Annotated in this window: 215 protein-coding genes, 1 other RNA gene and 4 pseudogenes (2 of these 220 cut by a window edge); 123 read left to right on the forward strand and 97 right to left on the reverse strand. The window is 58.3% G+C overall.

Annotated elements, in window-relative coordinates:
• Both ubiA and ACM6IN_RS16515 read right to left on the reverse strand, forming a co-directional pair.
• Positions 1-877, reverse strand: partial view of a 4-hydroxybenzoate octaprenyltransferase gene (gene ubiA, locus ACM6IN_RS16510; RefSeq protein ID WP_414916379.1) — the 5' portion only. Its footprint begins 14 nt before the window's first position; 877 of the gene's 891 nt are visible here — the first part of the coding sequence; its start codon is at positions 875-877; its stop codon lies off the left edge, out of view.
• Positions 877-1437 (reverse strand): chorismate--pyruvate lyase family protein, encoded by a 561-nt coding sequence (locus ACM6IN_RS16515; RefSeq protein ID WP_414894542.1) that lies wholly within the window; start codon positions 1435-1437, stop codon positions 877-879. The genes ubiA and ACM6IN_RS16515 overlap by 1 nt, the downstream gene beginning before the upstream one ends.
• 201 nt (positions 1438-1638) lie before the next feature.
• On the opposite strand from ACM6IN_RS16515, the gene ACM6IN_RS16520 reads away from it, so the two are divergent.
• From ACM6IN_RS16520 to ACM6IN_RS16660, 29 genes are all read left to right on the forward strand, one after another.
• On the forward strand, positions 1639-1806 hold the full coding sequence (locus ACM6IN_RS16520) for a rubredoxin (RefSeq protein ID WP_007920267.1): 168 nt from the start codon (positions 1639-1641) through the stop codon (positions 1804-1806).
• 20 nt (positions 1807-1826) lie between these two features.
• Positions 1827-2975: an NAD(P)/FAD-dependent oxidoreductase gene (locus tag ACM6IN_RS16525; RefSeq protein WP_007920268.1), complete on the forward strand. Its 1149-nt coding sequence runs from the start codon at positions 1827-1829 to the stop codon at positions 2973-2975.
• 190 nt (positions 2976-3165) lie between these two features.
• A complete protein-coding gene (locus ACM6IN_RS16530; RefSeq protein WP_003213368.1) occupies positions 3166-3441 on the forward strand; it encodes an HU family DNA-binding protein in 276 nt (91 codons plus the stop codon).
• Between the two features lie 641 nt (positions 3442-4082).
• Positions 4083-5645: a type VI secretion system protein TssA gene (gene tssA, locus ACM6IN_RS16535; protein WP_007920270.1), complete on the forward strand. Its 1563-nt coding sequence runs from the start codon at positions 4083-4085 to the stop codon at positions 5643-5645.
• Between the two features lie 32 nt (positions 5646-5677).
• Positions 5678-6181, forward strand: coding sequence for a type VI secretion system contractile sheath small subunit (gene tssB / locus ACM6IN_RS16540; RefSeq protein ID WP_003229587.1), 504 nt, complete (start codon positions 5678-5680; stop codon positions 6179-6181).
• 25 nt (positions 6182-6206) lie between these two features.
• A complete protein-coding gene (gene tssC / locus ACM6IN_RS16545; protein WP_007920272.1) occupies positions 6207-7682 on the forward strand; it encodes a type VI secretion system contractile sheath large subunit in 1476 nt (491 codons plus the stop codon).
• Between the two features lie 9 nt (positions 7683-7691).
• Positions 7692-8099 carry a type VI secretion system baseplate subunit TssE gene (tssE, locus tag ACM6IN_RS16550; RefSeq protein ID WP_007920274.1) on the forward strand — a complete coding sequence of 136 codons (408 nt, stop codon included), beginning with the start codon at positions 7692-7694 and terminating at the stop codon, positions 8097-8099.
• 11 nt (positions 8100-8110) lie between these two features.
• Positions 8111-8611 carry a PAAR domain-containing protein gene (locus ACM6IN_RS16555; protein WP_414916380.1) on the forward strand — a complete coding sequence of 167 codons (501 nt, stop codon included), beginning with the start codon at positions 8111-8113 and terminating at the stop codon, positions 8609-8611.
• Positions 8612-8625: 14 nt separating this feature from the next.
• Positions 8626-9450: a hypothetical protein gene (locus ACM6IN_RS16560; protein WP_095119780.1), complete on the forward strand. Its 825-nt coding sequence runs from the start codon at positions 8626-8628 to the stop codon at positions 9448-9450.
• A complete protein-coding gene (locus tag ACM6IN_RS16565; protein WP_150694286.1) occupies positions 9440-9784 on the forward strand; it encodes a hypothetical protein in 345 nt (114 codons plus the stop codon). Before ACM6IN_RS16560 ends, ACM6IN_RS16565 begins: the two co-directional genes overlap by 11 nt.
• Before the next feature lie 22 nt (positions 9785-9806).
• On the forward strand, positions 9807-10214 hold the full coding sequence (locus tag ACM6IN_RS16570; RefSeq protein WP_123376081.1) for a hypothetical protein: 408 nt from the start codon (positions 9807-9809) through the stop codon (positions 10212-10214).
• A gap of 23 nt (positions 10215-10237) precedes the next feature.
• Complete coding sequence (locus ACM6IN_RS16575; protein ID WP_123376082.1) at positions 10238-10615, forward strand: hypothetical protein; 378 nt, start codon at positions 10238-10240, stop codon at positions 10613-10615.
• On the forward strand, positions 10612-11028 hold the full coding sequence (locus ACM6IN_RS16580; RefSeq protein ID WP_110718144.1) for a hypothetical protein: 417 nt from the start codon (positions 10612-10614) through the stop codon (positions 11026-11028). The genes ACM6IN_RS16575 and ACM6IN_RS16580 overlap by 4 nt, the downstream gene beginning before the upstream one ends.
• The gene (locus tag ACM6IN_RS16585; RefSeq protein ID WP_414916381.1) at positions 11021-11446 is read left to right on the forward strand and encodes a hypothetical protein; all 426 of its coding nucleotides are present in this window, start codon (positions 11021-11023) and stop codon (positions 11444-11446) included. Before ACM6IN_RS16580 ends, ACM6IN_RS16585 begins: the two co-directional genes overlap by 8 nt.
• A gap of 27 nt (positions 11447-11473) precedes the next feature.
• Positions 11474-13261 (forward strand): type VI secretion system baseplate subunit TssF, encoded by a 1788-nt coding sequence (gene tssF, locus ACM6IN_RS16590; protein ID WP_007920286.1) that lies wholly within the window; start codon positions 11474-11476, stop codon positions 13259-13261.
• The gene (gene tssG / locus ACM6IN_RS16595; protein ID WP_007920288.1) at positions 13225-14232 is read left to right on the forward strand and encodes a type VI secretion system baseplate subunit TssG; all 1008 of its coding nucleotides are present in this window, start codon (positions 13225-13227) and stop codon (positions 14230-14232) included. The genes tssF and tssG overlap by 37 nt, the downstream gene beginning before the upstream one ends.
• Positions 14233-14243: 11 nt before the next feature.
• On the forward strand, positions 14244-16901 hold the full coding sequence (gene tssH / locus ACM6IN_RS16600; RefSeq protein WP_414916382.1) for a type VI secretion system ATPase TssH: 2658 nt from the start codon (positions 14244-14246) through the stop codon (positions 16899-16901).
• A 10-nt stretch (positions 16902-16911) separates the two neighbouring features.
• Positions 16912-18432 (forward strand): sigma-54 interaction domain-containing protein, encoded by a 1521-nt coding sequence (locus ACM6IN_RS16605; RefSeq protein ID WP_095113199.1) that lies wholly within the window; start codon positions 16912-16914, stop codon positions 18430-18432.
• 93 nt (positions 18433-18525) lie between these two features.
• Positions 18526-18666 (forward strand): hypothetical protein, encoded by a 141-nt coding sequence (locus tag ACM6IN_RS16610; RefSeq protein WP_007920296.1) that lies wholly within the window; start codon positions 18526-18528, stop codon positions 18664-18666.
• Between the two features lie 18 nt (positions 18667-18684).
• Entirely contained in the window at positions 18685-19881 is a 1197-nt protein-coding gene (gene tagH / locus ACM6IN_RS16615) for a type VI secretion system-associated FHA domain protein TagH (RefSeq protein ID WP_034152083.1), read from the forward strand.
• Positions 19882-19886: 5 nt separating this feature from the next.
• Positions 19887-20387 (forward strand): type VI secretion system lipoprotein TssJ, encoded by a 501-nt coding sequence (gene tssJ, locus ACM6IN_RS16620; RefSeq protein ID WP_095119786.1) that lies wholly within the window; start codon positions 19887-19889, stop codon positions 20385-20387.
• A 2-nt stretch (positions 20388-20389) separates the two neighbouring features.
• Entirely contained in the window at positions 20390-21721 is a 1332-nt protein-coding gene (tssK, locus tag ACM6IN_RS16625) for a type VI secretion system baseplate subunit TssK (protein ID WP_007920300.1), read from the forward strand.
• 5 nt (positions 21722-21726) lie between these two features.
• Positions 21727-22602: a type IVB secretion system protein IcmH/DotU gene (icmH, locus tag ACM6IN_RS16630; RefSeq protein ID WP_007920301.1), complete on the forward strand. Its 876-nt coding sequence runs from the start codon at positions 21727-21729 to the stop codon at positions 22600-22602.
• Positions 22603-22615: 13 nt separating this feature from the next.
• Positions 22616-26155: a type VI secretion system membrane subunit TssM gene (tssM, locus tag ACM6IN_RS16635; protein WP_414916383.1), complete on the forward strand. Its 3540-nt coding sequence runs from the start codon at positions 22616-22618 to the stop codon at positions 26153-26155.
• Complete coding sequence (locus tag ACM6IN_RS16640) at positions 26155-26883, forward strand: PP2C family protein-serine/threonine phosphatase (RefSeq protein ID WP_038359322.1); 729 nt, start codon at positions 26155-26157, stop codon at positions 26881-26883. Before tssM ends, ACM6IN_RS16640 begins: the two co-directional genes overlap by 1 nt.
• Positions 26880-27881 carry a serine/threonine-protein kinase gene (locus ACM6IN_RS16645; protein ID WP_095119789.1) on the forward strand — a complete coding sequence of 334 codons (1002 nt, stop codon included), beginning with the start codon at positions 26880-26882 and terminating at the stop codon, positions 27879-27881. Before ACM6IN_RS16640 ends, ACM6IN_RS16645 begins: the two co-directional genes overlap by 4 nt.
• A 28-nt stretch (positions 27882-27909) precedes the next feature.
• Entirely contained in the window at positions 27910-30345 is a 2436-nt protein-coding gene (gene tssI, locus ACM6IN_RS16650) for a type VI secretion system tip protein TssI/VgrG (protein ID WP_414916384.1), read from the forward strand.
• 11 nt (positions 30346-30356) lie between these two features.
• Positions 30357-32129 (forward strand): peptidoglycan-binding domain-containing protein, encoded by a 1773-nt coding sequence (locus ACM6IN_RS16655; protein WP_257356613.1) that lies wholly within the window; start codon positions 30357-30359, stop codon positions 32127-32129.
• A gap of 1 nt (position 32130) precedes the next feature.
• A complete protein-coding gene (locus ACM6IN_RS16660) occupies positions 32131-32634 on the forward strand; it encodes a hypothetical protein (RefSeq protein WP_241000845.1) in 504 nt (167 codons plus the stop codon).
• A 73-nt stretch (positions 32635-32707) separates the two neighbouring features.
• Here the strand turns inward: ACM6IN_RS16660 and ACM6IN_RS16665 are convergent, their stop codons facing one another.
• Positions 32708-33091: a DUF6124 family protein gene (locus tag ACM6IN_RS16665; RefSeq protein WP_414916385.1), complete on the reverse strand. Its 384-nt coding sequence runs from the start codon at positions 33089-33091 to the stop codon at positions 32708-32710.
• A gap of 500 nt (positions 33092-33591) precedes the next feature.
• Between ACM6IN_RS16665 and ACM6IN_RS16670 the strand changes: the two genes are divergently transcribed.
• From ACM6IN_RS16670 to ACM6IN_RS16720, 11 genes are all read left to right on the forward strand, one after another.
• On the forward strand, positions 33592-34341 hold the full coding sequence (locus ACM6IN_RS16670) for a lysozyme inhibitor LprI family protein (protein ID WP_257356611.1): 750 nt from the start codon (positions 33592-33594) through the stop codon (positions 34339-34341).
• Positions 34342-34510: 169 nt separating this feature from the next.
• The gene (locus ACM6IN_RS16675; RefSeq protein ID WP_257356610.1) at positions 34511-34972 is read left to right on the forward strand and encodes an XAC2610-related protein; all 462 of its coding nucleotides are present in this window, start codon (positions 34511-34513) and stop codon (positions 34970-34972) included.
• 20 nt (positions 34973-34992) lie between these two features.
• Positions 34993-36357: a lysozyme inhibitor LprI family protein gene (locus ACM6IN_RS16680; protein WP_414916386.1), complete on the forward strand. Its 1365-nt coding sequence runs from the start codon at positions 34993-34995 to the stop codon at positions 36355-36357.
• A gap of 138 nt (positions 36358-36495) precedes the next feature.
• Positions 36496-37890, forward strand: a complete 1395-nt coding sequence (locus ACM6IN_RS16685) for a TIGR01777 family oxidoreductase (RefSeq protein ID WP_414916387.1) — start codon at positions 36496-36498, stop codon at positions 37888-37890.
• Positions 37891-37899: 9 nt separating this feature from the next.
• Positions 37900-40350 carry an alpha/beta hydrolase gene (locus tag ACM6IN_RS16690; RefSeq protein ID WP_414916388.1) on the forward strand — a complete coding sequence of 817 codons (2451 nt, stop codon included), beginning with the start codon at positions 37900-37902 and terminating at the stop codon, positions 40348-40350.
• The gene (locus ACM6IN_RS16695) at positions 40347-40856 is read left to right on the forward strand and encodes a hypothetical protein (RefSeq protein WP_414916389.1); all 510 of its coding nucleotides are present in this window, start codon (positions 40347-40349) and stop codon (positions 40854-40856) included. Before ACM6IN_RS16690 ends, ACM6IN_RS16695 begins: the two co-directional genes overlap by 4 nt.
• A gap of 86 nt (positions 40857-40942) precedes the next feature.
• Positions 40943-41398 carry a hypothetical protein gene (locus tag ACM6IN_RS16700; RefSeq protein WP_414916485.1) on the forward strand — a complete coding sequence of 152 codons (456 nt, stop codon included), beginning with the start codon at positions 40943-40945 and terminating at the stop codon, positions 41396-41398.
• A gap of 4 nt (positions 41399-41402) precedes the next feature.
• On the forward strand, positions 41403-41948 hold the full coding sequence (locus ACM6IN_RS16705) for a hypothetical protein (protein ID WP_123454672.1): 546 nt from the start codon (positions 41403-41405) through the stop codon (positions 41946-41948).
• The gene (locus tag ACM6IN_RS16710) at positions 41935-42783 is read left to right on the forward strand and encodes a tetratricopeptide repeat protein (protein ID WP_414916390.1); all 849 of its coding nucleotides are present in this window, start codon (positions 41935-41937) and stop codon (positions 42781-42783) included. The genes ACM6IN_RS16705 and ACM6IN_RS16710 overlap by 14 nt, the downstream gene beginning before the upstream one ends.
• Positions 42784-42785: 2 nt before the next feature.
• Positions 42786-43859, forward strand: coding sequence for a tetratricopeptide repeat protein (locus tag ACM6IN_RS16715; RefSeq protein ID WP_414916486.1), 1074 nt, complete (start codon positions 42786-42788; stop codon positions 43857-43859).
• Positions 43860-43917: 58 nt separating this feature from the next.
• Positions 43918-44358, forward strand: a complete 441-nt coding sequence (locus tag ACM6IN_RS16720) for a hypothetical protein (RefSeq protein ID WP_414916391.1) — start codon at positions 43918-43920, stop codon at positions 44356-44358.
• 57 nt (positions 44359-44415) lie between these two features.
• Here ACM6IN_RS16720 and ACM6IN_RS16725 read toward each other — a convergent pair whose 3' ends face one another.
• Positions 44416-44787: a DUF6124 family protein gene (locus ACM6IN_RS16725; protein WP_123376100.1), complete on the reverse strand. Its 372-nt coding sequence runs from the start codon at positions 44785-44787 to the stop codon at positions 44416-44418.
• Positions 44788-45370: 583 nt separating this feature from the next.
• On the opposite strand from ACM6IN_RS16725, the gene ACM6IN_RS16730 reads away from it, so the two are divergent.
• Complete coding sequence (locus ACM6IN_RS16730) at positions 45371-45754, forward strand: helicase (protein WP_016985803.1); 384 nt, start codon at positions 45371-45373, stop codon at positions 45752-45754.
• A gap of 150 nt (positions 45755-45904) precedes the next feature.
• Here the strand turns inward: ACM6IN_RS16730 and ACM6IN_RS16735 are convergent, their stop codons facing one another.
• The 6 genes from ACM6IN_RS16735 to exbB form a co-directional block, all read right to left on the reverse strand.
• Positions 45905-47305: an aminoacyl-tRNA deacylase and HDOD domain-containing protein gene (locus ACM6IN_RS16735; RefSeq protein WP_122604575.1), complete on the reverse strand. Its 1401-nt coding sequence runs from the start codon at positions 47303-47305 to the stop codon at positions 45905-45907.
• Between the two features lie 79 nt (positions 47306-47384).
• Complete coding sequence (gene recG / locus ACM6IN_RS16740; protein ID WP_414916392.1) at positions 47385-49460, reverse strand: ATP-dependent DNA helicase RecG; 2076 nt, start codon at positions 49458-49460, stop codon at positions 47385-47387.
• A 9-nt stretch (positions 49461-49469) separates the two neighbouring features.
• Entirely contained in the window at positions 49470-50399 is a 930-nt protein-coding gene (locus ACM6IN_RS16745; protein ID WP_007920331.1) for a hydrogen peroxide-inducible genes activator, read from the reverse strand.
• 183 nt (positions 50400-50582) lie between these two features.
• Positions 50583-51329: an energy transducer TonB gene (locus ACM6IN_RS16750; protein ID WP_007920332.1), complete on the reverse strand. Its 747-nt coding sequence runs from the start codon at positions 51327-51329 to the stop codon at positions 50583-50585.
• Positions 51326-51754, reverse strand: a complete 429-nt coding sequence (gene exbD / locus ACM6IN_RS16755; RefSeq protein ID WP_007920333.1) for a TonB system transport protein ExbD — start codon at positions 51752-51754, stop codon at positions 51326-51328. Before exbD ends, ACM6IN_RS16750 begins: the two co-directional genes overlap by 4 nt.
• Positions 51755-51760: 6 nt before the next feature.
• The gene (exbB, locus tag ACM6IN_RS16760; RefSeq protein WP_007920335.1) at positions 51761-52714 is read right to left on the reverse strand and encodes a tonB-system energizer ExbB; all 954 of its coding nucleotides are present in this window, start codon (positions 52712-52714) and stop codon (positions 51761-51763) included.
• A 188-nt stretch (positions 52715-52902) separates the two neighbouring features.
• On the opposite strand from exbB, the gene ACM6IN_RS16765 reads away from it, so the two are divergent.
• Complete coding sequence (locus tag ACM6IN_RS16765; protein ID WP_123376103.1) at positions 52903-53760, forward strand: SDR family oxidoreductase; 858 nt, start codon at positions 52903-52905, stop codon at positions 53758-53760.
• Between the two features lie 140 nt (positions 53761-53900).
• Here ACM6IN_RS16765 and ACM6IN_RS16770 read toward each other — a convergent pair whose 3' ends face one another.
• The 6 genes from ACM6IN_RS16770 to ACM6IN_RS16795 all read right to left on the reverse strand — a co-directional run bounded on the left by ACM6IN_RS16770 (position 53901) and on the right by ACM6IN_RS16795 (position 59204).
• On the reverse strand, positions 53901-54641 hold the full coding sequence (locus ACM6IN_RS16770; protein WP_007920337.1) for a hypothetical protein: 741 nt from the start codon (positions 54639-54641) through the stop codon (positions 53901-53903).
• Positions 54642-54708: 67 nt separating this feature from the next.
• The gene (locus ACM6IN_RS16775; protein WP_003229509.1) at positions 54709-55089 is read right to left on the reverse strand and encodes a RidA family protein; all 381 of its coding nucleotides are present in this window, start codon (positions 55087-55089) and stop codon (positions 54709-54711) included.
• 24 nt (positions 55090-55113) lie between these two features.
• A complete protein-coding gene (gene spoT / locus ACM6IN_RS16780) occupies positions 55114-57219 on the reverse strand; it encodes a bifunctional GTP diphosphokinase/guanosine-3',5'-bis pyrophosphate 3'-pyrophosphohydrolase (RefSeq protein ID WP_007920338.1) in 2106 nt (701 codons plus the stop codon).
• Between the two features lie 57 nt (positions 57220-57276).
• Positions 57277-57540 carry a DNA-directed RNA polymerase subunit omega gene (gene rpoZ / locus ACM6IN_RS16785; RefSeq protein WP_007894670.1) on the reverse strand — a complete coding sequence of 88 codons (264 nt, stop codon included), beginning with the start codon at positions 57538-57540 and terminating at the stop codon, positions 57277-57279.
• Positions 57541-57707: 167 nt separating this feature from the next.
• Positions 57708-58328: a guanylate kinase gene (gene gmk, locus ACM6IN_RS16790; RefSeq protein ID WP_007920339.1), complete on the reverse strand. Its 621-nt coding sequence runs from the start codon at positions 58326-58328 to the stop codon at positions 57708-57710.
• Between the two features lie 12 nt (positions 58329-58340).
• Positions 58341-59204, reverse strand: a complete 864-nt coding sequence (locus ACM6IN_RS16795) for a YicC/YloC family endoribonuclease (RefSeq protein ID WP_007920340.1) — start codon at positions 59202-59204, stop codon at positions 58341-58343.
• A gap of 268 nt (positions 59205-59472) precedes the next feature.
• On the opposite strand from ACM6IN_RS16795, the gene rph reads away from it, so the two are divergent.
• The 3 genes from rph (at position 59473) to gltS (ending at position 62157) form a co-directional block, all read left to right on the forward strand.
• Complete coding sequence (gene rph / locus ACM6IN_RS16800; RefSeq protein ID WP_016985814.1) at positions 59473-60195, forward strand: ribonuclease PH; 723 nt, start codon at positions 59473-59475, stop codon at positions 60193-60195.
• 28 nt (positions 60196-60223) lie between these two features.
• The gene (locus ACM6IN_RS16805) at positions 60224-60592 is read left to right on the forward strand and encodes a DUF4870 domain-containing protein (protein WP_007920344.1); all 369 of its coding nucleotides are present in this window, start codon (positions 60224-60226) and stop codon (positions 60590-60592) included.
• Between the two features lie 356 nt (positions 60593-60948).
• Positions 60949-62157, forward strand: coding sequence for a sodium/glutamate symporter (gene gltS, locus ACM6IN_RS16810; protein WP_007920346.1), 1209 nt, complete (start codon positions 60949-60951; stop codon positions 62155-62157).
• A gap of 80 nt (positions 62158-62237) precedes the next feature.
• On the opposite strand, the gene ACM6IN_RS16815 is transcribed toward gltS, so the two are convergent.
• The gene (locus ACM6IN_RS16815) at positions 62238-63017 is read right to left on the reverse strand and encodes an exodeoxyribonuclease III (RefSeq protein WP_007920349.1); all 780 of its coding nucleotides are present in this window, start codon (positions 63015-63017) and stop codon (positions 62238-62240) included.
• A gap of 82 nt (positions 63018-63099) precedes the next feature.
• Between ACM6IN_RS16815 and pyrE the strand changes: the two genes are divergently transcribed.
• On the forward strand, positions 63100-63744 hold the full coding sequence (gene pyrE, locus ACM6IN_RS16820) for an orotate phosphoribosyltransferase (RefSeq protein ID WP_007920351.1): 645 nt from the start codon (positions 63100-63102) through the stop codon (positions 63742-63744).
• Between the two features lie 276 nt (positions 63745-64020).
• Here the strand turns inward: pyrE and ACM6IN_RS16825 are convergent, their stop codons facing one another.
• The 7 genes and pseudogenes from ACM6IN_RS16825 to coaBC form a co-directional block, all read right to left on the reverse strand.
• Entirely contained in the window at positions 64021-64404 is a 384-nt protein-coding gene (locus ACM6IN_RS16825) for a hypothetical protein (protein ID WP_095113219.1), read from the reverse strand.
• Positions 64391-64963, reverse strand: coding sequence for a hypothetical protein (locus ACM6IN_RS16830; RefSeq protein ID WP_007920355.1), 573 nt, complete (start codon positions 64961-64963; stop codon positions 64391-64393). Before ACM6IN_RS16830 ends, ACM6IN_RS16825 begins: the two co-directional genes overlap by 14 nt.
• A gap of 18 nt (positions 64964-64981) precedes the next feature.
• Complete coding sequence (locus tag ACM6IN_RS16835) at positions 64982-65233, reverse strand: hypothetical protein (RefSeq protein WP_007920357.1); 252 nt, start codon at positions 65231-65233, stop codon at positions 64982-64984.
• 206 nt (positions 65234-65439) lie between these two features.
• Positions 65440-66345: an acetylglutamate kinase gene (gene argB, locus ACM6IN_RS16840; protein ID WP_003229488.1), complete on the reverse strand. Its 906-nt coding sequence runs from the start codon at positions 66343-66345 to the stop codon at positions 65440-65442.
• Between the two features lie 17 nt (positions 66346-66362).
• Positions 66363-67739 (reverse strand): annotated as a pseudogene (locus tag ACM6IN_RS16845) (phosphomannomutase/phosphoglucomutase); the annotation flags it as partial.
• Between the two features lie 319 nt (positions 67740-68058).
• Positions 68059-68514: a dUTP diphosphatase gene (dut, locus tag ACM6IN_RS16850; protein WP_095113221.1), complete on the reverse strand. Its 456-nt coding sequence runs from the start codon at positions 68512-68514 to the stop codon at positions 68059-68061.
• Positions 68515-68519: 5 nt separating this feature from the next.
• Complete coding sequence (gene coaBC / locus ACM6IN_RS16855) at positions 68520-69728, reverse strand: bifunctional phosphopantothenoylcysteine decarboxylase/phosphopantothenate--cysteine ligase CoaBC (protein ID WP_414916487.1); 1209 nt, start codon at positions 69726-69728, stop codon at positions 68520-68522.
• A 135-nt stretch (positions 69729-69863) separates the two neighbouring features.
• Between coaBC and radC the strand changes: the two genes are divergently transcribed.
• Positions 69864-70538, forward strand: coding sequence for a RadC family protein (gene radC, locus ACM6IN_RS16860; RefSeq protein WP_007920367.1), 675 nt, complete (start codon positions 69864-69866; stop codon positions 70536-70538).
• A gap of 132 nt (positions 70539-70670) precedes the next feature.
• Here the strand turns inward: radC and ACM6IN_RS16865 are convergent, their stop codons facing one another.
• Complete coding sequence (locus ACM6IN_RS16865; RefSeq protein WP_414916393.1) at positions 70671-72257, reverse strand: ABC transporter substrate-binding protein; 1587 nt, start codon at positions 72255-72257, stop codon at positions 70671-70673.
• Positions 72258-72705: 448 nt separating this feature from the next.
• Here ACM6IN_RS16865 and rpmB point away from each other — a divergent pair, with 448 nt between their 5' ends.
• Positions 72706-72939, forward strand: coding sequence for a 50S ribosomal protein L28 (gene rpmB, locus ACM6IN_RS16870; RefSeq protein WP_007920377.1), 234 nt, complete (start codon positions 72706-72708; stop codon positions 72937-72939).
• 11 nt (positions 72940-72950) lie between these two features.
• On the forward strand, positions 72951-73106 hold the full coding sequence (rpmG, locus tag ACM6IN_RS16875; protein ID WP_003177274.1) for a 50S ribosomal protein L33: 156 nt from the start codon (positions 72951-72953) through the stop codon (positions 73104-73106).
• Between the two features lie 76 nt (positions 73107-73182).
• Here rpmG and ACM6IN_RS16880 read toward each other — a convergent pair whose 3' ends face one another.
• Entirely contained in the window at positions 73183-73392 is a 210-nt protein-coding gene (locus ACM6IN_RS16880; RefSeq protein WP_007920378.1) for a hypothetical protein, read from the reverse strand.
• Positions 73393-73549: 157 nt separating this feature from the next.
• Positions 73550-73912, reverse strand: coding sequence for a cupin domain-containing protein (locus tag ACM6IN_RS16885; RefSeq protein WP_007920379.1), 363 nt, complete (start codon positions 73910-73912; stop codon positions 73550-73552).
• Positions 73913-74149: 237 nt separating this feature from the next.
• Here ACM6IN_RS16885 and ACM6IN_RS16890 point away from each other — a divergent pair, with 237 nt between their 5' ends.
• Both ACM6IN_RS16890 and ACM6IN_RS16895 read left to right on the forward strand, forming a co-directional pair.
• A complete protein-coding gene (locus tag ACM6IN_RS16890) occupies positions 74150-75643 on the forward strand; it encodes an aldehyde dehydrogenase (RefSeq protein ID WP_007920380.1) in 1494 nt (497 codons plus the stop codon).
• A gap of 192 nt (positions 75644-75835) precedes the next feature.
• Positions 75836-76981: an MFS transporter gene (locus tag ACM6IN_RS16895; RefSeq protein WP_414916394.1), complete on the forward strand. Its 1146-nt coding sequence runs from the start codon at positions 75836-75838 to the stop codon at positions 76979-76981.
• A gap of 87 nt (positions 76982-77068) precedes the next feature.
• On the opposite strand, the gene ACM6IN_RS16900 is transcribed toward ACM6IN_RS16895, so the two are convergent.
• Complete coding sequence (locus ACM6IN_RS16900) at positions 77069-78637, reverse strand: phospholipase D family protein (RefSeq protein ID WP_007920383.1); 1569 nt, start codon at positions 78635-78637, stop codon at positions 77069-77071.
• A 60-nt stretch (positions 78638-78697) separates the two neighbouring features.
• Entirely contained in the window at positions 78698-80119 is a 1422-nt protein-coding gene (locus ACM6IN_RS16905) for a PLP-dependent aminotransferase family protein (RefSeq protein WP_007920385.1), read from the reverse strand.
• A gap of 178 nt (positions 80120-80297) precedes the next feature.
• Here ACM6IN_RS16905 and ACM6IN_RS16910 point away from each other — a divergent pair, with 178 nt between their 5' ends.
• Positions 80298-80540: a DUF1127 domain-containing protein gene (locus tag ACM6IN_RS16910; RefSeq protein ID WP_007920387.1), complete on the forward strand. Its 243-nt coding sequence runs from the start codon at positions 80298-80300 to the stop codon at positions 80538-80540.
• Between the two features lie 114 nt (positions 80541-80654).
• On the opposite strand, the gene ACM6IN_RS16915 is transcribed toward ACM6IN_RS16910, so the two are convergent.
• The gene (locus ACM6IN_RS16915; RefSeq protein WP_414894565.1) at positions 80655-81965 is read right to left on the reverse strand and encodes an NAD(P)/FAD-dependent oxidoreductase; all 1311 of its coding nucleotides are present in this window, start codon (positions 81963-81965) and stop codon (positions 80655-80657) included.
• A 148-nt stretch (positions 81966-82113) separates the two neighbouring features.
• On the opposite strand from ACM6IN_RS16915, the gene ACM6IN_RS16920 reads away from it, so the two are divergent.
• Positions 82114-82467, forward strand: a complete 354-nt coding sequence (locus tag ACM6IN_RS16920) for a YkgJ family cysteine cluster protein (RefSeq protein ID WP_007920389.1) — start codon at positions 82114-82116, stop codon at positions 82465-82467.
• A 136-nt stretch (positions 82468-82603) separates the two neighbouring features.
• Here ACM6IN_RS16920 and ACM6IN_RS16925 read toward each other — a convergent pair whose 3' ends face one another.
• Positions 82604-83092 carry an Lrp/AsnC ligand binding domain-containing protein gene (locus ACM6IN_RS16925; RefSeq protein ID WP_003177284.1) on the reverse strand — a complete coding sequence of 163 codons (489 nt, stop codon included), beginning with the start codon at positions 83090-83092 and terminating at the stop codon, positions 82604-82606.
• 154 nt (positions 83093-83246) lie between these two features.
• Between ACM6IN_RS16925 and dadA the strand changes: the two genes are divergently transcribed.
• From dadA to ACM6IN_RS16955, 6 genes are all read left to right on the forward strand, one after another.
• Complete coding sequence (dadA, locus tag ACM6IN_RS16930) at positions 83247-84551, forward strand: D-amino acid dehydrogenase (RefSeq protein ID WP_414916395.1); 1305 nt, start codon at positions 83247-83249, stop codon at positions 84549-84551.
• A complete protein-coding gene (locus ACM6IN_RS16935; RefSeq protein ID WP_007920391.1) occupies positions 84523-84876 on the forward strand; it encodes a RidA family protein in 354 nt (117 codons plus the stop codon). Before dadA ends, ACM6IN_RS16935 begins: the two co-directional genes overlap by 29 nt.
• Before the next feature lie 95 nt (positions 84877-84971).
• A complete protein-coding gene (alr, locus tag ACM6IN_RS16940) occupies positions 84972-86045 on the forward strand; it encodes an alanine racemase (protein ID WP_007920392.1) in 1074 nt (357 codons plus the stop codon).
• 88 nt (positions 86046-86133) lie between these two features.
• Entirely contained in the window at positions 86134-86682 is a 549-nt protein-coding gene (locus ACM6IN_RS16945; protein ID WP_007920393.1) for a cupin domain-containing protein, read from the forward strand.
• 181 nt (positions 86683-86863) lie between these two features.
• On the forward strand, positions 86864-87280 hold the full coding sequence (locus tag ACM6IN_RS16950; protein ID WP_414916488.1) for a c-type cytochrome: 417 nt from the start codon (positions 86864-86866) through the stop codon (positions 87278-87280).
• A 364-nt stretch (positions 87281-87644) separates the two neighbouring features.
• The gene (locus ACM6IN_RS16955) at positions 87645-89567 is read left to right on the forward strand and encodes an acetyl-CoA hydrolase/transferase C-terminal domain-containing protein (RefSeq protein ID WP_414916396.1); all 1923 of its coding nucleotides are present in this window, start codon (positions 87645-87647) and stop codon (positions 89565-89567) included.
• 128 nt (positions 89568-89695) lie between these two features.
• Here ACM6IN_RS16955 and ACM6IN_RS16960 read toward each other — a convergent pair whose 3' ends face one another.
• On the reverse strand, positions 89696-90268 hold the full coding sequence (locus ACM6IN_RS16960; protein ID WP_007920398.1) for a xanthine phosphoribosyltransferase: 573 nt from the start codon (positions 90266-90268) through the stop codon (positions 89696-89698).
• A gap of 59 nt (positions 90269-90327) precedes the next feature.
• A complete protein-coding gene (gene rep / locus ACM6IN_RS16965; protein WP_007920400.1) occupies positions 90328-92337 on the reverse strand; it encodes a DNA helicase Rep in 2010 nt (669 codons plus the stop codon).
• A 262-nt stretch (positions 92338-92599) separates the two neighbouring features.
• Here rep and ACM6IN_RS16970 point away from each other — a divergent pair, with 262 nt between their 5' ends.
• Positions 92600-94273: a putative bifunctional diguanylate cyclase/phosphodiesterase gene (locus ACM6IN_RS16970; RefSeq protein WP_414916397.1), complete on the forward strand. Its 1674-nt coding sequence runs from the start codon at positions 92600-92602 to the stop codon at positions 94271-94273.
• Between the two features lie 108 nt (positions 94274-94381).
• On the opposite strand, the gene ACM6IN_RS16975 is transcribed toward ACM6IN_RS16970, so the two are convergent.
• A complete protein-coding gene (locus ACM6IN_RS16975; protein WP_414916398.1) occupies positions 94382-95779 on the reverse strand; it encodes a NorM family multidrug efflux MATE transporter in 1398 nt (465 codons plus the stop codon).
• A gap of 159 nt (positions 95780-95938) precedes the next feature.
• Here ACM6IN_RS16975 and ACM6IN_RS16980 point away from each other — a divergent pair, with 159 nt between their 5' ends.
• From ACM6IN_RS16980 to ACM6IN_RS16990, 3 genes are all read left to right on the forward strand, one after another.
• Complete coding sequence (locus ACM6IN_RS16980) at positions 95939-96859, forward strand: LysR substrate-binding domain-containing protein (protein ID WP_123376115.1); 921 nt, start codon at positions 95939-95941, stop codon at positions 96857-96859.
• A 182-nt stretch (positions 96860-97041) separates the two neighbouring features.
• The gene (locus ACM6IN_RS16985) at positions 97042-99018 is read left to right on the forward strand and encodes a methyl-accepting chemotaxis protein (protein ID WP_007920409.1); all 1977 of its coding nucleotides are present in this window, start codon (positions 97042-97044) and stop codon (positions 99016-99018) included.
• Between the two features lie 219 nt (positions 99019-99237).
• Positions 99238-100452, forward strand: coding sequence for an aldose 1-epimerase family protein (locus ACM6IN_RS16990; RefSeq protein WP_414916399.1), 1215 nt, complete (start codon positions 99238-99240; stop codon positions 100450-100452).
• Here the strand turns inward: ACM6IN_RS16990 and ACM6IN_RS16995 are convergent.
• Positions 100449-101096: pseudogene (locus tag ACM6IN_RS16995) on the reverse strand (ATP-binding protein); the annotation flags it as partial. The gene ACM6IN_RS16990 and the pseudogene ACM6IN_RS16995 overlap by 4 nt on opposite strands.
• 258 nt (positions 101097-101354) lie before the next feature.
• On the opposite strand from ACM6IN_RS16995, the gene ACM6IN_RS17000 reads away from it, so the two are divergent.
• The 5 genes from ACM6IN_RS17000 to ACM6IN_RS17020 all read left to right on the forward strand — a co-directional run bounded on the left by ACM6IN_RS17000 (position 101355) and on the right by ACM6IN_RS17020 (position 107274).
• A complete protein-coding gene (locus ACM6IN_RS17000) occupies positions 101355-101900 on the forward strand; it encodes a TnsA endonuclease N-terminal domain-containing protein (protein WP_093429971.1) in 546 nt (181 codons plus the stop codon).
• Positions 101897-103822: a Mu transposase C-terminal domain-containing protein gene (locus tag ACM6IN_RS17005; RefSeq protein ID WP_093429683.1), complete on the forward strand. Its 1926-nt coding sequence runs from the start codon at positions 101897-101899 to the stop codon at positions 103820-103822. The genes ACM6IN_RS17000 and ACM6IN_RS17005 overlap by 4 nt, the downstream gene beginning before the upstream one ends.
• On the forward strand, positions 103819-104709 hold the full coding sequence (locus ACM6IN_RS17010; RefSeq protein WP_414916400.1) for a TniB family NTP-binding protein: 891 nt from the start codon (positions 103819-103821) through the stop codon (positions 104707-104709). The genes ACM6IN_RS17005 and ACM6IN_RS17010 overlap by 4 nt, the downstream gene beginning before the upstream one ends.
• Positions 104667-105782 carry a TniQ family protein gene (locus ACM6IN_RS17015; protein ID WP_093429685.1) on the forward strand — a complete coding sequence of 372 codons (1116 nt, stop codon included), beginning with the start codon at positions 104667-104669 and terminating at the stop codon, positions 105780-105782. The genes ACM6IN_RS17010 and ACM6IN_RS17015 overlap by 43 nt, the downstream gene beginning before the upstream one ends.
• Before the next feature lie 571 nt (positions 105783-106353).
• Positions 106354-107274 carry a hypothetical protein gene (locus ACM6IN_RS17020; protein WP_414916401.1) on the forward strand — a complete coding sequence of 307 codons (921 nt, stop codon included), beginning with the start codon at positions 106354-106356 and terminating at the stop codon, positions 107272-107274.
• Here ACM6IN_RS17020 and ACM6IN_RS17025 read toward each other — a convergent pair.
• Positions 107243-107638 (reverse strand): DUF6957 family protein, encoded by a 396-nt coding sequence (locus ACM6IN_RS17025; RefSeq protein WP_414916402.1) that lies wholly within the window; start codon positions 107636-107638, stop codon positions 107243-107245. The two genes, ACM6IN_RS17020 and ACM6IN_RS17025, sit on opposite strands and share 32 nt — an antisense overlap.
• Before the next feature lie 318 nt (positions 107639-107956).
• Here ACM6IN_RS17025 and ACM6IN_RS17030 point away from each other — a divergent pair, with 318 nt between their 5' ends.
• Both ACM6IN_RS17030 and ACM6IN_RS17035 read left to right on the forward strand, forming a co-directional pair.
• Complete coding sequence (locus tag ACM6IN_RS17030) at positions 107957-108595, forward strand: DNA adenine methylase (protein WP_414916403.1); 639 nt, start codon at positions 107957-107959, stop codon at positions 108593-108595.
• The gene (locus ACM6IN_RS17035) at positions 108595-109428 is read left to right on the forward strand and encodes an 8-oxoguanine DNA glycosylase (RefSeq protein WP_103483697.1); all 834 of its coding nucleotides are present in this window, start codon (positions 108595-108597) and stop codon (positions 109426-109428) included. Before ACM6IN_RS17030 ends, ACM6IN_RS17035 begins: the two co-directional genes overlap by 1 nt.
• On the opposite strand, the gene ACM6IN_RS17040 is transcribed toward ACM6IN_RS17035, so the two are convergent.
• The 13 genes from ACM6IN_RS17040 to ACM6IN_RS17100 all read right to left on the reverse strand — a co-directional run bounded on the left by ACM6IN_RS17040 (position 109369) and on the right by ACM6IN_RS17100 (position 120831).
• Positions 109369-110043 (reverse strand): nitroreductase family protein, encoded by a 675-nt coding sequence (locus tag ACM6IN_RS17040; protein ID WP_103483696.1) that lies wholly within the window; start codon positions 110041-110043, stop codon positions 109369-109371. The genes ACM6IN_RS17035 and ACM6IN_RS17040 overlap by 60 nt on opposite strands.
• Positions 110021-110626 (reverse strand): 7-cyano-7-deazaguanine synthase, encoded by a 606-nt coding sequence (locus ACM6IN_RS17045; protein WP_414916404.1) that lies wholly within the window; start codon positions 110624-110626, stop codon positions 110021-110023. Before ACM6IN_RS17045 ends, ACM6IN_RS17040 begins: the two co-directional genes overlap by 23 nt.
• Complete coding sequence (locus tag ACM6IN_RS17050) at positions 110623-111831, reverse strand: PfkB family carbohydrate kinase (protein ID WP_414916405.1); 1209 nt, start codon at positions 111829-111831, stop codon at positions 110623-110625. Before ACM6IN_RS17050 ends, ACM6IN_RS17045 begins: the two co-directional genes overlap by 4 nt.
• A gap of 15 nt (positions 111832-111846) precedes the next feature.
• Positions 111847-112170, reverse strand: coding sequence for a hypothetical protein (locus ACM6IN_RS17055; RefSeq protein WP_093429692.1), 324 nt, complete (start codon positions 112168-112170; stop codon positions 111847-111849).
• A 100-nt stretch (positions 112171-112270) separates the two neighbouring features.
• Positions 112271-112729 carry a hypothetical protein gene (locus ACM6IN_RS17060; protein ID WP_414916406.1) on the reverse strand — a complete coding sequence of 153 codons (459 nt, stop codon included), beginning with the start codon at positions 112727-112729 and terminating at the stop codon, positions 112271-112273.
• Positions 112730-112843: 114 nt separating this feature from the next.
• Positions 112844-114532, reverse strand: a complete 1689-nt coding sequence (locus tag ACM6IN_RS17065; RefSeq protein WP_414916407.1) for a hypothetical protein — start codon at positions 114530-114532, stop codon at positions 112844-112846.
• A gap of 151 nt (positions 114533-114683) precedes the next feature.
• On the reverse strand, positions 114684-115019 hold the full coding sequence (locus ACM6IN_RS17070) for a DUF6527 family protein (RefSeq protein WP_414916408.1): 336 nt from the start codon (positions 115017-115019) through the stop codon (positions 114684-114686).
• A complete protein-coding gene (locus ACM6IN_RS17075; RefSeq protein WP_414916409.1) occupies positions 115013-116401 on the reverse strand; it encodes a ThiF family adenylyltransferase in 1389 nt (462 codons plus the stop codon). The genes ACM6IN_RS17070 and ACM6IN_RS17075 overlap by 7 nt, the downstream gene beginning before the upstream one ends.
• Positions 116398-117498 carry a multiubiquitin domain-containing protein gene (locus ACM6IN_RS17080; protein ID WP_414916410.1) on the reverse strand — a complete coding sequence of 367 codons (1101 nt, stop codon included), beginning with the start codon at positions 117496-117498 and terminating at the stop codon, positions 116398-116400. The genes ACM6IN_RS17075 and ACM6IN_RS17080 overlap by 4 nt, the downstream gene beginning before the upstream one ends.
• Before the next feature lie 256 nt (positions 117499-117754).
• Positions 117755-118090, reverse strand: coding sequence for a YegP family protein (locus tag ACM6IN_RS17085; protein ID WP_414916411.1), 336 nt, complete (start codon positions 118088-118090; stop codon positions 117755-117757).
• A 112-nt stretch (positions 118091-118202) separates the two neighbouring features.
• Positions 118203-118763, reverse strand: coding sequence for a hypothetical protein (locus ACM6IN_RS17090; protein WP_414916412.1), 561 nt, complete (start codon positions 118761-118763; stop codon positions 118203-118205).
• Positions 118760-119887 (reverse strand): ATPase, encoded by a 1128-nt coding sequence (locus ACM6IN_RS17095; protein ID WP_414916413.1) that lies wholly within the window; start codon positions 119885-119887, stop codon positions 118760-118762. The genes ACM6IN_RS17090 and ACM6IN_RS17095 overlap by 4 nt, the downstream gene beginning before the upstream one ends.
• Before the next feature lie 314 nt (positions 119888-120201).
• A complete protein-coding gene (locus tag ACM6IN_RS17100) occupies positions 120202-120831 on the reverse strand; it encodes an antitoxin Xre/MbcA/ParS toxin-binding domain-containing protein (protein WP_414916414.1) in 630 nt (209 codons plus the stop codon).
• 761 nt (positions 120832-121592) lie between these two features.
• Between ACM6IN_RS17100 and ACM6IN_RS17105 the strand changes: the two genes are divergently transcribed.
• The gene (locus ACM6IN_RS17105; RefSeq protein WP_414916415.1) at positions 121593-122180 is read left to right on the forward strand and encodes a hypothetical protein; all 588 of its coding nucleotides are present in this window, start codon (positions 121593-121595) and stop codon (positions 122178-122180) included.
• A 507-nt stretch (positions 122181-122687) separates the two neighbouring features.
• On the opposite strand, the gene ACM6IN_RS17110 is transcribed toward ACM6IN_RS17105, so the two are convergent.
• The 5 genes from ACM6IN_RS17110 to ACM6IN_RS17130 form a co-directional block, all read right to left on the reverse strand.
• Complete coding sequence (locus tag ACM6IN_RS17110; RefSeq protein WP_414916416.1) at positions 122688-125792, reverse strand: DEAD/DEAH box helicase; 3105 nt, start codon at positions 125790-125792, stop codon at positions 122688-122690.
• Positions 125793-126296: 504 nt separating this feature from the next.
• Entirely contained in the window at positions 126297-126755 is a 459-nt protein-coding gene (locus ACM6IN_RS17115) for a DUF3237 family protein (protein WP_414916417.1), read from the reverse strand.
• A 9-nt stretch (positions 126756-126764) separates the two neighbouring features.
• The gene (locus tag ACM6IN_RS17120; RefSeq protein ID WP_414916418.1) at positions 126765-127340 is read right to left on the reverse strand and encodes a poly-gamma-glutamate hydrolase family protein; all 576 of its coding nucleotides are present in this window, start codon (positions 127338-127340) and stop codon (positions 126765-126767) included.
• A 759-nt stretch (positions 127341-128099) separates the two neighbouring features.
• A complete protein-coding gene (locus ACM6IN_RS17125) occupies positions 128100-130181 on the reverse strand; it encodes a sensor histidine kinase (RefSeq protein ID WP_414916419.1) in 2082 nt (693 codons plus the stop codon).
• A complete protein-coding gene (locus ACM6IN_RS17130; RefSeq protein ID WP_414916420.1) occupies positions 130169-130846 on the reverse strand; it encodes a response regulator transcription factor in 678 nt (225 codons plus the stop codon). Before ACM6IN_RS17130 ends, ACM6IN_RS17125 begins: the two co-directional genes overlap by 13 nt.
• Before the next feature lie 420 nt (positions 130847-131266).
• Between ACM6IN_RS17130 and ACM6IN_RS17135 the strand changes: the two genes are divergently transcribed.
• Positions 131267-131722 carry a hypothetical protein gene (locus ACM6IN_RS17135; RefSeq protein ID WP_414916421.1) on the forward strand — a complete coding sequence of 152 codons (456 nt, stop codon included), beginning with the start codon at positions 131267-131269 and terminating at the stop codon, positions 131720-131722.
• A gap of 458 nt (positions 131723-132180) precedes the next feature.
• On the opposite strand, the pseudogene ACM6IN_RS17140 reads toward ACM6IN_RS17135, so the two are convergent.
• The 7 genes and pseudogenes from ACM6IN_RS17140 to ACM6IN_RS17170 form a co-directional block, all read right to left on the reverse strand.
• A pseudogene (locus tag ACM6IN_RS17140) lies at positions 132181-133032 on the reverse strand (YifB family Mg chelatase-like AAA ATPase); the annotation flags it as partial.
• A 364-nt stretch (positions 133033-133396) separates the two neighbouring features.
• Positions 133397-135082, reverse strand: coding sequence for a hypothetical protein (locus tag ACM6IN_RS17145; protein ID WP_414916422.1), 1686 nt, complete (start codon positions 135080-135082; stop codon positions 133397-133399).
• 17 nt (positions 135083-135099) lie between these two features.
• A complete protein-coding gene (locus ACM6IN_RS17150) occupies positions 135100-136575 on the reverse strand; it encodes a hypothetical protein (protein WP_258708977.1) in 1476 nt (491 codons plus the stop codon).
• Between the two features lie 596 nt (positions 136576-137171).
• Positions 137172-137342 (reverse strand): hypothetical protein, encoded by a 171-nt coding sequence (locus tag ACM6IN_RS17155; protein ID WP_163004674.1) that lies wholly within the window; start codon positions 137340-137342, stop codon positions 137172-137174.
• Positions 137343-137376: 34 nt separating this feature from the next.
• Positions 137377-137829, reverse strand: a complete 453-nt coding sequence (locus tag ACM6IN_RS17160) for an N-acetyltransferase (protein WP_224794712.1) — start codon at positions 137827-137829, stop codon at positions 137377-137379.
• 1170 nt (positions 137830-138999) lie between these two features.
• Complete coding sequence (locus ACM6IN_RS17165; protein ID WP_414916423.1) at positions 139000-139521, reverse strand: Bro-N domain-containing protein; 522 nt, start codon at positions 139519-139521, stop codon at positions 139000-139002.
• A 364-nt stretch (positions 139522-139885) separates the two neighbouring features.
• Positions 139886-140146, reverse strand: a complete 261-nt coding sequence (locus ACM6IN_RS17170) for an accessory factor UbiK family protein (protein ID WP_008086041.1) — start codon at positions 140144-140146, stop codon at positions 139886-139888.
• Between the two features lie 413 nt (positions 140147-140559).
• On the opposite strand from ACM6IN_RS17170, the gene glnK reads away from it, so the two are divergent.
• The 4 genes from glnK to sutA all read left to right on the forward strand — a co-directional run bounded on the left by glnK (position 140560) and on the right by sutA (position 143344).
• A complete protein-coding gene (glnK, locus tag ACM6IN_RS17175) occupies positions 140560-140898 on the forward strand; it encodes a P-II family nitrogen regulator (RefSeq protein ID WP_002555808.1) in 339 nt (112 codons plus the stop codon).
• Between the two features lie 38 nt (positions 140899-140936).
• A complete protein-coding gene (locus ACM6IN_RS17180; protein WP_007920417.1) occupies positions 140937-142274 on the forward strand; it encodes an ammonium transporter in 1338 nt (445 codons plus the stop codon).
• 215 nt (positions 142275-142489) lie between these two features.
• Positions 142490-142915 (forward strand): secondary thiamine-phosphate synthase enzyme YjbQ, encoded by a 426-nt coding sequence (locus tag ACM6IN_RS17185; RefSeq protein WP_007920418.1) that lies wholly within the window; start codon positions 142490-142492, stop codon positions 142913-142915.
• Positions 142916-143017: 102 nt separating this feature from the next.
• On the forward strand, positions 143018-143344 hold the full coding sequence (sutA, locus tag ACM6IN_RS17190) for a transcriptional regulator SutA (protein WP_007920420.1): 327 nt from the start codon (positions 143018-143020) through the stop codon (positions 143342-143344).
• A 143-nt stretch (positions 143345-143487) separates the two neighbouring features.
• Here sutA and ACM6IN_RS17195 read toward each other — a convergent pair whose 3' ends face one another.
• The 6 genes from ACM6IN_RS17195 to lptM are packed head-to-tail and all read right to left on the reverse strand — an operon-like array spanning position 143488 to position 148088.
• On the reverse strand, positions 143488-144186 hold the full coding sequence (locus ACM6IN_RS17195) for an HAD family hydrolase (protein WP_414916424.1): 699 nt from the start codon (positions 144184-144186) through the stop codon (positions 143488-143490).
• On the reverse strand, positions 144183-145082 hold the full coding sequence (gene xerC / locus ACM6IN_RS17200; protein WP_007950060.1) for a tyrosine recombinase XerC: 900 nt from the start codon (positions 145080-145082) through the stop codon (positions 144183-144185). The genes ACM6IN_RS17195 and xerC overlap by 4 nt, the downstream gene beginning before the upstream one ends.
• 2 nt (positions 145083-145084) lie before the next feature.
• Positions 145085-145810, reverse strand: coding sequence for a DUF484 family protein (locus ACM6IN_RS17205; RefSeq protein WP_007911092.1), 726 nt, complete (start codon positions 145808-145810; stop codon positions 145085-145087).
• A gap of 13 nt (positions 145811-145823) precedes the next feature.
• Entirely contained in the window at positions 145824-146654 is an 831-nt protein-coding gene (gene dapF / locus ACM6IN_RS17210; RefSeq protein ID WP_007911094.1) for a diaminopimelate epimerase, read from the reverse strand.
• Positions 146655-146657: 3 nt separating this feature from the next.
• Positions 146658-147905 (reverse strand): diaminopimelate decarboxylase, encoded by a 1248-nt coding sequence (gene lysA / locus ACM6IN_RS17215; RefSeq protein ID WP_007911096.1) that lies wholly within the window; start codon positions 147903-147905, stop codon positions 146658-146660.
• A gap of 9 nt (positions 147906-147914) precedes the next feature.
• Entirely contained in the window at positions 147915-148088 is a 174-nt protein-coding gene (gene lptM / locus ACM6IN_RS17220) for an LPS translocon maturation chaperone LptM (RefSeq protein ID WP_007911098.1), read from the reverse strand.
• A gap of 326 nt (positions 148089-148414) precedes the next feature.
• On the opposite strand from lptM, the gene cyaY reads away from it, so the two are divergent.
• The 3 genes from cyaY (at position 148415) to rnk (ending at position 149515) form a co-directional block, all read left to right on the forward strand.
• On the forward strand, positions 148415-148747 hold the full coding sequence (gene cyaY / locus ACM6IN_RS17225) for an iron donor protein CyaY (RefSeq protein WP_007911100.1): 333 nt from the start codon (positions 148415-148417) through the stop codon (positions 148745-148747).
• Between the two features lie 4 nt (positions 148748-148751).
• The gene (locus ACM6IN_RS17230) at positions 148752-148976 is read left to right on the forward strand and encodes a DUF1289 domain-containing protein (protein ID WP_081498736.1); all 225 of its coding nucleotides are present in this window, start codon (positions 148752-148754) and stop codon (positions 148974-148976) included.
• Between the two features lie 128 nt (positions 148977-149104).
• Positions 149105-149515, forward strand: coding sequence for a nucleoside diphosphate kinase regulator (gene rnk, locus ACM6IN_RS17235; protein WP_007911103.1), 411 nt, complete (start codon positions 149105-149107; stop codon positions 149513-149515).
• 6 nt (positions 149516-149521) lie between these two features.
• Here the strand turns inward: rnk and ACM6IN_RS17240 are convergent, their stop codons facing one another.
• From ACM6IN_RS17240 to ACM6IN_RS17250, 3 genes are all read right to left on the reverse strand, one after another.
• A complete protein-coding gene (locus tag ACM6IN_RS17240; protein WP_007950059.1) occupies positions 149522-152365 on the reverse strand; it encodes a class I adenylate cyclase in 2844 nt (947 codons plus the stop codon).
• 183 nt (positions 152366-152548) lie between these two features.
• Complete coding sequence (locus ACM6IN_RS17245) at positions 152549-152794, reverse strand: TIGR02647 family protein (RefSeq protein WP_003229392.1); 246 nt, start codon at positions 152792-152794, stop codon at positions 152549-152551.
• Between the two features lie 275 nt (positions 152795-153069).
• On the reverse strand, positions 153070-153354 hold the full coding sequence (locus tag ACM6IN_RS17250; RefSeq protein ID WP_007911108.1) for a hypothetical protein: 285 nt from the start codon (positions 153352-153354) through the stop codon (positions 153070-153072).
• Between the two features lie 123 nt (positions 153355-153477).
• On the opposite strand from ACM6IN_RS17250, the gene ACM6IN_RS17255 reads away from it, so the two are divergent.
• Positions 153478-154137, forward strand: a complete 660-nt coding sequence (locus ACM6IN_RS17255; RefSeq protein ID WP_414916425.1) for a glutathione S-transferase family protein — start codon at positions 153478-153480, stop codon at positions 154135-154137.
• A gap of 120 nt (positions 154138-154257) precedes the next feature.
• On the opposite strand, the gene argH is transcribed toward ACM6IN_RS17255, so the two are convergent.
• Entirely contained in the window at positions 154258-155652 is a 1395-nt protein-coding gene (gene argH, locus ACM6IN_RS17260) for an argininosuccinate lyase (protein WP_007911110.1), read from the reverse strand.
• Positions 155653-155988: 336 nt separating this feature from the next.
• On the opposite strand from argH, the pseudogene ACM6IN_RS17265 reads away from it, so the two are divergent.
• From ACM6IN_RS17265 to ACM6IN_RS17300, 8 genes and pseudogenes are all read left to right on the forward strand, one after another.
• A pseudogene (locus ACM6IN_RS17265) lies at positions 155989-156129 on the forward strand (sensor histidine kinase); the annotation flags it as partial.
• Positions 156126-156872 carry a LytR/AlgR family response regulator transcription factor gene (locus ACM6IN_RS17270; protein WP_007911111.1) on the forward strand — a complete coding sequence of 249 codons (747 nt, stop codon included), beginning with the start codon at positions 156126-156128 and terminating at the stop codon, positions 156870-156872. The pseudogene ACM6IN_RS17265 and the gene ACM6IN_RS17270, both read left to right, overlap by 4 nt.
• Positions 156873-157010: 138 nt before the next feature.
• On the forward strand, positions 157011-157952 hold the full coding sequence (gene hemC, locus ACM6IN_RS17275) for a hydroxymethylbilane synthase (protein ID WP_007911112.1): 942 nt from the start codon (positions 157011-157013) through the stop codon (positions 157950-157952).
• Positions 157949-158710 (forward strand): uroporphyrinogen-III synthase, encoded by a 762-nt coding sequence (locus ACM6IN_RS17280; protein WP_123376126.1) that lies wholly within the window; start codon positions 157949-157951, stop codon positions 158708-158710. Before hemC ends, ACM6IN_RS17280 begins: the two co-directional genes overlap by 4 nt.
• A gap of 16 nt (positions 158711-158726) precedes the next feature.
• Positions 158727-159881 carry a uroporphyrinogen-III C-methyltransferase gene (locus tag ACM6IN_RS17285; protein WP_414916426.1) on the forward strand — a complete coding sequence of 385 codons (1155 nt, stop codon included), beginning with the start codon at positions 158727-158729 and terminating at the stop codon, positions 159879-159881.
• On the forward strand, positions 159878-161116 hold the full coding sequence (locus ACM6IN_RS17290) for a heme biosynthesis protein HemY (protein WP_007950058.1): 1239 nt from the start codon (positions 159878-159880) through the stop codon (positions 161114-161116). The genes ACM6IN_RS17285 and ACM6IN_RS17290 overlap by 4 nt, the downstream gene beginning before the upstream one ends.
• Positions 161117-161334: 218 nt before the next feature.
• Positions 161335-161886 (forward strand): disulfide bond formation protein B, encoded by a 552-nt coding sequence (locus tag ACM6IN_RS17295; RefSeq protein WP_007911116.1) that lies wholly within the window; start codon positions 161335-161337, stop codon positions 161884-161886.
• Positions 161887-162069: 183 nt separating this feature from the next.
• A complete protein-coding gene (locus ACM6IN_RS17300) occupies positions 162070-162528 on the forward strand; it encodes an Rsd/AlgQ family anti-sigma factor (RefSeq protein ID WP_007911118.1) in 459 nt (152 codons plus the stop codon).
• A 59-nt stretch (positions 162529-162587) separates the two neighbouring features.
• Here the strand turns inward: ACM6IN_RS17300 and ACM6IN_RS17305 are convergent, their stop codons facing one another.
• On the reverse strand, positions 162588-163253 hold the full coding sequence (locus ACM6IN_RS17305) for an FKBP-type peptidyl-prolyl cis-trans isomerase (protein WP_007911119.1): 666 nt from the start codon (positions 163251-163253) through the stop codon (positions 162588-162590).
• A 192-nt stretch (positions 163254-163445) separates the two neighbouring features.
• Between ACM6IN_RS17305 and ACM6IN_RS17310 the strand changes: the two genes are divergently transcribed.
• On the forward strand, positions 163446-164615 hold the full coding sequence (locus tag ACM6IN_RS17310; protein WP_414916427.1) for an AlgP family protein: 1170 nt from the start codon (positions 163446-163448) through the stop codon (positions 164613-164615).
• Here the strand turns inward: ACM6IN_RS17310 and ACM6IN_RS17315 are convergent.
• Positions 164612-165073, reverse strand: coding sequence for a TIGR02444 family protein (locus ACM6IN_RS17315; RefSeq protein WP_095112851.1), 462 nt, complete (start codon positions 165071-165073; stop codon positions 164612-164614). The genes ACM6IN_RS17310 and ACM6IN_RS17315 overlap by 4 nt on opposite strands.
• A gap of 50 nt (positions 165074-165123) precedes the next feature.
• Here ACM6IN_RS17315 and ACM6IN_RS17320 point away from each other — a divergent pair, with 50 nt between their 5' ends.
• The 3 genes from ACM6IN_RS17320 (at position 165124) to rhtB (ending at position 168400) form a co-directional block, all read left to right on the forward strand.
• Positions 165124-167034, forward strand: coding sequence for an ATP-binding cassette domain-containing protein (locus tag ACM6IN_RS17320; RefSeq protein ID WP_007911122.1), 1911 nt, complete (start codon positions 165124-165126; stop codon positions 167032-167034).
• Positions 167034-167615 (forward strand): mechanosensitive ion channel family protein, encoded by a 582-nt coding sequence (locus ACM6IN_RS17325; RefSeq protein ID WP_007911123.1) that lies wholly within the window; start codon positions 167034-167036, stop codon positions 167613-167615. The genes ACM6IN_RS17320 and ACM6IN_RS17325 overlap by 1 nt, the downstream gene beginning before the upstream one ends.
• A gap of 152 nt (positions 167616-167767) precedes the next feature.
• Positions 167768-168400, forward strand: a complete 633-nt coding sequence (rhtB, locus tag ACM6IN_RS17330; RefSeq protein WP_007911125.1) for a homoserine/homoserine lactone efflux protein — start codon at positions 167768-167770, stop codon at positions 168398-168400.
• 115 nt (positions 168401-168515) lie between these two features.
• Here the strand turns inward: rhtB and ACM6IN_RS17335 are convergent, their stop codons facing one another.
• From ACM6IN_RS17335 to ACM6IN_RS17355, 5 genes are all read right to left on the reverse strand, one after another.
• Positions 168516-169259, reverse strand: coding sequence for a hypothetical protein (locus ACM6IN_RS17335; protein WP_007911127.1), 744 nt, complete (start codon positions 169257-169259; stop codon positions 168516-168518).
• Between the two features lie 3 nt (positions 169260-169262).
• Positions 169263-169850: a penicillin-binding protein activator LpoB gene (gene lpoB / locus ACM6IN_RS17340; RefSeq protein ID WP_007911129.1), complete on the reverse strand. Its 588-nt coding sequence runs from the start codon at positions 169848-169850 to the stop codon at positions 169263-169265.
• A 36-nt stretch (positions 169851-169886) separates the two neighbouring features.
• Complete coding sequence (locus ACM6IN_RS17345) at positions 169887-170261, reverse strand: YcfL family protein (RefSeq protein ID WP_007911131.1); 375 nt, start codon at positions 170259-170261, stop codon at positions 169887-169889.
• Positions 170262-170276: 15 nt separating this feature from the next.
• On the reverse strand, positions 170277-171671 hold the full coding sequence (locus ACM6IN_RS17350) for a COG3014 family protein (RefSeq protein WP_007911132.1): 1395 nt from the start codon (positions 171669-171671) through the stop codon (positions 170277-170279).
• 207 nt (positions 171672-171878) lie between these two features.
• The gene (locus tag ACM6IN_RS17355; protein ID WP_414916428.1) at positions 171879-173279 is read right to left on the reverse strand and encodes a COG3014 family protein; all 1401 of its coding nucleotides are present in this window, start codon (positions 173277-173279) and stop codon (positions 171879-171881) included.
• Between the two features lie 128 nt (positions 173280-173407).
• On the opposite strand from ACM6IN_RS17355, the gene ACM6IN_RS17360 reads away from it, so the two are divergent.
• The 3 genes from ACM6IN_RS17360 to ACM6IN_RS17370 all read left to right on the forward strand — a co-directional run bounded on the left by ACM6IN_RS17360 (position 173408) and on the right by ACM6IN_RS17370 (position 176873).
• Entirely contained in the window at positions 173408-174307 is a 900-nt protein-coding gene (locus ACM6IN_RS17360) for a LysR substrate-binding domain-containing protein (protein ID WP_414916429.1), read from the forward strand.
• A 77-nt stretch (positions 174308-174384) separates the two neighbouring features.
• Positions 174385-176283, forward strand: coding sequence for an FTR1 family protein (locus ACM6IN_RS17365; RefSeq protein WP_414916430.1), 1899 nt, complete (start codon positions 174385-174387; stop codon positions 176281-176283).
• Between the two features lie 134 nt (positions 176284-176417).
• Positions 176418-176873, forward strand: coding sequence for a YaiI/YqxD family protein (locus ACM6IN_RS17370; RefSeq protein ID WP_194936438.1), 456 nt, complete (start codon positions 176418-176420; stop codon positions 176871-176873).
• 153 nt (positions 176874-177026) lie between these two features.
• Here ACM6IN_RS17370 and elbB read toward each other — a convergent pair whose 3' ends face one another.
• Both elbB and ACM6IN_RS17380 read right to left on the reverse strand, forming a co-directional pair.
• A complete protein-coding gene (elbB, locus tag ACM6IN_RS17375) occupies positions 177027-177695 on the reverse strand; it encodes an isoprenoid biosynthesis glyoxalase ElbB (RefSeq protein WP_414916431.1) in 669 nt (222 codons plus the stop codon).
• 280 nt (positions 177696-177975) lie between these two features.
• Complete coding sequence (locus tag ACM6IN_RS17380) at positions 177976-178626, reverse strand: DedA family protein (RefSeq protein WP_095112847.1); 651 nt, start codon at positions 178624-178626, stop codon at positions 177976-177978.
• Between the two features lie 207 nt (positions 178627-178833).
• On the opposite strand from ACM6IN_RS17380, the gene hemB reads away from it, so the two are divergent.
• Positions 178834-179847, forward strand: coding sequence for a porphobilinogen synthase (gene hemB, locus ACM6IN_RS17385; RefSeq protein ID WP_007950076.1), 1014 nt, complete (start codon positions 178834-178836; stop codon positions 179845-179847).
• 18 nt (positions 179848-179865) lie between these two features.
• Positions 179866-182091: a polyphosphate kinase 1 gene (ppk1, locus tag ACM6IN_RS17390; RefSeq protein WP_007911143.1), complete on the forward strand. Its 2226-nt coding sequence runs from the start codon at positions 179866-179868 to the stop codon at positions 182089-182091.
• Between the two features lie 257 nt (positions 182092-182348).
• Here ppk1 and ppx read toward each other — a convergent pair whose 3' ends face one another.
• From ppx to ACM6IN_RS17415, 5 genes are all read right to left on the reverse strand, one after another.
• A complete protein-coding gene (gene ppx, locus ACM6IN_RS17395) occupies positions 182349-183851 on the reverse strand; it encodes an exopolyphosphatase (RefSeq protein ID WP_007911145.1) in 1503 nt (500 codons plus the stop codon).
• Positions 183852-184071: 220 nt separating this feature from the next.
• Positions 184072-184809 (reverse strand): amino acid ABC transporter ATP-binding protein, encoded by a 738-nt coding sequence (locus ACM6IN_RS17400; protein WP_007911148.1) that lies wholly within the window; start codon positions 184807-184809, stop codon positions 184072-184074.
• A complete protein-coding gene (locus ACM6IN_RS17405; protein ID WP_007911158.1) occupies positions 184796-185446 on the reverse strand; it encodes an amino acid ABC transporter permease in 651 nt (216 codons plus the stop codon). The genes ACM6IN_RS17400 and ACM6IN_RS17405 overlap by 14 nt, the downstream gene beginning before the upstream one ends.
• The gene (locus ACM6IN_RS17410; RefSeq protein ID WP_007911165.1) at positions 185443-186111 is read right to left on the reverse strand and encodes an amino acid ABC transporter permease; all 669 of its coding nucleotides are present in this window, start codon (positions 186109-186111) and stop codon (positions 185443-185445) included. Before ACM6IN_RS17410 ends, ACM6IN_RS17405 begins: the two co-directional genes overlap by 4 nt.
• A gap of 21 nt (positions 186112-186132) precedes the next feature.
• The gene (locus tag ACM6IN_RS17415) at positions 186133-186918 is read right to left on the reverse strand and encodes a transporter substrate-binding domain-containing protein (RefSeq protein WP_414916432.1); all 786 of its coding nucleotides are present in this window, start codon (positions 186916-186918) and stop codon (positions 186133-186135) included.
• Between the two features lie 256 nt (positions 186919-187174).
• Between ACM6IN_RS17415 and ACM6IN_RS17420 the strand changes: the two genes are divergently transcribed.
• The 7 genes from ACM6IN_RS17420 (at position 187175) to ACM6IN_RS17450 (ending at position 195348) form a co-directional block, all read left to right on the forward strand.
• The gene (locus ACM6IN_RS17420) at positions 187175-187882 is read left to right on the forward strand and encodes a FadR/GntR family transcriptional regulator (RefSeq protein WP_007911167.1); all 708 of its coding nucleotides are present in this window, start codon (positions 187175-187177) and stop codon (positions 187880-187882) included.
• Between the two features lie 120 nt (positions 187883-188002).
• Complete coding sequence (gene trxA / locus ACM6IN_RS17425; RefSeq protein ID WP_003206727.1) at positions 188003-188332, forward strand: thioredoxin TrxA; 330 nt, start codon at positions 188003-188005, stop codon at positions 188330-188332.
• A 250-nt stretch (positions 188333-188582) separates the two neighbouring features.
• Positions 188583-189842 (forward strand): transcription termination factor Rho, encoded by a 1260-nt coding sequence (gene rho, locus ACM6IN_RS17430; RefSeq protein WP_003229334.1) that lies wholly within the window; start codon positions 188583-188585, stop codon positions 189840-189842.
• Positions 189843-189980: 138 nt separating this feature from the next.
• Positions 189981-191942, forward strand: a complete 1962-nt coding sequence (locus ACM6IN_RS17435; protein ID WP_414916433.1) for an acyltransferase family protein — start codon at positions 189981-189983, stop codon at positions 191940-191942.
• An 80-nt stretch (positions 191943-192022) separates the two neighbouring features.
• Entirely contained in the window at positions 192023-193489 is a 1467-nt protein-coding gene (ubiD, locus tag ACM6IN_RS17440; protein WP_007911173.1) for a 4-hydroxy-3-polyprenylbenzoate decarboxylase, read from the forward strand.
• Positions 193489-194457, forward strand: coding sequence for a CDP-6-deoxy-delta-3,4-glucoseen reductase (locus ACM6IN_RS17445; RefSeq protein WP_016985911.1), 969 nt, complete (start codon positions 193489-193491; stop codon positions 194455-194457). The genes ubiD and ACM6IN_RS17445 overlap by 1 nt, the downstream gene beginning before the upstream one ends.
• Positions 194458-194679: 222 nt before the next feature.
• Entirely contained in the window at positions 194680-195348 is a 669-nt protein-coding gene (locus ACM6IN_RS17450) for a gamma-glutamylcyclotransferase (RefSeq protein WP_095112845.1), read from the forward strand.
• Here ACM6IN_RS17450 and glpT read toward each other — a convergent pair.
• On the reverse strand, positions 195324-196673 hold the full coding sequence (glpT, locus tag ACM6IN_RS17455) for a glycerol-3-phosphate transporter (RefSeq protein ID WP_414916434.1): 1350 nt from the start codon (positions 196671-196673) through the stop codon (positions 195324-195326). The two genes, ACM6IN_RS17450 and glpT, sit on opposite strands and share 25 nt — an antisense overlap.
• Before the next feature lie 224 nt (positions 196674-196897).
• Here glpT and ACM6IN_RS17460 point away from each other — a divergent pair, with 224 nt between their 5' ends.
• Together ACM6IN_RS17460 and ACM6IN_RS17465 are read left to right on the forward strand one after the other, a co-directional pair.
• Positions 196898-197515 carry a flagellar basal body-associated protein FliL gene (locus tag ACM6IN_RS17460; protein ID WP_123376135.1) on the forward strand — a complete coding sequence of 206 codons (618 nt, stop codon included), beginning with the start codon at positions 196898-196900 and terminating at the stop codon, positions 197513-197515.
• Between the two features lie 187 nt (positions 197516-197702).
• Positions 197703-198317 carry an energy transducer TonB gene (locus ACM6IN_RS17465; protein ID WP_414916435.1) on the forward strand — a complete coding sequence of 205 codons (615 nt, stop codon included), beginning with the start codon at positions 197703-197705 and terminating at the stop codon, positions 198315-198317.
• Positions 198318-198371: 54 nt separating this feature from the next.
• Here ACM6IN_RS17465 and ACM6IN_RS17470 read toward each other — a convergent pair whose 3' ends face one another.
• A complete protein-coding gene (locus ACM6IN_RS17470; RefSeq protein ID WP_007911184.1) occupies positions 198372-199349 on the reverse strand; it encodes an NADPH:quinone oxidoreductase family protein in 978 nt (325 codons plus the stop codon).
• A 150-nt stretch (positions 199350-199499) separates the two neighbouring features.
• Between ACM6IN_RS17470 and ACM6IN_RS17475 the strand changes: the two genes are divergently transcribed.
• The gene (locus ACM6IN_RS17475) at positions 199500-199907 is read left to right on the forward strand and encodes a flagellar basal body-associated protein FliL (RefSeq protein WP_027610485.1); all 408 of its coding nucleotides are present in this window, start codon (positions 199500-199502) and stop codon (positions 199905-199907) included.
• A gap of 139 nt (positions 199908-200046) precedes the next feature.
• On the opposite strand, the gene ACM6IN_RS17480 is transcribed toward ACM6IN_RS17475, so the two are convergent.
• Positions 200047-200499: an EVE domain-containing protein gene (locus ACM6IN_RS17480; protein WP_007911191.1), complete on the reverse strand. Its 453-nt coding sequence runs from the start codon at positions 200497-200499 to the stop codon at positions 200047-200049.
• A 198-nt stretch (positions 200500-200697) separates the two neighbouring features.
• On the opposite strand from ACM6IN_RS17480, the gene ACM6IN_RS17485 reads away from it, so the two are divergent.
• On the forward strand, positions 200698-200853 hold the full coding sequence (locus tag ACM6IN_RS17485) for a hypothetical protein (protein ID WP_007911192.1): 156 nt from the start codon (positions 200698-200700) through the stop codon (positions 200851-200853).
• A gap of 36 nt (positions 200854-200889) precedes the next feature.
• On the opposite strand, the gene ACM6IN_RS17490 is transcribed toward ACM6IN_RS17485, so the two are convergent.
• The 4 genes from ACM6IN_RS17490 to ACM6IN_RS17505 all read right to left on the reverse strand — a co-directional run bounded on the left by ACM6IN_RS17490 (position 200890) and on the right by ACM6IN_RS17505 (position 202309).
• Positions 200890-201495, reverse strand: a complete 606-nt coding sequence (locus tag ACM6IN_RS17490) for a 5-formyltetrahydrofolate cyclo-ligase (protein ID WP_095112863.1) — start codon at positions 201493-201495, stop codon at positions 200890-200892.
• Positions 201496-201576: 81 nt separating this feature from the next.
• Positions 201577-201755, reverse strand: a non-coding RNA gene (gene ssrS, locus ACM6IN_RS17495) — 6S RNA.
• A 30-nt stretch (positions 201756-201785) separates the two neighbouring features.
• Entirely contained in the window at positions 201786-202103 is a 318-nt protein-coding gene (locus tag ACM6IN_RS17500) for a cell division protein ZapA (RefSeq protein WP_007911195.1), read from the reverse strand.
• Complete coding sequence (locus ACM6IN_RS17505) at positions 202100-202309, reverse strand: TIGR02449 family protein (protein ID WP_007911197.1); 210 nt, start codon at positions 202307-202309, stop codon at positions 202100-202102. The genes ACM6IN_RS17500 and ACM6IN_RS17505 overlap by 4 nt, the downstream gene beginning before the upstream one ends.
• Positions 202310-202439: 130 nt before the next feature.
• On the opposite strand from ACM6IN_RS17505, the gene ACM6IN_RS17510 reads away from it, so the two are divergent.
• The 10 genes from ACM6IN_RS17510 (at position 202440) to gcvP (ending at position 215031) form a co-directional block, all read left to right on the forward strand.
• Positions 202440-203000: a YecA family protein gene (locus tag ACM6IN_RS17510; protein WP_007911199.1), complete on the forward strand. Its 561-nt coding sequence runs from the start codon at positions 202440-202442 to the stop codon at positions 202998-203000.
• Positions 203001-203027: 27 nt separating this feature from the next.
• Positions 203028-204362: a Xaa-Pro aminopeptidase gene (gene pepP / locus ACM6IN_RS17515; protein WP_007911201.1), complete on the forward strand. Its 1335-nt coding sequence runs from the start codon at positions 203028-203030 to the stop codon at positions 204360-204362.
• A complete protein-coding gene (gene ubiH / locus ACM6IN_RS17520) occupies positions 204359-205546 on the forward strand; it encodes a 2-octaprenyl-6-methoxyphenyl hydroxylase (RefSeq protein WP_095112840.1) in 1188 nt (395 codons plus the stop codon). The genes pepP and ubiH overlap by 4 nt, the downstream gene beginning before the upstream one ends.
• Positions 205539-206024, forward strand: coding sequence for a DUF4442 domain-containing protein (locus tag ACM6IN_RS17525; protein WP_007911204.1), 486 nt, complete (start codon positions 205539-205541; stop codon positions 206022-206024). Before ubiH ends, ACM6IN_RS17525 begins: the two co-directional genes overlap by 8 nt.
• 9 nt (positions 206025-206033) lie before the next feature.
• The gene (locus tag ACM6IN_RS17530) at positions 206034-207251 is read left to right on the forward strand and encodes a 2-octaprenyl-3-methyl-6-methoxy-1,4-benzoquinol hydroxylase (RefSeq protein WP_162835966.1); all 1218 of its coding nucleotides are present in this window, start codon (positions 206034-206036) and stop codon (positions 207249-207251) included.
• 164 nt (positions 207252-207415) lie between these two features.
• Positions 207416-208420, forward strand: a complete 1005-nt coding sequence (locus ACM6IN_RS17535; protein WP_016772637.1) for an extracellular solute-binding protein — start codon at positions 207416-207418, stop codon at positions 208418-208420.
• A gap of 245 nt (positions 208421-208665) precedes the next feature.
• Positions 208666-210282, forward strand: coding sequence for an ABC transporter permease (locus ACM6IN_RS17540; protein ID WP_414894584.1), 1617 nt, complete (start codon positions 208666-208668; stop codon positions 210280-210282).
• A 155-nt stretch (positions 210283-210437) separates the two neighbouring features.
• A complete protein-coding gene (gcvT, locus tag ACM6IN_RS17545; RefSeq protein WP_007911214.1) occupies positions 210438-211520 on the forward strand; it encodes a glycine cleavage system aminomethyltransferase GcvT in 1083 nt (360 codons plus the stop codon).
• 47 nt (positions 211521-211567) lie between these two features.
• On the forward strand, positions 211568-211951 hold the full coding sequence (gcvH, locus tag ACM6IN_RS17550; protein WP_414894586.1) for a glycine cleavage system protein GcvH: 384 nt from the start codon (positions 211568-211570) through the stop codon (positions 211949-211951).
• Positions 211952-212157: 206 nt separating this feature from the next.
• Positions 212158-215031 (forward strand): aminomethyl-transferring glycine dehydrogenase, encoded by a 2874-nt coding sequence (gene gcvP, locus ACM6IN_RS17555; protein WP_414916436.1) that lies wholly within the window; start codon positions 212158-212160, stop codon positions 215029-215031.
• Between the two features lie 176 nt (positions 215032-215207).
• Here gcvP and ACM6IN_RS17560 read toward each other — a convergent pair whose 3' ends face one another.
• The 3 genes from ACM6IN_RS17560 to ACM6IN_RS17570 all read right to left on the reverse strand — a co-directional run bounded on the left by ACM6IN_RS17560 (position 215208) and on the right by ACM6IN_RS17570 (position 217810).
• Positions 215208-215528, reverse strand: coding sequence for a DUF2388 domain-containing protein (locus ACM6IN_RS17560; protein ID WP_174245147.1), 321 nt, complete (start codon positions 215526-215528; stop codon positions 215208-215210).
• Between the two features lie 66 nt (positions 215529-215594).
• Positions 215595-217379, reverse strand: coding sequence for a GspE/PulE family protein (locus tag ACM6IN_RS17565; RefSeq protein ID WP_414916437.1), 1785 nt, complete (start codon positions 217377-217379; stop codon positions 215595-215597).
• A 92-nt stretch (positions 217380-217471) separates the two neighbouring features.
• Positions 217472-217810 (reverse strand): hypothetical protein, encoded by a 339-nt coding sequence (locus ACM6IN_RS17570; RefSeq protein ID WP_095112835.1) that lies wholly within the window; start codon positions 217808-217810, stop codon positions 217472-217474.
• Between the two features lie 126 nt (positions 217811-217936).
• Between ACM6IN_RS17570 and ACM6IN_RS17575 the strand changes: the two genes are divergently transcribed.
• Positions 217937-218407, forward strand: a complete 471-nt coding sequence (locus ACM6IN_RS17575) for an Lrp/AsnC family transcriptional regulator (RefSeq protein ID WP_007913818.1) — start codon at positions 217937-217939, stop codon at positions 218405-218407.
• Between the two features lie 88 nt (positions 218408-218495).
• Here the strand turns inward: ACM6IN_RS17575 and ACM6IN_RS17580 are convergent, their stop codons facing one another.
• Positions 218496-219866, reverse strand: coding sequence for an inorganic triphosphatase (locus tag ACM6IN_RS17580; protein ID WP_414916438.1), 1371 nt, complete (start codon positions 219864-219866; stop codon positions 218496-218498).
• Between the two features lie 155 nt (positions 219867-220021).
• Here ACM6IN_RS17580 and argE point away from each other — a divergent pair, with 155 nt between their 5' ends.
• Together argE and argA are read left to right on the forward strand one after the other, a co-directional pair.
• Entirely contained in the window at positions 220022-221191 is a 1170-nt protein-coding gene (argE, locus tag ACM6IN_RS17585; RefSeq protein WP_007913821.1) for an acetylornithine deacetylase, read from the forward strand.
• A 263-nt stretch (positions 221192-221454) separates the two neighbouring features.
• A complete protein-coding gene (gene argA / locus ACM6IN_RS17590) occupies positions 221455-222753 on the forward strand; it encodes an amino-acid N-acetyltransferase (RefSeq protein WP_007913824.1) in 1299 nt (432 codons plus the stop codon).
• Between the two features lie 129 nt (positions 222754-222882).
• On the opposite strand, the gene tauA is transcribed toward argA, so the two are convergent.
• Positions 222883-223872, reverse strand: a complete 990-nt coding sequence (tauA, locus tag ACM6IN_RS17595) for a taurine ABC transporter substrate-binding protein (RefSeq protein ID WP_007913826.1) — start codon at positions 223870-223872, stop codon at positions 222883-222885.
• A 364-nt stretch (positions 223873-224236) separates the two neighbouring features.
• Between tauA and ACM6IN_RS17600 the strand changes: the two genes are divergently transcribed.
• Positions 224237-225580, forward strand: a complete 1344-nt coding sequence (locus ACM6IN_RS17600) for an OprD family porin (protein WP_007913829.1) — start codon at positions 224237-224239, stop codon at positions 225578-225580.
• Between the two features lie 297 nt (positions 225581-225877).
• Positions 225878-226074, forward strand: partial view of a peroxiredoxin gene (locus ACM6IN_RS17605; protein WP_095125823.1) — the 5' end (the start) only. The gene runs 442 nt beyond the window's last position; only the first 197 of its 639 coding nucleotides appear in the window; the start codon lies at positions 225878-225880; its stop codon lies beyond the right edge, outside the window.

The following is a 226074-nucleotide window of genomic DNA, read 5'->3' on the forward strand; positions in this document are numbered from 1 at the left end:
AATCCAGCACGATCCCGACGAATATCGCCAACCCGGCCCAATGATTGTGCAAAAACGCCTTGAAGCAGCGCATGCGGTCACGATCGCGGGTGTACCAGAATTCCCACGCATAACACCCGGCAGCCACCAGCAAGCCGAGATGGAACCAGATCCCCAACTCGAACTTCGACCCCGCCAGCAGCAGGCAGCCCAGCGACAACGCCTGCAGGCTCAGGATGATCACCCGGTCCGCCTCGCCGAACAGAATTGCCGTGGATTTCACGCCAATCTTCAAATCGTCATCGCGATCGGTCATCGCGTAATAGGTGTCGTAACCCACCGTCCACAGCAGATTGGCGATCCACAGCAGCCACGCCGCCGCCGGCAACTCACCGGACTCGGCAGTAAACGCCATCGGCATCCCCCACGAAAACGCCGCGCCCAGTACCACTTGCGGGTAATAGGTGTAGCGCTTCATGAACGGATAAGTGAACGCCAGCGCCAGACCGCCCAGCGACAGCCAGATGGTCGGCGCATTGGTGCACAGCACCAGCAGGAAACTCACGCCCATCAGCAGCGCGAAGAACACCAGCGCCTCTTTCGAACTGATCTTGCCGCTGGCCAGCGGCCGTTGCGCGGTGCGTTTGACGTGGCCGTCGACCTTGCGATCGGCCCAGTCGTTGATCACGCAGCCGCCGGCGCGGGTCAGCACCACGCCGAGGACGAAAATCACGATATTGGCCAGCGACGGCGAGCCTTTACCGGCAATCCACAGCGCCCACAGGGTCGGCCACAGCAGCAGGTAAATGCCGATCGGCTTGTCCATCCGCGTCAACTGAATGAAATCCCAGGCGCGCGGGTTCAAGCGATTCAGCGACTTGAGCAGGCTCTGATACATCAGCAGTTCTCCGGATGGGCGCGGGCGGCGTTCCACAGGCTCGGCAGGAATATTTCCGCAACCAGTACGCTCAGCGCGCCACGGTCGAAGCGCGAACGCCGGCCCCACAATTCTGGCGCTTTGGCGGCTGGCGGCAGCCATTGTTCAGGGTAGTGGCAAACTTCGAGGGCGCGGCGCTGGAAGGCCTGATCGCAAAACAGCAATTCGCCCAGCGAGCGGCTGCCCAGTTCGTCCATGTGCAAGCCGTCACCCTGTAAGGCGGCGCGCGAAGCGACGCTGCGGGCAAACACCCAGACCTCGCCGTGACCGCGCAAATACACCTCGCGCACCCAGCCTTCGCTGCCCTCGGCCAGATCCAGTGCGGCGCATTCATCGGCACGCAAGGTGTCCCAGCCTTCAAACAGTGGCGTGACGCTGAAGCCGTCATTGGACAGCCGGGTCAGTCGGCGGGTGAGGGAGCCTTCGTCGAACAGCCAGTCGAGGGTCAACGAATCGGGGAGGGGCGTCAGTCGGCTTTGAGTCAGCCAGAGCGGGGCCGGGCAGGCATTTGAATGTTGCACAATGAGTCATTATTGGCCGCAAATGAGGCGGCGAGCTTAACATGGTGGCCGCCGATATTGATTGATCCGGGTCGCCGTTGCGCCGAACAGGCTTGCATCTGCCCGGCTCCATCAGTACAAAACGCCCTGAGCCGGATGGCAGCGCAACACCCATCGACCGTCCGCGCCGGCAATAAGCCTGAACCCTGAGGAAGTACTTGAATGAAAAAGTGGCAATGTGTGGTCTGCGGCCTAATCTACAACGAAGCCGAGGGTTGGCCGGATGACGGCATTGCGCCGGGTACTCTGTGGCAGGACGTGCCGGAAGACTGGCTGTGCCCCGACTGCGGCGTCGGCAAGCTGGACTTCGAAATGATCGAAATCAACTAAGCAAAACAAAGGAGTAAGGCATGAGCGCACCTGTCGTCATCGTTGGCACTGGGCTGGCGGGCTATAACCTGGCCCGCGAGTTTCGCAAGCTCGACAGCGAAACCCCGCTGCTGCTGATCACCGCCGATGACGGGCGCTCTTACTCCAAGCCGATGCTCTCCACCGGTTTCGGCAAGAACAAAGACGCCGATGGCCTGAGCATGGCTGAACCGGGGGCCATGGCTGAGCAGTTGAAAGCCGAAGTGCGCACTCATACGCGCATCAGCGGCATCGACGCCGGCCATAAACGCCTGTGGATCGGCGAAGAAGCGGTTTATTACCGTGACCTGATCCTCGCCTGGGGCGCAGAAACCGTGCGCGTACCGGTCGAGGGCGATGGCGCCGATCTGGTGTTCCCGATCAATGATCTCGAAGACTACGCGCGCTTTCGCGCAGCGGCGGCCGGCAAGCGCCGGGTGCTGTTGCTCGGCGCCGGCCTGATTGGCTGCGAATTCGCCAACGACCTGATTCTCGGTGGCTACGAAGTGCAACTGGTGGCGCCGTGCGAACAGGTCATGCCGATGTTGTTGCACCCGGCCGCAGCGGCAGCCGTGCAGGCCGGGCTGGAAGGCCTCGGTGCGAAATTTCATCTCGGCCCGGTACTGACCCGATTGCAGAAAGTCGCCGACGGCCTGGAAGCGCATCTGTCCGACGGCCAGGTCATTCCTTGCGACGTGGTGGTCTCGGCCATTGGCCTGCGTCCGCGCATCGATCTGGCGGCGGCCGCTGGCGTACAGGTCAATCGCGGTGTCGTAGTGGATCGCCATCTGAAAACCTCCCACGCCAATATTTACGCCTTGGGCGACTGCGCTGAGGTCGACGGGCTGAATCTGCTGTACGTGATGCCCCTGATGAGTTGTGCGCGAGCACTGGCACAAACCCTCGCCGGAAACCCGACCGCCGTGAGCTACGGCCCGATGCCGATCACCGTGAAAACCCCGGTGTGTCCGCTGGTCGTATCGCCACCGCCACGGGGCAGCGAAGGCGTCTGGACTGTCGAAGGGCAGGGCGCCGACATCAAAGCCCTGTGCCACAGCGCCGACGGCCAATTGCTCGGCTACGCGCTAACCGGCGCCGCGGTGATGGAAAAACTTGCCCTGAACAAACAGCTTCCAGCCCTGCTGGCGTAAATACCGGTCGTTCTGTCGGAATCACCCCGCTTTTGCCCCTACAAAGGTCGCGGGGAGACTGGCGCCGCCGGTATCCGCGTGCCATTCTCACTCCCGTCTGCCGCAGAGTAGAGCCTGCGGCGCCTTGGGCGCTGTTCCAACGAGAACAGCACGGACATAACAACAAAAAACCGTCAAAGGGGCTTCACTAATGCGTAAACCAGAACTCGCCGCTGCAATCGCTGAAAAAGCAGATCTGACCAAAGAACAGGCCAACCGCGTACTCAACGCCGTTCTCGAAGAAATCACCGGCGCTCTGCACCGCAAGGACAGCGTCACGCTGGTAGGCTTCGGCACCTTCCTGCAACGCCACCGCGGCGCCCGTACCGGCAAAAACCCGCAGACCGGTGAGCCGGTGAAGATCAAGGCCAGCAACACCGTTGCGTTCAAGCCAGGTAAATCGTTGAAAGACAGCGTCAATCCTTAATTGCGGCGAACTCCTCGAATAACGGGGAGAACCGTGTAGAAAAATGGGCACACCGATTGCGATCGGGTGCCCATTTTTTATGCCTGCCGATTTATTCTGGCCTGCAGCCTTAATAAAGGCCGAGTAACTGATTGCATTTGTTGGCTATCGATCAGCCTCACAGTTAAATAAATCCTCTATATATAAAAGCCATCATATTGATGGCACTTTCTGAGTTGTCGGTTGTCTCGCGGTGACTTGTTGAAACAACACCGAAGTCTTTCGGAATCATCCTACATCCGAATTTTTCAAAACCCGTCATGCTCCGCGCCACTCTCGCCAGCCCCGGCTTCCGGTGATCGACGGCAGTTGGAACGATCGCTCTAAATCAAGCTTTCCCGGTGTTTTGTAAGGGTATGCGAATATAAACAGAGCATCGGGGATTCCCTGACTGAATATAGGGAAACCTCCTACAACAAACAAAGAACAGTTCGTCTTGTTGTTTAATCAGATGCTTGCTAGTGGCCATCATAGTGATTACGATGCGCCCACTTGAAAGAGCACATCTCAATTGGATGAGTCGCGTCACCGCTCTTCGATACTGTCCCGCGCCGCGGTAACTCCAATAGGCGCCTGACTGTAATCCTTAATAAAGGCCATGGATGTCCTACTCAAGCAAACTTTCCGCCCATTACCTCGAACTCGCAAAAGTCTCTGTTTCCAAAGAGAATTTCGCGGGCGAAGACGTTCGTTTTTCGAGCGAATTCGAGGCCTTGGAAAGCGAGCTGGCCAAAGCTTCGTCGATGCATGAAAGCGGGCAGATCGACTGGCTGAAAATACGCGAAAACAGCGAAAATCTGCTCCGTACCCAATCCAAGGATTTGCGTGTCGGCGCCTGGCTGACCTGGTCGCTGTACCAGCGCGAATCCTTCCCCGGTCTGCTGGCCGGCCTCGGTCTGCTGCACCATCTGTCGGAAAACAACTGGGCCGACGTTCACCCGCTCAAACCCCGTACCCGTGCCGCCGCCATCGGCTGGCTGGTGCCGCGCCTCGAGCAGGTCATTACCGAAAACATTGCGATCAAAGAGCAGTTGCCGATGTTCCGGCAGCTCTCCGAGCACCTGTCCGGCCTTGAAGCGGCGTGTGCTGAGCATCTGGGCGATGACTCGCCGCTGTTGCTGCCGATCTCCCGTCGCCTGAAAACCATGATCCAGCGCGCGGCCGACAACCAACCGGCCCCCGGCGTTGTGGGCGCGGCGGTGGCGCAGGTCAAGCAGGCCGCGAGCCAGTTGCTCACCCCCGGCGCACCGATCGACAACGAACGTGATGCACACAAAGCCCTGCGCGCCCAACAGGAAAGCGCCCGTCCGTTGTGCGCCTGGTGGCTCAAGCAGAAAGCCACCGACCTGCGCGCCCTGCGCCTCAATCGCACACTGCTGTGGATGACCATCGACGCCGTGCCGGAGCGCAACGCCGAGCAGATCACCGTGTTGCGCGGTCTGCCGCTGGAAAAACTCAAGCTCTATCAGGACCGTTTCGATCAGGGCAAATACGCTGACCTGCTGGTGGAACTGGAGGCGAGCCTGGCGAAGGCGCCGTTCTGGTTCGATGGCCAGAGGATGGTCTGGGAATGTCTCCAGAACCTCAACGCCGAGTTGGCAATGCGCGAAGTGGAAATCCACTTCGCGCTTTTGGTTCAACGGCTGCCCGGGATTGTCGAGTTGCGTTTCCATGACGGTGCGCCGTTTGCCGATCCGTCCACCCGGGCGTGGATCGCCGCCAACGTCATGCCGCACCTGCAAAGCGCCAGTGCGCCGCGCAAGGTCGAAAGCGAAAACGTCGAAACCCAGCCAGCCTGGGAAAAAGCCCTCGAAGAAGTCCTGCCGCTGCTGCGCAAGGAAGGCCTGAAGCCTGCCGTGCAGACGCTCAAGCAGGGTTTGCAATCGGCCCACGGTGGCCGCGAGCGCTTCTTCTGGCAGTTCGCCCTCGCGCGCCTGTGCTTCATGGCCAAGAAATACGAACTGGCCAAGAACCAGCTGGAAACCCTCGATCAGACATTACAGGACTCAGGCCTGCACGCCTGGGAGCCCGATCTTGCATTGGAAGTGCTGCATCTACTGCATAGCTGCTGCGAGTTGTTGCCGCAGAACCATGCCGTACGTGAACGCAAGGAAGAGATTTATCGCAGGCTGTGCCACCTCGACCTCGAAGTGGTACTCGAATAGGCCCCAGGGCCACAACCGCAAGGAGAAAAGCCATGGCCAAAGAAGGCTCGGTAGCCCCCAAGGAACGCATCAACGTCACCTTCAAACCCGCCACCGGCGGTGCTCAGGAAGAGATTGAACTGCCGCTGAAGCTGCTGGCAATCGGTGACTACACCCACCGCAAGGACGATCGCAAAATCGAAGATCGCAAGCCGATCAGCATCGACAAGATGACCTTCGACGAAGTGTTGGCCAAGCAAGAACTGGGTCTGACGCTGAGCGTGCCGAACCGTCTGCAGGAAGATGGCGAGGCCGACGAGCTGGCTGTGCAACTGCGCGTCAATTCGATGAAGGACTTCAACCCGGCCAGCCTGGTCGAGCAAGTGCCTGAGCTGAAAAAACTGATGGAACTGCGCGATGCGCTGGTGGCCCTCAAAGGCCCGCTGGGTAACGCACCTGCGTTCCGTAAAGCGATCGAAGGCGTGCTCGCCGACGACGAATCCCGCGGTCGCGTACTCGGTGAGCTGGGCCTGAACGCCGCAGCCCCGGACGCCTGAGACTCCAGCCAAGGAAGCCAACACAATGAGCACTAGCGCAGCACAAGAGAAGAGCGCCGGCAACGGCGAGTACAGCATTCTCGACAGCATCATCGCCGAAACCCGTCTGACTCCGGACGACGAAGCCTACGACATCGCCAAGCGCGGTGTGTCGGCGTTCATCGAAGAACTGCTCAAGCCGCAGAACAACGGTGAGCCGGTCAAGAAGGCCATGGTTGACCGCATGATCGCCGAGATCGATGCCAAGCTCAGCCGTCAGATGGACGAAATCCTGCACCACCCGGACTTCCAGGCGCTGGAATCGTCGTGGCGTGGTCTGCAGTTGCTGGTCGACCGCACCAACTTCCGCGAAAACATCAAGATCGAAATCCTCAACGTCTCCAAAGAAGACCTGCTGGACGATTTCGAAGATTCGCCGGAAGTCATGCAGTCGGGCCTGTACAAGCACATCTACACCGCTGAATACGGCCAGTTCGGTGGTCAGCCTGTGGGCGCGATCATCGCTAACTACTACATGTCGCCGAGCTCGCCAGACGTCAAGCTGATGCAGTACGTGGCCAGCGTTTCGTGCATGTCGCACGCGCCGTTCATCGCTGCGGCCGGCCCGAAATTCTTCGGTCTGGAAAGCTTCACCGGCCTGCCGGATCTGAAAGATCTGAAAGACCACTTCGAAGGCCCGCAATTCGCCAAATGGCAGAGCTTCCGTACTTCGGAAGACTCCCGTTATGTTGGCCTGACCGTGCCGCGTTTCCTGCTGCGTAACCCGTACGATCCGGAAGAAAACCCGGTGAAATCGTTCGTGTACAAGGAAACCGTTGCCAACAGCCACGAGCACTACCTGTGGGGCAACACTGCTTACGCGTTCGGCACCAAGCTGACCGACAGCTTCGCCAAATTCCGCTGGTGCCCGAACATTATCGGCCCGCAGAGCGGTGGCGCGGTTGAAGATCTGCCGTTGCACCATTTCGAAAGCATGGGCGAAATCGAAACCAAGATCCCTACTGAGGTTCTGGTTTCCGACCGTCGTGAATACGAACTGGCCGAGGAAGGCTTCATCTCCCTGACCATGCGTAAAGGCTCCGACAACGCGGCGTTCTTCTCCGCCAGTTCGGTGCAGAAGCCGAAGTTCTTCGGCATCAGCGCAGAAGGCAAGGCCGCAGAGCTGAACTACAAGCTCGGCACCCAACTGCCGTACATGATGATCGTCAACCGCCTGGCTCACTACTTGAAAGTGCTGCAGCGCGAGCAACTCGGTTCGTGGAAAGAACGTACCGACCTCGAGCTGGAACTGAACAAGTGGATCCGTCAGTACGTCGCCGACCAGGAAAACCCGAGCGCCGAAGTGCGTGGCCGTCGTCCGCTGCGCGCTGCGCAAGTGATCGTCAGCGACGTTGAAGGCGAGCCGGGCTGGTACCGCGTGAGCTTGAACGTGCGTCCGCACTTCAAGTACATGGGTGCCGATTTCACCCTGTCGCTGGTTGGCAAGCTGGACAAAGAGTAAGAGCGACTCATGGACGGATACGGCAGCCTGTTCGAACGCCTCAACGGCGACGCGCAACTACGCAAGGGCAACAGCCTTGAGGCTTGTGCCATGGCGTCAGTGGCTGCCCATCTGGCCAAAATGCTCAGCACCCGGGCCGGCAGCGTGCAAACGCTGGCCGACTACGGGTTGCCCGATCTCAATGACATGCGTCTGAGCCTGCACGACTCCCTGAGTCAGGCCCGTCTGGCCATCGAAAACTTCATCGAAGCCTACGAGCCGCGCCTGAGCAATGTGCGTGTCATTTCCCTGCCGCGTGACCACGATCAGCTTCGCCTCGCCTTCAGCATCGAAGGCCTGCTGGAAGTTGAAGGGTTCAAGCGTCAGGTCAGTTTTTCCGCGCGCCTGGATGGCAGCGGTCAAGTCAAGGTCACCTAAGGAGATCCCCGATGTCTGGCAAACCAGCAGCACGCGTATCCGACCCCACCGCTTGCCCACTCCCAGGCCACGGTACCAACCCGATCGCCGCCGGTTCCTGCGACGTGTTCTTCGACGGCCTCGCGGCCGCCCGCCAAGGCGATGCCTCGGCGTGTGGTGGTGCGATGGTCGGCGATCTGGCGACCACGGTTTTGATCAATGGCAAACCGGCCGCCACGGTCGGCTCCGTTGGATCTCACGGCAACAAGGTTACGGCAGGTTCCGGGACGGTGATCATCGGGAATTCGCATTCGCCTGTGGCGTTTGTGCCGCCAGTGCCTTTGATCATTCCGGGCTTCGATGCTCAGTTCCAGCTGAAAAACGGTCTGGGCAATCCGCTTGCGGATACTAAATACCTACTCCGTCGAGCGGATGGTTCTCTCGAAAGTGGAATCACCAATGAGTTGGGCCTGACTCATCGCGTGAAGGCCCACACAGCTTCCGAAAAAATCGAAGTTTTTATTGAGAGCTGAGGGAGTACTCATTCATGGCCGAGGCTGAAAAAATCAATAAGGACGGGCAGGAATATGTGCCAGCTGGCGCGGCCGCGAGCACAAAAACCTCTGAGGTTGCGCCGGTAGAGTTGCAGGTTTGCCGCTGTAACGGAAAAGAAGTCACAACGCTGGCTGGCTACGACAGCATCCCGAGCTATACCGGCGAGCTGCCTTCTCCGTTGCAAATTATGTGGTACGTGCCAAAAACCAAAGAAATGCTCAAGGCAAGTTTCTCTGATACAGAAATTCGTGTCTGGATAAAGCAGGCGGCTGAATATTATGGCGTCCCGCATATTTTGCTGGCGGTTATTCTGCAGCAGGAGAATGGACCTAAGGGCAGTAAATTTCTTCAAACCATGCAATTCGGCGAGCGGTCGCTGACCACTCTGCTGGCAATTGTTGACAACTTGGCTTTCGATGCCGTCCCGGATAAGTTGGCCGGTGGCTCCAGCGGCTTTGCCAATATGAGTAGGGCAACATTGCAGAAGTCCGTTCAATACACAGAGAACTATTACTGCAAGAAACCTTTGCCCGAAGACGTTCAGTACCGGATTTTTGGCTGGAACCAGGACACGCGAATCCCGGGTGATGATTGGAAGGCAGACCTCTACTATTGCGCCGGCCATCTACGTGAACTGGTTGACCGGGCTACCGGGACTCGCTGTCACTCCGGAGCGCTGACCGCCGACCAGCTGAAAAAGGTGATTGCTTCCTACAACGGTTCGGGGCCGCTTGCCGAAAAGTATTCAACCGATGCAATGACGTTGTTAGACGCAGCGAAAGCAGGTACGGCGTGGTTGTATTTTTATGAAAGATAAACTCTCGACGTCTACCACTCTTGCGCTTGCTGCCGGCATTCTGGCTGTGGGGGTTGTCGTGTGGACAAATATTTTCTCCAATTCGCTAATGCTGTTAATGGACGGCGTTAATTTTATTCCTGCGGAATCTTCAATCCTCGCCTTTGAACCTTATGAGATAAATCAAGGGTCGTCTTCCTATTGGATCTACGGTCAGGATGGGGAAAATTATTATTATTTTTCTTATGACGCGGCTGCGCCTTACATTTTTATTTCCAAAGCAAATGTTTGTCAGGGGTTTGATCGCCTGAATTTCAAAACATGGTGCAGTGCGAAACAAGGTACGAAGAAATGATCAGCGAGGCATCGATCTGCTCATGAAACAGTTAAGGATGATTTCGATGTCGGGGTGGGCAGTGTTTTTCACGTTTTTCATCCCAGTGACTACCTACGCCGCTCAGCAGGTCTACAGCAATAATGTTTTCCTGCTGAACACCTGTGGCGTGCCTCTGGAATTGTCCGTGGTGCATGACTCCAACTATGACGATAAAGCCCGCCGCTTGGTGTTGAGTCCAAATCAGCGCAGAACTATCGCCAACTACAGATCGTTCGGCGAGGACGTAGCCGGTCAGATCAGCGACCTGTACAGCCTGTCGATCAAGAGCCCGACGGCGACCAAAACTATCGACGCGCAGACATTGCAAAAGGCTGTCGCAAGCACCGAAAGAACTGAAGAAAAAGCTGTTCGTTCATGGGTCATTACTGATGGTTCTTTCTGCCCATGAAGTTTTTTAGCGGGAACGGCTCAATGAAATCAAGAGCGTGGCAATGCCTGGCCGCTTTCCTCTGCTCGGTCGGTTTGCTGACGATTCTGGTCGGCTTCGCGCTGGTGTTGCGAATGGAAAGCTCGACCAAACCAAAGCTGTTCGCTCATCCCAACGCGTTGTGGGTTGGCGCCGAGGATGGCGGGGTATTCGTTGAAGTGACCAGGAACGAGGCGCCGGACTATTACGTCGAGATTCGCCACGAGAGTGGCGGAATGTGGACTGAGGGCTGGGTTCGATACGGCACACGGGACAGCTATCCGTTGAGCGCTACCGCCATCGGCGGCTACGACGGCGTCGAACTCTATGTGTATTCGGCGATGGCGATCACGCCGAAAAAACAGGGAGTGGCGCAGCGATGAATATCTACGCGCGTCTTGCACTCTGTCTGGCGATTCACGCGGCGGGATGCGTGGCCTACGTGTTTCTGAATAACGCAGTGGTTGTGGCCTATAAGGCCTTCAACGGCGGATTCACCACCCGTGGCGTGGCGATTGGCATCGCTCACTACATGTTCATCTACATATTTTTTGGCATAAACGCGCTGGCCGCGATCATCCCGAACCTGTGGGCGAAGCTCGGTTTGCTCGCACTGATGGTTGCCTGGATTCTGTTCATGATGGTGCCGGACAACCCGCTACGTGCGCTGTTCTACACCGTGGCCCAAGGCGGAGTCACGTTGTTGGCGATTCTGCTCACGCAGGTGATTGAACTGCGTTGGGAAAGACTTGCGCTGATGCGGCAGACGTCGCCTGCGAGCCCTGCTCATGCTTAGTCGTGCGCAACTGAGCTTCTTCATGGCGGCCTTGTGGTGGCCATTGCTGGCGGTGTTGGCGATCAGTTCCTATGACCTGTGGAGTGGCGAGTATTCAACACCCGAGTCGTCCGGGATTTATTGGCAGTACCTGTTGTGGTGGGGAATTCCCGGGCTTTTGGGTTTTTCGCTATGGATGTCCCGATCGGCGCAGAGCCGCAACGAGCAACAGGCACTGCGGATGGTTTGGTGGGCGCCGGTGAAGTTCATCCCGTTCTACGCCGTGCCATGGATGCTGTATGGCCTGCTCAGTCTGGTCGTCGGTCAGCTCAGTGATGCCTACATGGCGTACGGCTGGATCTCGATTGTGCCGTTCCTGCTAATTGGCGGTTATGTCTGTGCCGGCGTGACGGTCGCGCTCTACAGGATATTTTTTTGATGCGTTTCACTACCAGGCAGGTAACCCGTGTCGTTTAACCACTACTACCAAAGCGAACTCACCGCACTGCGCCAACTCGGTCGCCGTTTCGCCGAGCGTAGTCCGGCGTTGGCGCCGTATCTGGGCCAGGCCGGGCGGGATCCGGATGTGGAGCGGTTGCTCGAAGGCTTTGCGTTTCTGACCGGGCGGCTGCGCCAGAAGCTCGATGACGAGCTGCCGGAGCTCAGCCATTCGTTGATGCAATTGCTGTGGCCGAACTACATGCGTCCGCTGCCGGCGTTCAGCATTTTGCAGTTCGATCCGCTCAAGCGTTCCGGGCCGGCATTGCGCGTCGAGCGCGATACGCCGATCGAAAGCAAGCCGATCGAAGACGTGCGTTGCCGCTTCCGTACTTGCTACCCGACTGACGTGCTGCCGCTGGATCTGGCCGCGTTGAATTACTCGGTGAAGGGCGACGGCTCGCTGCTCAGCCTGCGTCTGGAAATGAGCGCCGACGGCCACCTTGGTGAGCTGGAGCTGAGCAAACTGCGTCTGCACTTTGCCGGCGAGCGCTACATCAGCCAGATGCTTTATCTGAGCTTGCTGCGCAACCTTGAAGGTATCGAGCTGATCCCGCTCGACGGCGCTGGCAAGCCGATCGATGGCGTCAGCGGCAAGCCGATGGCGTTCAAGATTCCCGGTGATCGGGTCAAACCGGTGGGCTTTGCCGAAGAAGAAGCGTTGATCCCGTATCCGCTAAACACCTTCCGCGGCTATCGCTACCTGCAGGAATACTTCGCCTTCCAGGACAAATTCCTGTTCGTCGACGTCAACGGTCTGGACATCATCAACGCGCTGCCGGAAGACACCCTCAAGCAGATGCGTGGCCTCGAATTGCGCTTCGATATTCGCAAGAGCGGCATCATGCGCATGCGGCCGACGCTGGATAACGTGAAGCTGTTCTGCACGCCGATTGCCAACCTGTTCGCCCACGATGCATTGCCGATCCGCCTCGACGGCAAGCAGGACGAATACCTGCTGCTGCCAGCGGAATACGATCTGGAAAACTGCGGTGTGTTTTCGGTGGAAACCGTGACCGGCTGGAAGCCCGGTGGCCTTGGTTATCAGGAATACGTGCCGTTCGAATCCTTTGAGCATGACCCGAGTTTCGACGTGCCCAACAGCCGTCCGCACTACAGCATTCGCCAGCGTTCGTCCTTGCTGCACGACGGCCTCGACACCTACCTGAGCTTCGGCATCCGCCACACCGAAGCCCACGAAACCCTGTCGATCGAGCTGATCTGCACCAACCAGAACCTGCCGCGCAAGCTCAAGCTTGGCGACATCTGCATGGCCTGCGAAGAGACGCCCGAGTTCTTGAGTTTCCGCAACATCACCCCGGCGACTTCCAGTTTCGCGCCACCGCTGAACCGTGACTTCCTGTGGAAGCTGATCAGCAACATGTCGCTTAACTATCTGTCGCTGGCCGACGTCAATGCGTTGAAGGTGATTCTCGAAACCTACGACCTGCCGCGCTACTACGACCAGCACGCGGAGAAGGTCAGCAAACGCCTGCTCGGCGGCCTCAAGCACATCAAGCATCACCACGTCGACCGCTTGCACCGTGGGTTGCCGGTGCGCGGTTTGCGCACCGAACTGACCATCGACCCGGAAGGGTACATCGGCGAAGGCGACCTGTTCGTTTTCGCTTCGGTTCTTAACGAGTTTTTCGCGCTTTACGCCAGTCTCAATTCATTCCATGAGCTGCGCGTAAAAAGCACACAGGGAGAGGTGTACCAATGGACACCACGTATGGGCCTGCAGCCCCTGCTTTAAGCGGGCTGACCAAGGTAATACGCGAGTACTCGCTGTTTCAGGCCGTGCTGCTGGTGATCGACCGGCTGCGCGAGGCACACCCGCACCTGAGCGAAGACGATCTGTACGACCACGTGGAGTTCCAGGCCAACCCGAGCCTGGGCTTTCCGCGCAGCGACGTCGATCGCGTGGAGTTTTTCGAAGAGCACGGGCAGATGCGCGCGCGCATGCGTTTCAACCTGATCGGCCTGGTCGGCTCCGGTTCGCCATTGCCGGCGTTCTATGGCGAACAAGCCCTGGGCGACAGCGAAGACGGCAACCCGACACGCAACTTCCTCGACCTGTTCCACCATCGCCTGCAACGGCTGATGCTGCCGATCTGGCGCAAGTACCGCTATCGCGCGAGCTTCCAGAGCGGCGCGATCGACCCGTTCTCGTCGCAGTTGTTCGCCCTGATCGGTCTGGGCGGCGACGAGATCCGCAAGGCCAAGGAACTCAACTGGAAACGCCTGCTGCCGTACCTCGGTCTGCTCAGCTTGCGGGCGCACTCGGCGGCGTTGATCGAAGCCGTGCTGCGTTACTACTTCAAGCACGAAGACCTGGTCATCGAGCAGTGCATCGAGCGCCGCGTAGAAATTCTCGAAGAGCAGCGCAATCGTTTGGGCCGCGCCAACAGCCTGCTCGGCGAAGACCTCGTGCTCGGCGAACACGTGCGCGACCGCAGCGGCAAATTCCGCATTCACATCACCGAACTCGACTGGCAGCGATTCCATGAATTCCTGCCGATCGGTTTCGGTTACCAGCCGCTCTGCGCGCTGGTGCGGTTCACTTTGCGTGACCCGCTCGATTACGACATCCGCCTGGTGTTGCGCCAGGAAGAAATCCGCGAACTGCGCATCGGTGAGCAGAACGCCTGTCGCCTCGGTTGGACCAGTTGGCTGGGCCGCGAAAAAGCGGACGGCGTGGTGACCCTGGGCAGCAAAATTCATTAAGGACGTGAGCCATGATCAACGTAGACCTGCAACAACTCATCCAGGCGCTGGACGCCGAAACCCGTCGTGATCTGGAACGTTCCGCCGAGCGTTGCGTGGCCCGTGGCGGTAGCAAGATCCTCGTCGAAGATTTGATGCTCGGCCTGCTCGAGCGTCCGAACGGCTTGCTGTCGCGCGCACTGCAGGATGCAGACGTCGACGCCGGTGAACTCAGCGCCGCGCTGCAATCGCGCGTCGAACACAGCGCTTCGCGCAACCCGGTGTTCGCCCCGGAACTGGTGCAGTGGCTGCAAGATGCGCTGCTGGTGGCCAACCTCGAACTGGGCCAGACCCAGGTCGAAGACGCCGCGCTGATCCTTGCGCTGCTGCGCAACCCGATGCGCTACGCCGGCAGCCGTTATCAGCCGCTGCTCGCCAAGCTGAACATCGATCGCCTGAAGGAATTTGCCCTGTCGCAACAGGAGCAACCGGCAGCCAATGGCAAACCGGCCGCGCAGGGCGAATCGCTGTTGCAGCGCTTCACCCACAACCTGACCCAACAGGCCCGCGACGGCAAACTCGACCCGGTGCTGTGCCGTGACGGCGCGATCCGCCAGATGGTCGACATCCTCGCCCGTCGTCGCAAGAACAACCCGATCGTCGTCGGTGAGGCCGGTGTCGGCAAGACCGCCATCGTCGAAGGCCTAGCGTCGCGCATCGCCGCCGGTGAAGTGCCGCAAGTGCTCAAAGGCGTTGAACTGCTGTCGCTGGACATGGGCCTGTTGCAGGCCGGCGCCAGCGTTAAAGGTGAATTCGAACGTCGTCTCAAAGGCGTGATCGACGAAGTCAAAGCTTCGCCGAAACCGATCATTCTGTTCATCGACGAAGCTCACACCCTGATCGGCGCCGGCGGCAACGCTGGCGGTTCCGACGCGGCCAACCTGCTGAAACCGGCACTCGCCCGTGGCGAATTGCGCACCATCGCCGCCACCACTTGGGCCGAGTACAAGAAATACTTCGAGAAAGACCCGGCGCTGGCCCGTCGTTTCCAACCGGTGCAACTGCACGAACCGACCGTCAGCGAAGCGGTGACCATCCTCCGTGGTCTGGCGCAGGTTTACGAGAAGAGCCACGGCATCTATCTGCGTGATGACGCGGTGGTCTCGGCGGCTGAACTGTCCGCACGTTATCTGGCCGGTCGGCAACTGCCGGACAAAGCCGTCGACGTCCTCGACACAGCTTGCGCCCGCGTACGCATCAGCCTCGCCGCTGCCCCGGAAAGCCTTGAGCGCCTGCGTGGCGAACTGGCTGAAGGTGGCCGTCAGCGTCAGGCCCTGCGCCGCGATGCCGAAGCCGGTCTGCTGATCGACCACGAAGCGCTGGATGCACTGGAAGCGCGTCTGGACGAAGCCGAAGACGAAATGGTCGCGCTGGAAACCCTGTGGACTGAACAGAAGCAACTGGCCGAGCGCCTGTTGGAGTTGCGTCAGCAACTGGCCAAGGCTCGTGAAGCCGCCGCTGTCGAGCCGACCGTCACCGTCGAAGAAGACGCCGAAGGCGCCGTGATCGAAACCGTCGCTGCCGAAGTCGAAGAAGGCCAAAGCGTCGAAGCGCTGGAAGCCCAACTCAACGAAACCCACAGCGCCCTGACCGCCGCACAGGTCAAGGAGCGTCTGGTCAGCTTCGAAGTGTGCCCGCGTCTGGTTGCCGAAGTGATCAGCGCCTGGACCGGCGTGCCATTGGCGCAACTGGCCCGCGAGCACAACGCCAAAGTCGCCAGTTTCGCCACCGACCTGCGCACGCGCATCCGTGGTCAGGAACAAGCCGTGCACGCACTGGATCGCTCGATGCGTGCCACCGCTGCCGGCCTGAACAAACCTGACGCGCCGGTCGGCGTGTTCCTGCTGGTCGGCCCGAGCGGCGTCGGTAAAACCGAAACCGCACTGGCCCTCGCTGATTTGCTGTACGGCGGTGATCGTTTCATCACCACCATCAACATGTCCGAGTTCCAGGAGAAGCACACCGTCTCCCGTCTGATCGGCGCGCCACCGGGCTACGTCGGTTACGGCGAGGGCGGCATGCTCACCGAAGCCGTACGCCAGAAGCCGTACTCGGTGGTGCTGCTCGATGAAGTCGAGAAGGCTGATCCGGACGTGCTCAACCTGTTCTATCAAATCTTCGACAAGGGCGTGGCCAACGACGGCGAAGGTCGCGAGATCGACTTCCGCAACACGTTGATCCTGATGACCTCGAACCTCGGCAGCGACCGCATCAGCGACCTTTGCGAAAACGGCGCACGCCCGACGGCCGAAGTGCTCGAAGAAACCATTCGCCCAGTGCTGAGCAAACACTTCAAACCGGCGCTGCTGGCGCGGATGAAAGTGGTGCCGTACTACCCGGTCGGCGGCCCGGTGCTGCGCGAGCTGATCGAGATCAAACTCGGTCGTCTCGGCGAGCGTCTCAACCGTCGCCAGCTGGATTTCAGCTGGTGCCAGAACCTCGTCGATCACCTGTCCGAGCGCTGCACGCAAAGCGACAGCGGTGCGCGCCTGATCGATCATCTGCTCGATCAGCACGTGCTGCCGCTGGTGGCGGATCGTTTGCTCGACGCCATGGCTACCGGCGAAAGCCTCAAGCGTGTGCATGCCACGCTCGACGGTGAAGCCAGCGTGACGTGCGAGTTCGCCTGAGGTGGGTGTGATGTTCACTCAGGTGCCGCAGCCACTGGTCTATGCCGAAGCGTTGCTGGCGCAGTTCGCCAGTCTGTCGCGGGCGGCGGACGGTGCTGCGTTGCTGGGTGACTTCGTGCGCGGGTTGGCCGAGCTGAGCGGTTGCGAATTGACGCAGCTGTATCTGCTCGACGCCACCCACACGTGCCTGGGGATGAACGCCGAATGCCTCGACGGCGCCTTGCAACCGCGTGAAGCGGCGAGCCTGCCGGCGGATTACAACGGTGAGCAACTGCTGCAATTCGCCCTGTGCCAGAACCGCGTGGTGTGCCTCGACGACTTGAGCGGCAGCCTGCACGAAACCAGTTTCCTGCCAGCGGCGACCTCGCCGTGGCAGTCGCTGTTGTGCGTGCCACTGGTCAATCAGCACAAAGCTGTTGAAGGTTTGCTGTTGTGCGCCAGCCGTCGTCGTACCCACCTGCAAGGCTTCGCCGATTCCCTCGGCCAGCTCGGCTCGTTCGTGCTTGGCCAGTTGCATTTGCTGCAACGTCTGCGCCAGCCACTGGCGGAATCGGCAACGGTAGCGCGCAGCGTGCCGAGCATCAGTGGCTATGGCTTGATCGGCAAAAGCGCGGCGATGCGCCAGACCCATTCGCTGATCAGCAAAGTCCTGCACAGTCCGTACACCGTGTTGTTGCGCGGCGAAACCGGCACCGGCAAGGAAGTCGTTGCGCGGGCGATTCACGATTGCGGCCCGCGCCGTTCCCAGGCGTTTATCGTGCAGAACTGCGCGGCGGTTCCGGAAAATCTGCTGGAAAGCGAGTTGTTCGGCTATCGCAAAGGCGCCTTCACTGGTGCCGACCGCGACCGCGCTGGTCTGTTCGATGCGGCCAATGGCGGCACGCTGCTGCTCGACGAGATCGGCGACATGCCGCTGTCGTTGCAAGCGAAGATCTTGCGCGTGTTGCAGGAAGGTGAGATCCGTCCGCTGGGCTCCAACGACACGCACAAAATCGATGTACGCATCATCGCCGCAACGCACCGCGATCTGTCGACGCTGGTCAGCGAAGGCAAATTCCGCGAGGACTTGTACTACCGCCTCGCGCAATTCCCGATCGAGCTGCCGGCGCTGCGTCAGCGTGAAGGCGACATCCTCGAACTGGCCCAGCACTTCGCCGAGAAGACCTGCACGTATTTGCAACGCGATCCGGTGCGCTGGTCGAGCGCGGCGCTGGAACACCTGTCCGGCTACAACTTCCCCGGCAACGTGCGTGAACTCAAGGCCTTGGTCGAGCGTGCGGTGCTGTTGTGCGAGGGTGGCGAGTTGCTCGCCGAGCATTTCTCCCTGCGCATGGAGGCAATGCCGGAAGACAACAGCCACCTGAATTTGCGCGAACGTCTGGAGCAGGTCGAACGCACGTTATTGCTCGACTGCCTGCGCAAGAACGACGGCAACCAGACCCTCGCCGCCCGCGAGCTCGGCCTTCCGAGGCGCACGCTGCTGTATCGGCTCGGCCGTCTGAACATCAATCTGGGAGATTTCGATGGGTAGGCAAAAAGTCATCGAAATCCTCGCAAAAACCAATTTCAGCGCCGCCCGCAAGGGTCGGCGCTTTGTGCTTTGTCTACCCCTGGAGACCCTCTGATGTCTGTTCGTCACTGGCAAGCTGTCCTGCTGACCCTCGTCGTTCTATGCGGCCTGGGCGGCTGTAGCGGCAATTACAAATTCAACGACAACGACTATCGCCCGTTGGGTGACCCGCAAGCGGTCAATCGCGGCAAGTGACCGCAAGGAGCATCAAACATGGAATTGGTTTTCGAAATGCTGAACACCAAGCAGTTCGTGCCCACCGAGTTGTGCCAGAAGACCTTTAAACAGGCCGGCGGCGTGATCGGGCGGGGCGAGGACTGCGACTGGATCATCCCTGACCGCAAGCGTCACCTGTCCAATCACCACGCGATTGTCAGCTACCGCGAAGGGACGTTCTTCCTCACCGACACCAGCAGCAACGGTGTCCAGGACGGCGAGAGCGGCGCGCGTCTGCACAAAGGCGAACCGGTGCGCATCGAGCACGGCAGCACCTACGTGCTGGGTGACTTCGAAATTCGCGCGCGACTGGTGCGCGACCCGGCGACCTTCGACGGTGAAGTCGGCCGTCCACGCGCCGCTGGCAGCATCATTCCCGACGACGCGTTCCTCGATCTCGACCCGCTCAATGCTCTCGAGCAGCAAGAGCGTGTGTACTCGGAAATCGACGAGTTGCTGGCGCCGAACACCAAACCTGAGGATTCCCGTCAACGCGCCGACTACGCGCGCATCGACATGGAAAGCCTGATGGTGCCGGAGCTGATTGCCGCCCCGGTCGAACCTGAGCCCGCTCCGGCACCGAAAGCCGTTGAGCGTCAAAGCGAAGGTTTCTGGGATCATTTCGGTGCGGCGCTGGGTGTCGACGTCAAAGGCCTCAGCCACGACGAACGCGAAGCCCTGGCGCTGAACGCTGCGCGCTTGTTGCGCCAAAGCATCGGCGGTCTGCAGCAAAGCCTGCGCACCCGTTCGGAGCTGAAAAACGAGCTGCGTCTGGCCCAGACCACCGTGCAAGGCACCAACAAGAACCCGCTGAAATTCGCCGTCGATCCGAGCGAAGCCCTGCAGATTCTGTTGCAGCCAAGCAAGCCCGGCCATTTGCCGGCCGAGCAAGCGATTTCCCGTGCGTTCCGCGATTTGCAGGCGCATCAAGTGGCCCTGCTGACCGCTAGCCGCGCCGCTGTGCGTGGCACGCTGGAGCACTTCTCGCCAGAGCAACTGACCCTGCGTTTCGAGCGCGACAACAAGCCGTTGATCGCCACCTCGGGCGGGCGCTGGAGAGCGTTCGGCCGTTATCACCAGGCGCTGCGTCAGGACGATGACTGGAGCGAGCGTCTGCTGGCCCGAGACTTTGCCCAGGCTTACGAAGAACAGATCCGCCTGATCTCCACCCTCCACACCGACCACCAAGGATGATGCGCATGTCTCGCCGCTCGACCGCTTTTTTCAAGACGCTGACTGCGCTCACCGTGCTGGTGCTGCTCGCCGGTTGCTCGTCGCTGTCGCCGTACTCGAAAGTGACCAAGATCAACCTGAAGCTGACCGGCAGCGATCAGCTCAACCCGGACCTCAACGGTCGGCCGTCGCCGATCGTCGTGCGCCTGTTCGAACTCAAGCACCCGGTGACCTTCGAAAACGCTGATTTCTTCAGCCTCTACGAGCGCGCCAAGGAATCCCTCAACCCGGATCTGGTGGCCAGCGAAGAACTCGAGCTGCGCCCGGGTGAAACCGTGGAGATGAAGCTCAAAGTGGAAGAGGGCAGCCTTTATGTTGGCGTTCTCGCCGCTTACCGCGACTTGCCGGACACCCAATGGCGCCACACCATTCAGATCACTCCGCTGGAAGTCACTGAAGTCGATCTGACTCTGGACCAGACCGGCATCCGTAACACCAATCAAGTGCTCGCCAAGGCGGATGACTGATCATGAATACCCATAAAGTCATTTGGCAGGAAGGCATGCTGCTGCGCCCGCAGCACTTCCAGCACAACGATCGTTATTACGATCACCAGATGAAAACCCGCACCCAGTTGCTCGGTGGCTACACTTGGGGTTTCCTCAATCTGGAGATCGACCTGCAGTTTCTCAACATGGGCAAACTGGTGATCAGTGAAGCCTCGGGGATTCTGCCGGATGGCAGCCTGTTCGAACTCGGTGGCAACACCGAGCCGCTGGCGCTCGACGTACCGCCGAACACCGGCAACACGCCGATCTACCTGGCACTGCCGCTGGTCACCGGTAACCACATCGAGTCGCGCCGTCCGGAGCAGTCCGACGTGCTCGCGCGTTACACCGCGTACGACGCCGAAGTGGCCGACTCCAACGCCGGCGACGATTCCGCCAGCCAGGTCAGCTGCGGTCGCCCGGACTTCAAACTGTTGCTCGGCGAGCAGCAGAGCGATCAGGCCTACGTGAAGCTGAAAATCTGCGACGTGCTCGACACCACGCCGGACGGCGTGATCAGCCTCGACCCGGACTTCGTGCCGACCTACATTCAGGCCCACGCCTCCAGCTATCTGCTGTCGTGCCTGAAAGAAGTCATCAGCATGCTCAACCACCGTGGCGACACGATTGCCGAGCGGATTCGCTCCAACGGCAAGGTCGGCGGCGCGGAGGTCGGCGACTTCATGATGCTGCAACTGATCAACCGTACCGAACTGCTGCTGCGCCACTACCTCGGCCTGGAGCAGGTGCACCCGGAAGAGTTGTACCGCACGCTGCTGACCATGCTCGGCGATCTGGCGACCTTCTCCGGCGAAAGCAAACGTCCGCGTCTGGACAGCCGCTACTCCCACGCCGATCAGGGCGGGAGCTTCCGCAAACTGATGGAAGCGATTCGTCAGGTGCTGTCGATGGTGCTCGAACAGCACGCCATCGAACTGATCCTGCAAGCGCGTCAGTACGGCATCATCGTCTCGCCGTTGCACGACCACAAACTGCTCGGATCGGCCTCGTTTGTGTTGGCAGCCAGTGCCAACTGCGACTCCGAAGAACTGCGCCACCGCTTGCCGGCGCACCTCAAGGTCGGCCCGGTGGAGCGTATCCGCCAACTGGTCAACCTGCACTTGCCGGGGATCAAGGTCAAACCGTTGCCGGTGGCACCGCGGCAGATCGCGTTCCATTCGAACAAAACCTATTTCATCCTCGAACTCAGTTCCGAAGACCTGGCACAACTCGAGCGCTCCGGCGGTTTCGCGTTCCACGTGTCCGGCGAATTCGCCGAGCTTGAACTGAAATTCTGGGCCATCAGGAACTGACCGACATGATCAAGGAAACGGATTACAACCAGGACGACAAAACCGTCCTGCTCGATCGTCAGGGCCACGGACCGGCATCGAGTCCGCTGACCGACTTCGCCGCGCCGCCGCGTTTCGAGCAACTGGAAGAACGCATGATCTACGCCGCGCGCCTGCGCCCGGCCGAAGCGTTCAACATCAGCCTCAATTCGCTGGTGGCGGCCTCGTCCGAGCTGCTTTCGGAAGTGGTGCGCCTCAAGCACAGCGAAACCCGCGAAGACTTGTACGCACTCAACGAGCGACTGACTGCGGGCCTGAAACTGTTTGAAGTACGCGCCCTGCACAACGGCGCCGAAAGCAGCCAGGTGATGGCCGCGCGTTACGTGCTCTGCACCGTGGTCGACGAAGCCGTTGTGACCACACCGTGGGGCAACGAAAGCGAGTGGTCGCAGATGAGCCTGCTGAGCAGCTTCCACAACGAGACCTTTGGTGGCGAGAAGTTCTTCCAGTTGCTCGATCGGCTGTCGAAGAACCCGGTCAAGCATCTGCCGATGCTCGAGCTGATGTACCTGTGCCTGTCCCTCGGGTTCGAAGGCAAGTACCGCGTGCAAGCGCGCGGCATGCTCGAACTCGAAGGCATCCGCGACGCCTTGTACCGGCAGATCCGTCAATTGCGTGGCGACGTGCCGCGCGAGTTGTCGCCGCACTGGGAAGGCTTGAACGATCAGCGCCGCAACCTGGTGCGCATCGTGCCGGCGTGGATGGTGGTGTTGTTCACTCTCGTCTGCCTGGTGGTGATGTATTCGGGCTTCGCCTGGGTCTTGGGCGAGCAGCGCGACACCGTTCTGCAACCTTATCAGCCGCTTGATCCGGCCGCGGTGCAACCGCAGTCGCAGCCGTAAACAGGGACGTGTGATGAAAAAGTTTTTCAAGAAAGTCGGCGCCTTCCTGCGCCAGACCTGGGTCTGGACCTTGCTGCTGGTGCTGTTCGTGGCGCTGCTGGTGTGGTTCGTTGGCCCGTTGTTGGCGGTTGATGATTACAAGTTCTGGGAGAGCGCGACCTCGCGCTTGCTGACCATCGCTGTGCTGTTCCTGATCTGGGGCCTGACCATGGTCTTCGTCAGCTGGCGCGCGGGTATCCGCAAGAAAGCCGAGGAAGAAAGCGAAGACGGCCAGGATCGTATCCGCCGCGAAGAGCTGATCGACGAAGAGCAGAAGGAGTTGAAGGTGCGCTTCAAAGACGCGCTGAAAACCCTGAAGACGTCGAGCCTGTATCGCGGCCGCAGCGAGCGCTGGCGCAGTGACTTGCCGTGGTACCTGCTGATCGGTCCGCAGGCCTCGGGCAAGACCAGCCTGCTGGACTTTTCCGGTCTGGAATTCCCGATCAACAAGATCGACCGCAAGCTGACCCGCGACACCCTCGGCACCCGTCATTGCGACTGGTACTTCGCCGACCACGGTGTGCTGATCGACACCGCCGGGCGCTACACCACGCAACCGGATGTGGAAGTCGACGGCGGTGCCTGGACAACGTTGCTGGAACTGCTGCGCAAGCGCCGTCGCGGACGTCCGTTGAACGGCGTGCTGGTGACCATTCCGGTGGAAACCCTGCTCGGTGGCAGTGAGCAGGACATCGACACCCTTGCGCGCCAGATTCGTGGCCGTCTGCAAGACGTGCATCAGAAACTGCACGTCGACGTACCGGTCTATCTGGTCCTGAGCAAGGCTGACAAGCTGCTCGGCTTCGACGAGTTCTTCGATCAACTGACTCGCGAAGAAAGCGATCAAGTGCTCGGCACCAGTTTCCGCAAGGATCAGGTCGGCACCGACGTCGCTGTGCTGCGCAACGAGTTCGAAGAACTGCTGCGTCGCCTCAACAGCCAAGTGATCATGCGCATGCACTCCGAGCGCGACACTCAGCGCCGTGGCCGCATCCTCGACTTCCCGCATCAACTGGGGCTGATCGGCGAGCGCCTGTGCCTGTTCGTCGACATGGCGTTCACCGGTAACCGTTATCAGCGAGCCACGCAACTGCGCGGTTTCTACCTGACCAGCGCACCGCACTTGACTCAAGAGATGGATGCGACCACCGCCGGCATCGGCGCCAGCCTCGGCATGAGCGCCGGTGTGCTGCCGACCCTGCGCAGCGGCCGTTCGCGGTTTATCCATCACTTGTTCAGCCAGGTGATTTTCCCTGAGTCCGATCTGGCCGGTCTGGACAAGCGCGAACGCAGCCGTATTCATTGGGGCCAACGTGCGTTGTACGTCGGCGCACTGGCGGCACTGGCACTGTTCGGCATGCTCTGGGCGGGCGGTTTCTCGGCCAACTACGAGCGCCTGGAAAACCTGCGCAATCTGGCGCAGAACTGGACGCAACAACGCACGGCATTGTCGCCGCGTGATGACGCCATGGGCGTACTGAAAACCCTCGACAGCAGCTACGCCGCGACGCAGGTGTTCCCGAAGAAGGGCGACGTTTCGTATCACGAACGTGGCGGTCTGTATCAGGGCGAAGACGTCAATCCAGTGGTCAAAGAGGCTTACGAGCGCGAGCTTGAAAAGCAACTGCTGCCACGGGTAGCGACGATGCTCGAAGGGCAGATCCGCGCCAACATGAAGGACCGCGACCGCCTGCTCAACAGCCTGCGCGCGTACCTGATGTTGAACATGAAGGATCGTCGCGATGCCGCGTGGCTCAAGGACTGGGTCGCCACTGACTGGTCGACGCGCTACACCGGCAACACCGCTGTGCAGAACGGTTTAAGCGCGCATCTGGAACGTCTGCTGAAGCAGCCGTTTATCTACCCGCTGAACGATCAGTTGGTCACTCAGGCGCGTCAGGTCTTGCGCAGCGAATCGCTGGCCACGGTGGTTTACCGCATGCTCCGCGAGCAGGCGCGCAACCTGCCGGACTACCGTTTCAGCCAACACCTCGGTCCACAAGGCTCGCTGTTTATCGGCACCGAATACGTGATCCCGGGCTTCTACACGCAAACCGGTTATCAGCAGTATTTCTCGGTACAGGGTTCGGCGCTGGTTACCGACATCCTGCGTGACAACTGGGTGCTGGGCGAAGGTGCGGGCATCAGCGACATGGACTTGCGTCGTCTGATGGTCGAGCTGGAGCAGCTGTACTTCCGCGACTACGCCAACTATTGGAGCGAAGCGGTTGGCCAGGTTGCCCTGCCGCCGATCAGCGACGCCGGTGAAGGCGCCGAACAACTGGCGGGCCTGACCTCGGCGAATTCGCCGGTACTGGCGTTGCTCACTGAAGTGCGTGAGAACACCCGCTTCCAGGCCGCTGCAGACCCTGTCGAAGAAGCTGGCGACGCTGCTGATGCGCTGGCTGGGCAGAAAGGCAAACTGGGTAAGGTTGGCAAACTTGCCGCCGCCGCAGCAGACAAGGCTTCGGCCCTGAACGTGGCGAAGACCCTGCCGGACACCGCGAAGAAGTCGCTGCAACGCCGCTTCGAACCGCTGCATCGTTTGCTCGATGACAACAACGGCCCGGCGGCGGACCTGACGCCAGCGCTGAACGCGCTCAACGACCTGCAACTGCAACTGGCCGGCCTGGCCCGTTCCAGCACGCCGGAACAAGCCGCGTTCGAAATGGCGAAAACCCGCATGAGCGGCCAGCGTGATGCGCTGACCAACCTGCGCAATGCCTCCGGCCGTCTGCCGCGCCCACTGAGCGTGTGGTTCAACGTGCTGGCCGAAGACTCGTGGCGTCTGGTGCTTAACGATGCTTACCAATACCTGAACGGCCGTTATCAGAACGAGCTGTACAGCGTGTATGGCAAAACCATCAGCAAGCGTTATCCGTTCAGCGCCAGCAGCACCAGCGACGTGGCGATCAGCGATTTCCGCGAGTTCTTCCGCGCGCAAGGCACCGTCGACCGCTTCTTCGACAGCTACATGCGTCCGTTCGTCAGCGGCGATCCGGGCAACTACCGCATGCGCAGTGTCGATGGTCACAGCCTGCCGGTGTCGAAAATGTACCTGGACCAGATGGCCGCCGCGCTGACGATTCGTCAGAGCTTCTTCTCGATCAACCCGGCCGAGCCGACCGTGCAGTTCAAACTGGAGCCGTACACCCTCGACCCGGCGGTCAGCCGTTCCGAGTTCAAGTTCGGCGACAAGACCATGGAGTACCGCCACGGTCCGATCCTGCCAATGTCGTTCAAATGGCCGACCGATGCTGAAGACGGTCGCACCAGTCTGGTCATGGACAAAATGGCCGGTCGCCCGATCGGCATCGAGAAGAACTCCGGCCCATGGTCGCTGTTCCGCCTGTTCGACCTGATGCAGACCGAGTACCTGAGCGGTCGCGACGTGCTGGTGCTGAAAGCCGACGTGGGTGGCCTGCGCGCCAACTACCTGCTGACCAGCCAGCGCACGCCGAACCCGTTCGACATGGGCGTACTGCGCACCTTCCGTATGCCGGTGCAGCTCTGATGCTGGTGGCCAGTGCCTGGCGCAGCGCGGCGCGGACCGACCCGGGCAAGGTGCGGGCGCGCAACGAAGATGCCTTCCTCGACTCGCCACAGCAGGGGCTGTGGGTGGTCGCGGACGGCATGGGCGGTCATCAGGGCGGCGACATCGCCAGCCAGTTGATCGTCGCCAGCCTGGCTGAACTGCCGCAACACGAGGACTTCGACGAACGCCTCAAAGCCATTCGCCAGTGCCTGCACTGGCTGAACCGGCGTTTGGGGCAGGAGTTGACGGTCACCGCCGGACGCCACGACAGCATCATGGGCAGCACCGTCGTCGCGCTGCTGGTGGAAGGTAATCGCGCGGCCTGCATCTGGGCCGGCGACAGCCGTTGCTACATGTGGCGCGGGCAGCGGTTGTATCAGCTGTCCAAGGACCATTCGCTGCAACAGCAATTGATCGACGAGCAACAAATGAGCGTCGAACAAGCGGCGGCGCACCCGGCGGCTCAGGCCTTGACCCGAGCCGTCGGCGCCGCCGAACAACTGACCCTGGATGTCCTCGAACTCGAGGTCTATCCGGGCGATGCGTTTTTGCTCTGCAGCGATGGTTTGTATCAGGGCCTGAGCAGCGATGCCCTCGGCAACGCCCTCAGCCTCAGCGCGCCGCACGTGGCGCTGGAACGTTTGTTCGACGGCGCCCTGCGTGGTGCCGCGCGCGACAACCTGACAGCCGTGGTGATCCGCCAATGACTGAAATCGAATCCTCAGTCGACGACTTGCTGATGAGCGAAGAACAGGCCAACAACCTGACCTACTTCGCCTTTGCCAAGGAAAACAAGGCAGAGCCTTTGCTGGCGCCGACCAAGGCCAGCATCGGTGCACTGCCGGATGTACTCGCCGGTCGCTACCACCTCGAGCGTCTGCTCGGGGCCGGTGGCATGGGCGCCGTTTACCGGGCGCGGGATCTGCTGCACGAACAGTTCGGTGATCCCGACCCTTACATTGCGCTGAAAATCCTCAGCGAAGAATTTGCCGAATCGCCGGACGCCAGTGCCTTGCTCTACAGCGAGTTCGCCCTGACCCGGCGCCTGCGCCACGACAACGTCGTGCGTGCACACACCTTTGAAGTCGACACCGATTGCCAGCGGGCCTTCATCACCATGGAATACATGCGTGGCCTGACCCTGGACAAATTGCTCTGCGAGCGGCCCCTCGGCCTGCCGTGGCAAGAACTGCGCGACATCGTCCTGCCGCTGCTCGACACGCTGGCTTACGCCCACGGTCGCGGCGTGTTGCACGGTGACATGAAACCGAGCAACGTCATGCTCAGCGAAGATGGCTTGCGCCTGTTTGACTTCGGCCTCGGTCAGGCAGAGGAGGGCGTGATGCCCGGCCTGCCGCACCTGAGCCGGGAACGCTTCAACGCCTGGACCCCGGGCTACGCCGCCCCCGAACTGCTTGAGGGCCAACCCTTGTCGGCCAGCGCGGACGTGTACGGCGTAGCCTGTGTGATCTACGAACTGGCGGGCGGCAAACACCCGTTCCGCCGCTTGCCCTCGACCCAGGCCCGCGACGAGCACCTGGAGCGCGAACTGCAAGCACCGGCGAATTTACCGAAACACGGCTGGCCAGCGCTGCGAACCGCGCTGAGCTTCGACCCGGCAGAACGCAGCATCACTGCCCAACAATTGCGTGACGCCTTGGGCGCCACTTCGTCCTGGCTGCAACGGTTGCGACTTCGGGCGTAACGGATGACATTCGAACAGGGAGCACTTTATGTTCAACCCAGCTAACGAAACCCACTTCAGCCTCAAGGTCGAAGACTACGTCGGCGACCTGCAAGTGCTGTCGTTCACCGGCACCGAAGGCATCAGCCAGCCGTATCGCTTCGACCTCGAACTGGTCAGCGAAAACCCGGATCTGGACCTTGAGCAACTGCTGCACAAGCAGGCGTTTCTGGCGTTCGATCCACAAGGCTCGGGCATCCACGGCCAGATCTACCGCGTCGCCCAAGGCGACGCCGGCAAGCGTCTGACCCGCTACAAAGTGTCGATGGTGCCACAGTTGCAATACCTGCATCACCGCACCAACCAGCGCATCTACCAGCAGATGTCGGCGCCGAAAATCATCGCGCTGATCCTCGAAGAACACGGCATCAAGGGCAACGCCTACAGCTTCCAGCTCAGCCAGCCATGCCCGGATCGCGACTACTGCGTGCAGTACGACGAAACCGACCTGCACTTCGTCCAACGCCTGTGCGAAGAGGAAGGCATTCACTACCACTTCCAGCACAGCGACAAAGGCCACCTGCTGGTGTTCGGTGACGACCAGACCGTGTTCCCCGACCTCGGCCAGCCGACCGCGTACGTACAAGGCAGCGGCATGGTCGCCGAAGAACCGGTGATCAAAGGCTTCAAACTGCGCCTGGAAACCCGTACCAGCCGCACCACACGCCGCGACTACGACTTCGAAAAACCGCGCCTGCAAATGGAGGCGGCTTATAAGCCCGATGGCGAGAGCACCGAACCGGACCTCGAAGACTACGACTACCCGGGCCGTTTCATCGACCGCGCCCGTGGCAAGTTCCTCAGCCAACGCGCCCTCGAACGCCATCGCGCCGACTACCGTCAAGCCGAAGGTCGCGGCGACCAGACCAAACTGGTCAGCGGCCACTTCATGGCCATGTCCGACCACCCGCGCAGCGAGTGGAACGACCTGTGGCTGCTCACCGAAATCTTTCACGAAGGCAAGCAGCCGCAAGTCCTCGAAGAAGGCGTGACCAGCGACACCACCGACAACAAGGACGACTTCCACCAAGGCTACCGCAACACCTTCCTCGCCACCCCGTGGGACGTGTTCTACCGCCCGGCGCTCGAACACCCGAAACCGCGCGTCCTCGGCAGCCAGACCGCCATGGTCACCGGCCCTAAAGGCGAAGAAATCCACTGCGACCAATACGGCCGCATCAAAGTCCAGTTCCACTGGGACCGCGAAGGCCTCGCCGACGACAAAACCAGCTGCTGGCTGCGCGTCTCCAGCTCCTGGGCCGGCGACCGCTACGGCGCCATCAGCATCCCGCGCATCGGCATGGAAGTCCTCGTCACCTTCCTCGAAGGCGACCCCGACCAACCGCTGGTGACCGGCTGCCTGTACCACAAGGAAAACCCGGTGCCGTACGCACTGCCGGCGAACAAGACTCGCAGCGTGTTCAAAACGCTTAGCTCACCGGGTGGCGGTGGGTATAACGAACTGCGCATCGAAGACAAGAAAGGTGCGGAGCAGATCTACATTCATGCGCAGCGCGACTGGGATGAGAACGTTGAGCACGATCAGAAGATTCGGGTCGGGAATGAGCGTCATGACACGGTGGTTAATAACACCTACACCGAGCTGAAGGCTGAAGAACACCGCACGACGATTTCCGACCGCAAGATTGAAGCGAAGCTGGATGATCACCTCACGGTTGGGCAGAACCAGCATGTGAAGCTGGGCACGGCGCAGCTGACCAGCGTGGGGAAAGAGATACACCTCAAGGCTGGGGACAAGATTGTTATTGAGGCCGGGACGGAGCTGACCATTCTTGGGGGTGGGAGCTTTATCAAGCTGGATGGCGGTGGGGTGACGGTGGTTGGGCCGGTGATCAAGATCAATGCCGGTGGCTCGGCTGGTTCCGGCACCGGGATCGGGATTAAACCGCCGGTGCTGCCGGGGGCGGCGGATAAGGATAAGGCGGGGAGTTTGATGGATCAGGCGTTGTTGAATGCGCCGGCATCTACTCCGCCAGCATCGGAGAAAAAGAGCTTCCGTATTCAGATGAAACGTCCCTATGACAAAAAAGGTATTGCTGGACAGCCCTATACGCTGGAAGTGGATGGAGTGACCTACAAAGGCACAACTTCTAGTGAAGGGTTTGTTGACCAGCCAGTTCCGCCCGATGCGAAGAAGGGCAAGCTTACTTTTTATCCTTTTGGCGCAGAATCTCAGCCATGGGTATGGGAGTTGGACTTGAAAGCTCAGTCGGAAGCCTCGGACGTGAAAGGGCTTCAGTCCCGCCTTAAAAATCTTGGGTTCTATGATGGGGAAATCGACGGTGAAAATGGCCCGAAAACGAAGCATGCCACTCGTTGTTTCCACCGTTCTTGTGAGTTGGCAGACAAAGATTATCTTTCTTCCAGCGATATCAAGCGTCTCGAAGAACAGCATATTGCATAAGGGAATGAGCAATGATTTACGGCAATTTTGATCTCCGTAAAAAGGATCATGACGGAAAACCTGCGCAGAACACACCTCCACGTTGGGGAGGTGTTGATAACCCACCAGTTGCTATTACTAATGCTGAAACAGCTGGTGCAGCTTCGGGGAATAGCGCGGCCTTAGCAGTGCCAGAGCATGTAAGAAAGCTTCAGGAGGACTTGATTGGTCTAGGGTTCTCTGTACTAGGCAAACCTACTGGGGAGTTTGATACTAGGACCGAGTGGGCCGTTCGAGAATTTCAGATATATGCTTCAATGGCACAGGTTGCATGTGTTAGAGCTGAAAAAAAGGGGCAGCTGCTGCTAGATCAGGCTGGTTCCCCCGTGCGGATAAATAACTTGGATGTTTACTATGACGGCTCGGCGGGTGTTGTAGCCAAAGCTGGAAAAGCTCCGGTTGTTAGCGGGTCAACTGTAGGTCCTGTAACTTATTATGTTGATAGTCTTCAGTCTATAGCTAACTCTGCAAAGTATGTTGGTCCTGTAAGCGGTGTCGTGAATGAAAAGACCAGAGTGGCGATAGAACACTGGCTCGATAACGACTATCGGTGTCCAGTTGTTTTTGAAGCTTGGAAGATAACGGCTGGAAATAGGACCGAGTTGGCTCAAAAGGGTTGTAATATTTGGGCTCATGATAGTTTTACTGAGGGCGGCCCAAGAGTTGTATTCAGGGATTTCAGTAGTTACTTTGCGTTTCCTGATGGTCGTGCTCAAACAGAATATCATGCAGTTGGTTACTATCAGACCGGAACCTATGGTGGACCTAATGCGGGGAAAACGCATAGTTGGTCCTCCCAGACTGAAATGACAGTTGAGAAAATAACCGGTGCCCCCGCTAACCCAGCGCAACTAAATAGTCCAGCCCTTTCAACATATCGGACGATAAGGGTGGTTGCGGAAGCAGAATGTTTTGGTCGATTTGACGTACTAAACGCTTGGGATAATGCTCTTATTTCTGGCGGGCCTTGCCATTGGACTATGGGGCTATATTCAACAATTCCAAATATAAATGCATATGGGAAAGGTGAGCTTCCTGGATTTATGGCCTATCTGAATAATCGTGAGCCTGAAATTTTTAAAAAGGTTTTTGGTAATTTTGGTTTATATCCAACGAAGGCATGGAATAGTCCGGGTTTGTATAACGAGGATCTAATGACCTATGCGGCTTGGGTCAAACTCGCAAATGATAGTTACGCTGTTTCGCAAGCAACTCATTCCGACAGTGAGTTTACAGAATTAGGCGACTCGAAAGACGAGGCGCATTATTTGAAAACGTGGCATTGGTTTTATCGATTGAGTATGGCTGCGCGCACAATTCCTGGTTATAGAGCAGCAATGTGGTCTATGGCCAAACTAAGACTAAGGGAAATACTGACTGACCCGATTAGCTTCAGTGTTGGCGGTGTGGTCGTCAATAGTACTATAGGGACTATCTATACCTCGGAGAAGGCAGTGGCCATACTTTTGCGTTGGCATGTTTGGCGACCTTCACACATCGTTGGTGTACCACAATACAATCAGCTTCGCCATGTCCTTCAAAACACGATAAACACGTCGGGAGGGGTGAATTGGCAACTCCCGATTGCTAGCTGGGGGGCGGCACATGAATCGGCACTGACAACAAAATTATTTAATGCTTTAGTAGCTTTGAATAATACGATCACTGGGGCCATAGTTTATGGTTCCGGTCAAGTTCAAGGTGCCGTTAGAACTGGGCGTCACACATTCATTATGGAGAATTGATATGAGATTTTTTTTGTTGCTTGCATTTTTTGCGGCTACGGTCAACGCTGCCCCTATAGATGTATGTGCTCCGGCAGATGGTGCTAAATATTTTTTATCCCAGTGGACGGAAGGTGTACGTGATTTTGATTTGCTTTCTCGAATTGAAGATGAAAAATTTTCAATTGAGGAAGGAAAGGTCGTCACTAGTGAAGATATCAATGGTGACGGAGTGAAAGATTTTATTTTTCTTTCATATTCAAGTGCCGGGTCGAGCGGTGATTTTATTTATGAATTTCTAATTCAATGTCGTGGCTTTTTAAGAAACGTTGGTGGTGAGTATTTTGCTGATGTGAAGGTTCTCGATACTCATCCAAAAGATAGTCTGTTTAGAGATATTAAAATCTACTCTTATAACAGGGATAAGCAAGATCAAATTATGCACAGAGATGGTAAGCCGTTAACTACCCCTCATATTTGGCGCTTTAATCCGGAAACGAAGCTGTATGAAGGTGAATCGAGATAGTAACGAATGAAAGTGAGAAGACAGCGCAAAGTAGGGGACGGGTTAGTTTTCTAATCCGTCCCGGTCACACTCCTTACGCTTTCGCGGCCTTTCCTGCAATCAGGTCTTCCAGATCATCCAAAGCACGTTCCACCATGATCTGCGCACCATCGGCAATTCGGCTAAGGGCTAGCGCTACCGAGCGGTTTGAGCCTTCGACGTCGTCCGCTAATTTGGCAGCGATGGCGCTGATGGACAGCATGTCTTCGGAGGCGTTGGCCAGGAGGGCTTCCGAGTCGATGTCATTGGAGATGGTGAAGAGTCTGCCTTTACGGCGTTTGGACTGTTTGTCGTTGGTAGGCGGGAAGTAGTTAGCGAAGGCGCGGTCGGCGGCTTCTTTGTCGAGCGTCGCAGTGTCGAGGGATTCTTCGGCGGGGGCACCAGTGTTGACTGGCGGGTTGGGCGTCACTTTGAACATGGATGTATCTCCGTCTGTATATGAGGAGCCACCACCGTTCGCTTGCACGCAAATTAAGGTGGCAGCTGTGCGCAGGTGTGCAAGACCGGGCAGACGGACCCGGCAGATCGCTCTCGACAGAAGGATCTCCCACGCACAGCCGCCATACAGTCGGTACCGCGAGCAGGGATATGCCTGATCAGCGACCAATGACGTTGCGCGTCGTCTTTTACCCGGACTTGCACGTCCGTGTCACCGTTTTTTGCGGTGACAAATCAAGGTTAGCGGTGAAAGCGAGGGGTGGATAGTTCATGGATGGCTCGGCGTCTTGCGGGAAATGTCCGACGAACATGACATCCGTTTAGCAGAAGATCGGAGGATCGTAAGTTCTGTTTAAGCGTTTGCGTCAGAAAATGGAAGGGTCTTACAGCAGGACACCTGTATCTGATTCTGAGGTTGAGTGGGTCAAATTCAGATCGTATGAATTGCAGACTTTTATAGTTTTTCAAGGAAATCAGGGAATGAAGATTTTCAGATTCGGCGTCGTTTTTTTACTGTCCTTGCTATCGTCCCTCGCCCATGCGGAAGGCACGATGATCGCAACGGTGCTTCAGGCGGATTTTTCCAAAGATCCGGAAATACGACTGCTCGTGAGGGTTGTAGACGTAGGATGGGGGCCGGATGCTCCATCCATGGCCCTTCGTAAAGATTGTCTGGCGAGGGTGAAATCGTCTGACCGTCCCGGCCCGGATCCTTGCTTTTCGATTGAAATAACCGAGAGCAAAAAGCAACGCGCCATTGTTCGGCAAACGCTTCTGAATGATCCTCAGCGCTCAAGTGACCCGATCTATCTGGAAATTGTTTACCAATCGGAAGTCAGCGAGAGCGATCCGACCAATCATTATGGGCGGTCTGCCCGGCTGAAAGTTGAAGAGAACGGTTTCTACAATTGGAACAACGAAACCAAGCAGGCATTGGCGGACGTTGTGTGGCCAACTTTGCCGAGTGGGACGCTTGATCTGGTCGTGACGGATACGGATGCACTGCTCAACCTGGTTTACCGGGAGCGCATGGAGCGGTTGGACGAAAAAGCACAGAAAGAGCTGAGAGAAACCCAAAGAGCCTGGATGAAGTTTCGCGATGCGGAGTGTCTGCCTGAGGCGAAATCGTATAAATCGGTGTTTGGGGAATGGTCGAACTCCTGCTTGATCCGCGCGACGATAGAGCGAGCGCGTCAATTGGCTATGGCTCCGGACAAGAACAAGCAGTGAAGTAAAGCGTTTGAAGGTCACGGGCACTTATGAGTTGATAACTCAAGGCTCACAGATCGTCTCGATGTCTTACACAAAGCAGTCCAGCGGCAAGGTGTACAGCTTCGGAATCAATACCGGCATCGACTCCTCTCCGGAGTCCGGATGCAAATGGGAATAGGGCGAGTACATGCATTTCAAAACTTTAGCGTTATCACTGCTGGGCCTGCTGTGGACGATCCCGTCGCTAGCCGAAATCGCTACGTTCAGCCCAACCCAAGGCGTTGAAGCAACGCTGGTTCTCGAAGGCTCCAAGCTGAACATCGCGGTTAAAAGCGAAACGCAAAGCGAGTCGCGGACAATCGATTTTGAAGCCGAGAATGAACTCCACATGCAGTTCGACGATTTCAATTTCGACGGCGCCAAGGATTTCGCGATCTGGCAACTCGATGACGGCATGGGCACTTACCACTACTACCGGGTATTCATTTACCAAGCCAAAACCGGCACGTTCGAAGAGTTGCAGCCGGACTGCGGCGATGGCTTCGTTAACCTGCGCGTCGACAAAAAGCGTAAAGCGTTGCTCAGCACCTACTGGGAAATGAACATACCCAAGCAATGCATCACCCGATTCACCAAACGCAAAACCTGAATGACTCAAGGATGAACACAGTGAACCGTTTTGTTTTAACCCTGCTGGCCGCACTGCTGCCGCTTTCATCTGTCTATGCGCAGGATGACTGCAGCCATGTCACCTCAAGCCTGGAAATGGTGCCCTGCTCGGAGGCGGCGAAGAAGGCTGCCGATACGCAGTTGAATTTCAGCTACAAGCAGCTAATGACGCGACTTGAGTCTGACTATCGAGCAGATCCGGCATTGGGCGCGGAATACGCGGCGAAGGTTAAAGAGTCGCAACGTGCGTGGTTGAAGTTGCGAGATGCGAACTGCCCTTTGGAAGCGTTCGAGATCGAGGCGGGGATGCCTGCGCATGTGTTCGCGGTTAACTCGTGCATCGCCAGAATGAGTCGCGAGCGCTCGGCGTATCTGGACAAGATCGTCCCTGTACTTTCATCCGACAAGAACGCTTCGACGGCTCCTACCAGCGACGCTTGCCCCTCGGAGGAGTTCGCGCCTTTCCTGACAGCGTTTTCCGCCAACAGCGAATCACAACGCCGTCTCACGGCGATGACGGTCAAGTCGCTGGTGTTGAAACCGGTGGCGGGAAAGGAACGTAGTACCTTTGAGCCTTCGACCTCGGGAGTCAGTGGAGCTACTTTCAACTATCCGCTGATGGCTGCAATCACGCCCGGCAAGACACTTGGAGTCGAAATCGAAGAGGTCGATGACAGTCACGTCAATGTGGTGGATAAGAGGGCAGGTAACAGCAATGTGAAAATCTTCAACTTCTCTCGTCAGGCGTGCTGGGTGCTTGAGGGGATTGAGGATTGGTCGATCAGTGAGAAGGATCTTGTCGCAACACGTAATCCAGGAATGAGCCGCGCCGAGAACTTCTGTGATCAGCGTGCTGAAGCTTTAGGTGGGCTTGGGTTGCTTGAGCAATACCCTCTAACGGTGGAACTGGTTGAAGCGTCCCTAGAAAATTATGTATGTGCTGCGGAGTCAGGTGATGCAGAGGCAAGTCTTTCGGCGGCAAGCCTGAGTCTTTCTCAAATGGCATCCCAGTTGGAAACCAGCAAAGTAGAGGCGCTGTTCAAAGCGGCCTCGAAAATACCGAGTGGCGCGCTGGCCTATGCCACGTTTTTTTGTGTCGGAAACTCCACCGACTATAACGGCCCTTGCCTCCATCCCGAGCAGGCGAAAGAGCAGGTCATTCGGGCGATCACCATGGGTTCCACTGACGCGATGAATTATCTGGCCTCGACCTTTGAAGGTGGCGAGCTTGGAACGAAGGATATGTCGCGGGCGCTAGCCTGTTATCAAATGGCGGCTGACAAAGGTAATCAGTTGGGCATCTTCAACGTGGGGCGATTGGGAACACAAGGCGCTGAGCCGATCAAGGCCAGTCACTGCATCTGAAATGCCGGGTCATGTCTGATGCGTTTTCGCAGTCGTTGAGTCTGAATCCGTCCGGTAAAACGTTTAGTTTTTGAGCATCTGACGACCGCGATTTTCCTTTAAACTCCTCACCCCCAAGGAATGCGCTCAGGACACGGAATGCCAGCCCCCTCGAACTCCCTTCGCCCCGCGTTAGTGCTCTGGCTATACGCCGCCGCAATCGTGCACATTCTCGCCGGTCTCACCCTGACCTGGGCCGGGCATTCCGGTTTACTCAACGGCTATCTGCAAGTTCTCGAACTCGCGTTCTGGGGCGCCGACCCGGTGCCCGCCGCCGGCCACGAACAACAGGTCTGGTGGCTTGCGCTGTTCGGCGCGACGTTGCAAAGCTATTCGTTGTACATGCTCGCGCTGGTGCACTTGGGCAATCGCTTGAAAACTCCGGCAGTCTGGGGCTGGTTGAGCGCCGGCATCCTGTTATGGGCGCCGCAGGACATGTGGCTTTCAGCGCAACAGCAGGTTTGGTCGCACCTATGGCTCGACGGTTTTGCGTTGCTGGTGTTGTTGCCGCCGCTGTTCTGGTTGTATCGGCATGACCGCCGAAAATCCCCTTCAGTAAAGGCACCGAGCCAATCCAACCCGTTTTCCGATGGCGCCTACAAAAGAGTGCTAATCACCGGCGGCACCGGTTTTATCGGCGAAGCCTTGGTCAATCAATTACTCGACGCGGGCCACTCGGTCAGCGTCCTGACACGCGATCCGTTGAACGCGGCCAATCTATTCAACGGCCGCGTCCGCTGCGTACATTCGCTCAGCGAACTCAGCCACGACGAAGCCTTCGACGTAATCATCAATCTCGCCGGCGCCCCCGTCGCCGGCCCACGCTGGACTCCCAAGCGTCAGGCGCAACTGCTCGCCAGCCGAGTCGGCACCACCGAAGCGTTGATGACCTGGTTGAAGAACACCAAGCACAAACCAGCTCTGTGGATTCAAGCCTCAGCCATCGGCTACTACGGCGTACGCGATGCCAGCGAAAGCCTCGACGAACACGCCAGCAAGGGCGACGGTTTCATGGCCGAACTCTGCGCGCGTTGGGAAGCCGCCGCGCAACCAGCCACTGAGTTTGGCGTGCGTCAGGTGGTGCTGCGTCTTGGCGTGGTCTTTGGCTTGGGCGGTGCGTTGACGCCGTTGCTGCTGCCGTTCCGCTTGGGTTTCGGCGGGCGCATGGGCGACGGTCGACAAATCATGACCTGGGTGCATCGCGACGATGTGCTTCAGGTGATCGCGCGGGCGTTCAACGACGACACTCTGCGTGGCACCTACAACATGGTCGCGCCCGAAACGGTCAGTCAGGCGGCGTTCGCCGGGCAGGCCGGCAAGGTCCTCAAGCGTCCGGTGTGGTTGCACATTCCCGCCGCGCCAGTGCGTGCAATGGCGGGGGAGATGGCGCAGTTGTTCTTCGACGGTCAGCGCGTGGTGCCGCAGCGTTTGACTGAGGCAGGCTACACATTCCGCTATTCAACCCTCGACGCCGCTCTGCGCGATCTGACCTGAGGATCGCTCATGAGCAAGCCGTTGATGTACCTGCTGGCCGGCAACGGCAGCGCTGCCGATTGGTGGGACGACGCGCTGCCGCACTTTCAGCGCTACAACGTGGTGCCGCTGGAGTTGCCGGGCTTCGGCGCCAATCCGCTGCCACCCTGCGAGGATCTGGCGGACTACGCGCAGACCTTGTTGGCGATGACGCAGAAGGGCAGCGCGATCATGGCGGTCGGGGTCAATGCCTTGCTGGTGTTGCATGCGTTGCAACGTCGTCCCGGGCACTTTTCCCGCAGCGTTTTGTTGGCGCCGGTCGGTGCGTTTTTGTGGCAGCGTCGATTGCCGGCGCTGATGTCACCGCTGCCGATCCGCAAGACCATCCACTGGCTGCTGTCGAACAAACCCACGCTGTTCGCGCGCAAGTTTTCCAACCAGACTTGGACGCCCGAGCAGTACCAGCGCATGGGCGCCGGTTATGCGCGCTGCCGTGCGTTTGTGCCGCACTGGGATCTGATTCGCGCCGACACTGCGCTGCCGCTGCTGGAGTGGATCACCGATCCAGTCGAGCTGGTTTGGGGCGATCAGGACGCTGTGCTCGGAATCGAGCAAGCGGCGGCGTGGTCGGCGATTCTTGCGCGCGCTGATCTGACCATCAGCCTCAAATCTGGTTGGGGTCATTACCCGTGGATCGACTCGCCCGCCGAATTCGCGCAGTGGCTGGAGTCGGGCGAGCGCGGGTTTGTCGCCCACACCAAGGGCGGGCGTTTGCGCCTGGCCGAACTGGCCCGGCAAGCGGTGCCGGCAGCGCTGACGCTCAACGATTGCAGCGATCCGCGCCTGCCGGCATTTCTCGCCGCCCAACCTGATGTGACCTGGGCGGTGCGCTCCTCCAGTTACGGCGAGGATCAGGCCGACTCGGCGAATGCCGGTTTGAGCACCACCTATCTGCGCGAGCCGTCCGCCAATGTGCCGAAACGCATTGCCGAACTGACGGCCGAAGGCGTCGAGGAAGTGGTGGTGCAGCGCTTCATCACCCCGGTAGTTTCCGGGATCGCCTTCGTGCGGCATCTGTCGGTGGAGCTGGAGTGGGTTGAAGGTCATCTCGAATCGCTCGCCGACGGTCACGTCAGCCCCTCACGGGCAACGCTTTCGCGGCTCGGCGATGCGTGGCGCAGCGGCACGTTCACTCCATCCCACGGCTTGACCGAAGACCTGCTGTGGCGCTTTTTGCAAGACGTACTGCGCGTGTTCCACTACGTGCCCGGCGACGTCGAATGGGCCTGGGACGGCTCACAACTGTGGCTGCTGCAATACCGGCCGATCAGCGATTACGGCTGGCGCCGCCACCTGACCGCCGCCAATATCGCCGAGATCCTGCCGCCGCAACCGAGCGTGTTGGTGGAATACGCCCAGCGCCGAGCCGCCGCGAGTATTCCGGCGATCATGGCGCGTTGGGATGCGCGGGTGCTGCAGGATAACGAGCCGTTCACCGCCGTCTTCGGCGGCGCGTCCTACATCAACAATGATCTGTTTCTCGCCCGGCTGGCCGACTGGGGCATCAGCGCCGCGAACTACGCCGGTGAAGTCGGTGGCGCGACTCCGCATTTGCCATGGCAACCGCTGAAGATGCTGCGTTCGTTGCCGCTGTTTTTGCGTATGCAACGCAAGGCTCGCGGGCATTTGCTGAACCTTGAAAATGGTTTGCAGCGTTTCGATCGAGAGCTGGCCGAACTCGTCGCCCAAGCTGCCGATGGCCAACAACTCGCGGACTGGTTCACCCGGTTTTACGTGTTCGTGGTGCAAGGCAATCTGTGCATCGCCACGGCGCTGGCCAGCAGCGGCGGTGATTGGCTGGGCCGCCCGCCGACCGCTTACGACAACCTTGAAAACAGTCCGCATCGATTGCCGTGGGAAACCGATCCTGCTACGCCTCGGCCCGCGTCGAGCGATCTGCCGCTGCAGCCATTCCCGCAATGGCCAGGGCTGATCCGTCTCGCGCATTCGAGCGGCCTGCCGGGCTTGCGCGGCTACTACCTGCAAGTACGAGAGTGGTATCGCGACAACCTCATGCGCATCTTCTTCCGTCTGCACCACGCCATGCCACTGTCGGATCGCGAACATTGGTTTGCACCGCACCCCGATGTGCGCACCCGCGATGGCAGCTTTTGGCAGGACGGTCGCGAAGGTGCGGAGCAGGCGACCGGGTTCATGATTTATCCGGGGCAGGTGCAAGGCATCCTCGGCGCCGACATCCTGCTCGAAGACACCCTCGATCCGGGGCGGCACGCGCATTACCAGACGGCGCGGGCAGTGATTGCGCGGATGGGCGGACGCTTGTCGCATGGCTCGACGTTGTTGCGGGAATTGCGCAAGCCGTCGGCGGTGATGCCGCAGGTGGATCCGGCGTGGGTGGGGTGTGAGGTGTTGTATCGGGATGGCGAGTTGGAGTTGATCAAATCGAAGGATAGGAAGTGAAACGATTGCTGGTGTTATGTGCGAGCTGGTTGCCGATAGCGGTTACGGCGGCAGATGTTTGCAATCAGGAAGCTGACTCAAAATATTTCTTATCGCAATGGTCGCAGAGCAGTGAACATCCGGAAGACATACTTTCCAGTCTCGATGGAAAAGAATTTTCTATCGAACCGGGCCACGTGGTTTTTCGCGGCGATCTAAATGGCGATGGCATCGAAGACTTCATCTTCAATTCCCGCGTCGGCATTGGCTCATCAATGGATAGCACATTTGCCTTCCTGATCCAGTGCCGTGGTTATTTGAGGTATTCGGGCGGCGATTACTTCGCCGGGGTCAAAGTTCTGGACGGCCCACCCAAGGGGGGAGGTGAGTTCAAGGACATCGAGATCTACTCCTACATCAGGGACAGGCGCGGGCGGATTCGCTACAAGGGTGAAAAGGCCATGACCCGGCCACATCTGTGGCAATTCGACCCGCAGACACAGCGTTATGAAGGGCAGGCTGAGTAAGCCGACGGTCCCCACTGCATTTACGGAGTTACTACGTGAAAGGATTTTCGATTGTTCTCGGCAGCTTGATATTGGCTGCCGCGTCCATGGCATTCGCTGCCGATCCAGCCTTCAAGGATTACACCGTCACGCCAGTTTTCACCGGCCCCAGCCATAAGTTGGTGCCGCAAGAAAACAGCAGCCCAATGATGGATCAGGCACGGGTGCAAGCCCTGAAAGGCAAGGTCAACTTCGCCGGCCATTACATCCTGCACAGGTTCGGCTGTGGCGGCAGCGCGATTTGCGGCGAAGTGCTGGATGCCCAGACCGGTGAAGTGGTTGGCGGTCTGCCGAATGCTTACGACGGCAGCACCGTCGGCATGGTTTACCAGCCCGATAGTCGTTTGATTATCGTGTCCGGCATCACGCTCGACGGTGAAGAGGACGCCCAAGGGAACGCGTTGGAAAGCGGTAACCGGGATCGTTACTACGAGTTTGTGAACAATGAGTTTCGGCTGCTAAGCATGACCGACGTGGAATCGTCGCCGATGGATGAGGAGTGAGTGGATGAGCCGTCTTCTCGCGGGCAGTCTTTCGCTGCTGCTCTCTCTGCCAGCTCTCGCCGCGCCTTCGGACGCCTTTACCCAGCGCGATGTCATGCAGTGCGGCGGTGTTGAAGTGGTGTTGGTGTCGTCCTGCCGATCGGTGACGGTGGATGGTGCGCAAACCCACGTCATCCCGGTTTGCTCCGACCAGACCATCAACATCGGTAGTAAGGTGCTTCGACGCGATATCAGCAAAGTTTCACAACTCACTTCCGACGGTGCGAAGACGAAAATGTTGAGCAATGTTGTTGTGGCGATGGATTGCGTGGAAGGCACCAAGGGCAGTCTTGTTTCGATAGGCGGATATGGCGGTTGTGGTGCCTGCGCGGAGTGGCATGGGTATTACTCGACAGCAGGGCGATTGGAGCAATACAGCTTCGATAATAACCAACGCTCTTTTGGCTCGAAGGGATCTCGGGAAGAGTTGATCAAGGCCTATGGCGTTACGAAGAGACAGTTAATGTCAGAAAGCCCGGCGGTGAAGAGGATCGTCTATGGCCAGCCTTAAGTGGGTGTTGATGATCGGCAGTTTGTTCAGCGCTACCAATGTCTTTGCCGTTGACCCGCCAATAGTGGGAGCCGCCGGAAACACAGTTACGTTCCAGGCAAAAAAATGGACATCACCCGTCGTGGAATCTACCACTGCCTGGTTCAACGCGAATGGAAAAACGTTCCCGTTGTTTCATGCCGGCATTGGTGCCCAGGCTTATCCTGAATGGCTCAGCCCTGACAAAAAATTTCTACTGGCGACTGCGGTGGAGTACGGCGTAGTCATAGGTGAGAACGGTGAGGAAATAGCGACATCACAAGGGCATTGCGATGTGATCTCGATGGAAACCGGTTGCGTGCTTGCTGAGAGTTACGAGCGGTTTTGTGAGGGAAAATGGGTAGGCAAGCAATGGGTTTCCGAAGAGGGCGGGGTGCTCAATCCTGTCTTGGAGACTAAGTCACCCAAGGACCTGCTGAAATATGCTTCGAGTATCGAGCCGGTACAGTCCCGAGCAGAGTCCATCGAATGGAGCCTGAGCTTTTTAAGCCCGGAATCCTACATGGCCTGTCATCCCCCGGCGCAAAATGTTCAGGCTTACAACGACCTCGGTTTCTACTTGGCCGAGGGCGGCAACGATGAGTTGGCGCTGAAGTTTTATCGAGGCGTTGAAGCTGTCGGCAAGCGCACAGTGCTGATGCTGAACATGGCTGATTCGCTATGGCGACTTGATCGCCAAGAAGAAGCGCAGCGTTATTACCGCGAGTACCGCGACGCGATGAGTGCCGCCGGTAAAGCGCAGAAGATTCCGCAACGCGTCGTTGAGCGATCTGAAATTCAGGGACTGAGACAGTGAATATGTTCTTCCGCTTTATCGTGTTGAGCCTTGGGCTGCTAACCACTTCATGCGCACTCGCTGCCCCACAAGTCCTGAAGGAAATTCCGGCTAGCTTGCTGGGTGATGCATCACGGCAAAAGGTGTTTGTGCTGGCGGGTGATGCGGACGAAGTTTCTAACCGATTGTTGATTGCGCCGGAACAAGCGCGTGACGAGGACATCTTGCTCGATACGTCGAAGGCGCTGCCTCTGATCAAGAGTCAGTACTCGTCTGCGCTTCAGGGGGGCTTCAGCGTCCATGTACTCAAAGGTCGCCCTGGCGTCATGACTGTCATTGATCCGCAGGCTGAGGAAGCTGTGGTCAAGCAGCCGTTCGTTGAGGCTGGGGATTACATCGCGCTGGTAACTAGCGAAGAAGATAACGCGGTTTACAACTTCAACCTGTTGTTCGCTTTCAATAGAAGTTCAAGGCAGTTTGAGCTAAAGCAAATATTGCAGTTGGTTAACAACGAGTATTGCGATCGCTCGCTCATCAGCGTGGCGGAGTTGCCGGTGCGGACATTGGGCTCTATCACTCTGGCGTCCTTCGATGGGTTCGAGGCTCTTCAAAAGCTGCGCGCCGCGAACATTAGCGGACCTCAGGGCGGTTATAAAAAACTCATGACTGTCTATTCGGCGGACCTGCTGGATACGGCGCTGGCGGCGTATCGGAAGGGTGACAGCAGCTCTTTCAAAAGAGTGATGAGTGAGGCACTGATGGGCGATGACTCACATGGCGCTTGCTCTCCGGAGAGTTATATCACCGGAACGTACTACTTCCGACAGCATCCTGGCTGGTCCAACGACCTCGGTTTTCTGCTCGGCGAGGCGGGCTACTACGCTGAGTCGATTGAACTGTTGAATGCGGTAATTGCACACAACCCAGAGCGGGCGGTGGCTTACCTGAATCTCGCAGATAGCTATTGGGCTATGAACGATAAAGAGCGAGCGGTGCCGGCGTACAAGCAATACGCAACGCGTATGTCGGAAGCGGGCAAGGCTTCGAAGATCCCGGCGAGGGTGGTTGAGCGCAGCGCTGTGGCGCCCGAGGCGTGACCAGCGCTCGGTGAGTTGCTGAAAGCATGTTTTTTATTACCCATGAACCGCTAAAGGAATGTTCGGTTTGAAATTTTCGTCTGCATTGTTTTCCGCGGTGCTCGTTTTTGTTCCTCTGTCGGCTCATAGCGAGGTCACGACCGAGGTTTTTTGCTTCCGCTCCTACGAAGGCAAACCCATAAATTTTGAATTCCGAACCTATTACGACTCTGTCGCCAAATGGAGCGGTGCTGGCGTCAAGTACAGCAAGTCAAAAAAGGCTATTGGGCTGGTTCATCGCAATACTGAACAAGAAGAACTCGTGTATGGCCGGCCCTACCAGTACACGACAACTTGGGTTGAAGTAGTTGATGGCGCACTGACAGGTGAGTATCAGATGGTCACTCAGGGTGGCCGGGTTGATGCGATGACGTATACGAATTACAAATCTGCAAAGAAGTATTCGTTTGAAAACGATTACAACGTGGATTCGAAATCTGAAACAGGTTGCCAGTGGTGAAGCAGGGAATATTCAGAAAGGGGACTTAACGTCCCCTTTTTTCATCCTCAAATCTCGCTACGGCTTGGCCGCCACGCTTCGCACTTCAATCTGGTCGAGCGTGCCTTCCACCATCAATCTCACCCCGTCCGCCATTCTGCTCAGGGCGAGTGCAACCGAGCGGCGGGAGCCGTGGAGGTCGTCGGCGAGGTCGCAGGCGATGACGCTGATGGACAGGAGGTCTTCGGAGGCGTTGGCCATGAGGGCTTCGGCGTCGGTGCCGGGGGAGAGTTTGAAGAGGCCGTTCTCGCGTTTGGGGTGTGGATCGACGGCTGGTTTGAAATGGTGGTCGAGGGCGCGCTCGGCGGCTTCGTGGAATTTCTTTGATTCCAGGGTTTCGTAGGGCGAAACGTCTGGGTTTTCGGGGGGATTGGGTGTTGGTTTGATCATTCGGTCTTACTCCAGTTTAAGGAGCCGACACCGTTTCGCTCGCACTTCGAAAGTGGTGGCAGCTGTGCATAGGTGTGCAAGACCGGTGGAGTAACCCGGCAGACCCGAAGGCCTCCCATACACAGCCGCCATAACGATCCGCGAGCATAGGAAAACGCTCGGCGAATTGCCATAACCAATGTGTACTCCAACCGGACTTGCACGTCCGTATCGCCAATCTGCGGCGACACACAGAGCCTATCGATAGCCAGCCAACTCGCCTAGTTCATGGACAGGACCGCACTTTGCAGGAAATTTCCCATAGATTCGCGGGCCGGAAGATCAAAAGATCGCAGGCTTCGCCAACTCCTACAGGGATGTGTTTCAACAGGTGTAGGAAAGGTGAGTGGTGAGACGCGGAGCGTCTCGGGATGCATTCCCACGCAGAGCGGAGGAACGATCAGGGGCGAGCGCTGAATCGTGACTTGGCGGTCATCGTGCGGGAAATGGTCTGCATCCTCTTCCAATAGAGTCAGATACTGGCGTTATCGTCCGAATCCCTTACACTGCCCCGGCCGTTCATTTTCCTTTTGAGGCTGTGCGCATGAAATTTCGTTTTCTTCTGTGGATGATGGGTTTGTTGATGGGTAAGGCCAGCCGGACAAATCCTGCGTTCCAGCAGCAGTTGGGTGACAAGGATCTGGTGTTTCAGCTGCAGACGCTGGACGGGAAAGTGGCGCGGCATTTCGTGGTCAAGGATCAGCGCATCACCAGCAAGTCTGGCGTGGTGGCAGAACCGGCGTTTGCGATTGCGTTTAAAGATGCCGGTTATGGCTTTGCCACGATGCAGGCGAAGAACAAGCAGTTGGCGTTTATGCAGGGGATTCAGGACAAGTCGATCCAGCTCAAGGGCAATCCGGCGCTGGTGATGTGGTTTCAGGGGTTGATGAAGTATTTGGTGCCGAGGAAGGCTAAGCCTAAGGCTTGAGCCTTTGGTGACGCGGAGCGTCACGGGATGCATTCCCACGCGGAGCGTGGGAACGATCAGGGGCGGTCTGGTAGACCGAGTTGGATTCTTCGCGAGCAGGCTCGCTCCCACAGGGGACTATTTAAATCCTGGGGAGCGGGCCTGTTTTGTTTATGCCTGGCTGAACTGCGAAGCCAGTTCGCGCAGCAGGACTTCGGCCTCAAGCACTTTGCTGACGACGTCGTTGGCTTTGTCGCGAGTCAACCCCACGCGCTCCAGCAACGCATCCGGAATGTCTTCATCCGGCCCGGAGCCAATCCCGCGGCTGCGCAGCAGGCGCACGGCCAGGCAGACGAGGTTCGGGTATTCGGCGTAGGCGCCGTCGTAGCTTGGGTCGTGCTGGAAGCGCAGGGCGGTGGCCAGTTCGTCCGGCATGTCCCAGTAGCGCATCAGCCACGAGCCGATCTGTTCGCGGCTGATACCGAGCAGGTGTTGCTCGATGTAGCTGTGGCACAGGTGCGGGTTGACCTCCAGGTGGCGGCAGATCAGCGAGAAGTGCGGCGGGAACACGTGGGCCAGCAACAGGTAACCGAAGTTGTGCAGCAGGCCGGCCAGATAGGTCAGGCCGGCTTCCGGGCGCTGGGCGCGCGGCATGGCGCGGGTCAGGCCTTCGATGACGGCGGCGGTGTAGATCGACTGCTGCCAGTACGGCGTGGTGTGTTGCGGGTGGTCTTTGGGCAGGCTCAGGGTCTTGCCGAGGGCCAGACCCAGCGCGAGGTTGATCACCAGATCGAAACCGAGCACGCGAACGATCGCGTCTTCCACCGAACGAATCTTGCCTGGCGAGGCGTAGTACGGCGACGCTGCCCAGCTCACCACTTGCGCGGCCAGCGCCGGGTCGGTTTCAACCACGCCGGTGATGTCATCGATGGTGGCGTTGGGGTCAACACGCAACTTGATGATTTTTTGCGCGGTTTCGGCCAGCGGCGGAATCTCGATGGTCGCTTCCAGACGCTGCTGAATGCGCCGCGCGGTGAACGCTTGCACGGCCTGGGTGATTTCCTCGCGGTCATCGTCCGGGCGATCAAGGTTCGGGCGGATGCTGCTCAGGGCTTCGCCGAAATTGGCGGCGCTGGCCTTGGTCAGCATGGTTTTGAAGTCTTCGCTGGCGATTTCCAGCAGCAGGCCCGGCTCGCCGGAGTTGATCAGCAACTTCGGTTCACGCAGCAGGCTTTCTTCGTAGAGGCACGGCGAGCTGGTCAGCGCTGGCAGGCCCGGCAGCAGGCTCAGGCTGTGTTTGCCGAGCATCTTTTCCAGGCGCTCGGTGGACACGGCGGTCAGGCGTCGGCCCGTGAGTTCGGCGAGGCGATTGAGATCCAGCAGCTGGCTCTGTGGAAACAGCACCATCAACGCGCCGACGGCGTCGTCGAGCAACACGGCTTGTACCTTGCGCGAGGCATTGAGGCCGTGGTGATCGAGCACTTCTTCGTAGGCAACGCCCAGCTTGTTGAGCAGCAGCCGAATAACAGACGGAGCGTGCGGAGATTCGGGGGCGAGAGCAGCTTCGGTCATGGTCTGTATCCGTTTTTGAAACAATGGCAGGAGTATAACCAGCTCTGTCGGAACGATCCTTCAGAAACTGCGACGGTGCTCACACTTGGCCGTATTGCTGCCCATGGCGCAGCCAGCGGTCGAGCAATGGGCTGACGTGGGTCGGCCAGCGTTCCAGCAGAGCTTGCGCGGCGTCGCGGACGGCTGGCAGCAGGTCGGCGTCGCGCATCAGGTCGGCGACCTTGAATTGCAGCAGGCCGGTCTGGCGAGTGCCGAGCATTTCCCCGGGGCCGCGCAGTTCGAGGTCTTTTTCGGCGATGACGAAGCCGTCGTTGGTCTCGCGCATGATGCCCAGGCGCTGGCGACCGATCTGCGACAGCGGCGGATGGTAGAGCAGCACGCAATGGCTGGCGGCGCTGCCCCGGCCAACGCGGCCGCGCAATTGGTGCAGTTGTGCGAGGCCAAGACGCTCGGGGTTTTCGATGATCATCAGACTGGCGTTGGGCACGTCGACGCCGACTTCGATCACCGTGGTCGCGACCAGCAGTTGCAGGTTGCCAGCCTTGAATTCGGCCATGACGGCGGCCTTCTCGACGGGTTTCATGCGCCCGTGAATCAGCCCGACTTTCAGCTCGCCGAGGGCCAGAGTGAGGTCTTCAAACGTGGTTTCGGCGGCCTGACAGGTCAGCTCTTCCGATTCTTCAATCAGCGTGCAGACCCAATAGGCCTGACGGCCCTCGGCGCAGGCGCTGCGCACCCGTTCGATGACTTCGACGCGGCGCGTATCGGTGACCAGCACGGTGTTGACCGGGGTTCGACCCGGCGGCAGTTCGTCGAGGATCGAAGTGTCGAGGTCGGCGTAGGCACTCATCGCCAATGTCCGTGGAATCGGTGTGGCGGTCATGATCAGTTGATGCGGGCACATGCGCCCGCCGACGCCTTTCTGCCGCAACGCCAGACGCTGCTGCACGCCAAAGCGGTGCTGTTCGTCGATGATCACCAGGGCCAGATTCTTGAACTGCACTTCGTCCTGAAACAGCGCGTGAGTGCCGACCACCATTGGCGTGCCGCTGGCAATCTGCTCCAGCGCGGCGACGCGGTTCTTGCCCTTGAGCTTGCCGGCCAGCCACGCGACTTCGATGCCCAGCGGTTCGAGCCAGCGCTTGAAGGTGATGAAATGCTGTTCGGCGAGAATCTCGGTCGGCGCCATCAGTGCGACTTGGTAACCGGCCTCCAGCGCCTGTAATGCAGCGAGAGCCGCGACCACGGTTTTACCCGCGCCGACGTCCCCCTGAATCAGTCGCAGCATCGGTTCGTGCTGGCTGAGGTCGTAGGCGATTTCGTTGCCGACACGCTGTTGTGCGCCGGTCGGGTTGAAGCCGAGGTTGGCCAGATACTTCGGCGGCAGTTTTTTCGCTTTCGGCATCGCTGGCGCGCGCAGCGAACGCATGCTTTCGCGCAGACGCTGTTGCGACAGTTGATGGGTCAGCAGTTCTTCGAAGGCGAGGCGATGCTGGGCCCAGTGATGACCGAGGGCGAGTTCGTCGACGTCGGCATCGGCGGGCGGGTTGTGCAGGTAGCGGATCGCATCGGCCAGCGGCGCGAGTTGATAGTCGCGGGCCAGTTCGGTGGGCAGCCAGTCGGGCAGGGTGTCTGGCTTGAGCATTGTCAGCGTCTGCATGCACAGCTGACGCAGACGCGCTTGGGTCAGGCCTTCGGTGAGCGGGTAGACCGGGGTCAGGGTTTCATCCACGGGCGGCGGTTCGTCACCAGTAATGGCGCGGTATTCCGGGTGGTAGATTTCCAGTCCTGACGCACCGGGCCGGGCTTCGCCGTAGCAGCGAACGCGGGTGCCGCGCTTGAGGCCTTCTTTCTGCGCGTTGCTGAAATGGTAGAAGCGCAGACTGAGGCCGCCGGTGCCGTCCTGCAAACGCACAACGAGGCTGCGCCGGCGACCCATGACCACGTCGGCGCCGCTGACGGTGCCTTCGACCACGGCGTCTTGCCCCGGCCGCAGCGCGCCGATTGGCACCACGCGGGTGCGATCCTGATAACGCAGCGGCAGGTGAAACAGCACGTCTTGCAGATTCTCCAGGCCGACCTTGGCCAATTTCTCGGCCATGGCTTCGCCGACACCCTTGAGTGCCGTCACCGACACTTGCGACAGCTCCGTCATGACGCTCGCTTAACCGGCTGTAACCGGTGCCGCTGGCTTGGCCACCGAACACAGGCGAATGGAGTCGGCGAGGATCTCGATGGCTTTCGGCCGTGGGAAGCTCGCGCGCCAGGCAATGGCCACGGTGCGGAACGGCACCGGCGGCGACAGCGGACGCACTTCGATCACGCCGGGGGCGTAGTGATGGCTGTCGACCGCCGACAACGGCAGGATCGAGATGCCCAGACCGGAGGCGACCATGTGCCGAATGGTTTCCAGCGAGCTGGATTCGACCGTAGTGTGCTTGGCGCCGTCGTTGCCCTTGGTCAGGGTCGGGCAGGCTTCCAGCACTTGATCGCGGAAGCAGTGGCCTTCACCGAGCAGCAGCAGGCTCTTGTCGTTGAGCAGGCCGGCGTCGATGGTTTCTTTCTGTGTCCACGGGTGCTGGGCCGGCATCAAGACGTAGAACGGCTCGTCGTAGAGCGGTAGGGTCAGCACGTCGGCTTCGTTGAACGGCAGGGCGATGATGATCGCGTCGAGCTCGCCGTTGCGCAGTTTGTCGCGCAGCACGTGGGTGAAGTTTTCTTCGATGTACAACGGCATCTGCGGAGCGACCCGGTGCAGTTGCGGAATCAGGTGCGGGAACAGGTATGGGCCGACGGTGTAGATCGCGCCGACTTTCAGCGGCGCGGTCAGCTGGTTCTTGCCGGCCTGGGCCAATTCGCGGATGCCTTGAGCCTGCTCAAGGACTTTCTGCGCCTGGGCGACGATGCCTTCGCCGACCGGGGTCAGGCGTACGGCACTTTTGCTGCGCTCGAAAATCAGCACACCGAGTTCGTCTTCAAGTTTCTTCACGCCCACCGACAGGGTCGGCTGGCTGACGTGGCAACGTTCGGCGGCGTGGCCGAAATGCTGCTCTTGGGCGAGGGTAACGATGTAGCGTAATTCTGTGAGGGTCATAGCAAGCGTCCATGAAGATGCGGGCCAAGCATACCGGCTGCAATCGATAGACGCACGTTATCAGACTGAGCGCTCAATGCGACTACGGCATAAAGCAAAAGATCGCAGCCTTCGGCAGCTCCTACATTGGAATGCATTTCCCTTTAGGAGCTGCCGAAGGCTGCGATCTTTTGATCTTGCTACTTAACGGCGGCGTTCGAGGGAGTAAACAAACGGCGCAACAATTTCGATCGAGCCGTTGTTGAGCATGTCGGCCGGTGGCTTGGGCAGCGGCTGCGCACGACGGATCATTTCCAGGGTAGCCCGGTCCAGATCGGCGTTGCCCGAGCGGCCCACCAGTTCGAACGACAGCACATTACCTTCGGCATCGACCACGAAGCGCAGACGGTTCAAGCCTTCCTTGCCCCGCGCCTGTGCACTTTGCGGGTACTTCTTGTACTTGGCCAAATGCGCAAGCAGAGTGCCTTGCCAACTGGCCTTGGCTGCCAACTGTGCCGGCGACGGGCCGGGCGCCGGTGCAGCGGATTTCTCCGTCGGTGCCGGGGTCGGCGGTGTATCGGCCGGCTTCTCCTCGGAAGGTTTTTCCTTCGGTGGATCAGGCAGCTTCTTCTCGACCGGCTTCGGCGGTTTAGGCTTGGGCTTCGGCTTGGGTTTCTGCACCGCGATTTCCGCTTTCGGTGCTTCGGCCAGCTTCGGAATCGGCAACTCTTCAACCGGAGCCGGTGGCTGCGGCGGTGTGACGACTTTCGGCGGAGCAGGCGGTGGCGGGGCCGGAACCGGCGCCAGCTCGACCATCATTGCCTGCGGCGGCAATTCGATGGGCGGGCGGGCGGTCCAGTTCAGCGCCAGCGCGATGGCCAGCGCGTGAACGCCCAGCACCACGGCCAGGCTACCGCTGTAACGCGTCAGCTTATGGCGCGTCGTGATCATTTCTTGGCTGCCGTCTCAAGTCCGACCAGACCGACCTTCAGGTAACCGGCAGAGCGCAGTTTGTCCATCACGCTCATCAGGTCGCCGTAGTCCACGCCTTTATCGGCCTGGAAGAAGATGGTGGTGTCTTTCTTGCCCTGGGTCTTGGCGTCGAGAACGGCGCCAAGGGTTTCGGCTTTGACTTCATCGTCGCCGATGTACAGGCGCTGGTCAGCCTTGACGCTGAGGAACACCGGTTTCTCTGGCCGCGGTGCCGGTTTGGCGGTCGAGGCGGGCAGGTCGACTTTGATGTCCACGGTGGCCAACGGAGCGGCCACCATGAAGATGATCAACAGCACCAGCATCACGTCGATGAACGGCGTGACGTTGATTTCGTGGTTCTCGGCCAGATCGTCGTCTGCGCCTTCTTTCAAATGCAGGCCCATGGCCGATTACCCCACTTTGACCATGTGCGGCTGCGAGCTGCGCTCAGGCTGGTGATCAAGGTCACGGCTGACCAGCAGCAGCACTTCTGCCGAGGCGTCGGAAACCTGCGCCTTGTAACCGGCGATGGAGCGGGCGAAGACGTTGTAGATCACTACGGCCGGGATCGCGGCAACCAGACCCAGTGCGGTGGCCAGCAGCGCTTCAGCGATACCTGGCGCCACGACGGCAAGGTTGGTGGTCTGGGTTTTGGCGATGCCGATGAAGGAGTTCATGATGCCCCAAACGGTACCGAACAGGCCGACAAACGGTGCGGTGGAACCGATGGTGGCGAGGACGCCGGTGCCGCTGCTCATGTTGCGACCGCAGGCGGCAACCAGGCGCTCGAGACGGAAGCTCACGCGTTCCTTGATGCCTTCTTTCTCGCGGCTGTTGACCGACAGGCGCATTTCTTCGAGCGCGTCGTGCACCAGCAGGTTGGCGAGGGTGCCTTCCTTGCCGGCGGTGGCGCTGGCTTCTTTGAGGGTGGTGGCTTTCTTCAGGGCGGCAATTTCGCCACGCAGACGACGCTTGGCACCCATCAGCTCGAAGCCTTTGGCGATCCAGATGGTCCAGGTGATGATGGAAGCGATGGCCAGACCGATCATCACGATTTTCACGATGATGTCGGCGTTCTGGTACATGCCCCACGGCGACAGGTCGTGGGCCATGCCCAGGCTGTTGTCGGCTTCGAGAACTTCAGGAACGTCGGCAGCGTCAACCGTTTGCACCGGATCGGTAGCGGCCGGGGCAGCCGGAGCGGCGGCTGGTGCGCTTTGCTCGGTGGCGGCTGGCGTTGCAGGTGCCTGGGCGTCGGCGAAAGCGGCGGTCGGTGCCAGCATCAGGCTGAGCAGCAGCGCTGCCACCGCGCTCCAGGCGCGAGGTCGATTGGTTGGCGAAGCGGAGGTTTGATTACGTGTCATGCTGGCCGGACCTGAGATAGAAAAACGGTGATGCTCTACCAGGCCTCGTAAGGCCGAGAACAAAAGTGGCGTGCATTATTGCAAGTAATTCTTGTTAACAAAAGTAATAGAGTATCTTTTTTTCCTGCATTGCTAGCCGCTCGTCCTGTCCCGAGGCTAGTCTGTGTCTTTCCGATGGGAGTTTTTTAATGTCCGCGCCTTCTGTTTTGATTGCCGGTTGTGGTGATGTCGGCAGTCGTCTGGCCAAGCAATTGCTGGCGGCTGGCTGGGAAGTTCATGGCCTGCGCCGGGACGTTTCGAAGCTGCCTGCTGGGGTGATCGGCGTTGCTGGCGACCTGTTCAACGAAGACTGCCCGGCCACCTGGCCGGTGGGGGCAGTGGACTATCTGGTGTATTGCGCCGCGGCTACTGATCACGATGAGGCCGGTTATCGTGCGGCTTATGTGCAGGGTTTGCAGAATGTGCTGAGCTGGCTGGATGACTATGGTCAGGTGCCTGAGCAACTGATCTTCGTGTCCAGTAGCAGTGTTTATGGCCAGCAGGAGGGTGAGTGGGTTGACGAAGCATCCGAGACGATCGCTGCCGGTTATTCCGGGCGGCTGATGCTCGAAGCGGAGCAGGTTGCGCTGAACAGTGGCATTCCTGCGAGCATCCTGCGCCTGACCGGGATCTATGGCCCGGGTCGGGAATGGCTGCTGACTCAGGTGCGTCGCGGTTATCGCGTAGCCGTCGAGCCGCCGCTGTATGGCAATCGCATTCACGCCGATGACGCGGCGGGACTGTTGGCGTTTCTGCTGGAAAAGTCACGGCAGGGCGTGCAATTGGAGAAGATCTACATCGGTGTCGACGATGCACCGGCACCTTTAGCTGAGGTCGTGGGCTGGCTGCGCGAGTATCTGGGCGTTACCGAATGGGCCGACGACGCCAGCGTTCGCCGTACCGGCAGCAAACGCTGCAGCAATGCGCGGGTGAAGGCGCTGGGCTGGACGCCTAAGTACCCAAGCTATCGCGAAGGTTACGCTGCGATCCTCGAAGGTAAATGCTGACTTCCTGACACCCCAAAAACAAATGTAGGAGTGAGCCTGCTCGCGATAGCGGTCTAACATTCAACACTTATGCTGACTGTTACACCGCTATCGCGAGCAGGCTCACTCCTACAGGGGATCTCAGCGGATTGTGGTCCGGGTTACTGCTTCTCCAGCAACCACTTGCGCTCGCCCGGCGTGTATTGCGGCATTTCATCTGCCAGCGCGGTGTTCACCGCCTGGAAAATCTCCAGCTCCTTGCCCTTGCGCGCAAAGATGTAGGCATTGCCCTGACCGTTGAGCTGCAACCACATGTTGTCGTTGGTGCTGCTCATCGAAGCGCAATCACCTGCCAGGCACAAGGCATAACGGTCGGCCCCCGGCAAACCGGAGACCTGGCCATCAGCCTGGAACTGCACAGTGCCGCCTTCGCCCTGACCGCTGGCGATTGTCCAGTTGCCGCCCATGTAGGCGGAATACAGTGCGCGTTCGAAACTGGCACCGATCGGTGCACCTTCCGGCACCGGAATCTGTGCACGGTCGAAAACCTGCTCCGGTTCGTTATCGCTGGCGGCTTGCTGCAGCTGCCCGCCGTCGCGTTTCAGCTCACTGGCGGAGCTGCCATAGAAGTCGACTTTCCAGGCGCCGGATTTTTCACCCAGCAGCCGTCCTTCGACGTTCTCAAAACCGTTGGTGTAGCGGGCCTGACCGGCCTTGGTGTTGACGTCCCACTCAAGGTTCGGGCCGTAAGCCTGAAGCGCTTCGCGCAGGGGGCCGCCCTTGGCTGCAGCATCAATCGCCACCTGGTTGATCCAGGTGCCGCTGATATCACGGTCGGCAGGGTTGCTGGCGCAGCCGCCGAGGAAAATGGCGAGCAGCGGGAGAGCTAGCGCTTTGCGCATGGTGGAATCCTTTCAAAACCTTTTCTTGCAGCAGTCGGCGCGGCGGTTGAAGGCCGCGCCGTGCGCATCACTCGATGACCAGAATGGCATCCATTTCAACCTGCGAACCCTTTGGCAGGGCGGCAACGCCAATGGCGGCGCGGGCCGGGTATGGCTGGTCGAAGTACTTGCCCATGATCTCGTTGACCTTGGCGAAGTGGCTCAGGTCGGTGAGGAAGATGTTCAGTTTGACGATGTCCTTGAACGAACCGCCGGCCGCTTCGGCCACGGCTTTGAGGTTCTCGAACACCTGGACGGTCTGGGCTTCGAAGCCTTCAACCAGTTCCATGGTTTTTGGGTCCAGCGGAATCTGACCCGACATGTAAACGGTGTTGCCGGCCTTGATCGCCTGGGAGTAAGTGCCGATGGCGGCCGGGGCCTTGTCGCTGGTGATAACGGTCTTGGTCATGTATGACTCCTTGTAATGGTTGAGTTATGCACGCATGCGGGTGATGCGGATCACCCCGGTCAAGGCGCGCAGCTTCTTGATCACGCGGGCCAGGTGCACACGGTCGTGGACGCTGACCACCAACTGGACAACGCTGATGCGACCATCGCGTTCGTCCATGCTGATTTTCTCGATATTGCCGTCGGCCGCGTTGACGCTGCTGGCCAGCAGGGCGATCAGGCCGCGCTGGTGTTCCAGCTCGACGCGCAGTTCGACGTTGAATTCGCCGGTGACATCCTTGGCCCACGAGAGCTGGATGCATTTTTCCGGGTTGTGCCTGATTTCGCTGATGTTGCGGCAGTTGTCCAGGTGCACGACCATGCCTTTGCCCGCCGACAGGTGCCCGACAATCGGGTCGCCCGGGATCGGCGTGCAGCATTTGGCGTAGCTCAGCACCAAGCCTTCGGTGCCGCGAATCGCCAGCGGGCCTTCCGGGCTTGGCAACTGTTCGCCTTCGCCGAGCAGGCGGCGGGCGACCACATAGGCCATGCGGTTGCCCAGGCCAATGTCTTCAAGCAAATCTTCGATCAGTTCGAGGCGGTACTCGGTGAGCATGGCTTTGACGCGTTCGGCCGGGATCTTCTCCAGCGAACTGTCGAAACCGTTAAGCACCTTGTTCAGCAGGCGTTCGCCGAGGCTGATGGACTCGGAGCGACGTTGCAGTTTCAGCGCATGGCGGATGTGCGTGCGGGCCTTGCCGGTGACGACGAAATTGAGCCACGCCGGATTCGGCCGGGCGCCGGGGGCGCTGACGATCTCGACCGTTGAGCCGCTTTGCAGCGGTTCGGACAGCGGCGCGAGACGGCGGTTGATCCGGCAGGCGATGCAGCTGTTGCCGACGTCGGTGTGGACCGCGTAGGCAAAGTCGACCGCCGTGGAGCCTTTGGGCAGCTCCATGATCCGGCCTTTGGGCGTGAACACGTAGACCTCGTCCGGGAACAGGTCGATCTTCACGCTTTCGATGAATTCCAGCGAGTTGCCGGCACGTTGCTGCATTTCCAGCACGCCTTTGACCCACTGGCGGGCTCGGGCGTGAGTGCCTTTCGGCTGCTCGTCGCCGCTGGATTTGTACAGCCAATGCGCGGCGATGCCGTTGTTGGCCATCTCTTCCATTTCACGGGTACGGATCTGGATCTCGATCGGTACACCGTGCATGCCGAACAGCGTGGTGTGCAGCGACTGATAGCCGTTGGCCTTGGGGATCGCGATGTAATCCTTGAAGCGCCCCGGCAACGGCTTGTACAAATTATGTACAGCGCCGAGTACGCGGTAGCAGGTATCGACCTTGTCGACGATGATCCGGAACGCGTAGACGTCCATGATCTCGTTGAAGGCCCGACGCTTGCCGCGCATTTTCTTGTAGATGCCGTAGAGGTGTTTCTGGCGACCGCTGACTTCGCCCTGGATACCGTCGATGGCGAGGCAATGGCCAAGGGATTCTTCGATCTTGTTGACGATTTCCTTGCGGTTGCCCCGGGCGCGTTTGACCGCCTGGTAGATCCGCGCGGAACGCATCGGGTGCATGGCCTTGAAACCAAGGTCTTCGAATTCGATGCGGATCGCGTGCATGCCCAGCCGGTTGGCGATGGGCGCGTAGATTTCGAGGGTTTCCTTGGCGATCCGGCGGCGTTTTTCGCCGGACAGCACTTCCAACGTGCGCATGTTATGCAGGCGGTCGGCGAGCTTGACCAGGATCACGCGAATGTCGCGTGCCATGGCCATGGCCATTTTCTGGAAGTTTTCGGCTTGGGCTTCGGCCTTGGTCTCGAAATTCATCTGAGTCAGTTTGCTGACCCCGTCGACCAGTTCGGCCACGGTTTCACCGAACTGCGCTTGCAGCGCTTCTTTGGCAATACCGGTGTCTTCGATCACGTCATGCAGCATCGCGGCCATCAGGCTCTGATGGTCCATGTGCATGTCGGCAAGAATATTCGCCACGGCAAGAGGATGCGTGACGTACGCCTCGCCGCTGCGACGGCGTTGGCCGTCATGGGCTTGTTCGGCGTAGAAATACGCTCGGCGGACCAGGTTGACCTGGTCGTTGCCGAGGTAGGTCGATAAGCGATCGGCGAGGGCGTCTATGCTCGGCATGATAATTCCTGCCGTAGGCTGTGACCCCGCGCCGTGCTACGTCGACCAGGCATAGGCTTAGACGGCCTCGTTGGACTCGTCCTCGAACGCTGCAAACAGCGGTTCGTCTTCGACGATCTCAGCGTTGGCGATGAACTCGTAGCTCATCAGGCCTTCAGCGATTTCACGCAGGGCAACAACGGTAGGCTTGTCGTTTTCCCACTGAACCAGTGGCTCTTTGCCGCCGGTGGCCAGTTGACGGGCACGTTTGGTAGAGAGCATGACCAGCTCAAAACGGTTTTCCACGTGGTTCAGGCAGTCTTCAACGGTTACGCGGGCCATGGTATTCCTCGGAGCGAATGCAATATGCGCGCTGCCCGGTTGGGCGAGCGGACTCAACAGTTTAAAAAATCACCAGCGATTAGGGAAGCGCTGATTTTTTGACCAGGCCCTTCAACGCGCTGCAAGCACCAATGTAAAGCGCTTGCAGGCGTTTTGGGAAGTGCTGATTAACCGAGCAATTCGGCAAGCAATTTGCCGAAACGCACCTGCTGGCGTTTCTGTTGGAGTTGATTGGCGCGGAAAATCGCCTTCAGATCGTCCAGTGCGTGAGCAAAATCGTCGTTGATGATCAGGTAGTCGTACTCGACATAGTGACTCATCTCGTTGACCGCTTCGCGCATCCGGCCGTCAATGATTTCGTCGCTGTCCTGACCACGATTGGTCAGGCGCTGGTGCAGGGCTTGAAGCGACGGCGGCAAGATAAAGATCGAGCGTGCTTGCGGCATCAGCTTGCGCACTTGCTCGGCGCCTTGCCAGTCGATTTCCAGAATCAGGTCGTGACCTTCGTCCAGCGTCTGCTGCAGGCGGCTTTGCGAGGTGCCGTAGAAGTTGCCGAAGACTTCGGCGCGTTCGAGGAAGTCGCCATGCTCGCCCATCTTCACAAACTCTTCGCGGGTCACGAAGTGATAGTTCACACCGTCCACTTCACCCGGACGCATGGCGCGGGTGGTGTGCGAAACCGAAACGCGAATTTCCGGTATGGCGTCGGTCAAAGCCTTGACCAGGCTGCTTTTGCCCGCGCCCGATGGCGCGGAAATGATGTACAGGGTGCCGGTGCTGTGGGTCATGTCGGGGTTGCCTTACTCAATATTCTGCACTTGTTCACGCATCTGCTCGATCAACACCTTGAGGTTGACGGCGGCCTGGGTGCTGCGCGGGTCGAAGGCCTTGGAGCCCAATGTGTTGGCTTCGCGGTTGAGTTCCTGCATCAGGAAATCAAGGCGGCGTCCGGCCGCACCGCCGGACTTCAGTACCCGGCGCACTTCGATGATATGGGTGCTCAGGCGATCCAGTTCTTCGGCCACATCGCTCTTTTGCGCGAGCATGACCATTTCCTGTTCGAGGCGCTGCGGATCAAGCTCGGCCTTCATGTCGGTGAAGCGGTCGAGGACTTTCTGGCGTTGGGTGGCGAGCATCTGCGGTACCAGTTCGCGCAGGGTCACCACGTCTTCTTCAATGGAAGTCAGGCGCTCGTTGATCAAGCGTGCCAGCTCCGCGCCTTCGCGCTCGCGGCCGGCCTTCAACTCTTTCAGGCCTTGATTGAACAGGGCCAGCGCGTCGGCGTTCAATGCCTGCGGGTCAGTCGCGTCGCCCACCAGTACGCCAGGCCAGGCGAGCACTTCCAGCGGATTGAGTGCGGCAGGATTGTTGATCAGGCCGGCAATGGTTTCGGCCGCAGCGACCAGCTGCGCGGCGCGCTCGCGATCGATTTGCAGGGTTTTGCCGGTACTTTCTTCGGTGAAACGCAGGGTGCATTCGAGTTTGCCCCGCGACAGGCCCTGGCGCAGCGCTTCACGCACCGCGCCTTCGAGGTCGCGAAACGTCTCCGGCAAACGCAGGTGGGGTTCCAGATAGCGGCTGTTGACCGAGCGCAGTTCCCAGCTCAGGGTGCCCTGGGCGCCGGCTTTTTCGACGCGGGCGAAGGCGGTCATGCTGTGCACCATGGCGGTGACCTCGCAATGCAGATCGGCGCAGCAGATGTTCCGCAGGCTCGATATCAATGAATTTAAGCCGACTGGCAGCAAAGGCGCAGGATTGTAGCGCAGTGCGGCGAATGCGCCCAAACACACGGTGTGACAAAGGGCTGCAGCCCGTCGGTAATGGGTGTTTCAGGGCCTTCGATCGTCGCCCGGATTTTTTAACGAGTGCCCAGGCACGGTGCAGCGCTCTATAATGCTCGGCAGTTTTCCGTCCCCAGTACAGGTATTCCCTATGAAACGTCCAAGTGGTCGCGCTGCCGATCAGCTCCGCTCGATCCGCATTACCCGCAACTACACCAAACACGCCGAGGGATCTGTACTGGTCGAATTCGGTGATACCAAAGTCATCTGCACCGTCAGCGTCGAAAACGGCGTGCCGCGCTTCCTCAAAGGTCAGGGCCAGGGTTGGTTGACTGCCGAGTACGGCATGCTGCCGCGCGCCACTGGCGAGCGTAACCAGCGTGAAGCGAGCCGTGGCAAGCAGGGCGGCCGCACCCTGGAAATCCAGCGTCTGATCGGTCGTTCCCTGCGCGCTGCGCTGGACATGTCCAAGCTGGGCGACGTGACCCTGTACGTCGACTGCGACGTGATCCAGGCTGACGGTGGCACGCGCACCGCTTCCATCACTGGCGCCATGGTTGCCCTGGTTGATGCGCTGAAAGTGATCAAGAAGCGCGGCGGCCTGAAGGGCGGCGATCCGCTCAAGCAAATGATCGGTGCGGTATCGGTCGGCATGTATCAGGGCGAGGCCGTGCTGGATCTGGACTATCTTGAAGATTCCGCCGCCGAGACTGACCTCAACGTGGTGATGACCAGCACCGGTGGTTTCATCGAAGTGCAGGGCACTGCCGAAGGCGCGCCGTTCCAGCCTGAAGATCTCAATGCCATGCTGGAACTGGCCAAGCAAGGCATGAACGAAATCTTCGAACTGCAAAAGGCTGCACTGGCCGACTGAGCAGATTGATAACTGCAAGGAGGACGCGATGAGTGACGAGCAAGAGCTGCTGCCCAAGCCGAGCCAGGAGGTTCGCCAGTGGGCGATGTTTTGTCACTTGTCCGCCTTGTTGGGGATCTGGATACCGTTCGGCAATTTGATCGGGCCGTTGATCCTGTGGCAAATGAAGCGCGAGACAGACCCGTTCATTGATGCTCAAGGCAAGGAGGCGCTGAATTTTCAGATCACCGTCGCCATTGCTTCATTGATCTGCTTCTTGCTGATGGTGCTGATCATCGGGTTCTTCCTGTTGGGGATACTGGCGATTGGCGCACTGGTTTTGACGATCATCGCCGGTGTGAAAGCCAATGAAGGTTTTCCTTACCGATATCCGTTTACCTGGCGGCTGATCAAATAAGAAGCTCGCAAAGTTCTAATACCAATGCCCTGACCCGTCAGGGCATTTTTATTTATGCAGCATAATTAATCGCTATTGTATGTAGGAATAATCTGGTTGCGATGACGGGTCCTATTGTTTGCGCATATACACTTTTAGTCACAACTGCATCGGCTTAGTTAGGATTCATGTCCTTGGAATCAAGTCCGACGATTGTTAAAGTTGCTCGGCTAATATTTCTTCTGAAATATTAAGATATGTTCAAGCCAACGAAGGCTCTTGAATTTCCGAGTAATCAGTGTTGAGACAATCAGCCTGTTCAGGGGCGGACGAAGGTAAAAAATTCGCCTCTGAATAAATAGCCAAGAATAATCCCAATGATTCAGCTCGATTTTTACGGAACGCTTGTGGCCGCTTCCTTAGTACTTCTACTGGGGCGCGGGCTCGTTATGCGTGTTGGCTTCATGCGCAGTTACAATATTCCTGAACCTGTCGCGGGTGGCTTGGTAGTTGCCTTGGTTTTGTTATTGCTGCGAACGTTCGATATTGAAATTCGTTTTGATACTTCCCTGCAAACACCTTTAATGCTGGCCTTTTTTGCCACTATCGGTCTGAGCGCCGATTTCGCCAGCCTGAAGAAGGGCGGGCGCATCGTGGGGATCTTCCTGCTGGCCGTTACCGGGCTGTTGGTGGTGCAGAACGCGATGGGAATCGGGCTGGCAAAAATGCTCGGGCTCGACCCATTGATGGGGTTGCTGACCGGCTCGATCACCCTGGCGGGCGGTCACGGTACCGGTGCTGCGTGGGGCACGGTATTCAGTGAGAAGTATGGTCTGGCCTCTGCCTCCGAACTGGCGATGGCCTCTGCGACGTTTGGTCTGGTACTGGGTGGTTTGATTGGTGGGCCGGTCGCGCGTTTGCTCATCAAGCGTGTGGAAGTGCCCGGTTGCAATCAACAGGAAGCACCACGATTGCCAAAGGGTTTTGAGCAGCCGAACAAAGAGCGCTCGATCACGCCATTTTCGTTTGTCGAAACCCTGGCTCTGATTGCCGTGAGCTTGCTGGCGGGCAATCTGTTGAATGGCCTGTTGCACGGGACTGCGTTCGAGTTACCGACGTTTGTTTGTGTGCTGTTTGTCGGCGTGGTGCTGCGCAACGGTCTTTCAGCATTGGGCTTGTATCAGGTGTTTGAGCGTGAAGTCTCGGTACTGGGCAATGTCAGCCTGTCGTTGTTTCTGGCGATCGCCCTGATGTCGCTCAAGTTGTGGGATCTGGCCGCGCTTGCGCTGCCGATCTTCATCATTCTGGCGATGCAGGCCATGGTCATGGCGCTGTTCGCGATTTTCGTGACATTCCGGGTGATGGGCCGCAACTATGATGCTGCCGTGCTGGCGGCGGGGCATTGCGGTTTTGGCCTGGGCGCCACGCCGACCGCCATTGCCAACATGCAGGCCGTGACGCAGCGCTACGGCCCCTCGCAGATCGCGTTTCTGGTGGTGCCGATGGTCGGAGCGTTCTTCATCGACATTATCAATGTCATCGTGATCAAGCTGTATTTGGCCTTACCGTTCTTCGCGGCAGTCTGAATTCGATCCTGTCTGGAAGTGACGCATAAAAAATGCCCGTATCTTGCGATATGGGCATTTTTTGTACTGCGAAACGACGCTTAGATGGTCAGCGTCCAGTCGTAGTCCACGATCAGCGGCGCATGCTGCGAGAACCGCGGCTGACGTGGCAGGCGTGCGCTGCGCACGAAACGCCGCAGGCCCGGGGTCAGAATCTGGTAGTCGAAGCGCCAGCCCAGATTGAGCATCTCGGCCTGTTCGTTGTCCGGCCACCAGCTGTACTGGTCGCCTTCACGGCTGACTTCGCGCAGGGCATCGACATAGCCCATGTTGCCGACAATCTCGTCCATCCAGGCGCGTTCTGGCGCCAGGAAGCCCGGGGATTGCTGGCTGTCGCGCCAGTTCTTGATGTCGAGCTTCTGCTGCGCCACGTACAGCGAGCCACAATAAATGTACTCGCGACGTTTGCGTCGCTGTTTGTCCAGGTACTTGCCGAAGTCGTCCATGAGCTTGAACTTCTGGTTCAAGTCCTCATCGCCGTTCATCCCCGAAGGGAGCAGCAAGGTGGCAATACTGACTTTGTCGAAATCTGCTTGCAGGTAGCGCCCGTAGCGGTCGGCCGTCTCAAAACCGAGACCGCTGATGACAGCCTTCGGTTGCAACCGCGAGTACAAAGCCACGCCACCTTGGGCAGGGACTTCAGCATCGCAGGCATAAAGGAAGTAGCCATCCAGTTGGAAGGCTGGGTCATCCAGTTCAAAGGCGGAGGCACGGGTGTCCTGCAGGCAGATGACGTCGGCATTCTGTGCTTGCAGCCAACTGAGCAAACCACGCTCGACTGCAGCCTGAATACCATTGACGTTCACACTGATGATCCGCATAAATGGCCCCAAAAATCGCGTGCGTGTATGATACACGGCGTCAAGCTAATTAGCTAAATCCGTGGTATTTGGGGTTTTTTTCATGCAAGCGTATCAGCGCGATTTCATTCGTTTTGCCATCGATCGCGGCGTTTTGCGCTTCGGTGAGTTCACCCTGAAGTCCGGGCGCACCAGTCCTTACTTCTTCAACGCCGGCCTGTTCAACTCGGGTTCGGCCCTGGCCCAGCTGGGGCGTTTCTACGCTGCAGCCATTGCCGAAAGCGGCATTCCTTTCGACGTCCTGTTCGGCCCGGCCTACAAAGGTATCCCGTTGGCGGCGACCACTGCCGTCGCGCTGGCCGAGCATCACGGCCGTGACCTGCCATGGTGCTTCAACCGCAAGGAAGCCAAGGCTCACGGCGAAGGCGGCAGTCTGGTCGGCGCGCCGTTGACCGGTGACGTGCTGATCATCGATGACGTGATTACCGCCGGTACGGCAATCCGCGAAGTGATGCAGATCATCGCTTCCCAGGAGGGTGCCAAGGCCGCTGGCGTGCTGATCGCCTTGAACCGTCAGGAGCGTGGCAACGGTGAGTTGTCGGCGATTCAGGAAGTCGAGCGCGACTTCGGCATCCCGGTGATCAGCATTGTTTCGCTGAATCAGGTGCTGGAGTTCCTCGCCGATGATCCGCAGCTCAAGCAACACCTGCCAGCTGTGGAAGCGTACCGCGCCCAATTCGGCGTCTGATGATGAGAGGCCCTGTGAGAACAGGGCTTTATTAGCTGCTGCCGAAAACATTCAGTCGCGTAGGTGTATTGCGCGCAGTAGCGCATCAACCTGACCAAAAGCATCTTGCTGCCACTGTTCCGGTGTTCGGTCTTCCAGGATTTGGCTGTCTTCTACGAATCGTCTTACTGACACGGGTCCGTAACCACCAACGACATCAAATTTGTCGATATTTCACTAAAATATAGTATTTCAGCGTTTGTTGAAAAAGCCTGAAACAGTGAAGCCGCCGCTGTCTCAGCGGAGACTCCGCCATTTAAGGGCGATTTTTGCCGCAATCAGCCCGTTGAACAGTGCCAAAACCAGGAGCACCCACACGACCATCACGTAAAGGGTACTGCTCACGTCGAAGTTCCAAAGATCCAGTGTGCTAGTACTCAAGATGCGAATGGCCGAGGGTAGGTTGACGTAAAACAGCCCCACAAACGCGCACGTCAACGGCAGCGCCCGCGAATAAAACGCCTTCCCTACTTTCTCTCGACTTCGCCTTCGGCTCTGTGGGCCAGACTGGTATTCATCCAGCGCCAACGCTTCACTGAGCGCCGGCCACGCCAGATTGAACATGAACGTGGTCAGGGTCAGCAGCAAGCCACTGACCGCGACGATGTCACTGAACGGCATTGAGCCCCAACGTCGCGCAGAGCAAGGCGTGAGAATCCTCGCTGATCTCGAACTGCCCGGCGCTGCCCTTGCGCTTGGTAATGGGTTTGAAGGTCGGCTCGTTCTGGGTGATCAGCATGTTCAGCTCATCGCGTATCACGTCCGAACTGATCACCACCAGAAACACGGTTTGCGCGTGCTCTGCGGTCTCGATCACGGCACGCATGCTGTGCTGGAGGATGTCATCGAGCTGATTGCGAAAGCGCGATACCGTGTTCTTCAGCAAGGTTTTGCTTTGGCTTTGGGTCAGCTGAAAGATCGTCGAGATCTGCGATTCCGTCGGCAGCGTTTGTCCGAAGTAGCTTTGAATCAGGTAGAGCAGGCGATCCTGTTTGGCCTCGTCGGCCCGGCTGGGCATGCCGCCCTCGACCAGCATTTTCAGGTATTCGGTCAGGCTGGCCTTGGCGATACGCTGCAGGGCGTGGGCGATTTCCGCGTCGCCAATGCGCAAGGTCTTTTTGACCGGTTCCTTTTGTTCCAGCTCGAAAGCGTCGGCGTCGATCGTGAACGAGATCTGCATGGCTCAGGCGCTCCGGAGTTATTTTTTGTCCGAGGGCGTGATGACCTCGGCGCTTTTGATGTTGGCAGGCTGTTCTGGATAAGGGTCTTTGATCGCATCACCTTGCCCGGTGAGGATTTTCCAGCCATTCAACGCGTGCGCCGTTTTGCGAAACTGTGGGCACGGTGGCATCGAGGTTTTGGCTTGATTGGAATACTGATGGCCGCAATCAACGCACTCGTAAGTGCCTGGGGAAACATCGCTGCCGTAAGGGACGTAGTCTTTTTGCATGAGTCAATCTCCGGTGGATGAAGGGAAGATCCTAGGGAGATTTGTTCGGAGGGAATGTCGGACGTTTCGCTGAGTTGTATCGGATGTTTCTTGCGCGCATAAAAAAGATCGCAGACTTCGTCAGCTCCTACAGAGACTTCGTACAAAACGACGTTTCTGTAGGAGCTGACGAATGCTGCGATCTTTTGCTGTTCAGCGATTACCGATCAAGGACGCTTGCGATTGCTGATCAGCGTACCCACACCGGTGTCGGTGAAGATTTCCAGCAGGATCGCGTTCGGCACGCGCCCGTCAATGATCAGCGAGCTGCCAACGCCGCCCTGAACCGCTTCCAGCGCGCAACGGATCTTCGGCAGCATGCCGCCGTAGATGGTGCCATCGGCAATCAGATCGTCGACCTGCTGAGTGCTCAGGCCGGTCAACACGGTGCCCGACTTGTCCATCAGGCCGGCGATGTTGGTGAGCAGCATCAGCTTCTCGGCTTTCAGGGCCTCGGCGACTTTACCGGCGACCAGGTCAGCGTTGATGTTGTACGACTCGCCATTCTCACCCACGCCAATTGGCGCAATCACCGGGATGAAGTTGCCTTTGACCAGCAGGTTCAGCAGTTCGGTGTTGATCCCGACCACTTCGCCCACCTGCCCGATGTCGATGATTTCCGGCTGGGTCATCTCCGGTGTCTGGCGGGTCACGGTAAGCTTCTTCGCGCGAATCAGCCCGGCGTCTTTACCGGTCAGGCCGATGGCGCTGCCGCCGTGACGGTTGATCAGGTTGACGATGCTTTTGTTGACCTGCCCGCCCAAGACCATTTCGACCACGTCCATGGTCGCGGCGTCGGTGACGCGCATGCCGTCGACGAAGTGGCTTTCGATCGACAGGCGCTTGAGCAGATCACCGATCTGCGGGCCGCCACCGTGCACGACCACCGGGTTGATGCCCACAGCTTTCATCAAGACGATGTCGCGGGCGAAGCCGGTTTTCAGCTCCTCGCTTTCCATCGCGTTGCCGCCGTATTTGATCACCAGGGTCTTGCCGACATAACGTCGGATGTAAGGCAACGCTTCGGACAGGACCTGGGCGGTATGGGCGGCGGCTTCGCGTTCGAGGGTCATTCAGGGCTCCGGGTGGATCAGAACGGTAGTTGGAGATCAGGTGCAACACGTTTCAATTGGGCGTGGAACACATCCTTGATGCGTTGCAATTCAGCCTCGTCATCGGCCTCGAAGCGCAGCACCAGCACCGGTGTGGTGTTGGACGCGCGCACCAGGCCCCAGCCTTTGGCGTAATCGACTCGCACGCCGTCGATGGTGGTCAGGTCAGCGCCTGCGCCCCACTGTGCGTCGTGCAGTGCATCAATGATGCTGAATTTGCTCTCTTCGGTCACATGGATATTGATTTCCGGCGTAGAAATATCGTTCGGGAAGGTCGCAAACAGCTCTTCCGCGGTGGATTTTTCCTTGCTGAGGATCTCCAGCAGCCGTGCAGCGCTGTAGATGCCGTCGTCGAAACCGAACCAGCGTTCCTTGAAGAAGATGTGCCCGCTCATTTCACCGGCCAATAGCGCACCGGATTGTTTCATTTTCTTTTTGATCAACGAATGACCAGTCTTCCACATTAGCGGACGACCACCGTACTCCTTGATCAGCGGCACCAGGCGACGGGTGCATTTGACGTCGAAAATGATCTCGGCGTCCGGGTTGCGTGCGACTACGTCGCGGGCGAACAGCATCAGCAGGCGATCCGGGTAGACGATGCTCCCGGTGTTGGTCACCACGCCGACACGGTCACCGTCGCCGTCGAAGGCCAGGCCGATGTCGGCGTTGCTTTCCCTGACCTTGGCGATCAGGTCGACGAGGTTTTCCGGCTTGCCCGGATCCGGGTGATGGTTCGGGAAGTTGCCGTCGACTTCGCAGAACAGCGGGATGACTTCGCAGTTCAGCGCCTCGATCAGTTGCGGGGCGATCACGCCGGCCGCGCCGTTGCCGCAGTCGACCACGACCTTCATGCGCCGCGCCAGTTTGATGTCCTGGACGATTTCGGTGTTGTAGCGATCGAGGATTTCGACCTGAGTAACGCTGCCGGTGCCGCTGCTCAGATTGTTGGTTTTGATGCGCTCATGCAGCACCTGAATCTGTTCGTTGGCGAGGGTGTCGCCGGCGATGACGATCTTGAAACCGTTGTAGTTCGACGGGTTGTGGCTGCCGGTGAGCATCACGCCCGACTTGCCGGCCAGCACATTGGCGGCGTAATACAGCGCCGGCGTCGGCACCAGGCCAACGTCGCTGACGTGGCAGCCGCTTTCGGCGATACCGCGGATCAGCTCGGCAACCAGTTCGGGGCCGGACAGGCGGCCATCGCGACCGACGGACACGTTCGGCTCACCCTGGGCCAGGCTCTGCGAGCCGATGGCGCGACCGATCCAGTAAGCGGTTTCGGCATTGAGGAATTCCGGCACGGTGCCGCGAATGTCATAGGCGCGGAAAATGCTGTCGGGCAGCTTCGGGGCAATCTTGGCTGGGGTGCTCATCTACGGAAATGCTCCATCTCGAAAGTGGCGGGACAGACCGACGAATCGTTCGACGGCAGGCTCAAACTGAAGGGTATGACGGCGTTTTCCACAGAGAGTTCGTGGTATGAAAGGGCCATGACGCCTCGGCTAGCGTGGCTTTCGGCCGGCAAAACCTTGATTTTCGGTGTTAAACCTTTCAGTTGATCTGCCTGAAACTTCCCCCTGTAGGAGCTGCCGCAGGCTGCGATCTATTGATCTTGATCTTAAAAATCAAAAGATCGCAGCCTGCGGCAGCTCCTACAGAAGATGACTCCGGTTATTTAGTGCCGGTGTGGCCAAACCCGCCGGTGCCGCGTTCGGTTTCGACGAACTCTTCAACCATTTCAAAGTGCGCCTGTACCACCGGTACCAGCACCAATTGCGCCAGGCGTTCGCCGACGGTCATGGTGAAATCGGTCTGGCCACGGTTCCAGCACGACACCATCAACGGGCCCTGGTAATCGGAGTCGATCAGGCCGACGAGGTTGCCCAGCACAATGCCGTGCTTATGGCCCATGCCCGAGCGCGGCAGGATCAGCGCGGCGAGGTTCGGGTCGCCGATGTAAACCGACAGACCGGTCGGGATCAGCACGGTTTCACCCGGCTTGATCACGATGTCCTGCTCCAGCATGGCGCGCAGGTCGAGGCCAGCGGAGCCTGGTGTGGCGTATTGCGGCAGCGGGAATTCGCTGCCGATGCGTGGGTCGAGGATCTTGGCTTGCAAAGCGTGCATGTAAATTAAACCTGGTTCAGACGTTCGGCGATAAAAGTGACCAGTTGGCGAGCGATCTTGCTTTTGCTGGTCTGGGCGAAAACCGTGGCGTGCAGCGCACGGTCAATCACGCTGCAGGCGTTTTCTTCACTGTTGAAACCGATGCTCGGGTTGGCAACGTCGTTGGCGACGATCAAATCGAGATTCTTGTCCTTCAGCTTGCGTGCAGCGTAGTCGAGCAGGTGTTCGGTCTCGGCGGCAAAGCCGACACTGAACGGACGGTCGGGACGGGTCGCAATGGTGGCCAGGATGTCCGGGTTACGCACCATTTGCAGGACGAAGCCGTCACCGCTCGTAGGATCTTTCTTGAGTTTTTGCGGGGCAACGACTTCCGGGCGGTAGTCCGCGACCGCAGCCGAGGCGATGAATACGTCGCACGGGATCGCCGATTCGCAGGCCGCGAGCATGTCGCGAGCGCTGACCACATCGATGCGCGTGACGCGATCCGGGGTCGGCAGGTGCACCGGGCCGCTGATCAAGGTGACGCGGGCGCCGGCTTCAACTGCGGCTTCGGCGAGGGCAAAGCCCATTTTGCCGGAGCTGTGGTTGGTGATGTAGCGCACCGGGTCGATGTTTTCCTGGGTCGGGCCGGCGGTAATCACCACGTGCTTGCCGGTCAGAGCCTGACGCTGGAAGCAGTCCGCCGCGCATTGCGCCAGATCGGTGGCTTCCATCATGCGGCCCATGCCGACATCGCCGCAGGCCTGACTGCCCGAGGCTGGGCCGAAGGTCTTCAGGCCACGGCTTTCCAGGAGTTGCAGGTTGGCCTGGGTCGCCGGGTCGCGCCACATCGCCTGATTCATGGCCGGAGCAACGGCGACGACGGCGTCGGTAGCGAGCACCAGAGTGGTCAGCAAATCATTGGCGATGCCTTGGGCAAGGCGGGCGATCAGGTCGGCGGTGGCCGGGGCGATCAGCACCAGATCGGCCCACTTGGCCAACTCGATGTGGCCCATCGCGGCTTCGGCAGCCGAGTCGAGCAAGTCGAGGTGCACCGGGTGGCCGGACAGCGCTTGCATGGTCAGCGGGGTGATGAACTCGGCGCCGCCATGGGTCATCACCACGCGCACTTCAGCGCCCTGATCGATCAGGCGACGAACCAGATCGGCGCTCTTGTAGGCCGCAATGCCGCCGCCGACGCCCAGAACGATGCGTTTCCGATACAGCCGCTGCATAGGTCTGCCTTTCATTTCGTGGGTGACATACGTGGCGAATCCCCCTCCCCAGGGTGAATTCGCCCGCAAAAAAGATGGGCTAAGATATCACAGCGACCGCTACGGAACAGCGGCGCCCACAGACAGGGAATGTGTATGAGTATTCGCGATTGGCCTGCGGCGGAACGGCCGCGGGAAAGGTTATTGGAGCACGGGGCAGCGAGCCTTTCGGACGCTGAGTTACTGGCGATTTTTCTGCGCACCGGATTGCCCGGAATAAGCGCTGTGGACCTGGCGCGCAATCTGTTGACTCAATTCGGCAGCCTGCGTTTGCTGCTTGAGGCCGACCAGCACGCCTTCAGCAAACAATTGGGACTCGGGCCGGCGAAGTTTGCGCAACTGCAAGCTGCTCAGGAAATGAACAGGCGGCATCTGGCTGAGAAATCACGGCAGAAACCAGCCCTGGAAAACCCTCAGGTCGTTCGCGATTATCTGAAATCGATGCTGCGTCACGAACCGCATGAGGTGTTTGGTTGCCTGTTTCTCGACTCCAAACATCAAGTACTGAATTTCGAGATCCTCTTTCGCGGCTCGATCGACAACACCAGCGTGCATCCACGCGAGGTTGTGAAGCGATGTTTGGCCAATAACGCGGCGGCGTTGATCCTGTGCCACAACCATCCATCGGGGAACACTGACCCCAGTCAGGCTGATCGATTGCTGACCAAGCGCCTGCAGAAGACGTTGGAGCTGATTGATGTGCGAGTGCTGGATCACTTCATCGTCGGCGATGGTGAGCCGCTGTCGATGGCGGAGTGTGGCTGGATGTAGTTCTAGGGACAAAACGCAAGTCCATGTAGGAGTGAGCCTGCTCGCGATGGCTTCATTTCAGTCAACATGTTTGGTGGCTGGAAGATTGCTATCGCGAGCAGGCTCACTCCTACAGGTTATGTGTAAGGCAGGTTATTTGAGGTTGACCTTGGAATAGTCCTGCCGGCCGAACGGGCTTACCGAGTAACCCTGCACGTCTTTACGTGTCAGTGCGTAGGCCGTCGGGTGCGCCAGCGGCAGCCACAACGCCTGCTGCTGAATCTGCGTCTGCGCCTGTTCGTACAGCTTGGTACGCACGCCTTGTTCGCTGGTGGTCTTGCCGGCGCTGATCAACCTGTCCAGATCGGCATTGCAGTACCGCGCGAAATTGGTGCCCGATTTGACCGCGGCGCAGGAAAACTGCGGCGTAAGGAAGTTGTCCGGGTCGCCATTGTCACCGGCCCAGCCCATGAACAGCAGGTCATGCTCGCCGGCCTTCGCGCGACGAATCAATTCGCCCCATTCGATCACGCGGATTTCTGCCTGAATGCCGATTTCCGCCAGATCCGATTGCAGCAATTGCGCACCGAGGCTTGGATTCGGGTTTAGCAGGCTGCCTGACGGGCGTGTCCAGATGGTGGTCTGAAACCCGTCCTTCAATCCTGCCTTGGCCATCAGTGCCTTGGCTTTAGCGACATCGTGCGGGTAACCCGGCAGACTCTTCGCGTAACTCCAGGTGTTCGGCGGATAAGGGCCATTGGCCGCTTCTGCGGTGTCTTCAAACACAGCCTTGATGTAGTTGGCCTTGTCGAAGGCAAGGTTGATTGCCTGACGCACCTCCGGCTTGTCCAGTGGCGGATGCTGACTGTTGATGCCGACGAATGCGGTCATGAACGCGTCAGTCTTTTCGACTTTCAGTGTCGGCTCTTTCAGCGCGGCCTGTACGTCCAACGGTTTTGGCGACAGGGCGATCTGGCATTCATTGCGCCGCAGTTTCTGCAGGCGCACGTTGGCGTCCGGGGTAATGGCGAAGATCAACGGATCCACCGCAGGCTTGCCGCCGAAGTAATCCGGGTTGGCCTTGTAGCGGATCGCCGCGTCTTTCTGGAAACGGTTGAAGACGAACGGGCCGGTGCCAATCGGCTGGCTGTTGAGCTTGTCGGTCGCGCCGGCCTTCATCAGCTTGTCGGCGTATTCGGCGGAGTAGATCGAAGCGAAGCCCATGCTCAGAGTCGCCAGGAACGTCGAATCCGGGTGATCAAGGGTGAAGCGCACGGTGAGCGGGTCAAGTGCGTCGATTTTCTTGATCAGTGCCGGCAACTGCATCGACTGCGCATGCGGGAAGCCGCTCTGGGCGACCTTGTGCCACGGGTTGGCCGGGTCGAGCATGCGGTCGAAGCTGAATTTGACGTCTTCGGCGGTCAGTTCACGGCTTGGCTTGAAGTAGTCAGTCGTATGAAACTTCACCTGCGGGTGCAGCTTGAACACGTAAGTCAGGCCATCGGTGCTGACTTCCCAGCTGTCGGCCAGGCTCGGCACGACTTTGCCGCTGGCGGTGTCGAAATCCACCAGACGGTTCATCAGCACGTCGGCCGAGGCGTTGGTGGTGGTCAGCGAGTTGTATTGCACCACATCGAACCCTTCAGGGCTGGCCTCGGTGCAGACGCTCAGCGCGGCGGCCTGGGCCAGGGGGCTCAGCAGGAGCGGGGCGAGCAACAGGGGTAGGGCAGCGAGGCGCATGGTCGGTTTCCTTTTACAGATCGAAGGCCCATCTGCAAGTGCAGTCTGGAAAAGGCCTACCCTAGAGGTCTGGATTACAAATGACTATCCCCTTTTTGCATTTTCGGGGCACAGTGATGGCGGTTTTTCAGACTGCGGCGCGCGGTAAAAAGTCTGGATCGGCCGTGAGGACGATTTTCTGCGACGAGTGGTAAAAATCGATGCCAGCCTTTATCCAAGGCGTTCGCAGGCTGAAAAAGCGTCTTTTTATGGATTGATTGCACACCGAATGTTGTTGCACCCGGGTCTTTCTGGTATAAAGCAGCGCTCTTTTCTAGGGGCCCGGTTCCTTCACTGTAGGTGTAGCCGGTAAGACCTCTAAAGAAACGCGGCGCCTGGCGCCAAATGACTGAGAGATTAAGCGGCCAACCCATGCCGGGTTGGGCATGTGGTTTTAGAGGGCTGAGGCATGTCGAGAGTATGTCAAGTTACCGGTAAGGGTCCGGTGACTGGGAATAACATTTCCCACGCAAACAACAAAACCCGTCGTCGTTTCCTGCCGAACCTGCAGCATCACCGCTTCTGGGTTGAAGAAGAGAAACGTTTTGTGCGTCTGCGCGTATCTGCCAAAGGCATGCGTATCATCGACAAGCGTGGCATCACTGTCGTGCTCGCCGAACTTCGCCGCGATGGCAAGATTTAAGGGAGCTAATCATGCGTGAATTGATTCGTTTGATCTCGAGCGCCGGTACTGGTCACTTCTACACTACCGACAAGAACAAGCGTACTACCCCGGACAAAATCGAGATCAAGAAATATGATCCGGTTGTTCGCAAGCACGTGATCTACAAGGAAGGCAAAATCAAGTAATTGATTTTTCCGGACTTACGAAAAAGGCCCGTATCTCACGATACGGGCCTTTTTTGTTGCCTTGAAGCCTGATCGATCAACCACAGATCAGTTCAATGATCTCGTTTTTCTCGTTGACCAGGACTCTGATGCGGTCCGCATCAGTGCGCAGGTTGTACATGCCATCCGGCACTTCGAGGCGATGCTTTGTTACTCCGGCTGCGTTGCGCACAGCGAGCAGGTTGTCAGTAGTAGCAACATCGCCGAGGAAAAATTGCGCGTTGTAGAGATTGCATTGGCTGGACATTGTGCCTCCTTGCTTTGGTTTGAGTTGAGGCCCTATTCATCGAATCAGACTAACCTCCTGGTTTGACTGATCTTTTCTCGATTCCTAAGCGGCCAGCCGAAGTTTCACTCAAACCTGCTGGACATGCCTTACCCTGCTCGTCACCGTGTGTGTCGGATCAGCTTTTCTGTTCAAAGATCACATAGACCTTGCGGCAAGCCTCCAGCACTTCCCAAGTGCCACGAAACCCCGCCGGAATCACAAACCGGTCACCAACACGCAAGGTCTTGGCATTGCCATCGCCATCACGCAGCACCGAAACGCCCTGCAAGATCTCGCAGTATTCATGCTCGGTGTAGTTCACTGTCCACTGACCCACCGCGCCTTCCCACACACCAACGCCCATCTGCCCACAAGGGCTTTCGTATTGGTGGAACACCGCTTGCTCAGGATCACCCTTGAGCACTTTCGCCGGGTCCGGACGATAGCGTTCGGCTTCGCTGCTGGTCAGGCTGATGTCGACGACGTTCTGGATGTTCATTGTTGTTTTCTCCCGTAATGACGACGTGATGGTTGGAATGGGCGAAAGTCTATGTTTATTAAAATGAACACCGCAAGGCCGTATAGCCGGCTTATGTCAAATATATTGAAACAACCCCGGCCGCTGGTTTAGGGTGGCGGGTGCCTTGGGCCGAAATGCAGGCTGGCCGGGCAGAATTTTTGAGGACGCTGGCGACGATCGCGCGGCGCTCGTATTGAACAAGAGGAGGACACTTAAATGACCACCCTGACTCGTGCCGACTGGGAACAACGCGCCCGCGACCTGAAGATTGAAGGCCGCGCCTACCTCAATGGCGAATACACCGACGCCGTCTCCGGCGAGACCTTCGAGTGCATCAGCCCGGTCGATGGCCGTCTGCTCGGCAAGATTGCCAGCTGTGACGCCGCCGACGCTCAGCGCGCCGTGGAAAACGCCCGCGCCACCTTCAATTCCGGCGTCTGGTCGCGCTTGGCGCCGACCAAACGCAAAGCCACCATGATCCGTTTTGCCGGCCTGCTCAAGCAGCATGCCGAGGAACTGGCCCTGCTCGAAACCCTCGACATGGGCAAGCCGATCAGTGATTCGCTGTACATCGACGTCCCGGGCGCGGCGCAAGCGCTGAGCTGGAGCGGTGAAGCGATCGACAAGATTTACGACGAAGTCGCCGCTACGCCGCACGATCAACTGGGTCTGGTGACTCGCGAGCCAGTGGGGGTGGTCGGCGCCATCGTACCGTGGAACTTCCCATTGATGATGGCCTGCTGGAAACTCGGCCCGGCATTGTCGACCGGTAACTCGGTGATCCTCAAGCCGTCGGAAAAATCCCCGCTGACCGCCATCCGCATCGCTGCGCTGGCTGTTGAAGCCGGTATTCCGAAAGGCGTGCTCAACGTGCTGCCGGGCTACGGCCACACCGTCGGCAAGGCGCTGGCCCTGCACAACGACGTCGATACGCTGGTATTTACCGGTTCGACCAAGATCGCCAAGCAATTGATGATCTACTCCGGCGAATCGAACATGAAACGCGTCTGGCTGGAAGCCGGCGGCAAGAGCCCGAACATCGTCTTTGCCGATGCGCCGGATCTGCAAGCCGCCGCTGAATCCGCCGCCAGCGCCATCGCCTTCAACCAGGGTGAAGTCTGCACCGCCGGTTCGCGTCTGCTGGTCGAGCGTTCGATCAAGGACACATTCCTGCCGATGGTGATTGAGGCGCTGAAGGCCTGGAAGCCGGGCAATCCGCTGGACCCGGCGACCAATGTCGGTGCCCTGGTGGATACGCAGCAGATGAATACCGTGCTGTCGTACATCGAATCCGGCCACAGCGATGGCGCCAAACTGGTCGCTGGCGGCAAGCGCATCCTGCAGGAAACCGGTGGCACCTACGTCGAGCCAACGATTTTCGACGGCGTGAGCAACGCGATGAAAATCGCTCAGGAAGAGATTTTCGGGCCGGTACTGTCGGTTATCGCCTTCGATACTGCCGAGGAAGCTATCCAGATCGCCAACGACACGCCTTACGGCTTGGCCGCTGCGGTCTGGACCCAGGACATCTCCAAGGCACACCTGACCGCCAAGGCTCTGCGTGCCGGCAGTGTGTGGGTCAACCAGTACGACGGCGGCGACATGACCGCACCGTTTGGCGGCTTCAAGCAGTCGGGCAACGGCCGCGACAAGTCGCTGCACGCGTTCGACAAATACACTGAGCTGAAAGCGACGTGGATCAAGCTGTAAGCCGTTAGGAGGGTCTGTTCGCGAGAGCAGATTCTCCAGACGAGGCAGATCCCTGTGGGAGCGAGCCTGCTCGCGAAAGCGGTGTATCAGTCAGCCCATGTGCTGAATTGTGAAACCGCTTTCGCGAGCAGGCTCGCTCCCACATTTGCTTGATGTGGCCTCTAAAAATAATTATCCACAGGAGCGTGGAACATGCGGTGGGCGACGTATTTCGCCGTGTTGGCGTCTGTCTTGAGTGTCGGCCTGGCCCTGGGGGTCAGCATGCCGTTGGTGTCGTTGCGCCTGGAGGGTTGGGGTTACGGCTCTTTCGCCATCGGTGTGATGGCGGCGATGCCGGCGATTGGCGTGTTGTTGGGCGCGAAAATTTCCAGCCATCTGGCGGCACGCTTCGGTACGGCCAACCTGATGCGCCTGTGTCTGTGGGCTGGAGCGCTGTCCATCGGCCTGCTGGCGCTGTTGCCGAGCTACCCGATCTGGCTGGTATTGCGCCTGATGATCGGCGTGATCCTGACCATCGTGTTCATCCTCGGCGAGAGCTGGATCAATCAACTGGTGGTCGAGAACTGGCGCGGACGATTGGTGGCGCTGTATGGCAGCAGCTATGCGTTGAGCCAGCTCTCCGGCCCGTTACTGCTGGGCGCGCTGGGTACCGAGCATGATTACGGTTTCTGGGTCGGCGTCGGCCTGCTGCTGGTTTCGCCCTTGTTGCTGCTGGGCCGCAGCGGTGCACCCAGCAGCGAAGCGAGCAGCGTAACGTTCCGTGACCTGTGGGGATTCGCTCGTGAGCTGCCAGCGATTGCTTGGGCGGTTTCATTGTTCGCCGCGTTCGAGGCGATGATCTTGACGCTGCTGCCGGTGTATTGCCTGCAGCAGGGTTTTTCCGCCGAGATTGCACTGGCGATGGTCAGCACGGTGGTGGTGGGCGATGCGCTGCTGCAATTGCCGATTGGCGCGTTGGCCGACTACCTGTCGCGGCGCACGTTGTTCGCCGGTTGTGCGCTGGTGTTGATGCTGTCGAGTCTGGCGATCCCGCTGTTGCTCGATACGCTGCTCATCTGGCCGCTGTGGGTATTGTTCGGGGCGAGTGCCGGCGGGTTGTTCACCCTGTCGTTGATTTTGATTGGCGAGCGTTATCGCGACGATGCACTGGTGCGGGCGAATGCGCATATTGCACAGCTGTGGGGCGTGGGATGTCTGGTCGGGCCGCTCGCGGCCGGGGCGGGCAGCCAGTGGATCAATGGGCATGCGTTGCCGTTGTTGATGGCGATTGGGGCGTTTGGGTTGGTGATTCTGCTCTTGCGCCAAGGGGCATTCGGACCCATAACCGAGCCTGCCTAAGATCAAAAGATCGCAGCCTTCGACAGCTCCTACAGTTGCAATGCATTCGTTCTGTAGGAGCTGCCGAAGGCTGCGATCTTTTGCTTTTTAAAGCATTCGCTCAAGGCCGACAGTGGTGCTGAACCACGCGTTGAATCGTCGCCACCAACTCCCCGGCTCTTTGCTCAGTGTATGCATTTGGCCGTTGTCCTCAGTCACCCAGACGATCTGCCCGTTCTCAAGCTTCGCCTCATAGCTCAACGCTGGCGCCATGCCTTGCAAGGCCAGTTCGCGAACATGTTCGGCCAGCTCGGGGCTGTCGACCAAGACCCCGACTTCGGTGTTCCACAGCACCGAGCGCGGGTCGAAGTTGAACGAGCCGATAAACGACTTCTGCCGATCAAAAATCATCGCTTTGCTGTGCAGGCTTGAATCCGAGCCACGAAACGACTTGCTGTAAAACACATGCGGACCGCTGCCGTAGTTATCCCCAGGCTGGCGCCGTAGTTCATACAACTTCACGCCATGCTCCAGCAGAGCTTTGCGATACGGCGCATACCCGCCGTGCACCGCCGGCACGTCGGTGGCCTCCAGCGAGTTGGTCAACAGGCTCACGGAAACCCCTGCGTCGGCGCGGCCGGTCAGGTACACCAGCCCCGGCTGGCCCGGCACAAAGTACGCCGAGATCATGATCAGTTCCTTGCTGACGCCGCGCAGCTCCGGGCCCAGCTGCGTGGTCAGCAGCAATTGCGGATCCGGCTCACCCTTGGCCAACACCTTGCTCGGTGCATCCCACAACGCCTGATTCCACGCCCAGATCAGTTCTTTGCGCCAGATATCCATGCGCGGCGCGGTCTTGAACGTCATGAGCTGCTGATACAGCGCGTGATTCTGTTTACGGGTGTCTTCCAGCGATTCTTCCAGGCGGGTGCGAGTGTTCTGCAGATCCTTGGCGGTCGGTTGGCTGGTGAGGAACTCGTCGATCGGTTTGCTCAGCGCGCTGTTCCAGTACTGGTCGAAACTGTGCCCGAGTTGCTCGGCGACCGGCCCGACACTGAGCATGTCGATGTCGGTGAAATTCAGGTTCGGCTCGGCGTCGAAGTACTCGTCGCCCAGATTGCGCCCGCCGACGATGGCCACGCTGTTGTCCGCCAGCCACAGCTTGTTGTGCATGCGCCGGTGTTGCAGCGACAGATTGAACAAGCGGCCTGCCGCACGGGTGACGCCGGTGCTACGGCCCAGGTGCAGTGGATTGAACAGGCGAATCTGGATCTGCGGATGCGCCGCCAGTGTCGCGATGATCTGGTCGAGGCCATCGCTGGTGGTGTCGTCGAGGAGAATGCGCACACGTACACCACGATCGGCAGCCTTGAGCAGTTCCTCCACCAGCATCCGCGTGCTGATGCCGTCGTGGACGATGTAGTACTGCAGATCCAGACTGCTCTGGGCATTGCGGATCAGTTCGGCGCGCGCGGTGAACGCCTCGCTGCTGTTGGACAGCAGGCGAAAACCCGAGCGGCCTTGATAGGGCGCCGCTTGTGCCTGAATCGAACGACCGAAGCTGGAATCGGAAGCCGGCAACGCCTGACTGGATTCGCGCGGAACATCGAGACTGGCACAGCCGCTCAGGAACGAGGCGAGTAACAGCAAAGCGAGAAGGGGCTGTCTGAAGCTCACGTAGGGTCATTCCGGTTGGCGGCTAGGGTCGGCATATGGACGCGGTTCTCAGGAAAAAAGTCAGTCGGCTTCTGCCAGCAATCTGACAGCGGTCTCGCCGACCTTGCGCACCGCTTCTTCGATCTGCGCTGTCGGTTTGGCAGCGTAGTTCATCCGCAGGCAATTGCGGTATTTGCCCGAGGCGGAAAAGATGCTGCCGACGGCAATCTGTACGCCTTGGTCGTGCAACTCACGATTCAGTTTCAAGGTGTCGAAACCTTCCGGCAATTCGACCCACAACATGAAGCTGCCTTGCGGCCGACTGGCGCGGGTGCCTGCCGGGAAATAGCGGGTCACCCAGTCGATCATCAGGTCGCGGCTGCGCTGGTATTGCGTGCGCATCCGCCGCAAGTGCGGTTCGAAATGACCGGCCTTGAGGAATTCGGCGATGGCGATCTGCGGCTGCGGTGCGGTCGATCCGGTGCTGATGTATTTCATGTGCAGCACGCGTTCGAGGTATCGGCCCGGCGCGACCCAGCCAATACGCAGCCCTGGCGCCAGGGTCTTGGAAAACGAGCTGCACAGCAATACGCGGCCGTCTTCGTCGAAAGATTTGATCGTGCGTGGGCGCGGGTAGGTGTAGGCCAGTTCGCCATACACATCGTCTTCGATGATCGCCACGTCGAAGCGCTGCGCGAGGTTGAGCAGAGCGCGTTTGCGCGACTCCGGCATGATGTAGCCGAGCGGGTTGTTACAGTTCGGGGTGAGCTGGATGACCTTGATCGGCCATTGTTCCAGCGCCAGTTCCAGGGCTTCGAGGCTGATGCCGGTGAGGGGATCGGTGGGGATTTCCAAGGCTTTCATGCCCAGGCCCTTGAGGGTCTGCATAGCGCCGTGAAAGCTTGGCGAGTCCACCGCGACAATGTCGCCCGGCTCGCAGATCGCGTGGATGCTGGTGGACAGCGCTTCATGGCAACCGGTGGTGACGACCAGGTCGCTGGCGCTCAACTGGCAGCCGGAATCAAGCATCAGTCTGGCGATCTGCTCGCGCAATTCGAGGGTGCCGTGGATGTTGTCGTAATACAGACCGGGCATGTCCTGGCGGCGGCTGATCCGCGCCAGCCCACGCAGCAGCGGTTTCATCGTTGGCGAGCTGATGTCGGGCATGCCGCGACCCAGTTGCACGACATCCTTGCGCGGCACTGCGCGAATCAACTCCAGCACCTGATCCCATTGCGAAATCTCCACTGGCCGTTGCGCCGGGCGGCCAACGGCGGGCAGCTCCGGCAGTTCGCGGCCAACCGGCACAAAGTAGCCGGACTTGGGCTTTGGCGTAGCCAGACCGCTGTCTTCCAGCATGCGATAAGCCTGTTGCACCGTGCTCAGGCTGACCCCGTGTTCGACGCTCAAGGCACGTACAGACGGCAACCGATCGCCGGGTCGATAGAAGCCGTTTTCGATGCGCGTGCCGAGCAATTCGGCAAGGTTTACATAAAGGGTCATGGCTCTGCCTCGGTGCGGTGATTCGATAAACCAGTACAGATGCGGCAGAAATCGACAATTCAGTCTTCAGGGCGGCAAATCTGTATGGAGTTAATACAGTTGCTTTGAATCTGTAACGGTTTTGCTCGCCCGCGCATCATGGAATCTCTGGCTACCCAAGTAAACAGGAGCAACGAAAATGAACGGCTTGAGCGATGTGCGGCTGACGTTACACAGTCAGGAACTGGCGGCAGGGCAGAAGGACAACGCGCGCAATCTCATGCGTAACGCGCCATCCGGCCTGAGTCGCTGGAATCTGTTCTGGCATCGTCTGCACACGCGAAAGGCGTTGCTGGCGCTGACGGCGGATCAGCTCAAGGACATCGGGCTGACGCGTGAACAGGCGCAGGAGGAGGGGTTGAAGCCGTTCTGGCGGATCTGATAACCACTGATCGTTCCCACGCTCTGCGTGGGAACGCCGCCCCGGACGCTCCGCGTCCGCTGTGACGCAGAGCGTCACTGGATGCATTCCCACGCAGAGCGTGGGAACGATCAATCAGACCAACTCTTTCATTCGATGCCACAACATCCCCAACGCCAAAAGCGGCGAGCGCAAATGCTTGCCGCCCGGGAAAGTGATGTGCGGCACCTTGGCAAACAGATCAAAGCCACCGCTGTGCTGGCCGCTGATCGCCTCGGCGAGCAACTTGCCCGCCAGGTGCGTGGCATTCACCCCGTGTCCGGAATACGCCTGGGCGTAATACACATTTGGCTGATCCGCGAGCCGGCCAATCTGCGGCAAACGGTTTGCGCCGATACCGATCATCCCGCCCCACTGATAATCGATCTTCACCCCGGCCAATTGCGGGAATACTTCGAGCATCTTCGGCTGCATGTAGGCGCCGATATCCTTCGGATCCCGCCCCGAATAATGACAGGCACCGCCGAACAGCAAACGATGATCGGCCGAGAGCCGGTAGTAATCCAGCGCGACACGTTGGTCGCAGACCGCCATGTTCTGCGGCAGCAGGCTGTGCGCCTGTTCTTCGCTCAACGGTTCGGTGGCGATGATGTAGCTGCCGGCGGGCAGGACTTTGCCGCTGAGTTGCGGGTTCAGATCATTGAGATAGGCATTGCAGCCGAGCACCAGCGTTTTCGCGCGTACCAAACCGTGGGCTGTATGGACTTTGACTTCGGGGCCGTAATCGATACGCGTCACTGCGGAGTGTTCAAACAGTTTGACGCCCAATTGCTGCGCCGCTGCCGCTTCACCCAGCGCCAGATTCAGCGGATGCAGATGTCCTGAACCCATGTCGATCAATCCGCCGACATAGCGCTTGGAGCCGACCACCGTGTGCATATCGTTGGCTTGCAGCAAGCGGGTTTCGTAGCGATAGCCAAGGCCACGCAATTCTTCGGCGTCTTCGGCAAAGCCTTCGAGGTCGGACGGTTTGTTGGCGAGGTCGCAGTAGCCCCAGGTCAGGTCACAGGCAATCTGAAAACGCTCGACGCGCTGACGAACGATTTCCACCGCTTCCAGGCCCATGAGTTTCATCTCGCGCACGCCGTCGGCGCCGATGACGTTGGTGAACTGATCGAGGCCGTGGCCGACGCCGCGAATCAACTGCCCGCCGTTGCGGCCACTGGCGCCCCAGCCGATCTTGTGTGCTTCCAGTAGCACCACGCTGAGGCCGCGTTCAGCCAGTTCCAGTGCCGTGTTCAACCCGGAAAAACCGCCACCAACCACGCAGACATCAGCCACCATTTCACCTTGCAGCGCAGGATGATCCGGCTGCGGCAAGCTGCTGGCGGCGTAATAAGAGGCAACGTGGGGTTGGCTCGCGGGGGAGTGGGCGCGGGCAGTCATGGGCGTCATCCAACGGCTAAGGTGTCGAGAAAATTTGACGGAGCATAAGCCGCACGCCCGAACGTGGGCAACACTGGTCGGCCGGCGGTGTCTGGATCAGGGCTTTTGCGGCACAATTGGCGCCTATTCCACCTTGGTTACCGTTTCGATGAGCTGCAACAGCCAGACAGTCCGCACCTTGCGTCAGCAGATCCCCTCGTTCGAGTGCGTGCCCGGCTGCCACGACTGCTGCGGGCCAGTGACCACTTCGCCGGAAGAAATGTCCCGCCTGCCGCGCAAGACCCGCGCCGAGCAGGATGCGGCGATGGAGGAGTTGAACTGTGTGCATCTGGGGCCGAATGGCTGCACGGTGTATGAGGAGCGGCCGTTGATTTGCCGCTTGTTTGGCACGACCAAAACCTTGCCTTGCCCGAATGAGCGGCGGCCGGTGGAGCTGATTCATCCGCGGGTGGAGAAGCAGATATTCGAATACATGACGGCGAATCGGCAGGTGTTGGTTTAAAAGATCGCAGCCTTTCATGATCATTCCCACGCTCTGCGTGGGAATGCAGCCCGGGACGCTCTGCGTCCCAAATGCCGAACGCGGAGCGTCCGAAGAGGCATTCCCACGCAGAGCGCGGGAACGATCGTCGCGGTGCTCAGTCTGGAATCGGCAGGCTCAGGCTCTCCTTCACCTCTTCCATCACGATATAACTCTTCGATTCGCGCACATGCGGCAGTTTCAACAGAATGTCGCCCAGCAGCTTGCGGTACGAGGCCATCTCGGAAATCCGCGCCTTCACCAGATAGTCGAAATCCCCTGACACCAAATGACATTCCAGCACGTGCGGCAATTTCAGCACCGCTCGGCGGAACTCTTCGAAAGTGTCGCCGGATTTGTAGTCGAGGCTGATCTCGACAAACACCAGCAAGCTACCCTTCAAGTGCTGCGGATTCAGCCGGGCGTTATAGCCCATGATGATTCCTTCGCGCTCCAGACGCCGTACCCGCTCGGTGCACGGCGTGGTGGAGAGGCCGACCTTTTCCCCGAGTTCGGTAAAGGAAATCCGCCCGTCCGCCTGCAGGATCCGCAAGATGTTGCGGTCGATCTTGTCCAGCTCACGTTTGGTCTGAGTGTTGGTACGCATAGGGGATGCGCCTCCGTGAAAAGGGTTTTTGCCGAGAATTGTCGCCAAATATAGGCGCTTATATAGTGAAAAGCACTGGCATTTCTTTTTTACACTGCGCGCATCATTGCTCTAACAACACAGCTCGGCGAAAAGCCGCGATGAGGGATACAAAATGCGCGTTATGGTCTTGGGTAGCGGCGTCATCGGTACCGCCAGTGCTTACTATCTGGCCCGTGCCGGGTTTGAAGTGGTGGTGGTCGACCGGCAGCCCGCTGCGGCCATGGAGACCAGTTTCGCCAACGCCGGCCAGGTCTCGCCGGGCTACGCCTCGCCGTGGGCCGCGCCGGGCGTACCGCTGAAGGCGATCAAGTGGCTGCTGCAACGCCACGCCCCTCTCGCGATCAAGGCCACTGCCGACATCGACCAGTACCTGTGGATGGCGCAGATGCTGCGCAACTGCACCGCCAGCCGTTACGCGGTGAACAAGGAGCGCATGGTGCGTCTGTCCGAGTACAGCCGCGACTGCCTCGATGAATTGCGCGCCGAAACCGGCATCGCCTACGAAGGCCGCAGCCTCGGCACCACTCAATTGTTCCGCACCCAGGCGCAACTGGATAACGCCGCCAAAGACATCGCCGTGCTGAAAGAATCCGGCGTGCCGTTTGAAGTCCTTGATCGCGCCGGCATTGCCCGCGTCGAGCCAGCGCTGGCAGGTGTCACTGACATCCTCGCCGGCGCCCTGCGCCTGCCGAATGACCAGACTGGCGACTGCCAGATCTTCACCACCCGTCTCGCCGAAATGGCAGTGAAACTCGGTGTCGAATTCCGCTTCGGCCAGGACATCCAGAAGCTCGACTACGCCGGTGATCGCATCAACGGCGTGTGGATCGACGGCAAACTGGAAACCGCCGACCGCTACGTGCTGGCGCTCGGCAGCTATTCGCCGCAATTGCTCAAGCCGCTGAGCATCAAGGCCCCGGTGTATCCGCTCAAGGGTTACTCGCTGACCGTGCCGATCACCAACCCGGCGATGGCTCCGACCTCGACTATTCTCGACGAGACCTACAAGGTCGCGATCACCCGTTTCGACAACCGCATCCGCGTTGGCGGCATGGCCGAGATCGCCGGTTTTGACCTGTCGTTGAACCCGCGCCGCCGCGAAACCCTGGAGATGATCGTCAACGACCTTTATCCTCAGGGCGGTAATCTGGCCGAGGCGAGTTTCTGGACCGGTCTGCGTCCGACCACCCCGGACGGCACGCCGATCGTTGGCGCCACGCCGTTCAAGAACCTGTTCCTCAACACCGGTCACGGCACGCTCGGTTGGACCATGGCGTGCGGTTCCGGTCGTTTGCTGGCCGACCTGATGGCAAAGAAAAAGCCGCAGATCAGCGCCGAAGGCCTCGATATTTCCCGTTACGGCAACAAGACCCAGGAGTCCGCAAAACATGTCAATCCAGCGCCAGCTCACCAATGAGCGCATGAGTCAGATCGTCAGCCACAACGGCACCGTGTATCTGGCCGGGCAGGTCGGCGACGACTTTGACGCCGGGGTTGAACAGCAGACCCGCGAGGTACTGGCCAATATCGAGCGCTTGCTCGATCTGGCTGGCACCGACAAAGAGCATCTGCTGTCGGCGACGATTTACCTGAACGACATCGAGGCGCACTTTGCCGGGATGAACTCGGTGTGGGACCAGTGGCTGCCAAAAGGTGCTGCCCCGGCCCGTGCCACCGTCGAAGCGAAAATGGCCAAGCCGAGCATCCTGGTAGAAATCTCTATCGTCGCCGCGCTGCCGTAAGCCGTTGTAAAGATCCCTCTCCCGGCGCTGTTGGCGGTTCACGTCGTCAGTCGGCGCCGGTTTTTCTTCCCATGACCGCCTAGAAGTCTGCCGCCATGCGTCCTGCCCGTGCCCTGATCGACCTAGAAGCCCTGCGCCACAACTACCGAATTGCCCGCGAAGTCACCGGCGCCAAGGCGCTTGCGGTGATCAAGGCCGATGCCTATGGCCATGGCGCGGTGCGTTGCGCGCAGGCGCTGGAAGCCGAGGCCGACGGTTTTGCCGTCGCTTGCATCGAAGAAGCGCTGGAGTTGCGCGCGGCCGGCATCAAGGCCCCGGTGTTGTTGCTCGAAGGCATCTTCGAAGCCGATGAGCTGGCGTTGATCGTCGAGCATGATTTCTGGACCGTGGTGCATTCGCTGTGGCAGCTCGAAGCAATTGAGCAGGCGACGCTGAGCAAGCCGATTACCGTGTGGCTGAAGCTTGATTCGGGCATGCACCGCGTCGGTCTGCATCCCAAGGATTACCCGGCAGCCTATCAACGGCTGCTGGCCAGCGGCAAAGTGGCGAAAATCGTCTTGATGAGCCACTTCGCCCGCGCCGATGAACTGCACGCGCAGAGCAGCACCGAGCAGGTTGCGGTGTTTGAAGCGGCGCGTCAGGGCCTGGCGGCGGAAGTCAGCTTGCGCAACTCGCCGGCTGTGCTCGGTTGGCCGCAGATTCACAGCGATTGGGTGCGCCCGGGCATCATGCTTTATGGCGCGACCCCGTTCGAAGAAGCCAACGCCGTGGCCGAGCGCCTGCAACCGGTGATGACCCTCGAATCGAAAGTCATCTGTGTGCGTGAGCTGCCCGCCGGCGAGCCGATCGGCTACGGCGCCAAATTCATCACCGACAAGCCGATGCGCATCGGCGTGGTCGCCATGGGTTACGCCGATGGCTACCCGCGTCAGGCGCCGACCGGCACGCCGGTTTTGGTGGCTGGCAAGCGCAGCCGCATTCTCGGTCGCGTGTCGATGGACATGCTCTGCATCGATCTGACCGATGTGCCGCAAGCCGACCTCGGTTCGAGCGTCGAATTGTGGGGCAAAAATATCCTCGCCAGTGAAGTGGCGCAGTGGGCCGACACCATTCCGTACCAGATCTTTTGCAATCTGCGCCGAGTGCCAAGGCTCTATTCCGAGGGTTAACGCCGCTGCGGGGGCCAAGTGTTGTAAATACTGAACGCTGTCGCCATGATAACGCTCAATATTCTTACAACATCAGGAGGCTCCCGCCTTGGACGTCGGTGAACGACTGCAATCGATCCGCAAGCTCAAAGGGCTTTCCCAGCGTGAACTCGCCAAACGCGCGGGCGTCACCAACAGCACCATTTCGATGATCGAAAAGAACAGCGTCAGTCCTTCGATCAGTTCGCTGAGGAAGGTACTGGGCGGCATCCCCATGTCCATGGTCGAGTTCTTTTCCGAAGAAATCCTGCAGGAAGTCCCGACCCAGATCGTCTACAAGGCCAACGAGCTGATCGACATTTCCGACGGCGCCGTGACCATGAAACTGGTCGGCCGCGCGCACCCCAGCCGCGCCATCGCCTTCCTCAATGAAATCTACCCGCCGGGCGCCGATACCGGCGAAGAAATGCTCACCCATGAAGGCGAGGAAACCGGGATTCTGGTGGAAGGTCGTCTGGAACTGGTGGTGGGTCTGGAAACTTTTATTCTCGAAGCCGGCGACAGCTACTACTTTGAAAGTACCAAGCCGCATCGTTTCCGTAATCCGTTCGACGCGCCTGCGCGACTAATCAGCGCAGCCACGCCGGCGAATTTTTAACAAAGAGGTGCCGAGCCATGATGGCAAAGGCATCCGGACCGTTTTTCTACCGTGCGGTATAACCCCTTCGACTATGGGGTTGTTTCAGTGTGACGGGCTACCCGCTATACTTCCGCCCGCCTGCGAACCGTGGCCGCAGGCGTGAATAGCCACCATTGAGGGTGAACGCGTGAACCTAATTATGAAAATGCTGGCTGCACCAGCAACCGTACTGGCCCTCTGGGCTGTCAGCGCTCAAGCTGCGACGAATGACGACATTGCCAAACGCCTCGAGCCGGTCGGCCAGGTGTGTGTCCAGGGGCAGGAATGCAAAGGGATGGAAGTTGCCGCTTCCGCAGGCGGCGGTGGCGGGGCGAAAACCCCGGACGAAGTGATTGCCAAACATTGCAACGCCTGCCACGGCACTGGCCTGTTGGGCGCGCCGAAAATCGGTGATGGCGATGCTTGGGGTAAGCGCGCCAAAGAACAAGGCGGCATTGATGGTCTACTGGCTAAAGCAATCACCGGCCTGAACGCGATGCCTCCGAAAGGCACCTGCGCCGATTGCTCGGATGACGAGCTGAAGGGCGCGATACAGAAGATGTCCGGCTTGAAATAAGGCGTGCATCTGACGAAAAAAACCGTCTTCGGACGGTTTTTTTGTGGGCGCGATTCAAGAACCCCTCACCCCAGCCCTCTCCCGGAGGGAGAGGGAGCCGACCGAGGTGTCTTTCGCTATCCATCGACCTGAAAGACCTTAGCGATTATGGATTCGGTACAGCTCTTTCAGGTCGATGTAGATGCCGAGCATCCCCGAATCAGTCCCCTCTCCCTCCGGGAGAGGGCTAGGGTGAGGGCAAACAATCTCCAGCCATAAACAACCCCTGTGGCCGACAATCGTCCAGGACCTTGGGCTGTTCTTTGCAGCAAACTCAAGGCAATCTCGGTCTACCCCTATTCACGGAACGGGCAGGAGGCTTCAGATGGTGCAGTTGTGTTCGATCGAACAGGCAGTGGACGACGTGCTGGCGCGCTTGCCGGCGCACATCCACATGGGCATGCCGCTAGGCCTGGGCAAACCCAATCACTTCGTCAACGCGCTGTACCGGCGAATCAAAGAGCTGCCCGAGCGGCAGCTGACGATTTACACCGCGCTGTGCCTCGGCCGCCCGGCGCTGGGTGATGGATTGCAGAAGCGCTTCATCGAACCCTTCGTCGAGCGCGTCTTCGGTGATTACCCGGAATTCGATTTCCTCGCCGACCTGCATCGCGACAGCCTGCCGGCCAACATCCGTATCGAACAGTTCTTCATGCAGCCCGGCAGCCTGCTCAACAGCGCGCCGGCCCAGCAGGATTACGTCAGCAGCAACTACAGCCACGCCGCTCGCGACATCAACGCCGCCGGGCTGAATCTGGTAGCGCAGTTATTAGCCAGCAGCAGCGAACACCCCGACCGTCTGAGCCTGAGCTGCAACCCCGATATCACCCTCGACCTGTTGCCGATGATCGCCAAGCGTCGCGAAGCTGGGGAGACGATCCTGCTGGTCGGCCAGGTGCACACCGATCTGCCGTACATGCCCGGCGATGCCGAAGTCGACATCGATACGTTCGACCTGCTGATCGACGCCAAGGACAACAGCACGCTGTTTTCCACGCCGAACATGCCGGTGGGGTTTCAAGATCATTTCATTGGCTTGCACGCCAGTACGCTAGTGCGCGACGGCGGTACGTTGCAGATCGGCATCGGCTCAATGGGTGATGCGCTGACTGCTGCGCTGCTTGCACGTCAGGCGGATAACGCCGGTTACAAGGCGTTGCTCGACGACATCAACCTCAGCCAATGGGCGCAGTTGATCGACCGCGAGGGCGGCACCGGGCCATTCGCCAAAGGTTTGTACGGTTGCAGCGAAATGTTCGTCAACGGCTTGCTGGTGCTGGCAGATGCCGGGATCATCCGGCGCAAGGTCTATCCCGATGTGCAGACTCAGGAACAGGCCAACGCCGGCACCCTCGACGAGGCGGCGCAGACTGACGGCATCTCGGTGCACGGCGGCTTCTTCCTCGGCCCGCGCAGTTTCTACGAGCGCTTGCGCGAGTTACCGCAGAGCAAACGCCTTGAATTCAACATGACCCGCATCAGCTACATCAACGAGCTGTACGGGCAGGAAGAGCTCAAGCGCTTGCAGCGTCTGGATGCGCGATTCATCAACACCGTGTTCACCATGACCCTGCTTGGGGCTGGCGTGGCAGATCAACTGGAGGATGGACGAGTGCTCAGCGGTGTTGGCGGGCAATACAACTTTGTGGCGCAGGGCCACGCGCTGCACGATGCGCGCTCGATTCTGATCCTGCGCAGCTGGCGTGAATCCGGTGGCGACGTCAGTTCGAATATCGTCTGGGAATACGGCCACTGCACGATTCCACGGCATCTGCGCGATATCGTCGTCACCGAGTACGGCATTGCCGATCTGCGTGGTAAATCCGACGCGGTCGTCATTGAATCGCTGTTGAACATCAGCGACTCGCGCTTCCAGCAGGGCTTGATCGAGCAAGCGCAAAAAGTCGGCAAGCTGCCAAAGGATTTCCGCCTCGACCCACGCTTTGCCGACAACACGCCACAGCGTTTGCAGGCAATCGCCGCGCAGCATCCGAACCTGTTTCCAGAATATCCACTGGGCTGTGATTTCACCGCGATCGAGCGGGATTTGCTGCGTGCGCTGAACTGGCTGAAGAGCAAATTCAAACTCACCGAAATCCTCGAACTCGGCAAAGCCGCCCTCGACGCCCCCGAGGCATCGCTATACCCAGAACACCTCGAACGCATGCAGCTCACCAACCCGGAAGGCCTGAAAGAAGACCTCTTCCAACGCCTGCTGCTCACCGGCCTCAAAGCCACCGCACAATAACTGCCGGACCCAAAACAACTGTAGGAGTGAGCCTGCTCGCGATGGCGGTGCATCAGCCGACGAAGATATCAGCTGACACTACGCTATCGCGAGCAGGCTCACTCCTACAGGGGGGCTGCGGTGTGGCTTTATTCGATGAAAGTGACGACGCCATCCTTCAGCGATTTCACGCGGGCCAGCGATTCAACGCGGTAGCCCTGCGAGTCCAGCTCGGCGCGGCCGCCCTGGAACGACTTCTCGATGACGATGCCCAGGCCAGCAACGGTCGCGCCGGCCTGTTTGATGATCGAGATCAGCGCTTGCGACGCCTTACCGTTGGCCAGGAAGTCGTCGATGATCAGCACGCGGTCGCTGCTGGTCAGGTGACGCGGGGAGATGGCCACCGTGCTTTCGGTCTTTTTGGTGAACGAGTAAACGGTCGCCGACAGCAGGTTTTCCGTCAGGGTCAGGGACTGTTGCTTGCGGGCGAAGATCACCGGCACGCCGAGGTTCAGACCGGTCATGATCGCCGGGGCTATCCCTGAGGCTTCGATGGTGACGATCTTGGTGATGCCCGAATCCTTGAACAGCGAGGCGAATTCGTCGCCGATCAGCTTCATCAAGGCCGGGTCGATCTGGTGGTTCAGGAAGGCGTCGACCTTCAGGACCTGGTCGGAAAGCACAATGCCTTGTTCGCGGATTTTCTGGTGCAATGCTTCCATGAAGCTGTCCTCTTTTGGCGCTTTGTGCGCCGAAGGTCTAGTAAAAAAAGTGGTCAATTCTAGCGCTTTAACATCGCGCGTATATCAGCCAATGCGCTGTTGCCACGCACGACTTTGACTTCGGTCGGTGTGTCGTCGTTGCCTTCCCACGCCAGATCGTCCGGCGGCAGCTCATCGAGGAAGCGGCTCGGCGCGCAGTCGATGATCTCGCCGTACTGCTTGCGCTTGGCGGCAAAGGTGAAGGCCAGGGTCTGGCGCGCGCGGGTGATGCCCACGTAGGCCAGGCGACGTTCTTCTTCGATGGTGTCGGCTTCGATGCTGGAACGGTGCGGGAGGATTTCCTCTTCCATGCCCATGATGAACACGTAAGGGAATTCCAGACCCTTGGACGCATGCAGGGTCATCATCTGCACGCCTTCGGCGCCGTCTTCCTCTTCCTGCTGACGTTCGAGCATGTCGCGCAGGACCAGTTTGCCGATGGCGTCCTCGACGGTCATTTCGCCTTCTTCGTCCTTCTCGAGGGTGTTTTTCAACGCCTCGATCAGGAACCAGACGTTGCTCATCCGGTAATCGGCCGCCTTGTCGCTGGAGCTGTTGGTGCGCAGCCAGTTCTCATAGTCGATGTCCATGACCATGCTGCGCAGCGCCGAGATCGGGTCTTCGCCGGCGCACTGCTCGCGCACTTTGTCCATGAAGCGCTTGAAGCGCGACAGGCGATCGGTGAAACGGCTGTCCAGATGCTCGCCCAGACCGATTTCGTCGGTGGCGGCGTACATCGAGATCTTGCGTTCGGTGGCGTAGTTGCCGAGTTTTTCCAGAGTGGTCGAGCCGATTTCCCGGCGCGGTACGTTGATCACGCGCAGGAAGGCGTTGTCGTCATCCGGGTTGACGATCAGGCGGAAGTAGGCCATCAGGTCTTTCACTTCCTGACGGCCGAAGAAGCTGTTGCCGCCGCTCAGGCGATACGGCACCTGGTGGTGCTGCAACTTCAGCTCGATCAGCTTGGCCTGATAGTTACCGCGATAAAGGATCGCGAAGTCGCTGTACGGACGGTCGGTGCGCAAGTGCAGGCTGAGGATTTCCATGGCCACGCGCTCGGCTTCGGCGTCCTCGTTGCGGCAGCGGATTACGCGGATCTCGTCGCCGTGGCCCATCTCACTCCACAGCTGCTTTTCGAATTCGTGCGGGTTGTTCGAGATCAGCACGTTGGCGCAGCGCAGGATGCGACTCGTCGAGCGATAGTTCTGCTCGAGCATCACCACTTTCAAGGACGGATAGTCGTCCTTGAGCAGCATCAGGTTTTCCGGCCGCGCGCCGCGCCAGGCATAGATCGACTGGTCGTCGTCGCCTACCACGGTGAACTGGTTGCGCTTGCCGATGAGCATTTTTACCAGCAGGTATTGGCTGGCGTTGGTGTCCTGATATTCGTCGACCAGCAGGTAGCGCACCTTGTTCTGCCACTTTTCGAGAATGTCGGCGTGTTCTTCGAAAAGCTTTACCGGCAACAGGATCAGGTCGTCGAAGTCCACCGCGTTGAACGCTTTCAGCGTGCGCTGATAGTGGGTGTAGACGATCGCGGCAGTCTGTTCCTTGGGATTACGCGCGTTCTCCAGCGCCTGAGGCGGCAGGATCAGGTCGTTTTTCCAGGCGCCGATCATGTTCTTGATCTCGTCGACGCCGTCGTCGCCCGCGTATTCCTTCTGCATGATGTCGGTCATCAGGGCTTTCACATCGGTCTCGTCGAAAATCGAGAAACCGGGTTTATAGCCCAGCCGCGCGTGTTCCTTGCGGATGATGTTGAGACCGAGGTTGTGGAAGGTGCAGACGGTCAGTCCACGCCCTTCGCCGGCCCGCAGCAAGGTGCCGACCCGCTCTTTCATCTCGCGCGCGGCCTTGTTGGTAAAGGTCATGGCGACGATGTACTGGGCGCGGATGCCGCAGTTCTGGATCAGGTGCGCGATTTTGCGCGTGATCACGCTGGTCTTGCCGGAGCCAGCACCGGCGAGCACCAATAGAGGGCCGCCGACGTAGTTCACGGCTTCTTGCTGCCGGGGATTGAGTCGGGACATACGAAAATTCGGGAGTCGTTGACGAAATGGGCCGGCATTTTAACAGGCTCAGAGAATTGTGCTGCTCTCTCCGACTTGTGACGTACCACGCGATTCAAATTTGCCGGTTTTGTTACTTTCGCGGAGGATGCGCGGTGATTTTGCGGCTAATGTACTCATTCGTGACACAAAATAACGTTTTGATAACCGTTGTCATTTGGTCATTGAACATCGCAACGGCATAATGCCCCGCCCACATCTTTGCAGAGTCTAGGGAGCTAGCTTGTCTACGCCTGTCGAACCCTTGCGTTTGCTGCTACTGGCCGAAGAGCCAGCGTGGACAGCGTTATTGCGTGAGTGTCTGGCTCCGATGGGGAGCGCGGCGGTGCTGATCAGCGCGCCGAGCTGGGACTCGGTCAGCAGTCTGTTCGAAGACAACCGCAATGCGGTGTTGTTGACCCTTCCGGCATTACAACCGGCACCGGGCCGTTGCAGCCTGCCGACGGTATTGCTGCTGGAACACGAACCGGACACCGCACCGGTTGGCGTCAGCGACTGGCTGGTGTTCGACGCCCTCGACGCCGGCATGCTGCGCCGTTGCCTGCGCCATGTGCGCGAACGCGGCGTTCTCGAAAACACCCTGCAACGCCTGGCCGAACAGGATCCGCTGACCGGTATCGCCAACCGTCAGGGTTTCCAGACCTTGCTCGCCGCGCGCCTCGCGGAAAACGACGGTCGCGGCCTGGCCCTCGGGCATCTCGATCTCGACAACTTCCGCCACGCCAACGACGCGCTGGGTCATCAGGCGGGCGATCGCTTGATCCTGCAGGTTGTCGCACGGCTGAAAAGTCAGCTGGAGGCGGGTGATCAACTGGCGCGATTGGGCAGCGACGAATTCGCTCTGCTGATCGACACCCGTCGTGCGCCACAACGCGCCGAATGGATGGCTGAACGCATCACCGAAGCGCTCGCCGAACCGTATTGGGTCGATGGCGAAAGCCTGCTGATCGGCTCCAGTCTTGGCATCGCCCATGCCCGTGCGCAGGGCGGTGCCGATCCGCTGATGTGGCACGCGCACATCGCCATGCAGCAGGCCAAAAGCACGCAGGGCTGCACTTTTCATATCTTCAACGAACGCATCAACCGCAACGCGCGGAGCATGGCCGACCTCGAAAGCGAGCTGCGCCGGGCCTTGCGTCGCGATGAACTGGAGCTGCATTACCAGCCAAGGCTGAATCTTGAGGATGGTCAGATCGTCGGCCTCGAAGCGTTGGTGCGCTGGCGCCATGGCGAACGTGGTTTGCTGCCGCCGAGCGAATTCGTGCCGCTGGCTGAGCAAAGCGGGTTGATCGTGCCGTTGGGTTATTGGGTGATTTCCCGGGCTCTGCGCGATATACAGGCGTTGCGCGAACGTGGTCTGCCGGCGCTGCACATGGCGATCAACCTGTCGTTCCGCCAGTTTCAGGACAGTCAGTTGTTGCCGACGCTCAGCCGCTTGATCGCTGAGCGCGGTGTTGAAGCGCAGTGGCTGGAATTCGAACTGACGGAGACGGCGGTGATGCGCCGCAGCGATCTGGTCAAGCAGACCATGGACGCCCTTGGCCGCCTCGGTGTGCGCTTCTCACTGGACGACTTCGGCACCGGGTTTTCCTCGTTCGTGCACCTCAACAGCCTGCCGATCACTTTGCTGAAGATCGACAAGAGCTTTGTCGGTGGCATGGAGCAGCGCGAAGAGAACCGCAAACTGGTGCACGCGATGATCAATCTCGCGCACAACCTGCATCTGGAAGTGGTCGCGGAGGGGGTGGAAACTCCGGAGCAACTGGAATTGCTGCGCGGCTTTGGTTGCGATCAGGTGCAGGGGTATCTGATCAGCCGGCCGTTGCCGTTAGCGGAACTGGTTGAATATCTCACCTACGGCTCAAGCCAACAGCCAGCCCTCGAAATCGTGAGCTGAACACATAACCCCTGTAGGCCTTCGCCTGCTCGCGATAGCGGAGTGTCAGACAACTCATCATTATCTGACACACCGCTATCGCGAGCAGGCTCACTCCTACAAGGGATCTCAGTCAGTCTGCGGGACTGTGAATGGCCTGGATGACGCAGGCTCCAGCCGAATCATCCGCTTCATCTTCCATTCAAACGCCAGCGTCAGACTCACCGCTGCACACGCCAGGCCCAGCGCCAAGCCCCACCAGACGCCCGTCGGCCCCCAGTTCAAGTGGAACGCCATCCACCACGCCGCCGGCGCGCCGATCAGCCAATAGCAGCCGAGCCCGACCAGAAACGTGGTCTTTGCATCCTTGAGCCCGCGAATGCAGCCCATGGCAATCGTCTGCGTGCCGTCGAACAGTTCAAACCACGCCGCCACTGCCAGCAGGCTCACCGCCAAGCGAATCACCTCGGCAAACGCCGGATCATTGTGATCGAGGAACAGCCCCACCAACTGGTTCGGCAACAGCCAGAACACCATGGCGAAACCCAGCATCACCACGGCGCCAAAGACGATCCCGACCCGTCCGGACATCCGCGCATCGCTCAATTGCCCGGCACCGTAATGCTGACCGACGCGCATGGTGATCGCGTACGACATGCCCGCCGGCACCATGAACGCCACCGAGACGATTTGCAGAGCAATCTGGTGCGCACCCAACTGCGTGCTGCCCATCGTGCCCATGCACAGTGCGGCGAAGGCAAATAATCCAACTTCCACCGCATACGTGCCGCCGATTGGCAGGCCAAGGCGCCACAACTCTTTCAGGTACTGTCGATTCGGCCGCGACAGACCCGCGCGCAGCGGATAAGCGTCGTACGCCGGATGCCGACGGATGTGCCAGGCCAGCGCCAACGCCATGCAGTTGGCAACAATTGCCGTGACCAGGCCGATCCCCGTCAGGCCCATTTTTGGCAGGCCGAACATGCCGGTGATCAGCGCGTAATTGAGCAGGAAATTCGCCACCGTGCCGGCCAGGCTGATGACCATCACCGGTGTCGCCCGGCCGATTGCACTGGTGAAACCGCGCAGGGCCATGAAGCTCAGGTAGCCGGGCAGAGCGAAGGGCAGGGCGATCAGGAATTGTCCGGCGGCATTGACGTTGGTTTCGGTCTGGCCGAACAGCAGCAACACCGGTTTCAGGTTCCACAGCAGCAACCCGGCGCCCAGCGCCATCAGCCACGCCAGCCACAACCCGGCCTGAGTCAGCCGTGCAGCGCCGATGATGTCACCGGCGCCCTTGCGGATCGCCACCAGCGTGCCGACTGCCGCAATCACACCGATGCAGAAAATCGACACGAAGGAGTAAGTCGCTGCACCGAGACCGCCGCCCGCGAGCGCTTCCGGACTCAGGCGCGCCATCATCAATGTGTCAGTCAGCACCATCAACATGTGCGCCAACTGTGAAGCAATCAACGGCCCTGCCAGCCGCAGAATGGCCCAGAGTTCGGTACGCACAGGATGCTGCATGGTCATCACCACTCGATTTTCAGAGGGAACAGGAGAGCGTCGATTCTCGGCGCTTGGCAGGCGTTGCACAAAGGGATAAAAAGGATGGGTGGCATGAGTAAAACTCATCCTGATGTGATTCTGTCCGTTTTACTGCATCCCGCTGCTGGAGCCTTATGTATGTCCCGTCGACTTCCTCCGTTGTATGCCCTGCGCGCATTCGAAGCTGCAGCACGGCACAGCTCGTTCACGCGTGCGGCCGAGGAGTTGTCGATCACCCAGAGTGCGGTGAGCCGGCACATTCGCACGCTCGAAGATCACTTTGCCTGCAAGTTGTTTCACCGCAGCGGTCGCCATCTGCAGTTGACCGAGTCGGCGCGTTTGCTGTTGCCTGGCATCCGTGAAGGTTTCGCGGCATTGGAACGTGCCTGTAATACCTTGCGCGCCGAAGACGACATCCTGCGTATGAAAGCCCCGTCGACCCTGACCATGCGCTGGTTGCTCGCGCGTCTGAGTCGTTTCCGCCATTTGCAGCCGGGCAACGAAGTGCAACTGACCAGTGCGTGGATGGATGTCGATTCGGTGGACTTCAACGATGAGCCGTTCGATTGCGCGGTGTTGCTGAGCGACGGCCATTTTCCGCCGGACTGGGAGGCCAGCCTGTTGTTTCCCGAAGAGTTGATTCCGGTGGGGGCGCCGAACCTGCTCAACGATCAACCGTGGGATCTGGCCCGGCTGGCGTCCACTGAACTGCTCCATCCGACGCCGGATCGTCGTGACTGGCGCAGTTGGCTGGAACACATGGGGCTGTCCGATCAGGTGTCGCTGAAGGGTGGGCAAGTGTTCGACACACTGGAGCTTGGCATGATCGCGGCGGCACGCGGCTACGGAGTGTCGATGGGCGATCTGTTGATGGTCGCCGAAGATGTCGCGCAAGGACGGCTGAGCCTGCCGTGGCCGACCGCCGTCGCCAGCGGACTGAATTATTACCTCGTGTGGCCAAAAACCCGTCCGGGAGGTGAACGTTTGCGCCGTCTCAGCGACTTCCTGCAAGGCGAAGTCCGCGCCATGGACCTTCCGGCTGTAACTCGCTTGAGCTGAAACGTTCGAGCCGCCACAATGCCGGCCTTGTGCCATAACCCTGCTGCTCGCTCAAGTATTCCGCTTTACCGCCGAATACGTGCATGTGGAACCGTCGTGCCGGTATCCACGATTCACCCCCACTATTAAAAATTATCCGAGCTGCGATCAAGGAGGATCGGAAAGTTCGGCCAGGAGCTGTCATGTCTCAACCTCGCGCTCGGATCGCCTCACAGTTAGGCCTCGCCCTCGCCGTGATACTGGCGATAGTTATCAGTGGCAGTACGGTGTTCGCCTTGCGTTCGCTGGACTCCGCCAACCTCGCCACCCGTGAAGAGCATCTGGCCAGTGAGGCGCGGCTGCTGGCCGACCAACTGAGCACCTTCCACGGCACGCTGCGTGAAAGCACCCAGCGCCTGAGCGGGCTGTTCGAGAAGCGTTTCAGCGCAGGTCTGAGCATTCACCCGAGTGAGCCGGTGAATGTTGCCGGCACCCAGACCCCGGGTCTGCATCTGGGCAGCGAAGTGCTGAACAACAACTTCAAGGAAGTCGACGAGTTCAAGCAGATGACCGCCGGCGTCGCCACCCTGTTCGTGCGCAGCGGCGAAGACTTCATCCGCGTCAGCACTTCGCTGACCAAACAGGATGGCACCCGTGCCATCGGCACCTTGCTCGATCACGCGCACCCGGCCTACGCGAAGTTGATGGCGGGGCAGGGTTACGTCGGTCGCGCCTTGCTGTTCGATCGCTCCTACATGACCCAATACACCCCGGTGCGTGATGGCAGCGGCAAGGTGATTGCGGTGCTGTTCGTCGGCTTCGATTACACCGACGCGCAGAACATCCAGTTCGATAACCTCAAGCGCTTCCGCATTGGCCAGAGCGGTTCGCTGGCGTTGCTCGACGAGCAAAACAAATGGCTGGTCGCGCCAGCGGGGGTGCAGGCGCTGGATCAAGCCGTTCCGGTGATCAAAGGTTTGGCTGCAAAGCCGGGCAAGGGTGAGTTCTGGAGCGACACCTCGGAAGATTTCTACAGCATTGCCGTGCCGTTCGATGGCGGACCATGGTCGGTCGTGGCGAGCATGCCGAAAGCTGAGATCCGCGCGGTGACCTGGAGCGTGGGTACGCAACTGGCCATTGGCAGTCTGTTGGCGATGCTGCTGGCGGTCGGATCTGTGGTCTGGCTGCTGCGCAGCAAACTGGCGCCTCTGGGGGATCTGGTGCGTCAGGCCGAGGCCTTGGGCGCCGGTGATCTGAGCGTGCGCCTGAACGTATCGAGCAACGACGAAATCGGTCAGCTGTCCCGCGCGTTCAACCAGATGAGCCAGGCGCTGTCGACCATGGTCGAGCACATCCGCCGCTCTTCGGAAGAGGTCAACAGCCGTGCCCAGGCCCTGTCCGGTTTGTCCGGCGGTGCCTATGAAGGCATGGAGCAACAATCTGGCGAAATCACCAGCATGGCCGGCGCGGTGGAAGAGTTCAGTGCGACGTCGTTGAACATCGCCGACAACATGGGCGCGACCCAGCGTCTGGCGCAGGAAAATGCCCAGCAAACGCAGATTGGTCGCAGCTCGATGGAAGAAGCGTCGTCCTCGCTGGAGCAAATCGCTGGCGCCCTGAACAGCACCGCCACCGTGATCAACACCCTCGGTCAGCGTTCGCAGGAAATTGGCGGCATTGTAGGTGTGATCACCTCGATCGCTGAGCAGACCAACCTTCTGGCACTTAACGCAGCAATCGAAGCTGCCCGTGCTGGTGAGCAGGGTCGTGGCTTTGCTGTGGTGGCCGATGAGGTGCGCAGCCTGGCCTCGCGCACCCGTCAGGCGACGGATGAAATTTCCAGCATGATCCACAGCATCCAGCAGGAAACCGGTAACGCGATCAGCACCATGGAGCAGGGCAATGTGCTGATGCAGGAAGGCTTGTCGCGCAACGCCAACGTGGCGTCGGCGCTGGCGCGAATCGATGAACAGAGCCGTTCGGCGGGGCAGCAGTTTGCCGCGATTACCACGGCGACTCAGGAGCAGAGCAGCACCGCGACGTTGTTGAGCAGCAATTTGCAGAGCATTGCACTGGCCAACAGTGAGCAGCGTGAGGTTGTGTCGAACCTGGCTGTTACCGCCAAGGAGCTTGAGAAGCTGGCGGCGGACTTGCGTTCCGAGGTTGATCGCTTCCGTTGATAGGTGGCTGAAATCGCTATCGCGAGCAGGCTCACTCCTACAGGTATATCGGTTGGTCGCAATTTTTGTGGTCACTGAAGATCCCTGTAGGAGTGAGCCTGCTCGCGATCGCCTCACTGCCAATCCTGGGTAAAACACTCGGGCTCTTTCTCTTTCATACTTGCTGAAACGTTTCCGCAGCGCTATAAAAATGGCACAACTCCAATAAAGGCTGCTGCCATGACCCCGCTCAAACTCGCCGTCGCTCTCGGCGCACTCTCTGCTGCTTCCCACGCCATGGCTTGGGATTACGTTCTTCTCGATGCCAACAAACCCGCGCAAAACTGGACCATCACCAGTGCGCAGCTCGGCGTGAAAACCGACAAACCCTTCTCCGTAACCCTGCGTACCTTGCACGGTGGCCGGCAGGAAGGTGTCAGCATCGTCGATATCGATAACGGCACAATGAAACTCTCGGTGGTGCCGACCCGCGGCATGAATGTCTTGCAGGCCTCTGTCGGCAACGTGCGCATGGGTTGGGATTCGCCGGTCAAGGAAGTGGTCAACCCGGCCTTCATCGAACTTAACGGACGCGGTGGGCTTGGCTGGCTGGAAGGTTTCAACGAGCTGGTGACCCGCTGCGGGTACGAATGGGTCGGCCATCCCGGCATGGACAATGGCGAACTGCTGACCCTGCACGGACGCGCTGCCAACATTCCGGCCAGTACCGTCACGCTGCACATCGACGAAAAGCCCCCCTACGCCATCAGCCTGCGTGGCGAGCTGAAAGAGCAAGCCTTCAAGAAGGTCGACTTCTCGGTCGTTACTGAACTGGTCACCGAACCTGGCAGCGTGCGCTTTGCACTCAACGATACGCTGACCAACAACGGCGATTATCCGAAGGAATACCAGGCGCTGTATCACAGCAACTTCAGTACGCCGTTCCTCGAGCAAGGCGCACGATTTGCTGCGCCGGTAAAACAGGTGTCGCCGTTCAACGACAAGGCCAAGGGCGACCTGGCCGACTGGCAGACCTATCGCGCGCCGACCAGGGACTACGACGAAACCGTCTACAACGTCGTGCCCTATGCTGATGCCAAAGGCGAAACCCTGACTGTTTTGCACAATAAGGCCGGCAGCCTCGGTGTTTCTGTTGGCTTCAATACCCAGCAGTTGCCGGTGTTCTCTCTGTGGAAAAACACTGATACCCAAGGGCAGGGCTATGTCACCGGGCTGGAGCCGGGCACCAGTTTTTCCTACAACCGTCGCTATCAGCGTCCGCTGAATCTGGTGCCGACCATTGCACCCAAGGAACACAAACAGTTCCAGATCAGCTACAGCCTGCTTGCGGACAAGGGGGCTGTGGATAACGCGTTGAAGCGCGTGACCGAGATTCAGGCCGGGCGCGACACCGAAGTGCGGCAGACGCCGCTGGTGGATCTGACCGAGCATTAAGGAATTGCCGGCCGGTATTGCAGTGCCTCAGCCAAGTGTTCGCGTTTGATTGCATCGACTTGCTCAAGGTCGGCCAGTGTCCGGGCGACTTTGAGTAGGCGATGCGCTGAGCGTAGCGATAGCGTCAGCCGTTCACAGGCTGATTCCAGCCACTTCTCATCGGCTGTGGATAACTTGCAGTGCCGCTTCAATCCCGGCAGATCGAGAAACGCATTGGCACAGCCCTGACGCTTCTGCTGTCGTTCGCGAGCCTCGGCCACCAACGCCGCAGCGCTGGCGCTGTCTTCTCCCGGCTTTACCTGCGGGTTCAACGCCGTCGCTTCCCGCGCCACCGTCAGGTGCAGATCAATCCGATCGAGCAACGGCCCCGATAGCTTGTTGCGATAGCGCTGCACCATGTCCGGCGTGCAGGAACATTTGCCACTCGGCTCGCCAAGATATCCACAGGGACACGGGTTCATCGCCGCCACCAACTGAAATCGCGCCGGGAAACGCACGCGATCCTTGGCCCGGGCAATCACGATATGCCCGGACTCCAGCGGCTCGCGCAGCACCTCCAGCACCTTGCGATCAAACTCCGGCAGTTCATCGAGAAACAGCACGCCATGGTGGGCGAGGGTAATCTCGCCGGGTTGCGGTTTCGAGCTGCTGTCGGCTTTCGAAATAGCTGCGAAAGGACTAGGCTAGAGGCCTCATAACACCGTCTCTCTCTACTGAAATTGCTGCGAATAATTTCCGAAATAACTGCGACAGGATTGAGAATGTCTACAAATAGCTGCGACCAGCCTAAACAGGTTCGACGTATCAAACCTACGAGACGCAGTGTCTCGGGTGTTATGCCATTTCGAGGTGCGGGCGGGATTCCCTTTGAATCTCTTCTCGAGCGAGATTTTCTTAAGCGAATGAGGTTTTCTCATCGAGTTTCATCGGTGGTGGCCCAGCCGGTGAGAATCGATTTTATTGATCCTCACGGTCGACCTCAGACCTACACTCCCGACTTCTTGGTGTACTACCACCAAGGGGGACACAGCCATGTCGATTACATCAAGCCAATGCTTGTTGAAGTGAAACCTGCGTATCTCTGGCGTGAGCACTGGCGAGCTTGGTCCGGGAAGTGGAAGGCCGCTCGGCGTTATGCCAGCGAACAGGGGTGGTCATTCAGCATCTACGACGAATCCCGAATTCGTGGCCTGCCGCTGGAGAACATCATTTTTCTCGAACGCTTCGAGCGAATGACGTTTGATCGCGAAGACATCGACATGGTGCTCAACACTCTGCAGGAGACAGAGATCTCTCCCGTGCATTATTTGCTAGCGCGGCACTTCAACGGCATTTATCGGGAAAGAGGTGTTTCCCTTCTTTGGCACCTCATCGCGACTGGCCGAGTCGAGTGCGACATTACTGAACCTCTCGATCAGTTCCTTGAGTTGTGGATACCTCACTTATGAACATCTACGAAATTGATACCGATGAGCATTTGATCCCTTTCGAGCCGTCCAGATCGCGTGTAGCAATTGAGGTCGGCGCGATGGTGCGTCGTGACAAGACTATCTACCGAATCCTTCAAATATTGGGGTTCGATACAGTCATCGGTGTGGAGGTAGAAACCGGTGTAAGTGCTTCGTTGCGGGTGCCGGAACTACGGGCTGTCGAGCAAGAAAGAATTGATGGGCTCTACGTCAATCATGATGTAGCGACCATCAACTCTGACGACTGGGCCGTCGCGCAGCAGCGCTTCTCGGCAATAAGCCCTCTAATCAACGAGACCGTTAATCCTAGGTATACCGTAGAGGCGCGGGCGAAAGAGGTTGGGGTTGATACTGCCACGCTTTACCGTTGGCTGGAGCGCTACCAGAACTGGAACGAAATTCTCGCCTTGGTTCCGCGCAAGCGTGGCTGGAAAAGTGGGGCAACGAGGCTGACGATTGAAGCTGAGAAGATCATCCGGGATGTGATCGACGATCACTATCTCAAGTCTCAAAGACCGAGCATTCAATCGACCATCGCGGAAGTGGCGATGCGCGCCAAGGCTCAAGGTATTACCCCTCCAGGTGCCTCGGCGATCCGTGCTCGGATTGCCAAAATTCCCGAAAAGCAGGTTCTTAGAAAGCGTGGCTTTGCTGATCAGGCTCGTAATAGGTACACACCGTCTGTGGGCAAGTTTCCGGGGGCTGACTATCCGCTTGCGGTCATCCAGATTGACCATACCCCTATCGACCTGATTGTCGTTGATGATCTTCATCGCAAACCCATCGGCCGCTTATGGCTCACAGTTGCCATCGATGTGCATTCCCGAATGATCGCTGGCTACTATCTGGCACTCGAGGAACCATCGGAAATCTCCGTCGGCATGTGTATCGCTCACGCGGTGCTGCCGAAGGAGGACTGGCTCAACGTTCACCAGGTAGAGGGTGATTGGCCAGTATGGGGCTTTCCGCGAGTCGTTCACTCCGATAATGGGCCGGACTTTCGCGCGGAGAACGTTCGGCGTTCTTGCTCGAATTACAACATCGAGAACGTCTTTCGCCCGGTCAAAGTTCCTAAATATGGTGGGCATATCGAACGGTTGCTCGGAACGTTCATGCGCATGTTGCACGAGCTACCTGGCACAACGTTCAGCAACACGAGTGACCGAGACGGGTACGATTCGGATAAGAACGCGACGTTGACGATGGGCGAGTTCGAGAGATGGTTAGTACGGGCCATCCTCCGCTACCACCAGAGTCCTCATTCAGCTATTTACATGAGTCCAGCCCGAAAGTGGCAGCTGGGCTTCTTTGGGAATCGCGAGCTTGACCCGCTTGTCAGTGTTCCGCCGCGCCCAGATGATGCGCTAACGGTGCAGCTGGACTTCCTGCCGTCTTTTCATCGTACCGTACAGACCTACGGCGTCCAGATCGACGTGTTCTATTACTCCGAGGCCTTGCGACACTGGATCAACACCACTGATCCTGAAACTGGCCTAGCGAGGAAATTCATTTTCCGGCGAGATCCGCGTGACATAAGTGTCATTTGGTTCTTCGACCCATTACTTAAGCAATATTTTCGCGTTCCAGTCGCAAACCAGGCTTTCCCTGCAGCTACCGTTTGGGAGTTCAGGGCCGCTAAGAAAAAGGCGGTGGACGAGGGGCGAGAGAACATCGACGAAGCGACGATATCCAGACTAATAATGGAGAATCGTGAGCTGGTGAAAAGTGCCTCTCAGATGACCAAAAAAGCACGTAGGGATGCCCAGAAGCTCAAGGTGCACGGGAAAAACGTTACTCCTGCATCCCCCAAGAGATCTGTAGCCCAAGTTGTCGCGGATTTGCCCGCATCGCCAGACGGCCTACTGCTCGATGACGTTGAATTGATCGGTGACATTTCATGAGTGAGCACGCGCATCTTCTGCCGGATTTTCGACCGGTTCTTCAGCTCTCAGATCGTGAGCGTATTTTGTTCATGGGTGAGCCACGCTGGATTGGTTATGGAACCGCTCATAATATCCTGGAGAACCTCGGTTACTTGTTCGATATGCCCAAGCGACCCCGCATGCAAAATCTGCTGATTGTAGGCGATTCTAACAACGGCAAAACAACGATCGTGCGCCAGTTCATGAAGACTCACGGTGAAGGCTACGTCAACGAAAATGCCGATCCAGTGCGGCCCGTGATCCTTGCCGAAGCACCGGCATCCGCCGATGAAAAGGACTTTTATATCGCATTATTGGATCGCCTTTGGATGCCGTATCGAACGACGGACTCCAAGGTTTCATTGCGCTATCAGGTCTTCCATTCCTTTCGCGAGCTGAACGTGCGGATGCTGATCATCGATGAAATCCATTCGCTTTTAACCGGCTCTGCGATCAAGCAACGAGAGGTCATGAATGCCATCAAAGCCCTGTGTAACGAGCTGGCTATTCCAGTGGTTGGTGTAGGAACACCTGATGCCGTCAGGGTGCTCCATCATGATCCGCAACATGCCAGTCGATTTGACGTGGTCAAACTGAATCTTTGGAAGCTCAACCCTGACTTCCAACGGTTGTTGAAGGCCTTTGAAGCCATCCTGCCACTTAAGCGTGCTTCGGAGTTGTACAAGGCGGACAAGGCGCAGTTGATCCATTCGATTTCCGGTGGCAACACAGGCGACATTCATCGCCTGTTGGTCGAGTGTGCAAAGGAGGCAATAGTTTCGGGTAAGGAGCACATAGACAGAGAGCTGATCGAGAGTAAGTCGTGGCTGCGTCCTACACGTGGCATCCGGGAGCTGATGGGGTAGCGCCTGTATGGCCACTTTCTCAATCACTAATTGCGGACGAGTTGCTGTCTTCGTGGCTGGTGCGCGTCGCACTGGCCCACGGCTACTCACCCAGTAACTTGGCGTCCGTGGTGTGGCCGGCATTTCGAATCTGGACTCAGGATTTTGATCGTGGGATCGAGCTTCGAAGGTTGGAAGTGCTCGCTGCATACACTGGGATTACAGCAACCACATTGCAGTGTTCAACACTGGATCGAGTCGCGAAGTTGCTGGTCAATGACCCTTCGAAGCGGACTGGTGTCTGGCCGTGGGTGCTTGTACTAGGTTGTCGTAGTAGGTTTCATGCCGGCGGGCTCCAGTGTTGCCCCGAGTGCTTCACCCAAGGAAAAACGTTTTACCGAATTCAATGGCGATTGGCTTGGCACACGAGTTGTCCCATCCACAACGTCGGCTTGATCGACTGTTGCCAGCGATGTCACTCTCCTTTGCAGCCGGGCCTACTGCAGGCGAGCGAACTTATGGGCCAATGTCACGCCTGTGGTGCCTTGCTCGGAGCATGCGCTCGAGTGGCGGCTCTGCCAGACGCGCTTGCTATTCAGCAGTACGCGGATCAATTGGTCACAGCGCCTGGATCATTCGGAAATATCACTCTGGATTTCACACAGTGGATGCGGGTGGCGCGTGCGATGATTAGCTTGTTGCAAGTTACTGCCCGACAACGTTCGCAAACACTACTGCTATTTTGCAAAAACCTAGGTGTGGATACGACATCCCTAACACCCGCATCGCTGGGCTTACCGTTCGAATATTTAGCACAGCCCGAACGTGCCAAATTGCTGGGGGGAGCTTGGGCGCTGATGACCGCTGGGCCAGACATATTCATCCACGAGGCCAAACGACTTGCCTTACCTTTGTATGCCCTTCATGTTCCTCCCCATGGAGCACCGGACATCTTGATCCGCATGGCGAGCGCGTTGAAAGTCCACTCCCCGCATCTGGCTAGTCAGCGTAACGATGATCATCCTCGCACGCAGATGGAGGTGTTACGCATGTGGTTGCGATTGACGAGAAGGATGAGACGAAATGGCCTCTGACCAGGCGAGTACCACTCCGACGTGCTGTGACTGCGGCAGGGCAATGCTCAAGGCGAAGAAGGTTCATGAGGGCCAGCGCTATTGTGCGACCTGCTACCCGCGCTTGTTCAAGCGACGGATGTGCGCCGGCTGTGGAAATTTCGCAAGGTTACCCATATTCGATCTATCCGCTCGATGCGGTGGTTGCGCGCGTAATCGTCCTTGCGTGCGCTGTCAGAAGGTCGAATTCAAGATTGGCCTGATGACTCAGTATGGCCCGGCGTGTAAGGCATGCGCGCGATATTTTAGAGTGCCGGCACCTTGCGAGGTCTGCGGCAAACTTTCACGGCAACTGGCTCAGAATCAAATAACGGGTTTGCGCTCTTGTCCGAAGTGCAGCGGTCCCGACGCTGCTACGTGCCCTAGTTGCCGCCGCCATCGAGTTCTGGTGGAAAGTGCGCAGGGAGAGAAACTTTGTAAACCGTGCAGCTACGAGGGGACGCGATCTTGTGGCACATGTGGCACTGACATGCCGGCGGGTCGAGGCCATGAGTGTGAGCACTGTTACTGGCGGCGTACGCTTAGAAGTCGTTTGGCAATAGATCAGCAGGGTTTCGCTTCTCCTGAGGTAGGCGCGTTGTTTGTGAGCTTTGGCGAATGGCTTGAGCGCGAGATGGATGTAAAGAAAGCGGCGGCCAGGGTACATACTTACTTCGACTTCTTTAGCCAGATCGATCATCTATGGGGTCGTATTCCTTCCTACGAAGCTCTGCTCGAGCACTTCCATGCCGGTGGCTTGCGTAGGGCTGAAGTACCCATGCGGTGGCTTGTAGAGGCTCATGGGGTACGCGCAACTGCTGATGCTCGCGAAGCACACTCGGAACAGCGCCGATTGGATGAGTTGCTATCTCAAGTTACAGGGCAATGGGAAAGCGATGTGTTGACCAAGTATCACCGCGCCTTGATCGCCAAGCTGAGTCAACACGACGTCCAGTTGCGTTCAGTCCGGCTGGCTATTCGTTCGGCGGTAAATTTTTTGAACCAGGTACAACTGACCGGTGGGGCGTTACCCACCCAGCGTACGCTTGAGTCTTTTTGGCGACATTGGCCTGGGCAAGTAGCGGCGGTGACAGGCTTTATCAACTTTCTCAACAAGACTCTCAATCTGAAGCTGGATCCGCGACCAAATGAGAAGTGGCTGAAAGCTGCTAAGCGTCATAAGTCCGAAAGAGAGCTGATCGATCTTTTCAAAAATCGTTATGAGGTCAGAGACTTTGAGGCGAAGTGGATAGTCAAAGGGTTGGCCTATTTTCATGGTATTAGACGAGCGAACCGCACTTCGTTGGACTTTCGCCCAGCCTCATTCCGCGAGGTGGCAGGATTCGAAGTAGACTTTGCGGGCAGCACACTCTGGGTGCCGTCTGCTGAGAGTTACGGATCAACGCACGTTGATGCTGAAACGTTAGGGGCAGCGACCTTGCTCATTGCAGGCTCAGGAGATCGCGCGCGGTGATTTGCTGGCGATTGCCATCGCCTAGCAGAACATACACCGTGTTCTTGGTGATAAAAAAACCGTTATCGTCATAGCTTTGTTGGAAAGAGCTACGAACCCAGTCCCCAGCGGCAAAGCGTCCACGACTGTCATGTACTACATGTAGTGCATATAGAAGTACTGGCTTCAAGCCACGGGACAGAAGGATATCCCGCTCTTCTTCGGTGATTTCCAGGTCGAGTATCGCCCAGTCTTTCACAAGACAAAATGAGTGATGCGCAAATTTCCCGTGCGCCACTATGGCAGCCTCATCGGCCGACAAGTTGCAGCCTTTGACTGTCTGCCGGTCTCTCCCAATAAGCTTTTCAAGTCTTCCGAGATCCATTGGCGAGGTGCTCCCGAGAATTGGCCGTGTGCTTCTGCATGCCTATGTGCGAGCAAATACGAACATTAGCTACTGAAAGATTGATGATGGAAGTGCCGATCCAGGTTGTCAAAAGGCTAAATCGGTAGTTCTTTTGCTTGAAGCGCAGCGGTGAGCTGTTCTGTAGGCTTGCTAGCAAGTACCGCAACGACTGATGGCAACATTGATCCCTTTAACCGTCGGTCGACACCTTCTCGCCTCTCATTGACATCATCGTCAGATATGACGATGCTTGAGTGCATGAGATATCCAGGCGGGAAAGGCAAGTGCTACCAGCACTTGATCAACCTGATGCCACCGCATCAGACCTATATTGAGTCGCACCTTGGCGGCGGCGCGGTCATGCGCAACAAGAAACCTGCGCAGCGCAGCATCGGGATAGACCTCGATGCGAAGGTCATTGACCGTTGGCACGCGGAGCTGCCAGGGGTATGTGAGCTTAAAAAAACCGATGCGTTGGGGTTTCTAGAAAACTTTGAGTTTACTGGGGACGAGCTGGTTTACGTTGACCCTCCCTATGTGCCACACACCCGCCGAAGGGCCAAGGTCTACCGTTGCGACTACTCAGAGGCCGATCATGTACGGCTTTTGCACCTGCTTAAAACACTGCCCTGCAAAGTGATGCTTTCTGGCTACGACAACGAACTCTACGACGAGCAGTTGGTGGGTTGGCACAAAGTGAAATTCCAAACCAAAACCCACGTGGATGTACGCGAGGAGGTGGTGTGGATGAATTTTGAACCACCTGCACGTTTGCATGACTCTAGATACATGGGTGCAACATTTCGCGATCGGCAAACCATCCAGCGTCGCCAGGCGCGGTTACGAGATCGTATCGACAGCATGAGTGCAGCAGAGCGCTATGATTTGCTGCAATGGATGCAGGAACAATACGGTGACGCCGAGGAGGCAGCCTGATGCAGCTGGGCGCGATTTTCATGGACCACGTGGTCTTCAATGTCGAGCTGCCAATGCCAGACTCGGAAGTGATTCCGGGTGTTCCGTGGGGTGCAATCGAAGCTTTTCCGACACCCGCGTATTGGGCTTATCAGGTCTACGCCCGACGGCTGCAAGGCGAGCGCATCAACTACAAACTGGGTGCGACTCTGAAAGAAGAAGTGGGTGCATGCCTTTTGGGAGGTCACGGCATTCCTGCCAGTGTTGGGCTTGCAGCCTTCCACCATGTCAAAGCGCGTGGGGCATTTGGAGATCAGCCACCTTCAGAAGAAGTGCTACTGGAATGGCTCAAGGAGCCAATATCGGTGGAGGATCGGACGGTTCGTTACCGGTTTGCCAAACAGAAGGCGCGTTACCTGGCTGCAGCACTGCACAAATTGGCAACCGAGTATCCCCCGCTGAGCACGGGGCGAGCCCTACGAGATTGGCTGCTGGACATTCCCGGCATCGGTTACAAGACGGCTTCATGGGTGGCGCGCAACTGGCTGGACGCAGACGATGTCGCCATTCTCGACATTCATATTCTACGCGCAGGTCTGCTGGGCAAGTTCTTTGAACAGAGTCTGACTGTTGAGCGCCATTATCTGGAGTTGGAGGAGCAGTTCATCCAATTCAGCAAAGGATTGGGTGTGCGAGCATCTGAACTGGACGCGCTGATCTGGCTGGAAATGATGTCTTCCTCGGCGACGGTCCACAGCATCATGGGCATGGGTCAGACTTCACCTGAACGACGTTCACGGGGCAAGCCCAAGAAAAGCCAAGCCGACGCCAACCAATTGACTTTCCTCAGCTAGGGCGCTGGCCCACGGTTCGCCAGTGATGCCCAGTGGGCAGAAATTCAGCCCCAAGCCGCACGCAGCGAGCGCCATTGTCGCTACCTGTGCGCCGGCATCTCTCCAGATCAAACTGCACCCGTCCTGATATTTCGCCAAAGCTTTGCCGGGTTCAGCCAGAAATAAGATCAGAGTGGCGTGTGGGGCGTTGAGAACTTGCTGGCTGTGCTCCCAGAGTCCTTCAAATGCCTTTGGTGCAGTTGTCAGCTCGGCGAGGAAATGCCCTCTAGGTTCATACAGCCACCAGCGCTCGTCATGGGGTCGCTTGATGACCAGGTGTATGGGATGGATTGCCCCCGCCGATGGTGAGGCGCGGTATTCAAGCTCGAAACCTAGATCGGATGGCCACGTCTCATAAGTGCGACAGGCGTACCAGAGAAAATCAGCTAGCCCAACGTCCTCAAGAGACGCGAACTGACGTACTGTTCTTCTCTGCTGAAGTACTTCAAGTACTGCCGGCGAGGCTACGGGTAACCCTGCCGGCAGATGCTGGATCTTTCCTGTGACCCACCGAAACGGTTTATAAAGATCGTTGGGGTGCTTGGGAAATGGATTACCCAGATCGATCCAAGTCATATCCGACCTCTTCGAACACCTCAAAGTACTTGTTACAGCCACGGCAATTGCCACAAGGAACGTCGGCTTTATGGCAACTATGCGCCCATGCCAGATAGCCTGAGGGAATACCTGATGCGCGAACTAGCTCTTGCGTGGAGAGTTTTATGGCCGGAGCCTCTATGCGCATGCCGCCTTCCTGAAGTGACATCAGTTGGCTGATCGCGTCCACGAACTCGGGTGTACCGTCTCGGTGGGATCCGTCCGACTTCACTGTTCCCAACCATAGATGCGTCACGTCGTACGAAATGGCTTTCATTGCTGCCAAAGTAATCAGCATCTGATTGCGATATGGCCACCAGTCTGAGGCAGGGGCCAAACCATCTGCCGTAGTACCGGCCATGTCACCGGAGCCGAGGCTACGACAGTCAATCTCCAGAACGTAGTGCTCAATTCCCAAGCGTTCACAAATAGCTTTGGATGCGGCGATCTCTGCATTAGCTGCCAACTGACCGTAATTGAGGGTGAATGCCAGATCAGGGCGCTTCCACCAGGCGAGTGACAAGGAGTCCATGCCCCCTGAAAGCAAAAGTGCGATCTTCATAGCTTGATCGCCTCCCAGACCGTCTGATAAATCGATGACACGTAGTCATCACAGATCAGGCAGTCCGACCCTTCCATCATCTTCTTGTCTTGGGCTGATTCGTTCTCCGAGTACAGCACCACAGGTTTGGTTAGAGCCCTGGCGTAACCGATCTCATAGATCGTGCCTGAATCCAGTCCATCGCCAATGGCAAACAACAGATCGCAGTCACGGATTGCCTGAATATCTAACTCAACGACGTCTTCAGCCGAGCCAAGCCCTACGTCGTGATAGGGGGAGAAAACGCGCAGTCCCATCGCTTGTAGATCGTTCAGCGCTTCGCGGATCATCCAGAGTTGAGCCAAGGTAAAAAACGGGCCCGCCAAATACACTTGTGGTCTGAAACCGTTGCGGTATCGATCTGAGGCAACCAGCGCTTCAGGTGTATAACCGCTGAGTTGCTTAGGCGTAGGATATCCCTGAGTCTCGCAATAAAAAGCAGTGGCCTTGGATGCGATTGCAGCAGCTTCAGTGGCGTTGTGTCCCTGCTCTAGCCACGCGTATGCAAAGTGGGCAGCAAAGGTGTCGCCTGAACCGATCTTCCAGACACGCTTCGTCCGGTAAGCCGGCACGGAGGTAATCGCCCCATGCTCGTACACCAGCGCGCCCAGCGGCCCCATCTTGATGATGACTACTTCAGCGCCTTCTTTTTGGGCAAGCAGTGCTGCCAGCTCTTCCACAGGCAAATCGGAATCACACAGCTGTTGTGCTTCGTGGCGATTCAGGACAAGCGCCAAATGTTTGGCCTTCGAGCCGTTGGCGCTGAAAAACTCGGGATTGTCCGCACTCTGTGGGTCGTAAACGGCGTAGTCGGCATCTACTACGACAGTGCCTTCGATCATGCCAAATCGAAGAACACGGGGGGCTGCAACCTGAATGCTGATAGCAGGATCGGCATGACGATAAGTAATCTGCGGGGTGGCCAAGCCATGGGTGTAATCGAACGATACGCTTTGGGGCACATCGGTAGGCTCCAGCGTGAAGCCTTCGAGTGCTGCGCGGTTGCTCATGATGAACAACGACTGGCTGTCCAGAGGGCTGTGGAGTTCCACATCACCCCCAAAACGAGAAATCGCCGTTGCCGCCCTGCCTGCGGAGCCGTAGTACTCTTGCCAACTCGGGCGTAGACAACGCTCCCTGTACACACCACCTGCGACGGTAATCATAAAGCGCTCCTTGCTTCACTTGACGGGATAGATGAGGACTCGTACTTGGCCGTTGTTGATAGCGAGTACTCTGGCGGCGTACATGTAACCTTCACTCATGCAGATCCGCAGGCGTTGGAGGCGCGGGTCTGCGATTCCGCCGGCGATGTTGCCACGCCAGAGTGCATGTACAACGGACTGACCGTTCTGTTCCCCGGATACGATGTCCAGGATGTCGTTGACGTGCAGCTGATCCACAATCTCTTCCTTGGGGGATGCCAACTGCGCACTAAACGACAGCTGATCACACACCTCAGGCGTTTCAATCGTCGGGCCTTGGGGGCCTCCAGTACCGGACATAAGCATTTCCTTTTGCTAGGCGAGGGTCATAGCAATATCACGAGGTGATATCCAATTGCTATCGGTCTCACCACTTGATTTGGCCAACTGATACTTCGCCTTAGTGAGGAAATATCAGATCTTTTCGCAACATTGTTCCGGCAATAGCGGCGGGATTGAAGTCCACAATGCCGGCTTCTCCTAGTGGCCCAGTCGCCTGCAATGGCGGTTCGAGAGTGTAGGTTTGTCCCGTGCTACTGAGCTGAATCTCATTGAAATAGACATCGCGAGTATCGTTGACCTTGGCGACCTGGCGCCCGAACAAGCGACTGCCTTTCGGAATGGTGATGTTTTCGAAGTTGTCGTAGACGTTCTGGTAAACCATTGCCGATACCTGATCGGGATCGACACGTTCCAACGTCAGATTGATGAAGGTACCCAGAGTCAGCTCATACGGTTGAGGTTGGTGTAATTGAGCTTTTATCGCTTTGTCATTGACCAGTTGCTGAGCCGAGGCAGAACCCGAAAGAATCAGCACCTGAACCATTGCCAATACGGCAGTCAGCTTTTTAAAACGCATAGTTATCTCCAGTGCTTCAATGTAGAAATGATTCAGAAACCCAGCCGTACGTGCCCGGACTGTCCAGTTCAAGTGCATGCAAAATCTGGTGGAGCACTGCTGCGCAGGTGGCACTCATACAAGCTCCACTCCCAGCTTTCTAAACGCACCTATTAGCCGGTTGCGATAACGAACCTGCTTGTCTTTCTGGGTGTGATTAAAGGTTTCGAAGCCTTGGGGGAAGAAGTTGGCCATATTTTTAAAGACGCCCTTTTTGTACCGGATTGAGGAGCTCAACTTCTCTACGAATTGTGAGAACTCTTCCTCGCTCGACACGTGCGATTTCATTAATAGCCCTGCACGCCCTGAGCTTGGATCACCTTCGATTTCCTTACGCTGGGTCTCGAAGCAGAAGTAGTCCACACTGGCGATCTGGATGCGCAGCACCAGCAGGCCGCGCAACTGATTGGTGCCTCGGTCGAGGTAGACCCAGCTGCGTACATCACTGGGAATCTTCGAGTTCTCGATGGGAGCCAGCACAAGTACTTTGGCTGGCTCACTTGAGCTGAACCCATCAGTGGGGGTATACCAATCCAAGCGCGTGATTTTGTTCTTCTTGCATTTTTTCAGAGATGCGAAAGCGTTCCAGATATCACGCAGAAACCCGTGAGACTCCAACTTGGCCTCTGCAACGTGCTCTGCCTTGCCGACGTTCTTGCCGGAACCGACACCGTCGCCGTCTGCCAGGGAGTCAGGCCTTGGTGGATTTGGGCCAAGCCTCCCTTTATCTGAGGGAACAATTTTTTTGGTTTTGACAACCTTCCTCCTTTTCCCCAATGCCTTAAAGGGTGGAGCTTTGACGATCGTGATTTCTGAGTGCTTGTCAGGTTCAACATAAGACTGTTCCTGAAGAAACTCTTCAGCATGCGCAGATCGTAACGGACGTGGCATGACCAATCTCCCAGCACCCTCCTTCCCATTGGTAGAGTCAAATTTTAAAGCTTGCCACTGGATGTCTTGCCCGATGGGTTCGCTGGAGCCCACTAAATCGAGGCAAAGAAATGTTTTGCCGCCGTTAATCCACTTCCCTCGGCACTCTAGCGTTCCAGGGCCGGTAAACCACGGTTCCGCTTCCAAGTTCACCTTTTGCAGCGGGGATCGGGAAGCAAACTGTGAATTGATTTTCTTTGTGCGCATCTCGGTGTAGCTGTCATACATAAGATGAGCCAAATACACGGCATCGTAGTTACGCATTCTGCGAGACGGCTTGACCAGCCACTGGTGAGCAGAAGGTCGCGGGTCTTCATAAAGCACGTCCATCACGTCTGACCATTTGAGAGTGGTCAATGCCCGGCAGACATCCATGTTCCTGGCATAGGCCCTAGCAAAATAGTCAACGCAAGAAACCAGCAGATTGCCTTTTGGCAGCTTGAAGTTGATCAGCTTCATGCTGTCTCGCTCGCCGTAATGCAGGGGGTAATCCTGATCAGCGAAGATGTGGCCCATACCCATCTGATTGAGCTCCAACCGAGATGTCAGACTCCAGCCTTCCGGAGAGAAATCCACATCGAATTTTCTCTCTTGCATCAATGTGTCCGACACACATTTACCCCGCCGCCAGATCGTTCCGATCCGGTAGTGAGGAATGCTGCTCAGTGGCAGGCTCACAAATTGGCCTGCGGAGGGAACGTTCTTTTTCAAGGAACGGAAATACACATCCACAAGAGGCATGGAGCGGGCACGAATGTTGTGCCGGATTTGGGCATACGACCAGACGATGTAATTACCGCTAAGTCGCGCCACGCCAGAGTCGGGATGAGTCAAATCGGATCGTGGATAGGAGAATTCAACACGTTTAACTGGCCCCACCTTACAGCCCCTTAGTCTGAAAATTCCGCTTTTAATCCTGCATAAAACCGCCTACCTCAAGCGGACGGCTTTATGCAGGGCTAGGTGAAACATTGAGGTCTGGGGACTAAGCCCAATGTACTTTTCCGTGACGAATCCAAAAGTGAGACTTGCAGCCGCTTTTTAGCCACACGGAAGGGTGGAGAGAGGGATGACCGTGCTTATCAAGTTCGCAATCCCATCTGGGCCGGGCTTCCTCGATCAACAAGAGTTCAATAGTGTGTCCACAACCGCATGGGCATTTGAATCCCACACACCAGTCCTCTTGCCCATCTCTGGCCAAAACGAGAGATCGCATCGGCATTTTTGCTGGCAATGAATCTCCCTCGATCACCGTGAGCGTTCTCGCCGGAAGCAATGGGTCTAGCTTGCTCACAACGTACTGAAATAATTTTTTCAGCATGGTGTCCTCGCACTCAGGTCAGGGAGGCCGAGCAGCGGCTCTTTGCAGCTCTGGGCTAGCTGCGACTTCGGGCTAGGGGAGTAGGCTGTTTCGTTGAAGTAGTCCTCCTCACAGCCTGATAATGTAAAAATAGTGCGCGCATATTTGCCGTTCTTATCTTCTCGATATGGGAAGGCTCGCGCGATGAATTCAGATACGCACGCTGATGCTGCACGCATGTTGAGCGTGATCACGGCAGGCGCTTCCTCCTGCATACCGGTGATGTACCCGCGCTCCACTTGATCCTTGTGCGCTTGCGGATCCACCTGATGAAGATATTCGGCTAGCAACGTTTGAGGGGTGTACACGCCGCGATCACCCAGTGACGAGCCACCGGGTTTCACATAATCAATCCGGCCGACCACGTCCGTGATGATCCAGTGATCATCACCATCTTTACGAGTAGGAATCTTCACTCCCACGTCAAACAGCGGAATAAGGAACGTCGTGGATATCAGATCCGCGACCATCCGCGCCTGGTGAGTGTCGACGCAGCAGAAAATGACATCGGCGCCTGCGGCTGCGAGAACCGCTTCACGTGTCAGGATGGAGGCGTTGATTGATTTGGTGAACGGTACCGCGCGAATACGGTTGATGGCTTGCGCGAACATTTCCACCTTTGGCCGAGCCGCCAGGGCATCTTGAAGTGTGGCATTCAGAATCCGGTTGAGGTTCTTCTCTTCGAGCTGATCGTGATCAATGAGGATGACCTCGCCGAACCCAAGTCTTGCGACTTGTTCGGCCACGATTGAACCGGTGCCAGAGACCCCAATGACGACGGCGCTCAGTCGGTTTAGGGTTGCTGTCATACCCGATGTAAACGCGACCACGGGTTGCTCTGGCAATGGGACAGATCCCTGCCAGTACTTGATCTCATCGCCTGCAACCGTAACTAGAGCGACCGGTGTGCAGTGGCTTTTCAGATCGTAGACTCGAGCGCGCATCGCGCCACCCGGCACCATGATTGCTGATCCATGAATGGCGGCAACGCCTTGAATCAAGCACGGAATGGTTTTGGCATCGCTTTGGTCGTCTACTTCGGAGAACTCGAAGTAGCCGCCAGGGTGGGAGTGAACCAAGATAATAGAAAGCGATTCACTATCAGCAAGGTCGATGGCTTGTTCGAGATACCGGCCAGGCCAGCTTATGTAGTCAGCATCACGCCGTTCGCATTCGGCGTACGGCACGGTTATTAGGTGCTTCGAGAGCAGTTTTAGATTCTCTCCCTCAAAGCGCGTGCACACGAGAATGGCGGCGGCTTCCAGGCCGTCGCCCGGGAACAGATGTTCCCGAAGCGAGGCATGAATCTCCTCCGTCAATACAAGACGAGAGTCGATACTCATTCACCGGTCTCCTTGAGGAGGCAGCCCTCAACCAGTGCCAAGTGAGTAATGACGTTGTCGGTCGCTGGATTCCATGGATGGGTACTGCGATGACGAGACCACCGCTGGAAAGACACACCATCGATTACCACTGTGTAATCCGCGCAAGGAATGGCGACTCCACTGGTGAGGCCGACGGCTGGGTACAGGTAGAACATGTCGATCTCTGTGGAGGGATACCCCGCCGGGATCAGGAGTGCCAGCCGCACGAGTTGATGTGTATAGCCCTGCGGCAACGGATAATCGTTGATCACCAACCAACGGTTCCCCTCCGGGGTCAAACACGTTTCCCAGTGGCTCGCAGTCCGATCCAGATGCTGCTCATCGATAGGGAGCAAGCTGAAAAAGCGACGTGGCGGCACAGGTACTTCACCATTGCCCACATCCTTGGGTGTCAGGCGAAGTTTTTCGATGCCCGGTGTCCGCAAGTCGATGATGTCGTCGAGCGACTTCTCCACCTTTGGTTGACCTTCGACCTTGAAGTAGATGTGCCAACCTTCATTTGGATTCATGCCTGCGCGCACTACGGCGTCGCGTACCGAAATTGTTGGAGTCTCGATCTCAAGAATGACCCCTTGAACGTTGAGCTTCCACCCTGCTTTGCGGGTAACGAAGCGCTCAATGCCCGACTGGTCCAAGTTGACGAAGTCGGTGGCTTGAATTTCCAAGTCGGCTTCGTCCTCGCGCTCCAGCAGCAGGCGTTTGTTTTCACCGACCTCTGCCAGTTTGCGAACCTGATAGCCAGTGATCTGCTCAAATGGCCATTCCAGGCGAGCGCCATCTACAGTGAGAAAGTAGGTGCGATCCGTCTCCGCGACCAGGAAACGGGTCGGTTCTTGGGTGAGCGTGACGATCTCATCAGGACGGATGTCTTCCATGGCCCCGGAAGCGAGGAGCTGCAATACGATGGCCAGTTGATCCGGTTTGAAGCCAGCCGCCGCCGCAATCTGCGCGCCAGTGGGTGTTTGATCCTCGATAGTTACCTTGCGGAAGTCGAGGTTTTTGCCAGCCACCTCGATGACGAAGCCGCTGTGGTGGTTTTGGGACGTAGCTTGCATGGTTTGTTTCTCCAAACGGTTGCCCCTGAGGGCGGTTAATGACCCCAAACGAGGCCATTTCTTTTCACGTTGGAGGGAACACGATCAGTACTTGACCGATCGGCAGCGCACGAAGATACTCATCCAGCACAGACGTATTCGTGTTTGAGCTAAGGCGCAACTGCAATTGCGCTCTTAGCTTTCCTTCCTTCGATGTCGACTCAAATTCCTTTTCATGCCGCTTCCTATTCGTGTGAGGCGCGTTTTGCTGTGCGCCTTATTTTGTTAGGTCAACCACATCCGCTTGTGGGGCATGCCGTTTGACTGCGGCAATGCCGGCCTCGCGTGCATGCGCTGAATCGTAGAGTTCGCTCTGCCCAACGATTCGATTGTTCGCAGCTCTCATATGGAAGGAGAACTGTTCCCCGTTTGTTACGAACCTTCCGTAAAACCTGTCGTACGGAGCATGCTCACGACAGGAGCCAATGCCATTTTCGCAACCTGCCAGCGTCTTGTAGGTTTCGCTGAACAGGATGATTTCCCCGTTGGGAGCCTTCAGATGAAAGTACCTTCCATCGCTGGTTGCCCACCTGATCTCGAAACGCGCCCTCATCACTCCTCCGACCCGCTCTCAATCTATCTCGGTAAATGAATCTGTTTAACGCAAGCAATAAAAAAGGGTCTGAGCAGAAGCCTAGACCCTTTTTCTGGTTAAAGAAAGCCCTTTAAGCAGATTTTCCAACAACCTGGTAAATAAATTCCTTGCCGCCTGTCTCTGCAGCCTCTTCGACGCGCATCAGAAAGCCTTCCTCGGCTAAGCGCTTCAGGCGAGTGCTGGCGTTTTGAACGCTGATACTGAGTTCTTCAGCAACTTTTGCGGTGGTGGTTGAGCGGCGACTGATCACCAGTTCGAGCAGAGGCTTGCTTGCAGCGGTAGGTTCCAGGCCGGCGAATCTGCATTGACTGCCAACCCAGCATGTGAGGCGTTCTTTTCCAGACACCGCAGCACTATTTAAGTTTTCAAATATATCTTCATCTAAAAAATCAAACGCAAAAAAAGTAATCTTTTTGCTATAGCGTTTGATCATGTAAATTAATGACTCGCGGAGAAAAGAAGTGTCAGCACCTTCTAAGTTAGAAAACGATACGCCAATTATGGAAGCATCTTTGTATTTGTCGATGTGATCCAATAATTTGGCATATGTTTGCTTACCCCTTGAAGTTCCGTAGGGGTTGATTTCGTCCGTGAAGTCCCGCAGGGCTATGATGTAAGTTTTCTCGTTCATGGCTCGAGTTTAAGCAGAGGTTGTGTTTTTGTCAAGCTGAATTCAAACACTATGTGAGTTCCGATCAGTTTCGGGAGATTTAATGTCCAGGACTTATTCTCTAAAACTCCCGCTTTATACTCCATCAACACAGAGAAGTTTTCTTGTCTGATCTTAATGGTTGCGTTCAGTTCAACAGCTTTCGAATGGCTATTATGTAGTCCGGCTCCTCCGCCGCCCTCCCGGCTACTGAGGCCGCCTTTTAAGATGGCGTGGAGAATGAGTTTTGGATCCGATACTGGCAGCGAGGGATCGAATTTTTTTGCTAATAGCGGGAGGTGCTCATCGATAGCAGGACGTAGCGTCTCACAAATTCCCTTGCCGGAATCTGATATCACGGTGATAACTTTCGCTCTTTTATCAACACTACCATAGCACTGAAGCCCAGCGAAACCGGGGATTACGGTTCCTGAATGCTCTTCGACGTTGGCCACGAACTCAGACACTACGGTGAACAGTTTGTTTGAGTTGTTTTTGCCAAAAGCTTCAATAAAGCTATTCTTGAGTCGCTCGGGGACATTGTCACTGTTATCCCCGTAAGCGTTAATTTCTAAAAACTCGACCAGGCCGATATTGTTGGCGTTGTAGCGTTGAGCGGCAGAGCTAGAAGGTCTTTTTGGTAGAATTTTAATTGTCGAATCCAGCCTGTCGACAAAGCCTGCACGATTTAAATAAGAAAGGGCTGCTTTGTTTTCAGAGAAGTCCAGTTCTACTTTTTTCTTAGCAGCCACAAGTTGATTTGCTATCGCAAGTATTTTTGCAGCTGCGCACAGCAGTATTTTGCGCTCGCCAGGAATCTTAATAGTCACATGGCCGTGATCGGCATCAAGTGGAGACCCTGATTTACTCAAAGCTTTTTCAAAGTGAGTATCTGTCAGCCAGGTTCCACCGCAAGTCAGTTCCAGGACGAAGCTGGCACTCTTGATGACCGACCATCCGAAAGTGTCAGGATCTTGGATAAAAATCTCAAGGTTTTCATGAAGGTGGTGAGATACCGCCTTACGCTCTAATACCAATTGGCTTGCTATTTCTCTCGCTTTCAAGCCGGGAAACTTGCTCAGTAGCTGAATAATCCTTTTCTGCATAAAGCGCTCGAAACTTACTTGGTGGCAGCGACTGAGGTTAAGACGCTGCAATGAGTCAATGCCGTAGCGTACTTGGTTCGGATACCGTGCGTGAGTCCTGGGCTACCCAACCTACATTTCGACGTAAACCACGGGATGATACGCATGTCCTGATCGGCGTGGGATCAAAATGCTACTACGTAATTGTTTTGCGTAGGGTTTTTCTAGACGATTTGCATAGCGGTTTAGACATATAGATAACATCCGTTATGTTATATTGTTGTGTTTCGAGCTTGGCATAGGTTACGGAATCTCGATCAGTTTGATTGTGGCGCCTAGTTGTACAGACCCTCAGCTATTTGAATCAGCATTTCCTCTACTTGGCGCAATCCGGAGGTAGTCGACAGCACCTCGAACGGACTCGCTCCGCTGAGGTTGGATTTTGGTTTTGTCAGCCAGCGATTAGCTTTCTCCGAATCGCTGAAGACTGCTACAGCCAAAGCGACGATGTGGACGATGCGATAAACCTGATCGCTTTCACTGGATTTCAAAAGCTGGTTCTTCGCCAAGCGTGATTTGAGCGTACGGGAGGGAATAATTCTATTGAGTTCGCTGAGGGGAAAAACTCCCTGCTCCAAAAGTGCTTGAAGTAAGCTGGCGGGGAATCCCGATTTAATCCGTTCATGGATGGTTCGATCTGGATCTCCAATGGGAATGTGGAGATAGTCTTCCAAGTGTCGCCGGTAAATTCGATGAAGGTCTATTCGCAAGATTTCAGTCATTGAATGGGCAGTCGAAGAGCGCAGCATTGGCTGAAGCACAATGACCTCATCACTCACCTCGATGCTCAATTCGTCGCCAATTTGTAGACCGATTTGCGCAAGCAACGCGGTCGGCAAAATGACAACCCCATCTCCGCTACCGTCCCCGGTGTCGGTGCATCTAACCTTCCAGGGTTTGCTCATGATTCGCAGCTCTCGCTTCATCGCTGAGTCAATCGATTATGCTCGTGTTGCCTCTGAGACGTAAGACGTAGGGGCGTTTTTGGTGACAAGCTTCACTGCGCCTTAAACATTTCCATCAACCTCGACATCAGTTGCCTGCGGCGGCGGATGTGTGGCGAACGTTTCCGAATGGAAACGAGCTCTGCATAGCTTATGTCGTGTGTTTTGCGAATCGTGATTCACCGGCAAACCTTTCGCAGGCCCGGTAAAACCTCGATCAGTGTTCCCATTTTCAAATGCTCCCGAAGCGTCCATGTTGACACTTGTGCGATCCAGTGTTCAGACAGCACCGCTATTATCTGAGACTTGACGTCGCCAAAGATCATATTCCCTTCAGTTACTCTGCGTTTCCTGTCGCCCGCTTGCGAGCCAACAGGATGACGCGGTTTACCCTCCAGTTGGGTAGACCATACAAAACAAAGCGGTGATCACTCTTGGTCAGCTTCGTCTTGCTGTGTCCCTCGCTCGTGCGAATAAACTGCCGAGGCAAAAGTCCTGCGTTCGATGCCTGCACTGATGAATAGTCCCAAATACCAAGCGTTTGGGCCATTGCAGCTTGCCCGAGCGAGCGGCTTTTCCCCCATCCGAGGAGGCTACTGAATTGATTGTGGTGGAAGTGATAGTGACACTGGTAATAAGCATCGGTTATGAGCGTTAAAGAAGATATTCCACCTTTGTGAGGTCGGTGTGTCATGTGTTTAAGATTTGCTTAAGGAATTTGCATGCGTTTGGTAGTTATTGGTGGTGCGATGGTGGCTTTGGCTGCGCTAGCAGGTTGTGCGGGCTTGAACCTTTTCGATAAAGGTCCTGTGGTTGTGGATTACCACGCGGGTACGACAGAGCAATCAGGCTTTCCTAGAAGTGCCTCTGGCAATGACGACACTTTTTTTAATGGCGCAGGCTCTGAGCGCACGCAGACCTTTGGGCCATATCACGTGCGCCAATGTAATGCGGAGCGCACGTCGTGTTCATTGGGCCTCGTGATCCTGAACACCAATATGCAAATCCTTTCCGTAGGTGAGGCGACAGCGAAGCTCCAGGTCAAGATCGATTACAAGGTTGGTGCTGAGTCGCATCGCGACGTGGCGGGTGTCCTCGAAAGGAAGCTCACTAATCCTGAGATCGTCCACGATCAGGGCTCTGTGTCACGCATCGCCGAAATTCCCTACGGAGAGGTACGTCACGTTGATTTGCCATACGGTCTGAGCTACACCCTCTGCGTGTCTGCCCCTGGCGTAAAACCCGAGAATGCCAGGCCATGCGCGAATCAACTTAATGTGAATAGCCCTGCCAGCACTCCTACGTTCTGAAGCAATGCTTGTCGACGTGTGTCAGCCGGTCAGCCTGAGTTCTTTGTTCTTGATGTTTGCAATAGAACCGAGGGGCAGCGAATCAAATTTATTGAATGGCTAGTTGGCAGCTACGCGTTCTGGAAAATCTGGATTTGCCAAAACGGTTTACCTCGCGCGATGGAGTGGATCCCGCCCCCATCCCCATCGCCTGCTCGACATGTCGAGCCGTGAGTAAACCGTCATTCGGTTTGATGTCGACTCAAGGTAGATGTCGTAAGCCAATTTGACCACGCTGAGGCGAGCTTCCGAGCTTGAGCTTGTCCACTTTGTGTTCGTAGTCATTGACCTTGCTTTACGAGAGTCGGACGCCGACGAGCACATTACCCAATTCCGCTTTCACTGATTTGGTCACCACCAAGGTCTAGCTCATGCGATCGCTCGCCGTGCCCCCATTGATCTGTTGAAGCAGCACTGCTGCCAATGGAGGGGGCGCATTTGGTTTAATTTAGCTTGTTTTCTTGAACTCTACTTTTTATGCGCAACAGCATTTGTCCCAACGGTTTTCGCAACAGTTCTTTTTTTGGTTTTTTTTGCTGGTTTTGCCAGAAATGGGATATCGAATATCGTTACTTGGACACCAAGCTGACGCGCATAGCCGATTAATCCATCGAGTAGATGAAGCAATTGAGCCGTCTCAGCTGTCCGATTAGAGGCGTGTCGAACAGCTGCTTTCAGCTTGGATAGATCGCAGCAACCAGTTGTCACTAGCACGACGTGCAATCGCGCGTTTGCGCTGTCAATAATCTCATTACGTAATTTTTTCCACAATTTTTTGCCAGTAGGGCAGTTGGAGGGGGATTGATATATCCGAGGAATATCTGTCTCGTTCCATCGGGCAGTCTTAGTCCACGAGCCGGCACCTGCGGGTATCTCCTGGCCCCGTGAAAGATAAACGAGGTTTTTCATGGCTTGGGCTACAACATCATGAAAGGCGGAAGCTGATATTCCCGCTCCTTTCCCAGCTTTCGCGTGAATCAACGCGAGTTCTTTTTCTACGAAATTCGCTACGACAAAGTCTGCACACTCGGATCCAAGGTCATCACAAATGATTAATTCAGGTGAAAATCCGATGGGCAGATTACCTTCAGCAATTCGTTTGAATAGGGAGCGTTCAATGAACGATGTGGCCTTCTTACCGCTAATCTTAGCTTGTTCAATTTCACTCTTGGTGCCTTTCTCGTTACTGCATGCCGCTATCACTGGCCTGATGATTTTGTCGAATAGCATCTGCTCGGCGTGTTTGTAGTCCACCGCATAAAAATTGCGACCTTGGTACACCATCTCGCCGCCCTGCAAGCCTATTAGCAGCATCTCCTGATTCTGATTGAGGAAGTCTGCAAGATTGCGTTTTACGGAGCTTCCTAACTCGTGCACTTGGACGCTGGAGACGCCTCGAGACCTAAACCAAAAGCGCCCTTTGTTTCGCTGATACTCCATAGATAGCAAAGCATGGACTGTGGTCGTTGGTTCGTCGGTCGAGAACTCGAATTCGCATTCAAAAGCTGTGTTGCAACCCGCCGCTACACTCTGAATTGAAATTGACGATTTGGTAACGAGCAAATTCTTTCCGTCTGATTGCGGGACTTGAACATTCTGCTGAGTAAAGTCAACTGATATCGACACTGGAATGGGCGCATTTGGCGCCGTACAAGGTTGCATGTAGCGCTGTAAGACTGGATGGTTTGTGCTCTTTGCAGAAAGAGCCGCTCCAATTGACTTAGCCCAGTTCTTGAAAATCGCAACAGAGTGCTGCCTTCGCTTACGTTCAGATAGCTCTTCTCGGACGCGCCCTCGGTGTAATCCTATGTAACGCCTGCTACCTAATGATGCACCCCGAGCAGCCCGGCAAATTTGGACTCGATCAGTTAAAGATGCCGGAATAATGTTTAGGTCGTGCCCGCGATGTTCAGATGCCCTTAGGACAGTATCAAACGGTACGGCGCTGCTTACTGCGATATTCGTTACTCGGTATGACGTATCCATAAGGCCGGATAGGTCCGATGCACCTAGCTCAATCGTATGGTTTTCCAAGAGATTTTCTGGGAACGTTCCAGTGGTATCTGACACCAGTAGATAGCCGTCGGTAAGAACGACGCAATGGGCTTCAAGTCGTATCTCATAGAAAGATGTGTCCTCTAGAAGCCTCGAGTTTGCTACGGAGGCATAGACCCAAAGAGCGAAGTCACCGGATTGCTGACAAGGCGTATTGGGTTGACCCAGAATGATTGCGTCCGTCAGATTGAGGCTGTCTGTACAGTCCTCAATGTATTCTTCAAGTTTGAAGCTTGGCTGAATTTTACGGACGAGAACGCTCGGCGCGATAGCAACCTGAGCGTCATCGGAAAGGATATCGGTTCGAAAGCACCTACGGAAACGACCATCGAAGTATTCCACAGAGGGTTGCGCAGCCAAGAGACCTTCGACTACACGCCTGAAGTGCTCAGCATCCATGACGCTAGTGTTTTTTTCGAAGTCTCGATATGCAAGCCAACGTTCTTCGAGCTCGTATTCGGGCGGAGCCATAATTAAAGCTGGCGAGTCGGGTGCGGCAGATTTGCCGTTCCGCAGAACTCGACCTATTTGTTGAACTAGCTTCCGGTCGTTGTTCACATTGCACATGAAGGCCAGGCAGCAGAAGCGAGAATCGTCCAGTCCCTCCGTCAGTTTATTTTGATGAACCCAAATTTGGGCCGGGTTGTTGAGAAGGGGTACGTCTTTGACAAGCGCTACCTCTTTGGAACCCTCAAACTGCTCATGAATCCCGATAGCACTTAGCCCAGCCTTTTGTAGAATGCCTACTACATCACGAATATCGTTAGCAGTCGCACAGCAGACGATTGCACGTGGATGTGCGCTCGCCAGCTTTTTAGAGGTCTCGGCTTCTTGCCATTCTCTGATGAAATCCTTGCATAATGTTGGAATATCAACCGCGTTAGAAAGCGGCACGAAAGCCAGCTTACGAATAATGCCTTTTGCCTCGGCCTCTTCGTGAGTGAAGTGAAATATAGACGACTGTGTATTCTTAATACGGAAGAGTTTTAGGTCGTTGCGATAGGGCGTTGCAGTGAGTAAGACAGTGGGCTTGCGTAGTCCCTTGACTGCGCGTCCCCACTCAATAGCTGGTTCGTAGTGACACTCGTCAACAACAACAGTTTCTATGAACAATGCGAGCTCAAGATATAGAGGCTCATTTGTTCTTCTAAGCTCAGTCAATGCGCTGAAGGTACAGACAATAACCTTGGCTTCAGCGTCTTCCAATACCGATTTGGCGGAAGATGGAAGTAAATTTACCACTTTCCCAACTGGCGCCCTTCGGTCCACGCTTGTCCAGAATCCCTGCTTCAGAGCATCGATCATTTGGTCGCGAAGATTCGCCCAAGGTGTCAGGACTAGCGTTCTTCCATTCGCACTGAGCAGTGAAAGGCAAGCGATAACACCTGTTTTACCTGTACCGGTTGGCATCCTAACGAGGCAAGGTTCAGGTACATTTCTTAGGTGATTAAGTAGAAAGGTAAGTGCAGATCTTTGATGCGGCCAAAGCCCGAGTTCGCTTGGTATGTCGTTGAACATATATCTACCTTCCCTTTGATCTCGAAGCTGTCAAAATGACCGCATCACGGTTTAAAGCTTTAATCCTAAGGGCTCAAGCGTCGTTGGCATAGCTCAGCCGCGGACTCGCTCATGGTCGAGAACCTGGGCGTCGCTGGCATCCGCTGGTAAACGGGCGAGGGTACACCGGTGCGCATAGCGTACCCTACTGGCGACACCATCCTTTGCTCCACTGGCTTCGACTGAGGAAGGCTTTTACCGCGCAATGTCCTAACCTGTTGCGCGGCATTTTTTGTCTGGAATTTGAGCGTTCGAAGATTAAATGCATCGAGGCAAACCGGTGGTATCTGGAGTGCAGCTGACGACAGGCTGCTCTTAGTAGCACTACCGCTTATACACCACCCATGCGGTACACACCGACCAACACCTCATGCTCACTCACACTACCAAAGGTCCGACAAAAATGTAGTCGTTCAGCTATGCATGCTGCCCCCGGTTGGGTTTAAAGGCGGGGACGGTACGACATTAGAAGTCGGTTTCTTTCATGTCTTTGAGTTCCAACCTTTTGGCTTTTTTCGCTCGGTTGGATTCTTTGAGGCGCCAGATTCCGGCCTCGTCGATGATGATTTGACCGTCAGCGGTTTTCAGTCTGTACAGCGCGTTGTTGCGGGGAACACTGTCTTCGCGCATTACCGAGATATCGGCGCCGCCCGGAACGACGGTGCCTTGCATCGGTATACCGTCGATTTCTTTACCGATAAAGGTGCCGCAGATGATCGGGTAGTTCAGGCGGAGGCCATCCGGGCCGTTGTCCATTTCTTCGCGTTGACCGAGTTGCACGTTGATCTGAAGGATGAGGTCGTCGGTCAGGCGTTTGGAAATCTTCTCCTTCGGCTCGTTGGCCAGGGCTTGCGGCAGCCAGGCTATGGACAGGGTCAGGCAGAACGCGCCCGAATAGGCGCAGGGCGTTGCGGTAGGTTCCAAGTACCTTCATTAAAGCCCATCTAGCGCAGACCTAACAGTGGAGGAGAAAAGGGCCATTGTGTGATCGTCTGCTGTTAGCGTATCTCTTAAGGCTCGGGAGATCTCAAGTTGAAGTCCTTGCCCTTTGACGCCACGATTACAGATGTTGTTTGGGTCGCGCCCTTGAAGCATTGGGTTACTATGCCGACTTGCGGAGAAGCCTGAGGCGTTTAGAACTACAATCATTGAGGCGCAGAGTTGCTCTGCTAAGCCGCCGACGTTGACGAAATGATCCTCACCGGCTTGGCCATGAAAGGTCACAACCACCTGCGCCGTTTGAGCAATACCCACTCCTTGCGGCTCGTCAAAGCGCGAACTTGTGATATGCAGATCCCGATTGTTGCTCGACTTGCAGCCTTCAAACAAATAATACGCAAGGTCGTTGCCAGCGATGCTCCTGCATATCTCTGACGTCCCCTGCTCAATCTTTCCTGCGTGAGGTGCAATTAGAGCCACCGCGGTGCCTATCGATCTCATTTCGATGCGATAGGACCCTTCTGGCTCGGATGTTGAGAGGGCTAAAAAGTTCGCGTACTTATCGGGCATTGGCTCAAAAACCTGAATTAGGCTGCACTGCGAAGCGGCGACTTGGATGGATTGTGAGGCACGCGAAATTTGCGCAGCTTCACTACATAAGGTAGTCGAAATTCTCGAGCAAGGAATGTATCCACCCTGCGATCTTTCAACCTATCGCATTATTCGCCCCGCCCTGTCGCGACACACCATAGTCGGCTAGAAGCAACCGCTCGCCAATAGCCGGTAACGAACCAGTTTGAACATTGGCGCGCATCGGAATTCAACGTACAGATGGTAGCCCTTAAGAATGGAGGGGTAGCCATCAATGTGGCGTGGGAAAGGCATACTGCAGCAGCGAAGTTCGCGCTTGGATGTGTAAGACTCGGACCTGCATCACAACGCCATTCGAGTCTGCCAGTTCGAACGGTACATCTACCTGAAACGTCGCCGGCTTTTGGACGCATTCATCGGGCCATCGACTATTGAATTCGACAGGACCGTTGTGGTGAGAGCATTTGCGAGCCGGCCAGCAATACTGGCGGCTCATCCTCAACTCCAAGCATAAGTGCAGTTATGGCGATAACGGTGCAATGCTCTTGGAGATTGATTTGCGCGCAGGTTTTAATCATGGCGAGTGGCTCCTTAGATTTCCGGAGCACAGCGTCCAGCACCAGTGAGGTGCTTTGAATATGGGTTCATAAGCGGTTCCAATCATTGGAACTCTGCGCATTGCACTGAGCAACTTTTCAGCAGCGCGTAGTAGTTTGATATGTGCCTAGCCAGCGTTAATCAACCTCTGATTCTTACAAGTTTTATTTCTAATCGAACGCCTCCCTCCACATTCTTGGCCACTAGATCTCCGCCCATGTTGGTGATGTTTTTTTTCGCCATGTATAACCCAAGCCCTCCGTGATCGCCATTACCGCTTCGGCTACTGACCCCATACTCAAACACTTCCTCGATGGGATAATTCTTTATGTGGGGGCCGTAGTTCATGATCGAAATGAGTACCCATTGAGCGTCCGTGTACCCAGTGATGGTAATGCGTGTCCCCTCCGACCTGAAATCGTTCGCATTATTTAATATTGCAGTAAGCGCCGCCTCAAGCATATCCCCATCAGCACTGACCATGAGCTTTCGAATTGATCCGTCATAGATTACGTTAGGATTTTCGTCCGCTGCGTTTTGCAAATACTCAGATACGTCTTCGCGGGTGAGCGTTCCTCGATAAGAACTTATTGCCTCTTTGGGGCCCATCGAGGGAGAGGTAGAACCATCGCCTTGGCTTGCTGATAATATTTTTAGTGCATGCGTAATGCGTTTGATACTCTTAAAGCTTGGATCTTCTGTATTACTGTGTCTGATGGTTAGCTCTTGAAGAGGCGATTTAATTTCATGACCCAGAGCTCGCAGGAATTCGGCCTGTTTCTTGGTGCTTTCTAGTGCCTCCCGACCATATGAAGTAATTGATTTGTGTAAGTCTAAAATGCTGGCCCAGAGAACGCCGACTTCATCTCTTTCGTTATTAATGGTGTATGGAAGCCTGAAATTGTCTGCATCTTGGAATTTGTCCCGCAAGTAAAGAGTGTTGCGCCTCAAGTTATTTAGCGGCTCAAGCAAGAAGCGATAAAGAATGAATCCTGCAATTACCAGCGAGGTACATAGCAACATGGCAAAAGCGATTGTCCCTTGAGCAGCGGCTCGCCACCCACTCATGATAAGGGACGCGTTACCATTGAGTTCTACAGCGCTTCCGTCATCAAAATTGTAGTTCCTTTGCGTCGAGATGCTCGGGATAACTGCCCTGATCAACGCATCAGCCACATGTTCCAGTGCGATTCTCAACTGATGGCGGTTTTGCTGTACAGTTGGTTCTGCGCTTTCTACTTCTACGGGGTCGTCCCTCACGGCTGCCGGCGCGCGGAACGTAAGTTTCTCTCCGGAAGCCAAGTACTGCGACATATTGGAAAAGGTAAATCGTGGCGATTCCGCTAGGTTGGCGGTATCTGTGATGCTCCGCCCCGTATCTGAGTAATCCGGAGCAAGCACTCTCATACCAATTTTTACACTAGCTAGGTCGCTAGGCGGCCAAGGCTTGCTATCGCTAACTGCGTCAGCCGTGAACGCTTGAATAGGCGCCTGAAAAATGTATCTATAGTGACTGCTTGCCGAATCGGGAAGCAGTACTCGCCCCTTGATGTCTGTCTCACGAACGTAGGATTTCTGCCCTTCTCCTAAATATCTAAACCCAGTCAAGCTCCAGGCTGGGGTGAACGTTGATTTGGACGAGGCATCCGCGCGACGTAATGGATCAAAGGTCACAACAAATGCTTGCTTAACTCCCTTAGCCTCTATGGACAGCAAAAAATGATGGCCTGTTGTCGGGGATTTAGAGTAGATAGGGACGCTCAGCTCCTCCTCAAGATCAAACGAACCTTGAATGTAGACCATCGCACCTGCTTTGCGGCTATCTAGGATCCCGGCGCACATCTCGGAGCCTGGTTGGGTCTTGAAAGGATAACTGCAGGCAGCCAAGGGCCTTAGTTCCTCAATATGCCCTGGGAGATAATTGAGGTAGTCGAGTGGTAAATGAATGAGGGGAAGCCCAAGCTCTGAGCCGGAGCGGTTCATATTGATGAAAGCTGTGCGCCCTTCGAAACCCTCAAATTCAGAAACTACCCGTTGCAGCGTTCGATGAATTCCAGCTTGATATTGCCGCACCACTGGGGAATAGCTCAGTCTCAGAACAAATACCGTGCCGGCAAGAACGACAAGGATCATTGCAGACAAGGTACCGATAACTAAGACCCGTGCTTTTGCTTTTCCGAGGTTTTTCTTAAGCCTCGTCAGTGATTGTATTATTCCTGCCACTGAACACCTTTCATTCTGATCACCGTGATGTGCTCGCCTTCTATTCCCGCCTCAACGAGGGCATCACGGATCGTCTTCACATGTTGGCGAATTGCATCGGGGTTTTTTCCGGTTTTAACCAGATCGTAATAATCAGGGTAAGGGACATATTTGCCTTTACGTTCATATGTGCGCATAAGTATGAGCTTAGCTGTCTGAGGTAAGTTTAATGGCTTGCCTTTATAGAAGATCTTTCCTGTCGAATTTTCGTATGTTACAGCGTCAAGGCTTTGTGTTGATATCGTATTATTTTTCGCTCGAAGAACTTTAAGTGCGGAACTAATGAATTCTTGACCGTCTGCTGCAATGGGCTTTTCTAGATAATCCCATACGTCCAGCTGATTCATCACGTTTCTGTACTGGGACGGGTCTAGTCCTGAAACTACCATTACGGGGCTTTTGTGGTGGTTAACATTTGTATAAATTATCCCAATGCCAGCGTTTTTCTCTGGTGGGAGTTCAATGTCGAGAACTATCAGGCTGTAGTCTGTCGTTTTTATCGCTGCTTCAGCTGTCTCTCGATCAAAAAACTGTTCTACCTCGTACTCATTGCCTAGTTCCCTGCAAAATGCAACTAGTGCGTTATTCACTTCTACTTGATCTTCAATCACAGCTATTTTTTTCATGGTCGACCCCTAGTCAGTTAACCTCGTGAGAATACCAGAATGAAATTTTTTTAGGCGTAGCTTAACGTGAGCATTTGCTCACGTTCGCATGTGAACTCTTCGAAAGGCTTGAGCTTGAAAAGCTTCGTGATCCCCGGTTTCGAATCATCTATGGAGTTATCCAAAGTAGGGCTAAAACACTCACGATTGGCTGAGTAGTATGTAGTTCCTGTCACAGCCATTTGCTGCGGCTTTGAAAACGCTCTATTGGGGGACTCATGAAAATAAATATGGCTCACATGCGTGAGCGAGCCGTGGGGGGAGGGTGGGTAAATTTCGCTGTTTTTGAAGCGAAATCTACCTCGGGAAATAATGATGGTCTGCTGGGGCAGCTCACTGCCAAAGCCCGTGCCAGTGGGCTTCAGGTCGATCAATCGGCACTTGCGTATTCGTCAGGCGGGCGTATCCGCTTTCATGGTAACCGCAGCTTGGTTGCTTATCTCGCTAAGGGATGGCGTCCGGTTTGGACTCACACCATCGATTACTAACCTCTACGATTCACTGCTGCCCGACGGTATGGGCTGTTTAGAGATATTCAATAGGAAAACAAATATGACTGTATACATAGTTACCTGGAATTTAAACAAAGAACGTAGCAACTATGACGCCGCTCGGCGTGCTTTTCTTCAGAACCTTGAGCGCTTCGATAACACCCAAGACGCGGGGCTGGAGTCTGTTCGCTGGATCAGTAGCACGTATACAGCTGATAAAATTCTCGAGGATCTCCGTTCTAAGCTTGACGCCAACGACCGCATCTTCCTCTCGCAGGTCGTCAAAGGTAATCATCAGGGCTGGTTGAGTCAGAAGGTATGGGACTGGATCAACGCTCGCATTTAGTTTAGGTGTGAGCCAAGAGTGATTTACGTTCTAGCACACGGCCCGCTGATGCGGGCTTTTTTTCGTTTGCACCATCCTCAACCTGCGCTCCCACCGGTATTAGGGCTAATAAGTAGAGTCGAGGAGGAGCGCGGCCGAATTGCGTCGTTGGGGAGCTTAAAAGCCATCAGCACTCCCCCGGCCGGTGGAGCGCCTCGATGCGCGAAGGCCGGTTGATCCACCCTGATAAAAATAATAGGCCCCCAGGGCGGAGGTCCTTGGGGGGCTTTTCGTACTGCTACCGGGGGAGACTTTGAAACGCAAAGGCGTTACTTCAGTAACGGCAAGGCGGCTTACATTCGACGGAACCCGTATCGACGTTCTGGTGTTACTGCGGGTCGCATGCTTTAAGGGTCGCCGCTTGAGGAAAAGTTTTTGATGTCGCATTAATTTCCGAAAAGTCGCATTAATTTCCAAATCCTACAGCTGCCACCCACCAGTGCCGGCCCGGATGCCGAGTGGTGCGGTTGACGAAAGGGACGCTGCGGCCAATGGGTTAGCGGTGCACCACTGGCGACTGACTGAATCGCCGCGACCTCCAAAGCTTCACTCTCGGCTAGCGGCGGCAACAGTCCCGGTAGCCTACTAGCCAACAGTGTTTTCCCTGTTCCCGGCGGCCCACTGAACAGCAGGTTATGGGCACCCGCAGCAGCAATCAGCAGCGCTCGTTTGGCCGCCACTTGCCCCTGCACTTCATTCAAGTCGGGATAAGGCTTGCTAGCATGCATCAGCCCGTCAGACACATACGGCTCAACCGGTGTATGCCCATTGAAATGCGCCACCGCCTCCAGCAGATGATCCACCGCAAACACCTTCAGTCCAGAGGCCAGACACGCCTCCTCGGCATTCGCACGCGGCACTACCAACGCACGACCCGCCTTGCGCGCCGCCAGTGCGGCCGGCAACACCCCACGCACCGCTCGTACCGCGCCGGACAACGCCAACTCACCCAGACATTCCACATCATCCAGCGTCAGACACGGCACCTGCACACTCGCCGACAGAATCCCCAAGGCAATCGCCAGGTCAAACCGCCCGCCATCCTTGGGCAGATCCGCCGGCGCCAGATTCAAGGTGATCCGCCGCGCCGGAAACTGCAGCCCGGAATTGATGATGGCGCTGCGCACCCGATCCTTGCTCTCCTTCACCGCCGCCTCGGGCAGCCCGACCATGGTCAGCGACGGCAGACCGTTGGCCAGATGAACTTCGACGGTGACAGCGGGGGCTTCCACGCCAATCTGGGCGCGACTGTGGACGATGGAGAGGGACATGGTCGTTCCTTGAGCTGAATCGGGAAGCCGCTTCCTGCGGGTCTTTGAAGGGTAGTCTTGGGAGAGGGCGTTGGTGGGATGGTTTTGAGATCGAATTTTCACTGGATGTTGCAGGAGACAGTAACGTCCAAGCGTAAAAAACCGCCCATCGGGCGGTCATTTGTTCGGTAGGCAGGTTCCACTATCGGCCATCCAACCATCGGACTCCATTTCTTTGCCAGCGGTCGCAGCCGCGTTCAAAAAGTGCCGCTGACGGGCTAACTTTGTCCGGCAAACTAAGTACTTATGCACCCGTTTTTGAAGCGGGTGCCGGTTGTGCTATTAATTTTTTCTGCTTCATAGACACCTCGCGTGCCGGTGCTTGTTAAAATCTTGGAAGAGTGGGTTCTCCCCGAACATCGCCGGCGGTCACTTGGGCGATAGTGGAACTGATAAGGCTAAGTCGACCGCCGCCAAGGGAGACTGCGATGCGAGGGAAGTCATCTTCCAAGGCGGGATCCAGTTCTTTGAGCCATCCCGGGAATGCCGCGGTGCGAATGAGTCGTATAGTTTTTCCCTTCACCTCGATCTCGCCTGACATAAGCTCCTGAACCATCCGCAAGTTTGAGCCGCCTCCTGTCAGGATCACTGCCAAGTCATCGTGACTGGCTGCGCCCACCCAGCTGTCATCAATCTCTTCCAACATTTCTGTTACGCACTTGCGCAACTCTGATTTGAAGCTTTTTACCGGCTCCAGCTCATCAAGCTCATGCACTTTGATGTCCACGGCCTGTCCGTCAAGCAAGACGACGGTCAAGGACTCACTGTTGAATAACGACTCTTTGTATTCGCGAATCGAGAGGGCAAGGTTGCTGCGGATGGAAACATTACGAGGATTATCGTGCTTGATGCCTGCCTTAAGCATGATCAGTTCGGTCAATGCGCGATCCAGATAGTTGCCCGCCAAAGGAATGCCCCTAGCTGCGCCTTTAGCCTCTACGGCCTGCCGAATACCTGCCTCGGCATCAGCATGCAATCGATACAGGCTAACGTCACTTGTTCCTGCGCCAATATCAACAATGAGTGTGAGCCGGCGAATGTTGCTCTCACTACTCAACAATGCATTAGCGACTCCTAAAGGTTCGGTCAGAGCTTGGGTGACGAAATCATATTGCCTCGAAGTCTCGCGCAGCTGTCTCACGGCCTGGGTAAAGTCTTTGACTGGTAGGCCCGTGTGCACACTAAGAGCAAATGTATCTGCGAGGACCTGCGCTTCACCTAATAGTCTTCGAAGCTCGCGCTCGACCTCTCGGCTCTGAGTTTTTTCGAAGCATGGCATAGCAAATCGTCGTTCTATATTGCGTAATACGCCATGTTTTGATGCGACCTGATTCACGGTCCAGGTCATGAACATCAAATATGCCAAAAGGACATCGCCGCCTGTGAGTGGTAGAGGCGTGGGGTTAAAAATGGGAGTAAGCGTTGTTTGAATCGCGCTTTCAGACAGGTACCGCTTCACATTGTCGATGCGTCTTCTTTCGCCGTTTCTACCCTCAACGGCGGAGTGCTCTACGGCTTTGTTGCCGAACCAGAGGAGGCCTTCGTTATCGATGTACAACGAGGAGATGAGCATGGTGTCGCTCACTTCATGCTGATCACCCGGTATGCCCAGTTCAAGAACATGAATCTCTTCTATATCGTCGTCATCAAGATCGTTCATGACCAGCGTGGCTTTTGACATCGCCGTACCGAAATCTAGGCAAAGCCGCTCCTTGGACGAAGGCTTTGGCAAATCAAAAATGCTCAAGTCAAGCTCAATCGGGAAGTCCTCTTGCTCAACCATTTGCTCAGCAGGGTCGACTGGGTTCGGCGCCGGGGATACAGGAAGGACTGGCAGGGAGGTCGGATGGACTTGAGCAGGGTTATTACCCTCGAGGAGTGCCAGCGCAAAGTGCAGTGCGGCAAGCTCCCCATCGGTGATGACGCCGGTTAGCTCAAATTGCTCGACGTCTTTGGGCTTGATACGGCGCAGCAAATTCTTGAGAAGGATCTTCGCTTCGGTACGGTCCATCGTTTCTCTTCCTTATATCAGCTCAAAGGTTCAACTCGCGGTTTGACGAGTGTTTTTATGTTTCCACCGAAATCTTTAAGTACGCCATCGCGAGTTACCTTCACCTCGCGCACGCCGTGAGTTGTATCGCTTAGCAGCTCATGCTGAAGCGGGTTGAACTCGACGACCATTCCCTTCAAATCAGTAGTGCTAAGTTTGCGCATCCTTGCTAATAGGCCCACTTTCCGGGCGATTTCCGAATATCCAGCGGCTGCTTTTATGCCGTTGGTTGACATAACAGAATCGGAAATATCGATCATGGGAACGATCGAGTGCTGAAGGAAAAGCATGAAAGGTTTGGCGCTTTCCACCTCAATCAGAAGTTCTCCGATCATTTGGTCTTCGTTATTGCCAACTTTATGGGTGGTCTGACGGCTGTTGCTTACTGATCCGCCCGCAAGCCACCATTGACGAATGTCGGGGTCGAGTTCTAAAGCTTTACCGAAATGACGCTCCATGTCGTTTAACATTTGAGCCTTCGATTGATACATGAGTTGAATCAATTCGAGCAGCGTTTTGTCAGTCTTTCCTTGTCTGGCGAGCACAAGTGCTGATTCACGTAGGCACATGGTGAGCGCTTGGCGGTTTTTTGAGAACGGTAGGAAATGAATCCAACGCGCCCGGCCGAGGACCACTTTTGCGCGGCTCAGCATTTGATAGGTTTCAGTAAGCATGGCGTGCGAAAACCGTAGCTCAATGAAGCGCAGAAGAATGTCTATACCGTCATCCACGATATTGAACAGTAGCGTTTCATCAACGTCTCTGATGTCACCGGCAAGAAGGGCTGCAACCCACTTAGCCAGAGCTTCGCCTGGCCTTTCCCCCAAATCTTGACTGCGACCACGCATGACTTCCGCCCAGCCAGAGCTTATTCGCCTAGCTTTGCGAAGTCTCGATTCGGCGTTGGAGATGCCTGAAAGGTTTTCGAGCGCTGAACAGTGAGTGACCAGTGCTTCAGCTGCGGTGGGGCAACTGTTGAGCGCAAACTCAATCAGGGACTTGCGGGCTTTCTCCGCAGTATCGACGTTCACTGATTCTTCAAATGCATAGGGCGCCCAAATGGCGCTGCTCATCTGAGAGAGGCTCTGTGCTGCGTAAAACTTGCCATCACCGTCTAATGTGGAGGCTTCCAAGGGCGGCAAGCTTCCTGCAGGAACCAGCATCGGCAACGTTTTAGCAATTTCATTTTCACGGCCTCGCGCTACGGCAGAAAGTCTCCCAAGCAACGCCAACACCAGCAGCCCGGCATTTTCTGATTCTGCCTCGGTGTTAGCGAGCTCCGTTACCTTCTTGAGAATCGTATTAAGGCGTTCCTCTTTGATCAGCGCTTGAATCTGTTGCTGGGCCATACTCGCGGTGAGTCTACCGTCGAGTTCGACAAGTGTTTTGGCCGCCCAGATATCTTTAATGGCTGCTACCGGCGTCTTTTTTGAAAGGTTTTTCTCACGGTCCATCGAAACCTCTAATCGGAGCTTCAATCAGGGTCTAGCAACATTTCAACGCGCCTCCTGACCCATTCTGAAAGACACCCGACGATGTGATCAGCAGGTGCTCATTGAATGCTTACCCAGGTATTTTGAGATTCGTTAACTTGTTACGAAACTATGAAAAGCCATTTTTCCAACGATGATCGGATAGCCTTTTTTGAGAATACTCGTCAAGAAGGCCTTGCGCCACTATGGATCGTGATCCAATCCTTACTATCAAATTCGTATGTAGCGAGCAGGTCGATGCTGCTTAGGCGAGATATACATGGCTCTATGACCCGGACAGATAACGGACCCGCAACGTCAACAGAGCATAGTTCGGCGTTTCTAACGAATTGCAGATAATGAAGAAAAATATTGGATTGCTGGTGTGGAAGATGGAAAGGGACATGGTCGTTCCTTGAGCTGAATCGGGGGCCGCTTCCTGCGGGTTTTTGAAGGGTAGTCTGGGGAGAGGGCGTTGGTCGGACAGTTTTAAGGGCGAACTTTCACTGGATGTTGCTGAAGGCACTAATCCTCAGGCATAAAAAAAACCGCCTGTTTGGCGGTCATTTTTGCGGTACTCAGGTTCCACCACCGGCGAGCCAACCATCGGGCTCCATTTCCTTGCCATAGGTCGCGGCCACTTTCAGAAAATGCCGCTGACTGGCTGAAACTCTGTCCGGCAAACCGAGTTCCTCGGTACCCGGTTTGGAAACCCGTGCCGGTTGGGTTTTCTGCTTCTTCTGCTTCATAAACACCTCACGTGCCGGGATGCTTGATTCGATCTTATTGGTCGTCCAATGGAAAGACAAGGCGACCGGTTGTATCAAAATAAAATCCCAGCGTTTGATAGTAAGGGATGGCACCTGAATCTGGCTCTTGTACTTCGATTTGTGTGCACCCCAGCTTCCGGGCGTAGAACTCTGTTGTCAGCAATGCCATCGGAGCGATCCAGCCCCGCAAGGTATTCGTCTTGCAGGTGTGTCCCTGCAAAAGGACGATTTTCATGCAGATCGTGCTTCTTCGCGGCGTTGCGTAGCACAGTCCGCACAGTTCTTCTTCGTACCAGAACGCCAAGTCCAGCCCTTTTGCATCTTTGGTCTTCCAGTCCAAAACAGCGTCCCATGGATACCCAACGGGGCCGGTCCACTGGTGGAATGCGTTGATTGCTACTGGAGTAATCGGATCGATCCTGAGTGATAGAGCATCAACTCCAGCTGCCAGGGCTTCTGGGTCCATGGACATTGTTTGATGTGCGAGTTTTCGGGATTCAGATTTGAGTGTCTGATTTCGAAGTTCGGTACCTTTGCCTTTTCTTCGCATCGTCTTGTTCTGTGGGATCAATCTGCAGACGATATCGAAGGCATTGATGCTTACGTAATCAGACGTAGGGGACGGTCCTCGTAGGACTGTGCTTGCGTTAGTGAAGGACGTTGGAGATGGCCAGTTCAGGGTGTGAGAGGGCGGAGAGGCAAGACTTTATACCGGCATGGATGAGGGTTTTGCGCTGCTCTCGATCTTAAATGAGCTTTGACTCCTGAGCGGTACTGAAGGATCCTCACGTTCGAGGACTGCAACTGCGCATTCGTCGGGACTGGGCACCAGCAAAAGCTCCCCCGCATTTTTGGCAGCAGAGAAAGCTGGTTTCTCTGAAGTAGTGACGACGGGCTAGCCTGTCGGATTCTGAACCCAAGGCCGTAAAGCCAGGAGCTAAAGAATCGCTGCGACTATTCCTCCGAACAAAAAAAGGCGTCCTATGGACGCCTTTTTTATTTTTCACTCAGGACCTTCTACCGGCCAGCGCGCCGCTTGGCTCAAGCGCTGGCCCACATGTAACAGCAACTTCAATAAATCGCCGTTGGTTGGCTGACATATCCCCAGCCAAACGGAGTGCTTCGAGGTGCAAATCAACAAACTGAAATAGCTTTTCCTTCCTCTTCTTATCCTTCACAGATACCTCCATTTTGATGGGCGTATTTCGTTTGCCAATGTAATGACATGCGTAAGGGCTGCGTAACTGGGCGCAGACTCTGATGTTTGTAGGGCAATGCCCTAATAGTTGTAGGACGTCGGCGAAAGGGTTTCGACGGTCTTGTATCGCGGAGTCGGATGCTCCAGTTTGGCCACTCAACGCAGCCTCTGGAGGCGAACAATGGACCGCAATGGTATGCGCCCGATTCATCCGGGCGAGGTTCTGAGTAAGGAATTCATGGAGCCGTTGGGCATGACTGTCATGCCATGCCCACGAAATGGCCCGAAAGTGAGATCGAAAAGCTTGTGAAATGCCAGCTCAGGATCTGCGCCGATCTGGCAATCAGCCTTGCCTCTCATCTCAACACTACGCCTGAGTTCTGGATGAATCTGCAATCGACTTACGATTTGCGCAGGGTCCAGCTCCGGCATGCGGGTTTATAGCGATTGCAGCATCCGCGAAGCCCTTTTCCACCATGGCCCCGTCATTGGGCGCTTGGTCTGTTCCCGTTCCACCACCATCAACGGCACATCCTGCAGCCGTATCCACGGCTGGTTATTCCAGTGCAACAAACTCAACGACATATCCGGCCAACTGAGCAGGCTCAGGTGTGGGCGTTCGCTTGTGGTGGGATGTTGGGCGTCGCGCAGGGTAGGGATGACCTGGTGGGTGATCCATTCCCGCAGGGCTCGGTATTCGGGGCAGTAGTGGTAGACGAGGAGGGCGTAGATGCCGGATTCGCTGATCAGCAGGGCGTTTTCGATCTGGTTGTGGATCAAGGTTTTGCGGGTTTGGTATTGGTCGTGGTCGAGTTTTCGCAGCATGCGTTCGTTGAGGTAGATGTGCAGCAGGCGACTCAGGTCTCGGGCGCAGAACCAGGGTTGGTTCTGGATGAGGAGGGCGTGGAGGGGGAGTTTGTGGCGGGTGAAGATGTAGGGCTTTAAATAGGTTTCTTCCATGGTGCAGTTCTCGAATTCGAATGAAGAAAACTGCCTCTGATCGTCGCCAAACGATAGGGGTGGCAGCTATGCGCAGGTTGGCGAACCGGTGAATCCGGAACCGGCAGACCCTAAGGTCTCCCACGCACAGCCGCCATAATTCGAGATGGGAAAAGTCCCAGGGTCGAACTTGGTCGCAATGCGTCGAACTCTATCCAGGTCGCCAAACCCGCTGCTGAACATTCAGCATCGGGTGAGCTTAGAAACCTGGGCTTTTCGGCGCAATCGGACGGCGGTCATTCAGGTTGTAGGACGTTGCCGGGATGGTTGAAGGGCTGGAGATCAAAAGATCGCAGCCTTCGGCAGCTCCTACAGGGGGCGCGGATTATTCCGCGGGCGGCGTCAGCTTCGCTTCCATCTCGGCAACCTTGGCTTCAAGGCTCTCAAGGCGTGCGCGAGTACGCGCCAACACAACCATCTGACTATCAAACTCTTCACGGCTGACCAGGTCGAGTTTGCTGAAGGCACTCTGCAGCAGCATCTTGAACTGGCTTTCGATTTCGGCTTTCGGCAGCGGGGTGTCGCCGTTGAACAGGCGGGAGGCGGTGCCGCTCAGGGCATCGAGGAAGTCTTTGGGCGCGAGCATGGTGGATGTCCTGGAAACAATGGCCGGCAGTGTATCACGCAGTGTCTATAGTCAATCTCGTGGTCAGGGATGCACGCTTTTCGCGCAGGCGGACGGATGGCGGCGCACCGTTGTTGTGCGTATCCGGATGGCGTTTTGCACGGGATGCCTTGCGGCAGCGGCCAAGGGATTGAAATCAGGGGATTTTGGCGAGATGGCAAGGTTTCTGCTTAGTCACCTTCGACCCATGCACTGATGCAGTCGCTGTGACGAATGCAGTGCGGCAGACGGAGCGGGGAGTTTCGTCAGCAGCGGTTAGCTGGCGTCAGTCGGGCAGGTAAGGCCGACGATGCGTTACAAAGCCAGGCACTGCGCTTAGACTTGAGTCGGGTTTGTTTTCCTGGGGCAAGTCCACCAATTCGGGAGAGAGTTTCATGAAGCTAGTCACTGCCATCATCAAGCCGTTCAAGTTGGACGACGTGCGCGAGTCGCTGTCCGAAATCGGCGTGCAGGGCATTACCGTTACTGAAGTCAAAGGCTTCGGCCGGCAGAAGGGTCACACCGAGCTGTATCGCGGCGCGGAATATGTGGTCGATTTTCTGCCCAAGGTGAAAATCGACGTGGCCATCGACGACAAGGATCTGGATCGGGTGATCGAGGCGATCACCAAGGCGGCCAACACCGGCAAGATCGGTGACGGCAAGATCTTCGTGGTCAATCTGGAACAGGCGATTCGCATCCGTACCGGCGAAACCGATACCGACGCGATTTAAACGCCGCCACAAACCCCAACGCCCCAGGAGAAAACAATATGACTCTGCGTAAATTCGCAGGGCTAGGAGCCCTGTTGTCCATCGTAATGCCAAGCCTTGCAATGGCGGCAGACGAAGTGGCGGCCCCAGTCCTCAATTCCGGCGACACTGCCTGGATGCTCACCTCGACGGCACTCGTGCTGTTCATGACCATCCCCGGCCTGGCGCTGTTCTACGGCGGCATGGTTCGCTCGAAAAACATTCTTTCCGTGATGATGCAGTGCTTCGCCATTACCGGTCTGATCAGCATCCTGTGGGTCATTTATGGCTACAGCATTGCGTTCGACACCACCGGCATGGAGCAGGGCGTCGTCAACTTCAACTCGTTCTTCGGCGGCATGGGCAAGGCGTTCCTCGCCGGTGTCACGCCTTCGAGCCTGACCGGCCCAGCGGCTTTGTTCCCTGAGGCGGTGTTCATCACCTTCCAGATGACCTTCGCGATCATCACTCCGGCGCTGATCGTCGGTGCGTTCGCCGAGCGGATGAAGTTCTCCGCGATGCTGATCTTCATGGGCATCTGGTTCACTCTGGTTTACGCACCGATCGCGCACATGGTCTGGTCCGGCAACGGCGGTCTGATGTGGGACTGGGGCGTACTCGACTTCGCGGGCGGCACCGTGGTGCACATCAACGCCGGTGTCGCCGGTCTGATTGCCTGCCTGGTGCTGGGCAAGCGTAAAGGCTTCCCGACCACCCCGATGGCTCCGCACAATCTGGGTTACACCCTGATGGGCGCGGCGATGCTGTGGGTCGGCTGGTTCGGCTTCAACGCCGGCTCCGCTGCGGCGGCCAACGGCACCGCCGGTATGGCGATGCTGGTCACTCAGATTGCTACCGCTGCTGCGGCACTGGGCTGGATGTTTGCCGAGTGGGTCACCCACGGCAAGCCAAGCGCACTGGGTATCGCATCGGGTGTGGTTGCCGGTCTGGTCGCGATTACTCCGGCTGCCGGCACCGTGGGCCCGATGGGCGCACTGGTGATCGGTCTGGCCGCAGGCGTGGTGTGCTTCTTCTGCGCCACCACCCTGAAACGCAAACTCGGTTATGACGATTCCCTGGACGCGTTCGGCGTGCACGGTATCGGCGGTATCCTCGGCGCGATCCTCACCGGTGTGTTCGCAGCTCCGGCTCTGGGTGGCTTCGGCACCGTCACCGATATCGGTGCGCAAGTCTGGATTCAGGTCAAAGGCGTGGGCTTCACGGTGATCTACACCGCGATCGTCACCTTCATCATCCTCAAGGTCCTCGACGCCGTCATGGGTCTGCGTGTGACCGAGGAAGAAGAGTCGGTTGGCCTCGATCTGGCACAACACAACGAACGCGGCTACAACCTGTAAGTACGCGCATTAAAAAATTTGCCCGGTTCGCCGGGCATTTTTTTGTCTGGAATTTGTCGCAGAGAGAGCAGCTGAAAGGATTTTTCGTACGGCTTTGGTCGTGTTTACGACGAGCGTTTTTCTGCGGCCAATGGCTTACATCATTGCAGGATTATTAGGGCCTTTGTTTTTTCCCAGAGCGCGCTAGAATGCGCCCCGAACGTGCGGAGAACTGTATGTGGCAACAGACTCTGATAACCCTGCGGGCACGGCCCCGGGGCTTTCATCTGGTAACGGACGAGTTACTCGCGGGGCTGCCTGAACTCAGGGAGTGTCGGGTCGGTCTGTTGCATTTGTGGCTGCAGCATACCTCGGCGTCGTTGACCATCAACGAGAACGCCGATCCGGCGGTACGTCGCGACTTCGAACGATTTTTCAATCGTCTGATCCCACAAGGAACAGACGGCTATGAGCATAACGACGAAGGCCTGGACGACCTCCCGGCGCACTTCAAGGCCAGCGTGCTTGGCTGCCAGATCAGTCTGCCGGTTTCGGCAGGCCGCCTGGCACTGGGGACCTGGCAAGGCGTTTATCTGGGCGAGCACCGTGATCATGGCGGTGCTCGAAAAGTCCTCGCCACCTTGCACGGTGAAGGGGCATAAACCGTTGGTCACCAATGGTTACTGATTTTTTAACGGCGACTTTCGACAGTTGCCAAAGCTGGTCTATAACTAATCTGCTTTTCGCAAGTCATGAGGTAGAACATGAGCGACGATGATCTGGAAAACGACGACCTCGAAGTAGGCGACGAAGACGAGGCCGAGGAAGGTCTGGAAGCAGCAGCGGAAGACGTTGCTGACGACGATGGTGGCGACGATACGCCGGCCCCTGCTGCCAAAGGCAAAGCCAAGGCTGCGGTGTCGGTAGACGAGTTGCCGAGCATTGAAGCCAAGAACAAGGAGCGCGACGCCCTGGCCAAGGCCATGGAAGAGTTCCTGTCGCGCGGCGGAAAAGTGCAGGAAGTGGAGGCCAATGTGGTCGCCGATCCGCCGAAGAAGCCAGACAACAAGTACGGTAGCCGCCCTATCTGAGGCGTGCCGCTGGCTTGCTGAAAAGGCCCGCCGTCGCTGCGGGCTTTTTCATGGGTGATGAAAAGATCAAAAGATCGCAGCCTTCGGCAGCTCCTACATTGGAATGCGTTTCCCTGTAGGAGCTGCCGAAGGCTGCGATCTTTTCAGCGGTTCCAGCGCGCAAGAACGGCTGGCAAATCGCTCAGGCTACGAATCTCGGCATCCGGCAAGCGATCCGCTTCCCAGGCCTTGCCCGCCGGGTTGAACCATATCGCCCGCAACCCCGCCTGCTGTGCCCCGGCAATGTCATCGCCCGGATGATCACCGATGTGCACAGCGGTTTCGGCGGTGGCGCCACCGCGTTGCAGAGCCTCATGAAAAAGCCGCGCATCCGGTTTGGCGATGCCGATATCTTCCGCGCAAAGCGCAAACTTGAAGTAGTCCGCCAGACCCAATCGACGCACATCAGCATTGCCATTGGTGACCACGCCAAGCGCATAGTGATTGGCGAGAATCTCCAGCACGGGTTCGACTTCAGGGAACACTTCGATCTGATGCCGCGCATGCAGAAACACTTCAAAGCCCTTGTCGGCCAGATCGGATGCCTCGCCATGGGCGTACCCGGCGTCTTCCATCGCATGAAACAACACCCGCCGCCGAAGCGCACTGATGCGATGTTTCAACCCCGGCTCACTGGTCAACACCCGCTCACGAATCGCCCACAAATGCTCCACCGGCACCGCGCCCAGATTCGGCGCATGTTCGCTCAGCCATTCGCGCAATATCGCTTCGGCACTGACGATCACCGGGGCGGTGTCCCACAAGGTGTCGTCGAGGTCGAAGGTGATCAACTGGATGCTCATGAATCGTCGCCTTTCATGCGTTTGGCCCGTGGGTGGGCGCTGTCGTAGACCGCCGCCAGGTGCTGGAAGTCCAGGTGGGTGTAGATCTGCGTGGTCTTGATATCTGAGTGGCCGAGCAGTTCCTGCACGGCGCGCAGGTCCTGCGAGGATTCCAGCAAGTGGCTGGCGAAGGAGTGGCGCAGCATGTGCGGGTGCAGGTTCTGTCCCAGTTCTCGTTCGCCGGCCAGTTTGACCCGCACCTGAATCGCTCGTGGACCGAGGCGTCGGCCTTGCTGGCTGACGAATACGGCGTCGTCTGCGGGGTTGGTCATGGCCCGTAACGGTAGCCATTGTTCCAGTGCTTCGCGGGCCTTTTTACCCACCGGCAGCAGTCGGGTCTTGCTGCCCTTGCCGAGCACTTGAACCATACCGTCAGCAAGATCCAGCTGATCAAGATTGAGCCCGGTCAGTTCGGAAAGGCGCAGGCCGGAGGAATAGAACAACTCCAGAATCGCCTGATCGCGCCGCGCAAGAAAATCATCCTCGACCGCACCTTCAAGCAGTTGCAGCGCACGGTCAGTGTCGAGGGTTTTCGGCAGGCGACGCTCACCTTTCGGCGGCGCCAGACCGGTCGCCGGATCGTGGTCGCAAAGGCCTTCGCGGTTGAGGTAGTGATAGAGCCCACGCACCGCCGACAGCAGCCGCGCGAGGCTGCGCGAGGATTGGCCTTGCGCATGCAGACGAGCGATCAGGCTGCGCAGGCGCTGAATATCCAGCGCCGCCCAACTGCCGATGTTTTGCTTCACGCACCAGCCAAGGACTTTATCGAGGTCGCGGCGGTAGGCCGACAGGGTGTGCGGCGACACCTGTCGCTCACTGCGCAGGTGTTCGCAGTAAGCGTCCAGTTGCCGTTCCATGTTCAGCGTACCGAGCGCAGGGAGCTGTTGACCCGTGGCAGCACGCGGCCCATGACTTCGGCGATGTAGCTGAGGAACAGCGTGCCCACCGAACTCTTGTAGTGCTGCGGATCACGGCTGGCGATCGCCAGAATGCCGTGAATGCCTTGATGGCTGACCGCGACGACAGCGGTGGAACCGATCTGCTTGCGCTGCTCTTCGCCGAAGAGGAAGTCCAGTTCATGCTCACGCAGGCTGCCGCTGACGCTTTTGCCTTCGGTGAGCAGGCCGCCGATGGCGACTTGCGCGTCAGCGTGAGTGACCCAGCGGCCAACCGGTGCCGGGTTATCGCCAAGCAAAATAAGGCTGACAAAAGGCACCTGGAAATCCTGGCGCAGACTGTCTTCGACGCTGATCACCACGTCTTCCAGGCTGCTGGCGTCCATCAGGGACAGGATCAAGCGACGAGTCTTGTCGAACAGGCGATCGTTGTCGCGGGCGACGTCCATCAAATGCGAGAGGCGGTGACGCATCTCGATGTTGCGGTCGCGCAGGATAGTCATCTGCCGCTCGACCAAGGACACGGTGTCACCGCGCTGGTGAGGAATGCGCAAGGCGGGCAGCAATTCCTGGTGCTCGACGAAGAAGTCCGGATGAGCCTCCAGGTATGCGGCAACCGCTGCCGCCTCCAGGCTCTCGGACGCTGATTCGTCGGACTGTCGGGCGGGTACCTGAGGCTTATCGGTCATGGTTTCTGCTCACTCAAAGACGTACTTGTCCTTCGTATACACGCACTGCCGGACCGGTCATCAGCACCGGTTGACCAGGGCCAGCCCATTCAATGGACAGACGCCCGCCAGGCAGGTCGATCAATAGCGGCGAATCCATCCACCCCTGGCTGATCGCAGCGACAGCCGCTGCACACGCACCGGTACCGCAGGCCTGGGTTTCCCCGGCGCCACGTTCCCACACGCGCAGTTGCGCGCGGTTGCGGTCGATGACCTGGAGAAAACCGACATTGACCCGCGCCGGGAAGCGCGGGTGGTGTTCGATTTTCGGCCCCAGTTCATGCACCGGTGCACTGTTGATGTCTTGCACGCGCAATACGGCGTGCGGGTTGCCCATCGACACGGCGGCCAGCTCGACCGTGGTGCCGTCGACTTCCAGCTGATAGCTGGTCGCCTGGGCGGGTGCTTCGAACGGAATGTCCGCCGGCACCAGACGCGGGGCGCCCATGTTCACACCGATCTGGCCGTCGTTACGCACGTCCAGTTCGATGATGCCGCCCTTGGTCTCGACGCGGATCTGCCGTTTGGCGGTCAGACGCTTGTCGAGCACGAAACGGGCGAAGCAGCGCGCACCGTTGCCGCACTGCTCAACTTCGGATCCGTCGGAGTTGAAGATCCGATAACGGAAATCCACGTCCGGGTTGCTCGGCGCCTCGACGATCAGCAATTGGTCGAAGCCAATGCCAGTGTGGCGGTCGCCCCATTGCTTGGCGTGCTTTGGCTGAATATGCGCGTGCTGGCTGACCAGGTCGAGAACCATGAAGTCATTGCCCAAGCCGTGCATTTTAGTAAAACGCAGCAGCATGGGTTACTCCGGCAGCAGGCTTTCGCCGGCAAACAGCTCAGCCACGGTTTCGCGGCGGCGCACTTCAAAAACCTGGTCACCGTCTACCAGCACTTCAGCGGCACGGCCGCGGGTGTTGTAGTTGGAACTCATCACGAAACCGTAGGCACCCGCCGAATGCACGGCCAGCAGATCGCCTTCGGCCAAGGCCAATTCGCGATCCTTGGCGAGGAAGTCGCCGGTTTCGCAGATCGGGCCGACGATGTCGTATTTGCGCGCAGCGGAGTCACGCGGTTTGACCGCGGTAACGTCCATCCACGCCTGATACAGCGCCGGGCGGATCAGGTCGTTCATCGCCGCGTCGACGATGGCAAAATCTTTGTGCTCGGTGTGCTTGAGGTACTCGACCTGAGTCAGCAGCACGCCAGCATTGGCAACGATGAAACGGCCTGGCTCGAACACCAGCGCCAGATCACGACCGTTCAGACGCTCGCGCACAGCTTTGATGTAGTCGGCAGCCAGCGGCGGCTCTTCATCGCGATAACGCACGCCCAAACCGCCGCCGAGATCGATGTGGCGCAGGTGAATGCCGCAATCGCCAAGGCGGTCGACCAGATCCAGCAGGCGATCGAGGGCATCGAGGAACGGTGGCAGCGTGGTCAGTTGCGAACCGATGTGGCAGTCGACGCCGACCACTTCGAGGTTCGGCAGATGCGCGGCGCGCACGTACACGTCTTCGGCGTCGGCGATGGCGATGCCGAACTTGTTCTCTTTGAGACCGGTGGAAATGTACGGGTGGGTGCCGGCATCGACGTCCGGGTTCACCCGCAGCGACACCGGTGCGCGAACGCCCAGTTCGGCTGCAACCACTTGCAGGCGCTCGAGCTCATCGGTGGATTCGACGTTGAAGCAGTGCACGCCGACTTCCAGTGCGCGACGCATGTCGTCACGGGTCTTGCCGACACCGGAGAAGACGATCTTGTCAGCGCTGCCGCCAGCGGCGAGTACGCGTTCCAGCTCGCCACGGGAAACGATGTCGAAACCGGCGCCGAGACGGGCCAGGACATTCAGTACGCCGAGGTTGGAGTTGGCTTTGACCGCAAAGCAGACCAGATGCGGCATGCCGGCCAACGCATCGGCATAAGCCAGATACTGAGCCTCGATGTGCGCGCGCGAGTAGACGTAAGTGGGCGTGCCGAAGCGGTCGGCGATGGCGGACAGCGCCACACCTTCCGCGAACAGCTCCCCGCCACGGTAGTTAAAAGCGTCCATGGCGATCCCTTATTGGTAAACGTCGTGCTTGTGTGCTTTGGACGGCTGCTTCTGCGAAGACTGGGCTTGCTCGGCCGGGTCCTGATCGTCATCCGGCAGGTACAGCGGGCCTTTTTGACCACAGGCCGAAACGAGGCAGGCAACCGCGACGAGCGCAGCAAGGGAAGAGATCAGGCGCTTCATGGCGAAATCCTTGAAAATGCGTTAATTGCGCCGGAGTATACCGGCCACCCGGCAGCTTGCCTATGCGAGGGGGTTCCCGTCCGGCGGGGCTTGCCCAAAGCTGCCCGAACCGCCGCAATACCTTGTAGGAGTGAGCCTGCTCGCGATCGCGGTGTGTCAGCCAGCGATAATGTTGGATGTGCCGGCCATTCGCGAGCAGGCTCGCACCCACAGGGTTCGGTGTTGATGGGCCGGCAGGTGCTTGGTCGTTAATCTTTGCAATCGGCCGGAAGCGTCCGTATCTTTCGGCGCTTGAGCCTGATCAGACATTTTTTGAGGTTGCCGCAATGAGTTTGTCCGAAGCCCGTTTTCACGATCTGGTCGATGAAACCCAGGAAAAACTGGAAGACATCTTTGACGAAAGCGATCTGGATATCGACATGGAGAACTCGGCCGGTGTGCTCACCGTCAAGTTCGAAAACGGCTCGCAGCTGATCTTCAGCCGCCAGGAGCCGCTGCGTCAGCTGTGGCTGGCGGCGGTGTCCGGTGGTTTCCACTTCGACTACGACGAAGAAAGCGAGCGCTGGATGTGCGACAAGAGCGAAGAGCAATTGGGCGAAATGCTCGAGCGCATCGTCAAGCAGCAGGCTGGCGCCGAATTCGACTTCGAAGGTCTGTGATTCCGTGACTGACACCGCTCCCGTTCGTCCACCGAAGCCGCTTTACAGCAACATCAGCCCGGCCGTGCCCTCGCCGTGCAGCGGTGTGTGCCGGCTGGATGAGCACAAGGTCTGCCTCGGCTGCTTCCGCCATGTCGAAGACATTCGCGAATGGCGCTCGGCGGACGACCAGCGGCGACGGGTAATTTGCGCGCAGGCGTCGCAGCGCAAACAGTGCGGCGGGGCGTGACTTGTATATTTTTTGAGCTGTGATAGTGTCCGAACACGCCTCAACCCATCGAGGCCTGGTGAAAACCCCGTCTTTTTTGGCGGGGTTTTGCTTTTTTTGTGTGCAGAAGAAAGGAGTCTGCCCGGATCATGACCGCACCTTCCATCACCCTTACCCGTCTGGACGTGCAACGTCTGGAGCGCCTGATCGACAGCCTGGATGACACGCTGCCGGGCGTGATTGCGCTGCAAACCGAGCTGGATCGCGCCGACACCGTGGTTGGCCACGATGAAGTGCCCGCCGATGTCGTGACGATGAATTCCCGCGTGCATTGCCGTGAAGAAGGCAGTGGCAAGGACTACCACCTGACGCTGGTCTATCCCAAGGATGCCAACGCCGATGAAGGCAAGATTTCCATTCTGGCACCCGTCGGCAGCGCACTGCTGGGCCTGAAAGTCGGTCAACACATCGACTGGCCGGCCCCGGGTGGCAAGACCCTCAAACTGACCTTGCTGGAAGTTGAATCGCAACCGGCCAACGGTGGCGCGTTCCCCGAGTAATCCGCCTCAGACCTGTTCGAGTGCCTCGTTCAGGGCGCGCTCCAGGTCAGCCTTGTAGCGCAAATACAGATTGCTTGAACTCTGCCCGTCACCGAGCAGGCCTGAAAGGTCGAGGTCGGTGATGTAGCAGCGATAGCGTTCGCTTTCGCGGCGCTGCTCGACGATCTCCCGGGCGACCACGCTGAACAGCTGGTCGCCATGTTCCAGCTCACTGAACTCCCGTTGATTGCAATACAGGGTGACCTGCACCTCGCCCGGTGCGGCTTTGCCGACGATCGCCTGCACGTCGTAAAACGGCTTGTTCACCGGCGTCTGCGGTGCCGGTCGCGATTCGACCCGTCGTGCGCGCCCCGGACCCGAAGGCAATAACTGGTAATACAAAGTTTCGAGGCGGCCGTCGGGACCGGCGTCCATCGGTAGCACGGCTTCGCGGCGGAACAGGATCGATTGCAGAAAGCGCTGCAATGGCACCAACAGACTTTGCTCATCGTGATAGGGCAAATGTTGCTGCCACAGCGCGTTGAACTCATCCAGCACGTACAACTCGGCCTGCTGCTCGGTGATCCGGTAGAACACTTGAATGCATTCCGGCTGACCCATCGGCAGGATCAATGCGAGGTCGTGATCTTCCAGTGCCATCGGATCCAGATGCAGCGGACTGTAGCGCGGCTGTTCTTCACCGAGGTAATCGAGCAGGGCGGGCAACGTGGCGAGGGCGACATGGTTGACCTGGCCCGGCACCAACTCCAGCACGTGATAGTGCTGCTGCACCTGAATCAGGTAGCGGTGGTTCAACTCGCTGAGCAGCAGGTTCTGCGCGGTGTCGACGATTTCTTCGACGCGACGGGCAATGAATTGCGCGCGGTTGTGGCAGAAACAACGCACCTTCAGCGACGGCTGTAGCGGCCCACGCGGCAGATTGTTGAGGTAATCGCGCAGGCAATCGAGCAGGGCGTGCGGGCCGTCGAAGCGATTGACCAGCACTTCGTTCCAGCTGTTGAGCGTGACCTGATCCAGCGTCAGCACGAGGTTTTCGCGCACGCCGGCGTAACTCAGCGAGTCGGTGCGCTCGGTGGTCATCAGGATGTTGAGGTCGCGGTGATGCTTGAGTGGATCAATCCCGACGTTGACCAGCATAAGCACTTCGCTCGGCACCGCTGCACGCAGCAACGGCTCTTCTGCGACGGTGGGCAAGGGCAGGGCAATGCACTGTTGCAGGCTGCCGAGCAGGTTGAACAGTTCGAACTCGCTCAGGTCGCTGGTGCCGGGATGCAGGGCCAGGCGGGTGCTGCTGTCGATCACACCGTTGCGGTGGCACCAGGTCAACAGCTCGAGTAACTCGCGGCTGCGCTTGATCGGCGCGAAGTGTTCCCACTCCAGTGCCGTAAGGCTGCCGTTATACAGGCCCCACTGGGTTTGCCCCGGTTCCTTTTTGTTGCGCGACTGCACCAGGGTCAGGGTGTCTTCGGCCAGATCCGGGGCGATGCCGGGATTGATGAATTCGACCTTGTCAGCCTTGCGTTCGAAGGCAGCATAGAGCCGGCGCCCGAGTACGTTGAGGTCACGCTTGTTGATCAGGCTGACGGTCTGCTCGGTGCGGGCGAATTGGGTCAGGAAGCGATAGCTGTAGTTCAGCTCGTTGACCAGCGCGCGGCGTTCGGCGCTGACCTGGCGGACTTTCCATTGGCTGCGGCTGTCGAGCAGGGTCAATTGCCGCTGATCCCAATGCCATTCACTGGCCAGTCTTTCCAGCAATGAACGCTGCCAGCTCTGGGTGCGGCTGTTGCCGGTGAGCTTGCGGTTGACCTTCAGGTACAGCGCGCGGCGCACCAGTTCCAGGCGTTCCGGTTCGTTGCGCGCGGTGAGGTATTCCTCGATGCGCCGGTACACGACCATGTACGGGTCCAGCTCATCCAGATCCAGTTGGTTGGCGAACACGGCTTTTTTAAAGCGCAGGCTCAGACACTGCACCTGCGGGTGTTCGCTGGCGTAAACCTCGGTCAGCAGCAGTTTGAGCACCGATTTGTAGGGTGATTCGATGCCTTTGAACAGCTGCCACAATCCGGCGCCGATGAACTCGCCCGGTGGAATGGTCGCCAGATGGCCGAGGTCCACGGTTTCGTCGGCACGGATGAAGCGCTTCGACAGCAGGGTGTGGGTATAAAGGTCGTAGGCGGTTTCTTCGTAAACCGGCACCAGCCACCAGATCGGCGTGCGCCCGGCCAGCCAGATTGCAGTGCGATAAAACTCGTCAAGCAGCAGATAGTGCTGGGTGGTGCCGCAGTTTTCCGAACTGAGCTGGGTGTCGCGTTCGCCTTTGACGAAGCGCACCGGGTCGATCAGAAAGAAATGCGCCTCAGCACCCTGGCTCGCGGCCCAGGCTTCCAGTAACTGACATTTCTTGCTCAGTTCGGCGAGTTCACCTTCGCTCAAGTCAGGCGCGTGGCAGACCCATACGTCCATGTCACTCTGATCGGCCTGCGCCAGCGTGCCGAGGCTGCCCATCAAGAACAGGCCATGAATCGGTCGCGGCGGATTGCTGCCGTGGCGCGGCTTGTAGGAGAACGAACGCGTCAGACGCTGTGCCTCGGTCAGCACGTTGGCGTCCGGCTCGTAGTTCGACAGGCCGGCTGGCGTACTGCCCGAGACATAACCCGGCAACAGCGGATGATTGACATGGAAGAACAGCGGCAACAGCGTCAGCACGCTCTGCTGGCGTGTCGACAAGCCTTCGAGGGCGCGGCCGAGGCGGCCTTCATTGAGTTTGAGAAAGCGCGCGCGTAGCTGGCTGAGGACCTTGCGGTCGATGCCTTCGTCCAGGTCGGGGCGGATTTCGTGGGTGCGCGTCATGTCAGCTCAAACCGGCTCGCAAGCTCGGACGAAGAGGGTCTCGGAATGGGAGGCAGTTTAGCCTTTGCGCAGCGGGACTTTTAAGCTGAATTTGTTTTTTGACGTCAGATTTCTATCGCGGATGACCGGGCAGGCCCGCGGAAATCCCGTGGCAGGAGTTCCCGTGGGCAAAGTCAGGGGGAATCAGGCGGTTTCTTGCTCTCTCAGAATGGTCAGCACGGTTTGCACATTCTGTGCGGCGTCGCGACCGAGGCTGGTCAGATACCCGCCATCGGGCTGATCGGTGAGTTCTTTTTCGAAGAGGCGTTTGGCGGCAGCAATGTGTTTCGGGGCAGCGGTCTGATGAATTTTCAGACCTTCCTGGGAACTGTCCAGGTTGAAGAGTGCGAGGACTTCCAGTTCGGCAACCAACTCAGGGGTAAGCGACATAAGGACTCCAGACTTTCTAGGAATTGGACGACAGCGTCCCTAAGGTGAACCCGCTTTTGCGGCATGTCCAGTGCTCAGATCAGGGATTTTGTCTTGAGGCGGATTCCAGTGTAGTCGGGGCCGGGAAGTTGGCTGGATGGATGGGTGACAAATTGTGTGGGAGCGAGCCTGCTCGCGAAAGCGGTGTGTCATTCAGCGCTGTTTTTGCTGATGTACCGCTTTCGCGAGCAAGTCGAATCGTCGCACCGTCGCTCCCACAGGGGAATGTGCTTGGCTTACTGCTTTTCGGGTGGCAGCTCAGGCAGTGCCCGCAGCGCTGCTTCGTACCATTCGGTATTGAACGCGCGGTCTTCATCAAGCATCGCGTCAATCTCATAGGCCAGCACATGCGCCATCAGATTGAGGATCTCTTCGCGCTCAACGCCCACCAGGGTCAGCTTGTTGAAGGTCGCTTTGGCCGCTGGCGGGTTGTCGCTTTCGATCTGGTTCTCGATGGCTTCGATCAAGGTAGCCTCGGTGAACTCTTCTTCGTCGTTGTCGATGTCTGTCGGCTCGCTCATGGCAGGCTCCTTATGGAAAGGCGCCAGTTTACCCGCATTCAGCGGGGTGATGCTGCTGGCGCGATTCGCCTGCACGATCTATAAACATGCCCTGCCCACCCCGCACGGCCTGGAGGCTATGTGATGCTCAAGCTCTACGGATTCTCAGTCAGCAACTACTACAACATGGTCAAACTGGCGCTGCTGGAAAAAGGCCTGCCGTTCGAAGAGGTCACGTTCTACCCGGCGCAAACCGCGGAATCTCTGGCCATCAGCCCACGCGGCAAAGTCCCGGTGCTCGGTGTGGACGCCGGTTTCATCAACGAAACCGCGATCATCCTCGAATACCTCGAACAGACCCAGAAGGGCACACCGCTGCTGCCAAGCGATCCGTTCGAACGCGCGCAGGTATTGGCGATTGCCAAGGAAATCGAGCTGTACATCGAGTTGCCGGGGCGCGCTTGTTACGGCGAGGCGTTCTTCGGCATGACCCTGCCGGAGGCGATCAAGGAAAAGACCAAGACTGAATTGCAGCTGGGTTTTGCGGCGCTGGATCGGCACGGCAAGTTCGCCCCGTATGTGGCGGGCGACAGTCTGAGCATTGCCGACTTGTACTTCCTCTACAGCGCGCCGCTGGCCTGTGCAGTCGGGCAGAAACTGTTCGGGATCGATTTTCTGGCGCAGATGCCAAAGGCGAAAGCACTGCTGGAGCGGCTTGAGCAGAATCCGCATGTGCAGAAGATTGCAGCGGATAAAGAGGCGGCGATGCCGGCGTTTTTGGCGATGATTGCTGCCAAAAAGTGAGTTTTGTGGCGTTTGTAAGTAGGTAATCGCTGGCAAGCCAGCTGCCACAGGTCTTTGGGTCGAACGCAAAATTGTGTTCCAACAAAGAACCCTGTGGGAGCTGGCTTGCCAGCGATGCTTTTAGCGACTGGCGATCAGGGCCTGACCGCGCACCACAGCTGCCTTGACCTGCGCCGGCGCAGTGCCGCCGATATGGTCGCGGGCATTCACTGAGCCTTCCAGGGTCAGCACGGCAAACACGTCCTGCTCGATCTGGTCGCTGAACTGACGCAACTCTTCCAGGCTCATTTCGGCCAGATCCTTGCCAGTGTCAACGCCGTATTTCACGGCGTGGCCGACGATTTCGTGGCAATCACGGAACGGCAGGCCACGGCGTACCAGGTAGTCGGCGAGGTCGGTCGCTGTGGAGAAACCGCGCAGCGCCGCTTCACGCATGATCGCGTGCTTGGGTTTGATCGCCGGGATCATGTCGGCAAAGGCACGCAACGAGTCGCGCAGGGTATCGGCGGCGTCGAACAGCGGCTCTTTGTCTTCCTGATTGTCCTTGTTGTAGGCCAGCGGCTGGCCTTTCATCAAAGTCAGCAGGCCCATCAGTGCGCCGAAAACACGGCCGGTCTTGCCACGCACCAGCTCTGGCACGTCAGGGTTTTTCTTTTGCGGCATGATCGAGCTGCCGGTGCAGAAGCGATCCGGCAGATCGATGAACTGGAACTGCGCGCTGGTCCACAGCACCAGCTCTTCGGAGAAGCGCGACAAGTGCATCATCGCGATGCTCGCGGCCGAGCAGAATTCGATGGCGAAGTCGCGATCGGAAACGTTGTCCAGTGAGTTGCCGCCCACGGCGTCGAAACCGAGCAGTTGCGCGGTGTATTCGCGGTCGATCGGGTAGGTGGTGCCGGCCAGCGCGGCGCTGCCCAGTGGCATGCGGTTGGTGCGCTTGCGGCAGTCGACCAGACGCTCGTAATCGCGGCTGAGCATCTCGAACCAGGCCAGCATGTGGTGCCCGAACGTCACTGGCTGCGCGGTTTGCAGGTGGGTGAAGCCGGGCATGATGCTCGCCGCTTCACGCTCGGCTTGCTCCAGCAGGCCTTTTTGCAAACGGGTGATCTCGGCGAGGATCAGGTCGATTTCGTCACGCAGCCACAGGCGGATGTCGGTGGCGACCTGGTCGTTGCGGCTACGCCCGGTATGGAGCTTTTTACCGGTGACGCCGATGCGGTCGGTCAGGCGTGCTTCGATGTTCATGTGCACGTCTTCGAGGTCGATGCGCCAGTCGAACTGGCCGGCCTCGATTTCGCCCTGAATGGTCTTCAGGCCGTCGATGATGCTGTCGCGCTCGGCATCGGTCAGCACGCCGACTTTGGCCAGCATGGTGGCGTGGGCGATCGAGCCCATGATGTCGTGGCGATACAGGCGCTGGTCGAAAGTGACGGAGGCGGTGAAGCGGGCGACGAAGGCGTCGACGGGTTCACTGAAGCGGCCGCCCCAGGACTGATTGGTCTTGTCAGTGCTCATGAATTCGCTCGTATCGGCTTGAAGAAAAAAGGCGTGAAACGCTGGCGCGGATAATAACAGGGTTGCCCGGACTGTCGCTGACACCGGTCGATACGTTTTTTTCTCATTGTGTGCGCCATAGTCGGCGCTGCATCCGGGGGATTTGCGCAAGGATATTTTTCGATTGAGCAATATCGGCCCGACGAGCGTCTACAGTAGGACATAAGGGTCGGCGCGACTGCAGATCGCGCAAAGGTCTGGTCGCCGACTATAAGAAGAGGGGGGTGGGTGTAATTGTCCTTCGGCAATCCCCGTGAGAAACGCAGGAAACAGCGGGCTTTGAGCAGTACGACCCGGACACTGGCAAATATTGCTGGCCGACGTACGGCACTTTTTGGCGCTCGGGCTAGTCTTAGCGTGGATCGCGGTGACGGACGTCACTTCACCTGTCTACGCTATCCTTGTGCGAGACTCACGCAGGAATCCAGCGCAATATGAATGTCCTGATCGTTGATGACGAACCACTGGCTCGCGAGCGCCTCAGCCGAATGGTGAGCGAGCTCGAGGGTTATACAGTTCTGGAGCCCAGCGCCACGAATGGCGAGGAGGCGTTGGCACTGATCGACAGCCACAAACCGGATATCGTGTTACTTGATATCCGCATGCCGGGCCTCGATGGCCTGCAAGTCGCTGCCCGTCTGTGCGAACGAGAAACGCCGCCCGCCGTGGTGTTTTGCACCAGCCCCGATGAATTTGCCGTGGAAGCCCTGCAGGCCAGCGCCGTGGGCTATGTGGTGAAACCCGTGCGAACCGAACATCTGCATGACGCCCTGAAACGGGCGGAACGTCCCAACCGGGCGCAACTCTCGGCCCTGACCCGTCCCGCTGCCGAAAGCGGCACCGGTCCGCGCAGCCACATCAGCGCCCGCACCCGCAAAGGCATCGAACTGATCCCGCTGGATCAGGTGGTCTATTTCATTGCTGACCATAAATACGTGACCTTGCGCCATGAGGCTGGTGAGGTGCTTCTGGACGAGCCGCTCAAAGCCCTTGAAGACGAATTCGGCGAGCGCTTTGTGCGTATCCACCGCAACGCGCTGGTCGCCCGCGACCGCATCGAGCGTCTGCAACGCACACCGCTGGGGCATTTCCAGCTGTTCCTCAAAGGTCTCAATGGTGATGCGCTGATCGTCAGTCGTCGGCATGTGGCCGGTGTGCGCAAAATGATGCAGGGCTTGTAACCCGCTCATTCCGGGTGGCTCCAGCTCCTTGTTACCGGGCACTGCGGGCCAGGGAGGCCGCGCCGACTCTGATTCAAGTCAAAGTGGATTTGGCTGAGCTGTTATTATCCGCCGTATCTATTCAGTACGGATTGATCCATGTCCTCTCGCGAAATCCGCATCGCCACCCGTAAAAGTGCGCTGGCCCTCTGGCAGGCCGAATACGTCAAAGCCCGTCTGGAAGCGGCCCATCCGGGCCTGCTGGTGACGCTGGTGCCCATGGTCAGTCGCGGCGACAAGCTGCTCGATTCGCCGCTGTCGAAAATCGGCGGCAAGGGCCTGTTCGTCAAGGAACTGGAAACCGCGCTGCTGGAAAACCAAGCCGACATCGCCGTGCACTCGATGAAAGACGTGCCGATGGACTTCCCTGAAGGCCTCGGTCTGTTTTGCATTTGCGAGCGCGAAGATCCGCGCGATGCCTTCGTTTCCAATACCTACGCCAGTCTCGATGCGTTGCCTGCCGGCGCGATCGTCGGCACCTCGAGCCTACGCCGACAGGCGCAATTGCTGACCCGTCGTCCAGACCTGCAGATCCGCTTCCTGCGCGGCAACGTCAACACGCGCCTGGCCAAGCTTGATGCCGGCGAGTACGACGCAATCATCCTCGCGGCCGCCGGCCTGATCCGCCTCGGCTTCGAAGACCGCATCACTTCGGCAATCAGCGTCGATGACAGCCTGCCCGCTGGTGGCCAAGGCGCAGTCGGCATCGAATGCCGCAGCGCCGACACTGAAATCCACGCCTTGCTCGCACCGCTGCATCACGCCGATACCACTTCGCGTGTGACCGCCGAACGTGCCCTCAACAAACATTTGAATGGCGGCTGCCAAGTGCCGATCGCCTGCTACGCCGTACTCGAAGGCGAGCAGTTGTGGCTGCGCGGTCTGGTCGGTGAACCGAGCGGTGGCAAGCTGCTCAGCGCCGAAGCTCGTGCGCCACGTGGCGATGCCGAAGCATTGGGCGTGAAGGTGGCCGAAGATCTGCTCAGCCAGGGCGCCGACGATATTCTCAAAGCGGTCTATGGCGAGGCAGGTCACGAGTGACGGACTGGCGCCTGCTGCTGACGCGTCCCGCAGAAGACTGTGCGGCGCTGGCCGAGACGTTGGCCGCGCAGGGGGTTTTCAGCAGTTGCCTGCCGCTTTTGGAAATTGCCCCGCTGCCGGTCTCTGAGAAAATACGTCGGGCGATTACACAGTTGCCAAGTTGCAGCGCAGTGATTGTCGTCAGCAAGCCGGCGGCGCGTATTGCGCTCGATCTGCTCGACGGCGCTTCTGCACTGACGATGCCCTGGTTCAGCGTCGGTGCGGCGACTGCGCAGATTCTGCTGGATCACGGTCTGGACGCGAACTTCCCGGCTGACGGCGATGACAGCGAGGCGTTGCTGCAATTGCCGCGTCTGCGTGAGGCGATCAGCCAGCCCGGCGCGCAGGTGTTGATCTTGCGCGGCGAGGGCGGGCGCGAGTTGCTCGCCGAGCGCTTGCGTGAGCGAGGTGCTAGTGTCGAGTATCTGGAATTGTATCGGCGCGACCTGCCGGCCTATGCCCCGGATGAGCTGCCACGGCGGATCGCAGCGGAACGCTTGAACGGGCTGGTGGTCAGCAGTGGACAGGGTTTCGAGCACCTGCGCCAAATGGCCGGCGATGCCTGGCCGACCATCGCGCCGTTGCCGTTGTTTGTACCAAGCCCAAGGGTCGCCGAGCTGGCACGTGCCGCCGGGGCTCAAACAGTTGTGGATTGCCGCGGCGCGAGTGCCGCGGCTTTGCTGACGGCGTTACGGGAGCATCCCGAACCCGTTTTCTAATGCAAAGGATGGATACGTGAGCGAAACAGCCTTGCCAAAAGATGACGTCCAGCCTGTGATTGAACCCCAGGTTGAAACTCCACCGCCGGCCACAGAGCCGCGCCGAGGCAATGGATTGGCCATCGTCGCCTTGTTGCTCGGCGCTGCCGGTGTCGCGATCGGTGGCTGGGGTGTCTGGCAGGTCCGTCACCTGCAGACCAATACTCAGCAGCAGTCCGGTGAAGTGCAGGCATTGAACGATCAGGCGCAGAGCCTGAAGCTCAATGAACAGCGTCTGACCGAGCGCCTCGCGCAACTGCCCGGTGCCGACGAACTTGCCGAACGCCAGCGTCTGGTGACGCAGCTTCAGGGCGATCAACAGCGCCTCAATCAACGCCTGGAAACGGTGCTGGGTGCCAGCCGCAAGGACTGGCGTCTGGCTGAGGCCGAGCACCTGCTGCGTCTGGCCAGCCTGCGTCTGTCGGCGTTGCAGGACATCAGCAGCGCTCAGGCGCTGGTGCAGGGCGCTGACGAAATCCTTCGCGAGCAAAACGACCCCGGTTCCTTCGCCGCCCGCGAGCAAGTGGCGAAAACCCTGGTGGCGCTGCGCAGCACCGCGCAGCCGGATCGCACCGGTTTGTTCCTGCGTCTCGGCGCGTTGCGCGATCAGGTCATTGACCTCACCGAGCTGGCGCCGGAGTACAAGGATCGCGGCGAATCGCTGCTGGGCCTGACTGCCGACGGTGACGGCGCCAGTCGCTGGGCGCAGTGGTGGGATCAGGTCTCGCGCTACATCCGTATCGATTTCAACGCCGACAAAAATGTGCGGCCGCTGCTGGCCGGGCAGAGTCTGAGTCAGGTGCGTCTGGCCCTGAGCCTTGCACTTGAGCAGGCACAGTGGGCAGCGCTCAACGGGCAGGCGCCGGTCTACACCCAGGCACTGGCCGAAGCACGTGATGTGCTCAAGGGCAATTTCAACCCGGACAATCCGCAAAGCAAAGTGATGCTTGAACAGGTCGGTGAGTTGAGCAAGGAACCGGTCACGGTCACGACGCCGGATCTGGCCGGCACGCTGAGTGCGGTGCAAGCCTATCTTGAGCGGCGCAACGTCAACGCCGAAGAGTCGGTGAAACCCTTTGCCAAACCTGCCGCCAAACCTGCCGCCAACACTGCGCAGGAGACCACGCCATGAAACGCCTCTATGTGATCGTGTTTCTGGTGATCGCGGCGACGGCGGCGCTGGGCTTTGCAGTGGCACAGCATTCTGGCTACGTGCTGATTGCCTATAAGAGCTTCCGTTACGAAGCGAGTCTATGGGCGACACTGGCGGTGATCGCGGTTTTGTGGCTGCTGATCTGGGGCATCAAGGCCTTGGTCGAGTTGGTCATGACCTCAACTGGCGTGGTCAATCCCTGGTCACGGCGCAACCGCAGTCGTCGCGTGCAGGTAGCGATCGAGCACGGCCAACTGGATCTGGCTGAAGGTCGCTGGGCCAGCGCGCAGCGTCATCTCTATCGAGCGGCTGAAGCCGAGCGCCAGCCGCTGTTGTACTACCTCGGCGCAGCCCGCGCGGCCAATGAGCAAGGAAACTACGAGGAATGCGATCGATTGCTGGAGCGCGCGCTGGAGCGTCAGCCTCAAGCGGAATTGGCAATCGCTCTGAGTCATGCGCAGCTGCAGACCGACCGTGGCGATACCGACGGTGCCTTGGTGACCCTGCAAGCGATGCATGATCGCCATCCGCACAATGCGCAGACGCTGCGCCAGTTGCAGCGCTTGTACCAACAGCGCGGCGAATGGTCGGCGGTGATTCGTTTGCTGCCGGAGTTGCGCAAGGACAAAGTCCTGCCACCTGCCGAACTGGCTGAACTGGAGCGCCGCGCCTGGGGTGAAAACCTTTCGCTGGCAGCGCAGCGCGAAGAGGACGGGAGCGTTGGCTTGCAGTCGCTCACGCGGGCCTGGGAACAGCTCACCTCGGCGCAACGGCAGGAGCCGCCGCTGGTGCTGGCGTACGCCGAACAGCTGCGTCAGTTGGGTGCTCAGGTCGAAGCGGAAGAAGTGCTGCGTACCGCCCTCAAGCGCAAGTACGACAGCCATCTGGCGCGTCTCTACGGTCTGGTGCGCGGCAGCGATCCGGCCCGTCAGTTACAAACCGCCGAAGGCTGGCTGAAAGATCATCCGAACGATCCGAGCTTGTTGTTGACCCTCGGCCGACTGTGTCTGCAAACCAGTCTGTGGGGCAAGGCGCGGGATTATCTGGAAAGCAGCCTGCGTGTGCAGCGCAATCCGGAGGCCTGTGCGGAACTGGCGCGCTTGCTCGCACAGTTGGGCGATACCGAGCGCAGCAATCAGTTGTTTCAGGAAGGCCTTGGCCTGCTGGATGAACGCCTGCTGGCTGCACCTCTGCCGGTTCTGGCTCACGTCTGAAGTGGTGAGGGAGGATGCTCCCTCGCTTACCTTTTGTGGCTGAAATTTCAACTTCAGTGAGTGCTCGAGGCGAATTCCTACAGCGGGCTACACCGATTCCTATCGAACCTGTCGGGTTTTCCCTACACCTCTGGTGAACTGTCGGCAGGGCCTTGCCTTGAAAGGCTGACACGCTTTCCTCTACCGTAACCGTCTGTCTCTACTGTTACGGAAAAGCCATGTCGTTGGCCTGCTCACGCTCCTTGTTCTTCATGGCTTTCACTGCGGGGGCCTTTGCTCTGGGAGCTTCCTATTATCTTGAATACGCTGTCGGTCTGACGCCGTGCAGCCTGTGCCTGGTGCAGCGCCTGTTCCTTACGCTACTGTGCGTGTCCAGTGGTGTGGCAGCGGTGCACGGCCCCAAGCGTGTGGGGTTGTGGTTTTACTGGCTGTTGACCTTGGGCGCGAGCCTGGGAGGCACCACGGCGGCCTGGCGGCAGGTATTGATACAGAGCGATCCGATGCTGCAACTCCTCAATTGCACGCCTGCCCCCGATACATTGTTCAGTGGCCTGCCCTGGATCTGCGCCTTGCAAAGAATGTTCAGCGGCGGCGCCGATTGTGCGGAAATTTCCTGGACGCTGTTTGACCTGAGCATCCCGGAGTGGAGCCTGCTGTTCTTTGTCGCGGTGTCGATTCTGGCGGTGTATCAATTGTTGCGGCTGGTCTGGAGTGCTCTGCAACGCCCGCTCAGCGGCGAAGCGTCGCACTCGGTGCTGCTGCGGGATTAAACACTTGTATGAACTTTATCTCCTGCGTACCTTGAAGCCATAGGCGTGCGGGCATAATCTGGCCCGCACGTGTCATTGGATTTATGTTGCTCGATGACGCTCTGCCCGGCCGTCCCCCAAGCCAAAATCAAAAGAGGGGCGCGGGTGTAGAGCAGCATGACCCACAAGGGAAGAGAGATCGCCATGCTCGAAAGTTGTCAGAATGCTCAGGAACGTTGGGGTGGAGTTCATCTGCTGATCGACCGCTGGTTGCAGGAGCGTGAAGATCTGATCGGTGCCTACGACAAACTCGGTGCGCAGCCTGAGTCGCTGTCCGAGAGCCGCAAGCCCTTGCAGGAATTTTGCGGTGTGCTGGTTGATTACGTCTCGGCAGGGCACTTCGAAATCTACGAACAGCTGACTGGCGAAGCCAAGGCGTTTGGTGACACGCGTGGTCTGGAACTCGCCGAGACGATCTATCCGCGCATCGACGTCATCACCGAAAAGCTGCTCGCGTTCAACGATCTGTGCGATGAAGGCAAGTGCGTAGCCGAGAAGTTCAAAGAGCTCGGAGGCCTGCTGCACGAGCGCTTCGAACTTGAAGACTGCCTGATTGAAGTGCTGCATACAGCACACAAGGAAGAAGATCCGGTTCAGGCCTGATCCCGAACCCTGAACAAAAAAACGGTGCGTCCGAAAGCGCACCGTTTTTTATTGCCTGCTCAACTCGTCGCGCCACGCAATTCCACTTCGAACACCAGCGGCGTGAACGGCGCGATCAGGTCGCCGGCACCGTCGGCGCCATAGGCCTGATCCGATGGAATCACCAGTCGCCATTTCGCACCCACCGGCATGTTCTGCAACGCGGTTCGCCAACCGGCAATCACGCTGTCGAGATTGAACCATTGCGGCTGCGTGTTCTGATCGAACACGGTGCCGTCGGGGAGTCGGCCGACATACAGTACCTGCACTTTTCCATCGGGACCGGCCTTGGTCCCCGTGCCAGGTGTCAGCTCGGTGAGCAGGATGCCATCGGCCAGTTCCTTCACCCCCGGTTTGGCTTTTTCAGCGGTGAGAAAACGCTGCTCGTTTTCCATCGCTGCATCGCTCGAAGGCTGTACAGAGTGTTCGGCATTTTGCGCTTCATGATCGGCCAGAATCTGCTCGATACGTGCTTCGCTCAGCGCCAGCGGCTTGCCTTGATAGGCTTGCTGCAAACCATCGACCAGTGCCTGAATCTGCAGTTGCGGGACTTCCTGGCGCAGCCGCTCACCGAGGCTGGCACCGAGGCTGTAGGCCAGATCGTGAGCATCGTTCGCGGTGGCTTTTTCGTCCGCGTGAGCGGCCGAAAAAATCATCCAGAGGGATAAAAAAAAGTAGCGCGACATGGGCACTCTCCGTCCTGAGATGCGGTGGATTATGCCAGCGCGAACGTCTGCAACGGTGAACTGCTTTTGACTTCGCGCAGAACATTTTCGATTCGGTGCAACGCAACGCAATCGATACTGTCAAGATGCCCTAGCGGCGGTAACTGCAGAGGTCTAGTATGAGCCGCACTCACGTCAGCCAGGAGGTAAACCATGTCGGCCACCAAGAAGCCTGTAAACACTCCGTTGCACTTACTCCAACAACTCTCGGGCAGCCTGCTCGAGCATCTGGAAAACGCTTGCTCCCAAGCCTTGGCTGATGCTGAAAAACTGCTCGCCAAACTGGAAAAGCAACGCGGCAAGGCGCAAGAAAAGCTGCACAAATCCCGCACTAAATTGCAGGACGCAGCTGCCGCCGGCAAAGCCAAGGCACAGACCAAAGCCAAGGGCGCAGTGAAAGAACTGGAAGACCTGCTCGATGCCTTGAAGGATCGTCAGTCCGACACCCGCAGCTACATTCTGCAACTCAAGCGCGATGCCCAGGAAAGCCTGAAGCTGGCCCAGGGTGTTGGTCGCGTTCAAGAAGCCGTGGGCAAAGTGTTGTCCTCGCGCGCAGCCAAACCGGCAGCGGCACCGGCGAAGAAAGCAGCTGCCAAACCTGCTGCAGCAAAAGCTCCAGCGAAAACCGCAGCGGCCAAGCCTGCTGCTAAAACCGCTGCCAAGCCAGCTGCAAAAACACCGGTGAAAGCTGCTGCCAAGCCAGCTGCCAAAGCGGCCGCAAAACCTGCAGTGAAGAAACCAGCTGCGGCGAGCGCTGCAAAACCAGCGGCTAAAACCACGGCGGCAAAACCTGCTGCACGTGCTGCCGCTGCCAAGCCGGCTACCCGTGCCGCTGCTGCTAAACCAGCCGCCAAACCAGCTGCTGCAAAAGCTGCTCCAGCGAAAACCGCCGCCGCCAAACCAGCCGCTAAACCTGCTGCTGCAAAGCCAGCTGCCAAGACTGCCGCTAAACCAGCTGCCGCCAAACCTGCTGCAAAAGCACCAGCAAAAGCTGCTGCCAAACCAGCCGTGAAAGCCGCCGCCAAACCGGCAGCCAAGCCAGCCGCTAAACCGGCCGCTGCTGCCAAACCAGCGACTGCTGCCAAGCCTGTTGCTGCAAAACCAGCCGCCAAGCCAGCTGCAAAACCTGCCGTTAAAAAGCCAGCCGCTGCCAAACCAGCTGCCGCTAAACCGGCTACCGCGCCTGCCGCTAAGCCTGCCGCACCGGCAGCGTCGGCTGCGCCATCGGCACCTGCTCCAGCCGCTACTGCCTCGACTCCTTCGACTGCGCCATCGCCAGCCGCTGCTTCGAGCGTCAGCAACAACCCGACCAGCGCTTCCTAAGTGCCGGTTGCCGCGACGCGCAGCACTTGCAGCGCGTCGCGGTTCGGGCTGGCCGCACTGCCGGCCAATCCCTCCAGCCAGGTCGTCGAACCTGCATCGTTTCGCGTCCATGTCTGAGCTACACCCTCAAGCCGTGACAGCAACGCTCGCTCAGCTTCCAGCTCAAGTGATTTGATCTGCTCGCGCATGCCTTTCAGCACCGCATCATCCACGGCCCGCGTTTTCCATTGCATGCGCAGTGCTCGCAGCGGCTGCACCACTTCGATATCCCACGGTTCGGTCAGCGACTGAAGCTGGCGAACGCGTTGTTCATCGCAAATCACCCCGCGTTGCTCCAGCCATAAACCGCACAACAGCAGGCACACATTCGCGCCCGCCGTTTGCAGTTGCAGGCAGGCGTCTTCCACGCCCGGTCGGGCGTAGGTGGCAAGGGAAAAGCTCCACAGGTCAGAGGACATCGTGCTACTCGCGCCAGTTGTGAGCGAAGCTGGTAGACTCCGCCGCCATTATGATCCGACTTCAGAACCTGACTTTACAGCGTGGCCCGCAACGTCTGCTAGAAGACGCCGAGCTGACCCTGCACGCCGGCCACAAAGCCGGCCTCATCGGTGCCAACGGCGCCGGCAAATCGAGCCTGTTCGCCTTGATCCGGGGTGAGCTGCACCCGGACTCGGGTGATTGCTTCCTGCCGGCTGACTGGCGCATCGCCCATATGCGCCAGGAAATCGAGACGCTCGAGCGTCTTGCCGTCGACTATGTGCTCGATGGCGACCTGCGTCTACGCGAGGTGCAACGTGACCTCGCCGCCGCCGAAGCGGCGCACGACGGTGCCGCTCAGGCTCGTCTGCATGCCGAGCTCGACAGCGCCGACGGTTACACCGCCGATGCGCGGGCGCGAAAGCTGCTGGCCGGTCTGGGCTTCACCAACGAGCAGATGGATCGTCAGGTCGGGGATTTCTCCGGTGGCTGGCGGATGCGCCTTAACCTGGCGCAAGCGCTGATGTGCCCGTCGGACCTGTTGTTGCTCGACGAACCGACCAACCACTTGGATCTCGACGCGATCATCTGGCTCGAAGAGTGGCTGAAAAGCTACCCGGGCACCTTGCTGCTGATTTCCCACGACCGCGATTTCCTCGATGAAGTCGTCGATCACGTGGCCCATGTCGACCAGCGCAAAATCACCCTGTATCGCGGCGGCTACAGCGCATTCGAACGCGCCCGTGCCGAGCGTCTGGCCCAGCAACAACAGGCCTACGAGAAGCAGCAGGCGCAACGTGCGCACATGGAAAGCTACATCGCCCGCTTCAAGGCCCAGGCCACCAAGGCCCGTCAGGCACAGAGCCGGATCAAGGCACTGGAGCGGATGGAAGAACTGTCGGCGGCCCACGTCGATTCGCCGTTCGATTTCGTCTTCCGCGAGTCGAGCAAGATCTCCAGCCCGCTGATCGACCTGTCCGATGCGCGCTTGGGTTATGGCGACAAAACCATCCTCGAGAAGGTCAAGCTGCAACTGACCCCGGGTGCGCGGATCGGCCTGCTCGGGCCGAATGGCGCGGGTAAATCGACCCTGATCAAGAACCTCGCCGGCGAGCTGTCACCGATTGCCGGGCGCCTGACCCGTGGCGAGAACACCGTGGTCGGCTATTTCGCTCAGCATCAACTCGACTCGCTGGATTCCAAGGCCAGCCCGTTGCTGCACATGCAGCGTCTGGCGCCGACCGAGCGTGAGCAGACCCTGCGTGACTTCCTCGGCGGCTTCGACTTCCGTGGCGCGCGCATCGATGAGCCGGTGCTGAATTTCTCCGGTGGTGAAAAGGCGCGTCTGGCCCTGGCGCTAATCGCCTGGGAACGGCCGAACCTGCTGCTGCTCGACGAACCGACCAACCACCTCGACCTGGAAATGCGCCTGGCGCTGACCATGGCGCTGCAGGAATTCAGCGGCGCGGTGCTGGTGGTGTCTCACGATCGGCACTTGCTCAAGAGCACCACTGATAACTTCTACCTGGTCGCCGACGGCAAGGTCGAAGAGTTCGATGGCGACCTCGAAGACTACGCGCGCTGGCTGGTGGAATACCGCCAGCGCAACGCGCCGGTCAGTAACACTCCGGTCAATCCGGACAAGACCGACAAGAAGGCTCAGCGTCAGGCTGCAGCTGCCTTGCGTCAGCAACTGGCGCCGCACAAACGTGAAGCCGACAAGCTCGAAGCCGAACTGGGCAAGCTCCACGAGAAACTGGCCAAGGTCGATGCCAGCCTTGGCGACAGCGACATCTACGAGCCGGCGCGCAAGAACGAATTGCGTGATCTGCTGGCCGAGCAGGCCAAGCTGAAAGTTCGCGAAGCCGAACTGGAAGAGGCGTGGATGGAAGCCCTTGAAACGCTGGAGAGCATGCAAGCGGAGCTGGAGGCGCTGTCCTGATGGAAGCGTTCAAGCTGCCGCTACCGGCGGAATGGGTCGAGCCGATCTGGTTTGTGGTGCAGATTCTGCTGATCCTGCTGGCCGGTTATCTCACGCAACGTTTCGTCGCCAAGGGGCTAACTCGGTTGGGCGAGCGCTATCCGTTCCCGCCGCAGTTGCTGATGCCGCTGCGTGGCGTATTGCGCTGGTTGATCATGGGCAGCGCGCTGATCTTCGTGTTGGAGCGCCTCGGTGTCTCGGCCACGGTGTTGTGGACCGCGCTGTCGGGTTTCGTTGCGGTGGCAGCGGTGGCGTTCTTTGCGATGTGGAGCGTGCTGTCGAATTTGCTCTGCGCGATTCTGATCTTCACGGTCGGGCCGTTTCGGCTGGGGGATATCGTCGAGCTGGTGGACACCACCGACAAGCCAGGCGTGAAGGGGCGGGTGGTGGCGATCAATCTGCTCTACACCACGTTGATCGAGGCTGAAGAGTTGGGGACTGGCAGCGCCATGGTGCAGGTGCCGAACAGTTTGTTCTTCCAGCGTTCGGTGCGGCGTTGGCGCGGGACGGATGTGTTTCCGTCGAGCGGGTTCGAGAAGTAAGGTTTCGAGCAAGATCAAAAGATCGCAGCCTTCGGCAGCTCCTACAGGGATCGCATTCTCATGTAGGAGCTGCCGCAGGCTGCGATCTTTTGCTTTTAGCCCCAAACCGCATTAGCTTTGACAACTTGTTACGGCATGAGTCGAGGTGTGCGATGGAGCTTCAAACATGGCTGGCGTTTTTTGCCGCCTGCTGGGTGATCAGTCTGTCCCCGGGTGCTGGCGCCATTGCGTCGATGTCCAGCGGTCTGCAATACGGTTTCTGGCGCGGTTACTGGAACGCCCTTGGCCTGCAAATCGGTCTGGCGGTGCAGATTGCGATTGTCGGCGCCGGTGTGGGCGCGATCCTGACTGCTTCGGCCACGGCCTTTCACGCGATCAAATGGTTCGGTGTCGCTTATCTGGTGTATCTGGCCATCAAGCAATGGCGTGCGCTGCCCATGGACATGAGCGATGACGCGGCGGTGCGGCCGATCGGCAAGCCGCTGGCGCTGGTGTTCCGTGGCTTTCTGGTGAACATCAGCAACCCCAAGGCTTTGGTGTTCATGCTCGCGGTGCTGCCGCAGTTCATCAACCCGCATGCGCCGTTGCTGATTCAGTATCTGGTGATTGGCGTGACCATGATCTGCGTCGACCTGATCGTGATGGCCGGCTACACCGGTCTGGCGTCGAAGGTGCTGCGTCTGTTGCGCACACCGCAGCAGCAGAAGCGCATGAACCGCACGTTTGCCGGGCTGTTCATTGGTGCGGCGGCGTTTATGGCAACGTTGCGCAAAGCGGCGGCGTAAACATCGTGGGCACAAAAAAGGCGACCTTTGCAGGTCGCCTTTTTTTGTGGCCGGGACGCAGAGCGTCCCGGGATGCATTCCCACGCGGAGCATGGGAATGATCAGCGGCCAGTCATCAGCGCAAGATCACTGGTGCAGTATCACGCGGCAGGTTGTTGCGCTGCGGCGCTTCACGCGGCTGCTCGTAACCGCCGCCACCGAGCTGCATGCTCAGTTGCCCGGCTACGTCCTCACCCAGCGCCTTCGACACGTCACGCACCACCCGTGGGCGGTTCAGCGAGATCTTGATGTCGCGATGGTTCACCAGTTTGGTGTCCTGCGCTTCACCCATCGCCGTGAAGGCCGAGGTGATCTCGAAGGTCTTGGTATTGATCAGGCTGAAGTCCGCCACCAGCGTCAGGCCCAGCACCGCCGAATAGCTGTCGGTGTTCGCCAGCTCGTTGATGTCCTGAGTGAAGTCGATATCGGACACGGTGCCGAACAGCACGTAGTCGGCGCCCTTGAAGTTACCGGCCTTGATGCGCTTGATCACATCAAAGACATCACCCTTGGACGACGCGGTGTACGGCGTGCCTTGCACCAGCTGGAACATACCGGTGCGCAGGATTTCACCCTTGATGTCGCCGGTGAATTTACGCAGCTCGGTCTGTTCGATGTAGCTGGTCGTTGCTTCAATCTCGTTGTAGCTCGAAGAGCCACTGGAGCTGTAGTAACCCTCGCGGTGATTGCTCTGGGCCGAAACGATGTGGATGTATTGCTCCACACGTTCCTGATACGCCAGATCCGTCACCGCGACTTTCGGGGCCGCTTGCACGCTGAACGCGCAAGCCAGGGCCATCATGCCAATCCATGCGCGCATCAATTAACGCTCCGTGGTTTTGCGGATCTCTTTTTCGTCCATCCACTCGGCCAGACCGCTTTCAACGTCGATCAGTTGCAGGCTGAATTTGTAGAAGACGTCCTTGTAGTCGCTGCTGCGCTTGACGATCGAGCTGATCGAACCTTCGATGCGGTACTTGGCGGCAACCATGTTGCCAGTCTTGGCCACGGTGCTCTTCTTGTACAGGCCGCTCTGGTTTTGCAGCTTGAGCTGGTCAACCTGGCTCTGCATCGCGTTGTTGTCACTGGCAAAGCGCGCTACGCCGGTTTTCATCAGTTGAGTCTTGATGCTGGTGGTGATTTCGCGAGTGTCGATGTACTCGCTGGTCTTGTTCTTCACGTCGTAGACCTGAACCACCGGACGGCCCTGCAGAATGCCGGACTGAGCCAGCGAGCGGGTCATCGACTCGGCGATCATTTGCAGGTCGGTCGAACCGAATTCGTTGGTCACGGTTTCAACCGCTTTGGTGTCGCCGTAGCTGATGTTCTTGCTGCCCAGGGTCGGCGAAGTGTTGGCGCAACCGGAGGCCAGCAGGGCGATAACGGCGATGCAGGAAAAGCGTACAAACATGGGAATGCTCTCTAAATCAGAAATAGGGTGTCAGGCTTACGGCGTCTTGATTTCCAGACGGAAGTCCACGGCTTTCGGGGTCGGGGCAATCCCCTGAATGAAGCTGGTCTGGGCGCCGTACATCATTTGGCTTTTCCACACTTCTTCTTCGGCGATCGGGAAACCTTCCGCGCCGAGCCAGGCGAAGCGGTAGTAGAAAATCTTGTTGCTGTTGAGGGTGTTGCTCAACTGCACATTGACCGTCATGAAGCCGTTTTCGCGAGCGACGCGCATGGCGCCGACGACGATGTGTTTCTGCGGACCCATGGCCACGACTTTGCTCGCGGCGCTGCCCGGCTCTGGCGGTGGCGGGGTGGCGCAACCGCTCGCCAGCAAGGCGAGGGCGGCGACGGCGATGAGTTTGAAGCGCATGCAAAGACTCCGTTCTTAAGGTTGTTTGAGGCTGGCGACGTTGGTTGCGCCGGCGCTCGGGATCACGTGAGCGGCGAGACCGCCGGCGAACACCTGGTTGCCCACAGCGCGCAGGCTGATCACCTGATAACGCTGATCGACAGTCACCTTGACCACCGAACCGCCGACGGCGCTCGGCAGGGTAACCTGATGCTCACCCTTTTTCAGTCGCAGACGCACCACTTGGGTGTTGTCCGGCAGGGTACGCCACGTACGGGTATCGGCACCTTCGAGCACAGCTGAAGAGATACCGACGGCCAGACCGGCCAGGGGGTTGGTTTCGTTGATCTTCTTCTGCGCCACGCCTTTGGTGATCGCCCGCACGGTGGTGCGCAGAATGATCCCCGGCATGTCGTCACGCAGAGCGCGGCGGGACATGGCGGTGGTGCTGTTGAGCGCGGTCAGATCGACCTGCTGACCGTCGACGCCGATTTGCGCGAAAGTCGCCGTGGAGGTGTCCGGTTTGATGATCGGGAACGACAGCGGCGTGATCACCACATTGTTGGAGATCGGCAATGGCAGCGGAACGCGGATCGAGTCGCGGGCTGGGGCCAGACCGCTTTGCACCACGATCAGAATGTCGCTGTCGTCGGATTTGCTCGGCTTGTCGAGATTGACCAGCGCCTGCTCCAGCAGCGGCGTGTTCGGGCGCAGTTCGGCAGCCTTGCGGTAGCCCGGTGCAGCCAGGCCTTTCTCGCCCAGGGCTTCATAGACGAAACCGGACAGGTAATGGCTGAACGCACTCTGGTAGCTGTTTTTCAGGCCAACCACTTCCGGCGCGTCGAGACTGGCGACCGGGTAGCCTTGCAGGTCCTTGTACTGCGTCTTGATGCCTTCTTTTTCGGCTTCTTCCTCGCTCTTGAGGTATTCCTTGTCACGCAGCTCGGCGATCACTGCTTCACGTTCGTGAGTTTTCTTGATCGCAGTACGTGCGCCATCGAAATCGTTGACTGCCAGCAGGTTCAGGGCCATCTGCGTGGTCAACATGACTTTTTCGTAATCATAGCCTTCGTAGCGACGCACTTTGTCGTTGACCAGGAAACTGCCGAACTGGGCCAGGTACTTGTCGGTATCGAGCTTGACCGAGTCTTCCCACTTGCCAACCACCTGGTCGGCGCTGGTCCAGGCATTCTGGCTGCCGGAGAGGTCGCCCTTGGCGCGCAGCAACTCACCTTTCTCGAAGTAATAGAGCAGGTCTTTATCAGGGCCGGTGTTGTTCTTTTCCAGCAGAGTCAGCGCGGCGTCGACGTTGCCGGTGGCCAGTTGCTGATTGGTCTGTGCCAATTCAGAGTCGTAATTGCGAAACGCCGAACAGCCGGACAGCAGAGTGACGGCGCTGAGCGCGATCAGAGTGGGGGCGCGGAATGCCATGGGGGTACTTCTTCCCTGGAGTAATACAGCCGCGGATGCTGGTCGGGCTGGTGTGACCCATCGACAGTGGCACTGGCCTCCTGCCAATTCCTCATAACCTGAGGAGCTTTAATGCCGTTTCGCAATAGCGAGGGCGCGGCATTATAAGCGGGTGGTAGTGGCTATGTAATAGCTTTTTAATTGCACTGGTTAGTTAGATGCCATTACTTATTTCAGGTTGGCTACCACGCTGCTTGCCGGTGCCCCGCTGGACTGGAAGGCGCTGCCATTGGCAAACACGTGCTCACCCAAGGCGCGCAGGCCGATAACCTGGCGATTCTGGTCGATGCGGATTTTCATTGGAGCAGCGCCGGGCGCGTTAGGCAGGCTGATCAGGTGATCACCCTTTTTCAGGCGCAGACGCACGACTTGGGTGAGGTTGGGCAAGGTACGCCAGGTGCGGGTGTCGGCCTGCTCGAAACCGTCCCAATGAGTGACATAGGAGGCTTTGCTCGGGTCGCGTCGGTTGTCCGTGGCTTGAACGTCAGCCGCCAGAAAGGCCCGATAGGTCGTACGCTGGATAATGCCCGGCATGTCGTCACGCAGGGTGCGCAAGGACATGTCGGTAATGCTGTTGACGGCGATCAGCTTTTTCTGACGACCGTCGATGCTCACTTGATTGAATGAAGGTGTGGATGTGTCTGGCACCATCACGGGAAACGATACATTGGCGACGATGACTTGCCCGTCCGCCAACTTCACCGGATAGGGCACACGCACGGAACTGCGGGCCGGTGCCAGGCCGCTCTGCACGATGATCAGTACGTCGCTTTCGTCTGCCTTCAGTCCAGGGTTGTCGAGGTCGCGCAATGCCTGCTGGAAAAACCCCATGTCCGGGCGCAGTTCGATCGCCTGACGATAGCCGGGCGCTGCCAGATCTTTCTCGCCGAGCGCTTCGTAGGTAAAACCGGCGAGATAGTGACTGAACGCGCTCTGATAGCCGTTCTTCAAGGCGATGACGGCGGATGATTCCAGCATGACCACTGGGTAGCCTTGCAGGTCCTTGTAATGGACGCGGGCGCCGCTGGCCTTGGCCGCCTCTTCGACACGCTCGTATTCCAGTTCTCGCTGCCGGGCGATCAGTGCTTCACGCTCGTGGGTTTTCTTGATGTCGGCGCGGGCACCGTCAAAGTCATTCAGGGCCAGTTGGTTGAGGGCCATTTGCGTGGTCAGCATGACTTTTTCGTAGTCGTAGCCATCGTAGCGGCGCAGCTTGTCATTGATGATGCTGCCCCACTGATTGCCCATGGCGGCGAGCAATTTGTCGCCAGTGGTTTCAATGGTGTCCTGGCGCTGTATGACCATTTGCTCGGCGCTACGCCAGGCAATCTGGCTCTGCGGGAATTCACCGCCAGCGCTTAGCACCGCACCCTTCTCGAAGTAATAGAGCAAATCCTTTTCTTCGCCCGGGTTGTGTGCCTCGATCAAGGCCAGTGAACCGCCGATATTGCCGGCCTTGAGCTGTTGCGTGGTCTGTTGCAGTTCCAGGTCGTAATCACGGTAAGCGGCGCAACCACTGAGTTGCACAAGGGTGGCGATCAGCAGGGACGGCAACAAACAGTGGCGCATGAGCGGGTTCTTCCTTGAACGGAGAGGGCGAAATGATGGCGCATTATAGGGGCGCTTTGCAGCTGCCGGGGTGGTATGGATTGCGCTAGGCTTGCCCGCTCACCGATCAATTGAGTTGCGGTACTTCAATGAATCAACTGCTGGCCATGCGTGCGTTCCGTTGCATCGTCGAGTGTCGCGGTTTCAGTGCTGCGGCGGAACGGCTCGAGACTACGCACTCGACCATCTCCCGGCAGTTGCAGCAACTGGAAGCCGAGCTGGGCACGCGTCTGATCAATCGCAACACCCGGCGTTTCAGCCTGACCACGGCGGGGCAGCAGTATTACCTCGCCTGCGTGGATATTCTCGATCGCCTTGATCAGGCCGCTGTGGCGGTCGGTCAGGCCCAGGAGAAACCCAGTGGTGTCTTGCGCATCAGTGCGCCCGTGGTCATCGGTACGCTGGAACTGGCGAAGTGGCTGCCAGGGTTTCAACAGCGTTATCCCGAGATTGAAGTTGATCTGTCCTGCGATGACCGTTTTGTCGATCTGATCGCCGAAGGCCTCGATGTCGCGTTGCGCATCTGCGGGCCGCTTGAAGATTCGTCTCTGGTGGCGCGGTTGCTCACGGTTTCGCCGATGCTGCTGGTCGCGTCACCGGCCTATATCGCACGGCACGGATTGGTACGGCAGGTTCGGGAACTGGCCGGGCATCAGTTGCTGGCGTTTGCCGGTGGCAGTGACTGGACGCTGACCGATGCGCGCGGAGTTGCCACGCAGATCCGTGCGCATGGGCGCTTCAAGGCCGATTCGATCAGCTCGCTGCACGCCGCTGCGTTGGCCGGTGTGGGCATTGCCGCGTTCACCCGTGCGACGGTGCAGGATGACTTGTTGAGCGGACGGTTGGTGCAGATGCTACCCAACTGCAGCCTGGGTCAACGGCACTATTACGCGCTGTATCCCCATGCCGGGCATGTGGCGCTCAAGGTCAAAGTGTTCGTTGAGTTCATGGCCGAACACTACCGTAGCGGCAGTCCGGCGTTAGGCTAAAATTGCCGACAAAGCTTGAGGGAAACGCGTTCGAAGTGAACAATATGTAACTTCGCATTTCCATTTGAGAATTCTTCATGACTGCCGCGTCCCGTTTCCTGGCCTGGCTGGTGTTCCCGTTGTTTGCCCTGAGCAGCTTCAATCTGCTGGCTGATACCGTGGAAGGCGCACCGCAAGCGCTGCATTTGCTCGATTACATCAGCGCCGACTACCCGCCGACGGTAGCGGCGGGCAAGGTTGTCGATGATTCTGAATACCGCGAGCAACTGGAGTTCACGCGGGCGCTGCAAGGCTTGATCGCCGGCATGCCGGCCAAGCCTGAAAAGGCTGCGCTGGAGCAGGGCGTTGAAGCCTTGCACGCGGCGATCACCGCGAAACAGGACGGCGCCGAAGTGGCCCGACAGGCGCGGCAACTGGGCGCGCAACTGGCGGTGGCGTATGAAGTCAGCCAGGCACCGATCATCACCCCCGATCCCACCCGTGGTGCGCCGCTCTATGCGCAGAATTGCTCGGTGTGCCACGGCGACAGTGGCGCCGGTGACGGCCCGGCGGGGCTCGGCATGACCCCGGCACCGGCCAATCTGCGTGATGCGGCGCGGTTGGATCACCTGAGCTTGTACGCGATCTACAACACCCTTGGCCAAGGCGTCGAAGGCACCGACATGCCGGCGTTTGCCGATCAGCTTGATGATCGCCAGCGTTGGGATCTGGCGACTTACATCGCCGGCTTCAGCGCCGATCCGGCGGCGGCCAAAGCCGAGAAGACTTACAACATCGCCGATCTGGCGCGCCAGACCCCGGCTGAGGTACAGGCCGCCGACGGCGCGCAAGCCGCAGCGACGTTCCGTGCACAACGTGCACAGCCGCCGCAGGTCAAGCGCGGCCCGGCGCAGTTGCTCGACTACACCGCCGCAACGCTGGACAAGAGCCTTGCCGCGTATCGCGCCGGCGAACACGATCAGGCATACGACCTGTCGGTCGCGGCCTATCTGGAAGGCTTCGAACTGGTCGAGAGCTCGCTGGATAACGTCGACGCCAATGTGCGCAAGGACACAGAAAAATCGCTGATGGCTTACCGGCAATCGTTGCAGGACGGTTTGCCGGTCGAGCAGGCCGAGCAGCGTCTGGACGCCGCAAAGGCCAAGCTCAAGGAATCCGCCGGGTTGCTCGGCAGCGACGGCCTGAGCTGGTCGCTGAGCTACATTTCCGGCCTGCTGATTCTGCTGCGCGAAGGTCTGGAAGCGATTCTGGTGCTGGCGGCGATTCTTGCGTTCCTGCGCAACACCGGCCAGCAGTCAGCGGTGCGCAGTGTCAACGTCGGTTGGGGCCTGGCGCTGCTGGCCGGCCTCGGCACCTGGGCGTTGGCGGCGTATGTGATCGACGTCAGCGGCTCGCAGCGTGAACTGCTCGAAGGCGCCACGGCGCTGTTTGCCAGTGTCATGGTCTTGTGGCTCGGTGTGTGGATGCATGACCGCCGGCATGCAGCGGCCTGGCAGGATTACATCAAGAGCAGTCTGGTCGGTGGTGGCGGGCGTTTCGGCTTCGCGATTCTGGCGTTCTTCTCGGTGTATCGCGAGCTGTTCGAAGTGATCCTGTTCTACGAAACCCTGTGGCTGCAGGCCGGCCCGGCCGGGCATGACGCGGTCCTCGCCGGTGGCGCGACGGCATTGGTGCTACTGGTGGGTCTGGCGTGGGTAATCCTGCGCGGTTCGGCGAAACTGCCGTTGACGCTGTTCTTCAGCATCAACGCCGCGTTGCTCTGCGCGTTGTCGGTGGTGTTTGCCGGGCATGGCGTGAAGGCGTTGCAGGAAGCCGGAATCTTTGGCACGCGGCCGGTGGCGTTCTTTGAATTCGACTGGCTGGGGATTCATGCCGATGCCTATTCGCTGACGGCGCAAGCGGTGGCGATTCTGGCGATTGTGGTGTTGTATGGGCGTAGTTGGGTGGCGGAGAAGCGGCGGGTTTCGGCTGCTTGATTGAGTGCTCCCTTAAAAGATCGCAGCCTTCGGCAGCTCTTACATGGGCGTAGCATGTCGCAATATTGCGGCGCGACGCGCACTCTGTAGGAGTTGCCGAAGGCTGCGATCTTTTGCTTTTAGAGGTAAAGAAAATGCGTGTATGGATCGATGCCGACGCCTGCCCACGGGCGGCGAAGGATCTGGTGGTGAAGTTCGCCCTCAAGCGCCAGTTCGAAGTGGTGCTGGTGGCCGGGCAGCCGCAGATCAAGCCGGGGCTGGCCATCGTCAAACTGATCGTGGTGCCGAGCGGCCCGGATGCGGCAGACGATTATCTGGTCGAGCACGCGGTACCGGGGGAGCTGGTGATTTGCAGCGATATTCCATTGGCCGATCGTTTGGTGAAGAAGGGCGTGGCGGCGCTGGATCCACGCGGCAAGGAGTTCGATGCGCAGAACATGGGCGAGCGCTTGGCCGTGCGCAATCTGTTCACTGATCTGCGCGAACAAGGCCAGATGAGCGGCGGACCGGCGCCGTTTGGCGATCGCGAGAAACAGGCGTTTGCCAATGCGCTGGACCGGATCCTGACCCGACTATCGCGCAAACCCTGAGCCTTATGACGATCATTCCCACGCTCCGCGTGGGAATGCATCTTGGGACTCTCTGCGTTCCGGTCTTACCGCAAATGTAACGCCAAAGTGAGCAGGCGCGGAGCGCCAATGGCGGCATTCCCACGCAGAGCGTGGGAACGATCATACGGGGAATCAGGCGTCGTTTTCGTGGGTCAGTTCGAGGACGCGATCTACCAGCTTGTTGATTCCGGATGCCGCCTCACTGATGTTCTGCGCCAGCATGTAAGCCGGGGTCGTCACCAGTTTGCGCGCCTTGTCTTCGATGATTTCCGTCACCGCGCAGTCTTCATGAGTGGCACCCATCTTGTTCATCGCCGTGGCGGTGTCGGCGTCGTTGCCGATGGTGCAGGTCACGCCCGGGCCATAGATCTTCGCCGCCAATGCCGGGGAAATGCACATCAGGCCCACCGGTTTGCCTGCTTCGGCGAATGCTTCGGCCAAGGCCAGCACTTGCGGCTGCACGGTGCAGCCCGCGCCTTCAACGGCAAAGTTCGAAAGGTTCTTCGCCGCACCAAACCCTCCCGGCACGATCAGCGCATCGAAGTCGTCGACATCGGCGTCGCAGATGTCCTTGATGTTGCCGCGGGCAATGCGCGCCGATTCCACCAGGACGTTGCGCGACTCGGGCATTTCTTCGCCGGTCAGGTGATTTATCACATGCAATTGCGCGATGTTCGGGGCGAAGCACTGTACCTGCGCGCCACGTTGGTCGAGGCGCAGCAGGGTGATGACGCTTTCATGGATTTCGGCGCCGTCGTACACGCCACTGCCGGACAGGATCACTGCAACTTTTTTGCTCATGGGTTTCTCTCCAGATTCATGGCGCTAAATGTCCACTAAATTGTCGCGCGTTGCCATAGGCTCAAGAGCTGGCGGCACCTGCATGGAGCGCTTTCTACATGGATCGCAACAACGGCGGGGTGTTCATTATTTGCGGTTGCCTGCTGCGAAAACGAGCGGGAGATTTTTCGCGTGAGAACGCCGCTGGCGAACGGCAGTCCGCTAGCGCAGAGGGGGCAAATGATTGAAAGAGGCGGCCAGCCCGCGCTGTGCGCAGGGCTGTACGCCAGTCGCCAGCGAGTTACTCGGCTGGCGTCTTCGGTTCGGCAGGTTTGGCCACTTCGGCTTGACTCAGCAGTGCCGCTTTCGCGGCTTGCTCGTCGGCGTAGATCTGTTTGGCCAGCCGCGCATTCTTGAAGCGGCGGCGCAGCCACAGACCGACACCCAGCACCAGCAACGCACCCAGCACCCACAGCTCGTACTTCTTGATGCTGCCGAGCATGCCTTCCAGCACTGCACCGAAGTGGTAAGCGGCGGCGGCCAGCGCGGTCGCCCAGATCGCCGCACCGATGCCGTTGAGCAGCAGATAACGTCCCGGCGGATAACCCGACAGGCCGATCGCCACCGGCATCACCGTGCGCAGACCGTAAACGAAACGGAAGCTCAACACCCAAATGTCAGGATGCTTGCGAATGTGCTCCAGCGCGCGGTCGCCCATCAGCTGCCAGCGCGGTTTGCGCGCGAGCAATTTACGCCCGTGTTTGCGGCCGAGGAAGTACCACAGCTGATCGCCGGCATAGCTGCCGCAGAACGCCACGACCACCACCAGGTTGATGTCCATGTATCCACGGAACGCGAGGAAGCCCGCGAGCACCAGGATGGTTTCGCCTTCGAAGAACGTGCCGAGGAACAAGGCAAAATAGCCAAAGTCATGCAGAAATTGTTGGAGCATTGTCTGGGTGCTGGCGAAATGAACGCGCAGCCTAACCCTTCGGACACATTCATGAAAGTGTCCAAATGTGTCTCGACGTGAACAATTCCTACACTGAGAATGGAATGCGGCTACACGTCACAGGTCTCACACAACTGTCATCTGTTCGTCATAATGGCCGTCTATAACTGTCACGCTCGCCCGTTTGCGCGGGCTCAGGAGTCTGCCGTGAGCTTTACCCCCGCCAATCGTCTGTTCCCTGCCACTCGCCTGCGTCGCAACCGTCGTGATGATTTTTCGCGTCGGCTGGTGCGGGAAAATGTGCTGACGGTCGATGACCTGATCCTGCCGGTGTTCGTGCTCGACGGTGAAAACCGCCGCGAAGCCGTGGCTTCGATGCCTGGGGTAGAGCGGCTGACTATCGATCTGCTGCTCGAAGAAGCGGCGAAGTGGGTCGAGCTGGGGATTCCGGCGCTGGCGCTGTTTCCGGTCACCCCACCTGAATTGAAGTCCCTCGACGCTGCTGAAGCCTGGAACCCCGAAGGCATCGCCCAGCGCGCCACCCGCGCGCTGCGTGAGCGTTTCCCGGAACTGGGGGTGATCACCGACGTTGCGCTTGATCCGTTCACCACCCACGGTCAGGACGGCATTCTCGACGAAGAAGGCTACGTACAGAACGACATCACCGTCGACGCACTGGTCCGCCAGGCCTTGTCCCATGCCGAAGCCGGCGCTCAGGTAGTCGCGCCTTCGGACATGATGGACGGTCGCATTCAGGCGATCCGCGAAGCGCTGGAAATCGCCGGCCACGTCAACGTGCGGATCATGGCGTATTCGGCCAAGTACGCCAGCGCCTATTACGGCCCGTTCCGCGATGCCGTGGGTTCAGCCTCGAACCTCGGCAAGGCGAACAAAGCCTCTTATCAGATGGACCCGGCCAACAGCGACGAAGCGCTGCACGAAGTCGGTGCGGACTTGTCTGAAGGCGCGGACATGGTCATGGTCAAACCGGGCATGCCGTATCTGGACATTCTTTTCCGGGTAAAAGATGCCTTCAAAGTGCCGACCTTCGTCTATCAGGTTAGCGGCGAATACGCCATGCACATGGCGGCGATCCAGAATGGCTGGTTGAGCGAGGCGGTGATTGTCGAATCACTGACCGCCTTTAAACGTGCCGGCGCTGATGGCATCCTGACTTACTTTGCTGTCCGCGCCGCTCAATTGTTACGAGAGCAGAAATAGCCCTCCCAGGAACATTCAATGAATACCGAAGGACTCACGGAAGTTGCAGTAAAAGAAGCTCAACCGGTGGTCGAGCAAATCACCGAAACCCCGCCGGAACTGGAGCCTGCGCCACCCGCGCCAGTCGCCGAACCTGTCGCGGCGGCGCCAGTGATTGCCATACCGGGCCTGGATGACAGCAGCCTGTACATCCACCGTGAGCTTTCGCAACTGCAATTCAATATCCGCGTGCTGGAACAGGCGCTGGACGAGTCCTATCCGTTGCTGGAACGCTTGAAGTTCCTGCTGATCTTCTCCAGCAACCTCGATGAATTCTTTGAAATCCGCGTCGCCGGTCTGAAGAAACAGATCACTTTCGCCCGGGAGCAGGCCGGAGCTGATGGCTTGCAACCGCATCAGGCGCTGGCGCGGATCAGCGAGCTGGTCCACGGTCATGTTGATCGTCAGTACGCGATCCTCAACGACATTCTGTTGCCGGAGCTGGAAAAGCATCAGGTGCGCTTCATCCGTCGCCGCCACTGGACGGTCAAGATCAAAACCTGGGTGCGCCGCTATTTCCGCGACGAGATCGCACCGATCATCACCCCGATCGGGCTCGACCCGACGCACCCGTTCCCGTTGCTGGTGAACAAGAGCCTGAACTTCATCGTCGAGCTGGAAGGCATCGACGCCTTCGGTCGCGACTCCGGTCTGGCAATCATCCCGGCGCCGCGCTTGCTGCCACGGATCATCAAGGTGCCGGAAGAAGTCGGCGGCCCGGGCGACAACTATGTGTTCCTGTCGTCGATGATCCACGCCCACGCCGATGACCTGTTCCAAGGCATGAAGGTAAAAGGCTGCTACCAGTTCCGTCTGACCCGAAACGCCGACCTGGCGCTCGACTCCGAAGATGTCGAAGACCTGGCCCGCGCCCTGCGTGGCGAGTTGTTCTCGCGTCGTTACGGTGATGCGGTGCGTCTGGAAGTCGCTGACACTTGCCCGAAACACCTTTCGGACTATCTGCTCAAGCAGTTCAACCTGAGCGAGAGCGAGCTGTATCAGGTCAACGGCCCGGTCAACCTGACGCGGCTGTTCAGCATCACCGGGCTCGACAGCCATCCGGAGCTGCAATACACGCCGTTCACCCCGCAGATCCCGAAACTGCTGCAGAACAGCGAAAACATCTTCAGCGTGGTCAGCAAGCAGGACATCCTGCTGCTGCACCCGTTCGAGTCGTTCACCCCGGTGGTCGACCTGCTGCGTCAAGCCGCCAAAGACCCGCACGTTCTCGCTGTGCGTCAGACCCTGTACCGTTCCGGCGCCAACTCCGAAATCGTCGATGCGCTGGTGGATGCCGCGCGTAACGGCAAGGAAGTGACGGCGGTCATCGAACTGCGTGCGCGGTTCGACGAAGAATCCAACCTGCAACTGGCCAGCCGTCTGCAAGCGGCCGGTGCGGTGGTGATCTACGGCGTGGTCGGCTTCAAGACCCACGCCAAGATGATGCTGATCCTGCGTCGCGAAGCCGGCGAGATCGTTCGCTACGCGCACCTCGGCACCGGTAACTACCACGCCGGTAACGCCAAGCTGTACACCGACTACAGCCTGCTGACCTCCGACGATGCCTTGTGCGAAGACGTTGGCAAACTGTTCAGCCAGTTGATCGGCATGGGTAAAACCCTGCGCATGAAGAAGCTGCTGCATGCGCCGTTCACCCTGAAGAAGGGCATGCTCGACATGATCACCCGCGAGACGCAATTTGCGCTCGACGGCAAACCGGCGCACATCATCGCCAAGTTCAACTCGCTGACCGATCCGAAGATCATCCGCGCGCTGTACAAGGCCAGTCAGTCCGGCGTGCGTATCGATCTGGTGGTGCGCGGGATGTGCTGCCTGCGTCCGGGCATCGCCGGGGTTTCGCACAACATCCATGTGCGCTCGATCATCGGCCGCTTCCTCGAGCACACGCGGGTGTTCTACTTCCTCAATGGCGGCGATGAGCAGATGTTCCTCTCCAGCGCCGACTGGATGGAGCGCAACCTCGACAAGCGTGTCGAGACTTGCTTCCCGGTGGAAGGCAAAAAGCTGCTGACCCGGGTGAAGAAAGAGCTGGAGCTGTACCTGACTGATAACACTCATAGCTGGAGCTTGCAGTCGGATGGCCGTTACATCCGCAACACGCCGACCGGCAACCAGAACCCGAGGAGTGCGCAGGCGACGTTGCTGGAGCGCTTGGGTAGCCCCATCCTGCCGGTGAGCAGCTGAGGCGTTGAAAGTCAAAAGCCCCTCACCCTATCCCTCTCCCGAAGGGAGAGGGGACTGATCGAGGTGTCTCACGCTATACGCCGACCTGAGAAATCGAGTCGAACTCGGGTTTTGAAAAGTCCACAAATCGGCTCCCTCTCCCTCGGGAGAGGGCTGGGGTGAGGGGCATCGATCTCACGCACACCACTAAATCCCAGCCGAACACCCAATAAAAAAGGCGATCCAGAAGGATCGCCTTTTTTATGCCCAATCGAGGCTCAGTGGACCGTGAGCACAATCCCCACCCGCGTCAGCCAATCCGCCTCAAGCCCGAAATCCGCCTGAGTCAGCTGATTCTCATCCAGCCAGTTCTCCGGGAATTCCACATCCAGGGTGTTGCCCTTGGCGTGCAATACCACCTGCGGCATGGTCTGGGTGCCACGAATGTGGTGGAACAGGATCGCAAAGCGCAGCAGCACGCACAGACGGATCAGCTTGTCGCCGTCGTCACCGAAATCGGCAAACTTGTCCTTGGGAATGTTGCGGCGGTGGCCGCGCACCAATAGCGCGAGCATCTGTTGGTCTTCGCGGGAGAACCCGGCGAGGTCCGAGTGCTCGATCAGGTAGGCGCCGTGCTTGTGGTAGTGATAGTGCGCGATGTCGAGGCCGACTTCGTGCACTTTCGCCGCCCAGCCAAGGAGTTCGCGCCAGATGCCGTCATCCAGCTCCCAGTCCGCCGCCACCTGATCAAACGCGTGCAAGGCTTTGCGTTCAACTCGTGCGGCCTGTTCCAGATCGACGTGATAGCGCTCCATCAGCGAGGTCAGGGTGCGTTCGCGCACGTCTTCGTGATGATGGCGACCGAGCAGGTCATAGAGCACGCCTTCACGCAGGGCGCCGTCGCAGTGATCCATGCGTTGCAGTTCGAGGGCGTCGAAAATCGCTTCGAGAATCGCCAGACCTGCCGGGAAGATTGTCCGGCGATCCGGCTTGATGCCTTCAAAATCGATCTTGTCGACGTCACCGAGCTTGAACAGACGACGCTTGAGCCAGGCCAAGCCTTCGGCATTCACTTCGCCGGTGCCGTGGCCGCCAGCCTTCAGGGCCAGGCCGATGGCGCGGATGGTGCCCGAGGAACCGATGGCTTCATCCCAGGTCAGGCGATGCAGGGCATGTTCGATGCTCATGATCTCCAGCCGCGCCGCCGTGTATGCCTGGGCGTAGCGGGCCGGGGTGATCTTGCCGTCCTTGAAGTAGCGCTGAGTGAAGCTGACGCAGCCCATTTGCAGGCTTTCGCGCAGCAGCGGTTCGAAGCGCTGGCCAATGATGAACTCGGTGCTGCCGCCGCCGATGTCGGCGACCAGACGTTTGCCCGGGGTGTCAGCGAGGGTGTGCGAGACGCCGAGGTAGATCAGACGTGCTTCTTCACGACCGGAAATCACTTCCACCGGGTGACCGAGGATTTCTTCGGCGCGATGAATGAATTCGAGGCGGTTGCGCGCTTCGCGCAGAGCGTTGGTGCCGACGATGCGCACGGCGCCGAGCGGCATACCGTTGATCAGTTGGGCAAAGCGTTTGAGGCAATCGAGGCCGCGCTGCATCGATTCTTCGTTGAGCTTGCGCTCGTCGTCGATGCCGGCAGCCAGCTGAACCTTCTCGCCAAGGCGCTCGAGAATGCGGATTTCGCCGTTCTGGGCCTTGGCCACGACCATGTGAAAGCTGTTCGAGCCCAGGTCGATTGCGGCGATCAGGGACAGATTCTTGGCTTGGGATTGCGGCATGGTCAGGGGGTCTCGGTCGATAACCCCGACATCGTGCCACGATCAAACGCTGGCGCCAACGCACACGGTTCAAACCGCCGGAGCGCGCACCCCGAACCTGATCGTTCCCACGCTCTGCGTGGGAATGCCTCACTGTACGCTCTGCGTCCGCTTTTGGGACGCTCTGCGTCCTTGGCTGCATTCCCACGCGGAGCGTGGGAACGATCAGGATGAGGCGGATTCAGGCTGTTGCTTCAACTGTGCCAATAAAGTTCGCCAGCTCCGCCGTCTGCGGATTGGCAAACAGCACCTTCGGATCCCCAACCTCATGCACCTTGCCGTGGTGCATGAACACCAGTTTGTCGCCGACCTCGCGGGCAAAGCGCATTTCGTGGGTGACCATGATCAGCGTCATGCCTTCCTTGGCTAATTGCCGCACCACGCTGAGCACTTCATTGACCAGTTCCGGATCGAGCGCCGAGGTGATCTCATCACAGAGCAACACTTTTGGCGACATTGCCAACGCCCGGGCAATCGCCACGCGCTGTTGCTGGCCGCCGGACAAGCGATCCGGGAAGGCATCGAATTTTTCCCCGAGACCAACCCGTTCGAGCATCTCGCGCGCCAGTTCCGCAGCCTTGGCCTTCGGCACTTTCTGCACCACTTGGGGCGCGAGCATGACGTTTTCGCCCACGGTCAGGTGCGGGAACAGGTTGAATTGCTGAAAGACCATGCCGACCTTCTGCCGCAAGCTGCGCAAATCGGCGCGGGCAGCGTCGAGGTATTCGCCGTCGACTTCGATCACGCCGTCGTTGATCGATTCCAGACCATTGAGGGTGCGCAGCAGGGTGGATTTGCCCGAGCCGCTGCGGCCGATGATCGCCACCACCTGGCCTTCCTCGACGCTGAGGTCGATACCTTTGAGTACGTGGTGATCGCCGTAGTATTTATGCAGGGCGGAAATTCTAAGCAGAGGCATGCAGTCTCCTTTCCAGGTAGCGCGCACTGAGGGACAAGGGGTAGCAGAGCAGGAAGTAACCGAGGGCGACGAGGCCGTAGACCATGAACGGTTCGAATGTGGCGTTGGCGAGCATGCCGCCGGTCTTGGTCAATTCGGTGAAGCCGATAATCGAGGTCACGGCAGTGCCTTTGACCACTTGCACCGAGAAACCCACGGTCGGCGCCACGGCAATGCGTAGCGCTTGCGGCAGGATCACGTAGCGCAGTTGCTCCAGCGGATTGAGCGCCAGACTCGCCGAGGCTTCCCACTGGCCATTGGAGATCGACTCGACGCAGCCGCGCCAGATCTCTGCCAGATAGGCGCTGGTGAACAAGGTCAGGGCAATCGCCGCGGCCATCCACGGCGAGATTTCGATCCCCGCCAAGGCGACACCGAAGAACACCAGAAACAGCTGCATCAACAGCGGTGTGCCCTGGAACAGCTCGATCCAGGTGCGGGCAATGCTGCTCGACACAGAGTTTTTCGAGATGCGCATGATCAGGATCAGCAACCCGACGATCCCGCCGCCGATGAACGCAACCAGCGACAACGCCAGCGTCCATTGCAGGCCGACGAGCAGATTGCGCAGGATGTCCCAAAAGGTGAAATCGCTCATGCGCGGCTCCTGCTGATGTAGCGCCGGCCGATCCAGTTCAGCAACTGGCGGATCAGCAGCGCCATGCACAGGTAGATCAGCGTGGTCAGCGCGTAGGTTTCAAAGGCGCGGAAGTTGCGCGACTGAATGAAGTTGGCGGCGAAGCTCAGCTCTTCGGTGGCGATCTGCGAACACACCGCCGAGCCGAGCATGACGATGATGATCTGGCTACTCAGCGCCGGCCAGACCTTGCCCAGCGCCGGCAGCAGGACCACGTGGCGGAATGCCTCGAAGCGCGTCATCGCCAGCGCCGCAGCGGCTTCCAGTTGCCCGCGCGGAATCGCCTGAATGCCGGCGCGGATAATTTCCGTCGAATAGGCTCCGAGGTTGATCACCATCGCCAGCACCGCCGCTTGCCACTCGGAAATCTGCACGCCCAGCGACGGCAGGCCGAAGAAGATAAAGAACAACTGCACCAGAAACGGCGTGTTGCGGATCAACTCGACGTAGACGCCGAAGATCGCCGAGAACGGGCGGATGTTCCACGCCCGCACCAGCGCCCCGACAATCCCGACGCCGACCCCGAGCAACGCACCGATGGCCGTCAGCTCAAGGGTGAACAGCGCCCCGCGCAGCAACAGGTCGGTGTTTTCCACCACCGGCATGAAATCGAACTGATAAGCCATGAAGGTCTCCCGCGCAGTCGATCAGAGATCGGCCGGCAGCGGCTCTTTCAGCCAGGTCTGCGAGTTCTTTTCCAGGGCGCCGTCAGCCTTGGCGGTGGTCAGGATGTCGTTGACCTTGGCCAGCAGCGCCGCTTCGTTCTTGTTCACGCCGACGTAGACCGGCGAATCCTTGAGCTTCACTTTCAGCGCCGGCACGCGTTTCGGGTTCTTTTCACTGATCGCGACCATCACCACGTTGCCGCTGGCGATCAGGTCGACTTGCCCGGCGAGGTAGGCGGCGATGGTCGAGTTGTTGTCTTCGAAGCGCTTGATGGTCACGCCTTCCGGAGCGACTTTGGTCAACTCGATGTCTTCGATGGCGCCACGGGTGACGCTGATGGTTTTGCCCTTGAGGTCGTCGAGGCTGGCGATCGCCGCGTCTGGCGGGCCGAACACGGCGAGGTAGAAGGGGGCGTAGGCGCGGGAGAAGTCGATGACTTTCTCACGCTCCGGGTTCTTGCCCAGGCTGGAGATCACCAGGTCGACTTTGCCGGTGGTCAGGAACGGGATGCGGTTGGTGCTGTTGACCGGGGTCAGTTCGAGTTTGACCTTGAGCTGGTCGGCCAGCAGTTTTGCGGTGTCGATGTCCAGGCCGCGCGGCTTCATGTCCGGGCCGACCGAGCCGAACGGCGGGAAGTCCTGCGGTACGGCGACTTTCAGCGTGCCGCGTTTGACCACGTCGTCGAGACCGTCGGCGTGGGCGGGAGCCTGGCTGAGCAACAGAGAGGAAAACAGGGCGGTGAGGAGGGCGCTGTAACGCTTGGTCATGGACAATCTCCGGATCGGCGAGAAGTGATTTCTGCGTTCGGACAGAGCACGGGCCGTGCCAATACGCGGTTTTCGCCCCGGCAGGCCATGGTTTTAGCGGGTTTGTTCGGTCTTACTGGTCTGAACAGTCAGGTTGTTTTTCGCACTGCCATGGCGCACCGGCGTGGTTCACCGAACCCCGCTGGGGCACGACTTGCCGGACTCGCCGAATAGCTTTACAACTAGCCGCACATTGGCCTGGCGCGTCCGAAAAACCATGAATTCGATTTCCCGTGCGGTACCCGAAGTGGCGCTGCAAGCGATCCGCAAACTGATCACCGAACAGGGTTTCGGTGCGGGTGATGCTTTGCCTTCGCAGCGGGACTTGGCGCTGCAACTGGGCGTCAGCCGGGCGTCGTTGCGTGAGGCGTTGTCCTCGCTGAGTGCGTTGGGTGTGGTCAGTATTCAGCCGGGCAAAGGCGTGTTCGTGCAGTCGCCAGTGGAATTGTCGCGCGGCGATAGCGCGCCGGGGTGGTCATTTGCGGCGCAAGCGTCGCCGCTGGATATCTTTCAATTGCGCTATGCGCTCGAAGGGTTTGCCGCCGGGCTGGCAGCGGTGACGTTGAGTACTTTCGATCTGGATGCGCTGGAAGACAATGTCGCGGCCATGCGCGAGCAATTGAAGGCTGGCGACTTTGAGGCTGCGGCGAAACTCGACTTCGAATTCCACCGCCGCATCCTGCTGGCCAGCGGCAATCAGGCGATGTTGAGCATCCTCACCGCCAGCGCCGAGATGTTCCTGGAGAGCCAGAAACTACCGTTCATCCGCGCCGAACGTGCGATGGAAACCTGGCAGGAGCACCGCAAGATCCTGCGCGCCCTCGCACGTCGGGCGTCCGGCGCTGCGCAAAAAGCCATGCAGGAACATGTGCGCAACGCGGCCCTGCGCACCGGAATTTCCTTCATTGCCCCCGCCACGGCGTGACTTGAGCTATACCCAAACTCATCGAGTGCCATAGCAAGACTCAATCAACTGCGGCTTCCTGAACAGGGGAAGGGCGGCTATGATGGGCCACGTTTTTTTGCTTACAACCTGGAGAATTCCATGAGCAGCGATCTTATCAAACACGTTAGCGACGCTAGCTTCGAAGCCGACGTACTCAAGGCCGAAGGCGCTGTCCTGGTCGATTACTGGGCTGAATGGTGCGGTCCTTGCAAAATGATCGCTCCGGTTCTGGACGAGATTGCCGAGACTTACAAAGGCAAGCTGACCGTTGCCAAACTGAACATCGACGAAAACCAGGAAACCCCGGCCAAGCACGGCGTGCGTGGTATCCCGACGCTGATGCTGTTCAAGAACGGCAACGTTGAAGCGACCAAAGTCGGCGCCCTGTCGAAGTCGCAACTGGCGGCTTTCCTCGACGCCAACATCTAAGCGTCGCTGTAAAGTGCCTGAAAAAAAGCCCCGCAAAATAGCGGGGCTTTTTGCGTATTCAGGGCTAGACGCTCCGAAACTCAGGTGGTACATTCGGCCCCGCACTGGTTTCTCCATTGCCCCCTGCTAGCCGTCGCCGACGCACTCCTTTTCGAATTAGTTCGCGATCCTGTCGCCTTCTCCGCGGCGCGGCCTCATTAAGCCAAAAGCTTAATTTCCCCCCCTCCATAAATGATTACGTCATTCCTATATGAATCTGACTGAACTCAAGCAAAAGCCGATTACCGAACTGCTCGAATTGGCCGAACAGATGGGCATAGAAAATATGGCCCGTTCGCGCAAGCAGGACGTGATTTTCTCCCTGCTGAAAAAGCACGCGAAAAGCGGCGAGGAAATCTCCGGTGATGGCGTGCTGGAGATTCTCCAGGACGGCTTCGGCTTCCTGCGCTCCGCTGACGCTTCCTACCTGGCCGGCCCGGACGATATCTACGTCTCGCCAAGCCAGATCCGCCGTTTCAACTTGCGCACCGGTGACACCATCGTTGGCAAGATCCGCCCTCCGAAGGAAGGCGAGCGGTATTTCGCCCTGCTCAAGGTCGACACGATCAACTTCGATCGTCCCGAGAACGCGAAAAACAAGATTCTCTTCGAGAACCTGACCCCGCTGTTCCCGACCGTGCGCATGAAGATGGAAGCCGGTAACGGTTCCACCGAAGACTTGACCGGTCGTGTAATCGACCTGTGCGCCCCGATCGGCAAAGGCCAGCGTGGTCTGATCGTTGCACCGCCGAAAGCCGGTAAAACGATCATGCTGCAAAACATCGCAGCGAACATCGCCCGTAACAACCCTGAAGTTCACCTGATCGTGCTGCTGATCGACGAGCGTCCGGAAGAAGTAACCGAAATGCAGCGCACCGTGCGCGGCGAAGTGGTTGCCTCGACCTTCGATGAGCCGCCGACCCGTCACGTGCAGGTCGCTGAAATGGTGATCGAGAAGGCCAAGCGCCTGGTCGAGCACAAGAAAGACGTGGTGATCCTGCTCGACTCCATCACCCGTCTGGCCCGTGCCTACAACACCGTGATCCCGAGCTCCGGCAAGGTATTGACCGGTGGTGTCGATGCCCACGCCCTCGAGAAGCCGAAACGCTTCTTCGGTGCTGCGCGTAACATCGAAGAAGGCGGCTCGCTGACCATTATCGCCACCGCGCTGGTTGAAACCGGCTCGAAGATGGACGAAGTGATCTACGAAGAGTTCAAGGGTACCGGCAACATGGAACTGCCTCTGGATCGCAAGATCGCCGAGAAGCGCGTGTTCCCGGCCATCAACATCAACCGCTCCGGCACCCGCCGCGAAGAGTTGCTGACGGCCGACGACGAACTGCAGCGTATGTGGATCCTGCGCAAGCTGCTGCACCCGATGGACGAAGTGGCTGCCATCGAGTTCCTGGTCGACAAGCTGAAGACGACCAAGACCAACGACGAGTTCTTCTTGTCGATGAAGCGCAAGTAATACGCAAGCCGTTTGAAAAGAGCGTCCGAAAGGGCGCTTTTTTTTGCCTTGAATTATTTGTATCTGGATTGAAGTTTGCGCGGCTGATAACTTCGCGCCTTCAAGGGATTTTGTATCCAGAACAGGTAAGGTTTTTTCATGCACACGTTTGGCAATCGCCGTGATATCGACGGATTACGGGCACTGGCGGTTATTCCCGTCGTACTGTTTCATTTCGGATTCACTACATTCAGCGGCGGTTTTGTCGGCGTTGATGTGTTCTTCGTCATTTCCGGCTTCCTGATCACCTCGATCCTGTTCCGCGAAATCAGCGCCCAGCGTTTCAGTTTTCTCGACTTCTGGGGCCGTCGTGCCCGGCGCATTCTGCCGGCGTTGACTGTGGTTGTGGTGGTGACGCTGGCTTTAGGCTGGCTGTTGCTGACAGCCAAAGACCTGGCTGAACTCGGGCGGACGATTCGTTACCAGTCGCTGTTCATTTCCAACATTCTGTTCATGCGTGAAGACGGCTACTTTGCGCCGGCGTCGGAACTCAAGCCGTTGCTGCATACCTGGTCGCTGGCGGTGGAAGAGCAGTACTACATCTTCTTCCCGTTGATGATGGTCTTGCTGATGCGCTACGTCCGTCATTGGCGCTGGATGCTGTTTGCCGTGCTGCTGGTGTCGTTCGGTTTGAACATCGTCTATATCGAACGCCGGCCGGAGTTTGCCTTTTTCGCCCTGCCGACCCGCGCCTGGGAATTGCTCTGCGGTGCGATGTTGGCGGTAATGCCCGTGCCCAAGCATGTTGCGCGGCCATGGCTGCGGCAGTCCGTTGGCCTGGCCGGGCTGGCGGCGGTGCTGGTGGCGGTGTTTACCTTCGACAAAGCCACAGTGTTCCCGGGTTGGGCGGCGCTGTTGCCGGTATTGGGCACGACGGCGTTGATCTGGTCGGGCGCCCAGGGGGAGACATGGGCTGGCCGGTTATTGAGTGTCCGGGCTCTGGTCTGGATCGGCTTGCTGTCCTACTCGTTTTACCTGTGGCACTGGCCGGTCTATGTGTATGCCAACGCGATTTCCATCGATGGTATCCAGCCGCTCGAAGCCATCGGCTGGATTGCCCTGGCGTTGGTGCTGGCGTGGCTGAGCCTGCGCTATATCGAACTGCCCTTCCGTGAAAAGCGCGTGTTTGCCAGCCGTAACTCGGTGTTGGTCGGTGGCTTGGTGTCGATTACCGTGCTGGCGATTACCGGCTCGGTAATCCGCTCGGCAGATGGTATTCCGCAGCGCCTGAGCGGCAAGGCGCTGGAATATGCGCAATCACGCGAATGGAACGCAGGGCAGTCGAAGTGCATGCACTTGAGCACCGACAAGGCGCTGACCAAGTCCTGTCTGGTGGGCGGTGAGGAAAATATTGCGGCGACAAAAATGTTCTGGGGCGACAGTCACGCCGCAGCGTTGTTGCCCGCCATCGAAGGCAATGCCAGTCGCATGGTGCAGCCAGTGTGGTTGTACAGCCTGACGGGTTGCCCGCCGATCATCGATGACAGCCTGCGCCCGCAGTGCAAGGACTTCAACCAGCGCAATATGGACCGCGTCACGAGTCTGGGGATCAAGGACGTGGTGCTGGCGGCGAATTGGAGCCTGTACGTATATGGTCGCGAAGACGGCGATGGGGATCGGCAATTCCTGCTTGATCGCAAGGACAACCCGCGTCAGTCAGAGCAGCGTATGGCCAACGCCATCAAGGCGCGTGTGGCCGAGTTGCGCGAAGCCGGCGTGCAAGTCTGGCTGTTCAAGGAAGTGCCGCTGCAGCACAAGAGCTATATCGACCGCCTGACCAGCCTGGCCCGGATCGGCCGTTCAGCAGAAGGCCTTGGTCGTCCGCTCAGTGAGCATCTGGCACGCCAGCAGTTTTTCACTGACCTGTTCGGCTCGATGAGCGCAGCCGATTCCGGTGTGCACGTCATCGATCCGACGCCGCTGATGTGCAAGGAAGGGCTCTGCGCCATCGATGTCGACGGCCACTCGCAGTACAAGGATGCGGACCACCTTTCCGACGTCGGCAGCGCCAGATTGAGCCCGTTGTTTGCACCGATCCTGCTGGGTGCCAGTCAGAATTGAGCGATCCCGGGCACTGACGGGCTGCTGTTTGCCCGTCAGAGCAGGTAGGATGTACGCCTATTTTGAGGGTGCCATCGTCAATGAAATTCAAGGATCTTCGGGATTTCGTGCAGCAGCTTGAGCAGCGCGGAGAGTTGAAACGCATCCAGATTCCCGTCTCGCCGGTGCTGGAGATGACCGAGGTGTGCGACCGCACGCTACGGGCCAAGGGCCCGGCGCTGCTGTTCGAGAAACCCACCGGCTACGACATCCCGGTGCTCGGCAACCTGTTCGGCACCCCTGAGCGGGTGGCGATGGGCATGGGCGCCGAGTCGGTCAGCGAGCTGCGCGAAATCGGCAAGCTGCTGGCCTTCCTCAAGGAGCCGGAACCGCCGAAGGGCTTGAAAGACGCGTGGTCGAAACTGCCGATCTTCCGCAAGATCATCTCGATGGCACCGAAAGTCGTCAAAGACGCGGTGTGTCAGGAAGTGGTCATTGAAGGCGACGATGTCGATCTGGCGATGCTGCCGGTGCAGACCTGCTGGCCCGGCGACGTCGGCCCGCTGATCACCTGGGGCCTGACCGTCACCAAAGGCCCGAACAAGGACCGCCAGAACCTCGGTATCTACCGTCAGCAAGTGATCGGCCGCAACAAGGTGATCATGCGCTGGCTCAGCCACCGTGGCGGCGCCCTCGACTTCCGCGAGTGGTGCGAGAAGCATCCGGGTCAGCCGTTCCCGGTGTCGGTGGCCCTTGGCGCGGATCCGGCGACCATTCTCGGCGCCGTGACGCCGGTGCCGGACAGTCTTTCCGAATACGCTTTCGCAGGGCTCTTGCGTGGTAACCGCACCGAACTGGTCAAGTGCCGTGGCAACGACCTGCAAGTGCCGGCCACCGCCGAAATCATCCTCGAAGGCGTGATCCATCCGGGCGAAATGGCCGATGAAGGCCCGTACGGCGACCACACCGGTTATTACAACGAAGTCGACAGCTTCCCGGTGTTCACCGTCGAGCGCATCACCCACCGGATCAAACCGATCTACCACAGCACCTACACCGGCCGTCCGCCGGATGAGCCGGCAATCCTCGGCGTGGCGCTGAACGAAGTGTTCGTGCCGATCCTGCAAAAGCAGTTCCCGGAGATCACCGACTTCTACCTGCCGCCGGAAGGCTGCTCTTACCGCATGGCCATCGTGACCATGAAGAAGTCGTATCCGGGGCATGCCAAGCGCGTGATGCTCGGTGTCTGGTCGTTTTTGCGACAGTTCATGTACACCAAGTTCGTTATCGTCACCGACGACGATATCAATGCCCGCGACTGGAACGACGTGATCTGGGCCATCACCACGCGCATGGATCCCAAGCGCGACACGGTGATGATCGATAACACGCCGATCGACTACCTCGATTTCGCCTCGCCGATCTCCGGCCTGGGCTCGAAAATGGGCCTCGATGCCACCCATAAGTGGCCGGGCGAAACCACTCGCGAGTGGGGCCGCGTGATCGTCAAGGACGACGCCGTCACCCAACGGATCGATGCCATCTGGAATCAGTTAGGAATAGATTGATGCGTGTAACCTTGCAGCCCTCCGGAGCAGTGCTTGAGATACAGCCCGGCGAGCGGATTCTCGATGGTGCGCGGCGCCTGGGCTACGAATGCCCGCAAAGCTGCCGCAACGGCAATTGTCATGTGTGTGCGGCGCTGCTGGTTGAAGGCCGCGTTGCGCAGGACGGCAAGGTGCACGACCACGGCGAGTTCTACACTTGCATAGCCGAGCCGCTGGAAGACTGCATCCTGCTGTGGGATGGCGTGCTCGCGCTGGGAGAACTGCCGGTGCGCAGCCTGTCGTGTCAGGTCATCGAATGCCGCGATGTGGGCGGCGACACTTGGCGCGTGCGTCTGCGTGCGCCGGCGGGCAAGCCACCGCGTTATCACGCCGGGCAATACTTGATGATCGAGCGCGAGAACGGCGAGAAGTCGGCGTTCTCCATGGCCTCGGCACCGCATGGCGGGCGTGATCTGGAAATCCACGTGCTGGCGCGCGAAGCCAGTGCACTGAGCCTGATCGAACAGCTGCAACGCAACGCCATGGTGCGTGTCGAGCTGCCGTTTGGCGATACGCATCTGGCCGAGCTGCCCGACGGGCCGTTGGTGCTGGTCGCCGCCGGCACCGGCATGGGCCAGATTCATGCGCTGATCGAGCATTGCCGCGCCAACGGCTTCAAACACCCGGTGCATCTGTACTGGGGCGTGCGCCGCCCAGAAGATTTTTATGAGATCGAACATTGGGACGAATGGCTGAAGTTGCCTAACCTGTTCCTGCACAAAGTCGTCAGTGATCAATGCGGCTGGGAAGGGCGCTGCGGCATGCTGCACGAGGCAGTCTGTGAAGACTTCCCTGACCTGAAACCGCTGCACGTCTACGCCAGCGGCTCGCCGGCCATGGTCTACGGCACCCTCGACGCCTTGGTCGAAGCCGGGATGGATGCCCATCAAATGCGTGCCGATGTGTTCGCTTACGCCCCGCGCTCTTGAGCCGCGCTCTTGAGCCTCGTGCTGAATCCGTTATAACTCCCTATATAGCCGATCGGTATTTATGTAATTGCATAAATACCGCTAGGTTATATATCAATCAGGCAATCAATTAAGAACTGTGCCATGGCACTCAAATTGCCTTAAAACATATGTGCCTTATTGTTACAGCGGTGCGTTCTATTAAGTAATTCTTCACCCGCGGGGAGCTGAACGCTATTCGCCATGAGCGCCATTGAAAACGCTTTTCTGAATTTGAATTACCCTCCGCGGCTCGATCTTGGGCCGCAGCTGACGCACGAACAACTTCTCGCTTCCATGCAATCGACCATGGCGCGCCACAAGGGCGGGCCGGTGTGGCTGTTCGCCTATGGTTCGCTGATCTGGCGGCCGGAGTGTTCGGCGGTGGAGCGGGTGCGCGGACGTGTGCATGGCTACCATCGCGGCCTGTACCTGTGGTCGCACGAGCACCGCGGTACGCCGGAAATGCCTGGTCTGGTGTTTGGTCTGGATCGTGGCGGTTCGTGCAGTGGCTTTGCCTACCGCTTGCCGGAAGACAATCTCGATACCGCACTCTATGCGCTGTGGAAACGCGAGATGCCGGTGCCGTCCTATCGGCCACACTGGCTCAACTGCCGTCTTGAAGATGGCAGTCAGGTTCAGGCCTTGGGATTTGTGTTGGAGCGTCACCTGCCCAGCTATGCCGGCAACTTGCCGGATCACGTGCTGAGCCAGGTGTTCGAAAGCGCCAGCGGGCGTTACGGTACCACTCGCGATTATGTCGAGCAGACCGCGCACGCCCTGCGCAGCCACGCCATGCCAGATCGCAATCTGGAGGCGCGGCTCAAGCGCTGTCAGTCACAGGTCGATCAAGCGACTGCGTCACGGCTCTGACTGGCGACTTGCTTGTGCCACAGCGTCGGGGCCAGGAAGGCCATCGACAGCAGGCAAGCGCCCACCAGCAGGACAAAACCACCGTCCCAGCCGAAATGGTCCACGGTGTAGCCCATCGCCGCACTGGCCGCGACCGAGCCACCCAGATAACCGAACAGGCCAGTGAAACCCGCAGCGGTGCCAGCGGCTTTCTTCGGTGCCAGCTCCAGCGCTTGCAGGCCGATCAGCATCACCGGGCCGTAGATCAGGAAGCCGATCGAGAACAGCGCGATCATGTCGACGGTTGGGTTGCCGGCCGGGTTCAGCCAATAGACCAGCGTTGCCACGGTCACCAGTGCCATGAACACCATGCCGGTCAGGCCACGGTTGCCACGGAAGATCTTGTCCGACATCCAGCCGCACAGCAGCGTGCCCGGGATACCCGCCCATTCGTAGAAGAAATAGGCCCACGAGGTTTTATCGACGGTGAAACCCTTGGCTTCCTTCAGGTACGTCGGTGCCCAGTCCAGTACGCCGTAGCGCAGTAGATAGACGAAGACGTTGGCCATGGCGATGTACCAGAGCATTTTGTTGCGCAGCACGTATTTGACGAAGATCTCTTTCGCGCTGAATTCGTCTTCGTGGCTGGCGTCGTAGCCTTCCGGGTAATCGTTCTTGTACTTCTCGATTGGCGGCAGGCCAACCGATTGCGGGGTGTCGCGCATGGTGATGAACGCGAACACCGCGACGCCCAGCGCTACCGCTGCCGGTACGTAGAACGCTGCATGCCAGTCGTTGAACAAGCCCATGCCGAGCAGGAACAGCGGGCCGATCAGGCCGCCGCCGACGTTATGCGCCACGTTCCACACGGACACCACGCCGCCACGCTCCTTCTGCGACCACCAGTGCACCATGGTCCGGCCACTTGGCGGCCAGCCCATGCCCTGGGCCCAGCCGTTGATGAACAGCAGAATGAACATCATGGTCACGCTGGACGTTGCCCAAGGCGCGAAACCGAAAATGAACATTACCCCGGCCGAGACCAGCAGGCCGAACGGCAGGAAGTAGCGCGGGTTGGAACGGTCGGACACCAGGCCCATGAGGAATTTCGACAAACCATAAGCGATGGCGATTGCCGACATCGCCAGACCCAGGTCGCCGCGGCTGTAGCCTTCGTCGATCAGGTACGGCATGGCCAGGGAAAAGTTTTTGCGCAGCAGGTAGTAACCCGCGTAGCCAAAGAAAATGCCGGCGAAGATTTGCCAGCGCAGGCGTCGGTAGGTGCTGTCTATTTTTTCTTCAGGCAATGGAGCCTGATGTGCGGCAGGACGAAAGAAAGCAAACATTCAAGAGCTCCAGATTTCTTGTTTTGACTGCGGATGCGAATGTTACAGTTTCGTTACCGAAAATAGCACCGGTTCGCATCGAGCAAATAGCGGAAAATGTTGGAAGTCGCGTGTTCCTTTACGAACCTGTCGCTCAGCTGTAAGAACAGGGCGTTTTTGTCGCGCTCGGGACGTTGTGACTTAGACTCGCGATCTACAGATCGACTGATATCTCGAGATAAGCGATGACCCCGAAAGTTCGCAGGCTATTGCCCAGACTGTTGATGGTCGCAGCGGTGACTGTTTCAGTGTTGGCACTGAGCTTCGCCCAAGGTTCTGCAGCACCAGGCCTGCGCAATGTCACCGTATTGATCATCCGCCATGCAGAAAAGCCTGATGTCGGCCGAGAACTCAATGCCCGGGGCCAACAGCGCGCCGCGGCTTACGCGGACTATTTCACCTCGTTGCAGTTGGACGACCAGACACTCACACCCCAACGTCTGATCGCTACCGCCGACAGCCCGGAAAGCATCCGCCCGCGACAGACGCTGATTGCACTGTCCCAGCGCCTGCAACTGCCGATCGAGCAGCCCTACGCCAATAACGACGTCGACAAACTGGTCAGCTCGCTGCGCAAGAATAATCAGGCGAAAACCGTGCTGATCGCCTGGCACCACAGCCACATCAACAAACTGATTGCGGCGTTCGGCGGAGACGGCCCGGCACTGATCGGTCAGCCGAAATGGCCGGTGGATGTTTATGACTGGCTGATTGTTTTGCGTTTCGATGACAAGGGGCAGTTGATCAAGTCGCGTAGCGAGAAGGTTCAGGAACATCTGATGCCAGGCGATATTGCAGGCTGAAACGGTATAGGGTCCGTCAGAAAAGTTACCTTTGAGCATTCGCGTGGTGCGTTCGCCCGATTTACCGTCGTGTCTTGGGAAACGTCCTGCGTCCAAAGCAGAAGTTGCGCCATTCAGTTAAACGTCATAGCTCCGTAACCTTTGTGCTGTTGCCGGGATCGGCATTCGGGTGCTCAGGGGGCGGATCATGCGGTGGATTGTGGCGTTGCTTTTGTTGCTGGTCGGCGGTGTCGTGCAAACGGCAGGAGCGCTGTTGATTCCCGAAGACAACCCCCGACCAATTTATCCACTGGCATTGTCCAGGGCCGGGATTACGGGAGAGGTTAAGGCTCGTTTCATCGTCAGGGCGGATGGCTCGGTCAGCGAAATCAGCATTCTGAAAAGCGACCACCCCGATCTGGCTGAAGCGGTCAGAGTTGCGCTGGTGCAGTGGCGTTTCAAGCCTTGGGCTGTAGAGGAGGACAAACCCGAAAAGCAGGAAGTCGTCGCGCCGATAGTCTTTCGGCTCGATCTGGATCAATCCATTCACGTCAACCAGCAACTGAAAGCCTTGCGATGCCGTGCAGTTAACGACAACCTCGCCAACATTGCAGAGTACTCATGGATCGATTCGATGGTGTTCGCACAAACCCGCGCCTATCTATCGAACGTCTTCCATAAAACTCAGCTACCGGAGGCACAGCGTCTGGCGATGATTGCCAGGATGAATCGGCAGGTTGAAAAGATTGTCAGGGCTTGTCGAGAGAGCCCTGCGCGCAAATTCATGAGCCTGTTGCCGGCGGATATTCGTGAGTTGCTTTGATAGCAAAGGCCAGTACAACCGAACCGGACATTCTGGCCTTTATCGAAAGGTCACTCAGCGAACCTGCACCACAACCTTGCCTACAGCCTTGCGCTGCCCAAGATCATTGATCGCCTGTGCGGCATTGCTCAGCGGATAGACCTGCGACACCAGCGGTTTCAACTTGCCCTCGGCAAACCAACCGAACAATTGCTGGAAGTTCGCCGCATTGTCTTGCGGCTGGCGCTGGGCGAAGGAGCCCCAGAACACGCCGAGTACCGCCGCGCCTTTGAGCAGGGCAAGGTTGACCGGTAGTTCCGGAATGCGCCCGCTGGCGAAGCCGACCACCAGCAAGCGTCCGTTCCAGGCGATAGCGCGAATGGCTTGATCGAACAGATCACCGCCGACCGGGTCGTAAATCACATCGGCGCCCTGGCCGTCGGTGAGGCGTTTGATTTCGTCCTTGAGGCTGGTTTCGCTGTAGTTGATCAGCTCATCGGCGCCCGCAGCCTTGGCCACCGCGAGTTTCTCGGCGCTGCTGGCGGCAGCAATCACGCGGGCGCCCATGGCTTTGCCGATTTCCACAGCCGCCAGGCCGACACCGCCGGAAGCGCCGAGCACCAGCAGGGTTTCGCCCGGTTGCAGGTTGGCGCGTTGCTTGAGCGCATGCATCGAGGTGCCGTAGGTCATGCTGAAGGCGGCAGCGATATTGAAGTCCATCGACGGCGGGATCGGCAGCACGTTATAGCCTGGCACCGCGACCTGTTCGGCGAAGCTGCCCCAACCGGTCAGGGCCATGACGCGGTCACCAACCTTGAGGTGGCTGACCTTTTCCCCGACTTCGCGGACCACGCCTGCGGCTTCTCCGCCCGGCGAGAACGGGAAGGGCGGCTTGAACTGGTATTTGCCCTCGATGATCAGCGTGTCCGGGAAGTTGACCCCGGCGGCGTGCACGTCCAGCAGGATTTCGTTCTTCTTCAGGGCGGGACTGGCGACGTCTTCCAGCACCAGCGATTCGGCAGGGCCGAAGGCTTTGCACAGCACGGCTTTCATCAGGGCTATTCCTTTGGGAGTGATGGCCGATAAGTGTAGGTGTGTCAGTCAACGGGTCAACGAGCATGCCCGGCCCTGATAGTCAGCCATAAGCTTGTGCTTGCGCGGCGGGTCGTTATGCTAGGCCGCAAACCGGATAAGGAGCGAATTGTGAAAGCGTGGATCATGTTGTTGCTGGCCCTGTCTCTGCCTGTGGCAGCGCTGGCCGAAGAAGCCAAAGAAGGCGAGGCGCCGAAGGTCAACTACATCACCCTGAGCCCGCCATTTGTGGGCAACTACGGGCTGGACGGCACGCCGAAGCTCAAGGTCTACAAGGCCGATGTGGCATTGCGCGTGACTGGTGAAGAAGCGACCAAACTGGTCAAGGCCAACGAGCCGCTGATCCGTAATCAACTGGTGGCGTTGTTTACGCAGCAGACCACCGAGGCGATGGGCAGCATCGAAGGTAAAGAGAAGCTGCGTCAGGAAGCGCTGAAACAGACCCAGCAAGTGATGAATGACGAGACCGGCAAGCCGGTGGTTGAAGATCTGTTGTTCAACAACCTGATCATTCAATAAATCTTCTGTTGTCCGGGCCGGCCTCATCGCTGGCAGCCAGCTCCCACAAGGTTCTGCGGCGATCACAATATTGTGTTCCATCGCAAATCCTGTGGGAGCTGGCTTGCCAGCGATTGCATTATGGCAGGCGCCAAATAAATCAGGGTTTGAGGGTGATCACCGCCGCCCACTGCTCAGCCGTCACCGGCATCACCGACAACCGCGAACCCTTCTGCACCAACGGCATCTCGGCCAACGCGGTCTGCTGCTTCAAATAATCCAGCTTCAACACCCGCGCAAACGTCTCGACGTGTTCAACGTCAATCGCGCTCCAGGCATTTTTCTCCGCTGTAGCCTTCGGGTCGAAGTAATGACTTTCCGGCTCCAGTGCGGTGGGATCCGGGTACGCCGCTGCGATTATTTTGCCGATTCCGGCAATTCCCGGCTCCGGGCAACTGGAATGGTAAAAAAAGAACTCATCGCCCACCGCCATCGCACGCAGGAAGTTGCGCGCCTGATAGTTGCGAACCCCGTCCCAGCGCGCTTTGCCGAGTTTTTCCAGACCTTTGATCGAGAGTTCGTCGGGCTCGGACTTCATCAGCCAATAGGCCATGGTTTTGTGCTCCTGAAACGGTCATTGGGCAGGTTGTCGGGCAATTTTATGACAAACCGACAGTCGGTTGACGTCAGCGTTTGCGCGCAGGTTCACGTTGTCGCAAAATGCCGGCCTTTAAAGCTTGACGCTGCTGCACGGCCTACAAACGGAAACCGCTGCTGTCATCGTGATGATGTGCCTTGAGGGGGGCAATCGATGAAACGCAAACCGGATTTACTATGGACTTTGGTAATTTTGTTCGGCCTGGGCGTCGTGACCACCGGTTACGCGCAGAGCCTGTGGGCCAATAAGGCCGATGCGCCGATCGAAGTCGCGCAACAGGTTCAACAGTCGACAGCCTTCAAGCGCTGAAACGGCTTTTTCGACGCCGCTGATCTGCGCGGCGTCCTATCCTGCGAAATACCACGCCTTGTCGCTGACTGTGCCCTGTAACGGTACATCCCAACTCGCCTGCGCCAACCTCTCGACCTTCTGACATTCATGGGCCAGCCCCAGCAACGTCGGCTTGCGCCAGCTTTTGCGTCGAGCCAGATACCCCAGACTGCGATCATAGAAACCGCCGCCCATGCCGAGGCGCCCGCCGACATCGTCAAACCCTACCAACGGCAACAACACCAGATCCAGCGCCCAGACCTTGCGTTGCTGTGCCAGATTGGCCCGTGGCTCGAGAATGCGGAAGCGATTGGGTTTGAGTTTTTCCCCGGGACGAATGCGCTGGAAAACCATCTTGGTTCGCGGCCAGGCGCTGAGCACCGGCAGGTAGGTCGCTTTGCCGCGACGCTGGGCTTCACGCAGCAGCAGGCGCGGATCGATTTCACCGTCGGTGGGCAAATACAAAGAGATGTGTCTGGCCCGGCGAAAGTGCGGGTCTTGCGCCAATTGCCGGTACAGGCCCTTGGCAGCCTGGCGTTGTTCGCTTTTGCTCAGCGCACGGCGCGCCTTGCGCAGCAGGCGGCGGAGTTGCGGGCGGGGCAGCAGCGCGGGTTCGGTCATGGTTCGGCTTCGGCAGGATGGGTGCAAAAACGTACGCATAAAAAATCCGATGGCGGTTTTCACCGACATCGGATTCGAATCAGGCTCCCCGGATGAACCGCTGTCAACTTAGCCCTTGAACCCGAAAGTTCAAGGTGGAAGATGCAGTAGACTTTAAGGCTTTCCGTCTAGCGGACATGCACACCAGCCCAACGTGCAACTTCCAGGGTAGTGCGAATCGGCTCAGGGACATCGTCAACTGGCAAGCACCCCAGGGAGTGCCGCGAGTATACCGCAAGCGGCCAGTCGAATCAGCCCTTGGTGGTGGTCTGATCGTCGGCGAGCACCAGATCGACACGATCAAGCAAGTCGCGCACCTGTTCACGGGTCGAACCGCTGGCCTGGATATCCGGGCGCTCTTCTTTGTGCAAGAGGTCATGGGTGATGTTCAGCGCGGCCATCACAGCAATGCGATCGGCGCCGATGACTTTGCCGCTGCTGCGGATTTCGCGCATCTTGCCATCCAGGTAGCGCGCGGCGCTGACCAGATTGCTGCGTTCTTCCTGCGGACAGATGATCGAATACTCTTTATCGAGGATCTGCACGGTGACGCTATTGCTTGAACTCATGAGTCTTGCTCCAGGGCCTTGAGGCGCGAAATCATCGATTCGACCTTACGCCGGGCGATTTCGTTTTTTTCAATGAGGTGAGCGCGTTCCTCGCGCCAGGTCTTTTCCTGAGCTAGTAAGAGTGCGTTTTGGCTCTTAAGTTGCTCGACTCGGCCAATCAGCAGTTCGAGTCTGGCCATCAGCGCTTGCAGGTCGGTGTCTTCCATTGTGTCCACTGGGTCGGAGTCTGTCTGATGGGATAGCTGGCGGACAGCCTTTAATAGTCTTGGCGAGTCTGTCGATGTAGGATACAAGGCCTTCATTCTAGACATAGCGCCGTCTGGCGCCTAGCTGCCCATGACCATTGCGAATTCCCCGTACCAAGCCTTTGCCACCCTGCTGACTTCCAGCGGCCACAACGTCTCGCCTGCCGAACTGCACGGCGTGCTGCTCGGACGCAGCTGCGCCGGTGCCGGCTTCGATAACGAAGGCTGGTTGATCGACGCCGCCGAACTGCTCGAAGGCGATATCCAGGACAACGTCCGTAACGCCTTGATCGGCCTGCAAGAGATGGTCAAAGGTGAACTGACCGGCGACGACGTCACTGTCGTCCTGCTGCTGCCGACCGATGATGCGCCACTGGCCGACCGCGCCGCTGCACTGGGCGAATGGTGCCAGGGCTTCCTCAGCGGTTTCGGCCTGAACTGCCGCGACAGCAGCATGCTCAGCACGGAAGCCACCGAAGTGCTGCAGGACTTGGCGGCCATTTCTCAGGTGCAAGACGCCCTCGAAGAATCCGAAGACGGCGAGACCGACTACATGGAAGTCATGGAGTACCTGCGCGTCGCGCCGCTGCTGCTGTTCTCGGAAACCAAGAAAGCCGACGTGCCGCCAGCCGCCAAGCCGTCGCTGCATTAATCGCGTGCCAGGGAAAGCCATCTGCCCATGACCCATATCCCGAAAGCGGAATACAGCCGTCGCCGCAAGGCCCTGATGGCGCAGATGGAACCCAACAGCATTGCGATTTTGCCCGCCGCGGCGGTGGCCATTCGCAACCGCGACGTCGAGCACGTCTACCGCCAGGATAGCGACTTCCAGTACCTCAGCGGGTTTCCCGAGCCGCAAGCCGTCATCGTTTTGATGCCCGGCCGTGAGCATGGCGAATACGTGCTGTTCTGCCGTGAGCGCAACGCCGAACGCGAATTGTGGGACGGCTTGCGCGCAGGCCAGGAGGGCGCGATCCGCGACTTCGGCGCCGACGACGCTTTCCCGATCACCGACATCGACGACATCCTCCCCGGCCTGATCGAAGGCCGTGACCGGGTGTATTCGGCGATGGGCAGCAACCCCGAATTCGATCGCCACTTGATGGACTGGATCAACGTCATCCGCTCCAAGGCGCATCTTGGCGCCCAGCCGCCGAACGAATTCGTTGCCCTGGATCATCTGCTGCACGACATGCGCCTGTATAAATCGGCGGCGGAAGTGAAGGTGATGCGCGAAGCCGCACGGATCTCGGCGCAAGCCCACATCCGCGCGATGCAAGCCAGTCGGGCCGGGCTCCACGAGTACAGCCTCGAAGCCGAACTCGACTACGAATTCCGCAAGGGCGGGGCGAAAATGCCCGCGTACGGTTCCATCGTCGCCGCCGGGCGCAACAGCTGCATCCTGCATTACCAGCAGAATGACGCAGTGCTCAAGGACGGCGATCTGGTGTTGATCGACGCTGGCTGCGAGATCGATTGCTACGCCAGCGACATCACCCGCACCTGGCCGGTCAACGGCAAGTTTTCGCCCGAGCAGAAAGCGATCTACGAATTGGTACTGGCCTCGCAGGAAGCCGCGTTCGCTGAAATCGCCCCGAACAAGCACTGGAATCAGGCGCACGAAGCCACGGTTCGAGTGATTACCACGGGGCTGGTGAAGCTCGGATTGCTGCAAGGCGAGGTCGATGAATTGATCGCCAGTGAAGCCTACAAAGCTTTCTATATGCACCGCGCCGGTCACTGGCTGGGCATGGATGTACACGACGTCGGCGAGTACAAGGTCGGCGGCGAATGGCGCGTGCTGGAAGTCGGCATGGCGCTGACCGTGGAACCGGGCATCTACATCGCTCCGGATAATCAGAACGTTGCGAAGAAATGGCGCGGCATCGGCGTGCGCATCGAGGACGACGTGGTGGTGACCAAAACCGGTTGTGAAATCCTCACTAGCGGCGTGCCGAAAACCGTCGCCGACATCGAAGCGCTGATGGCGCAAGCAAGGACACACGCGGCATGAGTCGAGTCAATCTGGCAATCATCGGTGGCGGTCTGGTCGGCGCCAGTCTGGCGTTGGCCTTGCAGGCCGGCGCCAAGGCGCGAGGCTGGAAGATCGTGCTGATCGAGCCGTTCGCTCCGGGCGACAGCTGGCAGCCGAGCTACGACGCACGTTCATCGGCGCTGTCCTTCGGTTCGCGACAGATTTATCAACGGCTGGGCGTGTGGCAGGAAATCTCCCGCCGCGCCGAGCCGATCAAACAGATTCACGTCTCCGACCGTGGCCGCTTCTCTACCGCGCGTTTGTCAGCGATGGAAGAGGGTGTGCCAGCGCTCGGTTACGTGGTGGAAAACGCCTGGCTCGGCCAGTGCCTGTGGCAGCACATCGATAAAGACGTGATCAGTTGGCGCTGCCCGGCGGAAGTCACGCGCATGGAACCGCTGCCCGACGGCTATCGCCTGACCCTCAACGATGAAACCACCCTTGAGTGCGACCTCGCAGTGCTCGCCGATGGCGGTCGCTCCGGTCTGCGCGAGCAGTTGGGTATCAACGTGCGCAAGCGTCCGTACAACCAGAGTGCGCTGATCGCCAACATCACCCCGAGCGAAGCGCACAACGGCATGGCCTTCGAGCGCTTCACTGACGAAGGGCCGATGGCGCTGCTGCCGCTGCCGGACAACCGCTGCGCACTGGTCTGGACGCGTCTGGGCATGGACGCGCAGCGCTTGGCCGATTTGAGCGAGCGCGATTTCCTCAGCGAATTGCAGGGTGTGTTCGGTTATCGCCTCGGAACTTTGAAGCAGGTTGGCGCACGGCATTTGTATCCGCTGATGCTGGTCGAAGCCGAAGAGCAGGTGCGTTCGCATCTGGCCGTGCTCGGTAATGCCGCGCATAGCCTGCACCCGATAGCCGGGCAGGGTTTCAACCTCTCGCTGCGTGATGCCGATGCCTTGGCCGCCGCGTTGTTGTCCAGTGAAAAGCCGCTGGGCGACTTCGCCACGTTGCAGGCTTATCGCGAGCGGCAGCGCCTCGATCAGGACCTCACCGTCGGTTTTTCCGATCAGGTCACGCGGCTGTTCGGCAGCACGCAGCCGCTGGTTTCGCTGGGGCGCAACATCGGTTTGCTCGGTCTCGATCTGTTGCCGCCGGCCAAGCGCTGGTTTGCGCGTCAGGCCATGGGTTTGGGAACGCGTCCGGATGCGTAACTGGTTGATCCGTTCGTTCGGCAAGGCGCGGTTGATGCGCTGGATCATGACGTTCTACCCACCATATCTAGGCGCCGGTGTTCGGGTTCGGCACATCAGCGATGATTTTCGCGACGTGCAGGTGTCGATGGGGCTCGGCTGGTACAACCGCAACTACGTCGGCACGCAGTTTGGCGGCAGTCTGTATTCGATGGTCGATCCGTTCTTCATGCTGATGCTCATGGAAAACCTCGGATCGAAGTACATCGTCTGGGACAAGGCTGCCGACATCGATTTCATTGCGCCGGGCAAAGGCCCGGTGTTCGCCCGGTTCACGATCGACGAGACCTTGCTCGCCGAGGTTCGCCGGCAGACCGCCAATGGCGAAAAGTACCTGCCGCAGTTGCAGGTCGACATTCATGACGGCGCCGGCAATCTGGTGGCGCGGGTCGGTAAAACCCTTTACGTGCGGCTCAAGCCGCAAGCGAGACAGGCTTAAAGCATGGAAATGCGCGCAGATCTGCTGATTGTCGGAGCCGGAATGGTCGGCAGCGCCTTGGCGTTGGCGCTGCAGGACAGCGGCCTGGAAGTCCTGCTGCTCGATGGCAGCCCGCTGAGCGTCAAACCGTTCGATGCCGACGCGGCGTTTGAACCGCGCGTGAGCGCCTTGTCGGCCGCCAGTCAGCGGATTCTCGAACGCCTTGGCGTGTGGGACGGCATCGCCAAACGCCGCAGCAGCCCGTACACCGACATGCACGTCTGGGACGGCAGCGGCACCGGGCAGATTCATTTCTCGGCGAGCAGCGTGCATGCCGAGGTACTCGGTCATATCGTCGAAAACCGCGTAGTGCAGGATGCCTTGCTCGACCGTTTGCACGATTGCGATCTGGGCATGCTGGCCAATGCGCGGCTGGAACAGATGCGCCGCTCGGGCGATGACTGGCTGCTGACGCTGGCCGATGGTCGACAGTTACGCGCGCCGCTGGTGATTGCCGCTGACGGCGCCAATTCGGCAGTGCGACGTCTGACCGGTGTGGCGACGCGTGAGTGGGATTATCTGCACCACGCCATCGTCACCAGTGTGCGCAGCAGCAAACCGCACCAGATGACCGCGTGGCAGCGTTTTACCGATCACGGGCCGTTGGCGTTTTTGCCATTGGAACGTGACGGGCAGCAGGATTGGTGTTCGATCGTCTGGTCGACCACGCCGAGCGAGGCCGAGCGTTTGATGGCGCTGGATGAAGCGGATTTCTGCCGTGAGCTGGAGCGCGCCTTTGAGGGGCGTCTTGGTGAGGTAATCAGTGCTGACCCGCGACTGTGCGTGCCGCTGCGTCAGCGCCACGCCAAACGCTATGTGGCTGAAGGCTTGGCGTTGATCGGCGATGCGGCGCACACCATTCACCCGTTGGCGGGGCAGGGTGTGAATCTGGGTTTCCTTGATGCGGCGGTGCTCGCTGAAGTGCTGTTGCAGGCGGCGGAACGCGGTGAGCGTTTGGCCGATGTGAAGGTGTTGAGCCGTTACGAGCGTCGGCGCATGCCGCATAACCTGGCGTTGATGGCGGCGATGGAAGGGTTTGAGCGGTTGTTTCAGGCTGATCCGTTGCCGGTGCGTTGGTTAAGGAATGCCGGGTTGAAGCTGGTTGAGCAGATGCCGGAGGCGAAGGCGTTATTTGTGCGGGAGGCCCTCGGGTTGACGGGTGATCTTCCGGCGCTCGCAAAGCCTTGATCTTTTCGTTGCTGCTGATGGCCTCATCGCGAGCAGGCTCACTCCTACAGGGGTGGCGGTCAATCATGCAACATCTGGTAACTCCTTCAAAAAGAGTTCGATTGAGGTGGTAAATGTGAGTCCTTATCATTTGGCCCACATTTCCCGACCGAGAGACCACTCCCATGTTGGCACCCAAGCGTCTTCTGACCGCACTGGCCTTGACTCTGATCGGCAGCACCACGGCCCAGGCCGCTGATGAGGTGGTGGTTTACTCGTCGCGCATCGATGAACTGATCAAACCGGTCTTCGATGCCTACACCGCCAAGACCGGGGTGAAGATCAAGTTCATTACTGACAAGGAAGCGCCGCTGATGCAGCGCATCAAGGCCGAAGGTGAAAACGCCACCGCCGACCTGCTGCTCACCGTCGACGCTGGTAACCTCTGGCAGGCCGAGCAGATGGGCATCTTGCAGCCGTTCACCTCGAAAACCATCGACGCCAATATTCCCCTGCAATATCGCTCGTCCACTCACGCCTGGACTGGCCTGAGCCTGCGCGCGCGGACCATCGCCTACTCCACCGAACGCGTGAAGCCGGGCGAGCTGACCACCTACGAAGCGCTGGCCGACAAGAACTGGGAAGGGCGCCTGTGCCTGCGCACGGCGAAGAAGGTCTACAACCAGTCGCTGACCGCGACCATGATCGAAGTCCATGGCGCCGAGAAGACCGAGAAGATCCTCAAGGGCTGGGTCAACAACCTGTCCACCGACGTGTTCTCCGATGACGTTGCGGTGCTCGAAGCGATCAACGCCGGGCAGTGCGACGTCGGCATCGTCAACACGTACTACTACGGCCGCCTGCACAAGCAGAAACCGGAGTTGCCGGTGAAACTGTTCTGGCCGAACCAGGCCGATCGTGGTGTGCACGTGAACCTGTCCGGCATTGGCTTGACCAAACATGCGCCGCACCCGGAAGCGGCCAAGGCTTTGGTTGAGTGGATGACCACGCCTGAGGCGCAGAAGATTTTTGCTGATGTGAACCAGGAATTCCCGGCCAACCCGGCGGTGGCGCCTTCGGAAGAAGTAGCGGCGTGGGGCAAGTTCATTGCCGATACGTTGCCGGTGGAAGTGGCGGGCAAGCGTCAGGCTGAAGCGATCCGGATGATGGATCGGGCGGGTTGGAATTGAGGCTTTTCCGATAGACTTGTCTGCTTCAAGATCGCAGCCCCTCACCCCAGCCCTCTCCCAAGGGAGAGGGAGCCGATCTGTGTTGTTTTCGAAACTTGAGTTCGACTCAATATCTCAGTTCGATGTAGCTTGCATGAGCACCTCACCCTAGCCCTCTCCCTTTGGGAGAGGGCTAGGGTGAGGGCAACAATCCCAACCTGAAATACCTAATCCAAGAACACCCCAATCCCCCCAGAGACCCAAAAGTGGCCCACCCCGCCCAACGCCGCTGGTACCCCATCGTCTTCGCCATCGCCGCGCTGGTGCTGTTGCCCCTGAGTGTCCTGCTGCTCTCCTGGCAAACCATCGATCAGCAGATCTGGTCGCACTTGTGGCAAACCCAGATGCCACGCCTGCTGGGCAACACCCTGACGCTGGTCGTCGGCGTCGGTGTCGGTGTGACGCTGCTCGGTGTCAGCCTCGCCTGGCTCACCAGCCTCTGCGAATTCCCCGGGCGGCGCTGGCTCGACTGGGCACTGATGCTGCCTTTCGCCATTCCCGCCTATGTGTTGGCCTTCGTTTTCGTCGGCCTGCTCGACTTCGCCGGCCCTGTGCAGACCTTGCTGCGCGAATGGTTCGGCACCGGCCTGCGCCTGCCACGGGTGCGCTCCACCAGCGGGGTGATCATCGTGCTGGTGCTGGTCTTCTATCCCTATGTTTACCTGCTGGCGCGCACCGCGTTCCTCGCGCAGGGCAAGGGCTTGATGGAAGCGGCGCGGGTGCTCGGGCAATCGCCGTGGCAAGCCTTCTGGCGCGTGGCATTGCCGATGGCGCGGCCAGCCATCGGTGCGGGTGTGGCGCTGGCGCTGATGGAAACCCTGGCGGATTTCGGCGCGGTGTCGGTGTTCAACTTCGACACCTTCACCACGGCGATCTACAAAACCTGGTACGGCTTCTTCAGCCTGTCGAGCGCGGCGCAACTGGCCAGCCTGTTGCTGCTGGTGGTGATGCTGGTGCTCTACGGTGAACGCCGTGCGCGCGGGGCTAATCGGGCAAGCAACGAGCGGCCACGGGTCAAGGCGCTGTACCACCTGCGTGGATTCAAGGCGCTCGCGGCGATGAGCTGGTGCGGATTGGTCTTCGCCTGCGCTTTTGTCATCCCGATGCTGCAACTGATCGTCTGGTTCTGGCAGCGTGGACGTTTCGATCTGGATGAGCGTTACGCCGGGCTGATCCTGCACACCCTGTATCTGGGCGGCATGGCGGCGCTGATTACGGTCAGTGTTGCCCTACTGCTAGCGTTCGCTCGGCGACTGGCGCCGACGCCAGCGATCAACTCCGGGGTTGGTCTGGCCAACCTCGGTTACGCCTTGCCGGGTTCGGTGCTGGCGGTGTCGATCATGCTGGCGTTCAGTTATCTGGACCGTGAGCTGGTGATCCCACTGTCAGGCTGGTTCGGCGGCGCTGCCAAACCGCTGCTGCTCGGCAGTCTGGCCGCTCTGCTGATGGCCTATCTGGTGCGCTTCATCGCTGTCGCGTACGGCCCGCTGGAAAACAGCTTGGCGCGTATACGGCCATCTTTGCCCGAAGCAGCACGTAGCCTCGGTGTCAGTGGGCCGCGACTGTTTTTCAAAGTGTATCTGCCACTGTTGCTGCCCGGCACGCTGAGCGCCGCGTTGCTGGTGTTCGTCGATGTGCTCAAGGAAATGCCCGCGACCCTGCTGATGCGCCCGTTTGGCTGGGACACGCTGGCGGTGCGGATCTTTGAAATGACCAGCGAAGGCGAATGGGCACGGGCGTCATTGCCGGCGTTGACGCTGGTTCTGGTCGGCTTATTGCCGGTCATCGGACTGATTCGCCGTTCTGCGCACAGAAACACTTAGTCGTCAGTCCTGAATCATGCGGCTACAATGCGCGGCATTCGGTGCGGTTAGTCTGACAGACCTGTTCGCTGGAATCGGCTGAGAGCCTTCTATTTCAAGGCTTTCACCCGTGCAGCGGCTGTCCGCACCTTCGCCACGCCCGGAAGGAGAAACCCATGGGACAGCGTACGCCTCTGTATGACCTGCATCTCGCCTTAGGCGCGAAGATGGTCGATTTTGGCGGTTGGGACATGCCACTGCATTACGGCTCGCAGGTCGAGGAGCACCACGAAGTGCGCCGCGATTGCGGGGTGTTCGATGTATCCCACATGACCGTGATCGATGTCACCGGCAGTCAGGCCAAGGCCTGGCTTCAGCATCTGCTGGCCAATGATGTCGACCGCCTGCACCGCCCCGGCCGTGCGTTGTACAGCACCATGCTCAACGAGCGCGGCGGCATCGTCGATGACATGATCGTCTATCGTCTCGATGACTGTTATCGCCTGGTGTTCAATGCCTCCACTCGCGATCAGGATCTGGCCTGGATGAACGCGCAGCGCGGCGATTACGACGTGCAACTGCACGAACGCGCCGAACTGGCGATGCTCGCCATTCAAGGTCCGCAGGCCCGGCACAAGATTGCCGAACTGGTGACCCAGTCGCGCGCCACGCTGATCCAGCACCTCAAACCCTTCGAAGGCTATACCGATGGCGACTGGTTTATCGCCCGGACCGGTTATACCGGTGAGGATGGTCTGGAAATCTGTCTGCCGGCCAGTCAGGCGCCGGGGTTCTTCAACGATCTGGTCGGTGCCGGCATTTCCCCGATCGGCCTCGGTGCCCGCGACACTCTGCGGGTTGAAGCCGGTATGAACCTTTACGGTCAGGACATTCATCAAGACGTTTCGCCGCTGGCCTCGAACATGGCCTGGAGCATTGCCTGGGAACCGACTACGCGCCAGTTCATCGGCCGCGCCGCGCTGGAAGCGGAAAAAGCCGCCGGTGTTGCACACAAACTGGTCGGCCTGGTGCTGGAAGAGCGCGGTGTTTTGCGCGCTCATCAAGTGGTTCGCATCGCTGATGTTGGCGAAGGGGAGATCACCAGTGGTAGTTTCTCTCCTACGCTAAGCAAATCGATTGCCCTGGCGCGTGTGCCGATGGCCACCGCCGACCGCGCCGAAGTGGAAATCCGTGGCAAGTGGTACCCGGTACGAGTGGTCAAACCGACCTTCGTACGCCATGGCAAAACTTTGATCTAACCTTTTCCGGCGGGCAGCCCGCTGACAATTTCTTGAGGACACCGAAGATGAGCGATATCCCTGCCGAACTGCGTTTTGCCGAAAGTCACGAATGGGCCCGTCTGGAAGCCGACGGCACCGTAACTGTGGGCATCAGCGATCACGCGCAGGAAGCGCTGGGCGATGTGGTGTTCGTCGAACTGACCGAAGTGGGCAAGGTGTTCGCTGCCGGTGATCAATCCGGTGTGGTCGAGTCGGTGAAAGCCGCTTCCGATATCTATTCGCCGGTCAGCGGTGAAGTCATCGCAATCAACGAAGAACTGGGCGCCTCGCCCGAGCTGCTGAACTCCGACCCGTATGGCGCGTGGATCTTCAAGCTCAAGCCAAGCGACAAGGCTGAGCTGGACAAGCTGCTGGATGCTGCAGCGTACAAGGCTGTCATCGGCGAGTAAGCGTTAAGCAACACCCCAAAGCCCCGACTTGTCGGGGCTTTTTTTTTAGGATCAAAAGATCGCAGCCTTCGGCAGCTCCTACAGGAGGATGGTGTACATCTTGTAGGAGCTGCCGAAGGCTGCGATCTTTTGATCTTCAAGGGCACTGCTATGCTGGTTTGACCGTGTTGCATTGACGCCGAGCGCCAGCCAAGAGAGAGCCCGTCATGTCCCAGTTGCCGTCCCTGAGCCAGTTACGCGACCCCGACGCTTTTCTGCGCCGTCACCTCGGCCCCGATGCTGCCGAACAGCAGGCGATGCTCGACAGCCTCGGCCTCGGTAGTCGAATCGAACTGATCGAGCAAACGGTGCCGCCAGGCATTCGCTTCAATCGCGCGCTCGACCTGCCGGCGGCGCTGGATGAACAAGCCGCGCTGGCCAAGCTGCGCAGTTACGCCGAGCAGAATCAGGTCTGGACCAGCCTGATCGGTATGGGCTACCACGGTACCCTGACGCCAACCGTCATCCTGCGCAACGTGCTGGAAAATCCCGGTTGGTACACCGCGTACACGCCGTATCAGCCCGAGATCGCGCAGGGCAGACTCGAAGCGCTGCTGAACTTTCAGCAGCTGACCATCGACCTCACCGGCCTCGAATTGGCCAATGCCTCGCTGCTCGATGAAGCCACGGCAGCGGCGGAAGCCATGGCACTGGCCAAGCGTGTGGCGAAGTCGAAGAGCAATCTGTTTTTCGTCGATGAGAACTGCCACCCGCAAACCATTTCCGTGGTGCAGACCCGTGCCGAAGGCTTCGGTTTCGAGCTGATCATCGACGCTGTGGATAACTTGAAGCAGCATCAGGTGTTTGGCGCGCTGCTGCAATATCCGGACACTCATGGCGAGGTTCGCGACCTGCGTCCGGCGATCGATCACTTGCATGCGCAACAGGCATTGGCTTGTGTCGCTACTGATTTATTGAGCTTGCTACTGCTGACACCCCCGGGAGAGTTGGGCGCAGATGTGGTGTTCGGTTCCTCGCAGCGTTTTGGCGTGCCAATGGGTTATGGCGGCCCGCACGCGGCGTTCTTTGCCAGCCGCGAGGAATACAAAAGGGCGATTCCCGGGCGGATCATCGGTGTGTCGAAAGATGCCCGGGGCAACGTCGCGTTGCGCATGGCATTGCAAACCCGTGAGCAACATATTCGTCGTGAGAAGGCCAATTCGAACATCTGTACGGCGCAGGTATTGCTGGCCAACATCGCCAGTTTTTACGCGGTCTATCACGGGCCGGAAGGCTTGAAGCGTATCGCCCAGCGCGTCCATCGGCTGACCTGCATTCTGGCCGCAGGACTTGAGCGCAAAGGGATCAACCGGATCAATGCGCAATTCTTCGACACGCTGACGCTGGACGTCGGCGGTGCGCAAACGGCGATCATCGAGAGTGCTCAGGCTGCGCAGATCAACCTGAGAATTCTCGGCCGTGGGCGGGTAGGGCTGAGCCTCGACGAAACCTGCGATGAAGCCACCGTCGCCAGACTTTTCGATGTATTGCTCGGGGCTGATCATGGGTTGACCGTCGTCGATCTCGACGCCGAGGCGCTGACCTCAGGCATTCCCGACAACCTGCAACGCCAAACACCGTATCTGCGTCATCCGGTGTTCAACGCGCATCACAGCGAAACCGAGATGCTGCGCTACCTCAAGCAACTGGAAAACAAGGATCTGGCGCTCAACCAGTCAATGATCCCGCTGGGCTCCTGCACCATGAAACTCAACGCCACCAGCGAAATGATCCCGATCACCTGGCCGCAGTTCGCTAACCTGCATCCGTTCGTGCCGCGTGAGCAGGCGGTCGGTTATACGTTGATGATCGAAGAACTGGAGCGCTGGCTCTGCGCAATCACCGGGTTCGATGCGATCTGCATGCAGCCCAACTCCGGCGCCCAGGGCGAATACGCCGGTCTGCTGGCGATCCGCAAATATCACGAGAGCCGTCAGCAGGGCGCGCGGGATATCTGCCTGATTCCGTCCTCGGCCCATGGCACCAACCCGGCCTCGGCGCAAATGGCCGGGATGCGTGTGGTGATCGTTGAGTGCGACGAGGCGGGCAACGTCGATCTGCAGGATCTGAAAGCGAAAGCCGCCGAGGCTGGGGATAAGTTGTCGTGCCTGATGGCGACTTATCCGTCGACCCATGGTGTGTACGAGGAGGGCATCAGCGAGATCTGCGAAGTTATCCACAAACACGGTGGTCAGGTGTACATGGACGGCGCCAATCTCAATGCGCAGGTCGGGCTGGCGCGGCCGGCGGACATCGGCGCCGACGTGTCGCACATGAATTTGCACAAGACTTTTTGCATTCCCCATGGCGGCGGTGGGCCGGGCATGGGGCCGATCGGTATTCGTGCGCACCTGGCGCCGTTCGTCGCCAATCATCCGGTGGTGCCAATCGATGGGCCGTTGGCGCAGAACGGCGCCGTCAGCGCAGCACCGTGGGGCAGCGCGAGCATTTTGCCGATCAGCTGGATGTACATCGCCATGATGGGGCCGCAATTGGCCGATGCCAGTGAAGTGGCGATCCTGGCGGCGAATTACCTGGCGCAGCATTTATCCGGCGCGTTCCCGGTGTTGTACACAGGACGCAACGGGCGTGTGGCTCATGAATGCATTCTCGACCTGCGACCGTTGAAAACGCAGACCGGCATCAGTGAGGAAGACGTAGCCAAGCGTCTGATGGATTACGGCTTCCATGCACCGACCATGTCATTCCCGGTACCGGGGACTTTGATGGTCGAGCCGACCGAGAGTGAATCCAAAGCAGAGCTGGACCGATTTATTGGTGCAATGTTGAGTATTCGCGCGGAAATCACTGAGGTGCAGAACGGCAACTGGCCGACCGAGGACAACCCGCTGAAACGCGCGCCGCATACCCTGGCGGATGTCACCGGGGTGTGGGAGCGGCCGTACAGCATCGAGCAAGGAATTACCCCGGATGCGCACACGAAAGCGCACAAGTATTGGCCGGCGGTGAATCGGGTCGACAATGTCTACGGCGATCGCAACCTGTTCTGCGCCTGCGTCCCGGTGGACGACTACCGCTGATACTTAGGTCCACTCAGTTCCCCTGTAGGAGTGAGCCTGCTCGCGATAGCGGTGGATCAGTCACCGGAAAATTTGCCTGATACACCGCTATCGCGAGCAGGCTCACTCCTACAAGGGATTGTGGTGAATCTGAAATCCGGGCAAAAAAATGCCGCTCGATTGAGCGGCATTTTTTGTTACTCGGACGCCACGGCGTTTTTCGCCAGAATCGCGTTCGCCAGTTCCATGTCCGACGCCTGCAGGCCCGGATTGTCGGCGCGGACTTTCTGCATCGCTGCTTCCAGATACGGCCCACGAATACCGCCGTCGCTGGCAACGAAGCTGCCGGCATCGTCCTGCGCGGCGATGATCAGCTTGTGATCCTTGAAGGTCAGGTAGGTCGAACCGGTGGTGGCGCCGGACGAGATGACGTTACGCCAAAAGCTGTCCGCCATGGCCGAACCAACGGGAAGGGACAGCAAGGCCAGTGTGGCAACAGCAAGTTTGAGACGCATGATGAGGTGACTCCTGGGGGTTAACTAGGGCGTTGGATTGCCATTCCCCCGATCCAGTTCCGTGATGGGCTATTTCTGCTCGCTCTGCGGCGTCACCCGGAGCACTTCCTCAACCGTCGTCAGCCCTGCCGCGACTTTTTGCGCACCGGACAAACGCAAACTGCGCATGCCTTCCTTGAACGCCTGCCGGCGAATCGTCGTGAGGTCGGTGTCCGGGGTGATAAAAGCCTTGAGGCTATCGCTCAGTTGCATGATTTCGTAGACACCGGCGCGGCCGCGATAGCCGGTGTCGCGGCATTCCACACAACCGATCGCACGTTGCGCGTTGCCCGGCAGCGGCGCTTGCCACGGGCGTGTCAGGGTTTGCCAATCCTCGTCTTCCAGCGTTAGTGGCGCCTTGCAATGCGGACACAAGGTGCGCACCAAACGCTGGGCCATGACGCCGAGCACGGTGGCTTTGATCAGGTAGTGCGGCACGCCGAGTTCGAGCAAACGACTGATCGCGCTGGGTGCGTCGTTGGTGTGCAGCGTCGACAGCACCAGGTGCCCGGTGAGCGCCGCCTGAATCGCCATTTCAGCGGTTTCCAGATCACGGATCTCGCCAATCATGATGATGTCCGGGTCTTGTCGCATCAGCGCACGCACGCCGGCGGCGAAGCTCAGGTCGATGTTGTGCTGCACCTGCATCTGGTTGAACGCCGGCTCGACCATTTCGATCGGGTCTTCGATGGTGCAAAGGTTCACTTCCGGCGTCGCCAGTTTTTTCAGCGTGGTGTAGAGCGTGGTGGTCTTGCCCGAACCAGTCGGCCCGGTAACCAGAATGATGCCGTTGGGCTGGCGCGTCATGTCCTGCCAGCGCCTCAGGTCATCGGCGCTGAAACCCAACTGATCGAAATCCTTGAGCAGCACTTCCGGATCGAAGATCCGCATGACCATTTTTTCACCGAACGCTGTAGGCAGGGTCGAAAGCCGCAGTTCGACTTCGCCGCCATCCGGAGTCTTGGTCTTGACCCGGCCGTCCTGCGGTTTGCGCTTTTCGGCGACGTTCATCCGCCCGAGGCTTTTCAGGCGACTGACGATCGCCATGGTCACCTGCGGCGGAAATTGATAGACGTTGTGCAACACGCCGTCGATGCGAAACCGCACCGTTCCTTGCTCGCGCCGCGGTTCGATGTGGATATCGCTGGCGCGCTGCTGGAAGGCGTACTGGAACAGCCAGTCGACAATGTTGACGATGTGCGCGTCGTTGGCGTCCGGCTCCTGATCGCTGGCGCCGAGGTTGAGCAGTTGTTCGAAGTTGCCGAGGTTACCGCTCTGCTGATCGGCATTGCTGGCGCCGCTGACCGATTTCGCCAGGCGGAAGAACTCGACGCTGAAGCGCTGGATATCCGCCGGGTTGGCCACCACTCGTTTGATCGGCAGCTTCAACACGTGAGTCAGATCCGCTTCCCAACCGGTGACGTAAGGCTGAGCGCTGGCCACGGTTACCGCATCACGGTCGACCGCCACGGCGAGGATCTTGTGTCGTTGTGCGAAGGCGTAGGACATGAGCGGCGTGATCGCGGCGACGTTGATTTTCAGCGGATCGATACGCAGATAAGGCTGGCCGGCCTGTTGCGCCAGCCAGAGGGTCAGGCTTTCCAGGTCGAGGTGTTTGCCCGGACGGCTGAGGTCGTCCAGTTGCTGGCTGGCGATGAATTCCAGCGGGTGCATCTGGCCATTCGCGGCGTGACGGCGGCGCGCATTCAGCGCCTGCTCCGCCGAGTCCTGGCAGATAAAACCCTGGGCGACCAGTTCACGCAGCACATCATTGAGCTCCAGCCAGCGGTCCTGAGTGGCGAATTGAACGGACATGCGGGCTTCCTTTTGAACGACAGTGCGCAAAAGGATAGTCGCGGCCCGGTAGACCGTTGGGCCACTACCCGACAAAGGCGTTGCCGGATTTGTCAGCCGGCCGCTTGCGTCCGCGCATCCCAAGCGCTGTCGGCGTTTTGCAGATTCACCGAGCAAACGCTGATCAGGTTACGAAGTTTTTCCGCGATCACTTGCGCGCGATGCCAACTGAGACCGCCCATGACCAGGTCGATCGACAGCAGATCGTCCATGCGCTGCACGTTGACCTGCTCGGGCGTGAGGAACTGCAACGCGAACAGATTCAACACCCGCACCAGCAGATCCGGTTCAGCCTCGGCAAGGATTTGATACTGCGCCAGGCAATGGGCGTTGCTGACGTTCCAGACATCGGCGCGGGTTGGCGGGGAGGTGACGGCTTCGAGGTGCGGCATGACAAGTCTCCAAAATATCTGGAGGAATTTTTACATTCGGCGCGGGGTATTTCTTGGCTATGATCGGCGTTAATGACGGTTGATCGAAAAGATTAATTCGCATAATCCGGTTATTGAGGTTTTTCTATGCACAGCGAGCTGGACAGTTACGACCGCAAGATTCTCGCCCTGCTGCAAGAGGACGCATCGCTCTCGAGCGCGCAGATCGCCGAGCAGGTCGGCCTGTCGCAATCGCCGTGCTGGCGGCGGATTCAGCGGATGAAAGAAGAGGGGATCATTCGCGGGCAGGTGACTTTGCTCGATCGCAAGAAAATTGGCCTGAATACGCAGATCTTTGCCGAGATCAAACTCAACGCACACGGGCGTTCGAACTTCACTGAGTTCACCGAAGCGATTCGCGGGTTTCCGGAGGTGCTGGAGTGTTATGTATTGATGGGGGCGGTGGATTTTTTACTGCGCATTGTTGCGGCGGACATCGAGGCGTATGAGCGGTTCTTCTTCGAGAAGCTGTCGCTGGTGCCGGGGATACAGGAAGTGAATTCGATTGTGGCGTTATCGGAGATCAAGTCCACCACCAGCTTGCCTGTGTTGCGATAAAGCAAAAGATCGCAGCCTGCGGCAGCTCCTCCATGGGGCGGGTGTACACCCTGTAGGAGCTGCCGAAGGCTGCGATCTTTTAGCGGTGTTACATGCGCAGGAGCATTTTCCACGCGCGATTCTGGTAAACCGCAATCGCCTGTTGCTTGCGTGCGTCGAGCAGTTCGTCAGTGATCGTCGGCTCGTTGGCCAGTTGCGCCAGCTTGTTCAGCTCGCCGTACAGGCGATCCATTTCCGGGATCTCCAGCACATTGCGTGCGTGGTGTAGCCAGACCTGAATGCGCTCGATACGCGGCAGTTGTTCAGCCAGATCTTCCGGCTGCTGCTGATAACGCTGCAATTGCAGGGCCGTGGCCTCTTCGCCCAACAGGCGTGGCAACCAGCTGTGCAACTGCGCGCCGCCCTGACGGTTACCACGAACGTTGCGGTCGGCGGTCCAGGTACGGGCCAGCAACCAGCGTGACGTGCTCAGCGAGAACAGGCCCCAGCGCGGGTCTTCGAGTTCTTCGAGGAACTGCTCCGGCGCGGCTTTGCGCACGTCTTCGTCTTCGATACCGGCCTGCACCAGCGGGCGCCAGTCTTCCAGCAACGCATCCAGGGCAACGCGCAAGTCGTGGGTCGACTGACGCGGCGCGGCCTGGCCGAGGCTGCTGAGCAGGGCACGCATTTCCGCGAGGTTCTCGACCCAGTCGAGCAACAGGCGCCAGTGGCCGTTGAAACGGTACTGTTCAGCCAGACGCTGGCTGCTGCCGAGCAAGTGCCAGCTCAGCGCAGCGAAGGCGTCGTCGAGTTGGGTTTCCGGGGTCAGCTCCGGCGCCGGCAGGCTCAGCGAGTAACTGTTGGCGTCGTACAGGCGATAGCCACGCTCAGCCTTGCTGATGTCACACGGCATCAACGCCAGGGTTTCCGCCAGCTCGGCAGCCAGTTCCAGCAGCGCGGCAGGCTCGCCTTCGCGCAATTCCAGTTCCAGCTCGCAGATTTCTTCTTTCTGTTTGCCGACCACTACGTGGCCGAGATCCAGCGCGGCTTCGATAACCACTTTGGCTTTGCCACGGCCCCAGGCAATTTCGGCGCGCTCGCGGACGAAATCGGTGGTGAAGATCGGCTTGAGGGTTTTCTTGTCCAGCTCGGCCAGCGACTCGGGCCAGCATTCGCCGTCGAGTTTCTTCACGTCGAGCTTGGCTTTCGGCAACTTCCAGTCGTATTCATTACGCTCGGACAGGCCGGCAACGCTCTGGCCACGGGTCTTGAGGGTTTGAATGACTTCGTCACCGTCCTTGCGCAGGCGCAGGGCGACTTTGGCCTGAGCCAGGTCGCGCTCGGGCGTGTCGAAGTACTGGTTCATCAACTCACGGCGTTCCCAGCCACTTTTGTTGCGTTTCTTCAGTAGCGGGTGCTCGCGCAGGGCGGCGAGGGTTTCGCGGCTGACGCGGAGTTTGATTTCGGTTTCTTTCTGCATGGCCGGAAAATCCAGGATCGGGAGCGCAGCCGGGGAATATGTGGCTGCCAAGGCCGTGCAGTGTACAGGACTGATTCGTCCTACGCCCTGCGGCGGTTTATTCCTGACGCCGGATGGTTCTATGATGGACTTCAATTCGGGAGTTGGAGTCAGCGATGCCTTTGCCGTCCATGCAAGACCAGTTCGCTGCGCTGATCGCCGCGCCATCGGTCAGCTGTACCCAACCGAACCTCGATCAATCCAACCGCGCGGTGATCGATTTGCTCGCCGGCTGGCTGGGTGATCTGGGTTTCAGCTGCGATATCCAGCAGGTCAGCCCCGGCAAATTCAACCTGCTCGCCAGTTTCGGCAGCGGCCCCGGCGGGCTGGTGCTGGCCGGGCACAGCGACACGGTGCCGTACGACGATGCGTTGTGGCAGACCGATCCGCTGAAACTCACCGAAGTCGATGGCCGTTGGGTCGGGCTGGGCAGTTGCGACATGAAAGGTTTCTTCGCGCTGATCATCGAAGCGGTGCTGCCGCTGCTCGATCAGCCGTTCAAGCAGCCGTTGCTGATCCTCGCCACCTGCGATGAAGAAAGCTCGATGTCCGGCGCCCGTGCGCTGGCCGAGGCCGGGCGTCCGTTGGGCCGCGCAGCGGTAATCGGTGAGCCGACCGGGCTGAAACCGATCCGCATGCACAAAGGCATCATGATGGAACGCATCGATATCCTTGGGCAGAGCGGCCATTCGTCGGATCCACGCCTGGGCCACAGCGCACTCGAAGCGATGCACGATGCCATCGGCGAACTGCGCGGTTTACGCCTGTTGTGGCAGCGTGAATTCAACAATCCGCAGTTCAGCGTGCCGCAGCCGACGATGAATTTCGGCTGCATTCATGGCGGCGACAACCCAAACCGTATCTGCGGCCAGTGTTCGCTGGAGTTCGATCTGCGGCCATTGCCGGGCATGGACCCGAAAGTCCTGCGCGCGGAGATTCTGCGCAAGCTCAACCCGGTGGCCGAGCGGCATCAGGTGAAGATTGATTACAAACCGCTGTTCCCGGAAGTGCCGTCGTTCGAGCAGTCTGAAGACGCCGAACTGGTGCGCATCGCTGAAAAGCTCACCGGTCACAGTGCCGAAGCAGTGGCGTTCGGCACCGAAGCGCCTTATCTTCAGCGCCTAGGCTGCGAAACCATTGTGCTCGGCCCTGGCGACATCGCCTGTGCGCATCAACCCGGCGAGTACCTTGAAATGTCACGTTTGCAGCCTACCGTGCATCTATTACGGCAACTGATTGAACATTACTGTCTGACAGGTGCACCAACGTCAAAGGATCCCAAGTGACCCTTTGTAGGAGTGAGCCTGCTCGCGATAGCGGTGAGACAGTCCCGGAGGTATTGACTGAAACTCCGCTATCGCGAGCAGGCTCACTCCTACAAGGGATCTATGTTTTGTCTGACCAATCGCTGTAAATTGCCAGCATTCCAACCCGTATTCATGAGGAGAGCGCGCGTGTCGCCAAGCCTGTTCCGACGATAACCATCAGCCCGCTGTGCGTTTTCCGTTTCGCCCCTTTTTAGGCTGCTATTTATTACAGGCCCAGGTTCATGCCCGAATACGTTAACTGGCTTCGTCACGCGTCCCCTTACATCAATGCCCACCGCGACTGCACCTTCGTCGTCATGCTGCCCGGCGATGGCGTGGAGCATCCGAACTTCGGCAACATCGTCCACGACATTGTTCTGCTGCATAGCCTTGGCGTGCGTCTGGTGCTGGTGCACGGTTCGCGTCCACAGATCGAAACCCGCCTCGCCGCGCGTGGCCTGACCCCGCATTACCACCACGGCATGCGCATCACCGATGCCGCGACCCTGGAATGTGTGATCGACGCGGTCGGCCAGTTGCGCATCGCCATCGAAGCGCGGCTGTCGATGGACATGGCTTCGTCGCCGATGCAGGGCTCGCGTTTGCGCGTGGCTAGCGGCAACCTTGTTACCGCGCGGCCGATCGGCGTGCTGGAAGGCGTCGACTATCACCACACCGGCGAAGTGCGCCGGGTCGACCGCAAAGGCATCAACCGTCTACTCGATGAGCGCTCGATCGTGTTGCTGTCGCCGTTGGGCTACTCGCCGACCGGTGAAATCTTCAACCTCGCCTGCGAAGACGTCGCGACCCGCGCCGCCATCGACCTGGGCGCGGACAAGTTGCTGCTGTTCGGTGCTGACCTCGGTCTGATCGACGAGAACGGCAAACTCGTGCGCGAGCTGCGTCCACAGCAAGTGCCGGCACACTTGCAGCGTTTGGGCAGCAACTATCAGGCAGAACTGCTCGATGCTGCCGCCGAGGCTTGCCGTGGCGGCGTGGCGCGCAGCCATATCGTCAGCTACGCCGAAGACGGCGCGCTGCTGACCGAGCTGTTCACCCGTGACGGTGGCGGCACGCTGGTCGCGCAGGAGCAATTCGAACTGGTCCGCGAGGCGGCGATTGAAGACGTCGGCGGCTTGCTCGACTTGATCAGTCCGCTGGAAGAGCAGGGGATTCTGGTGCGTCGTTCGCGCGAAGTGCTGGAGCGCGAGATCGAGCAGTTCAGCGTGGTCGAGCGTGAAGGCATGATCATCGCCTGTGCGGCGCTGTATCAGATTGCCGATTCGGATGCCGGTGAACTGGCGTGCCTGGCAGTGAACCCGGAGTACCGCCATGGCGGTCGCGGTGATGAATTGCTGGAGCGCATCGAAACCCGAGCACGGGCGCAGGGTTTGAAGACCTTGTTCGTCCTCACCACGCGCACCGCGCACTGGTTCCGTGAGCGTGGTTTCGAGCCGAGCAGCGTTGAGCGCCTGCCGGCGGCGCGGGCTTCGCTGTACAACTTTCAGCGTAATTCGAAGATCTTCGAAAAAACCCTTTAACCGAGTTGGTCCATTCGATCGTTCCCACGCTCTGCGTGGGAATGCCTCAACGGACGCTCCGCGTTCGGCTTTTGATGGGACGCGGAGCGTCCCGGGCTGCATTCCCACGCAGAGCGCGGGAACGATCAATTACTCGGTGATGAATTTGGCGCTGACGTAGGGTGAATAATCCGGCAGCACCGTTTCAACCTTGCCCTGTTCCTTCAAAAACTTCGCCGTCTCGCCAATCGCTTTCGCCGTGCCGCCATCCAGCAGCGCCGTGGTTTGCTGCGCCTTTGCGTCCGGGAACGCTGAACCTGCCAGCAATTCCGGCACATCAGCGGCATTGGCACCGGTCAGTTTGGCGATTTTCTGTACCGGCACCGAGTCAGCCGTCCAGCGGTCTTTGTGTGCGGCGTAATCGGCGAATGAGTCGAGCGTGACCTTGGCGAACTTTGCGACAACCTCAGGATGCTTCTCGGCAAAATCCTTGCGCGCGACCCAGACCTCGAAGGTCGGCGCGCCCCACTGGCCGACCTGCGCGGCATCGGTCAGGGTCTTGCCGGTCTTGCGGATTTCCCCCAGCGCCGGCGACCAGACAAATGCGCCATCGATATCGCCACGCTTCCACGCCGCTGCGATCTCTGCTGGTTGCAGGTTCACCACTTTGACTTTCGAGGCGTCCAGGCCCCAATGCTTGAGGGCGCCGAGCAGGCTGTAGTGTGAGGTCGAAACGAAAGGTGTGGCGATGGTTTTGCCGACCAGGTCCTGGGGGGTGTTGATACCGCTGCCATTGCGCACCACTAGCGCTTCGGCGGCATTGATCTGCGCCGAAACGATGAACGCCACAATCGGCAGATTGCGCGAAGCCGCCGCGGCCAACGGGCTGGAACCGAGGTTGCCGATCTGCACGTCACCCGAAGCAATGGCTGTCACAACTTCCGGGCCGCTGTTGAAGCGACGCCAGTCGATTTTCTCGCCAATGGTTTTCTCGTAGACGCCGTCGGCCTGGGGGACTTTGCTCGGGTCGATACCGGTTTGATACCCCACTGTGAGGTTGGCGGCATGCGCGGAAAAAGAAATCAGCGCTGACACACAAACTGTAACAAATTGACTAGATAGTGCGCGTTTGGCCATCATGGCGTCGCCTTTTCGATAGGGTTTGACGATTCGGGGTTACGCCAAAGCTAATCGATATAAAAAAAGGCTAACAAATACCATTTAGGAATGAGCTTAGTCGCCGATACGCTGTTTCCCGGCGGAGGTGGCAAGATAATGGCCATATTCCGAAATGATATGAAAAAGAATGAATAAATTCTTTTTGGGTTTATCAGGAAATCTTTACTCTGCACGGACCAAATCACTGCGATTAGACCTTGGTCGTAGACACACAAGGTTACGATTGACTTGTCGGTCACGGTCTGGCGCTAATCGCGCATCTTAGGACCCAGGGCATCAGACCCCGGGCCAGGAACACAAGAATTAGAAACGAGAGGAGCTTTACATGAACAAGTCCACCTTGGCCCTGGCTGTGGCCGTAGGGGTTATGGCGCAGCAGGCAGGCGCCGCCGGTTTCATCGAAGACAGCAAAGCTACCTTGGGGCTGCGTAACTTCTACATCAACACCGATAACCGTGATGGCGCTGGCGCCAACAAGAACGAAGAGTGGGGCCAAGGCTTCGATCTGCGTTTCATCTCCGGTTATACCCAAGGCACCGTAGGTTTCGGTATCGATGCCATCGGCCTGCTGGGCGTACGTCTGGATTCGGGCGGCGGCACTAACGGCAACAGCGGTACCGCTTACGGCGGCACTGTGTTCCCGAGCGAGTCCAACGGCAAAGCGGTGGACAACTTCTCCAGCCTGGGTCTGACTGCCAAAGCCAAGATCTCCCAGACTGAACTGAAGCTGGGTACTCTGCAGCCGAAGAACCCGGTCATCGTGACCAACGACGGTCGTCTGCTGCCACAAACCTGGCAGGGTGGCCAGATCACTTCCGGCGAAATCAAGGACCTGACTCTGGTCGGCGGTCAGATCGAAGCTGCGAAAGGTCGTAACTCCAGCAACAACGAAAACCTGTCCATCAGCGGTGCAAACACCCGTGGTACTGCGTTCCGTGACAGCAACAAATTCATCTACGCCGGTGGTGACTACAAGATCACCAAAGACCTGACTGCCCAGTACTACTACGGCAACCTGGAAGACTTCTACAAGCAGCACTTCCTGGGTCTGGTTCACAACTGGGCAATCGGCCCGGGCGTATTGAAATCCGATTTCCGTTACTTCAACAGCTCCGATGACGGCAAAAACGGTACCGATCCAGCCTACTACAGCACCGGTAACTACACCGGCGTGCGTAACGGTCGCGGTGAAGTCGACAACAACCTGTACAGCGGCCTGTTCCTGTACACCGTTGAAGGCCACACCTTCGGTGGCGGTTACCAGGTTTCCAATGGCAGCAGCGACTTCCCTTGGCTGAACCAGGGCGACGGCTCGTCGAACTACACCATCACCGACATGCAGATCCAGAAGTTCGGCCGTGCCGGCGAGAAAACCTGGCAAGCTCGCTACTCGTATGACTTCGCTAAAGTCGGCGTACCTGGCCTGACCGCCGGTGTCGTTTACCTCAAAGGCGATTCGATCGATACCGTTGGCACCAACGGTCGTGAGAACGGTTCGAACAGTTCCGAGTGGGAACGCGACTTCACCATCGGTTACGTTGTACCGGAAGGTCCGTTCAAGAACGTCGGCCTGATGTGGAAAAACGCTGTATGGCGCACCGATCTGCCGAGCACCCGTTCGCAGGACGAAAACCGCCTGATCGTCAGCTACTCGATCCCGCTGCTGTAATAGCGCGTCTCGATTCGCGGATGTAAAAAAAGCCCCGTCCGGCATCGCGCCGGACGGGGCTTTTGCGTTTTCGAGTCAGGCTCACCCCCGTAAGCCTGCCCCGAAATTCCCCTCTTTACAGCAACTCAAGGCCTTCTCGAACCTTGTGAGCGATGTTCGTCGGGATGCCGTCGAGCGTCCAGTGAACAGATGTTTAATATTCAATAATGATCTAGATATCTAGTTATTTATTCTTTTTCACGATGGCAAATCCCGGGCTACAGTTGAGGTCTCGAACAACTCATCAGGAGCAGCACCATGAGCCTCAGACTCGGCGACATCGCCCCCGATTTCGAACAGGATTCCAGCGCCGGCAAGATTCGTTTCCACGAATGGCTGGGCGATAGCTGGGGCGTGCTGTTCTCCCACCCGGCGGACTTCACCCCGGTGTGCACCACTGAGCTGGGCTTCACCGCCAAGCTCAAGGATGAGTTCAGCAAACGCGGTGTCAAAGC

It is taken from the genome of Pseudomonas sp. IT-P395 (assembly GCF_949767675.1).
GTDB lineage: Bacteria > Pseudomonadota > Gammaproteobacteria > Pseudomonadales > Pseudomonadaceae > Aquipseudomonas.

Coding starts and splice junctions, on each gene's coding strand:
- ACM6IN_RS16520 (WP_007920267.1), top strand. CDS start 1,639: ATGAAAAAGTGGCAATGTGTGGTCTGCGGCCTAATCTACAACGAAGCC.
- ACM6IN_RS16525 (WP_007920268.1), top strand. CDS start 1,827: ATGAGCGCACCTGTCGTCATCGTTGGCACTGGGCTGGCGGGCTATAAC.
- ACM6IN_RS16530 (WP_003213368.1), top strand. CDS start 3,166: ATGCGTAAACCAGAACTCGCCGCTGCAATCGCTGAAAAAGCAGATCTG.
- tssA (WP_007920270.1), top strand. CDS start 4,083: ATGTCCTACTCAAGCAAACTTTCCGCCCATTACCTCGAACTCGCAAAA.
- tssB (WP_003229587.1), top strand. CDS start 5,678: ATGGCCAAAGAAGGCTCGGTAGCCCCCAAGGAACGCATCAACGTCACC.
- tssC (WP_007920272.1), top strand. CDS start 6,207: ATGAGCACTAGCGCAGCACAAGAGAAGAGCGCCGGCAACGGCGAGTAC.
- tssE (WP_007920274.1), top strand. CDS start 7,692: ATGGACGGATACGGCAGCCTGTTCGAACGCCTCAACGGCGACGCGCAA.
- ACM6IN_RS16555 (WP_414916380.1), top strand. CDS start 8,111: ATGTCTGGCAAACCAGCAGCACGCGTATCCGACCCCACCGCTTGCCCA.
- ACM6IN_RS16560 (WP_095119780.1), top strand. CDS start 8,626: ATGGCCGAGGCTGAAAAAATCAATAAGGACGGGCAGGAATATGTGCCA.
- ACM6IN_RS16565 (WP_150694286.1), top strand. CDS start 9,440: ATGAAAGATAAACTCTCGACGTCTACCACTCTTGCGCTTGCTGCCGGC.
- ACM6IN_RS16570 (WP_123376081.1), top strand. CDS start 9,807: ATGAAACAGTTAAGGATGATTTCGATGTCGGGGTGGGCAGTGTTTTTC.
- ACM6IN_RS16575 (WP_123376082.1), top strand. CDS start 10,238: ATGAAATCAAGAGCGTGGCAATGCCTGGCCGCTTTCCTCTGCTCGGTC.
- ACM6IN_RS16580 (WP_110718144.1), top strand. CDS start 10,612: ATGAATATCTACGCGCGTCTTGCACTCTGTCTGGCGATTCACGCGGCG.
- ACM6IN_RS16585 (WP_414916381.1), top strand. CDS start 11,021: ATGCTTAGTCGTGCGCAACTGAGCTTCTTCATGGCGGCCTTGTGGTGG.
- tssG (WP_007920288.1), top strand. CDS start 13,225: ATGGACACCACGTATGGGCCTGCAGCCCCTGCTTTAAGCGGGCTGACC.
- tssH (WP_414916382.1), top strand. CDS start 14,244: ATGATCAACGTAGACCTGCAACAACTCATCCAGGCGCTGGACGCCGAA.
- ACM6IN_RS16605 (WP_095113199.1), top strand. CDS start 16,912: ATGTTCACTCAGGTGCCGCAGCCACTGGTCTATGCCGAAGCGTTGCTG.
- ACM6IN_RS16610 (WP_007920296.1), top strand. CDS start 18,526: ATGTCTGTTCGTCACTGGCAAGCTGTCCTGCTGACCCTCGTCGTTCTA.
- tagH (WP_034152083.1), top strand. CDS start 18,685: ATGGAATTGGTTTTCGAAATGCTGAACACCAAGCAGTTCGTGCCCACC.
- tssJ (WP_095119786.1), top strand. CDS start 19,887: ATGTCTCGCCGCTCGACCGCTTTTTTCAAGACGCTGACTGCGCTCACC.
- tssK (WP_007920300.1), top strand. CDS start 20,390: ATGAATACCCATAAAGTCATTTGGCAGGAAGGCATGCTGCTGCGCCCG.
- icmH (WP_007920301.1), top strand. CDS start 21,727: ATGATCAAGGAAACGGATTACAACCAGGACGACAAAACCGTCCTGCTC.
- tssM (WP_414916383.1), top strand. CDS start 22,616: ATGAAAAAGTTTTTCAAGAAAGTCGGCGCCTTCCTGCGCCAGACCTGG.
- ACM6IN_RS16640 (WP_038359322.1), top strand. CDS start 26,155: ATGCTGGTGGCCAGTGCCTGGCGCAGCGCGGCGCGGACCGACCCGGGC.
- ACM6IN_RS16645 (WP_095119789.1), top strand. CDS start 26,880: ATGACTGAAATCGAATCCTCAGTCGACGACTTGCTGATGAGCGAAGAA.
- tssI (WP_414916384.1), top strand. CDS start 27,910: ATGTTCAACCCAGCTAACGAAACCCACTTCAGCCTCAAGGTCGAAGAC.
- ACM6IN_RS16655 (WP_257356613.1), top strand. CDS start 30,357: ATGATTTACGGCAATTTTGATCTCCGTAAAAAGGATCATGACGGAAAA.
- ACM6IN_RS16660 (WP_241000845.1), top strand. CDS start 32,131: ATGAGATTTTTTTTGTTGCTTGCATTTTTTGCGGCTACGGTCAACGCT.
- ACM6IN_RS16665 (WP_414916385.1), bottom strand. CDS start 33,091: ATGTTCAAAGTGACGCCCAACCCGCCAGTCAACACTGGTGCCCCCGCC.
- ACM6IN_RS16670 (WP_257356611.1), top strand. CDS start 33,592: ATGAAGATTTTCAGATTCGGCGTCGTTTTTTTACTGTCCTTGCTATCG.
- ACM6IN_RS16675 (WP_257356610.1), top strand. CDS start 34,511: ATGCATTTCAAAACTTTAGCGTTATCACTGCTGGGCCTGCTGTGGACG.
- ACM6IN_RS16685 (WP_414916387.1), top strand. CDS start 36,496: ATGCCAGCCCCCTCGAACTCCCTTCGCCCCGCGTTAGTGCTCTGGCTA.
- ACM6IN_RS16690 (WP_414916388.1), top strand. CDS start 37,900: ATGAGCAAGCCGTTGATGTACCTGCTGGCCGGCAACGGCAGCGCTGCC.
- ACM6IN_RS16700 (WP_414916485.1), top strand. CDS start 40,943: ATGGCATTCGCTGCCGATCCAGCCTTCAAGGATTACACCGTCACGCCA.
- ACM6IN_RS16705 (WP_123454672.1), top strand. CDS start 41,403: ATGAGCCGTCTTCTCGCGGGCAGTCTTTCGCTGCTGCTCTCTCTGCCA.
- ACM6IN_RS16710 (WP_414916390.1), top strand. CDS start 41,935: ATGGCCAGCCTTAAGTGGGTGTTGATGATCGGCAGTTTGTTCAGCGCT.
- ACM6IN_RS16715 (WP_414916486.1), top strand. CDS start 42,786: ATGTTCTTCCGCTTTATCGTGTTGAGCCTTGGGCTGCTAACCACTTCA.
- ACM6IN_RS16720 (WP_414916391.1), top strand. CDS start 43,918: ATGTTCGGTTTGAAATTTTCGTCTGCATTGTTTTCCGCGGTGCTCGTT.
- ACM6IN_RS16725 (WP_123376100.1), bottom strand. CDS start 44,787: ATGATCAAACCAACACCCAATCCCCCCGAAAACCCAGACGTTTCGCCC.
- ACM6IN_RS16730 (WP_016985803.1), top strand. CDS start 45,371: ATGAAATTTCGTTTTCTTCTGTGGATGATGGGTTTGTTGATGGGTAAG.
- ACM6IN_RS16735 (WP_122604575.1), bottom strand. CDS start 47,305: ATGACCGAAGCTGCTCTCGCCCCCGAATCTCCGCACGCTCCGTCTGTT.
- recG (WP_414916392.1), bottom strand. CDS start 49,460: ATGACGGAGCTGTCGCAAGTGTCGGTGACGGCACTCAAGGGTGTCGGC.
- ACM6IN_RS16745 (WP_007920331.1), bottom strand. CDS start 50,399: ATGACCCTCACAGAATTACGCTACATCGTTACCCTCGCCCAAGAGCAG.
- ACM6IN_RS16750 (WP_007920332.1), bottom strand. CDS start 51,329: ATGATCACGACGCGCCATAAGCTGACGCGTTACAGCGGTAGCCTGGCC.
- exbD (WP_007920333.1), bottom strand. CDS start 51,754: ATGGGCCTGCATTTGAAAGAAGGCGCAGACGACGATCTGGCCGAGAAC.
- exbB (WP_007920335.1), bottom strand. CDS start 52,714: ATGACACGTAATCAAACCTCCGCTTCGCCAACCAATCGACCTCGCGCC.
- ACM6IN_RS16765 (WP_123376103.1), top strand. CDS start 52,903: ATGTCCGCGCCTTCTGTTTTGATTGCCGGTTGTGGTGATGTCGGCAGT.
- ACM6IN_RS16770 (WP_007920337.1), bottom strand. CDS start 54,641: ATGCGCAAAGCGCTAGCTCTCCCGCTGCTCGCCATTTTCCTCGGCGGC.
- ACM6IN_RS16775 (WP_003229509.1), bottom strand. CDS start 55,089: ATGACCAAGACCGTTATCACCAGCGACAAGGCCCCGGCCGCCATCGGC.
- spoT (WP_007920338.1), bottom strand. CDS start 57,219: ATGCCGAGCATAGACGCCCTCGCCGATCGCTTATCGACCTACCTCGGC.
- rpoZ (WP_007894670.1), bottom strand. CDS start 57,540: ATGGCCCGCGTAACCGTTGAAGACTGCCTGAACCACGTGGAAAACCGT.
- gmk (WP_007920339.1), bottom strand. CDS start 58,328: ATGACCCACAGCACCGGCACCCTGTACATCATTTCCGCGCCATCGGGC.
- ACM6IN_RS16795 (WP_007920340.1), bottom strand. CDS start 59,204: ATGGTGCACAGCATGACCGCCTTCGCCCGCGTCGAAAAAGCCGGCGCC.
- rph (WP_016985814.1), top strand. CDS start 59,473: ATGAAACGTCCAAGTGGTCGCGCTGCCGATCAGCTCCGCTCGATCCGC.
- ACM6IN_RS16805 (WP_007920344.1), top strand. CDS start 60,224: ATGAGTGACGAGCAAGAGCTGCTGCCCAAGCCGAGCCAGGAGGTTCGC.
- gltS (WP_007920346.1), top strand. CDS start 60,949: ATGATTCAGCTCGATTTTTACGGAACGCTTGTGGCCGCTTCCTTAGTA.
- ACM6IN_RS16815 (WP_007920349.1), bottom strand. CDS start 63,017: ATGCGGATCATCAGTGTGAACGTCAATGGTATTCAGGCTGCAGTCGAG.
- pyrE (WP_007920351.1), top strand. CDS start 63,100: ATGCAAGCGTATCAGCGCGATTTCATTCGTTTTGCCATCGATCGCGGC.
- ACM6IN_RS16825 (WP_095113219.1), bottom strand. CDS start 64,404: ATGCCGTTCAGTGACATCGTCGCGGTCAGTGGCTTGCTGCTGACCCTG.
- ACM6IN_RS16830 (WP_007920355.1), bottom strand. CDS start 64,963: ATGCAGATCTCGTTCACGATCGACGCCGACGCTTTCGAGCTGGAACAA.
- ACM6IN_RS16835 (WP_007920357.1), bottom strand. CDS start 65,233: ATGCAAAAAGACTACGTCCCTTACGGCAGCGATGTTTCCCCAGGCACT.
- argB (WP_003229488.1), bottom strand. CDS start 66,345: ATGACCCTCGAACGCGAAGCCGCCGCCCATACCGCCCAGGTCCTGTCC.
- dut (WP_095113221.1), bottom strand. CDS start 68,514: ATGCACGCTTTGCAAGCCAAGATCCTCGACCCACGCATCGGCAGCGAA.
- coaBC (WP_414916487.1), bottom strand. CDS start 69,728: ATGCAGCGGCTGTATCGGAAACGCATCGTTCTGGGCGTCGGCGGCGGC.
- radC (WP_007920367.1), top strand. CDS start 69,864: ATGAGTATTCGCGATTGGCCTGCGGCGGAACGGCCGCGGGAAAGGTTA.
- ACM6IN_RS16865 (WP_414916393.1), bottom strand. CDS start 72,257: ATGCGCCTCGCTGCCCTACCCCTGTTGCTCGCCCCGCTCCTGCTGAGC.
- rpmB (WP_007920377.1), top strand. CDS start 72,706: ATGTCGAGAGTATGTCAAGTTACCGGTAAGGGTCCGGTGACTGGGAAT.
- rpmG (WP_003177274.1), top strand. CDS start 72,951: ATGCGTGAATTGATTCGTTTGATCTCGAGCGCCGGTACTGGTCACTTC.
- ACM6IN_RS16880 (WP_007920378.1), bottom strand. CDS start 73,392: ATGTCCAGCCAATGCAATCTCTACAACGCGCAATTTTTCCTCGGCGAT.
- ACM6IN_RS16885 (WP_007920379.1), bottom strand. CDS start 73,912: ATGAACATCCAGAACGTCGTCGACATCAGCCTGACCAGCAGCGAAGCC.
- ACM6IN_RS16890 (WP_007920380.1), top strand. CDS start 74,150: ATGACCACCCTGACTCGTGCCGACTGGGAACAACGCGCCCGCGACCTG.
- ACM6IN_RS16895 (WP_414916394.1), top strand. CDS start 75,836: ATGCGGTGGGCGACGTATTTCGCCGTGTTGGCGTCTGTCTTGAGTGTC.
- ACM6IN_RS16905 (WP_007920385.1), bottom strand. CDS start 80,119: ATGACCCTTTATGTAAACCTTGCCGAATTGCTCGGCACGCGCATCGAA.
- ACM6IN_RS16910 (WP_007920387.1), top strand. CDS start 80,298: ATGAACGGCTTGAGCGATGTGCGGCTGACGTTACACAGTCAGGAACTG.
- ACM6IN_RS16915 (WP_414894565.1), bottom strand. CDS start 81,965: ATGACTGCCCGCGCCCACTCCCCCGCGAGCCAACCCCACGTTGCCTCT.
- ACM6IN_RS16920 (WP_007920389.1), top strand. CDS start 82,114: ATGAGCTGCAACAGCCAGACAGTCCGCACCTTGCGTCAGCAGATCCCC.
- ACM6IN_RS16925 (WP_003177284.1), bottom strand. CDS start 83,092: ATGCGTACCAACACTCAGACCAAACGTGAGCTGGACAAGATCGACCGC.
- dadA (WP_414916395.1), top strand. CDS start 83,247: ATGCGCGTTATGGTCTTGGGTAGCGGCGTCATCGGTACCGCCAGTGCT.
- ACM6IN_RS16935 (WP_007920391.1), top strand. CDS start 84,523: ATGTCAATCCAGCGCCAGCTCACCAATGAGCGCATGAGTCAGATCGTC.
- alr (WP_007920392.1), top strand. CDS start 84,972: ATGCGTCCTGCCCGTGCCCTGATCGACCTAGAAGCCCTGCGCCACAAC.
- ACM6IN_RS16950 (WP_414916488.1), top strand. CDS start 86,864: ATGAAAATGCTGGCTGCACCAGCAACCGTACTGGCCCTCTGGGCTGTC.
- ACM6IN_RS16955 (WP_414916396.1), top strand. CDS start 87,645: ATGGTGCAGTTGTGTTCGATCGAACAGGCAGTGGACGACGTGCTGGCG.
- ACM6IN_RS16960 (WP_007920398.1), bottom strand. CDS start 90,268: ATGGAAGCATTGCACCAGAAAATCCGCGAACAAGGCATTGTGCTTTCC.
- rep (WP_007920400.1), bottom strand. CDS start 92,337: ATGTCCCGACTCAATCCCCGGCAGCAAGAAGCCGTGAACTACGTCGGC.
- ACM6IN_RS16975 (WP_414916398.1), bottom strand. CDS start 95,779: ATGCAGCATCCTGTGCGTACCGAACTCTGGGCCATTCTGCGGCTGGCA.
- ACM6IN_RS16980 (WP_123376115.1), top strand. CDS start 95,939: ATGTCCCGTCGACTTCCTCCGTTGTATGCCCTGCGCGCATTCGAAGCT.
- ACM6IN_RS16985 (WP_007920409.1), top strand. CDS start 97,042: ATGTCTCAACCTCGCGCTCGGATCGCCTCACAGTTAGGCCTCGCCCTC.
- ACM6IN_RS16990 (WP_414916399.1), top strand. CDS start 99,238: ATGACCCCGCTCAAACTCGCCGTCGCTCTCGGCGCACTCTCTGCTGCT.
- ACM6IN_RS17000 (WP_093429971.1), top strand. CDS start 101,355: ATGAGGTTTTCTCATCGAGTTTCATCGGTGGTGGCCCAGCCGGTGAGA.
- ACM6IN_RS17005 (WP_093429683.1), top strand. CDS start 101,897: ATGAACATCTACGAAATTGATACCGATGAGCATTTGATCCCTTTCGAG.
- ACM6IN_RS17010 (WP_414916400.1), top strand. CDS start 103,819: ATGAGTGAGCACGCGCATCTTCTGCCGGATTTTCGACCGGTTCTTCAG.
- ACM6IN_RS17025 (WP_414916402.1), bottom strand. CDS start 107,638: ATGGATCTCGGAAGACTTGAAAAGCTTATTGGGAGAGACCGGCAGACA.
- ACM6IN_RS17035 (WP_103483697.1), top strand. CDS start 108,595: ATGCAGCTGGGCGCGATTTTCATGGACCACGTGGTCTTCAATGTCGAG.
- ACM6IN_RS17040 (WP_103483696.1), bottom strand. CDS start 110,043: ATGACTTGGATCGATCTGGGTAATCCATTTCCCAAGCACCCCAACGAT.
- ACM6IN_RS17045 (WP_414916404.1), bottom strand. CDS start 110,626: ATGAAGATCGCACTTTTGCTTTCAGGGGGCATGGACTCCTTGTCACTC.
- ACM6IN_RS17050 (WP_414916405.1), bottom strand. CDS start 111,831: ATGATTACCGTCGCAGGTGGTGTGTACAGGGAGCGTTGTCTACGCCCG.
- ACM6IN_RS17055 (WP_093429692.1), bottom strand. CDS start 112,170: ATGTCCGGTACTGGAGGCCCCCAAGGCCCGACGATTGAAACGCCTGAG.
- ACM6IN_RS17060 (WP_414916406.1), bottom strand. CDS start 112,729: ATGCGTTTTAAAAAGCTGACTGCCGTATTGGCAATGGTTCAGGTGCTG.
- ACM6IN_RS17070 (WP_414916408.1), bottom strand. CDS start 115,019: ATGCTGAAAAAATTATTTCAGTACGTTGTGAGCAAGCTAGACCCATTG.
- ACM6IN_RS17075 (WP_414916409.1), bottom strand. CDS start 116,401: ATGAGTATCGACTCTCGTCTTGTATTGACGGAGGAGATTCATGCCTCG.
- ACM6IN_RS17080 (WP_414916410.1), bottom strand. CDS start 117,498: ATGCAAGCTACGTCCCAAAACCACCACAGCGGCTTCGTCATCGAGGTG.
- ACM6IN_RS17085 (WP_414916411.1), bottom strand. CDS start 118,090: ATGAGGGCGCGTTTCGAGATCAGGTGGGCAACCAGCGATGGAAGGTAC.
- ACM6IN_RS17090 (WP_414916412.1), bottom strand. CDS start 118,763: ATGAACGAGAAAACTTACATCATAGCCCTGCGGGACTTCACGGACGAA.
- ACM6IN_RS17095 (WP_414916413.1), bottom strand. CDS start 119,887: ATGCAGAAAAGGATTATTCAGCTACTGAGCAAGTTTCCCGGCTTGAAA.
- ACM6IN_RS17100 (WP_414916414.1), bottom strand. CDS start 120,831: ATGAGCAAACCCTGGAAGGTTAGATGCACCGACACCGGGGACGGTAGC.
- ACM6IN_RS17105 (WP_414916415.1), top strand. CDS start 121,593: ATGCGTTTGGTAGTTATTGGTGGTGCGATGGTGGCTTTGGCTGCGCTA.
- ACM6IN_RS17110 (WP_414916416.1), bottom strand. CDS start 125,792: ATGTTCAACGACATACCAAGCGAACTCGGGCTTTGGCCGCATCAAAGA.
- ACM6IN_RS17120 (WP_414916418.1), bottom strand. CDS start 127,340: ATGCCCGATAAGTACGCGAACTTTTTAGCCCTCTCAACATCCGAGCCA.
- ACM6IN_RS17130 (WP_414916420.1), bottom strand. CDS start 130,846: ATGAAAAAAATAGCTGTGATTGAAGATCAAGTAGAAGTGAATAACGCA.
- ACM6IN_RS17145 (WP_414916422.1), bottom strand. CDS start 135,082: ATGGACCGTACCGAAGCGAAGATCCTTCTCAAGAATTTGCTGCGCCGT.
- ACM6IN_RS17150 (WP_258708977.1), bottom strand. CDS start 136,575: ATGGACCGTGAGAAAAACCTTTCAAAAAAGACGCCGGTAGCAGCCATT.
- ACM6IN_RS17155 (WP_163004674.1), bottom strand. CDS start 137,342: ATGAAGCAGAAGAAGCAGAAAACCCAACCGGCACGGGTTTCCAAACCG.
- ACM6IN_RS17160 (WP_224794712.1), bottom strand. CDS start 137,829: ATGGACCCAGAAGCCCTGGCAGCTGGAGTTGATGCTCTATCACTCAGG.
- ACM6IN_RS17165 (WP_414916423.1), bottom strand. CDS start 139,521: ATGGAAGAAACCTATTTAAAGCCCTACATCTTCACCCGCCACAAACTC.
- ACM6IN_RS17170 (WP_008086041.1), bottom strand. CDS start 140,146: ATGCTCGCGCCCAAAGACTTCCTCGATGCCCTGAGCGGCACCGCCTCC.
- glnK (WP_002555808.1), top strand. CDS start 140,560: ATGAAGCTAGTCACTGCCATCATCAAGCCGTTCAAGTTGGACGACGTG.
- ACM6IN_RS17180 (WP_007920417.1), top strand. CDS start 140,937: ATGACTCTGCGTAAATTCGCAGGGCTAGGAGCCCTGTTGTCCATCGTA.
- ACM6IN_RS17185 (WP_007920418.1), top strand. CDS start 142,490: ATGTGGCAACAGACTCTGATAACCCTGCGGGCACGGCCCCGGGGCTTT.
- sutA (WP_007920420.1), top strand. CDS start 143,018: ATGAGCGACGATGATCTGGAAAACGACGACCTCGAAGTAGGCGACGAA.
- ACM6IN_RS17195 (WP_414916424.1), bottom strand. CDS start 144,186: ATGAGCATCCAGTTGATCACCTTCGACCTCGACGACACCTTGTGGGAC.
- xerC (WP_007950060.1), bottom strand. CDS start 145,082: ATGGAACGGCAACTGGACGCTTACTGCGAACACCTGCGCAGTGAGCGA.
- ACM6IN_RS17205 (WP_007911092.1), bottom strand. CDS start 145,810: ATGACCGATAAGCCTCAGGTACCCGCCCGACAGTCCGACGAATCAGCG.
- dapF (WP_007911094.1), bottom strand. CDS start 146,654: ATGCTGCTGCGTTTTACTAAAATGCACGGCTTGGGCAATGACTTCATG.
- lysA (WP_007911096.1), bottom strand. CDS start 147,905: ATGGACGCTTTTAACTACCGTGGCGGGGAGCTGTTCGCGGAAGGTGTG.
- lptM (WP_007911098.1), bottom strand. CDS start 148,088: ATGAAGCGCCTGATCTCTTCCCTTGCTGCGCTCGTCGCGGTTGCCTGC.
- cyaY (WP_007911100.1), top strand. CDS start 148,415: ATGAGTTTGTCCGAAGCCCGTTTTCACGATCTGGTCGATGAAACCCAG.
- rnk (WP_007911103.1), top strand. CDS start 149,105: ATGACCGCACCTTCCATCACCCTTACCCGTCTGGACGTGCAACGTCTG.
- ACM6IN_RS17240 (WP_007950059.1), bottom strand. CDS start 152,365: ATGACGCGCACCCACGAAATCCGCCCCGACCTGGACGAAGGCATCGAC.
- ACM6IN_RS17245 (WP_003229392.1), bottom strand. CDS start 152,794: ATGTCGCTTACCCCTGAGTTGGTTGCCGAACTGGAAGTCCTCGCACTC.
- ACM6IN_RS17250 (WP_007911108.1), bottom strand. CDS start 153,354: ATGAGCGAGCCGACAGACATCGACAACGACGAAGAAGAGTTCACCGAG.
- ACM6IN_RS17255 (WP_414916425.1), top strand. CDS start 153,478: ATGCTCAAGCTCTACGGATTCTCAGTCAGCAACTACTACAACATGGTC.
- argH (WP_007911110.1), bottom strand. CDS start 155,652: ATGAGCACTGACAAGACCAATCAGTCCTGGGGCGGCCGCTTCAGTGAA.
- ACM6IN_RS17270 (WP_007911111.1), top strand. CDS start 156,126: ATGAATGTCCTGATCGTTGATGACGAACCACTGGCTCGCGAGCGCCTC.
- hemC (WP_007911112.1), top strand. CDS start 157,011: ATGTCCTCTCGCGAAATCCGCATCGCCACCCGTAAAAGTGCGCTGGCC.
- ACM6IN_RS17290 (WP_007950058.1), top strand. CDS start 159,878: ATGAAACGCCTCTATGTGATCGTGTTTCTGGTGATCGCGGCGACGGCG.
- ACM6IN_RS17295 (WP_007911116.1), top strand. CDS start 161,335: ATGTCGTTGGCCTGCTCACGCTCCTTGTTCTTCATGGCTTTCACTGCG.
- ACM6IN_RS17300 (WP_007911118.1), top strand. CDS start 162,070: ATGCTCGAAAGTTGTCAGAATGCTCAGGAACGTTGGGGTGGAGTTCAT.
- ACM6IN_RS17305 (WP_007911119.1), bottom strand. CDS start 163,253: ATGTCGCGCTACTTTTTTTTATCCCTCTGGATGATTTTTTCGGCCGCT.
- ACM6IN_RS17310 (WP_414916427.1), top strand. CDS start 163,446: ATGTCGGCCACCAAGAAGCCTGTAAACACTCCGTTGCACTTACTCCAA.
- ACM6IN_RS17315 (WP_095112851.1), bottom strand. CDS start 165,073: ATGTCCTCTGACCTGTGGAGCTTTTCCCTTGCCACCTACGCCCGACCG.
- ACM6IN_RS17320 (WP_007911122.1), top strand. CDS start 165,124: ATGATCCGACTTCAGAACCTGACTTTACAGCGTGGCCCGCAACGTCTG.
- ACM6IN_RS17325 (WP_007911123.1), top strand. CDS start 167,034: ATGGAAGCGTTCAAGCTGCCGCTACCGGCGGAATGGGTCGAGCCGATC.
- rhtB (WP_007911125.1), top strand. CDS start 167,768: ATGGAGCTTCAAACATGGCTGGCGTTTTTTGCCGCCTGCTGGGTGATC.
- ACM6IN_RS17335 (WP_007911127.1), bottom strand. CDS start 169,259: ATGCGCGCATGGATTGGCATGATGGCCCTGGCTTGCGCGTTCAGCGTG.
- lpoB (WP_007911129.1), bottom strand. CDS start 169,850: ATGTTTGTACGCTTTTCCTGCATCGCCGTTATCGCCCTGCTGGCCTCC.
- ACM6IN_RS17345 (WP_007911131.1), bottom strand. CDS start 170,261: ATGCGCTTCAAACTCATCGCCGTCGCCGCCCTCGCCTTGCTGGCGAGC.
- ACM6IN_RS17350 (WP_007911132.1), bottom strand. CDS start 171,671: ATGGCATTCCGCGCCCCCACTCTGATCGCGCTCAGCGCCGTCACTCTG.
- ACM6IN_RS17355 (WP_414916428.1), bottom strand. CDS start 173,279: ATGCGCCACTGTTTGTTGCCGTCCCTGCTGATCGCCACCCTTGTGCAA.
- ACM6IN_RS17360 (WP_414916429.1), top strand. CDS start 173,408: ATGAATCAACTGCTGGCCATGCGTGCGTTCCGTTGCATCGTCGAGTGT.
- ACM6IN_RS17365 (WP_414916430.1), top strand. CDS start 174,385: ATGACTGCCGCGTCCCGTTTCCTGGCCTGGCTGGTGTTCCCGTTGTTT.
- ACM6IN_RS17370 (WP_194936438.1), top strand. CDS start 176,418: ATGCGTGTATGGATCGATGCCGACGCCTGCCCACGGGCGGCGAAGGAT.
- elbB (WP_414916431.1), bottom strand. CDS start 177,695: ATGAGCAAAAAAGTTGCAGTGATCCTGTCCGGCAGTGGCGTGTACGAC.
- ACM6IN_RS17380 (WP_095112847.1), bottom strand. CDS start 178,626: ATGCTCCAACAATTTCTGCATGACTTTGGCTATTTTGCCTTGTTCCTC.
- ppk1 (WP_007911143.1), top strand. CDS start 179,866: ATGAATACCGAAGGACTCACGGAAGTTGCAGTAAAAGAAGCTCAACCG.
- ppx (WP_007911145.1), bottom strand. CDS start 183,851: ATGCCGCAATCCCAAGCCAAGAATCTGTCCCTGATCGCCGCAATCGAC.
- ACM6IN_RS17400 (WP_007911148.1), bottom strand. CDS start 184,809: ATGCCTCTGCTTAGAATTTCCGCCCTGCATAAATACTACGGCGATCAC.
- ACM6IN_RS17405 (WP_007911158.1), bottom strand. CDS start 185,446: ATGAGCGATTTCACCTTTTGGGACATCCTGCGCAATCTGCTCGTCGGC.
- ACM6IN_RS17410 (WP_007911165.1), bottom strand. CDS start 186,111: ATGGCTTATCAGTTCGATTTCATGCCGGTGGTGGAAAACACCGACCTG.
- ACM6IN_RS17415 (WP_414916432.1), bottom strand. CDS start 186,918: ATGACCAAGCGTTACAGCGCCCTCCTCACCGCCCTGTTTTCCTCTCTG.
- ACM6IN_RS17420 (WP_007911167.1), top strand. CDS start 187,175: ATGAATTCGATTTCCCGTGCGGTACCCGAAGTGGCGCTGCAAGCGATC.
- trxA (WP_003206727.1), top strand. CDS start 188,003: ATGAGCAGCGATCTTATCAAACACGTTAGCGACGCTAGCTTCGAAGCC.
- rho (WP_003229334.1), top strand. CDS start 188,583: ATGAATCTGACTGAACTCAAGCAAAAGCCGATTACCGAACTGCTCGAA.
- ACM6IN_RS17435 (WP_414916433.1), top strand. CDS start 189,981: ATGCACACGTTTGGCAATCGCCGTGATATCGACGGATTACGGGCACTG.
- ubiD (WP_007911173.1), top strand. CDS start 192,023: ATGAAATTCAAGGATCTTCGGGATTTCGTGCAGCAGCTTGAGCAGCGC.
- ACM6IN_RS17445 (WP_016985911.1), top strand. CDS start 193,489: ATGCGTGTAACCTTGCAGCCCTCCGGAGCAGTGCTTGAGATACAGCCC.
- ACM6IN_RS17450 (WP_095112845.1), top strand. CDS start 194,680: ATGAGCGCCATTGAAAACGCTTTTCTGAATTTGAATTACCCTCCGCGG.
- glpT (WP_414916434.1), bottom strand. CDS start 196,673: ATGTTTGCTTTCTTTCGTCCTGCCGCACATCAGGCTCCATTGCCTGAA.
- ACM6IN_RS17460 (WP_123376135.1), top strand. CDS start 196,898: ATGACCCCGAAAGTTCGCAGGCTATTGCCCAGACTGTTGATGGTCGCA.
- ACM6IN_RS17465 (WP_414916435.1), top strand. CDS start 197,703: ATGCGGTGGATTGTGGCGTTGCTTTTGTTGCTGGTCGGCGGTGTCGTG.
- ACM6IN_RS17470 (WP_007911184.1), bottom strand. CDS start 199,349: ATGAAAGCCGTGCTGTGCAAAGCCTTCGGCCCTGCCGAATCGCTGGTG.
- ACM6IN_RS17480 (WP_007911191.1), bottom strand. CDS start 200,499: ATGGCCTATTGGCTGATGAAGTCCGAGCCCGACGAACTCTCGATCAAA.
- ACM6IN_RS17485 (WP_007911192.1), top strand. CDS start 200,698: ATGAAACGCAAACCGGATTTACTATGGACTTTGGTAATTTTGTTCGGC.
- ACM6IN_RS17490 (WP_095112863.1), bottom strand. CDS start 201,495: ATGACCGAACCCGCGCTGCTGCCCCGCCCGCAACTCCGCCGCCTGCTG.
- ACM6IN_RS17500 (WP_007911195.1), bottom strand. CDS start 202,103: ATGAGTTCAAGCAATAGCGTCACCGTGCAGATCCTCGATAAAGAGTAT.
- ACM6IN_RS17505 (WP_007911197.1), bottom strand. CDS start 202,309: ATGGAAGACACCGACCTGCAAGCGCTGATGGCCAGACTCGAACTGCTG.
- ACM6IN_RS17510 (WP_007911199.1), top strand. CDS start 202,440: ATGACCATTGCGAATTCCCCGTACCAAGCCTTTGCCACCCTGCTGACT.
- pepP (WP_007911201.1), top strand. CDS start 203,028: ATGACCCATATCCCGAAAGCGGAATACAGCCGTCGCCGCAAGGCCCTG.
- ubiH (WP_095112840.1), top strand. CDS start 204,359: ATGAGTCGAGTCAATCTGGCAATCATCGGTGGCGGTCTGGTCGGCGCC.
- ACM6IN_RS17525 (WP_007911204.1), top strand. CDS start 205,539: ATGCGTAACTGGTTGATCCGTTCGTTCGGCAAGGCGCGGTTGATGCGC.
- ACM6IN_RS17530 (WP_162835966.1), top strand. CDS start 206,034: ATGCGCGCAGATCTGCTGATTGTCGGAGCCGGAATGGTCGGCAGCGCC.
- ACM6IN_RS17535 (WP_016772637.1), top strand. CDS start 207,416: ATGTTGGCACCCAAGCGTCTTCTGACCGCACTGGCCTTGACTCTGATC.
- gcvT (WP_007911214.1), top strand. CDS start 210,438: ATGGGACAGCGTACGCCTCTGTATGACCTGCATCTCGCCTTAGGCGCG.
- gcvH (WP_414894586.1), top strand. CDS start 211,568: ATGAGCGATATCCCTGCCGAACTGCGTTTTGCCGAAAGTCACGAATGG.
- gcvP (WP_414916436.1), top strand. CDS start 212,158: ATGTCCCAGTTGCCGTCCCTGAGCCAGTTACGCGACCCCGACGCTTTT.
- ACM6IN_RS17565 (WP_414916437.1), bottom strand. CDS start 217,379: ATGTCCGTTCAATTCGCCACTCAGGACCGCTGGCTGGAGCTCAATGAT.
- ACM6IN_RS17570 (WP_095112835.1), bottom strand. CDS start 217,810: ATGCCGCACCTCGAAGCCGTCACCTCCCCGCCAACCCGCGCCGATGTC.
- ACM6IN_RS17575 (WP_007913818.1), top strand. CDS start 217,937: ATGCACAGCGAGCTGGACAGTTACGACCGCAAGATTCTCGCCCTGCTG.
- ACM6IN_RS17580 (WP_414916438.1), bottom strand. CDS start 219,866: ATGCAGAAAGAAACCGAAATCAAACTCCGCGTCAGCCGCGAAACCCTC.
- argE (WP_007913821.1), top strand. CDS start 220,022: ATGCCTTTGCCGTCCATGCAAGACCAGTTCGCTGCGCTGATCGCCGCG.
- argA (WP_007913824.1), top strand. CDS start 221,455: ATGCCCGAATACGTTAACTGGCTTCGTCACGCGTCCCCTTACATCAAT.
- tauA (WP_007913826.1), bottom strand. CDS start 223,872: ATGATGGCCAAACGCGCACTATCTAGTCAATTTGTTACAGTTTGTGTG.
- ACM6IN_RS17600 (WP_007913829.1), top strand. CDS start 224,237: ATGAACAAGTCCACCTTGGCCCTGGCTGTGGCCGTAGGGGTTATGGCG.